202 protein-coding genes and 3 pseudogenes (2 of these 205 running past the window's edge) are annotated in these 229134 nt (G+C 64.3%); 88 read left to right on the forward strand and 117 right to left on the reverse strand.

Annotated features, from left to right (window positions below):
* Positions 1-1480 carry the 3' portion of a ubiquinone-dependent pyruvate dehydrogenase gene (gene poxB / locus LDZ26_RS20765; RefSeq protein ID WP_244850384.1) on the forward strand. Its footprint begins 242 nt before the window's first position, so the window shows 1480 of its 1722 coding nt (coding positions 243-1722); the start codon falls outside the window, past its left edge; it ends in the stop codon at positions 1478-1480.
* 59 nt (positions 1481-1539) lie between these two features.
* On the opposite strand, the gene LDZ26_RS20770 is transcribed toward poxB, so the two are convergent.
* Both LDZ26_RS20770 and LDZ26_RS20775 read right to left on the reverse strand, forming a co-directional pair.
* A complete protein-coding gene (locus LDZ26_RS20770; protein WP_244850386.1) occupies positions 1540-2868 on the reverse strand; it encodes a tyrosinase family protein in 1329 nt (442 codons plus the stop codon).
* 549 nt (positions 2869-3417) lie between these two features.
* Complete coding sequence (locus tag LDZ26_RS20775) at positions 3418-4215, reverse strand: PilZ domain-containing protein (protein ID WP_244850388.1); 798 nt, start codon at positions 4213-4215, stop codon at positions 3418-3420.
* Positions 4216-4560: 345 nt separating this feature from the next.
* On the opposite strand from LDZ26_RS20775, the gene LDZ26_RS20780 reads away from it, so the two are divergent.
* From LDZ26_RS20780 to LDZ26_RS20790, 3 genes are all read left to right on the forward strand, one after another.
* Entirely contained in the window at positions 4561-6309 is a 1749-nt protein-coding gene (locus LDZ26_RS20780) for a methyl-accepting chemotaxis protein (protein WP_244850390.1), read from the forward strand.
* A 153-nt stretch (positions 6310-6462) separates the two neighbouring features.
* The gene (locus LDZ26_RS20785; protein WP_244850392.1) at positions 6463-6690 is read left to right on the forward strand and encodes a hypothetical protein; all 228 of its coding nucleotides are present in this window, start codon (positions 6463-6465) and stop codon (positions 6688-6690) included.
* Positions 6691-6738: 48 nt separating this feature from the next.
* Positions 6739-7419, forward strand: a complete 681-nt coding sequence (locus LDZ26_RS20790) for a dihydrofolate reductase family protein (RefSeq protein WP_244850394.1) — start codon at positions 6739-6741, stop codon at positions 7417-7419.
* Between the two features lie 27 nt (positions 7420-7446).
* Here LDZ26_RS20790 and LDZ26_RS20795 read toward each other — a convergent pair whose 3' ends face one another.
* The 4 genes from LDZ26_RS20795 to LDZ26_RS20810 all read right to left on the reverse strand — a co-directional run bounded on the left by LDZ26_RS20795 (position 7447) and on the right by LDZ26_RS20810 (position 15494).
* Positions 7447-8400, reverse strand: coding sequence for a hypothetical protein (locus LDZ26_RS20795; RefSeq protein WP_244850396.1), 954 nt, complete (start codon positions 8398-8400; stop codon positions 7447-7449).
* A 66-nt stretch (positions 8401-8466) separates the two neighbouring features.
* Positions 8467-9375 (reverse strand): transglutaminase family protein, encoded by a 909-nt coding sequence (locus LDZ26_RS20800; RefSeq protein ID WP_244850398.1) that lies wholly within the window; start codon positions 9373-9375, stop codon positions 8467-8469.
* Positions 9375-11957 carry a circularly permuted type 2 ATP-grasp protein gene (locus LDZ26_RS20805; RefSeq protein WP_244850400.1) on the reverse strand — a complete coding sequence of 861 codons (2583 nt, stop codon included), beginning with the start codon at positions 11955-11957 and terminating at the stop codon, positions 9375-9377. Before LDZ26_RS20805 ends, LDZ26_RS20800 begins: the two co-directional genes overlap by 1 nt.
* A 39-nt stretch (positions 11958-11996) precedes the next feature.
* Positions 11997-15494 carry a DUF2126 domain-containing protein gene (locus LDZ26_RS20810; protein ID WP_244850402.1) on the reverse strand — a complete coding sequence of 1166 codons (3498 nt, stop codon included), beginning with the start codon at positions 15492-15494 and terminating at the stop codon, positions 11997-11999.
* Between the two features lie 125 nt (positions 15495-15619).
* Between LDZ26_RS20810 and LDZ26_RS20815 the strand changes: the two genes are divergently transcribed.
* Complete coding sequence (locus tag LDZ26_RS20815) at positions 15620-16681, forward strand: putative zinc-binding metallopeptidase (protein ID WP_244850404.1); 1062 nt, start codon at positions 15620-15622, stop codon at positions 16679-16681.
* 9 nt (positions 16682-16690) lie between these two features.
* Here the strand turns inward: LDZ26_RS20815 and LDZ26_RS20820 are convergent, their stop codons facing one another.
* From LDZ26_RS20820 to LDZ26_RS20830, 3 genes are all read right to left on the reverse strand, one after another.
* Positions 16691-17749, reverse strand: coding sequence for an alpha-E domain-containing protein (locus LDZ26_RS20820; RefSeq protein ID WP_244850406.1), 1059 nt, complete (start codon positions 17747-17749; stop codon positions 16691-16693).
* Positions 17750-17814: 65 nt separating this feature from the next.
* Positions 17815-19287 (reverse strand): circularly permuted type 2 ATP-grasp protein, encoded by a 1473-nt coding sequence (locus tag LDZ26_RS20825; RefSeq protein ID WP_244850408.1) that lies wholly within the window; start codon positions 19285-19287, stop codon positions 17815-17817.
* Positions 19288-19359: 72 nt separating this feature from the next.
* The gene (locus LDZ26_RS20830) at positions 19360-19668 is read right to left on the reverse strand and encodes a hypothetical protein (protein WP_244850409.1); all 309 of its coding nucleotides are present in this window, start codon (positions 19666-19668) and stop codon (positions 19360-19362) included.
* 48 nt (positions 19669-19716) lie between these two features.
* Between LDZ26_RS20830 and LDZ26_RS20835 the strand changes: the two genes are divergently transcribed.
* Genes LDZ26_RS20835 through LDZ26_RS20845 form a run of 3 tightly spaced genes read left to right on the forward strand, consistent with a single transcriptional unit; the run spans position 19717 to position 22623 of the window.
* A complete protein-coding gene (locus tag LDZ26_RS20835; RefSeq protein ID WP_244850411.1) occupies positions 19717-20421 on the forward strand; it encodes a YceH family protein in 705 nt (234 codons plus the stop codon).
* Positions 20418-21176: a tRNA (5-methylaminomethyl-2-thiouridine)(34)-methyltransferase MnmD gene (gene mnmD, locus LDZ26_RS20840; protein ID WP_370650738.1), complete on the forward strand. Its 759-nt coding sequence runs from the start codon at positions 20418-20420 to the stop codon at positions 21174-21176. Before LDZ26_RS20835 ends, mnmD begins: the two co-directional genes overlap by 4 nt.
* Positions 21157-22623 carry an amidase gene (locus LDZ26_RS20845; protein WP_244850413.1) on the forward strand — a complete coding sequence of 489 codons (1467 nt, stop codon included), beginning with the start codon at positions 21157-21159 and terminating at the stop codon, positions 22621-22623. The genes mnmD and LDZ26_RS20845 overlap by 20 nt, the downstream gene beginning before the upstream one ends.
* Positions 22624-22648: 25 nt before the next feature.
* Here the strand turns inward: LDZ26_RS20845 and LDZ26_RS20850 are convergent, their stop codons facing one another.
* Complete coding sequence (locus LDZ26_RS20850; protein ID WP_244850415.1) at positions 22649-22942, reverse strand: DUF3331 domain-containing protein; 294 nt, start codon at positions 22940-22942, stop codon at positions 22649-22651.
* 455 nt (positions 22943-23397) lie between these two features.
* Between LDZ26_RS20850 and LDZ26_RS20855 the strand changes: the two genes are divergently transcribed.
* Entirely contained in the window at positions 23398-23667 is a 270-nt protein-coding gene (locus LDZ26_RS20855) for a DUF1488 family protein (RefSeq protein ID WP_244850417.1), read from the forward strand.
* Positions 23668-23692: 25 nt separating this feature from the next.
* Here the strand turns inward: LDZ26_RS20855 and LDZ26_RS20860 are convergent, their stop codons facing one another.
* From LDZ26_RS20860 to LDZ26_RS20910, 11 genes are all read right to left on the reverse strand, one after another.
* Positions 23693-24985 carry a cytochrome c gene (locus LDZ26_RS20860; RefSeq protein WP_244850419.1) on the reverse strand — a complete coding sequence of 431 codons (1293 nt, stop codon included), beginning with the start codon at positions 24983-24985 and terminating at the stop codon, positions 23693-23695.
* 9 nt (positions 24986-24994) lie between these two features.
* Entirely contained in the window at positions 24995-27235 is a 2241-nt protein-coding gene (locus LDZ26_RS20865) for a xanthine dehydrogenase family protein molybdopterin-binding subunit (protein WP_244850421.1), read from the reverse strand.
* A gap of 1 nt (position 27236) precedes the next feature.
* Entirely contained in the window at positions 27237-27692 is a 456-nt protein-coding gene (locus tag LDZ26_RS20870; RefSeq protein ID WP_175945496.1) for a (2Fe-2S)-binding protein, read from the reverse strand.
* Positions 27693-28028: 336 nt separating this feature from the next.
* Positions 28029-28268, reverse strand: coding sequence for a hypothetical protein (locus tag LDZ26_RS20875; RefSeq protein ID WP_244850423.1), 240 nt, complete (start codon positions 28266-28268; stop codon positions 28029-28031).
* Positions 28269-28415: 147 nt separating this feature from the next.
* Entirely contained in the window at positions 28416-29507 is a 1092-nt protein-coding gene (locus tag LDZ26_RS20880) for an alcohol dehydrogenase catalytic domain-containing protein (protein WP_244850425.1), read from the reverse strand.
* Positions 29508-29542: 35 nt separating this feature from the next.
* Positions 29543-30577 (reverse strand): NAD(P)-dependent alcohol dehydrogenase, encoded by a 1035-nt coding sequence (locus tag LDZ26_RS20885; RefSeq protein ID WP_244850427.1) that lies wholly within the window; start codon positions 30575-30577, stop codon positions 29543-29545.
* A 75-nt stretch (positions 30578-30652) separates the two neighbouring features.
* Entirely contained in the window at positions 30653-31399 is a 747-nt protein-coding gene (locus LDZ26_RS20890) for an SDR family oxidoreductase (protein WP_244850435.1), read from the reverse strand.
* A gap of 7 nt (positions 31400-31406) precedes the next feature.
* A complete protein-coding gene (locus LDZ26_RS20895) occupies positions 31407-32387 on the reverse strand; it encodes a sugar-binding transcriptional regulator (protein WP_244850437.1) in 981 nt (326 codons plus the stop codon).
* A 35-nt stretch (positions 32388-32422) separates the two neighbouring features.
* Entirely contained in the window at positions 32423-33304 is an 882-nt protein-coding gene (locus tag LDZ26_RS20900; RefSeq protein WP_244850439.1) for a carbohydrate ABC transporter permease, read from the reverse strand.
* Positions 33301-34242 carry a carbohydrate ABC transporter permease gene (locus LDZ26_RS20905; RefSeq protein WP_244850445.1) on the reverse strand — a complete coding sequence of 314 codons (942 nt, stop codon included), beginning with the start codon at positions 34240-34242 and terminating at the stop codon, positions 33301-33303. Before LDZ26_RS20905 ends, LDZ26_RS20900 begins: the two co-directional genes overlap by 4 nt.
* A 29-nt stretch (positions 34243-34271) precedes the next feature.
* Positions 34272-35642 carry a sugar ABC transporter substrate-binding protein gene (locus LDZ26_RS20910; RefSeq protein ID WP_244850452.1) on the reverse strand — a complete coding sequence of 457 codons (1371 nt, stop codon included), beginning with the start codon at positions 35640-35642 and terminating at the stop codon, positions 34272-34274.
* 243 nt (positions 35643-35885) lie between these two features.
* Here LDZ26_RS20910 and LDZ26_RS20915 point away from each other — a divergent pair, with 243 nt between their 5' ends.
* Both LDZ26_RS20915 and LDZ26_RS20920 read left to right on the forward strand, forming a co-directional pair.
* Positions 35886-37007 carry an ABC transporter ATP-binding protein gene (locus tag LDZ26_RS20915; protein ID WP_244850454.1) on the forward strand — a complete coding sequence of 374 codons (1122 nt, stop codon included), beginning with the start codon at positions 35886-35888 and terminating at the stop codon, positions 37005-37007.
* A 320-nt stretch (positions 37008-37327) separates the two neighbouring features.
* Positions 37328-38194: an EAL domain-containing protein gene (locus tag LDZ26_RS20920; protein WP_244850456.1), complete on the forward strand. Its 867-nt coding sequence runs from the start codon at positions 37328-37330 to the stop codon at positions 38192-38194.
* 4 nt (positions 38195-38198) lie between these two features.
* Here the strand turns inward: LDZ26_RS20920 and LDZ26_RS20925 are convergent, their stop codons facing one another.
* The 5 genes from LDZ26_RS20925 to LDZ26_RS20945 all read right to left on the reverse strand — a co-directional run bounded on the left by LDZ26_RS20925 (position 38199) and on the right by LDZ26_RS20945 (position 43396).
* Positions 38199-38492 carry a DUF4148 domain-containing protein gene (locus tag LDZ26_RS20925; protein ID WP_244851117.1) on the reverse strand — a complete coding sequence of 98 codons (294 nt, stop codon included), beginning with the start codon at positions 38490-38492 and terminating at the stop codon, positions 38199-38201.
* Between the two features lie 89 nt (positions 38493-38581).
* On the reverse strand, positions 38582-39025 hold the full coding sequence (locus LDZ26_RS20930; protein WP_244850458.1) for a MarR family winged helix-turn-helix transcriptional regulator: 444 nt from the start codon (positions 39023-39025) through the stop codon (positions 38582-38584).
* A 94-nt stretch (positions 39026-39119) separates the two neighbouring features.
* On the reverse strand, positions 39120-41186 hold the full coding sequence (locus LDZ26_RS20935; protein ID WP_244850459.1) for a bifunctional diguanylate cyclase/phosphodiesterase: 2067 nt from the start codon (positions 41184-41186) through the stop codon (positions 39120-39122).
* A 117-nt stretch (positions 41187-41303) separates the two neighbouring features.
* Positions 41304-42575, reverse strand: coding sequence for a cardiolipin synthase (gene cls / locus LDZ26_RS20940; protein ID WP_244850461.1), 1272 nt, complete (start codon positions 42573-42575; stop codon positions 41304-41306).
* A gap of 68 nt (positions 42576-42643) precedes the next feature.
* A complete protein-coding gene (locus tag LDZ26_RS20945) occupies positions 42644-43396 on the reverse strand; it encodes a DUF4410 domain-containing protein (protein WP_244850463.1) in 753 nt (250 codons plus the stop codon).
* Positions 43397-43618: 222 nt separating this feature from the next.
* Between LDZ26_RS20945 and LDZ26_RS20950 the strand changes: the two genes are divergently transcribed.
* Complete coding sequence (locus LDZ26_RS20950; RefSeq protein WP_244850465.1) at positions 43619-44407, forward strand: SDR family NAD(P)-dependent oxidoreductase; 789 nt, start codon at positions 43619-43621, stop codon at positions 44405-44407.
* Here LDZ26_RS20950 and LDZ26_RS20955 read toward each other — a convergent pair.
* From LDZ26_RS20955 to LDZ26_RS20965, 3 genes are all read right to left on the reverse strand, one after another.
* Complete coding sequence (locus tag LDZ26_RS20955; RefSeq protein WP_244850467.1) at positions 44404-45846, reverse strand: UdgX family uracil-DNA binding protein; 1443 nt, start codon at positions 45844-45846, stop codon at positions 44404-44406. The two genes, LDZ26_RS20950 and LDZ26_RS20955, sit on opposite strands and share 4 nt — an antisense overlap.
* Positions 45847-45848: 2 nt before the next feature.
* Positions 45849-47060 carry a putative DNA modification/repair radical SAM protein gene (locus LDZ26_RS20960; protein ID WP_244850469.1) on the reverse strand — a complete coding sequence of 404 codons (1212 nt, stop codon included), beginning with the start codon at positions 47058-47060 and terminating at the stop codon, positions 45849-45851.
* Positions 47061-47155: 95 nt separating this feature from the next.
* Entirely contained in the window at positions 47156-47434 is a 279-nt protein-coding gene (locus LDZ26_RS20965; RefSeq protein WP_244851118.1) for a DUF3140 domain-containing protein, read from the reverse strand.
* A 244-nt stretch (positions 47435-47678) separates the two neighbouring features.
* Between LDZ26_RS20965 and LDZ26_RS20970 the strand changes: the two genes are divergently transcribed.
* The 3 genes from LDZ26_RS20970 to LDZ26_RS20980 all read left to right on the forward strand — a co-directional run bounded on the left by LDZ26_RS20970 (position 47679) and on the right by LDZ26_RS20980 (position 49022).
* Positions 47679-47900, forward strand: coding sequence for a hypothetical protein (locus LDZ26_RS20970; protein WP_244850471.1), 222 nt, complete (start codon positions 47679-47681; stop codon positions 47898-47900).
* Between the two features lie 144 nt (positions 47901-48044).
* Positions 48045-48368, forward strand: coding sequence for a hypothetical protein (locus LDZ26_RS20975; RefSeq protein ID WP_244850473.1), 324 nt, complete (start codon positions 48045-48047; stop codon positions 48366-48368).
* 357 nt (positions 48369-48725) lie between these two features.
* Positions 48726-49022 carry a hypothetical protein gene (locus LDZ26_RS20980; RefSeq protein WP_244850478.1) on the forward strand — a complete coding sequence of 99 codons (297 nt, stop codon included), beginning with the start codon at positions 48726-48728 and terminating at the stop codon, positions 49020-49022.
* 79 nt (positions 49023-49101) lie between these two features.
* Here the strand turns inward: LDZ26_RS20980 and LDZ26_RS20985 are convergent, their stop codons facing one another.
* Both LDZ26_RS20985 and LDZ26_RS20990 read right to left on the reverse strand, forming a co-directional pair.
* Positions 49102-50061, reverse strand: coding sequence for an aldose 1-epimerase (locus LDZ26_RS20985; protein WP_244850480.1), 960 nt, complete (start codon positions 50059-50061; stop codon positions 49102-49104).
* Entirely contained in the window at positions 50058-50858 is an 801-nt protein-coding gene (locus tag LDZ26_RS20990; RefSeq protein WP_244850482.1) for a phytanoyl-CoA dioxygenase family protein, read from the reverse strand. Before LDZ26_RS20990 ends, LDZ26_RS20985 begins: the two co-directional genes overlap by 4 nt.
* 190 nt (positions 50859-51048) lie before the next feature.
* Between LDZ26_RS20990 and LDZ26_RS20995 the strand changes: the two genes are divergently transcribed.
* From LDZ26_RS20995 to LDZ26_RS21015, 5 genes are all read left to right on the forward strand, one after another.
* Complete coding sequence (locus LDZ26_RS20995) at positions 51049-52152, forward strand: LacI family DNA-binding transcriptional regulator (protein ID WP_244850484.1); 1104 nt, start codon at positions 51049-51051, stop codon at positions 52150-52152.
* Positions 52153-52269: 117 nt separating this feature from the next.
* Positions 52270-53271, forward strand: coding sequence for an ABC transporter substrate-binding protein (locus LDZ26_RS21000; protein WP_244850486.1), 1002 nt, complete (start codon positions 52270-52272; stop codon positions 53269-53271).
* A 68-nt stretch (positions 53272-53339) separates the two neighbouring features.
* Positions 53340-54902, forward strand: coding sequence for a sugar ABC transporter ATP-binding protein (locus tag LDZ26_RS21005; protein WP_244850488.1), 1563 nt, complete (start codon positions 53340-53342; stop codon positions 54900-54902).
* The gene (locus LDZ26_RS21010) at positions 54899-55918 is read left to right on the forward strand and encodes an ABC transporter permease (RefSeq protein WP_244850490.1); all 1020 of its coding nucleotides are present in this window, start codon (positions 54899-54901) and stop codon (positions 55916-55918) included. Before LDZ26_RS21005 ends, LDZ26_RS21010 begins: the two co-directional genes overlap by 4 nt.
* A 1-nt stretch (position 55919) precedes the next feature.
* Positions 55920-56876, forward strand: a complete 957-nt coding sequence (locus LDZ26_RS21015; protein ID WP_244850492.1) for an ABC transporter permease — start codon at positions 55920-55922, stop codon at positions 56874-56876.
* Between the two features lie 15 nt (positions 56877-56891).
* Here LDZ26_RS21015 and LDZ26_RS21020 read toward each other — a convergent pair whose 3' ends face one another.
* Both LDZ26_RS21020 and LDZ26_RS21025 read right to left on the reverse strand, forming a co-directional pair.
* Positions 56892-57380, reverse strand: a complete 489-nt coding sequence (locus tag LDZ26_RS21020; protein WP_244850494.1) for a low affinity iron permease family protein — start codon at positions 57378-57380, stop codon at positions 56892-56894.
* 82 nt (positions 57381-57462) lie between these two features.
* Complete coding sequence (locus tag LDZ26_RS21025) at positions 57463-58377, reverse strand: lipopolysaccharide assembly protein LapB (protein WP_244850496.1); 915 nt, start codon at positions 58375-58377, stop codon at positions 57463-57465.
* A 572-nt stretch (positions 58378-58949) separates the two neighbouring features.
* On the opposite strand from LDZ26_RS21025, the gene LDZ26_RS21030 reads away from it, so the two are divergent.
* Positions 58950-63827: a response regulator gene (locus tag LDZ26_RS21030; protein ID WP_244850498.1), complete on the forward strand. Its 4878-nt coding sequence runs from the start codon at positions 58950-58952 to the stop codon at positions 63825-63827.
* 1 nt (position 63828) lies between these two features.
* Here the strand turns inward: LDZ26_RS21030 and LDZ26_RS21035 are convergent, their stop codons facing one another.
* A complete protein-coding gene (locus tag LDZ26_RS21035) occupies positions 63829-65625 on the reverse strand; it encodes a GGDEF domain-containing protein (protein WP_244850499.1) in 1797 nt (598 codons plus the stop codon).
* Positions 65626-65742: 117 nt separating this feature from the next.
* Positions 65743-66861: a 3-deoxy-7-phosphoheptulonate synthase gene (locus tag LDZ26_RS21040; protein WP_244850500.1), complete on the reverse strand. Its 1119-nt coding sequence runs from the start codon at positions 66859-66861 to the stop codon at positions 65743-65745.
* Between the two features lie 167 nt (positions 66862-67028).
* Between LDZ26_RS21040 and LDZ26_RS21045 the strand changes: the two genes are divergently transcribed.
* The 3 genes from LDZ26_RS21045 (at position 67029) to LDZ26_RS21055 (ending at position 69063) form a co-directional block, all read left to right on the forward strand.
* Positions 67029-67703: an HAD family hydrolase gene (locus LDZ26_RS21045; RefSeq protein ID WP_244850506.1), complete on the forward strand. Its 675-nt coding sequence runs from the start codon at positions 67029-67031 to the stop codon at positions 67701-67703.
* A gap of 69 nt (positions 67704-67772) precedes the next feature.
* A complete protein-coding gene (locus tag LDZ26_RS21050) occupies positions 67773-68147 on the forward strand; it encodes a hypothetical protein (RefSeq protein WP_244850508.1) in 375 nt (124 codons plus the stop codon).
* Between the two features lie 13 nt (positions 68148-68160).
* Complete coding sequence (locus tag LDZ26_RS21055) at positions 68161-69063, forward strand: DMT family transporter (protein ID WP_244850510.1); 903 nt, start codon at positions 68161-68163, stop codon at positions 69061-69063.
* 428 nt (positions 69064-69491) lie between these two features.
* On the opposite strand, the gene LDZ26_RS21060 is transcribed toward LDZ26_RS21055, so the two are convergent.
* From LDZ26_RS21060 to LDZ26_RS21070, 3 genes are all read right to left on the reverse strand, one after another.
* Positions 69492-70109 (reverse strand): hypothetical protein, encoded by a 618-nt coding sequence (locus LDZ26_RS21060; protein ID WP_244850512.1) that lies wholly within the window; start codon positions 70107-70109, stop codon positions 69492-69494.
* A 56-nt stretch (positions 70110-70165) separates the two neighbouring features.
* On the reverse strand, positions 70166-71302 hold the full coding sequence (locus tag LDZ26_RS21065) for a porin (protein WP_244850514.1): 1137 nt from the start codon (positions 71300-71302) through the stop codon (positions 70166-70168).
* Between the two features lie 178 nt (positions 71303-71480).
* Positions 71481-71624: a hypothetical protein gene (locus tag LDZ26_RS21070; protein WP_244851136.1), complete on the reverse strand. Its 144-nt coding sequence runs from the start codon at positions 71622-71624 to the stop codon at positions 71481-71483.
* Positions 71625-71761: 137 nt separating this feature from the next.
* Here LDZ26_RS21070 and LDZ26_RS21075 point away from each other — a divergent pair, with 137 nt between their 5' ends.
* The 7 genes from LDZ26_RS21075 (at position 71762) to LDZ26_RS21105 (ending at position 78012) form a co-directional block, all read left to right on the forward strand.
* A complete protein-coding gene (locus tag LDZ26_RS21075; protein ID WP_244850516.1) occupies positions 71762-72388 on the forward strand; it encodes a glutathione S-transferase family protein in 627 nt (208 codons plus the stop codon).
* A gap of 26 nt (positions 72389-72414) precedes the next feature.
* Positions 72415-73050, forward strand: coding sequence for a glutathione S-transferase family protein (locus LDZ26_RS21080; RefSeq protein WP_244850518.1), 636 nt, complete (start codon positions 72415-72417; stop codon positions 73048-73050).
* A gap of 31 nt (positions 73051-73081) precedes the next feature.
* Positions 73082-74725, forward strand: a complete 1644-nt coding sequence (locus LDZ26_RS21085; RefSeq protein WP_244850520.1) for an acyl-CoA synthetase — start codon at positions 73082-73084, stop codon at positions 74723-74725.
* 13 nt (positions 74726-74738) lie between these two features.
* Complete coding sequence (locus tag LDZ26_RS21090) at positions 74739-75524, forward strand: enoyl-CoA hydratase (protein ID WP_244850522.1); 786 nt, start codon at positions 74739-74741, stop codon at positions 75522-75524.
* A gap of 245 nt (positions 75525-75769) precedes the next feature.
* Positions 75770-77164, forward strand: coding sequence for an OFA family MFS transporter (locus LDZ26_RS21095; RefSeq protein WP_244850523.1), 1395 nt, complete (start codon positions 75770-75772; stop codon positions 77162-77164).
* Between the two features lie 27 nt (positions 77165-77191).
* Positions 77192-77320 (forward strand): oxalate:formate antiporter, encoded by a 129-nt coding sequence (locus LDZ26_RS21100; protein WP_244850524.1) that lies wholly within the window; start codon positions 77192-77194, stop codon positions 77318-77320.
* 386 nt (positions 77321-77706) lie between these two features.
* Positions 77707-78012 carry a high-potential iron-sulfur protein gene (locus tag LDZ26_RS21105; protein ID WP_244850526.1) on the forward strand — a complete coding sequence of 102 codons (306 nt, stop codon included), beginning with the start codon at positions 77707-77709 and terminating at the stop codon, positions 78010-78012.
* Between the two features lie 18 nt (positions 78013-78030).
* Here LDZ26_RS21105 and LDZ26_RS21110 read toward each other — a convergent pair whose 3' ends face one another.
* A complete protein-coding gene (locus LDZ26_RS21110) occupies positions 78031-78489 on the reverse strand; it encodes a DUF4019 domain-containing protein (protein WP_244850527.1) in 459 nt (152 codons plus the stop codon).
* Positions 78490-78646: 157 nt separating this feature from the next.
* Between LDZ26_RS21110 and LDZ26_RS21115 the strand changes: the two genes are divergently transcribed.
* The gene (locus LDZ26_RS21115) at positions 78647-79519 is read left to right on the forward strand and encodes an endonuclease/exonuclease/phosphatase family protein (RefSeq protein ID WP_244850535.1); all 873 of its coding nucleotides are present in this window, start codon (positions 78647-78649) and stop codon (positions 79517-79519) included.
* A 6-nt stretch (positions 79520-79525) separates the two neighbouring features.
* On the opposite strand, the gene LDZ26_RS21120 is transcribed toward LDZ26_RS21115, so the two are convergent.
* Positions 79526-80719 carry a M20 aminoacylase family protein gene (locus LDZ26_RS21120; RefSeq protein WP_244850536.1) on the reverse strand — a complete coding sequence of 398 codons (1194 nt, stop codon included), beginning with the start codon at positions 80717-80719 and terminating at the stop codon, positions 79526-79528.
* A 94-nt stretch (positions 80720-80813) separates the two neighbouring features.
* Complete coding sequence (locus LDZ26_RS21125) at positions 80814-81710, reverse strand: LysR substrate-binding domain-containing protein (protein WP_244850537.1); 897 nt, start codon at positions 81708-81710, stop codon at positions 80814-80816.
* A gap of 227 nt (positions 81711-81937) precedes the next feature.
* Between LDZ26_RS21125 and LDZ26_RS21130 the strand changes: the two genes are divergently transcribed.
* The gene (locus tag LDZ26_RS21130; RefSeq protein WP_244850539.1) at positions 81938-83254 is read left to right on the forward strand and encodes an MFS transporter; all 1317 of its coding nucleotides are present in this window, start codon (positions 81938-81940) and stop codon (positions 83252-83254) included.
* 232 nt (positions 83255-83486) lie between these two features.
* Here LDZ26_RS21130 and LDZ26_RS21135 read toward each other — a convergent pair whose 3' ends face one another.
* On the reverse strand, positions 83487-84173 hold the full coding sequence (locus LDZ26_RS21135) for a nitroreductase (RefSeq protein ID WP_244850540.1): 687 nt from the start codon (positions 84171-84173) through the stop codon (positions 83487-83489).
* A 360-nt stretch (positions 84174-84533) separates the two neighbouring features.
* Between LDZ26_RS21135 and LDZ26_RS21140 the strand changes: the two genes are divergently transcribed.
* The 4 genes from LDZ26_RS21140 (at position 84534) to LDZ26_RS21155 (ending at position 90785) form a co-directional block, all read left to right on the forward strand.
* Positions 84534-85136, forward strand: coding sequence for a (2Fe-2S)-binding protein (locus tag LDZ26_RS21140; protein ID WP_244850542.1), 603 nt, complete (start codon positions 84534-84536; stop codon positions 85134-85136).
* A gap of 10 nt (positions 85137-85146) precedes the next feature.
* Entirely contained in the window at positions 85147-86151 is a 1005-nt protein-coding gene (locus LDZ26_RS21145) for a xanthine dehydrogenase family protein subunit M (protein ID WP_305038322.1), read from the forward strand.
* Positions 86152-86181: 30 nt separating this feature from the next.
* Positions 86182-88419: a xanthine dehydrogenase family protein molybdopterin-binding subunit gene (locus LDZ26_RS21150; protein ID WP_244850544.1), complete on the forward strand. Its 2238-nt coding sequence runs from the start codon at positions 86182-86184 to the stop codon at positions 88417-88419.
* 191 nt (positions 88420-88610) lie between these two features.
* A complete protein-coding gene (locus LDZ26_RS21155) occupies positions 88611-90785 on the forward strand; it encodes a malate synthase G (protein ID WP_244850546.1) in 2175 nt (724 codons plus the stop codon).
* Positions 90786-90837: 52 nt separating this feature from the next.
* On the opposite strand, the gene LDZ26_RS21160 is transcribed toward LDZ26_RS21155, so the two are convergent.
* The 5 genes from LDZ26_RS21160 to LDZ26_RS21180 form a co-directional block, all read right to left on the reverse strand.
* Positions 90838-91101 carry a 4-oxalocrotonate tautomerase gene (locus LDZ26_RS21160; RefSeq protein ID WP_244850548.1) on the reverse strand — a complete coding sequence of 88 codons (264 nt, stop codon included), beginning with the start codon at positions 91099-91101 and terminating at the stop codon, positions 90838-90840.
* Positions 91047-91823: a class II aldolase/adducin family protein gene (locus LDZ26_RS21165; RefSeq protein WP_244850550.1), complete on the reverse strand. Its 777-nt coding sequence runs from the start codon at positions 91821-91823 to the stop codon at positions 91047-91049. Before LDZ26_RS21165 ends, LDZ26_RS21160 begins: the two co-directional genes overlap by 55 nt.
* A 520-nt stretch (positions 91824-92343) precedes the next feature.
* Positions 92344-93348, reverse strand: coding sequence for an urea transporter (locus tag LDZ26_RS21170; RefSeq protein ID WP_244850552.1), 1005 nt, complete (start codon positions 93346-93348; stop codon positions 92344-92346).
* Between the two features lie 141 nt (positions 93349-93489).
* Positions 93490-93693 (reverse strand): hypothetical protein, encoded by a 204-nt coding sequence (locus tag LDZ26_RS21175; RefSeq protein WP_244850554.1) that lies wholly within the window; start codon positions 93691-93693, stop codon positions 93490-93492.
* 105 nt (positions 93694-93798) lie between these two features.
* Complete coding sequence (locus LDZ26_RS21180; protein WP_244850556.1) at positions 93799-94938, reverse strand: iron-containing alcohol dehydrogenase; 1140 nt, start codon at positions 94936-94938, stop codon at positions 93799-93801.
* Positions 94939-95050: 112 nt separating this feature from the next.
* Here LDZ26_RS21180 and LDZ26_RS21185 point away from each other — a divergent pair, with 112 nt between their 5' ends.
* Positions 95051-95989 (forward strand): LysR family transcriptional regulator, encoded by a 939-nt coding sequence (locus tag LDZ26_RS21185; protein WP_244850558.1) that lies wholly within the window; start codon positions 95051-95053, stop codon positions 95987-95989.
* A gap of 267 nt (positions 95990-96256) precedes the next feature.
* On the forward strand, positions 96257-98731 hold the full coding sequence (locus tag LDZ26_RS21190; protein ID WP_244850560.1) for a PAS domain S-box protein: 2475 nt from the start codon (positions 96257-96259) through the stop codon (positions 98729-98731).
* A gap of 16 nt (positions 98732-98747) precedes the next feature.
* On the opposite strand, the gene LDZ26_RS21195 is transcribed toward LDZ26_RS21190, so the two are convergent.
* Complete coding sequence (locus LDZ26_RS21195) at positions 98748-99521, reverse strand: DeoR/GlpR family DNA-binding transcription regulator (protein ID WP_244850562.1); 774 nt, start codon at positions 99519-99521, stop codon at positions 98748-98750.
* Positions 99522-99810: 289 nt separating this feature from the next.
* Between LDZ26_RS21195 and LDZ26_RS21200 the strand changes: the two genes are divergently transcribed.
* From LDZ26_RS21200 to LDZ26_RS21215, 4 genes are all read left to right on the forward strand, one after another.
* Positions 99811-100818, forward strand: coding sequence for a 2-keto-3-deoxygluconate permease (locus LDZ26_RS21200; protein ID WP_244850563.1), 1008 nt, complete (start codon positions 99811-99813; stop codon positions 100816-100818).
* Positions 100815-102137 carry a four-carbon acid sugar kinase family protein gene (locus tag LDZ26_RS21205; protein WP_244850564.1) on the forward strand — a complete coding sequence of 441 codons (1323 nt, stop codon included), beginning with the start codon at positions 100815-100817 and terminating at the stop codon, positions 102135-102137. The genes LDZ26_RS21200 and LDZ26_RS21205 overlap by 4 nt, the downstream gene beginning before the upstream one ends.
* Before the next feature lie 34 nt (positions 102138-102171).
* On the forward strand, positions 102172-103173 hold the full coding sequence (pdxA, locus tag LDZ26_RS21210; protein WP_244850566.1) for a 4-hydroxythreonine-4-phosphate dehydrogenase PdxA: 1002 nt from the start codon (positions 102172-102174) through the stop codon (positions 103171-103173).
* Positions 103174-103771: 598 nt separating this feature from the next.
* Positions 103772-105151, forward strand: a complete 1380-nt coding sequence (locus tag LDZ26_RS21215; protein ID WP_244850568.1) for a CoA transferase — start codon at positions 103772-103774, stop codon at positions 105149-105151.
* A 594-nt stretch (positions 105152-105745) separates the two neighbouring features.
* Here the strand turns inward: LDZ26_RS21215 and LDZ26_RS21220 are convergent.
* From LDZ26_RS21220 to LDZ26_RS21240, 5 genes and pseudogenes are all read right to left on the reverse strand, one after another.
* A complete protein-coding gene (locus tag LDZ26_RS21220) occupies positions 105746-106126 on the reverse strand; it encodes a DUF1801 domain-containing protein (RefSeq protein ID WP_244850570.1) in 381 nt (126 codons plus the stop codon).
* Between the two features lie 43 nt (positions 106127-106169).
* A complete protein-coding gene (locus LDZ26_RS21225; RefSeq protein WP_244850571.1) occupies positions 106170-107900 on the reverse strand; it encodes a PQQ-binding-like beta-propeller repeat protein in 1731 nt (576 codons plus the stop codon).
* 349 nt (positions 107901-108249) lie between these two features.
* Positions 108250-110790: a glucose/quinate/shikimate family membrane-bound PQQ-dependent dehydrogenase gene (locus tag LDZ26_RS21230; protein ID WP_244850573.1), complete on the reverse strand. Its 2541-nt coding sequence runs from the start codon at positions 110788-110790 to the stop codon at positions 108250-108252.
* Between the two features lie 149 nt (positions 110791-110939).
* Positions 110940-111263 carry a hypothetical protein gene (locus LDZ26_RS21235; RefSeq protein ID WP_175945636.1) on the reverse strand — a complete coding sequence of 108 codons (324 nt, stop codon included), beginning with the start codon at positions 111261-111263 and terminating at the stop codon, positions 110940-110942.
* Between the two features lie 54 nt (positions 111264-111317).
* Positions 111318-111565: pseudogene (locus LDZ26_RS21240) on the reverse strand (hypothetical protein).
* Positions 111566-111703: 138 nt separating this feature from the next.
* Here LDZ26_RS21240 and LDZ26_RS21245 point away from each other — a divergent pair.
* Positions 111704-112072 (forward strand): hypothetical protein, encoded by a 369-nt coding sequence (locus LDZ26_RS21245; protein ID WP_244850575.1) that lies wholly within the window; start codon positions 111704-111706, stop codon positions 112070-112072.
* A gap of 22 nt (positions 112073-112094) precedes the next feature.
* Here the strand turns inward: LDZ26_RS21245 and LDZ26_RS21250 are convergent, their stop codons facing one another.
* Together LDZ26_RS21250 and LDZ26_RS21255 are read right to left on the reverse strand one after the other, a co-directional pair.
* Entirely contained in the window at positions 112095-113291 is a 1197-nt protein-coding gene (locus LDZ26_RS21250) for an amino acid aminotransferase (protein WP_244850577.1), read from the reverse strand.
* A 35-nt stretch (positions 113292-113326) separates the two neighbouring features.
* On the reverse strand, positions 113327-114721 hold the full coding sequence (locus LDZ26_RS21255; RefSeq protein WP_244850579.1) for an amino acid permease: 1395 nt from the start codon (positions 114719-114721) through the stop codon (positions 113327-113329).
* 292 nt (positions 114722-115013) lie between these two features.
* Here LDZ26_RS21255 and LDZ26_RS21260 point away from each other — a divergent pair, with 292 nt between their 5' ends.
* Positions 115014-115313: a hypothetical protein gene (locus tag LDZ26_RS21260; protein ID WP_244850581.1), complete on the forward strand. Its 300-nt coding sequence runs from the start codon at positions 115014-115016 to the stop codon at positions 115311-115313.
* 45 nt (positions 115314-115358) lie between these two features.
* The gene (locus tag LDZ26_RS21265) at positions 115359-115520 is read left to right on the forward strand and encodes a hypothetical protein (RefSeq protein ID WP_244850583.1); all 162 of its coding nucleotides are present in this window, start codon (positions 115359-115361) and stop codon (positions 115518-115520) included.
* A gap of 22 nt (positions 115521-115542) precedes the next feature.
* Here LDZ26_RS21265 and aroQ read toward each other — a convergent pair whose 3' ends face one another.
* Entirely contained in the window at positions 115543-115980 is a 438-nt protein-coding gene (gene aroQ / locus LDZ26_RS21270) for a type II 3-dehydroquinate dehydratase (protein ID WP_244850585.1), read from the reverse strand.
* A gap of 216 nt (positions 115981-116196) precedes the next feature.
* Between aroQ and LDZ26_RS21275 the strand changes: the two genes are divergently transcribed.
* Entirely contained in the window at positions 116197-117762 is a 1566-nt protein-coding gene (locus tag LDZ26_RS21275; protein ID WP_244850592.1) for a sensor domain-containing diguanylate cyclase, read from the forward strand.
* Between the two features lie 12 nt (positions 117763-117774).
* On the opposite strand, the gene LDZ26_RS21280 is transcribed toward LDZ26_RS21275, so the two are convergent.
* Together LDZ26_RS21280 and LDZ26_RS25695 are read right to left on the reverse strand one after the other, a co-directional pair.
* Positions 117775-119256, reverse strand: coding sequence for a response regulator (locus LDZ26_RS21280; RefSeq protein WP_370650758.1), 1482 nt, complete (start codon positions 119254-119256; stop codon positions 117775-117777).
* 208 nt (positions 119257-119464) lie between these two features.
* Positions 119465-119572, reverse strand: a pseudogene (locus LDZ26_RS25695) (histidine kinase dimerization/phospho-acceptor domain-containing protein); the annotation flags it as partial.
* Positions 119573-119731: 159 nt separating this feature from the next.
* On the opposite strand from LDZ26_RS25695, the gene LDZ26_RS21290 reads away from it, so the two are divergent.
* Positions 119732-120949: a hypothetical protein gene (locus LDZ26_RS21290; protein WP_244850596.1), complete on the forward strand. Its 1218-nt coding sequence runs from the start codon at positions 119732-119734 to the stop codon at positions 120947-120949.
* A 122-nt stretch (positions 120950-121071) separates the two neighbouring features.
* On the opposite strand, the gene LDZ26_RS21295 is transcribed toward LDZ26_RS21290, so the two are convergent.
* From LDZ26_RS21295 to pssA, 15 genes are all read right to left on the reverse strand, one after another.
* Positions 121072-121737 (reverse strand): response regulator transcription factor, encoded by a 666-nt coding sequence (locus LDZ26_RS21295; RefSeq protein ID WP_244850597.1) that lies wholly within the window; start codon positions 121735-121737, stop codon positions 121072-121074.
* A gap of 217 nt (positions 121738-121954) precedes the next feature.
* Entirely contained in the window at positions 121955-122383 is a 429-nt protein-coding gene (locus LDZ26_RS21300; protein WP_244850598.1) for a hypothetical protein, read from the reverse strand.
* Between the two features lie 435 nt (positions 122384-122818).
* Positions 122819-123136, reverse strand: a complete 318-nt coding sequence (locus tag LDZ26_RS21305; protein WP_244850599.1) for a hypothetical protein — start codon at positions 123134-123136, stop codon at positions 122819-122821.
* Entirely contained in the window at positions 123133-124902 is a 1770-nt protein-coding gene (locus LDZ26_RS21310) for a methyltransferase domain-containing protein (RefSeq protein WP_244850601.1), read from the reverse strand. The genes LDZ26_RS21305 and LDZ26_RS21310 overlap by 4 nt, the downstream gene beginning before the upstream one ends.
* 11 nt (positions 124903-124913) lie before the next feature.
* Entirely contained in the window at positions 124914-126791 is a 1878-nt protein-coding gene (locus LDZ26_RS21315; protein ID WP_244850603.1) for a peptide transporter, read from the reverse strand.
* Between the two features lie 66 nt (positions 126792-126857).
* Positions 126858-128579, reverse strand: a complete 1722-nt coding sequence (locus LDZ26_RS21320) for a ShlB/FhaC/HecB family hemolysin secretion/activation protein (RefSeq protein ID WP_244850609.1) — start codon at positions 128577-128579, stop codon at positions 126858-126860.
* A 259-nt stretch (positions 128580-128838) separates the two neighbouring features.
* Positions 128839-129111, reverse strand: a complete 273-nt coding sequence (locus tag LDZ26_RS21325) for a hypothetical protein (RefSeq protein ID WP_244850611.1) — start codon at positions 129109-129111, stop codon at positions 128839-128841.
* Positions 129017-130066, reverse strand: coding sequence for a filamentous hemagglutinin N-terminal domain-containing protein (locus LDZ26_RS25700; RefSeq protein WP_370650739.1), 1050 nt, complete (start codon positions 130064-130066; stop codon positions 129017-129019). The genes LDZ26_RS21325 and LDZ26_RS25700 overlap by 95 nt, the downstream gene beginning before the upstream one ends.
* A gap of 340 nt (positions 130067-130406) precedes the next feature.
* The gene (locus LDZ26_RS21335) at positions 130407-130964 is read right to left on the reverse strand and encodes a response regulator transcription factor (protein ID WP_244850618.1); all 558 of its coding nucleotides are present in this window, start codon (positions 130962-130964) and stop codon (positions 130407-130409) included.
* A gap of 125 nt (positions 130965-131089) precedes the next feature.
* Positions 131090-131767: a response regulator transcription factor gene (locus LDZ26_RS21340; protein WP_244850620.1), complete on the reverse strand. Its 678-nt coding sequence runs from the start codon at positions 131765-131767 to the stop codon at positions 131090-131092.
* A gap of 444 nt (positions 131768-132211) precedes the next feature.
* A complete protein-coding gene (locus tag LDZ26_RS21345; protein ID WP_244850621.1) occupies positions 132212-134551 on the reverse strand; it encodes a bifunctional diguanylate cyclase/phosphodiesterase in 2340 nt (779 codons plus the stop codon).
* Between the two features lies 1 nt (position 134552).
* Complete coding sequence (locus LDZ26_RS21350) at positions 134553-135164, reverse strand: methylamine utilization protein (RefSeq protein WP_244850623.1); 612 nt, start codon at positions 135162-135164, stop codon at positions 134553-134555.
* Entirely contained in the window at positions 135161-135601 is a 441-nt protein-coding gene (locus LDZ26_RS21355) for a group 1 truncated hemoglobin (RefSeq protein ID WP_244850632.1), read from the reverse strand. The genes LDZ26_RS21350 and LDZ26_RS21355 overlap by 4 nt, the downstream gene beginning before the upstream one ends.
* Entirely contained in the window at positions 135601-136515 is a 915-nt protein-coding gene (locus tag LDZ26_RS21360) for a DUF3034 family protein (protein ID WP_244850634.1), read from the reverse strand. The genes LDZ26_RS21355 and LDZ26_RS21360 overlap by 1 nt, the downstream gene beginning before the upstream one ends.
* 175 nt (positions 136516-136690) lie before the next feature.
* Positions 136691-137299, reverse strand: coding sequence for a CDP-diacylglycerol--serine O-phosphatidyltransferase (gene pssA / locus LDZ26_RS21365; RefSeq protein ID WP_244850636.1), 609 nt, complete (start codon positions 137297-137299; stop codon positions 136691-136693).
* Between the two features lie 171 nt (positions 137300-137470).
* Between pssA and LDZ26_RS21370 the strand changes: the two genes are divergently transcribed.
* Together LDZ26_RS21370 and LDZ26_RS21375 are read left to right on the forward strand one after the other, a co-directional pair.
* On the forward strand, positions 137471-137977 hold the full coding sequence (locus LDZ26_RS21370) for a MerR family transcriptional regulator (RefSeq protein ID WP_244850638.1): 507 nt from the start codon (positions 137471-137473) through the stop codon (positions 137975-137977).
* A complete protein-coding gene (locus LDZ26_RS21375) occupies positions 137974-139527 on the forward strand; it encodes an MFS transporter (RefSeq protein ID WP_244850640.1) in 1554 nt (517 codons plus the stop codon). The genes LDZ26_RS21370 and LDZ26_RS21375 overlap by 4 nt, the downstream gene beginning before the upstream one ends.
* Before the next feature lie 13 nt (positions 139528-139540).
* Here LDZ26_RS21375 and LDZ26_RS21380 read toward each other — a convergent pair whose 3' ends face one another.
* The 6 genes and pseudogenes from LDZ26_RS21380 to LDZ26_RS21405 all read right to left on the reverse strand — a co-directional run bounded on the left by LDZ26_RS21380 (position 139541) and on the right by LDZ26_RS21405 (position 144920).
* Positions 139541-139882, reverse strand: coding sequence for a GFA family protein (locus tag LDZ26_RS21380; RefSeq protein ID WP_244850641.1), 342 nt, complete (start codon positions 139880-139882; stop codon positions 139541-139543).
* Positions 139879-140293: pseudogene (locus LDZ26_RS21385) on the reverse strand (ester cyclase). Before LDZ26_RS21385 ends, LDZ26_RS21380 begins: the two are co-directional and overlap by 4 nt.
* 73 nt (positions 140294-140366) lie before the next feature.
* On the reverse strand, positions 140367-142433 hold the full coding sequence (locus LDZ26_RS21390; RefSeq protein WP_244850643.1) for a DNA-binding protein: 2067 nt from the start codon (positions 142431-142433) through the stop codon (positions 140367-140369).
* Positions 142434-142538: 105 nt separating this feature from the next.
* Positions 142539-143573, reverse strand: coding sequence for a YhcG family protein (locus LDZ26_RS21395; RefSeq protein WP_244850648.1), 1035 nt, complete (start codon positions 143571-143573; stop codon positions 142539-142541).
* Positions 143574-143700: 127 nt separating this feature from the next.
* Positions 143701-144126 (reverse strand): NUDIX domain-containing protein, encoded by a 426-nt coding sequence (locus tag LDZ26_RS21400; RefSeq protein WP_244850649.1) that lies wholly within the window; start codon positions 144124-144126, stop codon positions 143701-143703.
* A 176-nt stretch (positions 144127-144302) separates the two neighbouring features.
* Positions 144303-144920, reverse strand: coding sequence for a DJ-1/PfpI family protein (locus LDZ26_RS21405; RefSeq protein ID WP_244850650.1), 618 nt, complete (start codon positions 144918-144920; stop codon positions 144303-144305).
* A 610-nt stretch (positions 144921-145530) separates the two neighbouring features.
* Between LDZ26_RS21405 and LDZ26_RS21410 the strand changes: the two genes are divergently transcribed.
* The 7 genes from LDZ26_RS21410 to LDZ26_RS21440 all read left to right on the forward strand — a co-directional run bounded on the left by LDZ26_RS21410 (position 145531) and on the right by LDZ26_RS21440 (position 155203).
* Complete coding sequence (locus tag LDZ26_RS21410; protein WP_244850651.1) at positions 145531-147777, forward strand: polysaccharide biosynthesis tyrosine autokinase; 2247 nt, start codon at positions 145531-145533, stop codon at positions 147775-147777.
* A 91-nt stretch (positions 147778-147868) separates the two neighbouring features.
* Positions 147869-149146, forward strand: coding sequence for a Vi polysaccharide biosynthesis UDP-N-acetylglucosamine C-6 dehydrogenase TviB (gene tviB, locus LDZ26_RS21415; RefSeq protein WP_244850652.1), 1278 nt, complete (start codon positions 147869-147871; stop codon positions 149144-149146).
* 20 nt (positions 149147-149166) lie between these two features.
* Positions 149167-150270, forward strand: coding sequence for an SDR family oxidoreductase (locus LDZ26_RS21420; protein ID WP_244850653.1), 1104 nt, complete (start codon positions 149167-149169; stop codon positions 150268-150270).
* 85 nt (positions 150271-150355) lie between these two features.
* Positions 150356-151651: a murein biosynthesis integral membrane protein MurJ gene (gene murJ, locus LDZ26_RS21425; RefSeq protein ID WP_244850654.1), complete on the forward strand. Its 1296-nt coding sequence runs from the start codon at positions 150356-150358 to the stop codon at positions 151649-151651.
* Positions 151648-152838 (forward strand): glycosyltransferase family 4 protein, encoded by a 1191-nt coding sequence (locus LDZ26_RS21430; RefSeq protein WP_244850655.1) that lies wholly within the window; start codon positions 151648-151650, stop codon positions 152836-152838. The genes murJ and LDZ26_RS21430 overlap by 4 nt, the downstream gene beginning before the upstream one ends.
* Positions 152835-154010 (forward strand): glycosyltransferase family 4 protein, encoded by a 1176-nt coding sequence (locus LDZ26_RS21435; protein ID WP_244850656.1) that lies wholly within the window; start codon positions 152835-152837, stop codon positions 154008-154010. Before LDZ26_RS21430 ends, LDZ26_RS21435 begins: the two co-directional genes overlap by 4 nt.
* Positions 154007-155203 carry a glycosyltransferase gene (locus LDZ26_RS21440; protein WP_244850657.1) on the forward strand — a complete coding sequence of 399 codons (1197 nt, stop codon included), beginning with the start codon at positions 154007-154009 and terminating at the stop codon, positions 155201-155203. Before LDZ26_RS21435 ends, LDZ26_RS21440 begins: the two co-directional genes overlap by 4 nt.
* Positions 155204-155323: 120 nt before the next feature.
* Here LDZ26_RS21440 and LDZ26_RS21445 read toward each other — a convergent pair whose 3' ends face one another.
* The 3 genes from LDZ26_RS21445 to LDZ26_RS21455 all read right to left on the reverse strand — a co-directional run bounded on the left by LDZ26_RS21445 (position 155324) and on the right by LDZ26_RS21455 (position 158699).
* The gene (locus LDZ26_RS21445; RefSeq protein ID WP_244850658.1) at positions 155324-155620 is read right to left on the reverse strand and encodes a hypothetical protein; all 297 of its coding nucleotides are present in this window, start codon (positions 155618-155620) and stop codon (positions 155324-155326) included.
* A 132-nt stretch (positions 155621-155752) separates the two neighbouring features.
* Positions 155753-156856, reverse strand: a complete 1104-nt coding sequence (locus tag LDZ26_RS21450; RefSeq protein WP_244850659.1) for a hypothetical protein — start codon at positions 156854-156856, stop codon at positions 155753-155755.
* A gap of 592 nt (positions 156857-157448) precedes the next feature.
* Entirely contained in the window at positions 157449-158699 is a 1251-nt protein-coding gene (locus LDZ26_RS21455; RefSeq protein ID WP_244850660.1) for a GNAT family N-acetyltransferase, read from the reverse strand.
* Positions 158700-159024: 325 nt separating this feature from the next.
* Here LDZ26_RS21455 and LDZ26_RS21460 point away from each other — a divergent pair, with 325 nt between their 5' ends.
* Positions 159025-160140 carry a GNAT family N-acetyltransferase gene (locus LDZ26_RS21460; protein WP_244850661.1) on the forward strand — a complete coding sequence of 372 codons (1116 nt, stop codon included), beginning with the start codon at positions 159025-159027 and terminating at the stop codon, positions 160138-160140.
* A 63-nt stretch (positions 160141-160203) separates the two neighbouring features.
* Here the strand turns inward: LDZ26_RS21460 and LDZ26_RS21465 are convergent, their stop codons facing one another.
* Positions 160204-161271 carry an EpsG family protein gene (locus LDZ26_RS21465; RefSeq protein WP_244850662.1) on the reverse strand — a complete coding sequence of 356 codons (1068 nt, stop codon included), beginning with the start codon at positions 161269-161271 and terminating at the stop codon, positions 160204-160206.
* Positions 161272-161376: 105 nt separating this feature from the next.
* A complete protein-coding gene (locus LDZ26_RS21470; protein WP_244850663.1) occupies positions 161377-162378 on the reverse strand; it encodes a right-handed parallel beta-helix repeat-containing protein in 1002 nt (333 codons plus the stop codon).
* 141 nt (positions 162379-162519) lie between these two features.
* Here LDZ26_RS21470 and LDZ26_RS21475 point away from each other — a divergent pair, with 141 nt between their 5' ends.
* Positions 162520-163086 carry a serine O-acetyltransferase gene (locus LDZ26_RS21475; RefSeq protein ID WP_244850664.1) on the forward strand — a complete coding sequence of 189 codons (567 nt, stop codon included), beginning with the start codon at positions 162520-162522 and terminating at the stop codon, positions 163084-163086.
* A gap of 395 nt (positions 163087-163481) precedes the next feature.
* On the forward strand, positions 163482-164609 hold the full coding sequence (locus LDZ26_RS21480; protein ID WP_244850665.1) for a glycosyltransferase: 1128 nt from the start codon (positions 163482-163484) through the stop codon (positions 164607-164609).
* Between the two features lie 18 nt (positions 164610-164627).
* On the opposite strand, the gene LDZ26_RS21485 is transcribed toward LDZ26_RS21480, so the two are convergent.
* Positions 164628-165647: a polysaccharide deacetylase family protein gene (locus LDZ26_RS21485; protein WP_244850666.1), complete on the reverse strand. Its 1020-nt coding sequence runs from the start codon at positions 165645-165647 to the stop codon at positions 164628-164630.
* A 39-nt stretch (positions 165648-165686) separates the two neighbouring features.
* On the reverse strand, positions 165687-166868 hold the full coding sequence (locus LDZ26_RS21490) for a hypothetical protein (protein WP_244850667.1): 1182 nt from the start codon (positions 166866-166868) through the stop codon (positions 165687-165689).
* A gap of 223 nt (positions 166869-167091) precedes the next feature.
* Here LDZ26_RS21490 and bluB point away from each other — a divergent pair, with 223 nt between their 5' ends.
* Positions 167092-167739, forward strand: coding sequence for a 5,6-dimethylbenzimidazole synthase (bluB, locus tag LDZ26_RS21495; protein ID WP_244851121.1), 648 nt, complete (start codon positions 167092-167094; stop codon positions 167737-167739).
* A gap of 4 nt (positions 167740-167743) precedes the next feature.
* Here bluB and LDZ26_RS21500 read toward each other — a convergent pair whose 3' ends face one another.
* From LDZ26_RS21500 to LDZ26_RS21520, 5 genes are all read right to left on the reverse strand, one after another.
* Positions 167744-168958, reverse strand: coding sequence for a YeeE/YedE family protein (locus LDZ26_RS21500; protein WP_244850668.1), 1215 nt, complete (start codon positions 168956-168958; stop codon positions 167744-167746).
* Between the two features lie 121 nt (positions 168959-169079).
* Positions 169080-170192, reverse strand: coding sequence for a lipocalin-like domain-containing protein (locus tag LDZ26_RS21505; RefSeq protein WP_370650740.1), 1113 nt, complete (start codon positions 170190-170192; stop codon positions 169080-169082).
* Positions 170192-172753: an FtsX-like permease family protein gene (locus tag LDZ26_RS21510; protein ID WP_244850669.1), complete on the reverse strand. Its 2562-nt coding sequence runs from the start codon at positions 172751-172753 to the stop codon at positions 170192-170194. Before LDZ26_RS21510 ends, LDZ26_RS21505 begins: the two co-directional genes overlap by 1 nt.
* Positions 172750-173445 (reverse strand): ABC transporter ATP-binding protein, encoded by a 696-nt coding sequence (locus tag LDZ26_RS21515; RefSeq protein WP_244850670.1) that lies wholly within the window; start codon positions 173443-173445, stop codon positions 172750-172752. The genes LDZ26_RS21510 and LDZ26_RS21515 overlap by 4 nt, the downstream gene beginning before the upstream one ends.
* A 205-nt stretch (positions 173446-173650) precedes the next feature.
* Positions 173651-174298 carry a hypothetical protein gene (locus LDZ26_RS21520; protein WP_244850671.1) on the reverse strand — a complete coding sequence of 216 codons (648 nt, stop codon included), beginning with the start codon at positions 174296-174298 and terminating at the stop codon, positions 173651-173653.
* Positions 174299-174532: 234 nt separating this feature from the next.
* On the opposite strand from LDZ26_RS21520, the gene LDZ26_RS21525 reads away from it, so the two are divergent.
* The 3 genes from LDZ26_RS21525 to LDZ26_RS21535 all read left to right on the forward strand — a co-directional run bounded on the left by LDZ26_RS21525 (position 174533) and on the right by LDZ26_RS21535 (position 178703).
* Positions 174533-175639, forward strand: coding sequence for an NADH:flavin oxidoreductase/NADH oxidase (locus LDZ26_RS21525; protein ID WP_244850672.1), 1107 nt, complete (start codon positions 174533-174535; stop codon positions 175637-175639).
* Positions 175640-175708: 69 nt separating this feature from the next.
* Entirely contained in the window at positions 175709-176077 is a 369-nt protein-coding gene (locus LDZ26_RS21530; protein ID WP_244850673.1) for a hypothetical protein, read from the forward strand.
* A gap of 289 nt (positions 176078-176366) precedes the next feature.
* Positions 176367-178703, forward strand: a complete 2337-nt coding sequence (locus LDZ26_RS21535) for a filamentous hemagglutinin N-terminal domain-containing protein (RefSeq protein ID WP_244850674.1) — start codon at positions 176367-176369, stop codon at positions 178701-178703.
* A 42-nt stretch (positions 178704-178745) separates the two neighbouring features.
* On the opposite strand, the gene LDZ26_RS21540 is transcribed toward LDZ26_RS21535, so the two are convergent.
* Together LDZ26_RS21540 and LDZ26_RS21545 are read right to left on the reverse strand one after the other, a co-directional pair.
* Entirely contained in the window at positions 178746-180500 is a 1755-nt protein-coding gene (locus LDZ26_RS21540; protein ID WP_244851123.1) for a ShlB/FhaC/HecB family hemolysin secretion/activation protein, read from the reverse strand.
* A gap of 252 nt (positions 180501-180752) precedes the next feature.
* The gene (locus LDZ26_RS21545; RefSeq protein WP_244850675.1) at positions 180753-181922 is read right to left on the reverse strand and encodes a zinc-dependent alcohol dehydrogenase; all 1170 of its coding nucleotides are present in this window, start codon (positions 181920-181922) and stop codon (positions 180753-180755) included.
* Positions 181923-182336: 414 nt separating this feature from the next.
* On the opposite strand from LDZ26_RS21545, the gene LDZ26_RS21550 reads away from it, so the two are divergent.
* Positions 182337-183206: a manganese catalase family protein gene (locus tag LDZ26_RS21550; RefSeq protein WP_244850676.1), complete on the forward strand. Its 870-nt coding sequence runs from the start codon at positions 182337-182339 to the stop codon at positions 183204-183206.
* A gap of 98 nt (positions 183207-183304) precedes the next feature.
* On the opposite strand, the gene LDZ26_RS21555 is transcribed toward LDZ26_RS21550, so the two are convergent.
* Entirely contained in the window at positions 183305-184456 is a 1152-nt protein-coding gene (locus tag LDZ26_RS21555; protein WP_244850677.1) for a porin, read from the reverse strand.
* 408 nt (positions 184457-184864) lie between these two features.
* Positions 184865-186073, reverse strand: a complete 1209-nt coding sequence (locus tag LDZ26_RS21560; protein ID WP_244850678.1) for a zinc-dependent alcohol dehydrogenase — start codon at positions 186071-186073, stop codon at positions 184865-184867.
* A 120-nt stretch (positions 186074-186193) separates the two neighbouring features.
* On the opposite strand from LDZ26_RS21560, the gene LDZ26_RS21565 reads away from it, so the two are divergent.
* Positions 186194-186397 carry a CsbD family protein gene (locus tag LDZ26_RS21565; RefSeq protein WP_244850679.1) on the forward strand — a complete coding sequence of 68 codons (204 nt, stop codon included), beginning with the start codon at positions 186194-186196 and terminating at the stop codon, positions 186395-186397.
* A gap of 16 nt (positions 186398-186413) precedes the next feature.
* On the opposite strand, the gene LDZ26_RS21570 is transcribed toward LDZ26_RS21565, so the two are convergent.
* The gene (locus LDZ26_RS21570) at positions 186414-188222 is read right to left on the reverse strand and encodes an ATP-dependent DNA helicase RecQ (RefSeq protein ID WP_244850680.1); all 1809 of its coding nucleotides are present in this window, start codon (positions 188220-188222) and stop codon (positions 186414-186416) included.
* 350 nt (positions 188223-188572) lie between these two features.
* Here LDZ26_RS21570 and LDZ26_RS21575 point away from each other — a divergent pair, with 350 nt between their 5' ends.
* Complete coding sequence (locus LDZ26_RS21575; RefSeq protein WP_175945727.1) at positions 188573-188878, forward strand: hypothetical protein; 306 nt, start codon at positions 188573-188575, stop codon at positions 188876-188878.
* 91 nt (positions 188879-188969) lie between these two features.
* Here the strand turns inward: LDZ26_RS21575 and LDZ26_RS21580 are convergent, their stop codons facing one another.
* The 3 genes from LDZ26_RS21580 to LDZ26_RS21590 all read right to left on the reverse strand — a co-directional run bounded on the left by LDZ26_RS21580 (position 188970) and on the right by LDZ26_RS21590 (position 190310).
* Positions 188970-189359 (reverse strand): hypothetical protein, encoded by a 390-nt coding sequence (locus LDZ26_RS21580; RefSeq protein ID WP_244850681.1) that lies wholly within the window; start codon positions 189357-189359, stop codon positions 188970-188972.
* 126 nt (positions 189360-189485) lie between these two features.
* Positions 189486-189782: a DUF6723 family protein gene (locus LDZ26_RS21585; RefSeq protein ID WP_370650741.1), complete on the reverse strand. Its 297-nt coding sequence runs from the start codon at positions 189780-189782 to the stop codon at positions 189486-189488.
* 186 nt (positions 189783-189968) lie between these two features.
* A complete protein-coding gene (locus tag LDZ26_RS21590) occupies positions 189969-190310 on the reverse strand; it encodes a cupin domain-containing protein (RefSeq protein ID WP_244850682.1) in 342 nt (113 codons plus the stop codon).
* A gap of 333 nt (positions 190311-190643) precedes the next feature.
* Here LDZ26_RS21590 and LDZ26_RS21595 point away from each other — a divergent pair, with 333 nt between their 5' ends.
* A complete protein-coding gene (locus LDZ26_RS21595) occupies positions 190644-191087 on the forward strand; it encodes an SET domain-containing protein (protein ID WP_175945733.1) in 444 nt (147 codons plus the stop codon).
* Between the two features lie 98 nt (positions 191088-191185).
* Entirely contained in the window at positions 191186-192220 is a 1035-nt protein-coding gene (locus LDZ26_RS21600) for a GGDEF domain-containing protein (RefSeq protein ID WP_370650742.1), read from the forward strand.
* On the opposite strand, the gene LDZ26_RS21605 is transcribed toward LDZ26_RS21600, so the two are convergent.
* Complete coding sequence (locus LDZ26_RS21605; RefSeq protein ID WP_244850684.1) at positions 192217-193419, reverse strand: polysaccharide pyruvyl transferase family protein; 1203 nt, start codon at positions 193417-193419, stop codon at positions 192217-192219. The genes LDZ26_RS21600 and LDZ26_RS21605 overlap by 4 nt on opposite strands.
* A gap of 127 nt (positions 193420-193546) precedes the next feature.
* Between LDZ26_RS21605 and LDZ26_RS21610 the strand changes: the two genes are divergently transcribed.
* From LDZ26_RS21610 to LDZ26_RS21620, 3 genes are all read left to right on the forward strand, one after another.
* On the forward strand, positions 193547-194314 hold the full coding sequence (locus LDZ26_RS21610; protein ID WP_244850685.1) for a hypothetical protein: 768 nt from the start codon (positions 193547-193549) through the stop codon (positions 194312-194314).
* Between the two features lie 173 nt (positions 194315-194487).
* Positions 194488-195756 carry a sorbosone dehydrogenase family protein gene (locus tag LDZ26_RS21615; protein ID WP_244850686.1) on the forward strand — a complete coding sequence of 423 codons (1269 nt, stop codon included), beginning with the start codon at positions 194488-194490 and terminating at the stop codon, positions 195754-195756.
* A 53-nt stretch (positions 195757-195809) separates the two neighbouring features.
* The gene (locus LDZ26_RS21620) at positions 195810-196079 is read left to right on the forward strand and encodes a cytochrome c (RefSeq protein ID WP_244851124.1); all 270 of its coding nucleotides are present in this window, start codon (positions 195810-195812) and stop codon (positions 196077-196079) included.
* Positions 196080-196323: 244 nt separating this feature from the next.
* Here LDZ26_RS21620 and LDZ26_RS21625 read toward each other — a convergent pair whose 3' ends face one another.
* The 3 genes from LDZ26_RS21625 to LDZ26_RS21635 all read right to left on the reverse strand — a co-directional run bounded on the left by LDZ26_RS21625 (position 196324) and on the right by LDZ26_RS21635 (position 198122).
* A complete protein-coding gene (locus tag LDZ26_RS21625; RefSeq protein WP_244850687.1) occupies positions 196324-196509 on the reverse strand; it encodes a hypothetical protein in 186 nt (61 codons plus the stop codon).
* 133 nt (positions 196510-196642) lie between these two features.
* The gene (locus tag LDZ26_RS21630) at positions 196643-197308 is read right to left on the reverse strand and encodes a glutathione S-transferase family protein (RefSeq protein WP_244850688.1); all 666 of its coding nucleotides are present in this window, start codon (positions 197306-197308) and stop codon (positions 196643-196645) included.
* A gap of 16 nt (positions 197309-197324) precedes the next feature.
* Positions 197325-198122: an enoyl-CoA hydratase/isomerase family protein gene (locus LDZ26_RS21635; RefSeq protein ID WP_244850689.1), complete on the reverse strand. Its 798-nt coding sequence runs from the start codon at positions 198120-198122 to the stop codon at positions 197325-197327.
* Positions 198123-198394: 272 nt separating this feature from the next.
* On the opposite strand from LDZ26_RS21635, the gene modA reads away from it, so the two are divergent.
* From modA to modC, 3 genes are read left to right on the forward strand one after another with little or no spacing between them, the layout of a single operon-like run.
* The gene (modA, locus tag LDZ26_RS21640; protein WP_244851125.1) at positions 198395-199147 is read left to right on the forward strand and encodes a molybdate ABC transporter substrate-binding protein; all 753 of its coding nucleotides are present in this window, start codon (positions 198395-198397) and stop codon (positions 199145-199147) included.
* A gap of 7 nt (positions 199148-199154) precedes the next feature.
* On the forward strand, positions 199155-199835 hold the full coding sequence (modB, locus tag LDZ26_RS21645; RefSeq protein WP_244850690.1) for a molybdate ABC transporter permease subunit: 681 nt from the start codon (positions 199155-199157) through the stop codon (positions 199833-199835).
* Complete coding sequence (modC, locus tag LDZ26_RS21650) at positions 199828-200976, forward strand: molybdenum ABC transporter ATP-binding protein (RefSeq protein WP_244850691.1); 1149 nt, start codon at positions 199828-199830, stop codon at positions 200974-200976. Before modB ends, modC begins: the two co-directional genes overlap by 8 nt.
* On the opposite strand, the gene LDZ26_RS21655 is transcribed toward modC, so the two are convergent.
* Positions 200951-201553, reverse strand: a complete 603-nt coding sequence (locus LDZ26_RS21655) for an NUDIX domain-containing protein (RefSeq protein WP_244850692.1) — start codon at positions 201551-201553, stop codon at positions 200951-200953. The two genes, modC and LDZ26_RS21655, sit on opposite strands and share 26 nt — an antisense overlap.
* Positions 201554-201745: 192 nt before the next feature.
* On the opposite strand from LDZ26_RS21655, the gene LDZ26_RS21660 reads away from it, so the two are divergent.
* Both LDZ26_RS21660 and LDZ26_RS21665 read left to right on the forward strand, forming a co-directional pair.
* A complete protein-coding gene (locus LDZ26_RS21660; RefSeq protein WP_370650743.1) occupies positions 201746-202084 on the forward strand; it encodes a hypothetical protein in 339 nt (112 codons plus the stop codon).
* Between the two features lie 24 nt (positions 202085-202108).
* The gene (locus LDZ26_RS21665) at positions 202109-202624 is read left to right on the forward strand and encodes a glycine zipper family protein (RefSeq protein ID WP_244850693.1); all 516 of its coding nucleotides are present in this window, start codon (positions 202109-202111) and stop codon (positions 202622-202624) included.
* A 6-nt stretch (positions 202625-202630) separates the two neighbouring features.
* Here LDZ26_RS21665 and LDZ26_RS21670 read toward each other — a convergent pair whose 3' ends face one another.
* Together LDZ26_RS21670 and LDZ26_RS21675 are read right to left on the reverse strand one after the other, a co-directional pair.
* On the reverse strand, positions 202631-203473 hold the full coding sequence (locus tag LDZ26_RS21670) for a hypothetical protein (protein ID WP_244850694.1): 843 nt from the start codon (positions 203471-203473) through the stop codon (positions 202631-202633).
* A 40-nt stretch (positions 203474-203513) separates the two neighbouring features.
* Positions 203514-204266, reverse strand: a complete 753-nt coding sequence (locus LDZ26_RS21675; protein WP_244850695.1) for a lipoate--protein ligase family protein — start codon at positions 204264-204266, stop codon at positions 203514-203516.
* A 269-nt stretch (positions 204267-204535) separates the two neighbouring features.
* Between LDZ26_RS21675 and LDZ26_RS21680 the strand changes: the two genes are divergently transcribed.
* Positions 204536-204766, forward strand: coding sequence for a hypothetical protein (locus tag LDZ26_RS21680; RefSeq protein WP_244850696.1), 231 nt, complete (start codon positions 204536-204538; stop codon positions 204764-204766).
* Positions 204767-204771: 5 nt separating this feature from the next.
* Here the strand turns inward: LDZ26_RS21680 and LDZ26_RS21685 are convergent, their stop codons facing one another.
* Both LDZ26_RS21685 and LDZ26_RS21690 read right to left on the reverse strand, forming a co-directional pair.
* Complete coding sequence (locus LDZ26_RS21685; RefSeq protein ID WP_244850697.1) at positions 204772-205539, reverse strand: SDR family oxidoreductase; 768 nt, start codon at positions 205537-205539, stop codon at positions 204772-204774.
* A gap of 140 nt (positions 205540-205679) precedes the next feature.
* Positions 205680-206177: a hypothetical protein gene (locus LDZ26_RS21690; protein ID WP_244850698.1), complete on the reverse strand. Its 498-nt coding sequence runs from the start codon at positions 206175-206177 to the stop codon at positions 205680-205682.
* Between the two features lie 194 nt (positions 206178-206371).
* Here LDZ26_RS21690 and LDZ26_RS21695 point away from each other — a divergent pair, with 194 nt between their 5' ends.
* Both LDZ26_RS21695 and LDZ26_RS21700 read left to right on the forward strand, forming a co-directional pair.
* Positions 206372-207076, forward strand: a complete 705-nt coding sequence (locus LDZ26_RS21695; RefSeq protein WP_244850699.1) for a glutathione S-transferase N-terminal domain-containing protein — start codon at positions 206372-206374, stop codon at positions 207074-207076.
* A gap of 396 nt (positions 207077-207472) precedes the next feature.
* Entirely contained in the window at positions 207473-207835 is a 363-nt protein-coding gene (locus LDZ26_RS21700; RefSeq protein ID WP_244850700.1) for a hypothetical protein, read from the forward strand.
* A gap of 78 nt (positions 207836-207913) precedes the next feature.
* Here LDZ26_RS21700 and rpoD read toward each other — a convergent pair whose 3' ends face one another.
* The 5 genes from rpoD to LDZ26_RS21725 form a co-directional block, all read right to left on the reverse strand.
* Entirely contained in the window at positions 207914-209917 is a 2004-nt protein-coding gene (gene rpoD / locus LDZ26_RS21705; RefSeq protein ID WP_244850701.1) for an RNA polymerase sigma factor RpoD, read from the reverse strand.
* Positions 209918-210105: 188 nt separating this feature from the next.
* Positions 210106-211434 (reverse strand): replication protein O, encoded by a 1329-nt coding sequence (locus LDZ26_RS21710; RefSeq protein WP_244850702.1) that lies wholly within the window; start codon positions 211432-211434, stop codon positions 210106-210108.
* A 292-nt stretch (positions 211435-211726) separates the two neighbouring features.
* The gene (locus LDZ26_RS21715; protein ID WP_244850703.1) at positions 211727-212698 is read right to left on the reverse strand and encodes a ParB/RepB/Spo0J family partition protein; all 972 of its coding nucleotides are present in this window, start codon (positions 212696-212698) and stop codon (positions 211727-211729) included.
* On the reverse strand, positions 212699-213877 hold the full coding sequence (locus tag LDZ26_RS21720) for a ParA family protein (protein ID WP_244850704.1): 1179 nt from the start codon (positions 213875-213877) through the stop codon (positions 212699-212701). It abuts the gene before it with no gap.
* Positions 213878-214049: 172 nt separating this feature from the next.
* Positions 214050-215525: a phage integrase family protein gene (locus tag LDZ26_RS21725; protein WP_244850705.1), complete on the reverse strand. Its 1476-nt coding sequence runs from the start codon at positions 215523-215525 to the stop codon at positions 214050-214052.
* On the opposite strand from LDZ26_RS21725, the gene LDZ26_RS21730 reads away from it, so the two are divergent.
* The 8 genes from LDZ26_RS21730 to LDZ26_RS21765 all read left to right on the forward strand — a co-directional run bounded on the left by LDZ26_RS21730 (position 215505) and on the right by LDZ26_RS21765 (position 224555).
* Positions 215505-215900 (forward strand): hypothetical protein, encoded by a 396-nt coding sequence (locus LDZ26_RS21730; protein ID WP_244850706.1) that lies wholly within the window; start codon positions 215505-215507, stop codon positions 215898-215900. The two genes, LDZ26_RS21725 and LDZ26_RS21730, sit on opposite strands and share 21 nt — an antisense overlap.
* A 271-nt stretch (positions 215901-216171) precedes the next feature.
* Positions 216172-217509 carry an Nramp family divalent metal transporter gene (locus LDZ26_RS21735; RefSeq protein ID WP_244850707.1) on the forward strand — a complete coding sequence of 446 codons (1338 nt, stop codon included), beginning with the start codon at positions 216172-216174 and terminating at the stop codon, positions 217507-217509.
* A gap of 24 nt (positions 217510-217533) precedes the next feature.
* On the forward strand, positions 217534-218688 hold the full coding sequence (locus LDZ26_RS21740) for a dienelactone hydrolase family protein (RefSeq protein WP_244850708.1): 1155 nt from the start codon (positions 217534-217536) through the stop codon (positions 218686-218688).
* A gap of 33 nt (positions 218689-218721) precedes the next feature.
* Entirely contained in the window at positions 218722-221058 is a 2337-nt protein-coding gene (locus LDZ26_RS21745) for a cytochrome P450/oxidoreductase (RefSeq protein ID WP_244850709.1), read from the forward strand.
* A gap of 645 nt (positions 221059-221703) precedes the next feature.
* The gene (locus tag LDZ26_RS21750; protein ID WP_244850710.1) at positions 221704-222885 is read left to right on the forward strand and encodes an acetyl-CoA C-acetyltransferase; all 1182 of its coding nucleotides are present in this window, start codon (positions 221704-221706) and stop codon (positions 222883-222885) included.
* Positions 222886-223017: 132 nt separating this feature from the next.
* Entirely contained in the window at positions 223018-223761 is a 744-nt protein-coding gene (phbB, locus tag LDZ26_RS21755; RefSeq protein WP_244850711.1) for an acetoacetyl-CoA reductase, read from the forward strand.
* A gap of 123 nt (positions 223762-223884) precedes the next feature.
* Positions 223885-224103 (forward strand): hypothetical protein, encoded by a 219-nt coding sequence (locus LDZ26_RS21760; protein ID WP_244850712.1) that lies wholly within the window; start codon positions 223885-223887, stop codon positions 224101-224103.
* Between the two features lie 113 nt (positions 224104-224216).
* Positions 224217-224555, forward strand: coding sequence for a hypothetical protein (locus tag LDZ26_RS21765; protein ID WP_244850713.1), 339 nt, complete (start codon positions 224217-224219; stop codon positions 224553-224555).
* Between the two features lie 183 nt (positions 224556-224738).
* On the opposite strand, the gene LDZ26_RS21770 is transcribed toward LDZ26_RS21765, so the two are convergent.
* The 4 genes from LDZ26_RS21770 to LDZ26_RS21785 all read right to left on the reverse strand — a co-directional run.
* Complete coding sequence (locus LDZ26_RS21770) at positions 224739-225020, reverse strand: DUF4148 domain-containing protein (protein ID WP_244850714.1); 282 nt, start codon at positions 225018-225020, stop codon at positions 224739-224741.
* A gap of 155 nt (positions 225021-225175) precedes the next feature.
* Positions 225176-226969 (reverse strand): dihydrolipoyl dehydrogenase, encoded by a 1794-nt coding sequence (lpdA, locus tag LDZ26_RS21775; RefSeq protein ID WP_244850715.1) that lies wholly within the window; start codon positions 226967-226969, stop codon positions 225176-225178.
* A gap of 277 nt (positions 226970-227246) precedes the next feature.
* The gene (locus tag LDZ26_RS21780; protein WP_244851127.1) at positions 227247-228164 is read right to left on the reverse strand and encodes an ABC transporter substrate-binding protein; all 918 of its coding nucleotides are present in this window, start codon (positions 228162-228164) and stop codon (positions 227247-227249) included.
* A 117-nt stretch (positions 228165-228281) separates the two neighbouring features.
* A protein-coding gene (locus LDZ26_RS21785; protein ID WP_244850716.1) for a ribose ABC transporter permease crosses the window boundary here: on the reverse strand, positions 228282-229134 show its 3' portion. 185 nt of this gene lie beyond the right edge of the window; 853 of the gene's 1038 nt are visible here — the last part of the coding sequence; its start codon lies beyond the right edge, outside the window; the stop codon is at positions 228282-228284.

Here is a 229134-nt window from a genome sequence, read left to right on the forward strand (position 1 = left end):
TCTCATCAACGGGCTATACGACTGTCATCGCAATCGTCAGCCGGTGCTTGCGATCGCGGCGCATATTCCGTCGACGGAGATCGGGCTCGGGTACTTTCAGGAAACGCATCCGCAGACGTATTTCAGCGAATGCAGTCACTTCGTCGAACTCGTATCGAACGCTTCGCAGTTTCCGCGCGTGCTGGAGCGAGCCATGCGCACCGCGCTGGAAGAACGCGGGGTCGCGGTGATCGTGCTGCCGGGCGATGTCGCGCTGTCCGAAGGCCCCGATGCGCCCGCGCACTGGACACCGACGGCCCCGCATACCATCGTGCCCGCCGACGCCGAACTCGACAAACTCGCGCACATGCTGAACGGCTGCGATGCGGTGACCATCATGTGCGGCAGCGGCGTTGCAGGCGCGCATGACGAAGTGGTCGCACTCGCGGATACGCTCGGCGCGCCGATTGTTCACGCTTTACGCGGCAAACCGTTCATCGAATACGACAATCCTTTCGATGTCGGCATGACAGGACTCATCGGCTTCAGCTCCGGCTATCACGCGATGATGTCGTGCGACACGCTGCTGCTGCTCGGTTGCGACTTCCCCTATCGGCCGTTTTATCCGCCAAACGCGCAGATCGTTCAGGTCGACAACCGGGGTTCGCAACTGGGCCGGCGCGCGCCGCTCGCGCTCGGTCTCATCGGCACGGTGAAGGAAACGGTCACGGCGCTCATGCCCCGCCTGCAACGCAAGACGCAGCGGCGCTTCCTGGAAAACGCGCTGAAACACTATGCCGATGCGCGCAAGGAGCTGGACCATCTCGCCACGCCATCCGCGCCTGACCGCCCGATCCATCCGCAATATCTGACCAAACTCGTCGACGAGGCCGCAGCGGACGATGCCATCTTCACCGTCGATGTCGGCACGCCCACGCTATGGGCCGCGCGATATCTGTCGATGAACGGCAAGCGTCAGTTGCACGGATCGTTCAATCACGGCTCGATGGCGAACGCCATGCCGCAGGCGCTCGGCGCGCAGGCGGCGAATCCGCAACGGCAGGTGGTGTCGCTTTCCGGAGACGGCGGGCTTTCCATGCTGCTCGGCGATCTGCTCACGGCCGTGCAGCATGAGTTGCCGATCAAGGTCATCGTCTACAACAACAGCCTGCTCGGCTTCGTCTCGATGGAGTTGAAGGCTGCGGGGTATCTCGACACCAACGTCGATCTATCCAAGACGGACTTCTCGCAGATTGCGAAGGGCGCGGGCATCTGGTCCGTGCGCGTGGAGCAATCGGAGCAACTGGAAGGCGCGCTCAGGGATGCGTTCGCGCATCCGGGCCCGGCGCTCGTCGACGTCGTGACGGCCAAGCACGAGCTCGCGATTCCGCCGTCCATCGACTTCGCACAGATGAAAGGCTTCAGCCTCTACATGCTGCGCGCAGTGTTCAGCGGTCGCGGCGATGAACTGATCGAACTGGCGCGAACCAATCTGCGCTGAAGTGCGGAGGAATGGATCACGACGCGGCGAGCGGTTCGCCGCGTAGCGATCATCTCCGACTACGGCCCGTCCGCGCCGAGTTCGATGCGCGCCTCGTTGATCGAAACGGCGATTCCCTTCGGCGAGTTTGCCCCGCTCACGCGCACGAATGAAAGCACGACGTCGCTCACATTAGAAATGCCGAGACGCGCGAGCACGTCGGTAACGTCATAGTCGATCTCGTTCATGCCGTGATGCGCAGCGGTGCCAATCTGGAACGCGCCCAAGGTACCGATGAAGTGCTGCGACTTCACGGCGTCGACGTCGCCGCTTGCAGGAAGACTCAGATAGACGTTATAGAAGAAGCCGCCTTTTCTGGCCGCCGCGGGCATCGTGATGCCATCGAGCACGACCTTCACGTATTGGAACCCGCTCTTTGCCTGCGGCGTGGCCTGCAATGCATTCGACGATTCGCTGAGTCCGGCCGCAGGGGAAGACGTCAACACGTCTTTCAAAGCAGTGGCGTTGGCGGCCTGAAGCGGGATGCTCGCGCTGATCGAGGTCTCGCCCAATACGACGCCCTTCACGCCTCCCAGGGAGCGGCGCGTCGCTGACACCGTGCGCCCGGGGCTCGGCGCGAATGCGCCGGTCTGCGGCCGCGCCTGAATGGCGCCGATCTGTGCTTGCACGCGAATGATCCTCCCTTGTTGCGCCTGTTGCGGCAGCACAGCGGGCATGGTGTCGTTGGCGTAGTCATAACTCATCCCGGTGGTCGTGCGCGTTTTGGACTTCGAGACGGTCAAGCCCTTGGCATACGTGAAGTAGCCGTTCCAGTAGCTGCTGGTGGCCACCGGCACTCTGCTCGTCGAGCGCAGCGACCATGCGTTCCACAGGCGATCGATATTGCAGTGATGCAGGTAGAAGATCGGATCGATCGGCGCGGTGGCGATATCGGCCATGTAGTTACCGATGATGTCATGAACCGGATTGTGCGGCGCGTTCTCGAGCTTGGGCTCGAATGCGTTGCTGGTGCCGCGCTGGAAGTTATACACGCTCGAAGAGAAAGGACTCAAATCGAGCGCCTGATAGACATTGGTATTGATCCGCGGGACATAGAGTGGATTGCTGCTCGCGGTATCCGTGAATTCAGATGGGATCACCGGATACGTGTAGTAATCCCAGTAGGGCAAGGTCAACGTTGCATCGCCGGATACGGTTCGCAACTGTTGCTCGAGGTAATACAGGTAGCCGCGATGCCACGTCAGGAAATAGGCGGCGCTGTGCGGGCAGTAATTGTTGTGAACATCGACCCAGTACTGCCACGATGAGGGACTCCTTCTGTCGGTGGAGGCTTTCATCGTGCGCACCGCGTTGAGATACGACGCGTAGTGCGGCGTGGTTTTGAACACTTGCCATTCGAGCCTGATAAACGGAGCAGTGGCCGCTACGCCCCACCGTGGAAGCGATGCGAAAGCGAGTGCGGACGCCGTTCCTTTCAGAAACGCGCGTCGCTTAGTCGAATTGGAGACCATACACCCCCCAGGGAGCGCACAAAGAGGACCTGCAAGGCGGCCCTGAGCGGGTGCGTTGCAGCAGAACGGACGGCCGGTTTTCTACGCTGCCCCGGCGCTTAGAGTATGGACCACGGCCACGAACGTTCAATGCGTTATTTGCATTCCGAAATAAAGAATGTGCGGTAGGCCACATAGCCGGTTCCGCATGTGTGCATGCGTTCGACGATAGAGACGCCCGCGCATACGCTCGATCGTTCGAAAGCGAGCCAGCGTTTGCTTGTAGCATTTACGTGTTTTGGGCGAAGTGTCGTGCGGGCGACCAGTAGTTCAATCGGTCGATGCAAGCAACGCGGGTTCCATCGAAGCTTGCGTTCCTCATTCGTCAGTTATGCGAATGACACATTCTCGTCGATGCTTCATTGATTAGGGTCCTGTCGCCACAAATCATTCCGACGCGCTGCCCGTCGCCGTCTCGAACATGTGAATCCTGAGCAGCGCGGTCGTGTCGAGGGACCGGTTACTGAACTCCGCGCCGACGAGGACGCTGCCCGCCGCTTGACGCAGATTGCGCACGACGCAGTTGAACACCACCGCATGCACTTTGCCGTCCGCGCGCAGGCGCAGCGCGAGCTTGAAGTGTTCGCCGACATTGACGAGCGCGTCCGACAGGCGCAACGCCACGCCGCCGAGGCTGACGTTGACCACGGCGACGTCGAAGCCCGCCGCGACACAATCGTTCCTGATAAGACGGCCTGCCAGTTCGGTCGAGACTCGAACGTCTTTGCGCACGATATGCGTTTGCACAGCTTGCGGATACGCGAGATAAACGACTTTCACAGGCGAATCGCTTCGTCCGATCACCGTGCTCGAGAAACGGTATATCTTGCGCCCAAGAAGCCCTTTGCATTCGACGGACATGCCCGCGTCCAACAACTCATGCGCGCTGCCTGCCGTAACGACCAGCGCGCTGCCCGCCACGCAACCGACAAACTCGGCCTGCACCGGCGGGTGACCGCAGCCGACCAGCGTCAACTGCATGCTTTCCAGCGTTTTCGGCAATGTGCCGGTGACGGCTGCGGCGCGATCGACCTTCGGACGGTTAATGGACGCGTCGTGCTTCGCGGTCGATATCAGCAGCGCGCTCGATGCGACGCCTTCCGCATTCGGTCGCTCGGTCGGCGCGTCTTCATCGCGAAACCCGCCTGCGGCGAGAATCCGGTCGCGCTGTCCTTCGGACCGCACGCAATAGCCTCTCGTCAAAAGAAGTTTGCCGCTTGCCGAGTAGACCGCGAACGGAAGGGGCGTACCGACTTGAAGTTCCTGTGCGCTTAGTTTGACCAATACCATGTTCGTATCTCGATGGGGCAGATGCCATCCCTCTATGCGGGGCTGGTCCATGTCTCCCCGCATACGTTACCGGGCAGTCGGCGCCACTTAAGTACGTTAACGCGCATTCATCAGACGATACGGGTTCTGCATTGGCGCTAACCCATCCAGCCAGCCCGAAGGCAAACGTTCAACTTTCCGACAAACGAGCCGATATTGACCATGTCGGCAAAACGAAAGTTGAACGCAAGGGCGGGACAAATGAAGAGAATGAGTTTCAAGGCAACGCTGTGGAGCACCGTGGGGTTCGTGTGGCTGAGTTTGATCGTGCTCTCGCTCTTGAGCGCGGCCATGACGCGCACGTTGATGATGCACGACCGCCAGCAGGCGCTGGCCGAGCAGGTCCAGTCCGCCGTGAGCGTGGTGAATTCCTACGTGCAGCAGGCGCAAAGCGGCGCGATGCCCGCCGAAGAAGCCAAGCGCGCGGCCATTGCGCATCTGCGGCCGGTGCGCTATGGGCAGAGCGGCTATCTGCTCGTCGTCGACTCGACGATGCTGCAATTGCTCAATCCGATGCGCCCCGAAACCGAAAACAAGATCAACGATCTGGTCGACAAGACCGGCAAGCACTTCACGGCGGCGATCGTGAAGCACGGACTCGACGGTACGCACCTGACCGATTACCTCTATCCGAAGCCGGGCCAAACGGAGGCGCTGCCGAAGATCGCTTACGGCGAGTATGTTCGCGCGTGGGACTGGCACGTCTATACGGGCGCTTACGTCGACGACATCAATCGTGAATTCGGCCGGCGCCTTCTTGCGATGCTCGCGATCGTCGGCGTAGTCGGCCTTGCATTGACCGTGGCGATGGGCTGGATCATCCGCAATGTGCTGCGCAGGCTCGGCGGCGATCCGAGGGACGTCGCAGACGCGTGCAAACGCATCGCGGCGGGAGATCTCACGGAGACCGTGCGTGTCGCGGCAGGCGACGATGCGAGTCTGATGGCATCGGTGCGGGCCATGCAGGACCGGCTGCTGCAAACCATGGGGGCCGTGACTTCGTCTGCCAACGCCATCGCGGGCGCTACCAAGGAAATCGCCGCCGGCAATACGGATCTCTCGTCGCGCACTGAGGAACAGGCCGCATCGCTAGAGGAGACGGCGGCGAGCATGGAAGAACTGACCTCGACGGTGAAGCAGAACGCCGACAACGCGCGTCAAGCCAGCGATCTCGCCGAGAACGCGACCGCCGTCGCCAACGAAGGCACGGCGATCGTCGGGCAGGTCGTGGAGACGATGGCCGGCATCGAAGAAAGCTCGGGAAAGATCGCGGAGATCATCGGCATGATCGAGGGCATTGCGTTCCAGACGAATATTCTGGCGCTCAATGCCGCAGTGGAAGCCGCGCGCGCCGGCGAACAAGGCCGCGGCTTCGCGGTCGTGGCAGGCGAAGTGCGCAGCCTCGCGCAGCGTTCGTCCAGCGCGGCGAGGGAAATCAAGGCGCTCATCGAGACGTCGGGCAGCCGCGTCGGCGCAGGCACCGAGCTCGTCGCGAAAGCAGGCGAAACCATGCGCAGCGTGCAGTCCGCGATTCAGCGCGTGACCGACATCATGGGCGAGATCGCGTCCGCATCGCACGAGCAAAGCCGCGGCATCGAGCAGGTCAATCAGGCCATCTCGCAGATGGACGAAGTCACGCAGCAGAACGCCGCGCTCGTCGAAGAAGCGGCCGCAGCGGCCGGCTCGCTGCAAGACCAGGCCGAAGCGCTTCGCAAAGCCGTCAGCGTCTTTCGCACGAGCCCGAGCGCAGCCATGGTGGCCACGCATGCGGTGACGTCTGTGTCGAGAGAAAGCCGCCCCAGCCCGGCGACGGCTCCGACAGTGCAGCGCCCTGCCGCTGCTCCGGCATTGGAGCGGATAAAGCCGACGCCGATGGCGAAGCGCGTCGAACCTGCGGTGCACAAGCCCGTGGCGACCGCGACGAATGGCGGCGACTGGGAGACGTTCTAATCCCTTAGTTAGTAGCCCTACTTAGTTTGACCTACAGGCGCTCGTGATCCGGACCCGATACGGCGCATGCCCGCATTGTCGAGCGGCGCCGGCGGGTTGGCTTGCCGTTTGCTACGAGTCTAACGTGTCCAATTCAACGAATCGGAGGATACGATGACGACGCATGCCGGACGATCGCAGGAAGACCGCATTCAGGCGGAGAAAGGCGAGAAACTGCCCGCGCAGGAGCAGGCAGGAGGCAAGATGGCCGTTGAAGGCACCGAAGCGGGCAAGGACTCGAGCAGCGGCAAGCTCTCGGAGGCGGGAAAGGACGTCTGGCGTCAGGGCAGCACCATCGACCAGGAAGGCCCTTTGCCACCGGACGAGAAGCCCGGCGTTTGAGACGCCGACGCCAAGCGAGTTCAGCGCAAGATCGACAAGGGAGAACCGATGTACATCGTCTGCCACATGATGTCTTCAGTGGATGGCCGAAGCCTCACGGACGGCTGGCATCTCGACTTTGCCAGCCCTTGTTATGAGGAGACGGCCGCCAGCTTCGACGCGGATGCCTGGGTATGCGGCCGCGTCACCATGCAGGAAATCTCGCACGCGAAGGACCGAGAGTATCCACGCGGTCTCGCCAAGAGCCCGCTGCCGCGCACGGATCATTTCGCGAAGCGCGACGCGAGCCAGTACGCCGTGTCGATCGACCCCAAGGGCCGGGTCGGCTGGAAGACCGACACCGCGCTGGACTCGCATATCGTCGAAGTCCTGGCGGAGAGCGTGGAGGACGATTATCTCGCGCACCTTCAGTCGATCGGCGCGTCATATGTTTTCGGCGGCAAGGACGGCATCGATCTTCACCGCGTCGTGGAAACGCTTGGCCGCGAACTGAAGATCGACAAGCTCATCGTCGAGGGAGGCGGTCACGTGTCCGGGGCATTCGTCAACGCGCAACTGGCGGATGAAGTCAGCGTGTTGCTGATGCCGCTCGTCGATGGGCGTGACGCACATCCTTCGTCATTCGAAGTGGCCATGGATAAGTGGCAGAAGCCCTCTTATTTGAAGCTGGAGTCAGTTGAGAAGCTGGATAACGATGTCGTTTGGGTACGATATACGCGCAAGAAGTGAGAGTCGGGTTCGCTCGACGAATGGCTTCTAGGCGGCACGCTCTGACGCGCGCCGCTTTACTTCTTCCAGCGGCGCTTGCGCAAGCCAGTGGCAATAGCCGGCGATGCTGCGGATATCGATCTCCTCCAGTGCCATATGCGCGTACTCGCCTTTGCGATAGCGATGCTTCGACCAATACGTGTCCGTATGCCACGCATGGATGTGCAAGACGTCGCTACCTAGCTTGCGATCCGCGAAGGAGAAGTGGTCCAGCAATCCGAGCGTGCAGGCCTGCGGGTAAGTCAATCTCAGGGCGAGCTCGCCTGCATACATTGTGAGGACCTGCTTGCACCAGCCGGGCCACGCACCTTCGAAATCGCGGAATTCTTCATCGAGCAGCCGGTTGCAGGCTTCGGTTTGCGCGGCGAGATAGTTTCGCAGCCATTCCGATGGCCCGAGCAACGAAGCGCCGACGTTGTGAAGCCCAGTGTGCGGATAACCCCAGCGCGCCGATATTTCGGAAAGCCGTGCGCGCACCGAAGCATCGTAGGCGTATGCGCCGAATCCTGCACAAAGGCCAGAGGGACGGAAGTCTCTCAGCGCCGGAGTAACGAACGTATCGCAATCCGTCTTCAGAATGTAGTCGAAGCGGGCGCACGCCTCGCTTACCGCAGGCTCCGCGAGATTCGCGACGGAGTTGATATAGCCGTAACCGTGCCACGGCGGATTGCCTTCGGCATAAGGCACGCTCGGTATGGTCTCGATGCGAGCATCCTCGGGCAACCGGGTCGCAATTGCCGGGTGACACACCGCAACGATCCCGCCACTTTCGAGTACGCCCGAATAGATCAGGCTCTTATAAAGCCAGCCGAATTCCTCGAGCATCTGCTCGCTGTTGTCGATATAGACCAGTATTCCAAGTTGCATGACGTCCTCTTTCTCCGCTTGCTGCGCTGCGGCCGAAGCGAGAGAGTCAACGAAGCGAAACGGCGACAGCAGCACTCAATGCTATAGAAAAACGTTGAAGTGCTGCCGCCCTAGCGCATAAATGCACAACTCTGCCGGCTTTTATAGCGCGAGAACGTTCACGGCAACGTCGACATGATGCGATCCGCCGCCGAGGATCATGCCGCGCAACAAGGACACGTCGCTGTAATCGCGGCCGGTTGCAAGCGTCACGTGGTCCAGATCGGCGAGCACGTCGTTGGTCGGATCGAGGTCGATCCACCCGCTTTTCGGGCAATGCACCGACACCCACGCATGCGAGGCATCGGCGCCGATCAGTCGCGGTTGACCCGGCGGCGGGTCGTTGCGCAGATAGCCGCTCACGTAACGCGCCGGCAAGCCCAACGTGCGAAGGCAGCCGATCATTACTTGCGCGAAATCCTGACATACGCCCTGGCGCAGTTCGAAGGCGCGCGTGGCGGGCGTATCGAATGCGGTCGATGAGGGCTTATACGTAAAGTCGGCATGGATGCGGTGCATGAGGTCGATTGCGCCCGCGATCAGCGGCGTGCCTTGCGCGAAACTCGGCAACGCGTAATCACGCAACGCCTGAGTCAGCTGAATGTTGGGCGACCCATAACAGTATTCCGACTCACGGACAAACGGGGAACCGGCCGTATAGCGCAGCCGTCGTGCGACCTCTTCCCACGGCGGCGTCGCTCGCGGGTCGAGCTTCGTCCAGCGTGGACTCAGACGCACCGTGGTTTCGCTTGTCATCGAAAGACGCTCGTGCGGTGCGTCCAGCGAGAAATAGAGCAGGTCGTTGCCGAATGCGTCGACACGGCTATGCACATACGAAGGAGCCGGATCTATCCGCTCCGAATGCGCGATGACCTGCTGCCACGGCGTATGCAGCGGACGGATAGTCGCTAGGTGCTGGGCGATCTCGACGGGCGTCGAATAGCGATATGTCGTGCGATGCGTGACTGCGAGCGTCGTCGATCTTGGCGCCTTGTCGATCGTCGCATTCATTAGGACACCTGCGCAGCGATAGGATTCGCATGACTGAAGTAGTGCGCGCTGACTTCGTTCGATGCCGCGCTCACCGATGCAAGCAGCCGATCGCAAAGCAGCACGAGCGCGCCGAACCGTCCGTTTTCATCGGCTTTGCACAAGGCATCGAGGGGCGGCAAGGTATCGAGGCCGAGCGAAATACCGATGAAATGCGCGCGCCGTGCTGCGCCCGCGGTCTTCATCATCTCATCGAGCTTCGCGCGCAAGCGGATCAGCACGCCATAGAGTCCGCGCGGATTCGTCGGGTCCACGACGACCAGGTCGATCAACGCGGCCGCCTCTAGCCGGCCAGGATAAAGCGAGCGATAGGTAAGCGTGGTATCGAAAAGATGCAGCAGCAAGTCGAAGCCGGCCGGATGCGTCAACGTGCCTTGCGTCGCGAACACGCGCAGGAACGTCGCCATCGTCGACACGCGCTCGATCATCCTGCCAATGAAGATCATGCGCCACGCTTCATCGCGTGTCATCCGATCGCCTTGCGCGCCGCTGATCGCGAGCAGTTGAGTCGCAAGCTGTTCGAGCGCGCCGCTTAACATCACGCGGTCGTAATCCCTCGGCACGTCGGGCGTGATGAGGCCGAGGCGCGCGAGCGCATCGCGAAAGTCGTTACGCGCCGCGAGAATCGTGCGCCAGTGATCGGTGGAGAGCCGATCGCGAATCTCGCCGCATGCATGCGCCTGATTCGCGAGATTGCCGCCGATGCTCGTGGCCGATGCCGTCTCCGCCAGTCCCGCGACGAGCACGCGCTCGAATGCGTGTGGCGAGCTTCGCGCAAGCGTATCGATGGACGGGATGAGTCCGCATTGCGCGGCGAGTTCGACGAGCGTGGGAAACATCTCGTCGGCATCACTGGCTTCGAGCGTGCCGAGCAACAGGCGGCACAGACGCACGTTGTTTTCGGCGCGCTCGCCATAGCGTCCGGCCCAGAACAGATTCTCCGCCGCGCGGCTCGATACCACGCGATGCTTGCGCAAATCACCGGGCTGCATCGGCGATGGACGCAGCGACACCGCGGGACCAGGATGGGTAGCCAGCACCCATGTATCCACGCTGCTGCCGCCGAACTGCATCGACACCGTAGGGCGCTTGTCCGCTGCGAGGCGCGTGAAGCCGCCGGGCATCACGCTCCAGCTTCCGTCGGCCCGCGCGATGGCATAGGCACGCAAGACACACGAGCGAGAGCCGAGTGCGCCATCGTGAAAGCGCGGCGCACTCGAAAACGGCAGGTCTTCCTGTACGGTGAACATGTCGGGCGCGCGCTCGATGCGCTCCCGCCAGCCCGCAAGCGCCTGCGATCCCGCTTCGATGCCGGGCGCGCCATCCTCATGCATGCCGGGCCAAGTGGGAACCACGAGAGCGCGATCGAGCTTCTCGAAGGCTTCGCGTCGCGCGGCATCTTCGCCGCACCACCACGTCGGCACGGTAGGCAGATGCAATTCCTCGTCCAGCAGCGCACGCGCAATGCCCGGCAAAAACGCATGAAGTGCGGGCGATTCCGTGAAGCCCGCGCCGGGCACATTGGAGACCGCCACGTTGCCCGCGCGCATGACCTGCAACAGTCCGGGAACGCCGATGGTCGAATCCGCGCGCAACTCGACCGGATCGCAGAACGCATCGTCCAGACGCCGCAGCACGGCATGCACGCGCGAGAGGCCCGCCAGCGTTTTCAGGTACAGCTTGTCGTGGCGTACGGTCAGGTCCTTTCCTTCCACGAGCGTCACGCCCAGATAACGCGCGAGAAAGATGTGCTCGAAGTACGTTTCGCTAAAGGGCCCAGGACTCAACAGCGCGATGTGAGGCGCGTCGCTGCCGGCGCTTTCATCATTGCGCATGATCCCTCGGGCCGCCTGAGCAAGCGTCGCGACGAGTTGCGAATACGTCGATGCAAGCCCATTGATGCGCAGGGTGCGGAACGCATCGCTGAAAAGACTCGCCACGATCATGCGGTTTTCGAGCGTGTAACCCAGGCCCGACGGCGCCTCCGTGCGATGAGCAATGACGGTCCATTCGCCCGACGGCGCACGCGCGAGATCGATTGCAACGATCTGCAGATAGCCACCGTTCGCCGGCACGAAGCCCTTCACGGGGCGCAGATAACCCGGATGCCCGAACACGAGCGCAGCAGGCAACAGCCCTCGTTGCAGAAGCGTTTGAGCACCGTAGGCATCGGCGACGATCGACTCCATCAAGCGGGCGCGCTGCGCCACGCCGCGCTCGATGACCGCCCATTCGCGCTCGTCGATCAATAGCGGCAAGAGATCGAGCGACCACGCGCGCGGCTCGCCGTTATCGGCATAGACGTTGTAGGTGATGTCGTTATCGCGTATCTGTCGCGCGACGGCCGCCACGCCGTCGTCAAGACGCGCGATGCCCTGCTCGCCGAGCAATTCGAAGAACCGCCGCCACGGCTCTCGCAAGTGCCCCGAAGCGTCGCGCAACTCGTCCCAATGCCCTTCGCGCACAGGCAACGCGCGCAGGAGCGCCAAAGCGTCGGTATGCGCGGCCGTTGTATCGAAAGGCAATGTCGATTGGAACGCCAAGATGGCCTCACTTGTCATGCTTGCGCGCGTCAACGGCTTTCATGAGCGGCGCAGGTCGAGCGTGAACGGGAATTCGAGGCTAGGCTCGCGTGTTGCCACATGCATCGCGCCCGGCGTATGGCCGCTCGCGAAGAAACGCGCGCGCCGGCGACTCTCCGCTTCGTACGCGTTCACCGGGAACGTCTGATAGTTGCGGCCGCCCGGATGCGCGACGTGATACTGGCAGCCGCCGATCGCGCGACCGGTCCATGTATCCACGATATCGAAAGTCAGCGGCGCATGCACTCCGATAGTCGGATGCAGCGAGGTCGCATGCGACCACGCGCGAAACCGCACGCCCGCGACATACTCGCTGACGCGCCCTGTGGGTTGCAGCGGCACGGGTTCGCCGTTGACGGTTACGACATGTCGACTGCCGTTGAGCCCAAGCACGCGTACTTCGAGCCTTTCGACCGACGAATCGACATAGCGCACCGTGCCGCCGATCATGCCCTCCTCGCCCATGACGTGCCACGGTTCGAGCGCGTGGCGAATCGTCATCGCGATGCCGCTTGTTTCGTACGCACCGACGACCGGGAAACGGAATTCAAAATGCGGCGCAAACCAATTCCTGTCGAAGGCAAAGCCCGCGTCGCGCAGTTCGGCGATCACATCGTCGAAGTCCATCTGCACGAAAGTGCCGAGCATGAAGCGATCATGCAACTCCGTGCCCCAGCGCGTGAGCCGCGCCGTATAAGGCTTCTCCCAGAAGCGGGCGACGACCGCGCGCAGCAGCAGTTGCTGCACGAGACTCATGCGCGCGTGCGGCGGCATTTCGAATCCACGCAGTTCGAGCAGACCCAGGCGGCCGGTCGGACCGTCGGGTGAATACAATTTGTCGATGCAGAATTCCGCCCGATGCGTATTGCCGGTCACGTCGATCAGGATGTTGCGCAAAATGCGGTCGATAAGCCACGGCGGCACTTTGGCGCTGCCGCGTCCGCCGAGCAGATCGACTTGCCGCTGCAATTCGGCAAACGCGATCTCGAGCTCGTACACCTGATCGTTGCGTGCTTCGTCGATGCGCGGCGCCTGACTCGTCGGTCCGATGAATAGCCCTGAAAACAGCATCGATAGCGACGGATGGTTGTGCCAGTACGCGATCAGGCTTGCCAGCAGATCCGGGCGCCGCAAAAACGGGCTATCGGGCGGCGTCGCGCCGCCGAGCACGAAGTGGTTGCCGCCGCCTGTGCCGGTATGCCGGCCATCGAGCATGAACTTCTCCGGACTCAGATACGACTCGTGCGCGGCGCCATAGAGGTATTCGGTGTGCTCGACCAGTTCCGCCCAGTTCGACGCCGGATGAATGTTCACTTCGATCACGCCAGGGTCGGGCGTCACCTGAAGCACTTTCAGGCGCGCGTCGCGCGGCGGCGGATAGCCTTCGATGATGACGGGAATACCGAGATCGGCGGCGGTCGCTTCCACGGCCGCGAGCATGTCGAGATAGTCGTCGAGCGCAACGAGCGGCGGCATGAACACGTGCATCAGCTTGTTGCCTTGCCCTGACTTTTCGAGCGTTGCAGCTTCCACCTTCGGACCGGCAGCGCGCGCCGGGTCGCGGGCTTCGACGCAGACCGCGGTACGCGCGATCCAGCCGGCAGACTCGCCGCGCTCGGGCATGCGACTCTTCGCGTCGGCAGTGGCTGCGGCGGTGGCTCGCGTTGCTTCGGCGGTGGCGTCCCCGGTGGCGTCCCCGGTGGCGTCCCCCGTGGCGTCGCCCGGCATTTTGCGTGCGGCATGCTGCATGCCGAATGCAGCATCACGGTCGGCGTACTGCATGCGCAGTTCGGCGGAGCGACGCAGCGGCACCGAAGGCGCGAACGGATCGTGTTCGTGCTGCCACGGATAGTCCGCTTCGGCAACCCACGGCAGCGAATTCAGCGGCAAACGGTAGCCCATCGGCGAATCGCCCGGAACGAGGTACATCCGCTCATCGCGGAAGAACCACGGGCCGGTCGTCCAGCGGCCCGGCCGGCCCGCCGTGCTTTCCTCGCGCGCGATCGGCAACGCGTAGCCGGTGACCGAGGGCAGCCCCGCATCGAATACCCGGCGCAAGCGCACGCGCTCGAGTTCGTCGTCCAGGCGGGAGTCGAACGGGTCGACATTCACAGGCAGACGGCGTTCGCGCCACAGGTAGTACCACGTGTCCTCGTAGCCCGGCTGGATGTATTCGGTATTCAAAGACAGCTTGCCCGCGAGGTGACGAATGAAGCGGGCGGCGTCGTCCGCGGTGTAGTTCGCGGGCTGCCGTTCGTCGGCGAAGAGCGCGGGATCGTGCCAGCAAGGCTCGCCGTCCGCGCGCCAGAAGAGCGACAGCGCCCAGCGCGGCAACTGCTCGCCCGGATACCACTTGCCCTGCCCGATATGCAGGAAACCGCCCGCGCCGTAGTGCGCGCGCAGCTTGTCCATCAGCGATACCGCGTAAGCGCGCTTGGTCGGACCAAGCGCGTCCGTGTTCCACTCCGGTGCATCGCGATCGCGCACGCAGACGTAGGTCGGCTCGCCGCCCATCGTCAGACGCACGTCCGACGCGTCGAGTTGCGCATCGACCTGTTCGCCCATGCGCAGCACGGCCTGCCAATCGTCCTCGCTATAAGGCTTCGTCACGCGCGGCGTTTCACGCACGCGCTCGATCGACATCGAATGCCCGAACTCGACTTCGCATTCGTCCACGGCACCGGAGACAGGCGCCGCGCTATCCGGCTCGGGCGTACACGCGACCGGTATGTGGCCTTCGCCCGCGAGCAAGCCGGACGTCGGGTCGAAACCGATCCAGCCTGCGCCCGGCAAGAAGACCTCGCACCACGCATGAAGATCGGTGAAATCGACGTCGGTGCCACTCGGGCCTTCGAGCGATTTCACATCTGGCGCAAGCTGCAGCAGGTAGCCCGACACGAAACGCGCTGCGAGTCCCAGATGCCGCAACGTCTCGACAAGCAGCCAGCCCGAATCGCGGCAAGAGCCTGCCGCGCTCACCAGCGTTTCTTCCGGCGTTTGCACGCCCGGCTCCATACGAATGAGATAGCGGATCTCACGCGAGAGGCGCTGATTCAGTCCGACGAGAAAATCGACTGTGGGTTGCGCCGAACGGTCGATGCTTTCGACGAACGCGGCGAATCGCGGCGTCAGTTCGCGCTTGATCATGTAAGGCGCGAGGTCGTGCAGCAACTCGGACGCGTAGCTGAAGGGAAAGGATTCCGCAGACGGTTCGAGAAAAAAGTCGAACGGGTTGTAGACGGCCATCTCGGCCACCAGATCCACCGTTACCTTGAATTCGCGCGTTTTCTCGGGAAAAACGAGGCGCGCCTGGTAATTGGCGAATGCGTCCTGCTGCCAGTTGATGAAGTGATCCACCGGTTCGACGCGCATCGAGTACGACAGAATCGGCGTGCGGCAATGCGGAGCGGGCCGCAAGCGAACGACTTGCGGCGAGAGACCGACCAGCCGGTCATAGCGATAATGCGTAACATGGTTCAACGCGACACGTATGGACACACCGACTCCTTTTTTCGTTTGCAGCTAACGACTGGACCCTGAACCTTCGCAAGAGGCACGTTGTTTGCGCCATGGCGCTGACTTCCGGGCAACATCCGGTTCGATCCCTCCTTCCGGCTCACATAATGAAGACCTTTCACTGCAACCGCTGCAATCAACTTGTGTTCTTCGAAAATACGCATTGCGAAAACTGCGGCGCGAAGCTCGGCTATGTTCCCGAACTGAGTCAGATCAGTGCATTCGACGAGACGGAGGACAGCGCGTGGAAGAGCCTTCATCCGCTCGCCAAAGATCAGCTCTATCGCCCTTGCCACAATTACGCGGTCGAGAATGTGTGCAACTGGATGGTTCCTGCGGATTCCGAGGAGCCGCTCTGTTCGTCGTGCCAGTTGACGAGCACCATCCCCAATCTGGAAACGCCCGGCAACCGCCTCTACTGGTATCGGCTGGAGACAGCCAAACGCCGGCTGCTCTTTACGCTCGCCGAACTGGGTCTTACCGTGCAGTCGCGTGAGCAAGACCCTGAACATGGCCTCGAATTCCAGTTCCTCGAAGGAGACGAGGAAGGTCGCGGCGTCATGACAGGACACAACAACGGGATCATCACGCTCAACATCGCGGAAGCCGATGACGCGCATCGCGAGAAGGTGCGCTCCGCAATGCATGAGCCGTACCGCACGTTGCTCGGCCATTTCCGCCACGAAACAGGGCACTATTTCTTCGATCGCCTGATTGCGGACACGCCGCGCGTCGCGCCGTTCCGCACCGCGTTCGGCGATGAACAGCAGGACTATGGGGCCGCGCTCGATCGCCATTACAAGGAAGGTCCGCCGCCGAACTGGGCAGAGAATTACATTAGCGCGTATGCCACCATGCATCCGTGGGAAGACTGGGCCGAGACATGGGCGCATTACCTGCATATCGTCGATACGATGGACACGGCCGTATCGTGCGGTCTGGTTCTCGTGCCCGAAAGCCCGCACGAACCGACGCTGACGGACACCACGCCGATCGAGGAAAGCACGTTCGATGACCTGATGAAACGCTGGTTTCCGCTCACGTATGCGCTCAATAGCCTGAACCGCAGTCTCGGCATGCCGGATGGCTATCCGTTCACGCTCGCCCCGCCCGTCATCGACAAGCTGCGCTTCGTTCATCGTGTCGTCGCCGCGGCGGCCAAGCGTTGAACGCACGGTTCAGCTCGACGAACGTTGTGACTGCACCGGCGATTCCGCTTGCGACTGAGCTTGCGATCCGCCGTTCGTCTGTGTCTGACTTTGACTTTGGCTCTGACTTTCCGGAGGCACCTCGGCCGCGATAGGCAATAGAAACTCGCGGCTGATGCTGCTCGCGAGCTCATTCACGCGTGCGAGAAAACTCACGAGGTACGCGTGCAAGCCCCCTTGCAGGATCTCGCCGATATCGCCGTTTCTCAGTTCCGCACTGAGTTGCGCCGCAAGCCGCACGGCTTCGGCATCGCGTCCTTTCGTCACGTGAATAATGAGTTGCTCCACTTCCGCGAGACTCGCCGCAAGCGAACGCGGCCAGTCGCGATAGAGAATGAGCAGATCGGCAACGCGTTCCGGTGTAATGACATCGCGATAGACCTTGCGATACACCTCGAAGCCCGAAACGGAGCCGAGCACCGCGGTCCAATGGTGATAGTCGAACGGCTGCGCGGACGTGTCGGCGCGCTGCTCCATCATCTCGAACTTCACGTCGAGAATGCGCGCCGTGTTATCGGCACGCTCGACGAAGGTGCCGAGACGCATGAAGTAAAACGCGTCGTCCTTGACGAGCGTGCCGAGCTGAACGCCGCGCGACAAGTGCGAGCGAAACTTGACCCACTCGAAGAACGTGTACGGCTCCCGCTCCAGAATGCCGTCATGCAGCATGCGTTGACAGTCGAGCCATGTCGTATTGAGCGTCTCCCATAGCTCGCTGTTAGTGGAACTGCGCACGGCTCGCGCATTCTCGCGCGCCGCACGCAGACAACTGACGATGGACGACGGATTCGATATATCGCGCGCCATGAAGTCGATCACGTCGCGGCTTTTCATGCTGCGATGCGCGGCGGAATAGATGCCGCTCAACTCGGAGATCGAGAGCATCGCCCGCCAGCCGAGTTCCGCATATTCGTCGGATTGAGGCAAAAGCGACAGTTGATAATTCGCGTCGAGCATCCGCGCGGTATTTTCGGCACGCTCGGTATAGCGCGCCATCCAGAAGAGATGATCCGCGGTACGGCTCAGCATGGGTAGTCTCGCGTATGTATTGTGTAGGTCTCGATTGCGTGTTCTAGCGTTCCTCTAACGTTCCTCTAGCGTTCCAATACCCACGTGTCCTTGGTTCCGCCGCCTTGCGACGAATTGACGACGAGCGACCCTTCGCGCAATGCAACGCGCGTCAGTCCTCCCGGCACCATGCGCACATCGGTGCCCGATAGCACGAACGGACGCAAGTCGATGTGACGCGGCGCGATGCCCGCTTCCACGTAGGTCGGACAGGTGGACAATGCGAGTGTCGGCTGGGCAATGTATTTCTCGGGATTCGCTTCGAGCACCGCGCGAAACTCGGCGATCTGCGCGGCCGTGGACGACGGCCCGACCAGCATGCCGTAGCCGCCCGCGCCATGCGTTTCCTTGACGACCAGTTCCGGCAAATGATCCAGTACGTACTTCAGGTCATCGGGCTTGCGGCACATCCATGTCGGCACGTTATTCAGGATCGGCTCTTGACCGAGATAGAAGCGCACCATGTCCGGCACATAGGGATAAATGGACTTGTCGTCCGCGATACCTGTGCCAACCGCATTGCACAATGAAACGTGTCCCGCGCGATAAGCCGATATCAGCCCGGCAACGCCCAATGCCGAATCGGGGCGAAAGACGAGCGGGTCGAGAAAGTCGTCGTCGACGCGCCGGTATATGACGTCCACTCGCTGCGGACCTTGCGTGGTCCGCATATAGACATAGCCGCCGTCGACGAAGAGGTCTTGCCCTTCCACCAGTTCCACGCCCATCTGCTGCGCAAGGAATGCGTGCTCGAAATACGCGGAGTTGTACATGCCGGGCGTCATCACGACGATGGTCGGATTGTCCGCGCCGGCGGGCGCAGCCGCGCGCAACGTATCGAGCAGCAAGTCCGGATAATGCGCGATCGGCGCGACGCGGTTACGCGCGAAGAGATCGGGAAAGAGCCGCATCATCATCTTGCGGTTTTCCAGCATGTACGACACGCCGGAGGGCACGCGCAAGTTGTCCTCGAGAACATAGAACTCGCCCTGACCGGCACGCACGATATCGATGCCGGCGATATGCGCGTAGATATCGCGCGTCACATCGACGCCGCGCATTTGCGGCCGATACTGCGCATTGCCCACGATTTGCGCTTCCGGGATGATGCCCGCGCGAATGATGTCCTGATCGTGATAGATGTCGTGGATGAAGCGGTTGAGCGCGTTCACGCGCTGCCTCAGACCGCGTTCGAGCGCCTTCCACTCATCCGCCGGAAAAATGCGCGGAATGACGTCGAAAGGAATAGTGCGTTCGGGAATGATGCCCGGTACGTCGCTCTTGCCGTACACCGCGAACGTAATACCGACGCGGCGAAAATTCAGGTCCGCCTCCGCGCGCTTGAGATCGATCTGCCTTTCGCTTTGCGCGCTCAGCCACTCCATGAATTCACGGTAGTGCGTGCGGGGTTCGCCCGCGGCAGGAAATGCCGACGCCGGTACTCCCCGCGCTTCGAGCTGGCTTTGCTCGAACATCTCGTTGAAGAATGCTTGCGTCATGGCGGGTCTTTCCTATCAAGTGCGTGCCGGGAACGGATCCCCTTGTGGTTGGTATTCTGGTTGCACTCGCAATCACTTGAAGAGCCTGACGACGCGGCGCACCGAATGACCGTGCGGCGCATTCGGCTTGCGGGTTTCATAGGCGACCTCGAAGCGCGATGCTACTTGCATCCATTGCGCGGGCGGCCCAGTGCCGAGATTGGAACGAGCAACTTCGATGCCAAGTCGTAAGCGAACGTCTAATTCGTTGAACGCATGGAAGAAACGTCGGGCAATTAAATCACGGCTGCACCAAAAGAGTGCGGCCCCGCCGCCGCATGCACACACCTGCACACTGCCACAGCCAATGTCATGCCGCACGGCGGTGCGCTTCGTCGGCACGCGTCGCGCCGGTATCATGGGGATCCTGGCGAATCATTCTGACCGTTCATGAACACACCTCTTCAAGGCGCCCCTCGTTCCGGCTTGCGCGAACTCACACCGCTCGAAGCGCGCGTGCTCGGCGTGCTCGTCGAAAAGCAGCAGACGGTGCCCGACACCTACCCTCTGTCGCTGAATTCACTCACTGCGGGTTGCAATCAGAAGACCGCGCGTTCGCCCGTCATGAGCGTGACCGAAGACGAAGTGCTGACGACCATCGACGGCCTGAAGCGCCTTTCGCTCGTCATCGAGGGCAGCAGCAGCCGCGTGCCGCGTTTCGAGCACAACATCAATCGCGTGATGGGCATTCCGAGCCAGTCCGTCGCGCTGCTGGCGACGCTCTTTTTGCGCGGACCGCAAACAGCGGCCGAACTGCGTGCGAACAGCGCGCGCTTGCATAGCTTTGCCGATATATCGTCAGTCGAAAGCTTTCTCGAAGAACTCGCCGAAAGCGATCCGCCTCGCGTGGTCAAGCTCCCGCGTACGCCGGGCGAGCGCGAGAGCCGCTGGATGCACTTGCTATGCGGAGAAGTGAGCCTGAGCGACGCGCCTTCTCAAGAGGCGTCAGCGGGTGCATCGCATTCCTTGTCGGAGTTCGAGGCGCTGAAAGCGGACCACAAGCGGCTCGCTCAAGAGGTGACGCAATTGCGCGCGATGGTCGAGCACATGGCGAGTGAATTAGGCATTGCACTGGATAAGCCGCCGCAGACATGACGACGCCGATCATGCCGGCGTCGCTCGCCTTTCGCGCCGACGGCACACCTTATTGCCCGAGGCACGACGACATCTATCACAGTGCGTCGGGCGCGCTCGCGCAAGCACGTTATGTCTTTCTGCAAGGCAATGGCCTGCCTGAACGGTGGCGGGAACAAGCCTCTTTCAACGTCATCGAGACCGGCTTCGGCATGGGAGTCAATTTTCTGGCGACCTGGTCGATGTGGCGTACGCATCCCCATCGCCCGAAGATACTCGAATTCGTGTCGATCGAGAAGCATCCGTTTAGCGCAGACGATTTGAGGCGCGCGCACGCGGCGATTATCGACGATGCATCCATCGGCCCGCTCGCGGATGAATTGGCTTGCGCATGGCCGCCGCTCAGTCCGGGCGTGCATCGACTGATCTTTGCATCGGGCGCGCTCGCATTGACGCTGATCTTCTCCGATATCGCGGATGCGTGGCCTTTGGCGCTGGCACTCGGCTTCACGGCGGACGCCATCTATCTCGACGGCTTCGCGCCGAAAAAGAATCCGGACATGTGGACGCCCGACACCTTTGCCATGCTGGCACGCCTCGCGAAGCCCGATGCAACCTTTGCGACTTACACGAGCGCCGGACTCGTCAAGCGGGCGCTTCTCGAACATGGCTTCGTGTATCGCAAGACGCCTGGCTTCGCAGGCAAGCGCGCCATGCTCACCGGCAAGCGCGACGAGAGTTCGAAGGAAAGACGCGATGCCCACAACGCACTCTGATTCGCATGCGCAAACCGATATCGTGTCGCTCGATGCGTGCGCGCTATCCCGAGCCATTCAAGCCCGCGACGTCTCATGCGTGGAAGTCATGCAGGCGTATCTTGCGCAAGTGGACCGCCTGAATCCGCAAGTCAATGCGATCGTCGCCATGCAAGACGGCGATGCGCTTCTCGCTCTCGCGCAGGAGCGCGACGCGCAGTTATCGCGCGGTGTAAATCTCGGGCCCTTGCACGGATTTCCTCAAGCGCCGAAGGACATTCTGCCTGTCGCAGACATGGTGACCACCAAGGGGTCGCCCATTTTCGCGGGCGAAGTCAGTCAGGCGGATGCCATCGTGTTCGAGCGGATGCGGCGTGCCGGCGCCATCTTTATCGGGCGAACCAACTCGCCTGAGTTCGGACTCGGCGGTCATACCTATAACCCTGTGTACGGCACCACGCGCAATGCGTTCGATCCATCGCGCTCGGCGGGCGGGAGCAGCGGCGGCGCGGCCGTTGCAGTCGCGCTTCACATGCTGCCTTTCGCCGATGGCACCGACATGATGGGCTCGCTGCGTACGCCCGCCGCATTCAACAACGTGTTCGGATTCCGCAGTTCGCCCGGATGCGTGCCTTATGGTCCCGCCGACGATGTCTTCTTTCAGCAATTCAGCGTCGTAGGCCCTGTCGCGCGCTCAGTGGAAGACCTGGGCTTGCTGCTGTCCGTTCAGGCAGGCTTCGATGCACGCGCGCCGCTCTCCCGTCGAAGCGACACGCCTTCCGACTTCTCGTCCGCGCTCGAACGCGACATGCGCGGCACGCGGATCGGGTGGCTGGCCGACCTCGACGGTCATCTGCCGATGGAACCGGGCGTGCTCGAAACATGCATGTCCGCGTTGCGCCATTTCGAACAGGCAGGGTGCTCTGTAGAAGCGGCGCGCGTGGACTTCGATATCGAACGCTTATGGCAAGCGTGGCTCGACTTGCGCAGCTTCACGTTCGCCGGTACCAACGCGCCCCTTTACCGCGACGAGACCCGCCGCGCGATGCTCAAACCGGAAGCCGTGTGGGAAGTCGAGCGGGGCCTGCGGCTTTCGGGAGAACAGGTGTATGACGCCGTGCGCGAACGCTCGGCGTGGTATCGAGCGATCAACGCGCTCTTTTCACGCTTCGACTTCCTGGTGATGCCCGCCGCGCAGGTCTTTCCTTTCGATGCAGAGATGCACTGGCCGTCTTCCATCGGCGACCGGAAGATGGACACCTATCACCGCTGGATGGAAGCGGTCGTACCGGCAACGATGGCTTCATTGCCGGCGCTATGCGCGCCGGCGGGCTTCGGTCCCAACGGCCTGCCGATGGGCTTGCAGATCATCGGCGCGGCGCAGACGGACCTTGCCGTGCTTCGAATGGGGCTTGCGTATGACCGTGCCAGCGGCTATTCAAAAATGCATAGCCCTTTGCTCGGTTGAGTCGAGTGACAGCGTGAGCCCGACATCATTCCGTCGACTCGTGAACGGCGGGCGCGAGCGCGAGCGCAAGGATCATCGCGCCGCTATTCAACGGCACTGAACTGCCGACTCGGCGCGGCCTGTAGACGGGTTGTCCACGGCGAATGGCCTGACCGCTCAACGCGCAGACGCCGCCCTTGCGAGCCGTGCAGAGCGCCCACACCTGCTCTGAATAATTGAACGATGTCGGGTCGTGCCATGAAAGCGCGAGGGTGGATTCGCTCAGGCGCTCGAGCAATCGAATGTTCGCCGCAGGCACGTGACCGTTCGAAGTGTTCACGTTGCCGCGCACGCCGCTCGCCGTAGAGTGCGCTATCGGCGATGTCGCTTGCGCGGAATGAGTGCAGCGGCTCGAGCGGTTGTCGAGCATGGCGAGGGTACGGCTCCACGGATCCAATAGCGAGGGATGCTTCATGCTCCGCTCCGGCTTGTCGCAACGCGCGCCTGTCTCGCATTGCGTGTTGACGTTGTAGATGAACACTGCGAGCGCGATGGATCGCTTCCGCGCTCGCTCATACGAAGACGGTTCTAAGGGTAGTACAACTGAAAAAGAACCGTTTCACTTTCTTGCCCGGCTTTTGTCGATCCAGAAATGCCAATACAGGGCGAACGAACGTTCGAAAGGCGCGCTGCCCACGTATGGCGGCTGCCGTACGTTGCAGCGGAACGAGCATGCGCACGCTGACGGATTTCTGACAAAATAAAAGCAGCGAACCGCAAACCTCCTGTCGAATCATGACAAGCAAGCTCTGCATTAATGCGACCGTTTCGGCGGACCGTGCCACGGTCAGCTTCGTCGCGTTTTCCCGTGAGCGGGAAATTCACTGCAACATCACGCGCAGGGCGTTGGAACAATGTTTCTGGGCGCCCGTCGGCGCGAGCGACGAGCGCCTTCTCAAAGCGTTGAACGATGGCTACGAACGCATCAGCGCGCGCGTGCATCGGAAGTTTTTGGCGCATCCATCCAACTCCATTCATCTGGACGTAATGGATTTTTCTTCCTGATGCCGCGCGTCGGTAAAACAGGTGACTATCGCGCTGCCTGCGTTGCCTTGCGCATCTTCGCGACATCCTCGGGCTGCACAGCCGGCATGTTGTTGTTCCATGCGCCGCGGATAAACGTCACCACATCCGCTATCTGCTGATCATTCAGAACAGGCGCGTAGCGAGGCATCGGATACGGCGCAGGCACCCCCTGAATGACGAGGTTTTCGGTGCCGTTCAGCGTCACGTTGATCAGCGACGAAGCATCTTTCTCCAGCAAGTTGGGATTGCCTGCAAGCGGCGAGAGCATGGGCGCGAAACCCCGCCCGTCGATGCCATGGCAATGCATGCAGAAGGCCGCATAAACACGCGCGCCGGAGTCCGATGCCGGACGCGTCAGCGACACTTTCGTCGCCTTCGAATCGTATGAATAAGGCGCGTTGCCGTTGCCGCCCGCTGCCGGCAATGACTTCAGATAGTGCGCCATCGCGGTCACGTCGCCATCGGTGAGCATCTGCGTGCTGTTGTTCACGACGCTCGTCATGGAACCGAATGCAGTCGCGTGCGCGTTTGCGCCCGTCTTCAGGAACGCGACGAGGTCCTGCTCGGACCAGCGCCCGAGCCCGGTATTGTGCTCGCCGGTCAGATTGGAACCGAACCAGTTGTCGAGCACGCCGCCCGTCAGATAAGCCGTGCTGCTCTCGTCGAGCCCCTTCTCCTGAAACGCGATGCCGCGCGGCGTGTGACACGCGCCGCAGTGCCCGAGACCTTGCGTCAGATACGCGCCGCGGTTCCATGCCACGTCCTTGCCCGGCTTGTCCTTATAGACGCCTTTGTCGAGGAAGACCGCGTTCCAAAGCTTGAGCGGCCAGCGCATGTTGAGCGGCCACTTGATATCGGCTGCGCGGTTCGCCTGCTTGACCGGCGTGACGCCATGTATGAAGTAAGCGTAGAGCGCATGCATGTCCTCGTCGTTGATCTTCGCGTACGACGGGTAAGGCATGGCCGGATAAAGATTGTGGCCGTCCTTCGCGACGCCTTCGCGCAGCGCGCGCGCGAAGTCTTGCTCGCTATAGCGGCCAATGCCCGTATCCGGGTCCGGCGTGATGTTCGTCGTGTAGATGGCGCCGAGCGGTGTCGTCATGGGCAAGCCGCCTGCCATGGGCTTGCCGCGTGGCGCGGAGTGACAGGCGATGCAATCGCCGGCCTTGGCGAGGTAAGCACCGCGAGCGACGAGCGCGTCGCTCGACGCATCCGCGCGCGCCGTCAAAGGCGCTGCCGCGAGCGCGACAGTCGCCGCGAGAAACGCGGCCGTGAAGGGCCTGAGGGCAAATTTCATGGGGTCTCCTTAGGCGCTGCGCAACTGGTTGCCGACCGGTAGCTGCCTCAGGCGCTTGCCCGTTGCGGCATAGATCGCATTGGTGATGGCGGGCGCGAGCGCCGCCGTCCCAGGCTCGCCGATACCCCCCGGCGCTTCGGTGCTCTTGACGATATGCACTTCGATAGGCGGCGTTTCGTCGATGCGCAGCATCCGGTAATCGGTGAAGTTGCTCTGCTGCACGCGGCCGTTTTCAATGGTGATCTCGCTATAGAGCGCGGCCGTGATGCCGAAGATGATGCCGCCCTGCACTTGCGCTTCCACCGTATTGGGATTGACGACCATGCCGCAATCCACCGCGCATACGATGCGATTGACCTGCACTTCGCCGTCCTTGTTGACGGTGACGTCGGCGACCATCGAAAAGAAACTGCCGAACGCATGCATGACCGATACGCCGCGTCCCTGGCCCTGCGGCATGGATGTCTTGCCCCAGCCGGCCGCCTGCGTCGCGACATCGAGCACATTGCGGGCGCGCGGTGTCTTGTTCAGCAGGTCGCGCCGGTACTGCACGGGATCGATCTTCGCTTGCACGGCGAGTTCGTCGATAAAGCTCTCGACGACGAACGTACCGCGCGTCGGGCCGACGCCGCGCCAGAAAGCAGTCGGCACATGCCGCGGCTCCTGACGCACGTATTCGATCACCTGATTCGGGAAGTCATATGGAAGGTCGGCCGCGACTTCGATCGCGTCCGGGTCGATACCGTTCTTGTATGCGGGCGGCGCGAACCGCGCCATGATGGACGAGCCCACGATGCGATGCGTCCACGCAATGGGCTTGCCATTTGCATCGAGGCCGGCGGAGAGCTTGTCGTAGTAGTAAGGCCGGTACATGTCGTGCTGGATGTCTTCCTCGCGCGACCATGTGACTTTCACCGGCGTGCCGACTTGCTTGCCGATCTTGAGCGCCTGAGTCGCCATGTCGACTTCGAGCCGTCTGCCGAAACCACCGCCCAGCAGATGGTTATGCAATACGATCTTCTCGCGCGGCAATCCGGTGATGGCCACCGCCGTGTCGACGATGCGCGTCGGCACTTGCGTGCCGAGCCAGACATCGCAGCCATCGGGGCGTACATGCACGGTGCAGTTGACCGGCTCCATCGTGGCATGCGCGAGAAACGGCTGTTGATAGACGGCATCGACGCGTGTCTTGGCGTCATTGAATCCCTTCCCGACATCGCCGTCCTTTCGGGCGACGGCGCCTGACTTCTGCGATGCAACCGCCAGTTCGTCGATGATCTGCTTCGTCGATAGATTGCCGTCCGCGCCTTCGTCCCAATGAATGGACAATGCCGCGGCGCCTCGCTTCGCAGCCCACGTGTGATCGCCGACGACCGCAACGCCGTTGTCGAACTTGATCACTTGCCGCACACCGGGAATCTTTCGCGCGTTGCTATCGTCGACGGAAACGAGCTTGCCGCCGAATACCGGGCAATTGACGATGGCCGCATAGACCATGTCGGGCAAGCGCACGTCCAGCCCGAACATTGCCGTGCCATCCACCTTTTCCGGCGAATCCAGGCGCCTGACCTTCGTGCCGATGATCTTGAAGTCTTTCGGGTCTTTGAGCTTGATATCTTTGTCTTGCGGCACCGGCATGCTTGCCGCCGCTTGCACGAGTTCGCCATAGCTCGCCGTGCGATCTCCCGATGCATGCACGACCTTGCCGCCTTGTGCATGACATGTCGATGCATCGCATTGCCACTGCTGCGCGGCCGCCGCGACCAGCATCATGCGCGCTGCCGCGCCGGCCTTGCGCATGGGCTCCCACGCATAGCGCACGGACGTGGAGCCGCCTGTCAACTGACCGCCCAGCAGCGGATCCATGAAGAGCTTTTCGTCGGGCGGCGCATGGTCGATGGTGACGCTATCGATCGGCACTTCGAGTTCTTCGGCAATGAGCATAGGCAACGACGTATAGACGCCCTGCCCCATCTCCACCTTCGGAATGATGAGCACGACCTTGCCGGTCTTGTCGATCTGCACGAAAGCGTTGGGCGCAAAGACGCCCGCTTGAGCCGGCTCCACGCCATCGCCGCCGATGACCGACTTGCCTTTGCTCTGATCCTGACTGGCGGCGGGCAAGCTGAAGCCAATGAGAAAGCCGCCGCTCGCGGTCACACTGGCGGTCAGGCCGAGCTTCAGAAACGAACGGCGCGAAAATCCGGCGGAAGCCGCATGACGTCCCGCTTCGAGTAGTCCTCGCGACATGTCACGCTCCCTTCGCTGCTTGCTTGATGGCCGCGCGAATGCGGTTGTATGTGCCGCAGCGGCAGATGTTGCCGGTCATGGCGGCGTCGATATCGGCATCGGTCGGATTGGGGACAGCTGCAATCAACGCGGCAGCGGACATCACTTGCCCGGACTGGCAGTAGCCGCATTGAACGACATCGAGTTGATTCCATGCGTCCTGCACTTTCTTGCCGGCAGGCGTTGCGCCGACAGCTTCGATCGTCGTGATCTTCTTGTCGCCGATGGCCGCGACGGGCAGCACGCAGGAACGCACCGCGACGCCGTCGAGATGCACGGTGCAAGCGCCGCATTGGGCAATGCCGCAGCCGAATTTAGTGCCGGTCAAGCCGACCAGGTCGCGTAACACCCAAAGAAGCGGCATGTCTGGCGGCGCGTCGACAGTGTGTGACTGACCATTGATGGAAAGCGTAGTCATGAGCGGCTCCGGCTTATGCGTTGGTATTGGCGAATCGCGCGATCGCGGGGCTGCGTGCGACGGCAATCGGCGCCGGACGGTGCTGTGCGTTGAGGCCGGTATAGGGCGCTATGACGCAAGGACACGTGCGGCTGGCCGTATAGGGACGAGAGATTGTAGCGCTGGTTTAAGAAAAGAGCGTGAATGAAAAAAACCGGTCTGCTTTACGGATTTTCAGGGTGAACCAATATGCTGTTCGGATTGGATGGCGGCGGTGGAGAAAGACAGTTAGTTGCTTTACAACGAGAGACCGAACTGCCCCATCAGTGAGTTGTTCAACGTGCGTCTCATCCAGAATCAGACGATCTCGATGAGCCCCTTACGCGCGAGCTCTTCCGGAAAGATGGTGGTCTCCAGATACTCGCAAAGGTCCACGGAGACCGACCCGCGCATGCGTGGGTCGGCATCGACGAACACGAGCGTGTCGTCCTCTTGATGCGCTTCGTAGACGCCGGGCGCAATGTGAATCCTGATGCCGTCTTCGGCACACCCGGAGAGTGCGTCTGTCAGCACCCGAATATGGAAGAGCGCGTTCACTGCCATGTCCTGGGAGAGCGGTCCAGCGGTTGGTCGTTTGCTGATAAGAGCAAACCGCGCGCCAAAGCGAAGCGTCCTTGCGTTCTCCCCCAGAATCCGAATGTGAGCAGGTCTTCGGAGACCAACTCACTCGTCCTTAGACGGCGATCATTTGGGCCGCAAAAGCACCTTGATCGAATCGAGTGAATTGGCAACCGCGATGGCCGCGTCCCATTCTTCGAGCGTGAATCCGTGCGTGACGATGCCCTTCGACGTCACCAGTCCGCGCGCCAGAAGGTCGATCGCGATCGGATAACAATACGGCCCGAGATGCGCGCCGCGCACGTCGAGCTCCTTGCGATCGCCGATGATCGACCAGTCGACGGTCGTATCGCTTCCAAACACCGAGAACTCGACGAAAAGCCCCAGCTTTCGAATCAGTTCGAGACCTTGCGACACACCCGAAGGCGAACCGGTAGTCTCGATATACACGTCGCAACCGTATTGATCCGTGATCGAGCGGATCATCTCGAGCGCGTTGTCGTTCTTCGGGTTGATCGTGACATCCGCGCCGTATTCGCGAGCGAGCGCGAGGCGCTCATCGACGAGATCGATGACGACGAGCTTCTTCGGCGTCTTCAGATGCGCAACCTGCACCATCATCAGTCCGAGCGGGCCTGCGCCTGCGATCACGACGACATCGCTCAATTGAATATCGCCGCGGTTCACCGTATGAATCGCGCAAGCAAGCGGTTCGATGATGGCCGCGTCTTCGATTGAGATACCGTCCGGTATCTTGTGGACGATGGCCGTCGGTGGAAAGCGCATGTATTCGGCCATGCCGCCGTCGGCGACTTCGCGCTGAAAGCCGAAGATGTTATGCACTTCGCACATCCAGTACTGACCGGACTTGCAATAGCGGCACTTCGCGCAAGGCACGATCTGCTCGGCGATCAGTCTGTCGCCGACTTGCACGCCGAAATGCTCGGCCGCGCCCTCCCCGAGTTCTTCCACATAGCCGAAGAATTCATGGCCGGGTATAACCGGCGCTTTGACCCACGGATTCGGGCCGCCCCAGAACATCTTGGCGCCCGACCAGCACTTGCAGTCGCTCGCGCATATGCCGCACGCAGCAATGCGGATCACCAGCTCATTGCGTGCGGCACGCGGGCGCTTCACACGTTCGACGCGATAATCCTTCGGCGCGCGGCATACGATTGCCGTCATTTCGTCACTGCTGTCAGCCGATGCCGTGCTCATGATCGCGTCTCCCGTCATGTATCGTTAGCGCTTCGTCATTCCATCACGATCTGCACTTTCACATCCGTCGGCACGCCGCTCGCCGCTTCTTCGAAAGCCTTGATGCCTTCCGCGAACGGGAACGTGCGCGAAATGAACGGCTTGACGTCGAGCTTGCCCGATGCAATCAACTGAATGGCGCGCGGGAAGATATTGGCGTAACGGAATACGGACTCGATACGCGCTTCCTTGATCTGCACCGCGACAACATCTAAAGGAATGGCGCGCTGCGGCATGCCGACGAGCACGAGACAGCCACCCGGGCAGAGCAGATCGACAATGCCTTCGAACGCTTTCTCGTTGCCGCTTGCCTCGAACACGATATCCGCGCCCCAGCCGTCGGTCAGCCGCGCCACGACGTCCTGCACGCGCTCGTCGCGAATGTTCACCGCCGTCACGCCCTGCACGCCGCCGATCAGGTCGAGCTTCTCCTGCACGAGATCGCACACGATCGCGCGGCTGCAGCCACCGGCAAGCGCGGCCAGCGCGCACATCATGCCGATGGTGCCCGCGCCGAGCACCACGGCCACATCGCCGGGCTTGATCGCGGCCTTCTTCGCGGCCTGCAAGCCGATGGAAAGCGGCTCGACGATCGCGCCCTCGGCGAAGCTCACGTTGTCCGGCAGCTTGTAGGTGAACGCGGCGGGATGCACCACGTAAGGGGCGAGACAACCGTGCACCGGCGGCGTGGCCCAGAAGCGCACCTTCGGATCGAGGTTGTACATGCCTTCGCGCGATGCACGCGATTCCGTGTCGGGCACGCCCGGCTCCATGCATACGCGGTCGCCCGCCTTCAGATTCGTCACTTCCTCGCCGACTTCGACGACCGTGCCGGATGCCTCGTGCCCGAGAACCATCGGCTCATTGACGACGAACGGACCGATGCGGCCGTGCTGATAGTAATGAACATCGCTGCCGCAAATGCCGACCGTGTGAATGCGTATGCGCACATCGCGCGGCCCCACGACCTGCGGCAAGCTGAACGGGCGCAAGCTGATGCGGCGTGCTTCTTCTAGAACCAGTGCTTCCATTGTCGTTCCTTCGTGCTGTTCGTTTGAGTCGATTGAGTCGATTAAATCGATTGAATCTGTTCGATGCGTCGTGAACTATCCCGCCTGAAAGCCGCCGTCGATCGCGAGGCTCACGCCGCTCACCATGCTGGAATCGTCGCCGAGCAGATACGCGATGGTGCGCGCCACTTCCACCGGCTGCACGAAGCGATTGAGCGGAATGCGCGCGAGCATGGGGCCGGATTTCGCGGGATCGCTCCAGGCTTTCTCGGCCATCGGCGTCATGGTCACGACCGGGTTGACCGCATTCACGCGGATGCCGTGTGGTCCCAATTCGACAGCCATCACGCGCGTCATGGCATCGAGCGCGCCCTTCGATGCGCAATACGATGCGTGCAGCGGCAAGCCCACATTCGCCGAGAGACTCGACACGTTCACTATCGCGCCGCCCGCCTTGCGCGCGATCATGCTCCTTGCGCACTCCTGCGCCACGATCATCGCAGCGCGTACGTTGACGTGCATCGTGAGATCGAAGGCATCGACGGTGGTATCGAGAAAAGGCTGCAATTCGACGAGGCCCGCGCAGTTCACGAGCAGGTCCACCGGCTGCGCCGCGCGCGCCGCCTCGCGGGCTGCCTCGGCATTGGCCAGATCGACGGCGATGGTCTCGCAACCGGTCTCGCTTGCAAGGGCGGCGAGATCCGTCGCGCTGCGACTCAGCGCAATCACGCGCGCGCCGCGCTCGGTCAGCAGATGCACCGTCGCATGGCCGATGCCCTTTCCCGCGCCGGTCACGAGCACGGTCTTGCCGGCGAATTCGCGGTTTCTGTCGATCGGTGTCATGGACTCTTCAGGGTTCATCGCACAGACGTCGCGCGGTGTCTTCATCGGTGACGAGCACCGACGGATAGCGCCCGCGCAATGCCGCACGCGTGACGTGAAACTTCTTTGCGCCGCCGCTCACGAGAACCACGCGGCGAATCTTGCGCAAGTCGTCGAGCGTGATCGCCACGGTGCGGCGATTCAGCGGATGGTCGATCAACTCGCCGTCTTCATCCATGAAATGACCGAGCATGTCCCCCACCGCGCCCGCCTTTTCGAGCGTGCGCAACTGGTCGGGATTGTCGATGCCATACGTCACGACGAGCGATTCAGTGAGGTCCCCGCACGTCAGCAGCGCAAGGTCCGCCGAGCGCGCGAGTTCATACGTTTCGCGCACCGTGCCTTCCTGCAAGATCACGTCGCGCGCCTTCTGGCTGCTCACATAGATGGGCGCAGCAAAGAGATATCCGTCCGCGCGGCAGATGTTCGCGAAGTCCGAGACGATGTCGAACGTATTGATGCTCGGGCAATGCGACAAGCCCCCTTGCAGCGACACGGCCGACACGGCGCCATAACTGCGTTGCGGCATGGCGCGCAGCACCGCGCGGATGGTGCGGCCCCAGCCGAGTCCGATGGTCTGCCCCGCGACGATCTGCTTGGCGAAGTACGACGCCGCGCCGATGCCTAAAGCCGTGTTATTCGCCTCGGTATTCGCGCCTGTCGGCACGACGACCGCGCAATCCAGTCCGAACCGCCGTTCGAGCGCACTTTCCAGCGCCACGCACGGCGCGATCTTGCTGTTGATAGTGATCTGCACCAGTCCCGATTCGCGGCTCGCCGCGAGCAGCCGGTTCACGCGCACGCGATTACTGCCGATACGCTGCGCGATTTCCTGCTGCGTCAGATTGCCGACGTAGTAATGCCAGGCGACGCGCGCCTGCAGCTCTTCCTCGGAGTCGATGGACTCGTCTGTCTCTGCAATGGCGATGGACGGCGCTGTCTTGCTCATGTTCTCACTGTGGTCATGCTGTAAAAGGCGCGAGTCTACTTCACCGCGCCCATCGTGAGCCCTTGTACGAGCCGGCCCGACACGAGCAACGCGAACACCACCATCGGCAGCACGATCAGCGTGCCGGTCGCCATGATTTCGCCCCACGGCAATTCATAGCCGCTCATATAACTCGTCGCCGCGACCGGCGACGTGATCGCCTCGGTACGCGTGAGCACCAGCGCATAGAGCAGATCGTTCCACGAGAAGATGAACGCGAAGATCGCGGAGACCACGATGCCGGGCATCGCGAGCGGAAGATTGATGCGCCAGAACACGCGCCACGGCGACGCGCCGTCGAGCCGCGCGGCTTCGTCCAGTTCGACAGGAATGTTGCGGAACTGGTCGGTGCAGATCCACACGACGATCGGCAACGAGAACGTCAGATAGAGCAAGATGAGCACGACATGCGTATCGACGAGATCGAGCTTCGTCGCGATGAGAAAGAACGGCACGGCGAGCACAACGGGACTCACCATCCGGTTCGAGATGAACCAGAACCACAGGTCTTCCTTGCCGCGAAATTCATAGCGTGCGAGCGCATACGCGGCAGGCGTTCCCAGCAGAATGGCGAGCACCGTCGTGCAACTCGCGATGATGAATGAGTTCAGCAAGCTGCCCGCTACGTCGTGCTCGAAGAGCGCGGCGGAATAGTGATGCAAGGTCGGGCTGAACAGCCACTTCGGCGGATACGCGAGCGCGTCGGCCTGACTCTTCAGGCTCGTCGTCACCATCCAGTAGAACGGAAACACGGACGACAGAAACACGACCACGAGGCCGAGAAAGTGCCATACCGTCGCGCGCTTTCGTGCGGCGCGCGCGCGCCTCGCGCGCTGACTCGTGCCGTTGTTCGACGTTTGCAGAGCCGATGTACTCACGCGGCCTCCCGATAAACAAAGCGAATGTAGAGACGCGAAAGCACGATGGTCAGAATCAGCAGAATGATGGCCTGCGCCGACGCCATGCCCTGATCGAAGAGCCGAAAGCCCACGCGCTGGATATAGACGCTGATGAATTCAGTGGCCGTGCCGGGCCCGCCGCGCGTCATCGTGAAGACGGCGTCGAACATCTTGAGCATGTCGGCCGAGCGAAGAATGAGAATCGCGGTCAAGCCCGGCAGCAGATACGGCCGCTGCAAGTGCCACAGAATCATGGTCCATTTCGGCGTTTCCAGACGGGCGGCTTCTTCGGCTTCCTTCGGCACCATCGAAAGCCCTGCCAGCATGATGAGCGCGCAAAACGGCGTCCATTGCCACACATCCATGATCATCACGGATACGAAGGCGAGCGTCGGATCGGCCAGCCAGTCCTGCGGCGGTATGCCGAACAGGCTCGTCAGATAGTTCGCCACGCCGAACTGGCGATTGAAGATGAGGCGCCCGATCAGACCGACGACCGCATACGTGGTCGCCATCGGAATGACGAGACTCACACGCGCCGCCGCGCGCATGAAGCGCAGGTCCGTGCGATGCAGCATCAGCGCCGCGAAAAGACCGAGCGCCACTTCGATCGGCAACGTCAGGCAAAGGAATAACGCGGTGCGTCCGAGCGCGCCCCAGAACGAAGGGTCCGAGAGCGTCGCGATGTAATTGTCGAAGCCGACGAACGGCGTGCCCGATGCGAGATCCGCGAGCTTGTACTGGTGAAACGAGTTGTAGAGCGCAAGCAATAGCGGATAGATGCCGATGACCGCCAGCGCGAAAATAGCAGGAATCAGGAACCAGAATGCAGGCGAGCGCGGCAGTAGCGCGAAGCGCCGCGCGCCGTTGCGCGGACCTCGTGCGTGCGTCGCGGGAGTTGCAGTGCTGTTCGCCATCCGTCGTCTCCGGTTCCTGATCGTCGTGCTTACTTCAAGAGCGGCTTCTTGCCGTCGTAATAGCCCGCTTTCTTCAGGATGTCCTCGGTCTTCTGGCCGATGGTCTGCGCGCCCTCCTTGACCGTCACCTGTCCGAGCATGATCTTGCTGCCCCATTCGCCGATCACTTCCGACACTGCGGGCCATTCCGGGAAGCGCGGACGGTAATCAGGCACGCCGCCTTGCCACGACTCCACCATCGGCTTCACGAACGGATACTTGTCCTGCACGGCCTTGTCCTGATAGACCGCCATGCGCGCCGGCACGCCGCCCGCGTCGAGATAGGGCTTCGCCATTGCCTCGGACGTGATCCATTGGATGAAGAGCCACGAAGCCGCCTGCTTCTTCGCGTTCGACTTGGCGTTGACCGCAAGCGAGAAGCCGCCGAGCGCCGGCTTGAGACCCGCCGGACCTTTAGGCTCCGTCGTGATGGCGAGGCAGTTGCCGAGCTTCGACTTGCTCGGATCGGTCAGCGTCGGATAGAACGCGGACCATTCGGTGATCATCGCCACCTGCCCTTGCGCGAGCGCGTTCACCGCTTCGGCGTGGTCGAAGTCCACGATCCCCGGCGGCATGTACTTCATCAGCTTCTGCCGATATTCCAGGCCCGCCTGCGATTGCGGCGACATCAGATTCGACTTGAACTTCGCATCGAGCAGCGAGCCGCCGTTGGGCCACAGCACGCGCATGAAGCTATCCGCTGATTGCGTTTCGCCACGGCGCGACTGCAATGCAAAGGCGAACTTGTCGCCCTTCGTGAGCTTAGGCGCATACGTGTTCAGCAACTCGTCCCACGTCTTCGGCGGCTCGTCGAAGCCTGCGTCCTTCAACATGCACTTGTTGTAGAACATGAGACCCGAATAGTTATCGAACGGCAGGCCGTAGGTCACCTTGTCCCATGTGCCGAACGAATCGAGCAGGATCGGGAAGAAGCCCTTCAGATTCAGGCTCGGGTCGGCGAGCTTCGCATCGTCCGTGAACTTCTTGATCGGCACGAGCCACTTGTTGCTCGCGAATTCGCCGATCCACACGACGTCCACCAGCACCACGTCCTGATCTCCGCCGCCGACGAAGTTCAGCACTTCCTTCTCGCGCGTGTTCTCGTAGGGAATGACTTCCCAGCGGACCTTGATGCCGGTTTCCTTTTCGAACTGCGGTATCAGGGTTTGTGCGGCCTTGTATCCCGGACGATCGAGGAATATGGCTTTGATCGTGGTGCCCGAGTACGGCTGCGCCGCTTCTTTCAGTGTCCAGGCATGAGCGTTCGATGCGGCGAACGCGGCGCTTGCGGCAAGCAGCGCAATAGCCGCGACGTGTTTGAGCGGGCCAACGTGCTTGGCCGGGATGAAGCGATTGTTCATGCCTGTCTCCTGTTTTTCTTGAGCGGATGGCTTGCGGATTCTTCGTCTCTTTTCTTGCGTCCCACCGTGACGAGTGAAGTCGAAAGCGCGGTGCGCGGCGCCGTTTCACTTGTAATTTGCGTTTTACAATTGTATATTTGGGCCCGAACAGCTTGTCAAGAACTAAATCGACGGAAGCAATCCGATGCTGGCTGCGCGCGATCGAGCAGTTCAGCCTTGCACTCGTTCCGGTAGGAGACACGCATGAGCGCAGTCCATTTGCAGCTGATTCGCAAGTCCTTTGCGGGCGCCGATGTGCTCAAGGGCATCGACATCGAAGTAGCCGACCGTGAGTTCATGGTCTTCGTGGGTCCGTCGGGCTGCGGCAAGTCCACGTTGCTGCGCACCATCGCGGGACTTGAGCGAAGCGACTCGGGACAGGTCATGATCGGTGGCGAAGACGTGACCGACCTCGAACCTTCGCAACGAGGCGTGGCGATGGTGTTTCAGTCGTATGCGCTCTATCCGCACATGACGGTCTACGAGAACATCGCGTTCGGGCTGCGCATGCTGAAGCTCCCCGAAGCGCAAATCAAGGAGCGCGTGCAGCGCGCAGCGCAGATCCTGCAAATCGGGCAATTGCTGGAGCGTCGTCCGCGGGCGCTGTCGGGCGGTCAGCGTCAGCGTGTCGCCATTGGGCGCTCCATCGTTCGCGAGCCTAAAGTCTTTCTCTTCGACGAACCCCTTTCGAATCTCGACGCCGCGCTGCGCGTTCAGATGCGGCTCGAACTCATCAAGCTCCACAAGCAGTTGAACGCAACGATGATCTACGTCACGCACGATCAGACCGAAGCCATGACCATGGCCGATCGTATCGTCGTGCTCAATCATGGCCGCGTGGAGCAGATCGGTTCGCCGCTGGAGTTGTATCGCACCCCGCACAATCGCTTCGTCGCGGGATTCATCGGTTCGCCTAAGATGAACTTCATCGACGTGCGCGTGCTGCGCGTGGATCAGGCTGGCGTGACCATCGAGCTGCCGGGTGGCGATCCGTTGACGCTGCCTTTCGATGCGTCGTCGGTCAAGGTGGGGGAAACACTCACGCTCGGCATACGGCCCGAGCATTTCATCGAGGAGCGCGGCGGCGATATCGACAGCGGTCTCGTCGGCGATGTGATGGTGATCGAGCACCTTGGCGGCGAGACGCTGCTTCACGTTAGATTACCGAACGATCTCGTGATCCAGGTCAAAGGTTCGGGCGAATCCACGGCGGTCGACGGCCAGCGGCTGAACGTCGGCTTCAGCATTCGGCACGTGCATCTCTTCGGCGAAGACGGCCAGGCGCTCGCGCGGGTCCGATCCGTCGCGCAAGCCGCGACCATCTGATTGCGCGAGCCGTTGTGTGAATCATTGCGCTAGTGCGGATTACAAACGATTGTTGAAACGTCAGTAGAAACTGCAAACCGCGCGCGGTCGACGGCGCGGCGCAAGGATAGTTATTACCATCGCGTCTCACAGTGTCTCAGTTTTTTATACTGAGACATGCGATCTGTATCGCTCTTGAAACGTTATCGTGTCCCGATCATGCACTGTCTTGAGGCATGCCTCGGGGTTTCCCCTCGCTGATGCCTAATCGCCCGACAAATGGCGCATTCGGGCATGACTCGTGCATTTAAGCGCCTGGTCCACTGGCAAGGCGGTATAGCATGAAGACAACTCCACTCCGCTCGCACGCATCGAATGTCGCGCTGAAGTCCGGTCACGCGTTGAAGGCGCGGGTGTTGCAAGGGCTGGAAGCCGGCGAATTCTGCATGGCTTATCAGGGAATCTACCGCGTCGACAGCGGCGAACTCGCGCAGATGGAAGCCCTGATCCGCTGGCGTCATCCGGAGTTCGGCTTGCTGCTGCCCGGCGCTTTTCACGAAGCGCTCGATGACGAAGAAGTCATGATCGAGCTCACCGACTTCGTGATGAACGCCGTCTCCCTCGACATCTCGATGTGGCAGGCCAACGGCGGCGCGACCTATCCCGTTGCGATCAATGTCCCGCCTTCGGTTGCCGCGCGGATAGGCTTCGCCGATCGGCTCGAAGCCGTATGCCGCGATCACGGCATCGCGCCTTCGTCGATCGAAGTGGAGCTGTCCGAGAGCCAGGACCTCGCCCGCTTTCCGTCGATCGCGAAGGTCGTGCAACGTTTGCGCGCGCGCGGCATCAACGTCGCAATGGACGACTTCGGCACCGGCTTCGCCTGCCTTGCCGCGCTCGGCCCGATCAGCTTCGGGACGGTGAAGATTGCAAAGGAACTGCTGGCCGAAGCGCCGCATAGTGCCGATGCGCGCACTGTTTTTTCGTCGGTGCTCTCGCTCATGACGCGGCTCAAGCTGTCGGTGGTCATCGAAGGGGTGGAAACGGCCGCGCAGGCGCAATGGCTCGCGCAGTGGCCGCATGTTCTTGCGCAGGGCTTTTATCTCGCCCGGCCGGTGTTCGGCATCGGCAGCGTGCCCGGCGCTCGTGTGACACGGCCAGTCGAGGCGGCGCAGCATCGCGCGATGCCGTTTGCGGACGCTGCCTGAGTCCTCAGGGCGCCGATGCAGGCGCCGGCTGCCCGGCCTTCTCGGCATTCACGCGCCGCTGCGCATTCTGCAAATTCTGCGGATAGTCGGTCTGCTCGCCAGCCGGGTTGTAGCCGTTCTTCTCGAGGTCTTTCAGTTCGGCATTCTTCTTGGCGCGCGCCGCCTTTCGCTCCGCCTTCTTGATCTGCTTCGGCGTGGAAGCGCCCGCATCCTGCGCGTGCGCGGGCGTGCAAGGCATGGTGACGAGCGCGGCGGCGGCCAGCGCGATAACGGCGAGCGGTGCGGTGCGAACGTTCAGCATGAGATTCTCCGGTGTGGATGACCGTCGCGTTGGACGGTCCGTTTCTTTGCATGGCGCGTCACGGCCCTGCAAGAAGCGCTCCCAAGTCACCGGTCGACGATCCGGCTCAGGTTGCTCCGCACACGTTGTAACAGCGCGATCAGTTGATCCTTCTCCTGGCGGCCCAGACCAGCAAGCGCTTCCGCAGCGATCTCGTCGCCGACGCGCCGCGCCTTGTCGAGCGCCTTCTGCGCCTTCGGCGTCATGCGCACCTGACGCTCGCGGCGGTCGTCGGGGTTGAGCCGCCGCACGATCCAGCCGCCCTCCTCCATGCGGTCGAGCAGGCGGCCCGCGGAGATCGGCGCGACTTCCAGAAGCGACGCGAGCCGCGCCTGATTCACTTCCCCGTAATGCGACAGGTAGGCGAGCACGCGGCATTGCGCGCGCGTGAGATTAAGCGACGACTTCGCGAGTTCGTCGAAGCGGTTTCCGCACAGACGGTCTACGTCCGCAATCAGAAAGCCGAAGCGTTTGTTGAGTTGAGGTTCCATCGCGCGATTATAGGGACGAGCGCGGCGGCTGTGCGCGCACTGGCGCACATTGAATTGATACGATATCCTAACGATCTTCAAACGGTGACCCGTCTCACACATTCACTCGCCCGCTTTCGAGCAGCGCGGCGAATGCGTCGGATGAAAGCGGCCGCGCCAGCAGAAAGCCCTGCATTTCGTCGCACCGCATGTCTTGCAGGCGGCCGAGCTGCGTGCCGGTCTCCACGCCTTCCGCGACGACATCCATATCGAGCGAATGTGCGAGCGCAATGATCGCCGACACGATAGCGCGCCCTTCCTGCCCGTTCTCGTCCAGTCCGTTGGTGAAGAAGCGGTCGATCTTCAGCTGCTTGGCGCGGAACCGCTGCAAATAGGCGAGGCTCGAATAGCCGGTGCCAAAGTCGTCGATGGCGATCTCGCAGCCGTTGTCCTGGAACGCGCGAATCATTTCGGTCGTGCGCGGCGCGTCCTGCATCGCGACGGACTCGGTGATCTCGAACATCAGTTGATCGCTTCGCACGCCCTCTTCGCGCACGATCTGCAAGACGCGCGTGACGAGGTCCGCTTCGTTCAGCTGCCGCGGCGAAAGGTTGATGGCGACCTTCACCGCCGCGCGCCCCGACTCGCGCCACCGCACGATATGCCGGCAGGTCTCGCGCACGACCCAGTAGCCGATATCGACTATCTGCCCGGAACGCTCGGCAATCGGAATGAATTCCATCGGCGTCAAAAGACCGATCTCCGGATGATTCAGCCGAATGAGCGCCTCCGCGCCTGCAAGCTCGCCGTCGCCGCGAAACTTCGGCTGGAACAGCAGGTAGAAGTAGCCTTCGGTCAACGCCTCATGCAACGCCTGCTGAATCTGCAGCGTGCGCACCGCCGCCTCGTTCATGCTCGCCTCGAAGAAGCGATATGTGCTGCGTCCGCCGCGCTTGGCCTCATACATTGCGACATCCGCATGCTTGAGCAGCGTTTCGACGCTGTCGCCGTCTTCAGGGAAAAGCGCAATGCCGATGCTCGGCATCACCTGCAGCGAATGATCCGCGACGACGAGACCCTTTCTCATGGCATCGAGAATGCGTTCCGCGAGCTTCTCGGCATCCGTGGGCGGGCCGATCCCTTCGAGCAGGACGACGAACTCGTCGCCGCCGAGCCGCCCGACCGCATCGCCGCCACGCACGCATTGCAGGAGGCGCTTGGCGAAGGCTTGCAGCACTTCATCGCCGATCGAATGGCCGAGTGAATCGTTGATGGTCTTGAAGCCGTCGAGATCCATGAAGAGGATCGCAAAGCGGCTGCCGTTGTTCGTCGCGTTTCTGACCGCGCGGCCGATGCGCTCGGTCACCGTGCGGCGATTCGGCAGCTCCGTGAGCGTGTCGAACGTCGCCATGTGGACGATCTGCCCGTGCAGGCGCGAAACCGAACCCGCGAGCAGTTCATTCTGTGCATCGAAACGCGACAGCACGAGCGTGATGATCAGGATGGCGAACGTGAACAGCATGACCGTCGTGGCGAGCCAGTGCACATCGACGTCGTTGGCCGCGCCGCAGATCGCGCCCGGCAAGAAATTCGCGGCGGCGTTGCCCGTATAGTGCATGCCGGTGATCGCGACGCCCATGACGAGCGCAGCCACAACGCGCTTTTGCGTGATGTTCGACTGATTCGCGTTCGACAGCACGCGTGCGATCCATAACGCCGCGCCCGACGCGACCACGGCGATCACGATGGACGCCGCGAAAAGCAGCGGGTCGTACTGTATCGCCGGATGCATGCGCATCGCGGCATCGCCCGTGTAGTGCATCGCGGCAATGCCCGCTCCCATGAGCATGCTGCTCGCACCGAGGCGCTGAAACGTCAGCCGCACGCGGTTGATGACCGAGAGCGCGAAGAACGAGACCAGCATCGCGATCACGAGCGACGCCGCCGTGATGCGAAAGTCGTAGCCGAGCTTGATGGGCAGCGAAAAGGCCAGCACGCCGACGAAGTGCATCGACCAGATGCCGATGCCCATCGAGGCCGCGCCGCCCGCGAGCCAGACATGGCGCATGCGCGAATGCGACAGCATCGCGATGCGGCCGGAGATGTCGAGGGCCGTGTACGAGGCGAGCGTGGCGACGACGAGCGATGCCGCGACGAGCCAGAAGTTATAGGTGCCGTGCATGAAGTGCCGGGATGGAAGGGGCGGGTTTGCGTAAGCGACTTATCGGCGCACAGGGGACATTCTTTAGGCCGCTCGAAAGCTCGGCGCAAGCACTGAATCTGTCCATGAGCCGGCGCATTACAGTTCCGGATCCAACAATGCCACGACGCGTTCCAGCATCCGTTCCGCGAGCCCGCGCCGCTGCCAGTCTTCGAGCGTGATGCGTTTGGAACGCTCGATATCGGCATCGAAAATCGCGGTTTGCTGGCGCGCGAAATCGCGGTCGTAGATGTTAAGGTTCGCTTCGTCGTTGAGCTTGAACGACCGGCTGTCGAAATTGGTCGAGCCGACCGAGACCAGGAATTCGTCGACCACGATCAGCTTGCAATGAAACATCGTCGGTTGGTATTCGTACATTTCGACGCCCGCCGCGAGCAGATCGCCCCAGCAGGCGCGCGACGCCTCGCGCACCGTATGCGTGTCGATGCGCTTGCCCGGCGTGATGATGCGCACGCGCACCCCGCGCCGCGCCGCCTCGACGATCGCGTTGATGGTCAGCTTGTCCGGCACGAAGTACGCGCTCGACAGGTGAATGGAATGCGTCGCGGCGGTGATCGCCATCAGATACATGAGCTGCATGTCGTCGCTGCCGCCCGAAGGCGAACTGCTGAACATGTGCGCGAGACCATCGCCCGCGCGCGCTATCTCGGGAAAATAGTCCGCGCCGTGCAGCACGTTGCCGGTGGCCTTGACCCAGTTGTCCATGAAGACCGCCTGCATCTGGCCCACCGCCGGACCTTGCAGGCGGAAGTGCGTATCGCGCCAGTGTTTTTCGTCCTGCGCGTGACCGGTCCATTCGTCCGCGATGCCGACGCCGCCCGTGAACCCCACGCGGCCGTCGATCACGAGGAGCTTGCGGTGCGTGCGGTCGTTCATGCGGCCGAGTCCCGTCCAGTGCGGCTTGTGATACTGAATGACTTCGGCGCCCGCATCGCGCAGCGTCTGCATGTAGCGCTTGTCCATCTTGGACGAACCGACCCAGTCGAGCAGCACATGCACCGAGACGCCTGCGCGCGCCTTTTCGGCCAGCGCGTTGGCGAACTGCTCGCCTATCGCGCCCGACCAGTAGATGAAGGTCTCGAAGGTGATCGTCTTCTTCGCCGAGCGGATGCCTTCGAGCATCGAGGGAAAGATTTCGTCGCCGTTCACGAGCACCTCGAAGCGGTTGCCGTCTACCACGGGCGGTCCGAGCAGCAGGCCCATCGAGCGGAGGAACTGCGGATCGTCGCTCGCGTAAAGACGCTCGATCTTGTGCTCGATCTTCTTTTCACCGCTCGTCAGGTTGGCGATTACCAATACCACGAACACAGTCGCGACGACGGTCAACGCAATCAGGGCAATCGTCGGCATGCAGGGCCTCGCGAAGCGAACATCCGTCCGGAACCGGTAGTGTATGTGGTTCCGGAACGCGCGGGCCATCAGGTTTGCGAGGATTGCCCAATCTGCTTGGCAATGGCGTCGGAGAGGCGCTGTTCGTCCGATGAAACGCCGGCGCGCTTCGTTTCGGAAACCGCATGCAGTCCGCCGGATACGGCGAGCGAACTCACCGCATGACCCGCCACCGCGCCGACGCCCGCCGTTTCCGCGACGCCCGGCGCGTGGCCGCTGTCGGCGCTGGCATCGAACTGTTCGATCAATTGCGGCGCGCCGTGCGCCGGCTTGAACACGAGCTGCACGGTCGCCGTGACCTTGCTTTGTCCCGCGCCGAGCCCGATCAACATGCGGCGGCGGCGATTGCCCGCGTCGATCTTGTCGATGCTGCCGACGACTTCGAGCGCGTTCTGGTCATCGGGCGGCGCGACATCGGCGCGGACCGCGCGCAGACCCATCGACTGGAGTTTGGCGACGATTTCGTCGGCCACTTCTTCGCGCGCCGCGATGGCGTCCTGCGCCTGCTGCTGGGCTTGCGTGTCGCCGGACATGGCCGTCTTCAGCTTCGACGCGAGACCGTGATTGTCGAGCTTGACGTCGCCCGCGTCGCTTTGGAAGGGATACACGTAGATCGTGGTGCCTGCGGGCACCGCGGCGACGCGCGCCGTCTGACCGCTGGCGCCGGCCGCGTTCGCCGCGCCCGCAAACAGCGCGACGCCGGTCACGAGCCCCGCGACGAGCGCGCGGCGGGCGTGGCGGACGAGGGAATCGAGCGAGGAGAAGTTCGTTGCGTCGGACATGTCGGCACCTGGGTTCGTTGGTTGCGTGGCGGTCTGCGGCGTGGCTGTCGATCACCGTGGCGCAACTATGGACGATGCCCGCCGCCCACGCCATCCAACATTTATGTCGCCGGGTGTCAGGCGTGCCGAGCCGCTTTCGAGCATGAAGACGCGAGTCTCGCTACCATGCGTCGAACGCGCGCTCGAGCGCCGCCATTCAACCCACGCTTCGGAGGAGCAACCATGGACCTGCAAATCGCCAACAAGCTCGCACTCGTGTCCGGGTCGACGAAGGGAATCGGCCATGCCATTGCCGTGGCGCTCGCGCGTGAAGGCGCGCGCGTGATCGTGAACGGACGCTCGCAATCGTCCGTCGATGCCGCGCTCGACAAGCTCCGCCAGCTCGTTCCCGGCGCGCAGGCCGAAGGCTTCGCAGGCGATGTCTCCGACGCCGCGCAGGTCGACGCGCTCGTGCAGCGCTTCCCCGAGGTCGACATCCTCGTGAACAATATGGGCATCTTCGAGCCGAAGCCGTTCGAAGACATCTCTGACGACGACTGGCAGCGCTTTTTCAACGCGAACGTGATGTCGGGCGTGCGGCTGTCGCGCGCTTATCTGCCGAAGATGAAGCAGAAGAACTGGGGCCGCGTGGTGTTCATCAGCAGCGAGAGCGGCATCCAGATTCCCGTGGAGATGATCCACTACGGTCTGACCAAAACCGCGCAACTGGCGCTGTCGCGCGGGCTCGCCGAGACGTGCGCGGGCACCGGCGTCACCGTCAACTCCGTCTTGCCCGGACCGACGAGTTCCGAAGGCGTGACCGAGTTCGTCGAGAAGCTCTCCGGCGGCAAGAGCATGGAGGATGTGCAGAAGTCGTTCTTCGAAGAAGCGCGTCCGAGTTCGCTGCTCAAGCGCTTCATCGCGCCGGAGGAAATCGCGAACATGGTCGTGTACGTGTGCTCGGCGTTGTCTTCGGCGACGAACGGCGCGGCGTTGCGCGCGGACGGCGGCGTGGTGCGCGCCGCGTTCTAGCCCGGCTGCGTCTGCGCGGCGAGCGACCGCGCCTTGGCGAGCGCATCGACGATATCGGCGATGGTCTTGTCGCGCGCGGTATCGTCGAGCTGCCTGAGCGCATACGACGGGTGATAGGTGGCGACGATCAGCTTGTCGCCATACGGCGTGACGCGGCCGACATGCGCCCGCAACGTCGCGCGCTTGCCGAGCAGCGCGGTCAACGCCGTCGCGCCCAGCGTGACGATGACGCGCGCGCCGGTTTGCTCCAGCTCGCGTTCGAGCCAGTACGAGCACGCTTCGACTTCCTGCTGCGCGGGCGTCTTGTGCAGCCGCCGCTTGCCGCGCGGCTCCCATTTGAAATGCTTCACGGCGTTGGTCAGATAAACCTGCTCGCGCGGCACCTGCGCCTGGCGCATGGCGTCGTCGAGCAATTGGCCAGCGGGGCCGACGAAGGGCTCGCCTTTCAGGTCTTCCTGATCGCCCGGCTGCTCGCCGAGCAGCATGATGCGCGCATCGGCCGGGCCCGCGCCGTGAACGGCTTGCGTCGCGTGACGCCAGAGATCGCAGCGGCGGCAGGCGTCGAGCGACGTGGGCGCGTCGCGTTCCGGCTGCGCGTCTTCTGCCTCCACCTGCACGATCTTGCCGCCGAGCGCGCCGACCGCCCGCGCCTGCGCGACGCGACGCGCGCCGCCGCGCGCATCGCTGACGAGCTGCGGAATGAGCGCGCCTTCCGGCAATCCCTTCCAGAAGCGCACCGGCATTTGCTGTTCGAGCACGGATTCGTTCAGGCGCGCAGGGTTGAAGATGCTGCGGTAGTAGGTCATCCACAGGTCTTCGGCGGCGTCGGGCGTGTCGGATGCATGGTCGGAGGCGAGCGCACGGCGTCGCTCGATTTGCAGACGCTCGCCGTTCCACATGGCCGCGCCGTCCGGCGTCGTGATGAGCCACGTCGACTTGCCCATGCGCGCCGCGAAATGCTCCGCGCCCCAGGCGAGCACGTCATGATCCGGCTCGTACCACGCGACGAATTCCGGCGGTCCGAGCGACGCCTCGCGCTGCCGGAACCGCACGTACGCGATCATGTCGTGCTGCGCGCGGCGCACCGCCTTCGCCATCTTGTAGAGCCGCGCGCCGTCTTCATCGGCCGCGGACGCCACCGAGCGGTCACCATGCGTCCAGCGCCACAGCACGCGATACAGGAAGCCAAAGCGCCGCTCGTCGCGGAAATGCGCGGCGTCCTTGAGCAACGCGGCGAGTTCGCGTGACACGCGCACTTGCGCTGCTTCATTCGGCGACGTGGCCGGCGCGGCCGTTTCGGTGGATGCCGCGAACAACGCGGGAGTGTCGCTTTGCTGCGTGCGCCATTCGATCGACTCGGGCTTCAGGTCTTGCGCGAGCGCGTCGAGCGCCGCGCTGCGCCACGCGTCGAAGTCGTCGTCGATGGTGATGACGTGCATCGCTAGATAAGCGAAAGCTGCACCGGCTGCGTGGAAAGCGCCTTTCGCAAATGCTCCGACGATGCTTCGGCGAGCGGCGGCCGATAGTCCTCGGTCACGACGAAGGGCTTCACCTTGTCCATCGCGCAGCGCAGCCGCGCGAGATCCGCGTAACGCACGCGCCGCGCGCGGCGCAGTTCCGCGATGCGCTTCGCGTTGCGCATGCCGATGCCCGGCACCCGCGCGATCATGCGCACCGGCGCGGTGTTCAGATCGACCGGGAACCGTTCGCGATGCGCGAGAGCCCATGCGAGCTTCGGATCGACATCGAGCGGCAGATTCCCTGCATCGCCGAGCAATTCGGCGGCATGAAAGCCGTAGCCGCGCATCAAAAAATCGGCCTGATACAGCCGATGCTCGCGCAAAAGCGGCGGCGCCTTGGACGGCACGCCGGACGGACTGTCCGGAATCGGGCTGAACGCCGAATAGTAGACGCGCTTCAACTGATACGAGCCGTACAGCGTTTCGGCGGTGCCGAGAATGGTGCGGTCGTCGGTCTCGTCCGCGCCGACGATCATCTGCGTGCTTTGCCCCGCCGGCGCGAAGCGCGGCGCGCGCGGCTCGGCTTCCGACTCCTCGCGCGCGACCCGAATGTTGCCCATCGCCAGCTTGATGGTGCGGCCGCTCTTTTCCGGCGCTAGACGCTCGAGGCTGATCTCCGTCGGAAGCTCGATGTTCACGCTCAGGCGGTCCGCATAGCGCCCCGCTTGTGCGATCAGGCCGGGGTCGGCATCGGGGATCGTCTTCAAATGGATGTAGCCGCGGAACTGATGCTTCTCGCGCAGCGTCTTCGCCACGAGCACCAGTTGCTCCATGGTGTAGCTCGAAGAACGAATGACGCCGGAACTCAGGAACAACCCGTCGATGTAGTTGCGGCGATAGAAGTCCAGCGTCAGCGTGACGACTTCTTCCGGCGTGAACCGCGCGCGCGGCACGTTGCTGGAGCGCCGGTTGATGCAGTACTGGCAGTCGTACAGGCAGAAGTTCGTGAGCAGAATCTTCAGCAGCGACACGCAGCGGCCGTCCGGCGTGAAGCTGTGGCAAATGCCCGAGCCCGTGCTCGCGCCCAAACCTTCGACGCCGCGCGACTCGCGCTTGGGCGCGCCGCCGCTCGCGCACGATGCGTCGTACTTCGCGGCATCCGCAAGTATTTCAAGCTTTTCGGACAGTTCCATCTTGGCTATGATACTGTATATTTATACAGTATGCTAATCGTGTCGCGGGAAGTTTTCAAACCGCGCGGTAGCGCAGACATGGCGCCGCCGCGCTGCTATTTCAATGGATCATGGCCCCAGTTCATCAGCGAGTAGCGCCACTTCGTATGTTCGACATCGCCTTGCGGGCGCTGCGCAAGGTGGCGTTTCACATAGCCAATGACCTTGCGCATATGGCCGTAGTCGTCGGCATGCAATTCGCTCTTCTTCGCGCCGAGCAATTCGATAATGCGCCGCCCGGACTGATGCCCGACCGATTCCGCGTTTCCGTCTTTCTGGCCCACGGCCTGAGATTCATCCGTCGCCAGCCACTTTTCCAGCTGGTGCGCCGTCATGTTCACGAGCGTTTTGAACTCGTCGAACGTCGCCTTGTCTTCGCCGTCCGCGGATTCTCCATGCTGCTCTTGCGTCTTGTCGTGCGTCTTTTCGTGCGTGGTCATGAGCGCGCTCGGTTGGTTGAATCACTCGCAACGCTGGCACTGAGCAACCAACGCTCCAGCGGCGTTTATCGCACGCGCATCTGGCCCGGCTTCGGGATGTCGGCTGCTACGCCACCCACTCTCTCGTGGAGAACTTCCTATGCGTTTTGACTACAAGAACTTTCATATCGACTGCACCGCTCGCCATGATGAAGATGGCATCTACTACGCGCGCGCTCGAATCACCAGCGCGCCCAACGAACACACGCCGAACGTGGAAGTCCACGAATCCGGGGATCTCGACTCGTTCCCAAACGAATGGGACGCACTGCATTGCGCGCGGGCGTGGGCCATTGAATGGTGCGACGAGGCGTTGGCGTAACCGAATGGGCCTGTCTTCCCATTAGCCGTGTCCGGGAGCGTGAACGCTTACATCTGCGGCACAAGGATTGCGCGATGTAAGGCGCGACGCCGCGCAGGCAAACCCAGCGGCGCGCGTCACATCACTAAATTCAAGGGAGGCACCATGAAAATCGCCAAGAAGAGCTTGCTCGTATCCGCAATGATTCTGAGTCTGTCGGGCGCCGTGTTCGCGCAGGGCGCAGGCGGCGGAGCCGGTGGTGGCGCGGGCGGCGGCGGAACGGGGGGCGGCACGGCCGGCGGCAATGGCGCGGGACAGGGCGGCACCGGCATGGGCACGCCGAACGCGAATGGCACGACGGGCGCGACCTCGGGTGCGACCGGCTCCTCCACCATGGGCTCGGGCAGCGGTTCGAGCAGCAAGACGAACAAGATGCACAAGAAGAGTGGTTCGGGTTCGTCCGGTAGCGGCACGTCGAGCTCGGAATAACGCGTTCGCTTTTTGCAAGACCGCCCGGTCCGCGTCGTTCGTTGCGCGGGACGGGCGTCATCCCTCCCGAGCTTTATCACTCCCTCCATACGCGTCCCTTCCACATAGGGATTTCGCGTCTTCTTCCCAGACCCTAATGTGTGCCTGCGCGGTTTCTTATCGCGCCCGCCGCATACGAGCGACTTCCCGGCATCTCATCACAAGGGCTCGGTCGTGCCGTCTGCGTCGTTGCTTGGTCGCTTTCGGCCGGCGAACGCGCTGGCTTCGCATGGCCGCTGCGCGCCATTCATCCACCGCTGCAAGGAGTCCGGAACGTGTTGCCGGCTGCTTGTGCAATCGCTTCTGAGGAGCTGGAACATGAAGACGAACGTCAACCCGAAATTCATCGCGATGATGGCGGCCTGTGCGCTGGCCGCGGGCATCGGCAACGCCCGCGCGCAAAGCATGCCCGAACCGACGCAACAACTTGTCCAGACGATGCGTCCGATGGATACGTCGCGCACTGCCCTGCAAACCGACGCCTCGACGGCCGACTCGGCATCCGGCGAACAAGCCTACGGCGGCGCGAAAGCCGGAACGAGCATGTCGGCTGGCGGGCGGACCACCGACGCATGCAGCAGCCAGCCGCGATGCGACGTGTTCTTTGGTCATTGAGCACAACGGCGGCGCGACGAGCGACATGCACGACAGAAGCACATGCGCTCGTCGCGCCAGCCGCCAGCCGGGAACAGCCCTACTCGACCTCCGGCGTCAGCCAGAACCGCGCGCTGACCGACTCTCCCGGCGCAAGCACGCCGCCGCCCTTCAGCGACGCGTCGACATCCAGATTCACCCAATCCGCGACATTGCTGACCGGCTCCACGCACAGCAGCGACCCGAACGACGAAGGCGCATAAATCACCGTGAAGTCGAACGGCGCTTCCGCTCGCAGCGTGACCGACCGATGCTCGCGCGGCCACGCGACCGACGTCTCGCGAGACCAACCGGTGAAGTTATTGTCGAGATCGAAGGCATCGGCGGACATGCCTTGCGGCGATGCCAACGCGTCGATGCTCGGATGCGGGCCGGCGTGCGTCGGCAACGGTTCGGGCGTCGTATGCCACATCGACCCGACCCGCGTGCGCACGACGGTGTGCCCGGTGCGCGGAAAGTACGGATGATGTCCGAGGCCGAAGGGCATCGGCCGGTCGGACAGATTGCGCAGCGACATGGTTACGGTAAGCGACTGCGCATCCAGCGCGATATCCTGCGCCGCTTCGAAGGCGAACGGCCAATGATGCGCCGGCTCCTGCGAAGGCACGTGCGACAACGTGAGACGGGCGCTCGCCTCCGAGACCGCATCGACGCGCCACGGCCGCCGCCATCCGTTGCCGTGCAGCGCGTGCGGGAACGCGTTGCCGTCGCCGGATAGATCGACGAGCGCGCCATCGAACGTGAAGCGCGCATCGCGAATACGGTTGCAATACGGCACGAGCGGAAAGCTCGCCATGCCGAGCGGATTGCGCGCGGCGAGCGCATCGACCGTGGCGGGACGCAGCCAGTGCAGCGCGCCGCCTTCGTTGGGCTCACGGGCATCGAAGAATGCCGCAATCGCGCCGCCGACATGCGGGGCGAGCAGCACGCGCCGCGCGCCGTGGCGCAGTTCCACGAGCGCTTCGTCCGCGCGCCCCGACGTGGTTCGATCGGCGTTCAATATGCGAACTGCCGGTAGTTTTCGTCGAAGATGCGCTGGGTGCGCTCGACGACCGGGTTGTAGCGCAGCAGTCGCTTGGCGCGCGGCGGCAGGTCGGCGAGCACGGCACGCGGCACGTCGATATGCACTTCGGGCCGGAAATACCATGAGCGGCTATAGCCGATCACGACCATCGGACGCGGTTCGTCGATGTAATTGGGCGTGCCGCGATGCAGCCCGCGCACATCGCGGATCAGCACGTCGCCGACGCGCATCGGCACGCGCTCCGGCGGGAAGCGTCCATCGGCGAGACCGGCGAGCGCTTCTTCGCGCGAGATGCGGTGCGTGCCGCGCGTCGTTTCGAGCGAGCCGTTGCGCTCATCCACATCGACGAGCGGAAAGTTCACGGCAAGCTGGAACGACGGCGTTTCGGGCGCGTCGTCGAAAAGCGGCGGCGTGTCGCGATGCCAGTCCTGAAAGTCAGAACCGCGAACCGGCGTATCGGTCGCAAGCTGGCACATGACAGGATCACGTCCCGCCACGCGTTCGACGATGCCGATGATGTCCTCGTCGCAGATGATCGACGGGTCCGCGAACTCGCCTTCGAACGGCAAGGTCACGTAGTAGCGGCCCGGCCCGCGGTTGCCGCTCGCCGATGCCTCGCGCGCCGCATCGACATGCGGCTGCAACAGCGGCGCGAACGCCTCGCGCCACGCTTCGAGCTTTGCGCGCTCGAAGTGATCGCGCAACAGCACGAAGCCGTCTCGCTCGAACGCTTGTGCAAGCGCGTCTCTCGTTGTCTCGTCGTATCGGCCCATGCGCCCTCCTTTCGGTCGTGAATCGGACGGAAAGAGAATGGCACGGCAGTAATAGCGCCGTCAATATTATTAGTAATACTCGGTGAAAACCCTGTGCCGTCCCATGTTCTGGCTAGGTGGTTTCCGTGTTGTCCATCACTAATATTAGTGTTAAGGTCTGTCGCCAAGCCTCATACGCCGCACCTGTCCGATGAAGAAAACCACGCAGCGCCGCCCGACGATGACCGACATTGCGAAGCTCACCGGAGTTTCGCAGTCAACGGTTTCGCTCGTGCTCAACAACGCGAGCGGCGCGAAGTTCTCGGACGTCACGCGCGACAAGGTGCTGCGCGCGGCGCAGGAGCTCGGCTATCGCATGACGCCGCGCGAGCCCGCCGCGCTGGACGCCTTCGACACGCCCGGCGTGGAGAGCGAACGCAACCTGATCGTGTATCTCGCCGATGAGATTTCGACGAGCCCGCATCCGGTGGTCTGCATCGACGGCGCACGCGACGCCGCGTTCGCGCATGGCCGTCTGCTCGCCGTCTATTCGACGCACGGCAACGCGGAGATCGAGGCGCGCGTGCTCGCCGCGACGCTCGATCATCCCAATCTGCTCGGCGTGATCTACGCGACCGTCTACACGCGGCTCGTCGCGCTGCCGGCGGCGCTCGCGAAAGTGCCGACCGTCCTGCTCAACTGCTACGCGAGCGAGGCGAACCTGTCGTCGGTCGTGCCGGCCGAGGTCGCGGGCGGGCACACGGCGACGGACTATCTGCTCGCGGCGGGGCATCGGCGCATTGGCTATATCAACGGCGAGCCGTATCAGGACGCGGCGCGCGACCGGCTGAAGGGCTATCGCACGGCGCTCGCCACGGCGGACTTGCCATTCGCGCCGGAACTCGTGCGCGAAGGCGACTGGAGTTCGGGCGCCGGCTTCGAGCAGACGCTCTCGCTCATGCGCGAACCGAATCCTCCAACGGCCATTTTCTGCGCGAACGATTTGATGGCGCTCGGAGCCATCGAGGCGCTCAAGCAACTCGGCCTGCGGGTGCCCGACGATGTCTCCGTGGTCGGCTACGACGATCAGGAGATCGCGCGCCACACGCATCCACCGTTATCGACCGTGGTGTTGCCGAACTACGACCTCGGCCGCTGGGCGGTCGAAACGCTTCTGCAAGAGGAACACAACCGCGCCGTCGGCGCGCCGTTGCGGCGCCGCACCGTCAAGCTCGACGGCCCGTTGATCGAGCGCGGATCGGTGAAGGTCATCGCCGAAGCGCATCAGTTCGCTACTAATAATATTAGTGATTAGCCGGACATAGCTGCACGAAAGGCAGCCGCATCTCTCGCATCAGACAGATCGGGCACAACAAGCATCAACAAGCATCGGCATTACCAACAAGACGAAACATCCATATCGGAGGAAGACATGCTGTCGCTGAACAAGAATCTCCGCTCGGGCCTGCGCCCGCTCGCCGCCGCGCTCACCGCTCTGACGCTCGCAGCCGGGGCCGCGCACGCCGCCGACGACGCGTTGCCGAAGATCCCGAACAAGAAGCCGCTGCGCGTGGGCTTCGCGCAAACGGAGAGCAACAACCCGTGGCGGCTCGCCGAGACGAAGAGTTTCAAGGACGTCGCATCGAAGTGCGGCTGGCAGGTCGTCATCACCGACGCGAACAGCTCGGCGGCCAAGCAGGTGTCGGACATCCAGAGCATGATCGCGCAGCACGTTGATCTGCTGGTGTTCCCGCCGCGCGAAGAAAAGCCGCTCGCTCCGGTCGTGTTGCAGGCGAAGAAGGCCGGCATTCCGGTGATTCTCGTGGACCGAAACATCGATCAGTCGATGGCGAAAGCCGGGCGCGACTACATCACGTTCATCGGTTCCGACTTCATCGATCAGGGCCACCGCGCCGCCGACTGGCTCGTGAAGACCACGAACGGCAAGGCGACGATCATCGAGCTCGAAGGCTCGACGGGCGCGTCCGCTGCGAACGACCGCAAGAAGGGCTTCGACGAAGTCATCGCGAAGAATCCGGGCATGAAGATCGTCGCGTCGCAAAGCGGCGACTTCGCGCGCGACAAGGGCCGCCAGGTCATGGAAACGCTGTTGCAGGCGCACCCTGACGTGACCGCCGTCTACGCGCACAACGACGAAATGGCGCTCGGCGCGATCGCCGCCATCAAGGCGGCGGGCAAGCAGCCGGGCAAGGACATCGTGCTCGTCACGATCGACGGCACGAAGGGCGGCCTCGAAGCGATCAAGGCGGGCGAACTGGGCGCGAGCGTGCAGTCGAGCCCCTTCTTCGGACCGCTCGCGTGCGATGTCGCGCAGAAATACGCGAAGGGCGAGACCATTCCGCCGTGGGTCAAGGTATCCGATCGCTTCTACGACAAGAGCAACGTCGACGCCAGCATGCAGTACGGCTATTGAGCGAAGCAGTCTCGCTGGTTCGCGGGCGCCTTCGGGCGCTCGCACTTCTAAAGGACGACAAGCGCGGCATGGCCACTGCTCCCCTACTCGACATGCAGGACATCGACATTGCCTTCGGCGGCGTCGCGGCGCTCAAGCACGCGCGCCTCACCGTCGCGGCCGGCGAAGTGCACGCACTCATCGGCCAGAACGGCGCGGGCAAGTCGACACTCATCAAGATTCTCACCGGCGCGTATCGCAAGAGCGGCGGAACCATCCGCTTCGACGGACGCGACGTGGATTTCCGCACGCCGAAGGAAGCGCGCGAAGCAGGCATCAGCACGATCTATCAGGAGATCAACCTCGTGCCGTTTCGCTCGGTGGCCGAGAACATTTTTCTCGGACGCGAGCCGCGCCGCTTCGGCCTCATCGACTGGAAAACGGTGCAGCGGCGCGCGACCGAATTGCTCGAATCGTTCGGACTCCACATCGACGTGCGTAAGCCCGTGCGCGACTTTTCGACCGCCATTCAGCAGATGGTCGCGCTCGCGCGGGCCGTTTCGTCGGATGCGAAGATGGTCATCATGGACGAATCGACGTCATCGCTCGACGAGCGCGAAGTAGAACTGCTTTTCGGCGTGGTGCGCCGCTTGCGCGACGACGGGCGCGCGGTCATCTTCGTGTCGCATCGGCTGGACGAGTTGTATGCGCTCTGCGACCGCGTCACCGTCATGCGCGACGGCCAGACGGTCGCGGAAAGCACCATGCAGGAGATGGACAAGCTCAAGCTCGTGACGACGATGCTCGGCCGCACGCTCGCCGCCGTCGTGCACGAAGACAGCGCGGTGAAAGAAGAGAATCTGGCGAAGCGCGGCGCGGTCGCGTTGAGCGCGCAGTCGCTCGCGGCGGGCGCGAAAGTCACGAACGTATCGCTCGACGTGCATGCGGGCGAAGCCGTAGGTCTCGCCGGCTTGCTCGGCTCGGGCCGCACGGAGACGATGCGCCTTCTGTTCGGCGCGGACCGTCCTTCGCGCGGTTCGCTCACGGTGGCGGGCGAAAGCGCCGCGTTCAAGTCGCCGAAAGATGCGATCACGCGCGGCATCGCCTATCTCACCGAAGACCGCAAGGCCGAAGGCATCGTGCCGGAGCTTTCCGTGCGCGACAACCTCACGCTCGTGTGCCTGCCCGCGCTCACGAAGCGCGGCGTCGTGGATGTCGCGAAGCAGCGTGAAATCGTGGACGGCTTCATCGCGTCGCTCGGCATCAAGCTGCGCTCGCCCGATCAACCGATACGCGAACTCTCGGGCGGCAATCAGCAAAAGGTCTTGCTCGCGCGCTGGCTCGCGACGAATCCGCGTCTTCTGCTGCTCGACGAGCCGACGCGCGGCATCGACGTGGGCGCGAAGGCGGACGTCGCGAAGATCGTGCGCGAGTTGCGCGATGCGGGCATGGCCGTGCTGTTGTCGGCGTCGGAACTGGAAGAGCTGACCGCCGTGGCCGACCGCGCGGTCGTCATCCGCGACGGCGAAACCGTGGCGCAACTCGATGGCGCGCAGATGAACGAGGCATCGATCATGGATGCGATCGCCTACGGCTCGAGTGAAACATCGACGCTCGCGCAAGCGACGGCCGCGCAAGGAAACGAGTCATGATCGACAAGACGCAACCGGCAGCACGACCCTTAGCGCAACCCGCCGCGCCGCTCGCAGCCGACGCGCAGGCCGCGCCCGTCAAGAAGCGCCGCGGCATCGCGATTCAGCGCGAGATCATCGTGCTCGTCGCGATGATCCTGTTCAACCTGTTCTTCACCGAGCACTTCTGGTCGCTGCAGACGTTCAACGTGAACCTCACGCAGGTAGTGACGATCGTGATCGTCGGCATCGGCATGACGCTCGTGGTGGCGACAGGCGGCATCGATCTGTCCGTCGGCGCTTCGATGGCGATTGCCGGCGCGCTCGCGCCGATGCTCTTCATGAACATCGAAGGGCCGCTCGGCATTCTGCTCGCCTTCACGCTGCCCGTGCTGGCCGCCGCGTTGTGCGGCGTGTTCAACGGACTGCTGGTGACGCGGCTTCGCGTGCAGCCGATCGTCGCGACGCTCGTGCTCTTCATCGCGGGACGCGGCATCGCGCAGGTCGTGACCGACGGCAGCCTGCAGGCGTTCAACAATCCCGCGTTTCAGTGGATCGCACTCGGCAAGGTCGCGGGCGTGCCGTTCCAGATTCTGCTCATGCTCGCGCTCGTCGGCGTTTTCACGTGGATCGTGCGCAAGACGCTCTTCGGCAAGTATCTGCTCGTCACGGGCGGCAACGAGGACGCCGCGTATCTTTCCGGCATTCCGACGGCGCGCGTGAAGCTGATCGCGTACGCCGCATGCGCCGCGCTCGCCGGTCTCGCCGGGCTCATTTCAATCTCGGTGAATTCGTCGTCGGATGCGAACGTCGTGGGCCTCGGCGTCGAGCTCGATGCCATCGCGGCCGTGGCGGTCGGCGGCACGGCGCTCACAGGCGGCAAGGCGTACATCACGGGCACGCTGATCGGCGCGCTCATCATCCAGCTATTGCGTTACACGCTGCTCGCGCACGGCATTCCGGACGCCGCCGCGCTCGTGCTGAAGGCCGCGATCATCATCGGCGCCGTGTACGTGCAGCGCCGCCGAGGCTCATGACATGAAGAAGAACCTTCCTATCCTGATCGCGCTCGTCGCGTTGCTCGTGCTGGGCGTCGTGCGCTACGAGCACTTCGCCTCCGCCTACAACGTGACATCGTTCTGGCGATACAACTCGATGTTCGCGCTGATCTCCATCGGCATGGCGTTCGTCATCATCACGGGCGGCATCGATCTGTCCGTGGGCGCGGTGGCCGCGCTCGCCAGCGTGGTCGCGGCGCTGGCGAGTCCGCACGGCGGCGTGGCGGGCGTGCTCGCCGGAGCGTTCGCGGGGCTGGCGGTGGGTGTGCTGAATGGCATCGTCATCACGCACATGCGCATTCTCCCCTTCATCGTCACGCTGGCCACGAGCCTCGGCGCGCATGGCCTCGCGCTCTTGCTCGGCCATAACGATGCGGTCGCTATCTCGTCGGATACGAACTTCGCCGCCTTCGGGCAGGGCGACCTGTTCGGCCTGCCGATTCCCGGCATCGTGTCGCTGGTCGCGGCGGTGCTCGGCTGGGTCGCGCTGCGCAGCTCGCGCTTCGGCCGTCATGCGCTCGCGATCGGCGGCAGCGAGGAGGCGTCGCGATTGATGGGCCTGAACGTCGATCGCACGCTCGTCGCGGTGTATGCGTTGAGCGGCTTGCTCGCCGGCATCGCGGGTGCGATTCTCGCGGCGCAGTTCGGCGCGGGCCAGCCGAACGAGGGCGTCGGCTGGGAACTCTTCGCCATCTCGGCGGTGGTGCTCGGCGGCACGCGGCTGACGGGCGGCGATGGCTCCATCGCGATGACCATTGCAGGCGTCGCGCTGCTCGGGCTCGTGTTCAATCTGTTGAACTTCGAGAACGGGCTCGGGTATATCAGCTTGTCGGCTTACTGGCAGTCGGTGATCCGGGGGCTTTTCTTGTTGCTCGTGATCGTTCTGCAAGCGCGCGTGCTGAACCGGCGCGTCGTACCGGCGAAAGTCACGCATTGAGCGCCGCGTCGACCCTCAATGCTTCTTTTCCGCGCTCCTGCGCGACGCCCCGGCCGCCGCCTCGCCGCCTTCCGATGCCAGGCGCAAATAGGCGGCCGCGAGCCTGCGCAGTTCTTCTTCGCTCGCGTCCTCGATCCCGATCAGGTGATTGCTCGCCGCGCGATGCGTCGCGAGCAGTTCATTGAGCTTGAGATGTAGCGCGACGCTGTCCTTGTTCTGGCTCTGCTGGATCAGAAAGACCATCAGGAACGTGACGATGGTCGTGCCTGTGTTGATGACGAGTTGCCAGCCGTCGGAGTAGTGAAAGATCGGGCCGGTGATGACCCACGCGACGATGCTCGCCACCGCCAGCCCGAAGGCGAACGGCGAGCCCGCCCAGCGCGTGACGAGGCTCGCGAAGTTGTCGAACGCGCGCATCAACGGATGCGATTTGGCGTAGGCGGGGCTGGATGTGTCGGGAATGGTTTCGATCTGGTCCGTCGAGGTCCGCTGTTTGCTGTTCATACTCTCCTCCCTTTGAATCGGAAGGACGCCAAGCAAGACCCGTTCCTTTCAGAAGCATTCCGACGCAGTCAGCCATCGCGGATCAAGCGGACGGCTTGCGCGGGGCAATCAACGTGTCGGCGCTCATCTGCACGCCGGGACGTGGCTGCGCTCGCGGAAAAGTGAGCGTGGCGTTCAATGCGCTCTGCACACCTGCGTCGTCCGGCCTGAGCGATAGCGCCTGACGTAGCGCGCCCTCCGCTTCCTGAGCCCGGCCGAACGCGAGCAGCACGAGGCCGAGACCGCGGCTCGCTTCGAAGAACACCGGACGCAAGGCCAGCGCCTGGCGGAACAGAGCTTCCGCGCCCGGCAAGTCGAAGCGGCGGTGCGCGACGTTGCCAAGGCCGCAATGCGCTTCCGCCGACTGCGGATTGATCGCGAGCGCCCGGTTGAACGCGGCCTCGGCCTCGGTGAGCCGGCCCGCCGCGAGTAAGACATCGCCCATGGACAGATGACCGTCGATGCTCTGCGGAGCGAGATCGATGGCCCGGCGGCACGCCGTTTCGGCCTCCGGCAAGTTGCCCTGCATGAACAACGTATGGCCGAGCGAGACATACGCCTGCGCGAAGTCCGGCTGCGCGGCGATTGCCTCCGAAAATGCCTTCGCGGCGTCGTCCAGGCGCCCGTTGGTCTGGAGCATGCCGCCGAGCACGAACTTCGCCGCCGGAAAATCGGGGCGAAGGGCCAGCGCCTTGTCCAACAGCGCCCGGGCGTCGTCTATCCGGTTTTCATCGAGCGCGATCAAGGCAAGGTTCACGAAAACCTCGGGCGAATCGGGTTGCAGCGCCAATGCCTGCCTGAAGACCTGCTCCGCTTCCGAAAGTCGGCCCGACATGCGTAGCACGATGCCCAGATTGTTATTCAAGGCGGCCGAATCCGGATGGAGCGCGAGTTGCTGCCGAAGCATCGCTTCTTGTTCGGCGAGGCTGGGTTTATTCGAATCGATGGGTTCGTTCATGGTCGTGAGGTGCAACGAAGTTAAATGCCGCCGATGACTTTATGGATAATCGTGAATAAGCGTCGGCGGATTTGAAACGCCAATCGGCACTGTGTTGATATTCAGCTCGCGCAAGACGTAGTTATTGAATGGGTGCACAAGGCGTCGGCACACGCCCGTCCGGCTGGGCCCGTGCCGTGATTACTGCGATTACCGCGATTACGGCGTGAAGCGATGCGAGCGAAGCCGCGAACCCGCGTTGCGCTTTTGAAATTCGCGGAGAAAGGGACGATAACGGATTCAACTGAGTATAGTGCAAAAAAATATGTGATTTTGAATTAACGGATCGTGAAAGGCGCGGCCGAAAGGGTCATCGAATGACTTCAGCGCGGGTCACATTCGTGGTGCATGCCGTCCCGGTCACGAAGTTTGCTAAAGCCCTCCGAACGCGCATGCCGGAACGGTCCGCAGCCGTTTCCGTGCGAGAATCCTGAAGCCTATCCGGTCGTGCGTTTCAGTCAGCGTCATCCCAAGACACGCCTTTCAACCCCAAGCCGCTTGGTGGAGACACCCAGCGAGGAGATTCAGCGTCGATGACTCCCGAGAATGTGCCCCCGGACACGACCGTCAGCAGCCTCGACCCCAGCTTCCTGCTCGGCGGCGGAGAAATGGGCGTGCTCATCCGGGGCTTCGACTGGACGCAGACCTCGCTCGGCGCGCCGGAGGACTGGCCGCAGAGCCTGAAGACGGCCATTCGCATCATGTTGACCTCGCGCCAGCCCATCTGGATCGGCTGGGGCCACGAGCTTCTCTTCTTCTATAACGACGCCTACCGGTCGATCATCGGCGGCAAGCATCCGCACGCGCTCGGGCAGCCGACTTCGGTCGTGTGGCGCGAGATCTGGGACGACATCGGGCCGCTGCTGGATACGGCGCTCGCCGGCGTCGAAGGCACCTTCGTCGAACAGAAGCTGCTCATCATGGAGCGCAACGGTTTCCCGGAGGAAACCTACTACACGTTCTCCTACAGCCCGATTCCGGACGACCGCGGCGGCGCGGGCGGCATCATCTGCGCGAACAGCGACGACACGCAGCGCGTGCTCGGCGAACGGCAACTGACGGTGCTGCGCGAACTGGCGACCTCCGCTGCCGATGCGCGCACCTGGCGCGAGGCCTGCGAACGCTCGATGAACGCGCTGAGAAGCGCGCCGCGCGATCTGCCCTTCGCGCTGCTCTACGCGGCCGGCCCCGGCAACGAGACCGCGACATTGGTCGGCGCATGCGGCATCGCGCCGGGGCATCCGGCGGCGCCCGCGATGCTGAACGCCGACCGGCTCGAGCCGTGGCCGTTTCAGGACGCGCTGCGCGAGAACCGCGCGCTGCTCGTGACGAACCTGCATCAGCACGTCAGCGCGTCCTTGCCCACGGGCGCGTGGAAGGCCGCGCCGGCCACCGCCGTCATGGTCCCGATCGCCCCGACCGGCGAGACCGGCCATGCGACCGTGCTGATCGCGGCGCTCAATCCGTATCGCCTGTTCGACGACGGCTATCGCACTTTCATCAATCTCGTCGCCGGACAGATCGGCGCGGCGATCGGCTATGCGCACGCCTACGACGAAGAGCGCCGCCGCGCCGAGGCGCTCGCGGAAATCGACCGCGCGAAGACGACGTTCTTCTCCAACATCAGCCACGAATTCCGGACGCCGCTCACGCTGATGCTGGGCCCGCTCGAAGAGATGCTCGCGGACCAAGGGCGCGTGCCGCCCGAGGACCTGCGGCTTGTCGAGATCATGCATCGCAACGGCATGCGGCTGCTCACGCTCGTCAACGCGCTGCTCGACTTTTCGCGCATCGAGGCGGGCCGCATCGAGATTCATCGCCAGCGCACGGACATCGCCGCGTTCACCGCCGAACTTGCGTCGCTGTTCCGCTCGGCCATCGAGACGGCCGGCCTGACGCTTCGCACGAACATTCCCGATACGCCGGTGCTCGCCGACATCGACCGCGACATGTGGGAAAAGGTCGTGATGAACCTGCTGTCGAACGCGTTCAAGTTCACCTTCGAGGGCAGCATCGAGGTGGCGCTCGCCGTGCGCGACGGCGTGATCGAAGCGAGCGTGCGCGACACCGGCATCGGCATTGCCGAGCAGGAGCAGGCGCGCGTCTTCGAGCGGTTTCATCGCGTGGCGGGCGCGGCGGGCCGCTCCGTGGAAGGCAGCGGAATCGGGCTTGCGATGGTTCAGGAACTCGTCAAGCTGCACGGCGGCAGCATTGGCGTGACGAGCCGCTTGGGCGAGGGGACGTGCTTCACCGTGACGCTGCCGGCCGCGCACGAAGACGCCGCATCGCGCGCCGACGCCCCGCGCGCCGAGGCCAGCAGCCGCGCGCGGTCCTTCGTCGATGCCGCGTTGCGCTGGACGCCGGATGCGGACGCCGCCGACGCCGCCGATGCAGCCGCGCTCGACGTCGCGGACCTCGACTCGCCGCTCGCACACGCCGCCGAAGCGACCGCGCCATCGGATGCGCTGACGGGCCGCGTGCTCGTGGTGGACGACAACGCCGATCTGCGCGACTACATGCGCCGCCTGCTTGCCGCCGCGGGCCACGACGTGAGCGTCGCCGCCGATGGCCGAGCCGGGCTCGACGCGGCCTTCGCGCTGCATCCGGACGTCATCGTCTCGGACGTGATGATGCCGCGCCTCGACGGCTTCGGCCTCTTGCGCGCGCTGCGCGACGACGAGACGCTGCGCGAGACGCCAGTCGTGCTGCTATCGGCGCGCGCAGGCGAAGAAGCGCGCGTCGGCGGCCTCGAAGCGGGCGCGGACGACTATCTGACCAAGCCGTTCTCGGCGCGCGAGCTGCTCGCGCGCGTGGCGAGCAATCTGCGCCTCTCGCGCCTGCGCCGCGAGACCGAGCAGCGCCTGCGCGAAGAGTCGCGCGTGCTCGAGGTGCTCAACCGCGTCGGCACGACGGTCGCCGCCGAGCTCGATCTCTCGCGCGTCGTGCAGGTCGTGACCGATGCCGCCACGGAGTTGAGCGGCGCCTCATTCGGTTCGTTCTTCTACAACGTGCTCGACGACGAAGGCGGCAGCTACACGCTGTACGCGCTTTCCGGCGCGTCGCAGGAGAGCTTCGCGAACTATCCGATGCCGCGCAACACCGCCGTCTTCGGGCCGACGTTCGGGGGCCACGGCATCGTGCGCTCCGACGACATCACCCAAGATCCGCGCTACGGGCACAACTCGCCGCATTTCGGCATGCCGAAGGGCCATCTTCCGGTGCGCAGCTATCTCGCCGCGCCGGTCGTCTCGCGCACGGGAGAAGTGCTCGGCGGCCTCTTCTTCGGTCATCCGCAACCGGGCGTGTTCACCGATCGCGCCGAGCGCATCGTCAAGGGCATCGCGGCGCAGGCGGCCATCGCCATCGACAATGCGCGGCTCTTCCAGGCGGCGCAGAACGAAATCGCCGAGCGCGCCAAGGCACAGGCCGCGCTGCGCGATCTGAACGAGACGCTGGAGCGCCGCGTGACCGAAGTCGTCGCGGACCGCGACCGCCTGTGGGAACTGAGCGAAGACCTCTTCGTGATCGCGAGCTTCGACGGCGCGCTGTTGCGCGTGAGTCCGTCGTGGTCGTCGGTGCTCGGCATCGACACGGAGCGCCTGCATGCGCGCACGATGCTCGACATCGTGCATACGGACGACCGCGCCGCCGTCGCGCTGGAAGTCGACAAGCTGCGGGCGAGCGGCACGCCGGTGCGCTACGAGTGCCGCCTCGGGCGCATCGACGGCGGCTGGCGCTGGATCGCGTGGACGCTCTCGCTCGATCCGCGCACGCGGCGCATTCACGGCGTCGGCCGCGACGTGACCACGGACCGCGAAACGGCCGACGCGCTGCGGCACACCGAAGAAGCCTTGCGCATGGCGCAGAAGATGGAAGCCATCGGCAAGCTGACGGGCGGCGTCGCGCACGACTTCAATAACCTGCTGCAAGTGATCGGCGGCAATCTGCAACTGCTCGCGAAAGACGTCGCCGGACAGGACAAGCCGGAGCAGCGCGTGAAAAGCGCGCTCGCCGGCGTGGCGCGCGGCGCGAATCTCGCCTCGCAATTGCTCGCGTTCGGGCGGCGCCAGCCGCTCGCGCCGAAGGTCGTCAATCTCGGCCGCTTCGTGCGCGGTCTGGACGACATGTTCCGCCGCGCGCTCGGCGACGGCATCGAAGTGGAAACCATCGTGTCGGGCGGCCTGTGGAACACGCTCGTCGATCCGTTCCAGGTGGAGAACGCACTGCTCAATCTCGCGATCAACGCGCGCGACGCCATGAACGGGCACGGCAAGCTGACCATCGAGGCCGGCAACGCATCGCTCGACGAGACCTATGCGATGCGCAACGCCGACGTCGCGCCCGGCCAGTACGTGATGGTCGCCGTCACCGATACGGGCTCGGGCATGTCGCCGGAAGTGCAGGAACGCGCGTTCGAGCCGTTCTTCACGACCAAGCGCGAAGGTCACGGCACCGGCCTCGGCCTGTCGATGGTGTACGGCTTCGTCAAGCAGTCGGGCGGGCACGTGAAGGTGTACAGCGAGGAAGGCCACGGTACGACGGTGCGCCTCTACTTGCCGCGCGCGCGGCAGGAAGAAGACCTCGAAACGAACGTGGACGCCGGACCGCCTAAAGGCGGCAGCGAAACCATTCTGGTGGTCGAAGACGACGAGGAAGTGCGCGCGACCGTCGTCGATCTTCTCGCGGACCTCGGCTATCGCGTGCTGCGGGCGAAGGACGCGCAGAGCGCGCTCGCCATCGTCGAAAGCGGCGTGCCGATCGACCTGCTCTTCACGGACGTCGTGATGCCCGGTCCGTTGCGCAGCACCGAGCTTGCGCGCAAGGCGCGCGAGCGCGTGCCGGGCATCGCGGTGCTGTTCACGTCGGGTTACACGGACAACGCGATCGTTCACGCGGGGCGGCTCGACGAAGGCATCGACCTGTTGAGCAAGCCGTATACGCACGAGGCGCTGGCCCGCAAGATCCGCCATGTGCTCGGGCAACGCGCGCGCGAAACTGCGTCCACGAATGGCGCCGATGCCACCGATGCCGCAGCGCCCGACTCCACCGACACCCTGCGCGTGCTCTTCGTCGAAGACAACGAGATGGTGCGCACGAGCAGCGCCGAGTTGCTGCGCGAAATGGGCCTCGATCTCACGGAAGCGTCGAGCATCGAAGAAGCCCGCGCGCTCTTTGGCGAACAACGCTTCGACGTGCTGCTCACCGACGTGAATCTTGCGGGCGAATCCGGTATCGAGCTGGCGAAAGAGACATCGCGTCAGGCGCCGCGTCTGGGAGTCGTGTTCGTCACCGGCTACGACCTCGAACTGAGCGACGAGGAACAGCAGGCGCTCCCGCATGCAATCCGGCTGCGCAAACCGTACGATCCGCACGCGTTGATGGAGGCGTTGCGCGCGGCGTCGGCGCGCTGATTCATTCGGCTTCGCGCATGTCCATCACCACGAAGCCGCTCGCCTCTTCCTTCGCCGCGCGCTTGGCGACTGCCGCCGTCGCGCTGACGTGCGCGCTGCCGCGCGCCGCGCCGGGCGCCACGCGCACCGCGCCCGCCGAAAACCGCACGAAGCCGAAAAACGCGGGCCGCGCAAACCGGTCTTCGCCGTGAATACCGCCGGCGAGCCGTTCTTCGGGCGAGTAGAAGCGCATCACGAGTTCGTCGAACGCATGCATGGCGCGCGCGACGCGCTCGCGCCAGTCGTCGCTCTGGAAGAGCAGCAAGAAGTCGTCGCCGCCGATGTGACCCAGAAAATCGCGCGTCGGCTCGCAGACCGAGGCCAGCGCGTTCGCGGCGGCCTTCAGCACTTCATCGCCTTGCCAATAGCCGTAGCGGTCGTTGAACGGCTTGAAGTGATCGAGATCGAAGTAGCACGCGACGAACGCCGAGCCGTTCGCAATCAGTCTGTCGATATGTGAATTGAGCGGCACGTTGCCCGGCAGAAACGTGAGCGGGTTCGCGTAGCGCGCCGCTTCCACGCGCACTTCGGTCACGGCGCGCACCATGCTCGCGCCCGTCACGAGTCCGGCATAGCGCCCGTTCTCCGTGACGATGAACCCGTCCGACAGATCATGCGGATCGTCGTTCGTAAAAAGCCGGGCGATCTCTTCGAGCGTGGAGCCGCGTTCGACGATCAGCGGCGCGAGATGCGCGAACTGCATGCAAGGCCGCTTGCCGAACACTTCGCGGTGATACGGCAGCGCGTATTGATCCATGAACGAGCGCCGATTGATGAGCGCGACCGGGCGGCCATCGTCCACGATCGCCACCGCATGCAGCGACGGCCGCTCGTTGAAGAGGCGCGCGACGTCGTCGTTGCGCGACTTGACGCTGAGCGTCGGCGCTTCGACGAGCATGCGTTCTAGCAGCACCGCGTTCATGTCGGCGGTCGCGCCCATGCGCGTGCGGGCCGGATAGACCGAGATCTGCGCGGAACGCAACGCACGCGCGACGGCATCCGGCACGCGCGCGCTCGGCGTCGCGGCGGGTTTGCCGAGCAGGAAACCCTGCGCGCATGCAATGCCGAGATCGCGCACGATCTCCAGGTCCGCCTCGCTTTCGATGCCTTCCGCGATCAGATGCGCGCCGCTCGCGTTCGCGAACGCGACCATCGCCTTCACGGCTTCGAACTTGAGCGAGTCACGCGCAATGTCCGAGACGAAGAAGCGGTCGATCTTCACGTAGTGCGGCGCGAGCCGCACCCACAGATTCATCGAGGCATTGGCGCTGCCGTAGTCGTCGAGCGCGAACTGCGGACCCGACGCCCGCAGCGCGCGCACGGTCGCGCCGAAGCGTTCGGCGTCCGCAATCACGCTTTGTTCGGTCAGTTCGATGACGAGCCGCTTCGCATCCAGACCGCTGTCGCTTGCGAGATAGCCCGGCGTCTCGCGTTCGCCGAGCGCGGCCTCGATGGCCGCTGCGCTGAAGTTGATGAAGAGCAGGCCGCTGCGCGCAAGCTGGGCGAACGCCGCGATGCAGACGCGCGCCGCCGCGTGCTCCAGCATGACGCCACGCCGCTCGCGCGTGGCCTGCTCGAACAGCACGGCGGGCGATTCCTGCGCGCTGCCGGCCGGCCCGCGAATAAGACCTTCATAGCCGATGACCTCGCCGTCGGCGAAGCGCACGATCGGCTGGAACACGGCCGTCAGCGCATTGGACGCGATGAGTTCTTCGATGCTGGGACGCGATGTTTCATTGGCGCAGAGGCTGGCGGACATGGGCCTTTCTATAAGCGGGCTATCGTCCGAGCTAACGGTGCGCGTGTCACGAACTTGAATGAAGCTTTCGTGAAGCGATGCACCGCGCGGGTGCGCCCATGTCCCTTACCGCGTTGTCTAGCGCGCGCGGCGGGCGCGCACGGCGGTGGCGAGCAATTCGAGCACGGGCTCGGTCTGCGTCCAGCCGAGGCAGGCATCCGTGATCGAAACGCCGTGCCTGAGCGGCACGCCCGGCTTCAGGTCCTGCCGCCCTTCTTCGAGATGACTTTCGATCATCACGCCCGTGATGCGCTTCTCGCCCGCCGACAGTTGACGCGCGATGTCCTGCGCGACATCCACCTGACGCAGATGCGACTTGTTGGAGTTCGCATGCGAGCAGTCGATCATCACCTGTTCGCGCTGGCCGAGCGCGGCAAGCGCGGCGCAACTCGCGGCCACGCTCTCGGCATCGTAATTCGGGCCTTTCTTGCCGCCGCGCAGAATCACGTGGCAGTCGTCGTTGCCGCGCGTCTCGAAGATGGCCGCCATGCCCATCTTCGTCATGCCCATGAACGCATGGCTCGCCCGCGCCGCGACGATGGCATCCGCCGCGACCTGCACGCCGCCGTCGGTGCCGTTCTTGAAGCCGATCGGACACGACAGCCCCGACGCAAGCTGCCGATGGCTCTGGCTTTCCGTCGTGCGCGCGCCGATCGCCCCCCACGCGATCAGATCCGCGATGTATTGCGGACTCAGCAGGTCGAGGAACTCGGTCGCCGTGGGCAAGCCGAGGCCGCTCACTTCGAGCAGAAGCTCGCGCGCCCGGCGCAGCCCTTCGTTGATGCGAAAGCTGCCGTCCAGACGCGGATCGTTGATATAGCCTTTCCAGCCGACCGTCGTGCGCGGCTTCTCGAAGTACACGCGCATGACGATGCAGAGGTCGTCGGAAAGGCGCTCGGCCACGGTCTTGAGACGCCGCGCGTAGTCCATCGCCTGGCCGTGGTCGTGAATGGAGCACGGGCCGACCACGACCACGAGGCGGTCATCGCGGCCGTGCAGAATGTCGGCAATCGCGGCGCGGCTCGCCTCGACGAGCGTCTGCACGGCGGGCGTGACCGGCAGTTCGTCGAGCAGGAGCGCGGGCGAAATCAGCGGACGCACCGCGCCGATGCGCGTGTCGTCGATGCGGGTGGTGTCTTGCGTGGAGTCGGCCACGCCGGCTTCCTGGTCGCGGGCGGGATTGTCGATGCGGCTCAAAGTAGGCTCCGTCATGCGTTATCTAAGCGTGATATGCAGTTGCAATGCGGCGTTTGCGCGCGGTTGCGGTCTTTCCTTGCGAAGTTCGATTATCGCATTGATGACGATGCACGCGAACGCGAGCCGCGATCGGTGCGTATGATGGTGCTTCATCCAGGGAGAACACCATGCGAATCGAAACGTCGTTTCTCTTCGACCTCGACGGCACGCTCGTCGACAGCGTGTATCAGCACGTGCTGGCTTGGAAGGAAGCGCTGGATGCGGAAGGCATCGACTTGTCGGTGTGGCGCATCCATCGCAAGATCGGCATGAGCGGCGGACTTTTCACCAATCAGTTGCTGCGCGAGACGCACGGCGAAATCAGCGCGGAGAGGGTGGACCATCTGCGGCGGCTGCATGCCGAGGCGTACCAGCGGCTGCGCGCGCAGGTCTGCCCGCTGCCGGGCGCGCGCGAACTGCTCGCCGCGCTGACCGAAGCCGGCACGCGCTGGGCCATCGCGACGAGCGGCCGCATGGAGACCGCCGCGGTCAATCTGGAAGCGCTGGGCGTGGATGCGTCGAAGCAGGTCGTCGTCACGCGCGACGACGTGAAGTACGCGAAGCCCGATCCCGATCTGTTCATCGCCGCAGCCGAACGGCTGAACGTGCCGATCGAGCATACGGTGGTCGTCGGCGACAGCATCTGGGACATGCTCGCTGCGCGCCGCTGCCGCTCGCTCGGCGTCGGTCTCTTGTCGGGCGGTTATGGCAGCGACGAGCTCGAACGCGCGGGCGCGCTGCGCGTCTACGAAGACCCGGCGGATCTGCTCGCGCATCTGGACGAGGTGGCCGCGCGGCCGTAGCAACAGCGGCGTCATCGGAAACGCGGGAAAGCCGTGCGAGAATCTTGCGGCTACAGGACGATCTCGCCCATGCCTTCTTCGATTCGCAATTCGCTCGTCTGGATTTTCGAGCCCTTCGAGCGCGACGCCGCGTTCATCCGCAAACGCATGTTCGGATGCGACGCCGCGTATCTCGACGGCATGCTGTGTCTCGTCGCGGCGGACCGCGAGAAGCCGTGGAACGGCTTGCTCGTGTGCACGTCGCAGGAGCGGCACGCCGCGCTCGTCGATGCCATCGCGGCGTTAGAGCCGCATCCGGTGCTCGGGAAATGGCTTTACGTGGCGCAGGAACATCCGGACTTCGAGACGGTCGCGCAGCAATTGACGGCACTCGTTCTCGCGCGCGATCCGCGCATCGGCGTCGAGCCGAAACCGCGCAGGTCGCGGAGCACGCGCAAGCCCTAAGACGTCGAACGACATGACCACTTCCATCGCCGCGCGCAGCGGCGACCTACCGCTTGCGAGCATCGGCTGCATTCTTGCGTCGATGTTCTGCTTCGCCATCGTCGATGCGCTCGCAAAGAGCGTCGCGCTGCAGTATCCCGCCAACGAAGTGACGTTCTTCCGCATGCTGTTCGGCCTCATGCCCGCGTTCGCGATGTGCTGCACCGGCACGCGGTCTCTCGGCGAACGCATCCGGACGCTCGACCTCAAAGGACAGACCGTGCGCGCGCTGACGCTGCTCGGCGCGTCGGCATTCTTCTTCGCGGGGCTGCCATACATGCCGCTCGGCGAAGCCGTCGCGATTGCCTATTCGGAGACGCTGATCGTGGTCGTGCTCGCGCCTTTCCTGCTGCGCGAAAAGATGACGGCGCGCGGCGCGTGCGCCGCCTGTGCGGGCTTCGTCGGCGTGCTGCTCGTGGTGCGTCCCGGCGGCGGCGAGTCGCACTGGCTCGGGCCGCTGTTGCTGCTGGGCTGCGCGTTCTTCGGCGCGCTGTCGCTCATTCAGATCAAGCGGATTCGCGCCACGGACGATTCACGCACCACGGTCTTTTTCTTCTCGGCTGTCGGCACGGCCGTGACCGGCTGCACGCTCGCGTTCGAGTGGAAGACGCCGACGCTGCACGCGCTCGGCGTCATGGCGCTCATCGGCGTGTTCGCCACCGCCGGGCAATTGCTGTGTACGGTCGCGTATCGCCGCGCGGATGCGGGCGCGCTGGCGCCGTTCAACTACACGAGCATCGTGTGGGCCGCGTTGTTCGGCTATGCGGTGTGGGGAGAAGTCATCGCGCCGCTGTCGCTCACGGGCATCGTGTTGATCGTGGGAAGCGCGATCGTCGTCGCGTGGCAGCGCAAGCTGCCCGACGGCCCCAACGCATGAAACACGCGTGACCGCCTGACGTTGGGGCAAATTCGCAACAACGTCACATCGACGTGGCACGCTGTCTTTTTGCGCAGGTACACTGCCGAGCGCAGTTCTGTAGTTCTCCATGTGACCTATGACGTGCGATGCCGGCAAACGACCGTTCGCCGCTCCGCCGTCCACCACTTTTATTCTGCGAGCTTCCGATGAAAACTGCCGTTAAAAAAACTCTCGTTCTGTTCGTGCTCGCCGCGTTCGCTGCGCCTACGCTGTCGTTCGCTGCGGCCGAATACCCGGCCAACCCGAAGCGCCCCGCTTACAGCAAGACGCATAAGCATCACAAACATCACAAGAAATCGGCTGAGTAAGCCGGAGTCGGTCAAGCACTGATCGACGCGGCCGCTGATCACGCGCTGATCACTTATCGTCAGCGGCCGCTTTCGTTTCTAGCCCGCATCGCCCGAACTGATCACCGACTGCATGCTCGTCAGGAGCTTGCGCAAATAGCGAAGCAGTCCGATCACATCGCCGAACGCGATGAAGCCTTCTTGCGCGCCTTCGCCCATCAGAGGCTTGCCGTCCAGTGTCTTGTCGATGATAAGACCGCCGTACGCCGCATGCGGCATGTACTCGTTCCCGGCGATATGAAAGCGGTTCCCGTTCACCGCCGCATCGCGCAGACGCATGAGGAACTGAACCTCGGGCGTACGCGAATTCGACAGCCGATGCACATCGAAGAAATCCGCCACCGCGAGAATCGCGTTCGTGCAGGGCACGTGCAGCGCGAACGCCATGCGCGCTCGCGCGTCGTCGAAGGTTGGCCACGCGGGAAGGTCGTCGGACGGCTCATGCTTCATCGGCATGCCGTCTTCGCTGTGCGTGTGCGCTTCCGGCCTTGCATGGCGCTGCGCGAGCAGCCGCGCGACCGCGCTCAAGTCCGGCGCGCGCTCGCCGTGGTCGATCCAGTCGGCGAGCAGGCCGGCGTGCGTGTAGAGCGTCATCAATTGCGCGTCGATGAACGCGACACCGAGCCTGCAAGGGTCATCATGTGCCGTATCGGGCATGGTCGTCTCCGGTTTTTGATGCCGGAGACGCAAATTCCGCACCCGCGCGCGGCGCGTCAGAACAGGTTGCGCAGCCCGACCGATACGCCCGTCTGGTTCGACCGGCCCGGCAGTTCGACCACGCCCGCGCCCGTGACCTTGTTGAAGTCGACGGTGCCATACACTTCCGTGCGCTTCGAAAGCGCGTACTCCGCGAGCGCGACGCCCGTATAGCGATTGCCGCTGCCCGTCGCGCCGCCGCCGATCGCCGCGTTCTTCATGTGGTCGTAGTAGAACGCGCCGGTGAGCAAGAGCGCGGGCGTCACTTGCCACGTCACGCCGCCGAACGGGCCGTCGTCGCGGCGCCCGGACCCCTTGAGAATATCGACGCCCGCGACGAGATTGCGCTGCGCGAGCACGCTGTCGACGAAGCCCGTGTCATCGGTCGAATGCAGATAGCCGACGTACACCTTCGCCGGTCCAATGGCGTAGACCACGTTCGCGTTCCAGATCTTCTGCTTGTTGCTGGCGTTGTCGCTGTTCTGCTGATAGCCGCCGTCGATGGAAAGCGGCCCGACCGTGTACGACGCCGTGAAGCCGTACATGTTGCCCGCGCCCATATGGCCCGGCACCTGACCGGAGAAGCCGCCTGCGCCCGTCGCCGTGGAGTTGGTGCCGAACGAATACATTGCGCCGAGCGTGAGGCCGCCGAACGTGCCGGTGTACTTCACCGCGTTATCCGCATAGAGGCCCGCGCCCAACGCCACCGGCAGCCATGCGTTCTCGAAGTAGTTGCCGACGGTGAGCGGGTCGTAGACATCGCCGAGCATGTCGAAGAGCGGCGTCTTCTGGCGGCCGAGCGTCAGCGCGCCGTACTGGTTCGCGAGGCCCACGTAGGCCGCGCGGTTGAATTCGCGCTGGCTGTCCGAGTACTGGCCGTTTTGCAGTTCCACGCCGCTTTCCAGCCGGAACACCGCCTTCAGGCCGCCGCCCAGTTCTTCGGTGCCTTTCAGGCCGAAGCGGCTATTCGTGACCGCGCCGTTGGTCATGAACACCTTGCCGTCGTTGTTGGCGTTGGCGTTCGTGAGATAGCGCACGCCGACGTCGGCGACGCCGTACAGCGTGACCGAGCTTTGCGCGAAAGCGGACTGGCAGGCCAATGCAATGGCCGATGCGGCGAACGCGCTTGCCGCGCGCGAGGTGATCGTCTTCATGGGTGTCTTCTGCGTCTATTTCTGTCGATGTGATGCGCTCGTTTTCGGCGCACAGCCAGCGCGCCTCGAAAAAAGCACGCGGACTTTTATCACACCAGATATCGCAGCGCACGCATCCATGCAAACGGGAGCGATTTGTGTGGTGTTTTGCGCAACGCTTTTCGCGCGAGACTCAGCCTCACACCGCTTGCGTCGTGCCCGATGGCGCGGCGTCGAGAAAGCCTTCGCCCATCTCTTGCTCGAAGCGCGCGGTGCTGCCCTCCCACACGATGCGCGCACGTTCGGGCACATACACGCGGTCCGCGTGCGGCAGCAGTAGCATTCGCTCCATACGCGCTGAATCAGTAGTTATGATAGACACGCCTCGCGCATCTCATGCTGCAAAGCGGCAAAGCACAGCGCGCCATCGTTAGACGCTATGCTTGTCGATAACGAATACTTCGACGGAGGCAATGTCCGATGCTGACCATCTGGGGCCGAGCGAATTCGGTCAACGTGCAGAAGGTGCTGTGGTGCTGCGACGAATTGAGTCTCGACTATGAGCGCATCGACGCCGGCATGCAGTTCGGCCGCAATCACGAGCCCGGCTATCTGGCGATGAACCCGACGGGCCGCATACCCACGCTCGTCGATGGCGACTTCGTGCTGTGGGAATCGAATTCGATCATCCGCTATCTGGTCATGCAATATGGCCGCGACGATGCGCTCTATCCCGCCGATCCCAAGGTCAGGGCGAGCGTGGACCGCTGGCTCGACTGGACGCTGTCCACGCTGCAGCCCGCGGAACGCCCTGTTTTTTGGGGCTATGTTCGAACGCCCGAAGCGAAGCGCCACGTCAAGCAGCTCGAAGCCGATGCATTGGAAGTGGAAAAGCTCTGGCGCATGCTCGATGCGCATCTGAAGGGCCGCGACTATCTCGAAGGCGGCACGTTCACGCTGGCCGATCTCGTCATCGCGGCGTATGCGCGGCGCTGGTACGGCATCGCGGAACTCGCGCGGCCGTCGCTGCCCGATCTCGAACGCTGGTACGCGAAGCAGTCGGCACGCGCGGGCTTTCAGCGGTATGTCGCGCACGAATTGACCTGACTTCACCCTATCGAGAGCGACCCGCCATGACTATCGAACTGCATACGTGGAACACGCCGAACGGACGCAAGATCAGCGTCGCGCTCGAAGAGATGCAACTGCCCTATACGGTCAGGACCGTGAACATCACGAAGGGCGAACAGCACGCGCCGGACTTTCTGCGCATCAGCCCGAACAATCGCATTCCCGCCATCGTCGATCCCGAAGGCCCTGACGGTCAGCCGATCAGCGTATTCGAATCCGGCGCCATCCTGCTCTATCTCGGCGAGAAGACCGGCAAGTTCCTGCCCGCGAGCCTGCGCGAGCGCGTGCCCGTGCTCGAATGGCTGATGTGGCAGATGGGCGGCTTCGGTCCGATGCCGGGACAGGTGCATCACTTTCGCATGGTCGAAGCGGAAAGCGACCGGCGCTATGGCCTCAAACGCTATTCCGACGAAACGCGCCGCTTGTACGGCGTGCTCGACAGGCGGCTCGGCGAAGTGGAGTACGTCGCGGGCGCGCTGTCCGTCGCCGACTTCGCGATACTCGGCTGGGCGTGGCGGCACGAGCGCCATCAAGTTTCGCTCGACGCTTATCCGAACGTGAAGCGTTGGTACGAAGCGCTGTTCGCGCGTGACGGCGTGCAGCGCGGCTTTGCAGTGAAGCTCGACGATCTGGCTTGATAACCGCCGCATCCGCACGAGGACCACGACCATGAACGCCGGCAAATACGACGAAGGCCTTCCCAAGACCGCCGCCAACTTCGCGGCGCTGACGCCGCTTACGTTCATCGAACGCGCGGCATCCGTCTATCCGACGCGGCTCGCGGTCGTGCATGGCGATGTGCGTCGCACATGGGCCGAGACCTACGCGCGCACGCGACGTCTCGCTTGCGCGTTGGCTTCGCGCGGCATCGGCTTGGGCGATACGGTGGCGGCCATGCTGCCGAACACGCCCGAGATGGTCGAAGCGCACTTCGGCGTGCCGATGACGGGCGCGGTGCTCAACACGCTCAACACGCGCCTGGATGCCGCCACGCTCGCCTTCATGCTGACGCACGGCGAAGCGAAGGCGATCATCGTGGATCGCGAGTTCTCTGCGGTCGTGAAGAAGGCCCTATCAGACGTGCCGCAACCGCTGATCGTGATCGATGTCGATGACCCGCAGTACGCCGGTGCGGGCGAACGCATCGGTGAAATCGACTATGAGACGCTGCTCGCGAGTGGCGACGCGGCGTATGAATGGCTGCCGCCGTCGGACGAGTGGAATGCCATCTGCCTGAACTACACGTCGGGAACGACGGGCAATCCGAAGGGCGTCGTCTATCATCATCGCGGCGCTTACACGAATGCGGTGAGCAATATCCTCGAATGGGACATGCCGAAGCATGCGGTGTATCTGTGGACCTTGCCGATGTTCCATTGCAACGGATGGTGCTTTCCGTGGACGGTGGCAGCACGCGCGGGCGTCAACGTGTGTCTGCGCAAGATCGACGCGAAGGCGATCTTCGATCTGATTCGCCGCCAGCGCGTCACGCATTATTGCGGCGCGCCTATTGTGCAGAACCTGCTCGTCAATGCGCCGGACGACATGAAGGCCGGCATCACGCACAAGGTTCACGCGATGGTCGCGGGCGCCGCGCCGCCCGCCGCGATGATCGAAGGCATGGAGCGGCTCGGCTTCGAACTGACGCATGTATATGGCCTCACCGAAGTCTACGGACCCGCGACCGTCTGCGCGCAACAGGCCGAATGGAGCACGCTCGATATCGGCGAACGCGCGAGACTCAATGCGCGTCAAGGCGTGCGATACCACTTGCAGGATGCGGTCAGCGTGCGCGATCCGCTGACGATGGAGCCGGTTCTCGCTGACGGCGAAAGCATCGGCGAGATCATGTTCCGCGGCAACATCACGATGAAAGGCTATCTGAAGAACGCGAGCGCGACGGAAGAAGCGTTTCGCGGCGGCTGGTTTCATACCGGCGATCTGGCCGTCGCGTATCCGGACGGCTACGTGCGCATCAAGGATCGCAGCAAGGACATCATCATCTCGGGCGGCGAGAACATATCGAGCATCGAAGTGGAGGACGCGCTTTATCGGCATCCGGCCGTGATGGCCGTCGCGGTCGTCGCCAAGCCGGATGCGCGCTGGGGCGAGACGCCCTGCGCCTTCGTCGAACTGAAGGCCGGCGCTGAGGCGAGCGCAGAAGAACTGATTGCGCACTGCAAGACGCTGCTCGCGGGGTTCAAAGTGCCGCGTGCAATCGAGTTCTGCGAGTTGCCGAAGACATCGACCGGCAAGATCCAGAAGTTCGAACTGCGCAAGCGCGCGGGCTCGGTCGCGGCAATCGACGTTTGATGGAGACCACGCCATGAGCCATACGGAAACACTCGTCTGCGTCGAACGCGACGCATATGGCGTGGAAGGCGCGGTCTCGGTCACGATGAACCGCCCGAGTGCGTTCAATGCGCTCTCCGAGTCCATGCTCGATGCATTGGACGACGAACTAAATCGCATCGCTGAATCCGATGCGCGCGTGGTCGTGATCGCGGGCGCGGGACGCGCCTTTTGCGCGGGCCACGATCTCAAGGAAATGCGCGCGACGCCGTCGCTTGCCTACTATCGCGCGCTTTTCGCACGGTGTTCGCGGATGATGATGACGATCCAACGCATGCCGCAGCCGGTCATCGCGCGCGTGCATGGCATCGCGACGGCGGCGGGCTGTCAGCTCGTCGCGATGTGCGACCTCGCCGTTGCATCCGACGAAGCGCGCTTCGCGGTATCCGGCGTGAATCTGGGCCTTTTCTGCGCGACGCCGAGCGTGCCGCTCTCGCGCAACGTCTCGCGCAAGGCCGCGTTCGAGATGCTCGTCACCGGCGACTTCATCGATGCGCACACAGCATGCGAACGTGGCCTCGTGAACCGCGTCGCATCGTCGAACGAACTGGATGACGCCGTGCGCGTGCTTGCCGCGAGCATCGCACGCAAGCCGCGCGAAGCCGTCGCGGCGGGCAAGCGGCTTTTCTACCGGCAGCTCGAAACGGGCATCGAAGCGGCATACGCGCTCGCTGCCGAGACGATGGCCTGCAACATGATGGACGAGTCCGCGCTCGAAGGCACGCAGGCGTTCATCGAGAAGCGCCCGCCGCGCTGGTGACGCATCACGCGTCTGCTGATGCGGGGCTGGGGCAAACGCTTATGGCGACCCGGTTCATATTGCAAAGCCCATCGCTCTTGTCTAACGTCATGCGCAGCCGTGACCGAATGTCGCGCCTATATGTCGTTCCATCGCATGTTTGCCGGAATGCATAGCGGTGCGTCGTGCCGCGCACAGCCCACGACAAAGTAAAGACGAGCGCGCCACGCCAGAAGGATGGCGAACGGCGCGCCACGGAGACCACGATGAACAGCACCATCAAGCAAGGGGCCGCGCACGGCCCGCATGGCTTCTTTTCCAAGGAAGCGACCATCGCCCGGCCCGGCTTCTCGCGCTGGATGGTGCCGCCCGCAGCGCTCGCCGTGCATCTCTGCATCGGGCAGGCGTATGCGTTCTCCGTCTTCAATGCGCCGTTGACGCGCGCGATCGGCATCACGCAGTCCGCGCCGGACGACTGGTCGCTCACGACGCTCGGCTGGATCTTCTCGCTCGCCATCGTGTTTCTCGGGTTGTCGGCGGCCTTTGCGGGCAAGTGGCTGGAGAAAGTCGGCCCGCGCCGCACCATGTTCACCGCGGCCTGCTGCTTCGGCGGCGGCTTTCTCGTGTCCGCGCTCGGCGTGTACGTGCATCAGATCGTGCTGCTCTATCTCGGCTATGGCGTGATCGGCGGCATCGGCCTGGGGCTCGGGTATGTGTCGCCGGTATCGACGCTCATTCGCTGGTTTCCGGACCGGCGCGGCATGGCCACCGGCATGGCGATCATGGGCTTCGGCGGCGGCGCGATGATCGCCGCGCCCGGCTCCGTCGCCCTCATGAACTACTTCAAGAGCGCGACCAGCGTGGGCGTGGCCGAGACCTTCGTGGTGCTGGGCGTGCTCTACTTCATCTCGATGACCATCGGCGCGCTCGCGATCCGCATCCCGCCGGCGGACTGGAAGCCGGCCGGCTGGACGCCGCCTGCCACCGCGAACAAGATGATCACGAAGAACCACGTGCACATCGATCAGGCGCTCAAGACGCCGCAGTTCTATCTGCTGTGGCTCGTGCTCTTTCTGAACGTGACGGCGGGCATCGGCGTGCTCGGTCAAGCGTCGGTGATGATTCAGGAGAGCTTCAAGTCGTCGATCACGGCGGGCGCGGCGGCGGGCTTCGTCGGCCTGCTGTCGCTCTTCAACATGGGCGGACGCTTCGTGTGGGCGTCGGCGTCGGACTGGATCGGCCGCAAGAACACTTACTTCGTGTTCTTCGCGCTGGGCGCGGTGCTCTACTTTCTCGTGCCGCAGTTCGCGCAGGCCGGCAACATCGCGCTATTCGTGCTCGCGTACGGCGTGATTCTCTCGATGTACGGCGGCGGCTTCGCCACGATTCCGGCTTACCTCGCGGACATGTTCGGCACGGCGTTCGTCGGCGGCATTCACGGGCGTCTTCTGACGGCGTGGGCAGCGGCGGGCATCGCGGGTCCGGTGCTCGTGAACTACATCCGCGCCTACGAAGTGGCGCACGGCGTCGCGAAGTCGGATGCTTACACCATGACCTTGCACATCATGGCGGCGCTGCTCGTGATCGGTTTCGTATGCAACCTTCTCATCAAGCGCGTGGATGAGAAACATCACATGGACACGGCGGCCACGGCCAGCTGAATGAACGAGACCCACAAGGAGACCCGCATGAACCACCAATACGAACGCGGCTCGTCGAACAAGGGCCTGTTGCTGCTGTTCTGGCTCTACGTGCTGATTCCGCTCGCGTGGAGCATCACCAACACGCTCGCGCAGGCCGTCAAGCTCTTCAAGTAACGCGGCCGTCAAGCCGGACGCCGCGTTCCGGCGCCCGGCTTCGCGGCGCGCTTAACGGCCGCGCTGGCTTTGCCGGCTCAGGCTGCGTCGCGCGAGCGCGCTCAGAAGGAGCGTGCCCGCCACGAAATTGAACAGATACACGCCTGCCATCATCCAGTCTGCTTCAGTCATTGTCGTTCTCCTTCGAAGTTGGGTCGCAGCGGCGCTGCGTGGAGTGTTGTACGTTTGCCGTTCTGGCAGGATTAACGGCAGGCGCGCGCGAAGGTTGAGCGGCGTTCTCGCGACCGAAGAAAAACGATCGCCCGTTCGTGAACCGCGCGTGCGGCGCGGCGCGAGTCGGCGTATCGTGCGGGATGCCTGGACGCCCTTCATCACTTCCGCTTCCTATGACCACCTCTCGCCGACACTTCCTGATTCTGACGACGGGCGCCGGCGCATCGCTCTGGCTCACGCGAGCCAGCGCCGACGCGCCGCATTTGAGCGAAACCGATCCCGCAGCCATTGCCGTCGGCTACAAGGAAGATGCCGCGAAGGTCGACAAGGCGAAGTACCCGAACTACGCAGCGGATCAGGCGTGCGCGAACTGCTCGCTGTTTCAGGGCAAGTCCACCGATGCGTGGGGCGGCTGCACGCTGTTCGGCGCAAAGCTCGTGGCCGGGCGCGGGTGGTGTGCTTCTTATACGAATATGTGAGGGGCGGCTGGCGAACTGTCACCGCACCGAATACCCCACAAACCGCCACACCCTGTCCGGATCCAGCATAAACGTCACCACTTCACGCGCCGACTGCCGCGCCTGGCTGAACTGCGTATCGAACGAAACGCTCATGAACCAGCCCGCGGGCATGTTGCCGGTGCCGTCGAAATGCAGGTGCTTGACGCCCATCGGCATGCGCATGCCCGGCGTGCCGAGCGCGGCGCGGTCGCGCGTGACCTTGCTCACGAAGTCCTCGCGCGTGATGACTTTCTTCGCGACGGCCGAGCCCGCATCCCACACTTCGCCCGTCTTGTTCTGATCGATCATCTTCACGATGACATCGGCCATTTGCGCGATGTCCTGATCCTGCTTGTCGAGTCCCGCCTGTTGTTCGCGCGTCAGCGAAGGCGTCGGCTGCGCGTGGGATAGCACCGCCAACGACATCAGCGCCAACGCGGCCAGCCGCTTGTTCATGCGTGTTTTCATAGTGTGAGGATTGCGTATTGGTTTTCAGCAATTGTAGGTCGCGCTTTTATGAGACAGTCTGAAATTCAGCGTTTCGTCAGGCGTACTGGATGCTGCGGTCACGCGCATCCTTGGAGCCGGATACAACGTTCGAAGGAGACGCGACATGCGACTGGTCGACTGGAACATGCAATGGGGACGCGGGGTGGATGGCCGCGTCGATGTGGCGAGGATCGTCACGGAAGCGAAGGCGCTGTGCGAGTTCGACGTGCTCTGCCTGCAGGAAGTCACGCGCGGCTTTCACGAGGGCGAGCAGGCGGGCGGGCTAGCGGGAGGCCCTGACGCGGATCAATTCGCGGAACTGGCGAGCCTCATGCCGGGCGCGACGGTCATCGAAGCAATAGGCTCGGATTTGCCGTCCGTAGGCTCAGGCACGGCGCGCAGGCAGTTCGGCAACGCCATCGTCAGCCGCTTGCCGGTGCGGCAAGTGCTGCGTCATTCGCTGCCGTGGCCCGCCGATCCGGCGAAGCCGTCGATGCTGCGCGTCGCGCTCGAAGCGGTCATCGAAACGGATGTCGGGCCGCTGCGCGTCATCAGCACGCATCTGGAGTTCTATTCGGAGACGCAGCGTCTCGCGCAGGTCGCGCGGCTGCGTGAGTTGCATCGCGAAGCGTGCGAGCATGCGCGCCGCCCGGCGAAGGCCGAGACGCTCGCGAGCCCGTTCGCCGATACGGCGCGGCCCATGTCGGCGATCGTCTGCGGCGATTTCAACAGCGCCTACGAAGGCGCGGCGTATCGCGCGATGCTGGAGCCGATGACCGATGCGCCCTCTTTCGTCGATGCCTGGTCTCACGCGCATCCGAACGAGCCGCGCGCCGCGACGGTCGGTCTCTACGATCACGAACAATGGGCGGACGGTCCGTTCGCGTGCGACTTCATCTTCGTGACCGAAGACCTCGCGCCGCGCATCGCGGCTTGCGAGGCGGATCAGCAGAGCCGGTCATCGGACCATCAGCCCATGTGGCTGGAACTGCGTTAGTGTGCGTCAGCCGCGCGCGAGGTACTTCTCGACGAGCTTGACCCAGTACGTCGATCCGAGCGTCAGGACTTCGTCGTTGAAGTCGTAGCTGCTGTTGTGCAGCATGCACGGGCCGATGCCATGCCCATGCTCGCGATGCGCGCCGAGGCCATTGCCGATGTATCCATAGCATCCGGGACGTTCCAGCAGCATGTACGAGAAGTCTTCCGCGCCCATCGTCGGATCGACGTTCGTGTTCACGTGATCCGCGCCCGCGACTTCCTGCATCACGCCGAGCGCGAACTGCGTCTCGGCTTCCGTGTTCACGGTCGGCGGATAGTTGCGCACGAAGTTCACTTCGGCCTTGCATCGGTACGCCGCCGCCGTCGCCGTCACGATCTCCTTCATGCGCGTCTCGATCAGGTCGAGCACTTCGACGGAGAACGTGCGCACCGTGCCCGCGAGGGTCGCGGTCGTCGGAATGGCATTCACCGCATGGCCCGCTTCCATCTTCGTGATGGAGAGCACGGCGGCGTCGATAGGCCGCTTGTTACGCGTCACGATGCTCTGCAAGCCCGTGCCGATCTGCAACGCGGTGAAGACGGGATCGATGCCATCGTGCGGAATCGCGGCATGCGCGCCCACGCCTTCGATGCGGATCTCGAACTCGTTGCTCGATGCCTGCGTCGCGCCCACGCGTGCGCCGAAGTTGCCCGCGGCCATGCCGGGCCAGTTGTGCAGCGCAAACACGGCATCGACGGGGAACTGCTTGAAGAGGCCATCGTCGATCATCGCTTTCGCGCCGCCGCCGCCTTCTTCCGCAGGCTGGAAGATGAAGACCACGGTGCCGTCGAAGTCGCGATGCTTCGCCAGATAGCGCGCCGCGCCGAGCAGCATCGCGGTGTGGCCGTCGTGGCCGCAGGCGTGCATCTTGTTCTCGTGCTTCGACGCATGCGCGAACGTGTTGAGTTCGGGAATCGGCAACGCGTCCATGTCCGCGCGCAGGCCGATCGCGCGCGGGCTCGTGCCCTTCCTCAGCACGCCGACCACGCCTGTCTTGCCGAGTCCGCGCGTCACTTCGATATCCCAGCTTTCGAGCTTGCTCGCGACGAGATCGGCGGTGCGGGCTTCTTCATAGCAAAGCTCGGGATGCGCGTGAATGTCGCGGCGAATGGCCTTGAGTTCGTCCTGCGCCTCGGCGATCTCGGGAATGATCGGCATGCTGTCCTCTTGCGTCGAATGATGAATACGGCATTGTCGACGGCCGTAATTCACAGCGAAAGCTGATATTTCTTGTCCGTGACTTAAGCAAACCTCATGGGTTGCGTGCGGTCTCGGCGGCTTGCGAGCGTGCGCGAATGCTGTCCTGCACCACGCGCATGACGGCGTGCCGGTCGTGGATCTTGCGCTCCAGCATGCCGACGACGCGGCGCGGCGTATTCTTCGCGAGCGGCAGCACGGCGAGCGCGGGATCGCTTGCCCACGAACCGTATTCGAGCAGCGGCACGACAGATACGCCCGCGCCTTGCCGCACGAGTTCGACGATCACTTCCAGCGAATTCAGTTCGAGGAACTCGTTCACCGCGAGCCGGTTGTGACGCAGCGCGCGATCGATCAGCGCGCCGGTGCGTTGCGCGCGGTCGAAGCGCAGAAACGGCGCGCTCGCGAGCAACTCCGCTGCGCTCGCGCCCTCGCTCGCCGACGATCCGATGGCGACCAGCGGCTCCGAATAGAGCGGCGTCCAGCTGAGGCTCGCGGGCGTCTTGCCCGCCATTTCGACGATCACCGCCGCGTCGATTTCGCCGGCTTCCACTTGCGGCGCGAGCGCGAGCGCCTTGCCGGTGAAAAGCCGCACATCGAGCCGCGGGTACTGGCCTTTCAACTCCGTGACGACCGATGCCAGCGCGCCCATCGCCGAATCCACCGCGCCTATCGACACCGAGCCGGCGATTTCATCGTCGAGGCCGGTGAGACGCATGCTGTCGTACAGCGCGACGATCCGCTCCGCCTGCGGCAACACCTGCTTGCCGATGCTCGTCAGCCGGTTCGTGCGCCCGACGCGGTCGAACAGCGGCCGCTTCAGATCGTCTTCGAGCGACTGCATCTGCATGCTGACGGCTGCCTGCGTCAGCGCGACTTTCTCGGCGGCGGCGGCGAACGAGCCGTAGCGCGCCACGGCGATGAACGTGCGCAAAAAGCGGATGTTGCTCATGGCGATCTCGTGGCGATCTTGTTTCGGTCGCGTTCGTATTAGGGATTCACCTGACGTTGTAATCAGGTTTCCTTGAGTGTCAGTTCAGAAATTCTATATTTTCTTATTTCAGCGAGGCGTACTCTTCTGTGGTCGTTTCAGCAGGTTGAAGCGGATGTCGTCGCAAGAAGCCGGAGCCACCGCGCTTATACCCCACACACTCGACCCCAAGCCACGGAGTCCACTCGATGAGCACCGTACTACCTGCTTCCCACGCCGCCGGCGAGAACGCCGCGGTCAATCTTTCCGGGCGACGCGCCATCGTCGTATCGACCATCGGCAACGCGCTGGAATGGTTCGATTTCATGGTGTACGGCTTTTTCGCGGTCATCATCTCGAAGCTGTATTTCCCGGCGACGAGCCCGACCATCTCGCTGCTCGCCACCTGGGCGACCTTCGGCGTGGGCTTTCTCACGCGGCCGCTCGGCGGCGTCGTGCTCGGCGCGGTCGCTGATCGCGTCGGGCGCAAGTCGGCGCTCACGCTCACCATTTCGCTGATGGCCGTGGGTATCGCGATCATCGCGTTCGCGCCGACGTATGCGGCCATCGGCGTGGCCGCGCCGCTCCTGATGCTGCTCGGCCGCCTGATCCAGGGCTTCTCCGCTGGCGGCGAAGTGGGCTGCGCGACGGCGTTTCTCGTGGAATACGCGCCCGCGAACAAGCGCGGTTACTTCGGCAGTTTCCAGATGGTCGCGCAGGCCGCCGCGAGCCTCGCGGGTTCGTTCTTCGGCGCAGTGCTCACGCGCACGCTGAGCCCCGAGCATCTGAACAGTTGGGGCTGGCGCGTGCCGTTCGTGATCGGCCTGTTGATCGTGCCGGTGGGTCTCTATTTGCGCTCGAAACTGGATGAATCGCCGGTCTTCGTCGAGAAGGCGCAGAAGAACGAACTCAGCGCGAGCCCTATCCGCGATACCGCGACGAAGCATTGGCTGCCCGTTTTGGCCGGTTTGGGACTGACGGTGTTCGGCACCATCGGCACGTATATCTTTTTGTTATACCTGCCGACGCACGCGACGCGCGTGCTGCACATGGCGCTCACCGACGGCCTCATTAGCTCGACCATCGGCGCGCTCGTGTATCTCGTCTGCTGCCCGATTTTCGGCAGACTGTCGGATCGTCTCGGGCGCAAGAAGGTGATGGCCACCGCGCTCGCGCTGTCGCTCGTGACCGCCTACCCGATCTTCTCGTTCCTGACCGCGCATCCGAGCCTGCCGACGCTCGTCTGCTGCCAGGCGTTGCTCATGGTCTATCTCAGCGCATATCAGGGCTGCTATCCCGCGTTCATCTCCGAACTGCTGCCGTCCAGCGTCCGCTCGACGGGCATCTCGGTGAGCTACAACGTCGCGGTGATGATCTTCGGCGGCTTTGCGCCGGCTATCGTCCAATGGCTCACGATGACCACGGGCGATCCGCTCGCGATCTGCTATTACGTGATCTTCGGCAGTGCGGTCGCGCTGGTGACGATCCTTCCGCTGCGCGACCGCTACAGCGACGCGCTGCGCTAACGTGCATTGCCGTGCTGCATTGCATTGCTTAAGCCTCGATTAAGAAACGGGTCGTAGTCTGCATTCGACCGACCCACCCCTCCTTCCGGCCGCGCGAGCGGCCGTTTTTTTTGGGCTCATTGCAATGCGATTGCTCCTGCGTCTTCTCGCCGTAATCATCGTGCTCGTCCTCTTCGTGACGCTAGGCGCATTCGTGCTTTCGCTCTTCGCTCGCGGCCTCATTCCTCACTGACTAATCGATAAACCGCAGCACGTTATGCAGCGGCTCCCGCGCGCTTATCAACTGGTTCTCCGGCTGCGACCAGTCCGCATAACCGAGGCTCATGCCGCAGACCACCGTCTCGTTCTGCGGCAGTTTCAGGTGCGCCGCAATGATGCGGTGATAGCGGTTGAAAGCCGCCTGCGGACACGTATCGAGGCCGAAGGCGCGCGCCATCAACATCACGTTCTGCAGGAACATGCCGTAGTCGAGCCATGAACCGCGCTCCATCGTGCGATCCGTCGTGAAGATGACGCCCACGGGCGCGCCGAAGAACTCGAAGTTGCGCGCCATCTGCGCATGCATGCCTTGCTTGTTTTCGCGCGTCAAACCGAGCAGCGTATAAAGACCGATGCCGAGCGCGCGGCGTCGCTCCAGATAAGGCGAGGACCACGTGCGCGGGTAATATGGAAACTCTTCTTCGTGCTCGCGGTCGGCATCCGGATCGTTGAACACGTCGAGTATCGCCTGCGACAGCGCCGCTTTCACGTCGCCCGTCAGCACGTAGACCTTCCACGGCTGGATGTTGCTGCCCGAAGGCGCGCGGCAGGCGTGCGTGAAGATCGCTTCGAGCGTCGAACGATCGACAGGATCGGGCAAGAACGCGCGGATCGAACGGCGCGTGGCAATGGCATCGGTGACGGAAAGGCTTTCGTTCATCGGGCGGAAATAGGCAGTGAAGCGACACCGCGAACGCTACCACGCATTCCGCCGTAAGCCGTGTTTCACGCACCGCCGCGCGATTCGTGAAAGATCCGCTGCGTCTGCCTATACTGGCTGAGTGTCATCTCGTATCACATCGAAAGCCGGAACGGTCCTGACGCCTTCATGCGCAGACCCGTTTCGCGCCGCATCTCCGCACTGGCGGGCGCTCGCCGCACCCCGCATGTGTCGCCGCTTCTTCGTCTTTCTCAGTCTGGACGCTTGCTGCCGCCTTACTGCCGCAAGTCGCGCCACTGCCCGCAACCATTTGCATGGGACCGGACGCGCCGCCGCGCCGGTCGAAAAGGAGAATGCTCGATGCAACACCCCGTCCCTCAATCGAATGCCACGCGCATCGTGCCGCGCACGCCGCCTCGCGTTAATGAAACAGAGTCCGCGACGCACGCCGCGCCAGCCGAAGTGCTCACGCCGCCATCGACCAAGACGAGCGATGCGAACGCCAGCGTCACGCTGACCGTGAACGGCCGCAGCATCACGCTGTCGCTCGATCCGCGCACGACGCTGCTCGACGCCTTGCGCGAGCATCTGCATCTGACCGGCACGAAAAAAGGCTGCGATCACGGGCAATGCGGCGCATGCACGGTGCATGTCAACGGCCGCCGCGTGAACTCGTGTCTGTGCCTCGCCGCCGCTCACGACGGCGATGCGGTCACCACCATCGAAGGCATCGGCGAAGTACAGGCGCTGCATCCGCTACAGGCGGCCTTCGTCGAATGCGACGGCTATCAGTGCGGCTACTGCACCGCCGGCCAGTTGATGTCGGCGGTCGCGCTGCTCGACGAACCCATCGGGCCGAACGACGAAGACGTGCGCGAGGCCATGAGCGGCAATCTGTGCCGTTGCGGCGCCTATCAGAACATTGTCGCCGCGATCCAATCCGTGCGCGGCAACAAGGGCTGAGGGGCGCGCCATGGAAATGTTCCAGCTTTCCCGCGCGCGCGACCTGCCCGACGCCATCCACGCGGGCGCATCGGCGCATACCGCGCAGCAAGGCGCGGAAGTGCGCTTCCTCGCGGGCGGCACGACGCTCATCGACCTGATGAAGCTGAACGTCGAGCAGCCCGCGCGCATCGTCGATATCAGCCGTCTGCCGCTCGACAAGATCGAAGCGACGGACGACGGCGGCGTGCGCATCGGCGCGACCTCGCGCAATTCCGATCTCGCGCATCATCCGCTGATACGCGAGCGCTACGCGGCGCTTTCGCAGGCGGTGCTGTCGGGCGCATCCGTTCAGCTACGCAACATGGCGACGACCGGCGGCAACCTGTTGCAGCGCACGCGCTGCGTCTATTTCCGCGATACCGCGTCGCCGTGCAACAAGCGCGAGCCGGGCACGGGCTGCTCCGCGATCGGCGGCTTCAACCGCACGCAGGCGATTCTCGGCACGAGCGAAGCGTGCATCGCGAGCAATCCGTCGGACATGAACGTGGCGCTCGCCGCGCTGGAAGCGACGGTTCATGTCGAAGGCGCGCGAGGCCAACGCGCGATCGCATTCGACGACTTCCATCTGCTGCCCGCCTCGACGCCCGATCGCGAGACCGTGCTCGAACCCGGCGATCTCATCACGCACGTGACGCTGCCGCCGCCGGTCGCGGGCACGCGTTCGCTTTATCTGAAGCTGCGTGACCGCGCTTCGTATGAATTCGCGCTGGCGTCGGCGGCCATTGTCATCGGCGTGAGCGATGGACGCATCGCGCATGTTCGCGTGGGCCTGGGCGGCGTCGCGACGAAGCCCTGGCGCGCGCGCGAAGCAGAGAACGAACTGCTGAACGCCGCGCCCGACGAAGCGGCCTTCCGCCGCGCCGCCGACGCGGCGCTCGCCGACGCGAAGCCGCAAAGCGGCAACGCCTTCAAGGTGGAGCTGGCGAAGCGCTGCATCGTGCATGCGCTGAAGCTCGCCACGCAAGCGTCCTGAACCCGCTGAATCCGATCGAGGAACCGACACATGTCCACTGCGCCAGACATTCAGCCGTCACCGAACGGCGTCATCGGACGGCCGCAGTCGCGCATCGACGGACCGCTCAAGGTCTGCGGCCGCGCGACTTATACATCCGATGTCGATCTGCCCGGCATGCTGTACGCCGTGCCGGTCTGCAGCACCATCGCGAGCGGCAGGATCACGTCGCTCGAATTCGCCGCCGCCGAAGCGATGCCGGGCGTGAAGCTCGTCCTGCATCGCGGCAACATCGGGCGTCTGTATCGCATACCCGGCAATTCGTTCGAAAACGGTTATGTCGATGAACAGCGCCCGCCGTTCGAAGACGACGTCATTCGTTATTACGGGCAATACGTCGCGTGCGTGATCGCCGTGACGTTCGAAGCCGCGAGCGCGGCGGCCGCTGCGGTCAAGGTCGGCTACGAGGTCGCGCCGCACGATGTCAGCGCGACGCTGACACCCGACAAGCCGCTCAAGGTCGCGAGCGAACGCGGCGATCCGGACGGCGCGTTCGCCAGCGCGCCGGTGAAGATCGACGAAACCTATGTCACGCCCGTCGAGACGCACAATCCGATCGAGCTGCATTCGACCATCGCGCAGTGGGACGGCGAGAACTACACGTTCTACGAGACGAGTCAGGCGGTGTCCAATCATCGCGGAACGCTCGTGCAGATGCTCGGCGTGCCGAAAGAGAAGGTGCGCGTGATCTCGCGCTATCTCGGCTCGGGCTTCGGCGGCAAGTTATGGATGTGGCCGCATTCACTGCTCGCCGCCGCCGCGACGCGTCTGACCGCCCGGCCGGTGAAGCTCGTCGTGAGCCGCAAGATGATGTTCCAGAACGTGGGGCATCGTCCGGTGACGCAGCAGCGCGTGCGGCTCGCGGCGACGCAGGATGGCAAGCTCGTGTCCTTGCAGCACGACTTCCTGAATCACAGCGCGCTCGCCGACGACTACACCGAAGACTGCGGCGAAGCCACGCCACACATGTACAGCACGGCGAATCTGCGCGTGACGGGCGGCACGGTCAAGCGCCACGTCGGCTCGCCCACGTCGATGCGCGGCCCGGGCGCCGTGCCCGGCCTCTACGCGCTCGAATCCGCGATGGACGAGCTCGCCATCGCGCTCAAGATGGACCCGGTCGAATTGCGCCTGCGCAACGAACCTTCTGTCGATGAAAGCAGCGGCTTGCCGTTCTCGTCGCGGCATCTGGTCGAATGTCTTAAGACGGGCGCAGAACGTTTCGGCTGGTCGCAGCGCACGCCGGAAGTCGGCTCGATGAAGCGCGACGGACTCACGCTCGGCTGGGGCGTCGGCGCGTGCAGCTGGCCGGGGCTGCGCTTCTCGGCGGAAGCGAGCGTCGATCTGCGCGCGGACGGCACGGCGCGCGTCGTGTGCGGCACGCAGGACATCGGCACGGGCACGTACACGATCCTCGCGCAGCTCGTCGCGGAGCAGACCGGCATCGCGCTCGACAAGATCGAAGTCGGCCTCGGCGATACCGCGTTGCCGCTCGGCCCGATCTCCGGCGGATCGGCGGCGACGGCATCGGTGATTCCAGCCGTGATGGACGCCACGCGCGCCGCCATCCAGATGGTGCTCTCGCGCGCAGCGGCGGCGGAGGGCTTGCCGTTCGCGGGCGCGAAAGCGGACGAACTCGCGTTCAGCCACGCGCGCGTGCATCGCAAGAACGAAGCGCCGGAGAACGGCGTGCCGTTTCCGCGCATTCTGGAGGCGGCGCGCATGCACGCGGCGTCGGGCAGCGCGAGCGCGAAAGGCGGCTTCGACGATCCGCTCAAGAAGAAGTGGTCCATTCACTCGTACGGCGCGCATTTTGCGGAAGTGACGTGGGAGCCGGAGACGGCGCGGCTGCGCGTGAGCCGCGTGGTCACCGTGATAGACGGCGGCAAGATTCTCAACCCGCGTGCCGCGCGCAATCAGGTCGAAGGCGCGGTGGTGATGGGCGTCGGCATGGCGCTTTTCGAGCACACGATCTACGACGAGCGCAGCGGCGCGCCGGTCAACAACAATCTGGCCGATTACGTGGTCGCGACGCATGCGGACACGCCGCGGCTGGATGTGACCTTCCTCGACCATCCCGATACCGTGTTCAACGAGCTCGGCGCGCGGGGTATCGCGGAGATCGGGCTTGCGGGCATCGCGGCGGCCATCACCGGAGCGGTCTATCACGCGACCGGCGTGCGCGTCAGAAAGCTGCCGGTGATGATCGAGGATCTGCTCGGCGCGTAGTCATCGCCCGGCCCGGTCGCGCATTGCCCGCGATGGGCCGGGCCGATCCCACATTTCTCTTCGACATGGCCTGCCACTGCCCGCGCAGGCACATGGCTTGCACGCGGTCAAGATTCGATCCCGCCCTCGATCCGCGCTACCATAAGCCACCCCGCCCCTATTCTATTAAGCAGCAATCAGCCGGAGTGCCCATGAACGACATGATTCAACAGCACGGCCTGAAGGTCGCATCGAGTCTCGCCAAGTTCGTCGAAGAAGAAGCGATTCCCGGCACGGGCGTCGATGCCGCAGGCTTCTGGCAAGGGTTCGATGCGCTCGTGCACGACCTCGCGCCGAAGAACCGCGCGTTGCTCGCTGAACGCGACCGCATGCAGAGCGAGCTCGACAACTGGCACCGCAGCCATCCCGGCCCGGTGCGCGATCTGCGCGCGTATCGCAAGTTCCTGGAGGACATCGGCTATATCGTTCCCGCGCCCGCGCATGTGCGCGCGACCACGGCGAACGTGGACCGCGAGATCGCCGAGCAGGCCGGCCCGCAGCTCGTCGTGCCGCTGTCGAATCTGCGCTATGCGCTCAACGCCGCGAACGCGCGCTGGGGCAGCCTGTACGACGCGCTCTATGGCACCGACGCCATCGACGAAAGCGACGGCGCCGAGCGCACCGCCGAGTTCAATCCGAAGCGCGGCGCGAAAGTGATCGCCTACGCGCGCGCGTTCCTCGACGACAACGCGCCGCTCGCGCACGGCTCGCACGCCGACGCCACGAAGTACAGCGTCGAGCGCGGCCAGCTCGTCGTGACCTTGCGTGACGGCAAGAGCAGCCTCGCGAATCCGGAACAGTTCGCGGGCTTTCAGGGCGATGCGAGCGCGCCGCACGCCGTCCTGCTCAAGCATAACGACTTGCATATCGAGATTCAGATCGACGCGAACGACTCCATCGGCAAGACGGATGCGGCGCACGTCAAGGACCTGCTGATCGAAGCGGCCGTGAGCACGATCATCGACTGCGAAGATTCGGTCGCAGCCGTGGATGCCGCCGACAAGACGCAGCTTTACCGCAACTGGCTCGGCTTGATGCAGGGCCAACTGTCGGAGCAGGTCACGAAGAACGGCAAGACCTTCACGCGCAGCCTGAACCCGGACCGCGAATACACCGCGCCGAACGGCTCCACGCTCAAGCTGCATGGCCGCTCGCTGCTGTTCATTCGCAACGTCGGGCATCTGATGACGAACCCCGCCGTGCTCGATCGCGACGGCAACGAAGTGCCCGAAGGCATTCTCGATGCGGTGATGACGACGCTCGGCGCCATGCACGATCTGAAGAACAAGATCAACTCGCGCACCGGCTCCATCTACATCGTGAAGCCGAAGATGCACGGGCCTGCCGAAGTGGCGTTCTCGGACGAGCTTTTCACGCGCGTGGAAGACCTGCTTGGGCTGCCGCGTCACACCATCAAGATGGGCATCATGGACGAGGAGCGGCGCACCAGCGTCAACCTCAAGGCGTGCATCGCGGCGGCGAGCGCGCGCGTCGCGTTCATCAACACGGGCTTTCTGGACCGCACCGGCGACGAGATGCATTCGTCGATGGAAGCCGGCCCGATGATGCGCAAGGGCGACATGAAGTCGTCGGCATGGATTAGCGCCTATGAACGCAACAACGTGCTCGTCGGCCTGAACGCCGGCTTGCGCGGGCGCGCGCAGATCGGCAAGGGCATGTGGGCGATGCCGGACCTGATGCACGCGATGCTCGAACAGAAGATCGCGCATCCGAAAGCCGGCGCGAATACCGCGTGGGTGCCGTCGCCGACCGCCGCGACGCTGCACGCGCTGCATTACCATCAGGTCGATGTGCAGCAGGTTCAGCAGGAAATGGAAAGCATCGACTATGAAAGCGTGAAGAACGGGCTTCTCGATGGACTCCTGACGATTCCGGTCGTCGAGAATCCGTCGTGGTCGGAAGACGATATCCGCAACGAGATCGAGAACAACGCGCAGGGCATTCTCGGCTACGTGGTGCGCTGGATCGATCAGGGCGTCGGCTGCTCCAAGGTGCCTGACATTCATGATGTCGGCCTGATGGAAGATCGTGCGACGCTGCGCATTTCGAGCCAGCACATCGCGAACTGGCTGCGGCATGGCATCGTCACGGAGGAGCAGGTGCGTCAGACGCTGGAGCGCATGGCCGCCGTGGTCGACAAACAGAACGACGCCGATCCGTACTATCGTCCGATGGCGCCCGCGTTCGATAGTTCCTACGCGTTCAAGGCCGCGTGCGCGCTCGTGTTCGAAGGCCGCACGCAGCCGAACGGCTACACGGAACCGCTCTTGCACAAGTTCCGGCTGGCCGCGAAAGAGACGGCGTAAGCGTCTGGATGAACGCAGCAGCGCCTTGCTGCTGCGTTCTTTTCCTGTCCGACTACTGGTCCGACCAGAGCTTGCCGGCCGTCGCCCAGTTCTCGCGCTTCACGTCTGTCAGGATGATATCCACCGAGCCCGGCTCGCAGCCGAGCGTCTCGCACGTCGTTCGCGTGATCGCCTCGACGAACTTGCGCTTCTCTTCCACCGTGCGGCCTTCGAAAAGCTGGATGTTGAAAGTCGGCATTGCTTCGTTCTCCTCTTGAATGTTCAGTGGCGGTAAGACGGATCGATGCGGTCTAGCTTGCGCAAGAGCGCGGGCCATTCGAGCGCGCCTTCCATGGCGTCGTCGTCATGCAGCTGCGCCGCCGTGCGCGCCACGATCTCCGGCGTCGGCACGATCATCTTGCCCACACCGGCCAGCGCGCGCAATTGAATGTCGCACGCTTTCACGAGCGTATCCATGAGCACATAGGCTTCCGCGACGGTGCGCCCGAGCGTGAGCGGGCCGTGATTGCGCAACAGCATCGCGCGATGTCTTCCTAAGCTCGCGACGAGCCGCTCGCCTTCGGCCGGCGAGAACGCGAGGCCCTCGTAGTCGTGATACGCGAGATGGCCGTGAAAGCGCATCGCGTGCTGGGACGCCGGCAGCAGGCCGTGCGGTTGCGCCGATACGGCGATGGCTTCGCGCACATGCAGATGCATTACGCACGCGGCGTCGGCGCGCGCGGCATGCACGGCGGCGTGCAGCGCGAAGCCGGTGGCGTTGACGCTGTGCGCGCTTTCGCCGATCACGTTGCCTTCGATGTCGATCTTGACGAGATTGGACGCGGTGACTTCATCGAAGCCGAGCCCGAACGGGTTGATCAGAAAGCGGCCCGGCCCGCCCGGCACGCTCGCGGAAATATGCGTATAGACGACGTCATCCCAGCCGTTCAGCGCGACGAGCCGATACGCGGCGGCGAGTTCGACGCGCGTGGCGGCTTCGGCGGCGGAACGCGGCGCGGTTTCGTCGATGCGGCGCTCGGGGGTGTGAGTGAATGACATAGGGTCTCCTATGGGCCGGGGTTGGGGTGTCGGCCAGAGTTGGCGCTTTAGCGCCTACTCTGGCCCCATGCAGAGCTGTCGGCCAGAGTTGGCGCTTTAGCGCCTACTCTGGCCCCATGCAGCGCTGTCGGCCAGAGTTGGCGCTTTAGCGCCTTACTCTGGCCCCATGCAGAGCTGTCGGCCAGAGTTGGCGCTTTAGCGCCTTACTCTGGCCCCATGCAGAGCTGTCGGCCAGAGTTGGCGCTTTAGCGCCTACTCTGGCCCCATGCAGCGCTGTCGGCCAGAGTTGGCGCTTTAGCGCCTTACTCTGGCCCCATGCCTTCCTCTTGCCCCGTGCAAAGTGATTCGCCACTGTTGGCGCTTCGCGCCGCACCGTGGCCTTGCGCAAAACCTGTCGGCGAGGATTGGCGCGTTAGCGCTTTGCCCTGGCAGGTTGCAAAACTGTCGGTCCGCGCTGGCGCTTCGCGCCGCACGGCGGCTCCACGCAAAGCTGTCGGCAAGAAATTGGCGCTTTAGCGCCTTATCCGGGCCAATGCCTGACTCGATACCGCGACGGTACTCCAGTTCGATGCGAAGCCACCAGCCGCGTCGGCGCGCCACCGTAATCAAGACTCGACGGCTGACTCCGGCCTCGAATGAAGCACGTCCTTCCGCGACGCCCTTCCAGCTTGCGCGCGACCGCAATCACCGCCCACGACGCCAGCACGAACGGCGCGGTCAGCGCAGCGATGCCGGCGCTATCCGCGATGCTTTCGATCACCACCGCGATCCCAATGCCGATGAACGCATACCGCGCGCCGAGCGGCGCGGCAGCCAGCGCCGCCAGCGCCGCGTTGAAGCCGCACGCGCCCGACAGCAACACGGCGTCGTCCGCGCCGCCCAGGCCGTGCAGCGCCGCGCCCAACAGGCTGCCCGCAAGCGCCCAGCCCGCGCGCGCGGGCCGCGCGGCCAGAAGTCCCGCGGCGATCAACCCGCCCGCGAGCGCCCCGGATGCGAACACGACGGGCGCGAGTCCCGCGAAAGCGGCTCCGATCAGTGCGTCGAGGCCCTTGGCGACAGGCCCCAGCGCGCCGACTTCGCCCCGGTCGGCCAGAAGCGGCATCCAGCACCAGCTGACGATGATCGCCGGGCTCGACAAGATCGGCAAGTTCCAGCGCGACAGCCCGCGCGCGAGCCCGCCCGCGAGCATCGTCGCAAAGACGGCGGCGAGAATCGCGACGGCCGCCGCCTGCGACGCGTCCCGAATGAAGGTGAACGCCGCCAACGCCGCCAGCGCGCCGTTGAAACCGTAGAGGTCGTCGCGCAGGGCGGGCGAATCGGCAGGTTCGGTGATGAGCGTCACGACCTTCCCCGCGAGCGCACCGATCAGCAAGCCGCAGGCAAGGCGCGGGCTTGCGCAGAGCACGCCCGCGAACACGAACGCGCCCGTCGCGGCGTTCTGCTGAAGCACGATCTGCCCGATGCTGCGGGCGAAGCTGAAGAGGGTTTCGCCGAGAACGGCGTCGCGACGAAGAACGGTGGACATGCGCGGCGGCTGCGTTGGACCGAAAGCCGCCAGCATAGGACAAGCGGCGCGCGCCGTGCGACGGCGGGCCGAATAGCGGGTATGCGGGAAGGGAGAGCTTGAGCCCGCCGCTTTCGCAAGCGGCGGGAGATGCGATTTCGCTTAGTTGAAAGCCATCGGCATCAGGGTCGAGCCGTCGACCGTGGCGGTCGCGTAATTCAGCTCCGAACTCTTCTGGACGAACTCAGCGACGTTTTCGCGGAAGTTCGAGTGCTCTTCCCAGGTGATGTAGCTGGCATCGACAACTGCGGACAGCGTGAGCAACGTAAAAGCGATCTTTTCGAGAATGACGTAACGGTGGCGCATGGTGTTTCTTCCTGAATTTGCAGCCTATTGTAACAGAGCCTAGGGTTTTCCCCTAGTGCGTTGTTGCAATGCCGCAAATCCGCCATGCGCCGCCTCGGAAGCCCGTTACATCGACGCTTCAAGCATCGCCGCGTAGTCGTCGCTCGTCGCCTCGCGCGGGTTCGTCTTGTGGCTGTGATCCTTCATCGCGCCGGCGATGATGCGCGGGAACAGGTCGCGCGTGACGCCTAGCTCGGCGAGGCCGCGCGGCAGGCCGAGCGTCGCGGTCATCGCGCGGATGGCGTCGCCGACTTCGTCGCCGGATGCAAGGCCCATCGCCTGCGCGATGCGGTCGAGCTTGCCTTCCTCCTGCATCGACGGCGCGCTGCGGTTGAACGCGATCACCGCCGGCAAGAAGATGGCGTTCAGCGTGCCGTGGTGCAGCTTCGGATTGATGCCGCCGAGCGAATGGCTCAGGCTATGCACGCAGCCGAGGCCCTTCTGGAACGCGAGCGCGCCCTGCATCGACGCGCTCATCATGTTCCAGCGCGCGGCGCGGTCGGAGCCGTCGCGCGTCGCCCGCTCGATGTATCGCCACGCGCGCCACAGGCCGTCGAGCGCGATGCCGTCGGCGGGCGCGTTGAACGCCGGCGCCATGAACGTTTCGAGGCAATGCGCGATGGCGTCCATGCCCGTCGCGGCGGTGAGCATCGGCGGCAGGCCGAGCGTCAGTTCGGGATCGCAGATGGCGACTTTCGGCACCACATGCGGCGAGATCACGCCGACCTTGCGGCCGTCATCCAGAATCAGAATCGCGCCGCGACCCACTTCGCTGCCGGTTCCCGCCGTCGTCGGAATGGCGATGACCGGCGCGGTCGCCGCCGTGATGCGCGCGAGTCCGCCCTCGATCACGGCGAAGCTCTGCAGCGGTCCTTCATGCGTCGCGCAAACCGCGACGCCCTTCGCCAGATCGATCGACGAGCCGCCACCCGCCGCAATCACGCCATCGCAGCCGTTCGCGCGATACAACTCGACAGCCGCGCGCACGGCGGCTTCGTTAGGGTTCGGCGGCGTCGCGTCGAAGACCGGTGCCTCGAACGTGGGACCGAGCGCATCCACGATCTTGTCGAGCAGGCCCGCTGCGCGAATACCCGCATCCGTCACGATGAGCGGACGCCGAATACCGATGCGTTCGCACTCTCCGGCAAGGAGACGCACGGCGCCGAAGTCGAACTGAATCTGCGTGATGTAATTGATGAGCGGCATGGCGAGATGAGGAAAAGTTATAGGCGCATCGGCGAGTATACAAAGCGCTGCGCGTCCGCGATACTGACGGCATGTGATAGGGGTATAACTTTTCCTCAAGTCAAACCGCAACATGACGCCATCGCTCAATTCGATTCTTTCGCGGCTGCACTTGAGGCAACTGCGTCTTCTCATCGCGCTCGAAGAACGCGGTTCACTGCAAGGCGCGGCCAGTCAGCTCGCTCTCACGCAACCGGGCGTGAGCAAGTCGCTGCATGAAATCGAAACCACGTTCGGCACGCCGCTTTTCGTGCGCACGCATCGGGGGCTCGAGCCGAATGCCGTCGGCCATTGCGTGATCCGCTATGCACGGCTCATTCAGACCGACCTGGCGCATCTGCGCGAAGAGATCGTCGGCATCATGCGCGGCTTCGGCGGGCGCGTGTCGGTGGGCGTCATCATGGGCGCGGTGCCGCTCGTCACCGACGCCATCACGGCGCTCGGCGCTCGTCAGCCGGAAATGTCGGTGGAGATCGTCGAGGACACGAGCGCGACGCTGCTCGGTCTCATCGACGCCGGACGGCTCGACGTCGCGGTCTGTCGCACGAGCGTGAGCCAGACGCCGTATCTCTACGACAGCATCGTGGTGCAGCAGGAGACGCTCGCCGTCGTCGCCAATACCGCGCATCCGCTCGCGAAGCGGCGGCGCGTGGCGCTCAAGGATCTGGCGAGGCATCGCTGGGTCGTGTATCGCGCGAACATGCCGATGCGTCTTCTGCTCGAACGCGAGTTCCACGACGCAGGACTGCGCTTTCCGGCGCATCTGCTCGAAACGACTTCCGCGTTCGCGACGCTCGCGCTGTTGCAAAAGAATCCGTCGCTGGTGGCGCTCGTATCGGTCGATGTCGCGCGCTTCTGCACCGCGCATGGCGTCGTGTGCACGCTGCCGCTCGCGTTTTCGTCGAAGAGCGAACCATACGAAATGGTCACCCGCCGCGATGCGCCGTTATCCCCCGGCGTGCGGTTATTGATGGAAGAGATCACGCAAGCGGGACGCGCTGTGGGTGCATGATCGCTGTGTCGGACAACGGACGAGATTACCGACGCGCCGCGCGTTTTGATGTACAAACTTACGTTGTTGTGACGCGCCAGCAACGTCTACCGCGCCCCTTTTTTCGCGAAGCGAAAAACTGGCCTTTTAGGCAAACGTTTGCGATTCATTTGTGTTTCAATTGAGACCCTTCTGCCACCAATACGCTGACTCCCGCGCGCCACACTCGGCGCTTCATGCATGGGATAAAGAGCTATGCGCTTCCAGTACGAGGCTTCCGCAACCGACATGAGGCACAAGTTCGATCGCCAACGTCAGGCGCATTTCCAGCGGTGGTTCGCAACGTTCGCCAGTCTCGCGCATTCGCGCCTGCCGCTGCCCGCTTATCTGCAAAAAGTCACGGACACCTTGCGCGAAGTCGCAGCCGTCGCCTCGGCTGTCGTCGAATGGATCGAAGCCGACGAACTCGTGTATTGCGCGGCGAGCGGGGCGGCCGCGCAGCACGTCGGCGTCCGGCTGCCGAGCGCCGGCAGTCTGTCCGGCCTGTGCATCACGCGGCAGCAGGCGCTCATCAGCCGCAATACCGCAAACGACCATCGCGTGGATCGCGCGGCGTGTCAGGCGGTCGGCGCTGTTTCCATGGTGGTTGCGCCCGTCATCTATGACGGCCGCTCCGTGGCGGTGCTCAAGCTCATCTCCGGCCAGCCGGACCAGTTCAACCAGTCGGACATCGCCATCCTGAACGCGTTCTGCGCGTGCATCGCGGAAACCATCGCACGCGAGGAAGCGGCGCAAGAGAATCGCCAGCTCGTCGCGGCCAATGCGAGCGTGAGCGCAACCCTGAGCATGGAATCGTCGCTGCGCGCGGAGTACGAGAAAAAGCTCGCCGATGCCCTGCGCCGCCGCCGCACCGTGATCGACAACGCGAACGTCGCCTTCGTTTCGATGGACGAAGCGGGCATGATCGTCGACTGGAACGAGGCCGCCGCGTCGCTATTCGGATGGCGCGCGCAAGACGCGCTGAACCGGGAAATGGCGCAACTCATCGTGCCGGAGCGTTTCCGCGACGCGCATCGCGCCGGCCTCACGCGCTATCTCGCCACCGGCGAAGCGCGAGTGATCAACAGGCGTGTCGAGCTTCCGGCGCTGCGGCGCGACGGCACCGAATTCGCCGCCGAACTGACGGTGAGCGAAGTCTGGTTCGACGGCCAGCGCCAGTTCGCGTGCTTCATCCATGACATCACGGACCGGCTGCGCGCGACGGAGGCGAACCAGCGCCTGCGCCTTTTGATCGATTCGGTCAGCGACTACGCGATCTGCATGCTGGACCGGCACGGCATCGTGCAATCGTGGAACGACGGCGCTCGCGCCCTCTACGGCTACACGGCGGAAGAGGCCGTCGGGCGGCATTTCGCGATGTTTTATCCGCCCGACGAACTGGGCCACGACCGCCCCGACGAAGCACTGCGCCGCGCGAACGAACACGGCCGCGTGGAACACGAAGACTGGCGCGTGCGCAAGGACGGCTCGGCGTTCTGGGCGCACGCCATTCTCAGCGCGCTGCCGTCCACCACTGGCCGCGAGCAGAACTTCGTCGCGATCACGCGCGACATGACCGCGCGCCGCCGCCTCGAAGAACTCGAAGCGTCGAGCCGGCGCATGAACGAATTCCTCGCGCTGCTCGGTCACGAGTTGCGCAATCCGCTCGCGCCGATACGCAACGCCGTGAGCATCCTGAAGCTGAAGGCGTCCGACGATCCCGACGTCAACCGCAGCCGGCTGATCGTCGACCGGCAGCTCGCGCATCTGACGAAGCTCGTCGACGATCTGCTCGAAGCGGGCCGCGTCAGTTCGGGCAAGATTCGTCTCTCGACGGAGATCGTGGATATCGCGGATGTCGTGCATCTGAGCGTCGAAGCGAGCCAGCCGTTGTTCGATGCGCGCGGCCAGCGCCTCGCGGTCGAAGAGATCGGCCAGCGCATGTATGTGAACGGCGATCCCACGCGGCTCGTGCAGGCGCTCAACAATCTGCTCAACAACGCATCGAAGTTCAGCCCGCCCGGGTCGACGGTCACGCTCGAAGTCGGCCCGCGCGGCAATGCGGCGATGCTGCGCGTGAGCGACCAGGGACGCGGCATTTCCGCCGATGCGCTCGCCACGGTCTTCGATCTCTTCGTGCAGGAGCATCCGCCGGGCGCGCATCTCGACGAAGGCGGGCTCGGCATCGGCCTGACCCTCGTGCGGGCTATCGCGGAACTGCACGGCGGCCATGTCGAGGCGAAGAGCGGCGGCACGGGAACCGGCAGCGCGTTCACGCTGTGGCTGCCGCTCGCGCAGGCGCCCGCGGACATCGGCGCGACGCCGGCGGAGCCCGCGCCTACGGCGGATCGGCAACTGGAAGTGCTCGTGGTGGACGACAATCGCGATTCCGCCGACAGCATGACGCTGCTCGTCGACATGCTCGGCCACACCGCGCGCTCGGCCTACGACGGCGAAGAGGCGTTGCAGCAGTTCGGCGCGCGCCGGCCGCAGGTCGTGCTGCTGGACCTGTCGATGCCGGGGCTGACGGGCTTCGACGTGATTCGCGGCATCCGCGAGCAGGCGAGCAGCGACGGCGGCAAACATGTGATCGTCGCCGCCATGACCGGGCTCGGATCGGACGAAGACATCGCCCGCACGCGCGCCGCCGGCTTCGATGCGCATCTCGTGAAGCCCGTGGACCTCGACGAAGTGGAAGCGGTGCTCGCGCTCGCCGCCAAATGAAACCGGAAGCGCGCCGCTAGCGGGCGTCGCTCTCCGCGCGCTCGACCGTCACGTTGCCGCGCTCCGTGAAGCGGCTCGCGGCGGCCGGGTCCGCGAGCGAATCGGTGATGAGCGTCCAGTCGCGTTCGAGCGGCGTCCAGTGCTGCTGGCTCGCGCGCCCGAGCTTGTCGGATGTGACGAGCACGAACACGCTCGCCGCCTGCGCGACGATGCACTCCTTCAGAAACGCCTGCTCCGCCGTGGCTTCGCACAGTCCACGGCCCGCCACGACGCCGTCCGCGCCCAGAAAAGCCAGGTCGTAAGTCACGCGCGACAGCGCAAGCTGCGCAATGGGCCCGAGCGTGCTCATGCTCGACGGCCGCACGTCGCCGCCGATCAGCGTCACGGGCACGTCCGCCGACGCGAGCGCGCTGACCGCCAGCAAATTGTTCGTCACGACCTGAATGCCCTTGCGCCCCGCGAGGCAGCGCGCGAGCGCGGCGGTCGTCGTGCCGCCGTCCAGAAAGAGCGTGTCGCCGTCCTGCACGTGCCGCGCCGCCGCCCGGGCGATGGCTTCCTTCTGTTCCCGAAAACTCGCCCGCCGCGTATCGAGCGATTCCTCCGGCTCGTGCACGCCGACCGACGCCGCGCCGCCGTACGTGCGCACGATGCGGCGTTCCTCGGCGAGCGCGCGCAAATCGCGCCGCACCGTCGCCTCCGACATGCCGAAGTGCTCGCACAGCGCGGCCACATCGTTCATGCCGGACAGTACGGCCTGCAACATGGCTTCGCGGCGTTTCTCGACTTTCATGCGGTTCCTGTTCGTTTGAGCGTGGTTACGCGTGCCGCTTTGCCGCGGTCCGCAAGTTTAGCGAATCGGACGGTGCTTTCGGGCTCGGGCAATGCTGACCGGGTTCTCGCAAGCGCACGCCGGCGTTTTGATCGGTTCGATCATTAATCGTCACAACGTTTGCGCGGTTCGATCAGCGTAAACGCCTAGACGCAGCGAATTGCGCGTGATTCGATCAAAGGATACACTTGGAAATGATCGATCCAATCATTTCCTGATCGAACCAGACAAGATCCTCCCGGAGACACCCATGGCCCAGATTCCCATCAAACGCGCGGTGGAGCGCGTACCCGGCGGCATGATGATCGTTCCGCTTCTGATCGGCTCGCTCATCGCGACGTTCCTGCCGGGCATGCCGAAGTTTTTCGGCTCGTTCACGAACGCGCTGTTCACCGGCGCGCTGCCGATTCTCGCGGTCTTCTATGTCTGCATGGGCGCGGGCATCGACGTAAAAGCGACGCCCTACCTGCTCAAGAAAGGCGGCGCGCTCTTCGCCACGAAAGTCGGCATGGCGATTCTCACCGGCATCGTGCTCGGGCATTTTCTCGGCGAGCAGCCGATCAGCTCCGGCATGTTCGCGGGCCTCTCGACGCTCGCCGTCGTCGCCGCGATGAACGACACGAACGGCGGCCTTTACATGGCGCTGATGGGGCAGTACGGACGCTCGGAAGACGTCGGCGCGTACACCATCATGTCGCTCGAATCGGGTCCGTTCCTGACGATGGTCACGCTCGGCGTCGCGGGCCTTTCAGCGTTTCCGTGGCCGACGCTCGTCGGCAGCATTCTGCCGCTCGCCATCGGCATGTTGCTCGGCAATCTGGACCGCGACATGCGCGACTTTCTCGGCCGCGCGGTTCCGGTGATGATTCCGTTCTTCGCGCTGGCGCTCGGCGCGAGCCTCGACTTGCACAAGGTCTGGCAGGCTGGCCTGCTCGGCATCGGCCTTGGGCTCGCGGTGGTCATCGTGACGGGCATTCCGCTCTACTTCGCGGACCGTCTGACGGGCGGCACGGGCGTGGCGGGCGCGGCGGCAGCGAACACCGCAGGCAATGCGGCGGCGGTTCCGGCGCTGATCGCGGCGGCCAATCCGGTCTACGAATCGGCGGCGAAGTCGGCGACGCTGCTCGTCGCGGCATGCGTGGTCGTGACGGCCATCGTCACGCCGATCGTCACCGCCGCGATTGCGAAGCGCGTGAACGCACGCAGCGATGCGCGCATGGCGGTCGGCGCGCGCGACAAGCGGGGAGCCACGCAATGAGCGCGCAGCCTGTCCAGGCGGCGAGCATGCTGATTCTCGCCGATGACCTCTCGGGCGCCGCCGACTGCGCCATCGCGTTCGCGGCGTCGGGCCGCAAGACGGTCGTGACGCTGGACATCTCGTCGCCCGGCGACGACGCGACCGTGATCGCCGCCGACACCGACACGCGCCGCTTCGCGCCCGCCGACGCCGGCGCGCGCGTCGCGGATGCGTGGCAGGCGCTGCGCGCGCCCGGCCGGCGTCTCTACAAGAAGATCGATTCGACGCTGCGCGGCAACTGGACCGCCGAAGTGGCGGCGCTCGCGCGTCTCGCCGGGCCGGCGATCGTCGCGCCCGCGTTTCCGGCCACGGGCCGCGCCGTGCGCGACGGCATCGTGTTTGTGCATGGCGTGCCGCTCGAAGAAACCGAAACGTGGCAGCTCGAACACGCCGGACGCGACGCGCGCCTCGGGCTGATGCTCGAAGCGGCGGGCCTCACGACCGCGCACGTCGCGCTCGACACGCTGCGCGGCGAGCCGCAGTCACTCGCCGCGATCATCGCGACGGCGGCGGCGAACGGCACCGGCGCATTGATCGTCGATGCCGAAACCAGCGACGATCTCGCCGCGCTCGCGCGCATCACGGCATCGCTCGATACGCCGTTTTTCTGGGTCGGCTCGGGCGGGCTTGCACGCGAACTCGCGGCGCTGCCCGATCTGTTCGAAGCGGCAGCATCAACGGCGGCGCGGCACCCGTCGGCAGACGTGGCGCGCGGCCCGGTGCTCGCGCTCGTCGGCAGCCTGTCGGCGGTGTCGGAGCGGCAATGCGCGATGCTGCGCACCGAAGCGGGTCTCGTCGAACTCATCCTGCCGCCGGCGGTGCTGCGCGACGGCGAGCGTCATGCGGACTGGCGCGCGTGGGGCGAGCGCATCGGCGAAACCTTGCGCGGCGGGCAGGATCTGATCGTGCGAATTGGACGCGACGATGCCTTCGACCCCGCCGAAGGCGCGCGCCTTTCCACTGCGCTCGCCGCGCTCGTCGCGCCGCACTTCGACGCCCTCGGCGGGCTGATCGCGACCGGCGGCGAAACCGCCCGCGCGATGCTCGCGGCGGCCAACGTCGGCAGCCTCGAACTCGTGCGCGAAATCGAAGCCGGCGTCGCGCTCGGACGGGCCGCGACGGGCGTATCGGACACGGCGGGCGGCGCGGCGGGCGGCGCGGCCATCGTCACGAAGGCAGGCGCGTTCGGCAGCGAGCACGCGCTCTACGGCGCGTACCGGCATCTGCGCGGACTTTCGAACGAACACGCCGAAGCGGCCGCACCCGTCGCCGCCCGCTAAGAACCACGCGAACCCTCAACATCTATCAATCACCATGACCAACTATCTTCCCGTAATCGGCATCACGATGGGCGACGCGAGCGGCGTGGGCCCGGAAATCGTCGTCAAGAGCCTCGCGCACGACACCGTTTATCAGCAGTGCCGTCCGCTCGTGATCGGCGATGCGCGCCGCCTCGAGCGCGCCATCGAAATCACCGGCGTGAAGGCCACCGTGCGCCGCGTCGAGGACGCGTCCGAGGCGCGCTATGAACCGGGCGCGATCGACTGCATCGACCTCGGTCTGATTCCGGACGACCTGCCGTTCGGCCAGCTCTCGCCGGTCGCGGGCGACGCCGCTTACCGCTATATCGCCCGCGCGGTCGAACTGGCACAGGCCAATCAGATCGACGCCATCTGCACCGCGCCGCTCAACAAGGAAGCGTTGCACGCGGGCGGCCACAAGTTTCCGGGACACACGGAAATGCTCGCGCATCTGACGGGCGTCGACGAAGTGTCGATGATGCTGGTCGCGCCGAAGCTGCGCGTGATTCACGTGACGACGCACATCGGCATCATCGACGCGATCCGCAAGATCGAGCCGGGGCTCGTGCAGCGCACCATCGAGCGCGGCGACGCGACGCTGAAGAAGGCGGGCATCGAAAGGCCGCGCATCGGCGTGTGCGGGATCAATCCGCATGCGGGCGAGAACGGTCTCTTCGGCTACGGCGAGGAAGAGGAGAAGATCATCCCGGCGGTGAAGGCGTTGCAGGAACGCGGTCTCGACGTGACCGGCCCGCTGCCCGCCGACACGCTGTTCTATCGCGCGGGACGCGGCGACTTCGATCTGGTGGTGGCGATGTATCACGATCAGGGACACGGCCCCGTGAAGGTGCTCGGGCTGGAAGCGGGCGTGAACGTGACCGTCGGGCTGGATGTGATCCGCACGTCGGTGGATCACGGCACGGCGTTCGATATCGCGGGCAAGGGCATCGCCGATGAAGGCAGCATGCTCGAAGCGCTGCGCCAGGGCGCGGAACTGGCGACGCGGCGCGGGTGATTTTTGGTTGAGCGCGGGGGCTTGCCGCTCGGTATCGCGGGCAGGGGCATCGTCGAGGAAGGCGGCATGCCGGATTCGCTGCGGCGGGGAGCGGAATCGGCGACGCGGCACGCACGAGGCCGAACGGGCTGCGGCGCGCGCAGAAATCATTGACGCGGCGTGGCCGAGAGTGAAGCCGCTACGCCGAGGCACGGAATCGGCGCACGGCGCGGCTCAATCCCAAGCCGGTGCGGCGAGACGCGCAACCGGCGACGCCGAGCGCCTGCGGCTGAAGGTGCTACGCCCGCGCAGGATCAGCGGCAGGACGCGGTACAAGCTCTAGCTGCTGCGGCCAGGGCTCGCAACCGACGACTCGGCACGTGCGGGGGGCTGAAGGCGATTCGCCCGGGCGCAGAGTCAGCGGCACGGCGCGGCTCAGACCGAAGCAACTGGGCCAGACGCAGAATCGGCGGCCACGCGTGTCCGGGGCTGAAGGCGCAGCATCGGCACGGCCCGGCTGCCGCGCCCCAGCGGCCCGGCACCCGCGCATAGAACTGTAGCGGGAAGCCGACGCGAATCAGCGCGACAATGGCGCATCGTTCGTCGCCGCGCTCCCGCCATGACCGCTTCCTTCGAAACCCTCGCTTCCCTCTGGCGCATCGCCGGTCTGCCCGGCGATGCGCTTTCGTTCGTCGACCTGACCGGGCACGATCCGGTCTTTCCTTCGACCTTCGCCGTCGGCACGGCCGCGCAGTCCACCATCGCCGCAGCGGCGCTCGCCGCCTGCGAGCTCGCGCATCTTCGGGGCGCGCCCCGGCAAAGCGTGGCGGTCGATATGACGCACGCGGCGGTCGAATGCACCGGCTACTTCACGCTCGACGGCAAGGAGCCGGAAACGTGGGGGCCGTTCTCCGGGCTCTACCGCTGCGCCGACGGCTACGTGCGCATCCATGCGAACTTCGCGCACCATCAGGACGGCGCGTTGCGCGTGCTCGGTCTCGATCCGGGCACGGCGACGCGCGCCGACGCCGAGCGCGCGCTCGTCCACTGGCGCGCGGGCGACTTCGAAGATGCCTGCGCGCAACGCGGTCTCGTCGTCACGAAGCTGCGCCGCTTCTACGAATGGGACGCGACGCCGCAGGGCCGCGCGCTCGCCGAGCAGCCGCTGATGGCCTTCACGCGCATCGGCGATGCGCCGCCGCTCACGCTGCCGCCACTTGCCGCCGACGCGCGTCCGCTCTCCGGCGTGCGCGTCCTCGATTTGACGCGCATTCTGGCCGGCCCGGTCGGCGGTCGCGCGCTCGCCGCGTTCGGCGCTAACGTGCTGCTCGTGAATTCGCCGCGTCTGCCGAACATTTCCGCCATCGCCGATACGAGCCGGGGCAAACGCTCCGCCCATATCGACTTGCGCTCGGAAGACGGGCGCGCGGCGCTGTGGCGTCTGATCGGCGAGGCGCATGTGTTCTCGCAAGGCTACCGGCCCGGCGGGCTGGCGTCGCTCGGCTTCGGGCCGGACGAGCTGGCGGCGCGGCGGCCGGGCATCGTGCAGGTGTCGCTGTCGGCTTACGGGACGAAGGGTCCGTGGGCCGGGCGGCGCGGCTTCGACTCGCTCGTTCAGACCGCGATGGGTTTCAACGCGGCCGAAGGCGAGGCAGAAGGCGCAGGCAAGCCTCGCGCGCTGCCGATGCAGATGCTCGACATGGCGACTGGCTTTCTGATGGCGTTCGGCGCGGCGGCAGCGCTGTGGAAACAGCAGCGGGAAGGCGGAAGCTGGCATGTGGAGGTATCGCTCGCGCAGACGGGACAGTGGCTGCGCGCGCTCGGCCGGATCGAGGGCGGTCTGGGCGCGAAGAAGCCGGATATCGCGGCGTTTCTGGAACGCGTGCCATCGGGATTCGGCGAACTTGAAGCGGTGCGGCCGAGCGCGCAACTCGCGCGCACGCCTGCGGGTTATGAAAGGGCGTCGGTGCCGCCGGGGGCGTCGGAGGCGCGTTGGTGAGGGTGCGATCGGTCGATAGAAGCGCATCTGCCGATGCGGCCGGAGCCTACGGGCGAAACGCGCCTCACGACGCTTGACTAAGGGTGGCCGGGAAGCGGCGCGGCGAAGCGCGCACTGTTGCAAACGCCGGCCGGCTACGAAAGCGCTTCGGTGCCGCCAAGGTGCATCGGAGCCGCGCACGGTGAAAGCGCATAGGTCGAGCGGCCGGAGCTGCCGGCTCGCTTCCTACGAGCAGAGCGCGCCTCTCGACGGCGAACCGTAGGCGGCACGGCAAGCACGCAATGCACGTGTACGCCGGCCAGTAGCGCAAGCGGCCAGCGCAATCGGAAACACCCAGAGCCCGTCTTGTGACGGCAGTATGCGCTCAACCGGCCGATGCAGCGGCGACCCATCACCGGCCAACCGAGCCGGGCCGCTTGGCCGGGTATGAGCCGTGTGAAGCGTCGTCACCGCCATGCGGCGCGCGTCAGCGGTTGCGAATCGGGACAGTGACAAGCGCCCCGACGCACTCCCCGCATTCAGGTTTGATTCGGTCCACGAATCAATCACGTGCTTGAGTCGCATCCCTCGCGGGAGAAGCGACCCAACCCGCGCTCACTTCCCCGACTTCTTCGCTTTCCCCTGATTGAACTCGATCGCCGCGCGCACGAGCCGCGTAAGCCGCGCCGCATCGACCGCATCGCCTTCGAAGAAATCGATGGCCCGCCGCGCATTCCCTTCCAGCCCCGCGTTGAACAGCCCGTCGGGATCGGCAATCGACGCGCCGTGAGCAAACGTCACCTTCACCTTGCCCTTGTGCGCGTTGGCGACCGCGATCATGCCGTCGCGATACCACACCGGGCTTCCCATGTACTTCCACTCCTCGACGATCTCCGGATCGGCATCGAGGATGCTTTCGCGCACGCGGGCGAAGGTCTGCCCGCGCCAGTCCGTCAGGTCGGCGATCAACTGGTCGATGCGTTGCGATGCGTTCATTCGATCTTTCTCACTCTCGACGAAGCGATGACAAAACCGAAACCTATCGTGAAAGCAGCCCGAACACACCCACGCCGCTTCGCGTGCCCACGTACACCTTGCCGTTCGCAATCGTCGGCGTGATGAACTTGTTGCCCTGGCCGAACTGATCGCGCGCGCCGGCCTGTCGGCTGTTGTACAGCTCGCGCGCGAGGTTGGACGCGTCGTAGGCGTGCAGCGCCGCGATCATACCGTTCTCCGCCGCCCACACGATGCCGTTCGCCGCGCCGTTCGCCGCGCCGTTCGCGGACACGCTCGGCGTCGCGCCCGGCGCGCCGAAGCTCGTGGGCGTCCGGCTGGCGGGCGTGGACGAGAGCCGCGCGTCGGTGATCGCGAATGCCTTGATGCTGTCGCCTATCGCGCCGAAATACACCGTCCGGTTGAAGTACGCGGGCATGCCGAACACCGGCCCGCGAATCTGCCCGACGACCTCCTGATAGATATGGTCCGCGTTCGAATCGAACTTGCCCATCGAATCGCGGTTGACCACGTAGATCACCGAGTTCTTGCCCGCGCCGAGCGCGAGATGGCGGATCGCGCCGCTCGCGTCAGGAAGATCGGGTAAGACGAGCGCGCCGCCAGAACCGAGATCTTCGTCCGCGCTCGACTGCTGCACCGTGTTCGACGGCTGGAAGTAATCGGTGACGGCGAGCGTCGGCGTCGTGCCCAGCTTCAGGAAGCCGTTGCCGAAATCGCCGTGAATCGGCATGCCCTGCCCGTCGAGCGTCGCGTCGAAGGTGCCGTTCGCATCGAGAAAATAGATCGACGCGCCATCCGAAGCGAGGCCCGCGCCGCTCATCCAGATCGCGCCCATCTGTCCGTTGGGCGTGACGTTCAGCACGCTCGCCTGTTGCAGCGTGCTCGCGTTGTAGCCGATCACCCAGCCGGTGTACGGCATGATGTCGCAATGCGACGTCCACGCCGTATAGACGACGCCACCCAGCAGCAGCAGCGACGCGCGCTCCGCGTATTGCCCCGGATCGAACACGACGCGCCCGTTCTGGCTGTCCACGCCGGTGCCGGGATACGACGCGGTAATCTCCATCGGCCCGCCGAAAAGCTCCGCGCCCGTGGCGATGTCGAGCGCATGAATGCGCTGGTGATAGCGCCCCGCGCCGTCTTTCGACATGCCGACGACATACATCGCGCCGCGCGCGCGGTCGATGACCGGCGTCGCGGTGATGCCGATGGTCGGCGTGATCTGACCGCAGCCGTGGTCGTCGCTCGGCGTCTCGGCGCTTCCCAGCGTGCTCGCTTTCCAGAGCGTGGCGCCGGTATCCGCGTCGAACGCAAAGACGCTGGCGTTCTCGGTCGCGACGTACAGCACGTTGTGCGTGCCGCCCGCGATAGCCACGGCGGCGAGGAAAAGCGGCTGCGCATCGACGGGGCCGTCCGTCGCGAAGACGGCGAGCTTGCCGAACGTGGCCGCGTTGACGTTCGCGGGCGTGAGCACGGATTCGTAGAGCTGCTGGCCGGTGCGCGCGATGTCGTTGTGATAGGTCGCGACGCCCATCGGGTGCGTGACCGGCTGCGTCGGTGTGCCGCCGCTCGTTCCCGCCGATGCTGCCGATGCTGCCGCCGGACTGGACGCGGGCGCTGCCGCCCCGCCGCCCGCCGCGACGGAACTCGTCGTCGATGAAGAACCGCCCCCGCTGCATCCCACGACGATCGCCGCCGCGATCATCGCCGCGCCAAACAGGGAGAGCACGGCGCGACCTGAGAAATGCCGACTCATGTGCATTCTCCTTCTGGGGATGAGCGAAGCACGCGTTTCAGTCGATTATCGCGCGAAGTTCGCACAGGGAGTCGTTCAGCGTAGAAGGCCGTTGGCGCACGACCGTTTGCTGCGTCGCACCAAACCTGATAACATACGGGTTACTACCTAGGTAGTTAACCTAGAAGCCACTGAATCAAGGAGTTGCCATGGGAATCCTCGCCCCGCTTTTTTCGTTCATCGCCGACGCCCTTCGTGACGCATTGAAGGCTCGCGCCAAGGTCAGCGCGCTGATGGCCGAAGCCTATCGCCGCGCGGTGTAAATCCGCTCAGGGCGGCGGTTCAACCCACCGCCGCCCTCGCGCTCGCTTCACGGCAGCGTGTACGCGATCACGTAATCCCCCGCCTTGGTTCCGAGCGAACCATGCCCGCCCGCCGTCACCACGACGTACTGCTTGCCGCTCGCGTCGGCGTAACTCATCGGCGTCGCCTGGCCGCCTGCCGGCAGACGCGCTTCCCATAGCTTGTTGCCGTTGCGCACGTCGTAGGCGCGCACGTATTGATCGAGCGTGCCCGTCAGGAACGTGACGCCGCCCGCCGTCACGATCGTGCCGCCGAGGCTCGGCACGCCGAGCGGCATCGGAATCGGCAGCGGCGCCTTGTCGCGAATCGTGCCGTTCTTGTGCTGCCACGCAATCTTGCCCGTGCGCAGATCGACCCCCGCGATATACCCCCACGGCGGGGCCTGACACGGAATGCCGAGCGGCGACAGAAACGCATTCAGCTCGAACGCGAACGGCGTGCCGCGCGCCTGCTTGATGCCGCTCGTCTCGCTGCCCTTTTTCTCGCCCGCCTGCTCGTTGAGCTTTTCGCGCGGAATGAGCTTCGAGGTGAACGCCATGTAATCCGGATTAGCGATCAGAATCTGCCGCACCGGATCCACCGACACGCCGCCCCAGTCGAAGACGCCGAAGTTGCCCGGAAACACCAGCGTGCCCTGCTCGGACGGCGGCGTGAACGGCCCCTCGTAGCGCAGACTCTTGAACTTGATGCGGCACCAAAGCTGATCGAACGGCGTCGTGCCCCACATGTCGGCCTCGCGCACGCGCGGCGGATTGAAGTTGAGCGCGGAGACGGCCTGCGTCGGCGACGTGCGGTCGCCTCGCGCCGCGCCTTGCGGCACCGGCACCTCGTTGATCGGGATGATCGGCTGGCCGGTTTCTCGGTTCAGCACGTAAATGCTGCCCTGCTTCGTCGACGCGATCAGCGCCGGCTGCATGCCCTGCGCGGTTTGCAGATCCACGAGCGTCGGCTGGCCGCCCACGTCCATGTCCCAGAGATCGTGGTGCGTGAACTGATAGTTCCAGCGCAGCTTGCCGGTCGCGACATCGAGCGCGACGACGCCCGCGCCGAAGCGCTCGGCCTGCTGCGTGCGCTGGCCGCCCCACTGGTCGGGCGTCTGATTGCCCATCGGCAGATAGATCATGCCGCGCTTTTCATCGACGCTGAAGATCGACCACATGTTCGGCGAGTTGCGCACGTAGGTTCCGCCGGGCGCGATCGGCTCGGTGGCGTCCGGGTTGCCCGAATCCCAGTTCCAGACGAGATGGCCGTCGTTGACGTCATACGCGCGGATCACGCCGGACGGCTCGTTGTTCGATTCGTTGTCCGTCACGTGACCGCCGACGATCACGAGATTGCGCGCGACGGCCGGCGGCGACGTCGAGTAATAGCCGCCCGGCGTGAACGGCCCGATGTTCATGCGCAAGTCGATGGTCCCGTTCTTCCCGAAGCTCGCGCAGGGCTTGCCCGTATCGGCGTCGAGCGCGATCAGGCGCGCATCGGCGGTCGGGAGAAAGAGGCGGCGCGGGCATTCGTTCGAAGGCGCGGCGGGTTGAGGCGCCGGTTGGGGGGCGGTCTGATCGCCGGTCTGCGCGGGCGTGGAGGCGGCGGCATCGCTGGACGCGGCGGGCGCGGACGCCTGCGCATCGGACGACGCTTCCGAAGCGGCGGACGCAGCGGACGCGGCCGCGGGCAAAGCCGCCGCCGCATGCATCGCCGGATCGTAGTACGCGACGCCCCGGCAGGTCATGTGCTCCCAATGCTTGAACCCGACCGCGCTCTGAATCTGCGGATCGAAGTGCCAGCGTTCCTTGCCGGTCGCGGCATCGAGCGCAAAGACCTTGCTGTGCGGCGTACACAAAAAGAGCGTGTCGCCCACTTTGAGCGGCGTGTTCTCGTCGGTGGTTTCGGTCGGATCGTCGGGGCCGGGCATGTCGCCGGTGCGAAACGTCCACGCCGTCTTCAACTGATGCACGTTCTGCGGCGTGATCTGCGCGAGCGGCACATAGCGTTGGCCGAGCGGCGAGCCGCCATAGTCGATCCAGTCGCCCGGCTGCCGTCCGGTCGCGGCGTTCAGGTCCGGCTGGTTCGGATCGGCGGCCACGCTCACGTCGATGCTGCCCGCGCGATCGTGCGGATCGGTGAAGTACGTGCCGATGCCGAGCAGCACCGCCAGCACGATCGCAGCCGCGAGCGGCACGCGCGCGGCGCGCGCAGTCGAAGGCGGACCGAACAGCGCGCCGCGATGCACATAAGGAATGAGCAGCCACACCGCGAGCAAGACCCAGATCCACAAGCGCGGCAGAAGCTGCCAGAAGTCGAAACGCGCTTCGAACACCGCCCAGATCGTCGATCCGAACAACACGAGCGCGAAGAGCAGCAGCGCGGAACGGCGTCGGATGAGCAAGAGGAGACCCGTCAGCACGATGGCGACGCCGGTGATCGCGTAGTACCACGATCCATCGAGCGTCACGAGATACGCGCCGCCTGCGGCGAGCACGAGTCCGATCACGATGAACGCGATGGCCGTGCCGAACGTGAGCGGATGAAGTCTTGAGGTACTCGGCATGCTGCAACCCTCCCGGAAGAATGGCGGAACGCGGCCGTCGTCAGCCGTGGTTCGGACGTTGCCAGACCGGTCCGGGGCAGCAAGTCACGTGCCGTTCGCGGGCAGCAGAGCGAATGAGAAATGAAGCAGTGCTTCGATGCGAAGCCGTGTCAGCGCGGACGCGGCCACCGTCCGCCGTGAACGGTCGCGCAATGCGTGCCGGAGACGAGCGCAGCCTTCAGATCGCTGCGCTCCGAGAAGCGCGGGGCGTCGAACCAGAGCAGAAACTCGTCGCGCCACACGCCCCAGGCGTTTTCGTCGAAGTCGAAGTCTTCGTCGATGCATCCGTTATCGCGCAGATACGCGCCGACGACCTGCTTGCCGTTCCAGTATGCAACGGCCACATCGGTCAGATCGGCGGTCATGCCGCGCGGCAGATCGCGGAGCAGCATGGCGAGGTGCGCCCTGAACGATGTGAAGTCGGTCGGTCTCATCGTGTGCTCCGCTTCAAAAAGATGCGTTGAAAACACTTACGCGGCGCGCGCGTTTCAGCCGAACGCGCCCTTATTGAGGTCCTTCTCGAACGCCGCCACCCATGCCGTGCCGTGCCCGATGCGATATTCGCGCTCCTTGAGCGTCGAGCGCCGCACAATGTTCACGTGCCCCCGAAGCGGATAAAGTCGTCCACGACGTCCGATTCGCCCGCCTCCTGCACGAGGAAATCGCTCGGGTCGAGCCGGTGGCGCGCGAGAATCGCGAGGAAATCCGCCTTTTCGTCGGGTGCGATCACTGACATGGCGCCCTCCGACATCGAACGCTGCTCATTCAAGGTAGCACACGCGCGGACGAACGGCGAAGCGAATCGCCGCAGCACGCGATAACGCACATAACTTGCTGCGGAGCATGGCCGATTCACTTTCCGGAGGCATCGCCGATGAACGTTTCGCCGTATCGCCACGCGTTTCTATGCGCGGCACTTTTCGCAGGCTCGCAGGTTCGCGCTGACGAGCCCGCTTGCGGCGTGCTGCAAGGCGCGTCGGGCAACGCGCTGACCTTGCAGGAAGGCGCGCGCGCCGATCTCGTGCAGGGCGAGAAGGCCGTGCACGGCGCGCTGCATATCTATCGGGATGACGCGGTGTATCGCGTGTACTGGCAGCCGGATGGAAGCGCGGAGCAGTACGTGCTCGCGAATGCCGGGGAAAACAGCGTGCGGCTGGTCTCGACGCCGCCGCGCGGCGCGAAAGTGGACGCGGGACCGGGCACGCTGCCGCCGCAGCAAGTGCTGTCGTGTCCCGCCTCGTGAAACGAATGCGCCGAGCGACGCCTTACTTCGCCAGCACCTTGCCGATGGCGTCGGCGACGGTCTGCACGTTGCTCTCGTTCAGCCCCGCGACGCACATGCGCCCCGAGCGCAGGATATACACGCCGAATTCCTCGCGCAGACGGTCGACTTGCGGCGCTTCGAGACCCGTGTATGTGAACATGCCGCGCTGCTTGACGTAACGCGACAACGCCTCGCCATGCACGTGCTCGCGCAGGCCGTCGTGAATGGCGCGTCGCATGCGCGCGATGCGTTCGCACATCGCCGCGAGTTCTTCTTTCCACGACTGCGCGAGTTCGGGCGTCGTCAGCACCTTCGTCACGATCTTCGCGCCGTGCGTCGGCGGATTGCTGTAGTTCGCGCGCACCGCGCTCGTCAGTTGGCCGAGCACGCGGTCGGCTTCGGCGGCATCGTCGCAGATCACATGCAGGCCGCCGCAACGCTCGCCATAGAGCGAGAAGTTCTTCGAAAACGAATTCGCGACGAATGCCGGCACGCCACGGCGCGCAAGCTCGCGCACGGCGAACGCGTCGTCTTCCAGCCCCGAGCCGAAGCCCTGATACGCCATGTCGACGAACGGCAGCAGGTCGCGCTTGTGCAGCACGTCGATGATCCTGACCCACTGCGCTTCGTCGAGATCCACGCCCGTCGGATTGTGGCAGCACGCATGCAGCAGCACGACGCTCTTTGCCGGCAACGCGTCGATGGCTTCGAGCATCGCGTCGAAGCGCAGGCCGCCGGTGGCCTCGTCGTAGTACGGATACGTGTTCACTTCGAAGCCCGCGCGCTCGAAGATGAAGCGATGGTTCTCCCACGTCGGATCGCTCACCCATACCTTCGACGCCGGAAAGTATCGCTTGATGAGGTCCGCGCCGACCTTCAGCGCGCCCGAGCCGCCGAGCGTCTGCACGCTCGCGATGCGTCCTTCGGCGCGCGCCGCGCTGCCCGTGCCGAACACGAGCGCTTGCACGGCATCGCGATAATGCGCGAAACCGGCCATCGGCAGATACGGCTTCGGGCCGAGCTCTTGCAGAATCGAGAGTTCGGCTTCGCGCACCGCCTGCATGACGGGCAAACGGCCGGCGTCGTCGAAATAGATGCCGATGCTCAGATTGACCTTGTTCGTGCGCGGGTCCTTCTGGAAGTCTTCGTTCAGCGAGAGGATCGGGTCGCCGGGGTAGGCATCGATATGTTCGAACATGGTCTGGGTATGAGGACTGGATTCAGGACGAAAATTCAGGACGAAGGATGAGCGGGACGGCGCGCGTCGCCCTTGGTCTTGAGATAGTAGCCGATTCCGAGAACCGCCAGCCAGATAGGAATGAGATAGACGGATAGCCGCAGGTCCGGCGTCTCGTACATCACCCACACGATGCCCGCGACGAATGCTAGGCACAGGTAGTTCGTGAACGGATAACCGAGACTCGCAAACGTCGTGGCCGCGCCCTGCTCGCGCTTGTGGCGGCGGAACTTCAAATGAATGATGCTGATCATCGCCCAGTTGATGATGAGCGCCGATACCGCGAGCCCCATCAGCAGTTCGAACGCGCGGCCGGGAATGAAGTAATTGATCAGCACGCACGCCGCCGTGACGACCGCTGAAACGAAGAGCGCCGCGAGCGGAATGCCGCGCGCGCTCACGCCCCGCAACGCACGCGGCGCGTTGCCCTGCTGCGCGAGGCCGTACAGCATGCGGCTATTGGCATAGACGCCGCTGTTGTACACGGAAAGCGCGGCCGTCAGCACGATCACATTCAGCACGTTCGCGACCACCGTGCTGTTCATCTCGCGGAAAATCAGCACGAACGGGCTGCCGCCGGTTGCGACCTTGTCCCACGGATACAGCGAAAGCAGCACGCCGAGCGCGCCGATATAGAAAATGAGGATGCGGTAGATGACCTGATTCGTCGCGCGGGGAATGCTGCGCGACGGGTCCTCGGCTTCAGCCGCCGTGATGCCGACCAGTTCCAGCCCGCCGAACGAGAACATGATGACGGCCATCGACATCACGAGTCCGCTCGCGCCGTACGGGAAGAAGCCGCCGAGCCGCCAGAGGTTCGTCACACTGGCCTGCGGCCCCGCGTGGCCCGACGCGAGCAGATAGCCGCCGAACAGAATCATGCCGACGATCGCCGCGACTTTCACGATAGCGAACCAGAATTCGAGCTCGCCGTACGACTTCACGCTCGTCAGATTGATCGCGTTGACGAGCGCAAAGCACGCGAGCGCCGATACCCACGGCGGCAGCGTCGGCCACCAGTACTGCATATAGATGCCGACAGCCGAAAGCTCGGCCATGCTCACGAGGATATACACCGCCCAGTAGTTCCAGCCGGACACGAAGCCGGCCGCGTGGCCCCAGTATTTGTCCGCGAAGTGGCTGAACGAGCCGGCCACGGGCTCGTCGACGACCATTTCCCCCAACTGCCGCATGATGAAAAACGCCATCATCGCGGCGATCGCGTAGCCGAGCAGCACGGACGGCCCGGCGAGCTTGATGGTCTGCGCGACGCCCAAGAAAAGCCCCGTGCCGATGGCGCCGCCGAGCGCGATGAGTTGAATGTGGCGGCTCTTGAGTCCGCGCCTGAGTGTTTCGTGCTGCGCTGCTGCCGGGTTGTTGCCTGAAGCCATTGTCGATCTCTGCCTGAACTGCCAAGGACGCGCGCCGCTGTGCCTGCCTTGCCGGAAAACGCGAAAAGTGTTGTTTTTTCGTGCGACGGGCGTCGGTGCAGGGCGAACACTCGCCGGACCGTGCTCGGCGGCGCGCGGAAAAACACGCGATTTTACCGCCCCGGCGCCCCGCAAAGCCTTGTCGGATAGACTTCGCACCCTGATGGGGCGCGAAGGCGCGCCGTCAACAGATCAAACTGACCCGGGAATCAGGTCTTTTTCGGAGGATTGATTCCGGCGCTCCCCGCGCAGAATGGATTCATCCACTAACGGGGAAGCCAACATGTTCCAGACGATGCAAACAAACGGCACGCCGCAGCAGACGGCGATTCTGGGCGCAATCGAATCGCACGCGGGCATGGCGGCTTGCGAAGCCGAACTGCTCGCCGAACTCCGGACGGCATCGGACAACGTGCTGCGCCTCGCCGCGCAGGTGCGCACGCAGGCCAACGCGGATGCCGCCGCCGACGCCGCCGAAGCGCTGGCCGGGCAGCACGCAATCGCGCAAAGGCTGATCGGCCGCCTGCTCGCGATGCCCGTCGCCGAAGTCTGAGCACCACGCCTCACAAGAACACGTATCGAATCGAGGAATACGACAATGAACTACCTGACCATCATCGCCATCGTCTGGACCGTTTGCGCGCTGTTCGCCGTGCTGTTCATCCGCGGCGCGACGCTGCGCGAGCGCAAGCCCGTGCCCGTGCAAAGCCGCACGCGCCGCGCCGCCGGCGCGAGCGTGAAGGACGCGAGCCGCGCCTAACGACCTGACGCGCCACACGGCATCACCTGATCGCCGATACCGCCGCGCGCAGGCCCAGCAGATAGCTTTCCACGCCGAAGCCGCAGATTTGCCCCTTCACGACTTCGGAGAATACGGACACGTGCCGGAACGCTTCCCGCGCGTGAACGTTCGACATGTGGACCTCGATGACGGGCGCGGTCAGGATGGCGAGCGCATCGCGGATGGCGTAGCTGTAATGCGTCCACGCGCCCGCGTTGATGACGACTGCATCGACGTTCTCGCTGAACGCCTGATGGATGCGCGAGCACATCTCGCCTTCGATGTTGGTCTGGTAGCACTCGACTTCGACGCCCAGTTCCTTGCCGAGCGCGGCCAGTTGCTCGTCGATCTGCGCGAGCGTCGCGGTGCCGTACTGCTTCGGATCGCGCTTGCCGAACATGTTGAGGTTGACGCCGTGCAGCGTCAGGATCTTTGCCATGGTGTGTCCTCGATGGATGAGCAGCGGCTTGAAGGGCTGCGGATTCGGATGCGCAGATTCTGAAGGCCGGCTCGCGCGATGACAATAGCGCCGCTGACCGCTCGCCCGTTTCAGTTTCCGAGCGACCTGCCGTAAACCCGCATATGACGGTGCACGCCGGATAGTCCGCGCTTCACCGATGCCTTCCAAGTATTTCTCGGTCCGCCGGTACCTCGCATGTCAGGCTCCTCGTCCTTGCTCGATTCCCTTCTGGCGACGCCGGCAACGGACGACGGGCGCATCACGCCCTGCATTCGCTCATCGCTGCTCTTCACCCTGCTCGAAGACATTCGCCCGCTGCTGCTCGCGGGCGGCTGCACCGCGTTCGTCGCGCTGGTCGCGCTCGTGCGCGTGCATGCGCCGTGGACCGTGGCGTGGTTCGTCGCGGACGCGCTGTTTCTCGCCGCGCGCGTGGCGGTCGTGCGCCGCTACCGCGCCGCGCGTCGCAGCCAGTCGCCGCCGCCCGAGCCGTGGGCGCGGCGCTATGCGCCGTTCGGGCTCGTCGCCTGCGGCTTGACCGGCCTCGGCACCATGGCCTGCGTCATCTCCGGCGACGCCATGCTCGCCTCGCTCGCGATCATGGTGACGGCGGGCATGCTCGGCGGCATCGGATCGCGCAACGCGGGCGTGCCGCATCTCGCGATCTCGCAAATCTGCGCGGGCATCGTGCCGATCGGCGCGGGCGCGCTCCTCGGCCCCGCCGGCTACTGGATGCTCGTGCCGCCGCTCGTCGTCTACATCGCTGCCATGAGCGTCGTCGTGCGCCGCCACTATCGCAATCTGGTTGCGCTGATGACGGCCGAAGAAGAGCATGCGGAACTGGCCGCGCGCTTCGACGCCGCGCTCGCGCACATGCCGCACGGCCTCTGCACGATCGACGCGGCGGGCGCGGTCGTCATCGCGAATCGCAAGGTGGCGGAACTCTTCGGCGCGACCGCCGACATGCAGCGCATCGGCGTGACGCTGCCGGAGTTCATCGGCTATCTGGCGCTCGCCGAGCATGGCGAATCCCTGCGCGCGAAGCTGACCGCGTGCTGCGCCGGGTGGCTTAAGGACGGCCACGCCCCGCTCGATATCGCGCTGCCCGACGGCCGCCGACTCGAACTGAGCCGCGATCCGGTGCCGGACGGCAGCGCCGTGATCATCGTCGAGGACGTGACCGCGCGCCGCCGCGCTGAAGCGAAGATTTTGCACTGGGCGCATCACGACTCGCTGACCGGCCTGCCGAACCGGCGTTATCTCAGCGACCACGCCGAGCGCCTGATCGCGGGCAGCGCGCACCGCGAGAAAGTGATGGTGATGTACGTCGATCTGGACGGCTTCAAGCATGTCAACGATTCGCACGGCCACGATGCGGGCGACGAACTGCTGCGGCGCGTGGCGGACCGTCTGCGCAACGCGATGCGGCGCGGCGAACTCGCGGCGCGTCTGGGCGGCGACGAGTTCGCCGTGGTCGCCACGTACTTTGCGGATGCCGCGAGCATCGCGTTCGCGCGGCGCATCGTGCGCGATCTCGCGCTGCCCTACGAACTCGACGCGGGCATGGTCGTGACGCTGGGCGTGAGCATCGGCATTGCGCTTGCCAAGCCGGGCGAATCGTTCGAGCGCGCGCTCAAGCGGGCCGACATCGCGCTCTACGAAGCGAAGACCGAAGGCCGCGGCGGATACCGCTTCTCGGAAGACGACGCCCTCGCGGCGCGCGAGGAACTCGACGCGTTCGGCACGCCCATGCATCGGATGTAATCGCCCGGCTCGCTATCTCGGATGCGGGTCCAGCACCGCATGCAGCATGTCGCGCAGTTCGATCAGGTCGCGGCGAATGAGCGCGGTGAAGGTATCGACGTCTTCGACCCAGCTTTCGGATTCACGCAGCAACGCGCGCAGTTCCTGGCACTGGTCGTACAGCATGGACGGTCCGAGCACCGTGAGCCCGCCCGCGAGCTTATGCGCCCAGCGGCGCAGCCTGCGCGCGTCCTTCTCCTTGCAGATGTCGTCGAGCGCGACGATGTCTTCGTCGATCTGTCCGGCGAGGTCCGGCATGTACGCGGCGGGGATCGGCGGAAAGCGCGGCGGGAGGTCGTCGTCCTCCGGCGCTTCGTTCGCGCTCTGCGCAGCGGATTCGGGCGCGGCGCCTGCCGCATCGACGCCTGCGGTTTGCAGCACGCCCGCCAGCACCGCGAGCGGGACCGGCTTGGTCAGATAATCGGTAAAGCCGCGCGCGCGCCCGCGCTCGACATCCTGCGCGCTCGCGCTCGCGCTGATCGCGTAGATGCGCATGGCGGGATCGAGCGCGCGCGCCGCGACGAGCAGTTCGGCGCCGGACATCTTCGGCATGTCCATGTCGGTCAGCACGATATCCACGCGATGCTTGCGCAACAGATCGAGCGCTTCCTCGCCGTCTTTGGCCTCCAGCACGGATGCCCCGAGCGTCAGCAACTGATCGCGCAAGAGCCCGCGATTGAGCCGGTTGTCTTCCGCGATCACGACAGTCGGCCCGGCCTTGCGCGCGGCCGGCAGCGCGAGCGCGTCGTCGGCATGCGGCGACGCGCGTTGCCGGCCCTTGATGGTCGCGATCGCGTCCCTGAATCCCTTGAGGCTGAAGATGCTCACTTCGAGCACGCCGTCGCCCCAATGCACGGGCACGAGCGGGCCGTCCTGCGTCATGCGGATCACGCGCGTGCCGTCCTTCCACGCCGCCTTGATATCTTCCTCGGTGAACTCGTCCGTGGCGATCAGATACTCGCAGCCTTCCGCGAGCGCCGGGTCCGCGTGATTCATGTAGGTGACGGAACTGCGCTCCGGGTCGTAGAGGTTCTCGAACCATTCGCGATACTCGCTCGCGCGGCACAGAACGGCCGGCTTGCCGTCGAGCAGGGCGGCCTCGTCGCTCGTTGCCGATGCGTCGGCGAGAAGCGGCAGCGACACCTGAATGCGCGTGCCGACGCCTTCGGTGCTGTCGAGCGAGATGCGGCCTTTCATGAGTTCGCAAAGCCGCACGCAGATGGACAAGCCGAGGCCTGTTCCGCGCGCCTGCGTGAGACGGTGCGCGTCGCCCTGCATGAACGGCTGAAAGAGCTGCTCGCGCTGCGACGCCGGAATGCCGATGCCCGAATCCGCGACGCTGAGTTCGAGCGCGTCGTCGCGCCCATCGGGCGCGCACCACGATCTTGCCGGAGTACGTGAATTTGAGCGCGTTGCCGAGCAGGTTGTTGAGAATCTGCGAGACGCGAATCGGATCGAACAGCAGCTTCGCCGGACACGACCGGTCGATCACGACAAAGAGCCGCAAGCCCTGCCGATTGGCGAGCGGCGCGTGCGCGGCCATCACGCGCACGACGAGCGCGCGTATGGAGCCCCATTCTTCCGAGAGCCGCATTTCGCCGATATCCATCTTCGAGAAGTCGAGGACATCGTTGACCACTTGCAAAAGCGCGCTCGCCGATGCCTGCATCGCGTGAACGCGCGCTTCCTGTTCGGCGGCGAGCGGCCCGAGCGCGACCAACTCGAGGTTGCCGACGAGCGATGAGAGCGGCGTGCGGATCTCGTGGCTCATCGACGCGAAGAAGCTGAGCTTGGCTTTGGCGGCGGCGTCGCTGCTTTCTTTCGCTTCGCGCAGCAGCCGCTCCACTTCGCGGTGCTCGGTAATGTCGGCGATCGCGCAGAACAGCACATCGGTCTTATTTAGGACTGCCGACGCGTACGACACCTTCAGATGCAGCGTGCCGTTGTCTGGTTTGTCGAGCGTGTAGTCGAGTTGAAGTATCGCCGCATCGCGCCCTTCCTCCGCCGGCGCGATGCCGTGCGCATGGACCGCATCGCGCAGTCCGGCGGGCAGGCGCATGGAGGCGTCGGTCAGATCGAAGAGCGTGCGTGCGACCTGATTGGCCGCGATGACAGTCAGATCGTCTTTCAGCGCGATGCACAGTCCCACGGGCGTCGCATGCACGAGCAGATGGTTCAGTATCTCGCCTTCGACCGCGCGGCACGCCTGTTCGTACGAACGCCTCAGAAAGCGGAAATTCCAGTAGCGATACATCGCGAGCAGCATGGCGATGAGCGCCCCGGTGACGGTCAGCAGAATCGACACCTGGACGCGCTGCGCCACAAGTTCGGTCACGAGCGGAAGCGCGACGACGATATGCCCGATGCCGAGCGCCAGCACGTCGAGCCGTGCGCCCCAGCCGTAGCCGGCCACCCAATGGAACACGCCCGGTTGCGCTCCTTCGAGCCGCGCGTTGATGTATCGCAGTTCGGGCGTGTCGTCGCCCGCGAGCACGTGATGTTCGGCATCCATGATCGCTATCTGCGAGTCGAGCGACGGCGGCGTGGCGGCGCGCAGCGCCGTGTGCAACGTGATGCGTGTGAACACGAGACCGTAAGGCGCGCCGTCCCGTGCGACCACCATGAACATGATGACAGTCGGCGTCGTGAATCCGACCGACGGCGGCGCGAGGAACCACATGACACGCCGGGCGCGCGCCGCGTCGAGGGGCGCGACGCCGCGCGTGCTCATGAAGATCTTCGTCAGCTCGGTCAGCGCCGCGAGTCTCTGGCGCGGCGCCACCTTGTTATCCGTGCCCGCGAAGAACCCGAAGCCATACGAAGCCGTACCTTCGAAGTTCGCGTATTGCAGAATAGGCGGCGTACTCTCCTCGGGGATCGTCTGATGCGCGACCTCGCACGCCGCGGCGAGCGCCTTGTCATTCGCGCCCGGTGGATAGGCCTCGCATGGCGGCTTGCCGGGACGTTCCGGCACGCTCATATTGGTCGGCGAGGCGCCTACTTCGAGCAGCAGGCTTCCCGGCGTCAGCATGTTGTACCGGCTGAATACGCTCACATTGACGCCCCGCATTGCCGTCTGCGCGTACTCGCCCTCGGTCTTCAAGGTCGAGGTCAGCAGGAAGAAAGCGGTGGCCATCGCGCCGCATAACGCGGCGAAGATCAGAAGACCCACGGCGATCGCGAAGATGCGCCGCTCGCGCTTCAGGTTGCTTTCCAGCATCCGCAGCATTTGCAGAGGGGAATTCTGCGATGCGGCGAAAAAACGCTCCATCAGGCCAACCCTGTCTTCGCCGCATATTTCACGAGGTCGACATGGTTCTCCACATGCAGCTTGCGCATGGCGGAGCGTTTCTGGGTCGCGACCGTCGGCACGGAGCGGTTGAGCGTGCGCGCGATTTCCGTGACCGAAAGCCCCTGCGCGAAGAGGCGCACGACTTCGAGCTCGCGCGGCGAAAGCGGCTGTTCGCGGGCGAGGTCCTTCGTCGTGGAACCTTCGCGCGCGAGACGGTGCTGGATTTTCGGCGAGAGAATGGTTTCCTTCGTGGCGAGCGCCCGCACGCTGATTTGCGCCAGTTCACTCGCAGGCTCTTCCTTGCTCACGATGGCGGCGACGCCCAGCTTGCAGAGTTCGTGGAACATGCCGCCGCTCGTCATCATGGTCAGCACGACGAGCGGGATATCCGGATACGAGCGGCGCAGCTTGCTCACGAGGCGCAGGCCGTCGAGCTCGACTTCCTCGTCGCCCTGCATCACGAGATCGGTAATGACGAGATCGGCGGGCTCCTTCTCGAGCACGCGGACCAGCTCCGCGCCCGAGTTCACCGTGGCCGTGATCGTGAAGCCGGGAAGCTTGGAGAACTGATCGCAAACGGCCAGAAGAACGATGGGGTGATCATCGGCCAGCACCACGCGAATAGGACCCGGAGGCCCATTCATGAGCACACCGTTAGCGGCGTTTGGGAGGTTTGCTTCGAAAACCGAAACCGGCGCGCTGCTTGGCGCCATTGAAGCAACAGACGAACGGACCTTTTCATCGCGACGTTTCCCCCGCGGGCAGAGGCGCCCTGACCTGATTCTAGAATACGGGGAAATGCATGGAAAGACCAGGGACGGCGCTTGAGCGCGCACAAGCGCGGCCTGGTCCGAACGGACGCTATTCATTCCTGTCTTCACAGTTGGCTCCAGGGGTGAGGCAGCCGAGCCGCACGCGCCGGCCGCCGCTGCGGCACAGGCTGCAACGCGGCTTGCGGCCGTCGCATCGTTCGGCGTTCGCACGGGCCAGGTCATCCGGCCGGCGCGCGGGGGAAGCCAGGCGGCGCAGCGGCATCGACATGACCTGCGAGGCCCCGCGCGTCTTGTACTTGCGGCTCTCGGCTAACAGCATGCCGGTAATCACGATCATCGCCGCAATGAACACGACTGCGAGCGATAAAATTATTCCGGACTCCGACATACCTACGCACAGCATGGCGAGTATGACGAACGACATCGCGAAGAACGCGGGCACGAGGAACGTCGATGCGATTCCCACTGCTTCACAACACTTGCGAAAGGCCTGGCAGATCGAATCTGAAACGAACATAAGAGCACTTGTCCAAGAATGCCGCTGGCGACTGGTGAGGCGACCGCCTCGCCCATGCGAAGCGTCTGCGTTTAACCGACGCCATCGCCGCACTGCATGCGCGGCTTGCGTCCCACCCCCGTTGCATCAATCCATGACTTTAGTCAAACGTTGTCGCGCGTTATATCGAAAGATGTCGATAACGTCCGCCCTGACGATGCACGCACTGTTCGCTCGCCGGGCCGCTTTTCAGCAAAGAAAAACCGCCCGGATAAGGCGGCGAACGGGGTCGAAAAAGAACCGGTGGTCCGGGCGCGATGGCTCCGTTTCTGGCAGAACGCGCAAGAATCGCAGCGCGGGCAACCTTTCCCGGACATCGCAGGTCGCTTACATTTTCACGCGTGCGAGGCACGACCCGATATAGACGGATTTCGATTCATGGGATCGGCGCGGCGCTTAGCGAGACAACGCGGCAAGCCACAGGCGCGTCATCACACCGAGCGCGAGTCCCATCAGACGGCCGATAAAGAGCGCGTCGATGGCGGACTGCGGCGGGATCAGCGAGCCGCTCCGGTGACTGCGCTCGCCGCGCAACGCGGGCCGCGCGAACACGATGCACGTCGCCGCCGCTATGCCGGCGAGCGTGCGCTGCGGCGGGGCGCACGCGCCGCAGCCGCCGCGCAGGAGCGCCTCGGTGCAGAGCAGCACACCGCATGCAAGCACGAAGTTGCCTGCGAAGCTCAGGAACACAGCGCGCAGCGAGGGGCGTCTCATTGCGAGCCTGCAGCCGATGCCTTCGCCGCCAATTGATACCGCAAGTGCCCGCCGACGCGCGCGACCACTTCCGCCCAGTCGCCACCGAAGCGGCGGCGGAACAGGCGCATGGTCGGATACCACGGGCTGTCTTCGCGCGTGTAATGCCAGCGCCAATCGCCATAGGACGGCAGCAACAGCCACACCGGTTTGCCCATCGCGCCCGCGACGTGCGCAACGGACGTATCCACGGTCAGCACGAGATCCAGAGCCGCGATTGCGCTGGCTGTTTCGGCCATCGTGTTCAGACGCGCGCCGACGTCGTGGAAATTGGCGCGCTCCGTGGCGTACCGCGCCACTTCGTCCGCGCCGGCGCCTTTTTGCAGGCTGAAGAACTCGATGCCTTCCATCGCGAAGAGATCGTTCAGCACCGCGAGCGACGGCAGCGAACGGTGGCCGTCGTTTTCGTGCGTCGGATTGCCCCTGAAGACAACGCCGACCTTCAGCTTGCCGGGCGCGACATCGGGCAGCTTCGACGGCACGGACGCTGGCGCGCGCAAGTAAGGCACCGTCGCAGGCAGCGCGTCCAGCTGGAGCGGCAGGTGAGCCGGGATTGCATGCGGGAACACCCAGTAATCGATGCCCGACATGTTCGCCGCGTGCTGCACGTTCACGACGTCATCGGAGCCGAGCGAGGCCTCGTACAGTTCGACGAGCGGCGCCTGACACACGACGACCACACGCTCCGCGCCGCACTGCTCGCGGAAAATCTTCGCGAAGCGCAGGAAGAAGATCTCGTCGCCGAGACCGAACTCGCTCCAGATGGCGATGGTCTTTCCCGACAGAGATTCGCCCTTCCACTCGGGCACGTCGCGCGGGGGCTGCATGGTCGTGCGGCGCTGCCATCCGAGCGGCGCCATGAGCTTCTCGCGCAGCGCGAAGCCCTCGGTTAGCTTGCCGCGCGCGATCAGATGCAACGCCTCGTAAAGACGCGGCAGATGCTCGCCGGGCAGCCGCTCGACGCATTGCTTCCACATGGCGTCGGCGAACTTGCCCGCGTCCCAGCGCAGCAAATGCATCATCGCGCGATGGTAGACGTCGAAGCGGTACGGATACTGACGCACCGCCGCCTGCGCCGCGGCAATGGCGTCCGCTGCGTTGCGCGCGTTTTCCATCGCCTGCTTCATCTCGTGCGCCGTCTGCACCGCGCGCTTGCGCAGCACGATCTCGATCACGCACTCGGCGTAGCTGTCGGCGGTCTGGTCGGCGTCGGGCCGCGCGGCGTCGAAGTTGTCGCGCACCAGCGCAATGCGCTCGCACTCCGCCACGGGCGCCATGGCCTGCACCATTTCCAGCACGCTCACCGAGCGCGGCAGCGTCTTCTCCGCCTTGCAGATGGTGAAGCTCGCCTTATGCGCGCCGTTGAAGCGGCTCGGCCAAACGCCTTTGCCGTAGAGATCTTCGTCCGGCACGGTCACGACGACATGGCCGCCCGGCTTCACGAGGTCGAGCCATCGCGCGAGCGCCTTGTGCGGATTGTTCTGGCGGGCGAGCACGTGGCTCGCGTGAACGAAATCGAAGGCGGCGTCGGCTGCGCCGTCCATCGACGAAAGATCGCCCTTGTCCGCTGGCCACGGCGTGACCTTGCCCATGCGCGGAAAAACGTGAGCGTGCGATGCGAGAGGATCATCCGTCACGCCGATATCGAGGCCGTCGCCCACGAAATAGTGCTGCGCGAAAGCCGTTTCATGCGAACGGCGCAGGCTTGCTTTGCTGGTTTCCTTCATGATTGCCTCACTCACTTAGCGACGACAGCCGCAGTCGCCGCACCCTTCACTTCAGCGGCGCACAAGTCCTTCAAGAGCGCTTGAATGCGCTCGCCCAAAATTTGCGGCCGCCCCTTGAAAATGAGCTTTTCGATGGCCTTCTTGCCCGCAAGCGTGCGCGCAAGATCGCGCCGTTCGCTTTCGTTTGCGATGAGGCGCAGCGCCGCCGCCTTGTACTCGTCGGTGGTCTTGGCGATCATCCAGTCGGGGAAACCCAGGCGGCGGAACATGCCTTCGTCGATGTGCTCGTGCACTTCGCGCCCGGTCTTGCAGACACCGACGAGACCCGCCCACACGGTATCCACGATGCCGTTCGTATTGCCGAACGGGAACGGATTCAGGAACATGTCGCAGCCGGCGATCACCTTCATGTAGTTCGCATAGTCCTGATGCTTGTGGACCACGGCTTTGTCGCCCATCAGGCGGCGCACGAGGTTGCGCACCTGCGGGAACACGAGGCCCGTCGCCTGTCCGACGAGGAAGTGGAACTCGACGGGCACCGGCGCTTCGCTGGCGATCTGCGCACACATGTGCAGGAAGCCCGGGTTGAGCTTCACGGTCGTGCCCGCGACCGCGATCTTGACGGGATCGGCCTTGAGGCGCTTGCGTTTGGGCAAATCGAGTTCGAGCATGGCCGCGGGCGGACGATACGGCATGCCGTCCGACGGCAGCTTGAGCAGCTTCTCGCTGAAGCAGGCCTCGTCGCCGACATAGTCTTCTTCCACGACCACGTAGTCCATCGCATGGCCGTGCGTGGTGGCGGGATGACCGAGCGCCATCATCTGCAGCGGCGCGACGCGCAAGCACGCAAGCGCCATGGTGATCGGGAACATGCCGACGCTCGGCATGTACATGGCCTGCGCGCAACGCGCTTCGCTCACCTCGCGCACCTGGCGCACGTGGTCCCACACGGTCGCGCCTTCGAGCGTGATGAACTCGTCGAAAACCTCGCGGCCCGCTTCGTCCACGCGGCCTTCGTAACCCATGCCGATCAGATGGAACTTGTCGCGCATGGCGACCATGGTCTGCGAATGCGTGCGATAGATCGAGTGATTCTTCGAGAACCATTCGAGCACCACGAGCAGCACGGGCTTCTCGCCTTTCTTTGCCGGTTGCGCGCCACGCTTCACATCGTGCAGGCCGAGGCTCGCGAGCTTGCGGCGAATCAGCGTATTGATCGGCTTCTTGATGTCGTGCTTGCCCGGCAGGTCCGCATAGCTGCAATGCATGTACGCGTCGTGCAGCACGCCGACCGGCAGCGCGTCGATGCTCTCGATCTGGTCGAGCTTGTCCGGCAGCCAGCGCAGCAGCATTTCGCGCTTCTGATGCGCGGCAGGCGTGCCGAGAAAGCGCGACGACATGATGGTCGTCGCGAGGCTCGCGGTTGCGACCTTGTCGTGATTCCAGAGTACGTCCCAGTCGAGGCGCACTTCGGACTCGGGCGTATAGAACAATTGAAACTTTCGCATGTCGCCGGCGCGCAGCTGCACGGAGTGACGCGCTTCTTCATCGAGACCGAGCGAGCGGAGAATATGGTCTGCGTTGCGAAACGGGCTCCCGGCGAAGAGCCCCGCGATCCAGCGTTGGAACAGCTGCGCCTGACGGATGCCGTTTTCCGACAGGCGAAAGTCCGGGTCGCTCATCAGCGCCGTGATGGCGGACGTGATGCGCGTGAGCAAATGGTCGTCCATGATGTTCGACGCTTCGCCGGACTGCGCCCAGCTATCGACATCCATCAGGAGTCCGTAGTTCACGTCGATTCTTGCGAGCAGCTTCAGCAGTTCGCGGACGGCGGCTTCCTTGTCGCGACGATAGCAAAGGTACTCGAATTTGTTGATGCTGAATTGCATGATTCTGTTTCCGGTTAGTGACGGCGGAACGAGGCGGCATAACGAAGCCGCAGGCGAGCCACGAGATCAGTGGCTCCAGGTGACGGAGAGCCAGTACTGCGTGGGCTTCTTGCCGGGCTCCACCCAAGAGCTTTCGGAGAAGCGATACGGTCTCGATACGGATGCGGACACCGTCGCGCCGATCGGCGTGAGCCAGTCCACGCTCACGCCGTAGCCCGCGAGCACGCGGTTATTCGTGACGCCGGTCACGCCCGGATACGTGTTTTCCCAGTGGTCCCACGGCGAATGGTTCACGCGTCCGTAAGCGAAATCGTTGAAGAGGCCGACTTGAAGCTGATGGCCCGTCGCCACCGGAAAGCGTTGATAGAGGCCCACGCTCGCCACCACGCCTTCATCGGCCGAGCCTTCGTCGGCGCGATAGGCGCGCACGGCATCCGGACCGCCGAGCGAGAGCTTCTCGCTCGCGTCGAGATTGCGGCTTGCGAGTTGAGCGGACACGCGGCCCGAGACGAACAGGTTGCCGCTTTTCGACAGCGCATACGTGCCGAACGCGTTGCTGCTGAGCTTCGCGTAGTTGCCGGAACGCTGCGTGACGGGATCGGACGGGTCGTCGTTGCGTTGATGCCCGAGCGTGAGCGCAATCTGCCCGGCGGCGAGATTCGTGCGCAGCGCCCGGGCGCGCTCGCCGTTGTCCGCCGTCAGTGAGAGCTGGATCGAATCGAGCTTGCTGTGCGTGATCGCGTGGTAGTCCGTGAGGTCCGTCGATGTCTGACTGTGCAAGAGCGATGCTCCGCCCCACACGTTGGCGTCGAGTCCGCGCGCGAACGGGTACTGCACGCCTGCCTGAGCGGTCGTCGCCACGCCCTTCACAGGCGTTCCCGCGTTGATGAAGTACTGCTGACGCGACACGCCGCCGGTCATGCGCAGACCGTCGTCGAAGATCGGCGCGCTGCCGGTGAGCGAGCCCGTCCACATCTTCTTGTCCGTGCTGGTGACGGTGAACGCATACGCGTCGCCGGCATGGAACAGATTGTTCGCCGATGCGGTCACGCCCATGCGATACGTTCCGGTCGACTCGACGCCCTTGTTGTCGAGAATCAGATCGGCGCGCACGGGCTTGCCTTGCTGCGCGATGTTGAACGTGACGTCGACTTCTCCGGTGGCTGCGCCCGGCGAGAAACGCGGCGCGCCGTCGAGCGCGACGCCGGGCAGGTCCTGCAACAATTGCGTGGCGCGTTCGAGCCGCGACGTGCGCAAGACGCACACGCCGTTCACCCCTTCGCTGCCGCACAGCGCATGCGTGATGAGCCGCTGCAACCGCGCATCCGCCACGCGCGACTTGTTGTTCACGACGATCTTGCGAATACGTCCGGGAAACACCGTGAATTGCGACTGGCCGCCCTTCTGCGCCGCGCGCCAGTCGGCATCCGTCATCAGCACCTGACCGAGCGGAAAGCCGCCTTGACGCAGCGCCGTCGTGAGCACGTCCGACCAGCGATTCACTTCCTTCAGCGACTGCGGCACATCGCCGAGCTTCTTCATGTCCGCGTCGAGCATTTGCTTGACGACGAGCGCATCCGGGCCTTCCGCCGGGATCACTTGCACGCTCGCGCGGCTCGCGCTGGCGACTGCATCGCTTGCTGCGGGCATCGACTTCTGCACGACCGCTTCCGCATCCGTGACTTCGGACGCCATTACGCGTTCTGTGCCCGCCACGCCGACCAGCACTACCGATCCGACACACACCATGCGGCGCACGGCTGCCGCGATCTCGTTCATCTTCAACATTGCTCGTATCCTTGCAGTGAACCAGTAAACGTCGCGCCTGGTTCATCGACCTTTGTCCGCGTAGCGTTCTCAGATCAAAGGTTAAGGATTCGAATGCTCTATCCGAATAGAACAAGTTCTAAAGTGCCTTCAGGCAAGCAAGAAACGCAGCGTTTCAACGCGCGCGTCGTATCCGGCGCGCGAGCACGTAGCGCACATGCGAAGAGCCCGGCGCATGGCCGGGCTCTTCGAACATGAAGCCTGCGAACGTGTCGGACGCTTACGCCATTGCTTCGACAGCTTCCGCTTTCTTCGACTTGCTCTTGCTACTCTTCGCAGCCGGCAGTTGCTCTTGCCAGAGCGCCTGCATGCGTTCGCCGAGAATCTCCGGGCGGCCCTTGAAAATCAGCTTCTCGATGGCCTGCGGTCCTGCCAGCTTCGCGGCGAGTTCGGTGCGCTCATCGGCGTTTTCGATCAGACGCAGCGCCGCGGCCCGGTACTCGTCGTTGGTTTTCGCGACCATCCATTCGGGGAAGCCGAGACGGCGGAACATGCCCTCGTCGATATGCTCGTGGACTTCGCGGCCGGTCTTGCATACACCGACGAGCCCCGCCCACACCGTACCCGAGATGTTGGTCGTGCCGTTGTCGGTCGTGTTGATCGTCGCGTTCGGCTCGATCCAGGTGCCCGTACCGTTCGTCGAGTTGTCCGCCTTGCGCCGTGTTGATCGAGCCGGTATCGCGGACCTGATCGCCCACCAGCGTCACATAACCTTGCGCCTGAATCGCGCCGTCGTTCTCGACGCTCGCGTTCGTGCCCGTCGAGCTCAATTGGAGCGGGCCGCCCGCCATGAACTGATTCGCGTCGATGGATTTGGTCGTCGCGAGCAGCGAGCCGACGTTGACGATCGCGCCTTTGCCGAACAGCACGCCGTTGGCGGTCTGGATCAACACCTGACCGTTGGCGAGCAGCGAGCCTTGAATATTCGATGCGCCGCCGCTCGTTACGCGGTTAAGCGCCTGCGACTGCGCGTTCGGCTGATTGAACTGCACCGTGTTGCCGGCGCCGACGTTGAACGAGTTCCAGTCGATCACGGCGCGCTGCGTGCCCTGATTGATGGTCATCGTGTTGGCATTCTGCGAGATGCTCGCCTGGCCTGCCGTGACCTGGCCGCCCGTCGGCAACGCTTGCGCGAAACTCACGCCGGGCTGCGTCGCCAAGATGGCAGCGGCAAACGCAGTCATCGCCGAGACGACGCCGAATGCACCTTCATTCGATGCCGCTTGCGACGCCGTGCCTTCGCCCGGGGCCTTGCCTTGACTGACGACATCTTCCGCTACCGCCACCAACATGCCGAGTCGTTTGCTAAAGACGCGACGAAACCGATTCTTGTTCATAAGAGAGACAGAGATTAATGAGAGAGATGAAGCGTTCCGCGTTGACGGGTCAACGGCGGTCCAATGCGCATCAGTGGATGACCACCGGATGAATGCGCGCCTTGGAGGCATGGATTCGACGTCACCTGCGACGTGTGTTGGCTAGCCTCGACCTGCACTGATTCAGCTCATCACTTTGATGCCAATCAGTTCACGCACTTCGAAGGCCGAGACTCCACTGCCGAATCCTCAATGCGAATGGTAGGAATCGGCGGCCTCGCGCCATATAGAAGAACTTCGAATCTCGGCCGGGGAACAACCGGCCAGCAAGGGGCGCGGCCCGCGTCGCGCGGGCCAGAACGGCGCGGCGGACCGAAGAAGCACGCAGCGGCCGCAAAAAGAGGAAAGTTCCTAACGGCCTTGCGACAGTGGGTGCCACCGGCTCACGTTCCATGGCCGGCAGCCGCGCGCGCTACAAGCAGTCGGCGACGCGCGCCGCGCCGGAGCGGTCCAGCGACAGACCGCGGTCCACCGCAAAGCGATGCAACTCCGCTTCGCGCGTGAAGCCGAGCTGCTCGCACGCTTTCGCGCGTCGCGCGCTGATGGTGCTCTTGCCGAGCCTGAACAGCCGGGCCGTCTCCACGACGCCCATGCCGCACAACATCAAACCGGTGACTTCCAATTGCCACTTCGTTAGCGATGCGAAGCGCCGCAGGTCCGGCTCGGCGTTGAACTGCGCGAGCGCGCATACCGCCACGGGCGAGCGATAGTGGCGGCCCATCGCAAGTTCGCGCACCGCATTCACCACCGCGGACATTTCTTCGCGTTTGCTCACGATGCCCGCGGCATCACGCTGAGCGAGGGTGCCAATGAGAAAGGGATCGTCGAATTCGCTGTACACGAGAACGGGCAAGCGCGGATATCGGGCCGAAACGGAGGATAGATAGCGCCAGCCGTCGAGCGCGCCGCCCGTGGGCATGGAATAGTCGGTGACGACGACATCGCACCGACTGCGTTCGAGAATCCCCATCAGGTCCGACGGACTACTAACCGATTCAATGACGTCGATACCTGCGTCTTAGAGTGCTCTACGCAATCCGCACAAGACAAGTGGGTGATCGTCGACAATCGCGACGCTGATGCGCTTGTTTTGCATCACGCGGGGCGAAGCTCGCTGTCCGCGTTCGAGCGATCCAGCCACAAGCCATGCCCGACCGCGAAGCGGTACATCTCCGACTCGCCCGAAAAGCCGAGCCGTCTGCATGCTTCCGTGCGCTGCGCGCTGATGGTGTTGACGCGCCGGTGAAGCAGACGCGCCGTCTCGCAGACCGTCAGACCGCACAGCATGAGACCCGTCACTTCCATCTGACGACGCGTGAGCGCCATGAAGCGCTTGTAATGCGGCAGCGCGGAAAAGCGCTCCAGCGACGCGCTGGCAATGGGCGACAGATAGCGTTCGCCTCGCGCGAGACTGCGCGCCGCGGCCAGCACTTCGTGCATCTCGTCACGCTTGCTCACGATGCCGGCGACACCCCGCTGCACCAGACTGCCGACGAGGAATGGGTCGTCGAATTCCGTATAGACGAGCACGCGCGTGTCCGGAAACTGGCTCGACACGGAGGCGAGAAAACGCCAACCGTCGAGCGCCTGATCGCCCGGCATCGAATAGTCGGTGACGACGACATCGCAGGGCGCGTCGCGCAATAGCTTCAACAGTTGCGTCGGACTCGTGACCGCGCCGGATACATCGAAGTCCGCGCCCTCCAGCGTCTTCTGAAGTCCGTACAGCACGAGCGGATGATCGTCGACGACGGCGATTTTTGTCTTTCCCATCCCAAATCTCCCGACAGGCCGGGTGAGGCCTCTCCATCAACTGGCTCGCGCAGGTTTCAACCGTTAGCCCGATTGCTCGGCGAGCATCGCAGCCACGCGAAGCGCGCGCTGCGAGGTCGTCACGGCGATACGGTGAAAGCGTCTTTGTACCGACGTTATCTGTACATCCATGTTGTCGTGACTTGCATCGAACGATAAAGGCGCGCGAATCCTGCTCATATAGAACGATGTCGAAAACCCTGTCCCCTTAATCGCGGCGACAAGGGGCGCGTTCTCGCGTGCTTGCAGGCGTCATGGCGCGTGATGCGCCCGGCATTGCACAAAGCGCGCGTGCGAATGCAATGACAGATGCGAAGCCCGCTGTCCATAGAGCGAGTTCTAAACAATCGAGAGTGTCACGCCCGATGCTTGTTCATCGTTATGCGGGCATGTCACGGATGCGCTTCAAGCAGGCAGCGACGGTTCGCTTTCGATGCCGCTTTGCACGCGCCAGCCTTCGAGCCAGTCGACGAGCTTCGCGGGCGGCAGCGGCCGGCTCAGGTGAAAGCCTTGCGCAAGATCGCAGCCGAGCGCGCGCAGGCGCTGCATCGTCGCTTCGTTTTCGACGCCTTCGGCCACGACCTTCAGCCCCATGTTATGCCCGAGGTCGATGGTCGATCGCACGATGGTCTCGTCGTCCTTCTGATGCGTCATGTTCATGACGAACGACTTGTCGATCTTCAGTTCGTCCACCGGCATGCGCTTCAGATACGTGAGCGACGAATACCCCGTGCCGAAGTCGTCGATTGACAGACACACGCCGAGCGCATGCAGCCGGTCGAGCGTCTCGATGGCGTGGTTCGGGTCGTCCATGATCGCGCTTTCGGTAATCTCGATGCGAATCCATTGCGCCGCGACGCCATGCCGGTCGAGCAGGCTCTGGAACGTCTCCGGCAGCGTCGACTGGATCAGTTCGCGCGCGGACACGTTCACGGACACGGCCAGCTCGATACCTTGCGCCCGCCATGCCGCGCACTGCGCGATCGCCTTGTCCGCGACCCAGCGGGACACGGTCTTGATATAGCCGGTCTGCTCGGCGAACGGAATGAACTGGTCCGGCGCGATGAAACCGCGCGTCGGGTGGTCCCAACGCACGAGCGCCTCGACATATTTCACGCGATGCGTCGCCAGATCGATCTTCGGCTGATAGTAGAGCGTAAGCTGATCGTGCTCGACAGCCTGCCGCAGTTCGCTCATCAGCGATAGGCGTTCGGCGCTGTTCTCGTCGTGCCGCTCGTCGTAGAGCGCATGGCCGAGGTTCGCGCGCTTGGCCACGTACATCGCGATATCGGCGCGGCGCAAGAGCACGTTCATGTCGCTGCCGTTGTCCGGGAACGCGACAATGCCGATGCTCGCGCCCACATCGACAAGCTGCCCTTCGATCATGATCGGCTCTTCGAGCGCCCGCAGCATGCGCGCGGCAATTACGCGCGCCGCCGGCAGATCGTCGGCGGGCAAGAGCACGGCGAACTCGTCGCCGCCCAGACGCGCGACGGTATCCTCCGGACGCTGCAACGTGGCGCGCAGGCGCTTGGCGACTTCGCAGAGCAGCATGTCGCCGATCGGATGCCCGAGCGTGTCGTTCACCAGCTTGAAGCGGTCGAGGTCCATCATCATCACGGACAACGCGCGGCCTTCCGCGCGCGCCGCCTCGATCGCCTCTTGCAGCCGGTCGTTGAAGAGCGCGCGATTCGGCAGCCCGGTGAGACGGTCCATGTAGGCGAGTTCGGTGATGCGCCGCTCGCGCTCGACAATGCCTTCCTGCATCTGATTGAACGCGCTCGCCAGTTCGCCGATTTCGTCCTGATGGCGCACCTCGATCGGCGCGCTGTAATCGCCGTGGCCGACGCGCCGCGAGAACTGCGCGAGCGCCGCGAGCGGACGCGTGACCGAGCGCGCGGTCAGCATACTGCCCGCAATCGAGACGATCACGCCCAGTATCGTGATGAGCACGAGCGCGGACTGAAGCCGATGAAACGGCGCGAGTGCCTCACTGAGCGAACGCTCCAGCAACACCGCGACGGTCTGGCCTTCAGAATGCAGATGAAGCACGCGCGTCGCGTAGCCATCCTCGGCGAGTTGCGCCTGATTCTTGAGGCCCGCCCGCGCCGCTTCGGGCAGCGAGCTTGCAAGCACGCCCCAGGTGCCGCGCATGTCGACGGTGAGGAAGGACACATCGAGCGATGTCAGCGAACTCATCTCGCGGGCAAGGGCGTCGTCGATAGCGAAGCCCATCACGACCCACGCGATGACGATCGGCGCCTTCACCGGCACCGCGACGAGCTGATACGCCTTGCCGCCGATCATGCCGAAGGACGACGCATCGCCCTTTTGCGCCACCGTCTTGATGAGATGCGGAAACGGGAACGCCGCGCCCTCATGCGCCGCGCCGCCGCTGTCGGCAACGAGCGTGCCGTCGAGATCGACGAGCATCACGATATCGGCGTGAATGCGGTCGCCGTGATTCTGCAGCGCGGAAGCGACCGTCTTGCTGTCATGCGTGGCGACCGCCTCGCGAAAACCGAAGTCGGACGCCGCGACGCTCGCCGCCTGCGTCAACTGCTGGCTGTTGCCGCGCAGCACTTGCCCGAAGACGCGCTCGGCCACCGACAACTGCTCCTCGGCGTTCCGGTGCGCGTTCTTCAGAATCACCGAATTGATGACGACGTACGCTGCCGCCTGCGCGACGAGCATGAGCAACACGAACACCAGCGCGATGCGCGCCCGCAGACTGTGCAGGCGCATGCTATTCGGCGGCCTTCAGTTGCAGCGAGAACTTCGCCGTCGCGTCGGACGCCGCGCTCAACTTCTGCGTGGGCTGCGCGTTCGGATCGCTTAGGCGGAAATGCCACGCGGTCAGCTTGTACGCATCGGCGGGCAGATTGTCGATGGTGGCTGCGCCTTTCGCGTCGGTCTTCGCGAAATACGGCGTATCGACGATCAGCAGATACGCGACCATCGCATCGTGAATATTGCAGCCCATCACGACGAGGCCGGGTTTGTCGAACACGACCGGCGCGCCCGGAATGCCGTGGTACAGGTTCAATTCGAAGCGCTTGGCAGGCGAGAACGAATAGACGTCGTGCTCGATGTTGTCCTTGTTCGGAAACGTGACCGATGCGCCCGTCTGCACCACGGACACGAGCGGCACGAAGCGGCGCTTCACCTGATCGATCACGGCGCTGGCCGGCTTCGTCGCGGGCAGCTTGCCGCTCGCAGGCACCGCGTACACGATGGCGTCCGGCACGGGCGCGCCCGCCTGATCGACGACTTGCACGCGAACGCTCGCCGCGTGCGCGCAGGCCGCGAAGAGCGCCATCGCCGGCAGCAGGGAAGAGATAACGAGGCGGAGTGTCATTCGCGGTCCTGTACGTCGCGGTACATGGGCGCCAGTTTCGCGAGCAGCTTGTTCTGCGCGCGAAACGGCACGCCGTTCTTGTCCATCGCGGCCTGCAAGTCTTCGACAAGCGCGTCGAACGCGGCGCGGTCGATGTTCTGGCCTTCGTGCGTGCGCCGCATCGGACGGCCGGTGTATTCGCACGGGCCGCCCAGCAGCACGCAGAACTGCTCGACGAGCTTGGTCTTGATGCGCTTGATGGGCGCGTTCTCGAAGTAAGGCGCGGTGCGCGGATCGGCGAGCACGTTGTCGTACAGATCGTCGACGATTCGTGTGAGTCCGGCCTGCTCCCCGAACTGGCGATACAGCGTGTCGTCGGCGGCGTGAGCGGTGTTACTCAGAGCGGCGAACGCGCAGACGGCGAGCGCGGCATGGCGAAGGGTCATCATCGTTTTCATCAGAACCCCGCCTGCAAGGACACGTACGGCCCGCGCTGATTCCTGATCGTCGCGATATCGCCGAGCGCGACATACGCCGCCGTGAGGGAGATGTGCTTGTTCGGCGCCCACGCGATGAACGCGTCGTACGCGTCCTGCTCCCGCGCGAACGAGAGATTGTTCGGCTTCATGCGATATTCGCCGCCAATGGCCACGTTCTTCGTCAGCAGATACGCCACCGACGATTCGAATTCCGCGTGATACGCATTCGACTTGTCGCCGCCGAAGCCCAGCAAGCCGAACTGATTGGCCTTGGTGAAGCGCAGCGTGCCGTTGAGCAGCAGGCTTTGCGCGAGCAGCAGCTTGGTCGCCGAGAGATAGAAGTCCGTTCCTGAATTGCTCGCCGCGCCGATCGCCTTCAGCACGCCGCCCTCTTCGTTGTGCTTGAACTGCACGCCGGCCGCGATCTGCGGCAGCCACGTGTCCTGATCGAGCACGGCGTCGCCGACGAGGCGCACTTTTACGCCGAAGATGTTCTGATTGAACGTGTAGTTCTCGCCCAGGCCGAGCTTCGCGCCGGCTTCGCGCGTGTCGAACCGCTGGCGCGCGAGCGACAGTTCCACGCGGTTCGCTACGCCGACCGTCAGCCCCCACGTGCCGAGCGCGTAGTCCTGCGTGTGCAGATACGTGCCGTGAACGTTCGCGCCGAGCTGGCGCGCGGTGCCGTAGCCGCCGATGACGGCCCACGGCGCGAGGCCGCCGCCGGCCGCGCCTTCGACTTGCGATACGCCGCCTGTCAGCAGCAGCTTGCCGCCCGTGAGCGGCACGGCGGGGACGTCGGGCGAGTCTTCGGCGCGCGCTAAGGTCGAAAAGGTTCCGAGGCCGGCGCACGCGATGGCGCAGGCGAGGCCCGCAGTCTTGCGGATGAATGGCATTGCGTGGATGAGATCGTGAGACGGGTTCGTCAGAATCCCGTCTGCCGCGCGGGGAATGCCGCGTGCAAAAGCGCGGCGAGCCTCGGCGTCTGGGCGGCGCTCACCCGTGCGGGGGCGCCTTTCATCCACGTGTAAACGGCAGTGCTGGGCGAAACTTGATGGACGCGCCGCGAGGCTAGGGCTTCGGAATCCGGATACGGCTGATCATGAGCGAGCCGGAGAGCGCGTAGACGAGCACGAGCGGATGCAGCGTGAAGCCCGCAATGCGCCATTCGCCGAACCACATGTGCGGCCCGAGCGCGCCGAACCACGCGGCCACCGCGAGCATCAGCACGATGGCGAACGATGTCGGGATAGGCGTGCCCTCGAAATGCGTGACCTTGCCGGTGCCGGCCGACATTTCCTCCGTGGTCACGTTGTAGCGCGCGAGCCGCGACACGCCGCAGGCGACGAAGTACGCCAGCACCACGCGGTCGTACAGGCCGCGCATGCCGAACCCATAGCCGATGATGGCGGGCGCGACGCCGAACGAGATCACGTCCGCGAGCGAATCCAGTTCCTTGCCGAGCAGCGACGCCTTCTGACGCCAGCGCGCGATGCGGCCGTCGAGCACGTCGAACACGAGCGCCGCGAACACCAGCGCGCACGCAAGATAGATATGGAAGACCTCCGCGTCGTCGATATAGCTCATCGTCGAGAAGAGCGCGCCCGTGCCGCAGATCGCGTTGCCCAGCGTGAACCAGTCGGCCAGGTGGAAATCCCGGATCATCGAAAAACGTTTCATGCCTTTTTGTCTTTGCTGTGTGTCGGTCATTTGCGTCGCGTGCTGAGAGCCTCGGAGTCGGGTCAAGTCTATCATCGCGCCCTCTTTCGGACGGGCCGGAGCAAACTTGAACGTGAACGTACAGGTTTGCGCTATACTCGCGGCAAGTCACCATTACGGGCGCTCGCCGCCATGTCTTCCAGCAAACCCGCGCTGCTCACCATTCGCGACGCCGCCGAGCGTCTGAACGTCACGCCTCGCACGCTCAAGTACTACGAGGAACGCGGCCTCGTCGCGCCGAGCCGCAGCGTTGGGCGCTACCGGCTCTACAGCGAGCAGGACCTCGAACGGTTCGCGCGCATCTTGCGGCTGCGCGCGCTTGGCTTTTCGCTGCAAGGCATCGTCGAATTGCTGAAGCGGCCGGTCGAGCCCATCGGCGACGGACGCAAAGGCTATTCCAGCGAATCGCTGCGCGAGATTGAAGCGGCGCTCGCGCAGCAGGTGGACGCGCTCGACGCGCGCATCGCCGGGGTCCGGCGCGAGCTGAAAGAGGCGCAGGCCGTGCGCGCCGAACTGAGCGACGACCTCGACTACATCCGGCGGCGCATCGCTGGGGAAAAGCAGGAAACGCTCTTTCAGGAACGGCTGGCCGCGCGGCAGCGGCGCAAAGCCCAGGGCAGCGAGGACGCAGACGAATGACCGCCGTGCCGCTCGCGCGAAGCTCGTTCGCGTCGCGCCTCCTCGACGACGCCTTCCCGTGGGCCGTCGCGCTCGCCACCGGCCTCGACTACTTCGACAACGCGGTCTTCTCCTTCTTCACGAGCTATATCGCAGGCGGCATCAACGCATCGGCGGACGAGCTCGTGTGGGCATCGAGCGCGTATGCCGTCGCCTCGGTGCTCGGCATTCTCCAGCAGCAATGGTGGATCGAGCGGCTCGGCTACCGGCGCTACGTCGGCGGATGCCTGCTGCTGTTCGCGGCGGGCGCGGTGGCGGCGGCCGCGTCGGAATCGTCGCTGGAACTGGCGTTCGCGCGTGGATTTCAGGGCTACTTCATCGGCCCGATGATGAGCGCGTGCCGCATCCTCATCCAGACGCAGATCGCGCCGCGACGGCGAGCGACTGCCGTGCGTTATTTCCTGCTCATGATTCTGCTCGGCAGCGGGCTCGCGCCGCTGATCGGCGGCTATTTCGTCGCGTGGCTCGGCTGGCGCGCGCTCTTCGCATGCGGCGCGGCGGGCGGCGTCGCGATGGGCGTGTTCGCGCTGCTCGCGGTTCCGCATACCGGCCACGTGGAGCGCGAGCAGCGCGGCGAGGCGCACTTCTGGCCGTACATCATCTTCGCGTTCGCGCAGGGCGCGTTGCAGATCGTGATGCAGCAAGTGCGCTTCGAGCTCTTCAGCACGTCGCCCGAACTCATCGTGCTGACGGTCGCCGGCGTGCTGTCGCTCGGCTGGTTCGCGTGGCATCAGTGGCATCATCCGCAGCCGCTGCTTCGGCTGCATGCGCTGCGGGAAAAGTCTTTTCGCGCGGGCATCACGCTGTACATCGCGTTCTATTACGTCAGCAACGCGATGAGTTATCTCGTCTCGCGCTTTCTCGAAGGCGGCCTGCGCTATCCGGTGGAAAACGCGGGGCGGCTCGTCGGGCTTTCGTCGCTGGTCTCGGTCGTGATGGCGTTCGTCTACTTCCGGCTCTCGGCACGCATCAAGCACAAGAAATGGATGATCGTGCCGGGCTTTCTGCTGGCCGCGTTCGTCGGCTTGTGGATGTCGAGCATGCCGCCCGATGTCAGCATGCAGTGGCTCGTCGCGCCGCTCGTGCTGCGCGGCCTGTTGCTGCTGTTCATCGCGCTGCCGGTGGCGAACGTGACGTTTCGCCTCTTCGCGATCGAGGAGTTCAACCACGGTTACCGCTTCAAGAATATCGTCAAGCAACTGACGTATTCGTTCTCGACCGCGACCATGATTATTCTGGAGCAGCATCGCATGGCCGTGCACGAGTCGCGGCTCGCGGAATCGGTGAGCGCGTTCAATCCGCAGTTCCAGAACACATACGATAAATTGACCGGCGGATTCGAGGCGCTCGGCTACGGCGCGGCGCAGGCGAAGAGCCTGGCGCTCGCGGAAGTGGGACGCATCGTCACGCAACAGGCGAGCTTTCTGAGTTCGCTCGATGGCTTCTACTTTCTGATCGGCGTTGCGCTCTGCGCGAGCGTGGTCGCGGTGTGGCAAAAACAGATCGACTGATCCGCCGCATCGCCTATTCGGTCGCCTCGCCTGCTCGGAACACGCGCGCGCCGGCGACGGCATCCGGCGGCATCATCCGCGTATTGATGCCCATGACGGGGCGATTCACGTCCACGGCGCGCCAGTGCGTGAGGCACCCGCACTGTGCGCAGCGATGAAACTCCAGCCGGCGCGGGCCCCACATGTAGATGTCGGTCGGGCCGCAATCGGGCGCGAAGCGAACAGCCGGCAACGCGTAGTACGCCCATCGCGCGCCGTAGCGGCGGCAGAGCGAACATTCGCATGCATTGATTTCGGCGGGCGGTGCGTCGAGCGTGAAGCGAATGGCGCCGCAATGACAGGAAGCGTCGATCATGGCATTGGCGCAGCGGTTCGGAGTTGCGCTTCGATCGCAGCTTTGTCGATCACGGACCACACCTGCGCGATCTTGCCCTTGCGGAACTCGTAGAACACGTTCTCCGCGAAGGACACGCGTCTGCCCGTCGATGCGCAGGCCCATGAAGTCCTGCTTCGGCGTGCAGTCGAACCACAAGCGGCTCGCGACGAAAGGCGGATCGGCGGCGAGCAGGCGGATATCGAAGCGAAGATCCGGGATCTGCGCGAAGTCGCGTTCGAGCATCGCCCGATAGCCGGCGAGCCCGATGCACTGGCCGTTGTGGATCACGTCATCGTGGACGAACGCGCCGAGCATCGGCCAGTTCTGCTCGTTCAGACACGCGATGTAGTCGCGGTATATCTCTGCCAGCCCGATGCGTTCTGTTTGCATGGCAAGCCTCATCGCGGTGATGAAACGCGCGCACCGCTTCGATTGGCTGAAGCGGTGCGCGGACACGTCGCGTTTAGCCTTCGATCTTCGACATGACGGCCGTCGTGGGATCGTAGCGATAGCCCTTCTGCGCAAGCTGCTGCGCGATCTTTTCGCCGATCACCTTCTGCTGCGCCTCGCGGAACACGAGTTCGTGATCCGGCTTCAGACGCTCCAGTTCCGTCGAGAGCCGCCGCAACAGCGCGACCTCGCCGGTGCTGCGTGCGTCGATGAAAAGGATCTTCTCGTTCGCCACGTCGAGCCGCTGCTTCAGGTCGCGCGCATACGTGACCCATTGCTCCGCGTTGCTGCGAAGCTCGTCGTAGGCCTTCGAATGCGTCTGCGCCTGCGCCGAGATGCGGCGCTGCAATGCCGCGATTTCCTCTTCCTTGGCCGCGCCCGCCGTCTGCAACGCGATCTTGTGGTCGCGCAGTTCGTCGCGCATGGCGGCCTCGCTCTTCTCGCGCTCGGCAAGCTGCTGCGTGAGCGTTGCGGCCTGCTGCTGCGCTTCGTCGGCGCGGGCGACCGCGGCGGCGGCTTCCTGCGTCACGCGCGCCAGTTCGCTTTGCGCGACGTGCTTCTCCTGCGTGATCTCGTCGATGCGGGCGCGTGCTTCGTCCAGTTCGCGCGTGGCCTGCTGCAATGCTTCCTGCGCCGTGGATGCCTGCGCGCTGTGCGCCGCGCTCGTCTCGCGCTCCCTCGACAAGTCCGACTCCAGCGCCGCGATGCGCGCGTGGCTGTCGCTGATCTGGGCGCGCGCTTCGTCCAGTTCGCGCGTGGCCTGCTGCAACGCCTCCTGCGCCGTGGATGCCTGCGCGCTGTGCGCCGCGCTCGTCTCGCGCTCTCTCGACAGGTCCGACTCCAGCGCCGCGATGCGCGCATGGCTGTCGTTGATCTGGGCGCGTGCTTCGTCGAGTTCGCGCGTGGCGTGCTGCAATGCTTCCTGCGCCGTCGATGCCGCTGCGCCGTGCTGCGCGCTCGCCTGGCGCTCTGCGATCAGTTCGGACTCCAGCGCCGCGATGCGGCTCTGGCTCTCGTCGATCCTGGCGCGAGCTTCGTCCAGTTCGCGCGTGGCGTGCTGCAACGCTTCGTGCGCGGCCGATGCCGCCGCGTTTGCCTCGCGCTGTGCCGCGAGTTCCGACTCCAGCGCCGACATGCGCGTCTCGCTCTCGTCGATCTTCGCGCGGGCTTCGTCGAGCTCACGCGTCGCGCGCTGCAATGCTTCGTCGCGGGCGGAGGCTTCTGCTTCTCGCGCCGCGCCGGCTTCGCGTTCGCTGGCAAGCGCGTGACGCGCCGCGTCCAGTTCCGCCTCGAGCGTCGCGATGCGCGCGGCGCTTTCGTTAGCCTGCGCGGTCGCGGTCTCGGCGCGCGCCGACGCCGTGCTCGCTTCCTGCGACAGACGCTCCACTTCCTGCGCGCTCGCCGCGTGATGCTGCCGCGCTTCGTCGCGCTCTTGGGCGATACGCGCGAACTCCTCGTTCTTGCTCGCGAGATCGGCGCTCGCGGCTTCGCGCGCCTTGCGCTCCTCGTCGAGCGACAGTCGCGCCGCGCTCAGTTCGGCGTCCTGCGCGGAGACGCGCTGCGCGAGCTCGCCGACGCGCGCTTCGGCGGCCTCGGCGCGCTCGTTCGCGGCGTTCTGTTGATTCTGCAGACGCGCGACCGCTTCTTCCGATGCGCGCAGCGCGTGCATCAACTCTTCCAGTTGCCGGCGACTGTTCGCCGCATCGCCCTCGGTCTGCTGGTAGACGGCGAGCGCCTCGTCGCGCTCCGCGAGCGCCGTCTGAAGCCGTTGCCCGAGCAGGTCGGCGCGATGCGCGCCCGCGCTGTGCGCCTCGTCCCACGACGCCTTTCTCAGCCGATGCGCCGCGCTCATCAGCGCGTCGGCCAGCTCCTGCGGCATCTCGGCCGAAGGCTGCGCCGCCGGCGGCGCGGGCTGCCGGGCGTCGCGCCAGCGTTCGAGCGCGGCGGCAATGGATACGATCGAACCGCGACGCAGTTCCGACCAGACCGTCACGGGCGATACCGGACGACCGGCGTCGGTCAGGCGTTGAACGGTCGAGAAAATCTCTTCATCGGTGATGTTGTCTGCTTCTGTGAACATAGGCGCCTCGAATTACAGGCATCGGGCAACGACTTGCCAGACGAAAGATAGGATTATCCAACAACTTGGCGCTCGCGCCCCGCTTTCGTCGGATGAAGCATCGCTTCAATCCGGTTCCTGCGTGAGAAGGCGCGACCGCGCGGCCTGAATCGACTGATGCAGCTTCGCTTCGAGCGTTTCGCGCGGCGGCAGCACCGTCAGATATTCCGCGACGTGGATGCCGCTTTTGTTCAGTTCCAGCAGCTCGATCTGCTCCTGCTTTTTGCCCGCGCACAGAATGATGCCGAGCGGCGGCAGCTCGTCCGGCTCCTGTTCGTGCTTCGCGAGCCAGCGCAAATAGAGTTCCATCTGGCTCTTGTATTCCGCCTTGAACGCGCCGAGCTTCAGTTCGATCGCGACGAGGCGCTTGAGTTTGCGGTTGTAGAACAGCAGGTCGATGTAGAAATCGTCTTCGTCGATCTGTAGACGCTTCTGACGCGCGACGAACGTGAAGCCCGCGCCGAGTTCCAGAAGGAACTGCTCCATCTCGCGGAGAATCGCGTCTTCGAGGTCTTTTTCGAGGTAATGGTCGTTCAGCCCGAGGAAATCGAGCACGTACGGGTCTTTGAGTAGCGCCGCCGGTTCCATGCGCCCTTCGTCGCGCATCACGGCAATGTCATGCGCAATGGCGGATTCGGGCTGGCGCGAAATGGCGCTGCGCTCGAACAGCATCGAATTGATGCGTTCCTGCATTTGCCGCGACGACCACCGCTCGACCCGCGCAAGCTCGATGTAGAAATCGCGCTTGAGCGGATCGTCGATATAAATCAGCGTCTTGAGATGCGTCCAGCTCAATTGTCTCCGCACTGCGGAGACACTTTGCTCGTCCGGGAAAATCTCCGCGAGCCGCATGCAGTGCCGCAGTTGCTTCTCGCTCCAGCCGCGTCCGTAGCGGGCGCCGAGCTCGCGCGCGAGCGTCGCGACCACCTGCCGGCCATATTCGGCGCGCGTTCCGCGCAGCACTTCGGTGCGCACCCGATTGCCGATCTGCCAGTAGAGCAGCGTGAGTTCGGCGTTGACGACGGCCGCCGCGCGCTCGCGGGCGGCATCGATCAGCCGGCGGACTTCGTCGAAAAGCGAAGAAGGAATCAGGTCGCTCATAGGGTGAGGGTCGGAATCGGCGGTCTGGCGCGGCGCCGCGCTGGCCGATTGTCTCTGCGGCGCGGAGACAATCCGGCTGCGCGCAGTGCCGATCGTAGCGCAAGCCGCGCCACGCGGCTCGCGCCCCTCAAAAGCCCGCCGACGCTCCCGGCGCCGAGCCGATGTCGCGCCACGACGAGCGCGTCGTGCCGCCGCCGGCCGCGCGGTTCAGAATGGCGCGCGTGCCCGGCGTGACCGGCATGGCTGCCAACTGCGAAAGCTCGACCCAGCGCACTTCGTCGATGCCCGCGCGATAGTTCGCATGCGGACGCGCATCGGCCGGAATCGCCACGCGATAAACGTGATGCACGTGGTGCGCCGACACGTGCTGCCACAGAAACGCCGCTGCGCTTGCCTCCGCGCCGGTCTCCTCGTAAAGCTCCCTGATGGCCGCGCTCATCGCCAGCTCGCCGTGACCGACTTCGCCGCCCGGCAGAAACCACGGACCGCCCCGTTCCTTCACCAGCAGCACTGCATGTTGGCGAACCAGCAACACCGTCGCCCGAACCTTCATGTCCCCATCTCCCGATGAATGCCGCGTCGCCCCGTTCGCGCGGCTGCCTCGCCAGCGTTGCGGCCGCTGACGGTCATTTCGTTGTAACGCATAACCGCCGCGCGGCGCAATCGGTTACACCGCTTTTTTCGGCACCTGTTTAACCAAATCGAGCGGCTATCGACCGGAAAAAGCGCTCATGCGACAACGCTCGCCGCATCCAGATACGGCGTCACGTTGGCCATCGCCCGATCCACGTAGGCGTCCTTTTCGCCCACCGGGGCGACATAGTGAAGCGCGTCCTGCGCCGCATCGACGCCCGCGAGCCGCGCAATGACCCACGCCGCCAGATACTGGGACGCGAGACAGCCGCCCGCCGTCGCGACGTTTCCCCGCGCGAAGAACGGCTGTTCGAGGATCGCGACGCCGGCTTCCTGCACCCACGGCTTCGTCGTGAGATCGGTGCAGGCGGGGACGCCTTGCAGCAAGCCGAGCTTCGCGAGCACGAGCGTGCCCGAGCACTGCGCGCCGACGAGCTGGCGCGCGGGATCGAGCGCGAGCCGCGACATCAGGCTCGCGTCGGCGACGACTTCGCGCGTCAGCATGCCGCTGCCCACGATAACCGCATCGGCAGCCGCCGCGTCTTCCAACGATGCCTGCGCCTTCAGCACGACGCCGTTCATCGAGCGCACTTCGGCCGACGGGCTTGCAATCGACACCTTCCAGTCCGGCCTCTTGATCCGATTCAGAATGCCGAGCGCGACGAGCGAGTCAAGTTCGTTGAAGCCTTCGAAGGTGAGAATGGCGATGTGCATGGCGGCTGAGGGAATCGGCGTTAGGGATCGGCGTTAGGGACCGGCGTTAGGGACCGGCGTTAGGGGCCGGCGTTAGGGATTTCGCATACTAAAGCCACGAGCGAACGCGGGCAACCGGGACATCCCAGCGCCGGTGCGTCTTATTAGTACTTCGAGCCTTCGCGCGAACGCCCATTCTTCCGACGAAGCTTTCGCATCATCGTTCTTTTAAGCATTCAAAACAAACGCCACTCGTCGGGAAATAGCCGACTCGATTAATACGCGAGTCATAAACACGCGCGATTCACGTTCGATTCATTAGATGGATATGCACGTCGGTATAAACACCGACGCAAACTCTCTTGCTTTAGCAACCCGAATTAACTAGACGCGAGCGTTCTCAAATAATCCTCAGGCGATTTGATTCGCTATCCGATATACCCGCAGGCCGGAGTGTGGGGTTCCGCGCATACCCGTGAAATGCAGACTGATACGGTTGCGTCACGCGCAATTTGTCTCACGCGCACACAGAACAATCATTTGCTTTCCTTAGAAACTCACTCGGAGCCTGCCGCTTCAGAAGTCCGCCGTCTCTGTTTGAACCGACCATAAGCGCCCGGAACTGCTGAATATGATTGCCAGAGCTAAAACGTCCGACGAAGCCGCGACAGATGCCGACGACGAGATTCCTTTTGCCTCTTTAATCGACACGGTGATCAATCACCGCGTGCTGATTTCCGTTGTCGTGCTTTTTGCGTTGCTGCTCGGCGCGGCTTACGCGTATCTGAGCCCGCCGATCTATCAATCCGCGATTCTGATCAAGGTCGAAGACAACAAGGACGTATCGAATTCGCGCCCCGGCGATCCACTGAGCAACATGCTGCCGACGCTCGACGATCGCTCTTCGGCCGAAGGCGAAATGCAGGTGCTCGGCTCGAAGCTCGTGGTCTCGCGGGCGGTCGACGCGCTCAAGCTCTATATCAGCGCCGAGCCGCGCCGCTTGCCGGTTTTCGGCAGCCGCTTCTCGCATCACAACGGCGAGTTGTCGGAGCCGGGCCTCTTCGGTTTCGGCGATTACGCATGGGGCGACGAATCCATCACCGTTCCCGACTTCGACGTGCCGCGCCAGCTCGAAGGCAGCAAGTTCAGGCTGACGGCGCGCAAGGACGGACAGTACGAACTGAGCAATCCCGCGCTCGGCACGCCGGTCATCGGCACCGTCGGCGAAGTGTTGCTCGTGCAGACGCCGAAGGGACCCGTGCGCCTGCTCGTCACGGCGATGCGCGGCAATCCGGGCGTCGGCTTCGAGGTCGTGCACTACTCGCGTCAGCTGACCATCGACGCGATCCAGAATCAGATGAAGATCAGCGAGCAGGGCAATAAATCGAGCGTGCTGAAGGCGACGCTCGAAAGCGCCGACGCCGTGCAGGTGGCCGCGACCATCAACGAGATCGGCCGGCAGTACGTACGGCTCAACGGCGACCGCAAGGCCGTCATCGCGGAGAACTCGCTCACGTATCTGCAACGTCAGTTGCCCGTGCTCAAGCGCCAGATGGAAGACGCGGAGAACGCGTACAACACCTATCGCGACAAGAATTCGCTGCTCGACACCGATGAAGCGAACCGTCTGCTGCTCAAGCAGACCGCCGACACGAGCGCGCAGCTCCTCACCTTGCGCCATTCGCGCGACGAGCTGTCCACGACGTTCTCGAGCGCGCACCCGCGAATCGTCGCCATCGACAGGCAGATCGCCGCGACCGAGCAGTTTCTCTCGAAGCTGAACGACCGCACGCGTTCCATGCCGATGGAAGAGCAAGGCGCGCTGCGCCTCCTGCGGAACGTCCGGGTAAGCACGGACCTGTACACGGCGCTGCGCAACAACATCGAAGAAATGATGCTCATCAAGGCGGGCAAGGCCGCGTCGGTTCAGTTGATCGACACGGCGGACGTGCCCGAACTGCCGGTCAAGCCGATCAAGTGGCTCGCGTTCGCCGTCGCGCTCGCGCTCGGCCTCTTCGCGGCCGTGGGCCTCGCGATGCTGCTCGACCGCATCTTCCGCGGCGTGACGGATACGCAGGAGATCGAGGTCGAAACGGGCCTGAGCGTGTTCGCGACGATTCCGCAGAGCGCGCGTCAGTCGGCGCTCACGAGCGTCGTGAACGGCACGTCGCCGCGTCAGGCGGTGCTCGCCGCTCAGTTCCCGAAGGACCCGACCGTCGAAGCGCTGCGCATTCTGCGCTCCGCGCTCCAGTTTTCGCTGGTGGGCGCGCGCAACAACGTCGTCATGGTCGCCGGGCCGCTGCCGGGCGTCGGCAAGTCGTTTCTGTCCGCGAATCTCGCCACGGTGCTCGCGTCGGGCGGCACGCGCGTGCTGCTGATCGACGCCGACTTGCGCAAAGGCTATCTGCATCGGCAGTTCGGCATTCAGCCGGGGCCGGGGCTCGCGAACATTCTGCTCGGCACGCATACCTTCGAAGGCTCGGTTCAGCGCAACGTGTTGCCGAATCTCGATGTGCTGCAAGGCGGACCATATCCGGCGAGCCCGGCCGAGTTGCTGTTGAGCGCGAAGTACCGCGAGGTGATCGCAGAAGCGTCGCGAAGCTACGACATCGTGCTGGTGGACGCCGCAGCCGTGCTCGCCGTATCGGACGCAGGTGCGGTCGCTCCCGCCGCCGGCACCATCTTCCTCGTCTCGCTGTATGGGCGCACGCGCGTCGGCGAAATCAAAGAGGCCATGAAGCGGCTCAACCAGACGGGCGCGCGCGTGACCGGCGTGCTGCTCAACGGCGTCTCGCTGCATACGGCGAACAAGGCGCTCGCGGGCCGCTATGGCAGCAGCGCCTATGTCGCGCACAACTACGAGTCCGCACCCGAATAAGCTGGCCCGGTCCCGCGCTGCGGGGCCGCAGCAGACGAACCGCCAGGCACCATCCGACCCCACGCGTTGCTTAGAGACTGGAGAAACCGTCATGCCTTCGCTTACTGACCAGAAGATCGCCGTGATCGGGCTCGGCTATGTGGGCCTGCCCCTCGCCGTCGAGTTCAGCAAGCATCATGAAGTGGTGGGCTTCGACGTGAACCGCCATCGCATCGACTCGCTGCGCGAAGGCCACGACGCGACCCTCGAAGTGCCCGACGACGAACTGCGCGCCGCGCAATCGCTCGTCTTCGCCGACGATCCCGCAGCGCTCAAGGACTGCACCGTTTTCATCGCCACCGTGCCGACGCCCATTGACCGGCACAAGCGCCCCGATCTCGGCATGCTGCTGCGCGCGAGCGAAACCATCGGCTCGGCGCTGAAACCCGGCGATGTCGTGATCTACGAATCGACCGTGTATCCGGGCGTCACGGAAGAAGAATGCGTGCCCGTGCTCGAACGCGTGTCGGGCCTGCGCTTCAACGTGGACTTCTTCGCCGGTTACAGTCCTGAGCGCATCAACCCGGGCGACAAGCTGCATCGCCTGCCCGACATCAAGAAGGTGACCTCGGGTTCTACGCCGGAAGTCGCGGACGCGGTGGATGAGTTGTATCGGCAGATCATCACCGCCGGCACGCACAAGGCGAGCAGCATTCGCGTGGCCGAAGCGGCGAAGGCCATCGAGAACACGCAGCGCGACGTGAACATCGCGCTCGTGAACGAGCTGTCGATCATATTCAACAAGATGGGCATTGACACCGAAGACGTGCTGCTGGCGGCCGGCACCAAGTGGAACTTCCTCAACTTCAGGCCCGGGCTCGTCGGCGGACACTGCATCGGCGTCGATCCGTATTATCTGACGCACATGGCGCAGTCCATCGGCTACAACCCCGAAATCATTCTCGCGGGGCGGCGCCTGAACGACAGCATGGGCACTTACGCGGTCTCGCAACTCGTGAAGGCGATGACCCGCGCGCGCATCTATATTCCGGGCGCGCGTGTGCTGGTGATGGGCCTCGCGTTCAAGGAGAACTGCCCGGACATGCGCAACTCGCGCGTGGTCGATATCGTCACGGAGTTGCAGCAATACGGCACGAACGTCGATGTCTACGACCCGTGGATCTCGCGTGAAGATGCGTTCCATGAATACGGCATTCAGCCTATCGAAGAACCCGCGAAAGGCGCGTACGACGCGATCATCGTGGCGGTATCGCATCGTCAGTTCGCGGAGATGGGTGCTGACGCGCTGCATGCGCTCGGCAAGGATCAGCACGTGGTGTACGACCTGAAATACGTGCTTCCGGCCGACGCCAGCGACCTGCGTCTGTGACGCCTTCACAGAGAACGACCATGCCCGACCCCGACCTTGACCTCGACCGATACGAATCCGTATGCCAGGCGTTGCGCGAGAAGCCGCAGACGTGGCTTGTCACCGGTGTGGCCGGCTTCATCGGCTCGAACCTGCTGGAAGCCTTGCTCGCGCTCGATCAACGCGTGGTCGGCCTCGACAACTTTGCGACCGGGCACCGGCGCAATCTGGACGAAGTGCGCAGGGTCGTCGACGAGCGGCAGTGGCAGCGGTTTCGCTTCATCGAAGGCGATATCCGCAACATCGCGGATTGCAAGGCGGCGCTCGAAGGCGTGGACCACGTGCTGCACGAAGCGGCGCTCGGTTCCGTGCCGCGTTCCGTGCGCGATCCCATCGCGACGCACGACGTCAACCTGAGCGGCTTTCTCAACATGCTGTGCGCGGCGCGCGAAGCGGGCGTCGAGAGCTTCACGTATGCCGCGTCGAGTTCGACGTATGGCGACCATCCGGGCTTGCCGAAGGTGGAGGACCGCATCGGCCAGCCACTCTCGCCCTATGCGGTGACCAAGTATGCGAACGAACTGTATGCGTCGGTGTTCGCGCGAACCTACGACTTCCACGCGACAGGGCTGCGCTACTTCAACGTGTTCGGCAAGCGTCAGGACCCGGACGGCGCGTATGCGGCCGTGATTCCGAAGTGGACCGCCGCGCTCATCGAAGACGAAGTCATCACCATCAACGGCGACGGCGAGACGAGCCGCGACTTCTGTTATGTCGATAACGTCGTGCAAGTGAATATCCTCGCTGCGATGGCCGCGCGCGAGGCGAAGGGGCAGGTGTACAACGTCGCGGTCGGGGACCGCACGACGCTCAAGCAGCTATACCAAGAACTCAAGCGGGCGCTCGCCCGACATGGCATCACGAGCCGCCGGGACCCGGAGTACGGCCCATTCCGCGCGGGCGACGTGCGCCATTCGCAAGCCGACGTTTCGAAGGCCGAGCGTCTGCTCGGTTACGGACGCAAGGTCGCTTTCGCGGATGGCATCGAGAAAGCCATGCCGTGGTATGTCCGCTTCCTTTCAGAACAAGCTGACCGCGAGCCAATCAGCGCACAGGCGCTATCGGCCGCAGGCGGCGGACCATGAGGCCTTTGCGTTGATCTCACAATTTGCGGCACTGAGAGAACGGCTTTTACAGCTTCACCCGGATCACCTGCGCGCCGCGCGCGGGATGGCGCGTGTCGCCGTCTTCGTCCTGCTCGGGCGATGCGCGGGCGCGGCCAAGGAAATGGTTATCGCGTATCGCTATGGCATCAGTCACGTCGTGGATGCGTATCAGATCACGTTGACGCTCGTTTCGTGGCTGCCGGCTGCATGCGCGGCCGTGTTCGCGATCGTGCTGGTTCCGGCATTCGTGGACCTGCGCCGCCAGTCGGCGAACGAGGAGGCACAGTTTCTCGGCGAGCTAGTGGCCTGGGGAATCGTCGTCGGCTTGCTCTTCACCGCGATTCTTTATCTGGTGTGGCCGTACGCTCTGCAATTCATGGCGGGCAGCCTCTCCGCGCAGACGAGGGAGATGGCGCATCAGATGATGCTGGTGATGGCGCCCATCGGGGTACTCATCATGATCGAGACTGCGTACGGCACGCGCCTGCAGTCGAAGGAGCGCCATATCGGCACGCTGCTCGACGGCTTGCCGGCCGTGATGACGCTGCTGCTCGTGCTGTTCATGACGGAAAAGAGCGCGATGGTGCCGCTCATGTGGGGCACGCTGCTCGGCTATGCGGTATTCGTGCTGGTGGTCTGGCCGCTCGGCGGCAAGGTGGAAGGCCGTTACGCGCGGCTCTCGCTCACGTTCCGTTCGAGCCGCTGGCAACCCATCTATCGCGCGGTGCGCGTCTTCATGCTGGGCCAGCTCGTCGTGTGCTGCTCGCCCGCGCTGGATCAATACTTCGTCGCGCATCTGGGCGATGGCGCGGTCGCGACACTCGGCTATGCGAACCGCGTCTTCGGCCTGCTCGTCAGCATGGGCGCGCTCGCGATCGCGCAGGGCACGCTACCCGTGCTGTCCGACATTCTCGGCAAGGACGACGTGACGCGCGCGCGGCAGACCGCGTTCCAGTGGTCCGTGCTGATGCTGGGCGCTGGCGCGCTGTGCGCCGTGATTGCGTATCCGCTCGCGCCGTGGATGGTGCAGGTGCTCTTTCAGCGCGGCGCGTTCACCGCGAGCAATACGCTGCTCGTCGCCGAGCTGATGCGTTATTCGCTCGTGCAGCTTCCTTTCTACTTCGCGGCGCTGGTGATGATGAACCTGCTGTCCGTCGAAGGGCGCTACAAGGACATGGCGGTGGTCACGGCGCTCGCCTTCGTCGTGAAGGTGCTGGCCAATGTCGTGCTCACGCGCTGGATCGGCATGCCGGGGGTGCTGCTCGCAACCGGCATGATGCACGCTTCGGTGTTCTGCCTGTCGATGATCATCGCGAGGCGCGTGCCGCCCGCGCGTCCCACGGGAGATCTGGTCGCATGAACATCACGCTGCTCGTGAGTTCGATGGGAAGCGGCGGCGCCGAACGTGTCGCGGCCACGCTCGTCAATGCGTGGAGCGCGCGGGGCGACACCGTCACGCTGGTCGCGACGTATCGCCGGAGCACGCCCTGCTTCTATGCGCTCTCGGACACGGTGCGCTTCGTGCGGCTGGCCGACCGCGTGAAGCAACCGCGCGGCGGCGCGCTCGGTTATCTCGAGCGCCAGCGCGCGCTGCGCGCGGTCATCGCCGAAAGCCGGCCGGATGTCGTCGTGTGCTTTCTTTATAACGTGAACCTCGCGGGCATTCTCGCGTCGCTCAGGCAACGCGTGCCGCTCATCGTGTGCGAGCACAACGATCCGTCCGTCGACGGGCGCTCGCGGTTCTGGCGGCTCGCCACGCGTCTTGCCTATCCGCGCGCGGACGCGGTCACGGTCCTGACCGAGAACGTGGTTGAGCCTTTCCGGGCGATGGTGCCCGGCGTGCGCCATATGGCGGTCATGCCGAACCCGCTGCCGCCCGAACTGTTCCGCGAGTCGGGGCCGCGCACGCTTGCCGCTGAAAACGGGCGCATGCGGCTCGCTTCGTTCGGACGTCTTCATCCGCAGAAGAATTACGGACTCCTGATCGACGCGTTCGCGTCGATTGCGTCGCGCTTCCCGATGTGGGATCTGACCATATGGGGCGAAGGCGCCGAGCGTGCATCGCTACAGGCGAAGATCGACGGCCACGGACTCGGCGAACGCATTTCGCTGCCCGGCGTCACGAGCGATCCGTGGGCGGAGATGCGGCGCGCGCAGGCGTTCGCCATGTCGTCGCGCTTCGAAGGATTCGGGCTCGCGCTCGCCGAAAGCATGGCGCTCGGCGTGCCCGCCGTGGCAGTCGATTGCAAGAGCGGCCCGCGCGACATCACGCGCAACGGCGAAGACGCGCTGCTCGTGCCGCCGAACGACCGCGACGCGCTCGCCGACGCACTGGCTCGCCTGCTCGGCGACGAAAGATTGCGCGCCGAACTGGGACGCAAAGGCGCGCAGTCGATGCGCGAGCGTTACTCGGTGGACGCGATTCTCAGGCTTTGGGACGCGCTATTTCAGCGCGTCGGTGTGCGGGCAGCCGGTATCCACGCGCCGCAGAGCGCGAACGTCCGCAATCGTCGGGGCACAACCACGCTGCATGGGACGAGGCCATGAACAAAGTCATCCTGTTTGCGAATACCGACTGGTATCTGTACAACTTCCGCCTGTCGCTGGCCTACCGGTTACGCGACATGGGTCACGAAGTCGTGCTGATCTCGCCGCCGGGCGAATACGGGCCGAAGCTGTGCGAACTCGGCTTTCGCTGGCGCGCCGTGCCGATGATTCGCCGCAGTCTCAACCCGTTGCGCGAACTGGCGCTGGTGTTATGGCTCGCCCGCCTCTTTCGCGAAGAGGACGCGGCGCTGGTCCACGGTTTCACGATCAAGAGCGCGGTCTATGGATCGCTCGGCGCAAAGCTGGCGGGCGTGCCTGCGCGGGTGAATTCGGTGGCGGGCCTCGGCTACGTGTTCACGAGCCGCGATTTGAAGGCGCGGCTGCTGCGCCCGCTCGTTCGACGCGTGCTGCGCGTCGCGCTCGACGGCGACGACTGCGCGCTCATTTTGCAAAATCCCGACGATGTGACGATGTTCAAGACCGCGCGCCTCGTCGATGAAAAAGCGATTCATCTCATCAAAGGCTCGGGGGTGAACTGTTCGCGCTTCAAGGCGCCGCCCGAAGACGCGCCGCTCTCGTCCGAACCGCTGCGCGTGCTGCTCGCCGCGCGCATGTTGTGGGACAAGGGCATCGCGGAGTTCGTCGAAGCGGCGCGCGCGCTCAAGCGCGAGCAGCGCACCATCCGCTTCGTGCTTGCGGGCATGCCGGACGCGGGCAATCCGGCGTCGATCGAGCGGTCGACCATCGAAGGCTGGGTGGCCGAAGGTCTCGTGGAATGGCGCGGCCACGTGAGCGACATGCCCGCGCTACTCGCGCAAACCGACGTGATGGTGCTGCCGAGCTATCGCGAAGGTCTGCCGAAATCGCTGATCGAAGCGGCGGCGTGCGCGCTGCCGCTCATCACGACGGACGCGCCCGGCTGCCGCGAAGTCGTCAGTCGTAACGGCGAGGACGGTCTCGTGGTGCCGGTGCGCGATGCGACGGCGCTCGCCAACGCCATTCGCCTGCTCGACGACGATCGCGCGCTCGCACGCCGGCTGGGTCTTGCCGCTCGCGAAAAAGCCTTGCGCGAATTCGACGAAGCCATCGTGCTCGACAAGACCATCGGCGTGTACCGTACGCTCGCGCCCGCGCCGGAACGCGCGCCTTCGTCGCTTCACATCGCGCCGTGAAGATCGTTCACGTCATCACGGCGCTGCCGGCCGACGGCGCGGAGATGCTGCTCTACCGGCTGATACGCGCATCGCGCGGAACCGGCGTTCGGCATACGGTGATCTCGCTTTCGTCCGAAGACACGCTGGCGGCGCGCATTCGCGAAGCGGGCGCCGACGTGCGCATCCTCGGCATGCGCCGCGGCGTGCCCGGTCCGCGCAAGTTCGCGACGCTGATCCGCTGGCTCGACGAGCTGGATCCGGATGTCGTGCAGACGTGGCTTTATCACGGCGATCTGATGGGTGGGCTCGCCGTGCATGCCGCAAGCGCCTGGCGACGCATGCGCGGTTTGCGCGCGCCCCGACCCGCGCTCGTCTGGGGCATCCACCACACCGACTTGCGTTCGACCGGCAGCAACCGCATGACGCGCTGGGTCACGCGAGCGTGCGCGTTGCTGTCGGCGCGCGTGCCGGATTCGATCATCTGTTGCGGCGAGGCGGCCAGGCGTTCGCACGCGCACGGCGGCTACTACGCGAACAAGATGATGGTGATCCCGAACGGCTTCGAAGCCGATGTCTTCAGACCGATGCCGCAGGCGCGCGAGACCTTGCGCCGCGCGCTCGGCTTCGACGTGGATGCGCCGGTGATCGGTATCGTCGGGCGATATCACCCGGTGAAGGACTACCCGAATTTCATCGCCGCGATGCGCCGCGTGCTTCAGGCGCTGCCGCATTGCCGCTTCGTGATGGCCGGGCGCGGTCTCGACGAGAGCAACGGCGAGCTTGTCGCTTGGTTGCGCGAGGCCGGCGTCGAGCACGCGTGCCGGCTGCTCGGCGCGTTGCGGGACCCGCAGACGACACTCGCGGCGCTCGACGTCTTTTGCCTCTCGTCGCGCAGCGAAGGTTTGCCGACGGTGGTCGGAGAAGCGATGGCCTGCGGCGTTCCCTGCGTGGCGACCGATGTGGGCGATACGAAATGGCTCATCGGCGAAACGGGCTTCGTGGTTCCGCCGCAAGATGCCGACGCGCTTGCGGACGCGCTCGTCGCGATGCTGACGCTGAGCGATGAGACACGCGCGGCGCTGGGAAAGGCGGCTCGCGAGCGGATAGAGCGTGAGTTTTCAATCGACACAACCTGGCGCCGCTACGAGGAAACGTACCGCGGAATTCGTACGATGCCCCGCGGCCCGCGAGCGGAGAGGCTGAATGCCTGAAACGACCTCTAACGCTTATGGAAAGCTCAGGCTGTTGCCCGCGACACGACAGACTGACGATTGAAGTTTAGGGCGGCGTTGAACGCGACGACCGGCCGACCTTGAAAAAACTGCACGCTTTTAGTCGGAGCGGCCCGAGCGCGACGATTGAGCGGCTTCGTTCGGCTTCAGCGGCCCGGACTTATGGAACCGCGAACGCATGCCGCCGAACAATCCGGACGACGCATCCGCGTTATCCGATTTCCGGCGACTGCGCCGCCGCGACGGCAGCAGCACCTCGGCCAGCGCCAGCAAGGCCAGAGCGACGACAGCGAAAAACGCGATCGTGCCGACAGTAGTGGCGAAATCCATGCACTCTCCAGATGATTCGGTGCCCGGGTAAACCGCAATCGGGCCACCCTTTAGAGCACCATCCATGCCTTAAGTTTTCGGCAAATTTCACTGGAAGTTTAGTGCTTCGGCGCTGAGTGGAAATCAGAGACAGCCGACAAACAGAAGAGCCGCGGCAAAAACACGGCTCTTCTGCCCACCGCAACGAACCGCTGCCGCTTAGCGCGTGTAGGTCATGTTCGTCACTTCGACCGACGGACCGGCGTTATCCCAGTCCGTCTTGCTGAAGCCGAGCGCCGAATGCATGTACACCGGGTTGTCGCTGCTGATGTGGCCCGTGACCGAGCGGCCGTTCAGTTGCAAGCCGCCAACGGCGTACGCCACGTGGTTCGAAGCGTTGTCGCGGTGGTTCGTGATGTCGATCGACACGACCTTCGCCACCGGTCCGGGGAACGCGCCCAGGTACACGAGAATGCCGTAGTGGCAGCTGTTCGTCGTCGGGCTGATGATCTTGATGTTCTGCAGCACCGCGTTGTTGTTGTTCGGCTCGATGTCGAGGCCGGCCGAAGGCATCGTGCCGCCGATGGTCGACCACGTCGGCGAGTCGAACGTGATGTTGCTGCCGCTCGTGATCGTCGCGCCCTGACGGCGGCAACCCGTGGCCACGTGCTTGGTGATCATGACCGCGTTGCTCGCCTTCGTGACCGTGCGATACGAGTTGCCGATGTAGATGCCGTCGCCCCAGCAGTTGATGGTCGTCGGCGAGCTAATCGTCACGTTGGTTCCGCCGGCAATCGAAATGCCCATGCCCTGGCCGCCCTCGCTCGGATCGTTCGCGGCCGAATTCAGCTCCTTGCTGCCGTCGAGCGTGGCGTTTTCGATCTGAACATTATCGACGTCGAACACGCGCAGCATCTGGTAGCTCGCCGTGTTGTGCGCGAGCAGCTTGATCGACGCGCCGCTTGCGAAGCGCAGGTGCGAATTCGAGCGCAGATCGAGGCCGGCCGCATCGATGCGCACCTTGCCCGAGATCAGCAGAACCTTGCCCACCGAGCCGTCGATGGCCTTTTGCAGCGCGACGCGGTCGTTGGTCACGCCGTCGGCCTTCACGCCGAAGGAACTCGCGTCGACGACGGAGCCCGAGGTGGAGGTGCTCGCGGTTGCTTGCGTCGACGATGCGACGCTCGTAGTCGATGCCGCCGACGTGTCGGAAGCGGTCGACCTGCGGTGCCAGCGTTTGTCGGTGGCGGCGAGGTCGTCGGCGCTTCCGCCGCCGCACGCGGCCAATGCCGCCGTGCCGGCGCCCATGACAAGCGCGGTCACGAACTTGCGTCGCGTGAAAATACGGTTTTCGGTTTGGGAGGCGGAGTGTTCGAGGAAGGAATTAAAGGTTTTTTTTGAAAAAGACATTGTGCTTGACGTTATTGATAGGCGACTAGGAAAAGAACGTTCGTCGAAGACCGATAAATCGGGCGACATTTGCCGGGCGGTTCAGCCGGGGCTCTTGATTGCCCAAAGCAAGCCACTGTCGATATAACGGTCAAACTTACTTCATAACGCTCGCGGAACATGGTATCTAATACCGATACCGGGCACGTATGATACATAACCTTGTATGACCATTAATACTGTTTCGTAACGAGCTGTAACGAAGTAGCGGGGACAGGTCAAAATGTCGAGGACGAGCGCACGCCTCAATCGCACGCCTGGCGGGGGATTCGGCAAAACACGGGGAATTACTTCTGATGATTGATATTAATTTCGCACGAGCGGCGAAATTAATCCGCCGTCGCAAAAGGACGACGGTTTTCACGTCTGAAGAAAAGTGAAATTCTTGCTGCGGAAATTCTTCTGAATTAATGCGCCGGCTGCGTCTTTGATTGCTCGATATTCCAGCCGGCGGTTTTCAATCAGATTATTTAGCGGATTTGCTTGTGCGGGTTTCTACCGGTTCGCTGCGGGTTTTTCCGGATGTGACATCCGTATTCGGCCGACGCATTCCGGCGCGAATCGCGGCGAGTTTTGCCATGCCGTCCTGCATCGCGAATGCAACGCGTCCCCAAGGAGACTGGGCGATCTGAATACTCACGGCGACCGAGAGATTGCCTTTGCTCCAGTAGGGCTTGAATGCTTCGGACCCGACGCCGAGGTCGAAGTCCAGCCGGTGTTCGAGCGCCCAGCGCACCCACGCTTCGGTGGTAATGGCGCCGGGCGCGAGCTTGCTGTGCTGGCGGTCGAAGCCGCCCATCGCGCCGAGAATGCTGTCGGTGCCCATCCCGATCATGTTGGCCGCGATGGGCGCGCCGTCGAGCATGAGCACCATCATCCGCGCGCTCGGCTCCGAGTCGGGCCCGGCCGGGTAATTGAGGATGCTCACCAGATAATTGCGGAACAGCGGGGAATAGAGCCATGCGCCCTTCTTGTCGACGCGCTCGGCCCAGTTGCGCTTGCAGGCAAGCATCCAGTCGACCATGCGGGCGTTTTCATCGGCGTCGCCGGGGCCGAGAATGCGGATCTCGACCTTGCCTTGCCGCTCCAGACGCCTGAGCAACGCGCCGGGCTTCTTCCCGGATAACGTGCCGAGCGGCGCCGCGAAGCTCTCCCAGTCCTTTTCACGAGAGAGTCGCGCAATCGCATAGGGATGCTCGTTCGCGACCATCATGCCCTCGTGGGCGCGCGCCATCCGATAAAGATCGCCGTCCTTGTCGAGATACGGAAGCAGGATGATGTCCGACGGGCACTGCGCCTGCGCCGCGCGCCAGACTGCTTCGGTCAGTGCGGGCGACGCATGGTCCGGATCGGCGAGCAGGGTCGTATAGTCGGCGGATTCCGGGCTCAACGGACGCAGTATGGTCCAGAGCCGATTGCGCGAGCGAACGAGCGGCCATACGGCGATGAGACGACCTTCGCTACGAACCGAGATGAGCCGCAGCGCGCGCCCGAGCGGTTTTGCCACGCACTCCCAACTGAGCCACGCAACAGGGAACGATTCGTGATGACGCCCGTTGGCGCGCCTCCAGAGCGTCTGCCACTCGGGTTCGAGTGCCTTGAATACTTCGGGTGATTTGATGATCTCGATTTGCGGTGCTGGTGCAATCATGAATGTGCCTAAGACCCTTGCTTGGTTTAGGATCGCCCGTGGAACAGGGATCGACGGGGTGGACAAAAGTACGCGAGCCTGGACCCTCGACTGTCCTGCGCCTGAAATCTTGCATCGCCGAGCAAGGGGCGCAACGTGCGATGCCGTACAGTGGTTCACGCGAATGCTCAATACCCTGCGGTAAAACACTGTAATTCGTCGCCAGACGAATTCACTTGACATCGCCCAAAACTATGCATTGCCTCTTTAATCCGATCTCGGCGCACGCTTTCCATCCTGTCACGCGAGGCATCGGAAAGTTGTCGACGAACGCGCACAGCGCCTGATCCTGATACTGCCGAAAGGCCCGAAATTAGCCCCATGGCTATCATGAACCGAGTTGCGAGGGACAATGGATAACGAATGCTTTTCCGTCAGTGCTCTACCCGATACGACGAATACCGAACAAGTCAAAGCCAAACCGAAGTCGAAACCCAACAAACCCAAGGCTAAAGCGAAAGAGATCGTCACGAGCGCGAATGAAAACGCACGGCCGCAAGGTGCGTTCGAACGGTCGATCTTTCATCAGCCGTGGTGGCTCGATATCACGAGCGACGGCAAGTGGGGCATCGCCGAAGTCAAACAGGGCGATGAAGTCATCGGCGAAATGCCGTACACGCTCGAACGCAAAGGCATTTGGCGCATCTCCGCCCTGCCGCCGATGACCCGCACGCTCGGCCCCATCATCAAGCCGCAGAAATCGGGCACGCCCGATCGCGAATGGTGCTATCGCCTGGACATTACGAGGCAACTCATTGCGAAGCTCCCGCCGGTCGCGCATTTCCATCAATTGATGGACACGCGCATGTCGGAAGCCGAAGCCTTTGCCTTCATGATTCACGGCTACGACGTGTCGATCGGCTATACGATGGAAATGCCCGCCGAACGCACGGAAGAAGAGGCATGGTCCGGCCTGCGCCGCAATACCCGCAACTGGGTGCGGCGCGCGAGCGAGCAGCTCACCATTCGCGAGATCGACAGCCCGGACGCCTTCACGCGCTTCTACGACGAGAATCTCGCCGTGCGCAAGCGCAACAACGTCTACGGCTCGCAGATCATGCGGCGACTGCTTGCCGAAGTGCTTCAGCGCAAGTCGGGCACGTTGCTGGGCGCGTTCGATCAGAGCGGCAAGCTCGTGGCCGAGACCGCTCTCGTGTGGGACGACCGCGCGCTCTATTACCTGCTTTCCTCGCGTCTTCCGGAAGCGCACGGCGGCGCCATCAGCCTGCTGATCTGGGAAGCGGCGCGCGTGGCCCGCGAGCGCAAGCTCCTGTTCGATCTGGACGGCATTTCCACCGCCAGCATCCTCGACTTCCTGTCGGGCTTCGGCGGCCGTCTCGTCACGCGCTATGAAATCGAGAAAGTGCGCGCGGACTTCGGCGCACTGCGGACCGTCCTGCGCGGCGAAAAGACCGCGACCAAGACAGGCGCCAAACGTCTGCGCAAGATGCCGGCGGAAAAGACCTGATCTGAAGCCTTCGAGCGTTCGTCCTCGACTCGCCTATCGCGTCGATGACGAATCGCTCGCTGTCTAGCTTCCGATGAAATACGCGTAGACGCCCTCGAAAGAACTCTTGATGATCTCGGCGGACAGCACCAGCAATACGCCCACGATCCACCAGATCGAGAATGCGTTGCGAAAGCGAATCTGCGCCACGATGAAGGGCAAAAGCAACTGCACGCAATACCACACGCGCCCTTTACCGAAGGGGAACAGCGCGAACGCGAGCACCAGATAAAACACCAGCACGATATGCATGGTGGCGAGCTCCGTCCAGACCGTGGGCTGCGTCTTCGGCCTGTTCTTCCATTCCGAGTACAGCATGACGATGGATGCTGTCATATAGACGACGAGCAACACCACGAGCTTCATCGTGAAGTCGTTTTGATAGTTCGCATATTCGTCGATGCGCCGGCCGCCGAAGTTGCGGAACAGAAAGCCCGCTGACGATACGAGCACGAGTGCCGTGACGCCCGCGCAAACGAACGAAAGCCGCCGGCGGTCGCCGCAAGCGCGAATCGCCACGAGCAGCAGCGCAGGGACGGCGAATGTCGTATGGACGAAGCTCGCGAGCGCCCATCCCGTCAGAGGCCGCTGATAACGCAGCGAGAGCAGCATGGCGATGGAAAAGCCCATGCCCTGACGAATCTGGAATGTGCCGACCGTGGCGAGCGCCATCGGCACCACGGCCCACAGGCAGAGTCCGATGAGCGGCCTGCGCGTTTCCAGCAGCGCAATGAAGATCAGCGTGTTGAGCAGCACCACGGTGACGCGCACGCCCGTGTCGGGCGACAAGCCCAGCGCATTCAGCCCGACCACCCATGCCCGCCAGCCGAATTCCTCCGTGACCGTGCTGATGACGAAAGCAAGCGTCGACGTCCGTTGATGATAGGAACTGACGAACCAGTCCCACGTCGTGCGGCGAAAGTATTCGAGGTAGTTGTCCTGGTCGAGCAGCGTGGACACTTCGCGCGGACTCGTCGCCATCAGATACAGGATGACCAGTGCAATGGCGATATAAGCCCAGCCGCTCGGCGTCGCGAAGAAGTTCGGCGCGCGATGCCCCGTGCGAGACGCCTGCGCGTCGTTCAATCGCATTGCCCGTGCTTTCATCTAAGGATTCTCAAGGAATATCGGCCTAACGCGAGCGTGCGGCGGCGCACGCATCGAGTCTGTACGTTGTCACACAACGCGCGGATGGCACTACCTCACGAGCCGCAGGTCCGTTACGACGACAGCGGGACCGCGCTTGTCGTAGTCCACGTTCTCGACCGACGCAAGCCGGGAATTCACCCATGTGGGCGCGCGACTTTCCACGCGGCCCTTCACGATCCAGCCTTTCGTATCGAGTCCTGAAACACTGAACGCGTTATCGGCCGATTTCTCGTCGCGATGCCCGGTGATTCGAATATCGACATTCTTCGCGCGCGGTCCAGGCAATTGCGCGAGAAAAACGAGAATGCCGATCTTGCAGCGGCGCGTGACGGGATCGACGACGCGGATGTTTTCGAGCACGTCGCGATTCGAATTCGGTTCGATATCGAGTCCCGCAGAAGGAGCCGTGCCGCCGATGTCTTCCCATACGCCGCGCTCGATGGTGATATTGCGGCCACTGATGATCGAGACGCCTTGTCGCCGGCAGCCCACCGCGCGGTGATCGACGAGACGAATGCCATCCGGCGCGGTGGCGCTCGGCCGGTAACTGTTCGCGATGTACACGCCGTCGCCCCAGCAGCCGATGGTCGTCGCGGAGCGAATCGTCACATTGGCGCTGCCCGCTACCGAGATGCCCATGCCGTAGCCCTCTTCGTGGCGCTTGGCGGGCGCGGCATTCAGTTCCTTGCTGCCGTCGAGCATGGCGCCTTCCAGCACCACGTCGTTCACGTCCCAGATGCGGACGATCTGATAGAACGGCGTATCGTGCCGCAGCAGCTTGATGGATGCGCCGGGCCGAAAGCGCACGCGCGATCCGCTTCTGAGTTCGATGCCGGCCGCGTCGATGCGGCAGCGGCCGCCGATCACGAGCGTCTTGCCGACGGAAGCGTCGATGGCCTTTTGAAGCGCGACGCGATCGTTCGTCGTGCCGTCGCCTTTCACGCCAAAGGTGGCGGCATCGACCGTATCGTCGGCCCACGCGGGCCGCGCCGCGATGCCGTTGAAGAGAACGCCCGAAGCAATCAGCCGTATCGCGAGTCTTCTGTGCATACCATTCAGGCGCAAGCGCGCTGCAGATTGAATAAGTCGAACGAAATGTGAGTTCTCACACTTATTCGCCCGCTCGACGCCGTTAGGCTACGCGGCAACGGCCGCCATCTCCGCTCTTCAACTCACACGACGAATCAAGCAATGAAGCCCATCGACCTTATCAGAAGCGATCTCTTCCGTTACGCCGGATCGCTCAGTGCCGGCGTGTTCATTCGCAAGTTCGTTTCTTCCGAAGGATTCAATTACTCCGTGTGGTTTCGTCTCGCATCGGGGTATTCCCGCGGATTGTCCGGTGTACTCCTTAGAATCATATTGCGCCGCAAGCAACGTCAATTCGGCATCATCATTCCGGCCGGAACGCGTATCGGACCGGGACTCTACATTGGCCATTTCGGCACCATCGTCGTGAATGAAACAGCGGTGATCGGCGCCAATTGCAATCTGTCGCAAGGCGTCACCATCGGATCGAATCACGGACAAGCCGCGACCATTGGGGACAACGTATATATCGGGCCGAACGTGTGCATCGTCGAAAACGTATTGATTGGCAATTCGGTGACCATCGGCGCGGGCAGTGTCGTGACGTCGAATGTGCCTTCCAACGTCACCGTCGCGGGCGTGCCTGCCCGGGTGGTCAGCGACGACCTCGCACGCAGGCGGGAAGGCCGTTATATCGTGCGCCGCTGGGTCGCCAAAGACATCGCATGATCGTTCGGGTGTCATGACGGCGACATGAGATATGTCGGCAAGGTCGCTAAAGCACAAACGAAGGCTTTTGCGGCCCGCCAATTTTGGATCAATACGCGGTCTACCCAACATTTCGTCAACGAAAAACATAGTTACCGAAACGGCTGTCCGCGCGATGATATTCGGACTCCAAACGTCCGCGTATGCGCGGGATTTCCCGGATTAATCATAATAAAGGCTTTCTATAAACGGGACTTCGGAGCCCTTATTTATCGGTGTTCCTTTTTCAGCCGAAGCGGGTCTGTTGCATCTGCTTAAACGCATGGCCGTGCCGTATCGATCCGAGGCCGTCTTACGCAGGTGCAACATGTTCTGAACCGAATCGTCCGCACTGTTGACAAAATGAGTAAACGACAATGCTGAACCTTGCCCTCGGCTGCTTCACTTCGTTTTGTCTGACTCTTCTGATCGTGAAATACACGAGCCATGCGGGATCGAAATGGCTCGACAACGACCTCACAGGAGTGCAGAAAAACCATGCCTTTCCGGTTCCGCGTGTCGGCGGCATCGCAATCATCGGAGGAACGGGTATCACGTTTGTGATGGGCGGGCTATTCGGCGCGAATCCGCGCGGCGAGTCTCTCTTGCTGCTCGGATGCGCGGCGATTCCCTTCATGGCGGGCTGCGTGGAGGATCTGACCAAGCGCGTGAGCCCGCGCGCAAGGCTGCTCGCGGCGATGGCCGGCGCGATCGGCGGCGTGTATGCGTTGAATGCCGTGATCGGGCGCGTGGATCTGCCGATCGTCGATCGCGGTCTCGCGCTGATGCCGCTCGCCATCGCGCTCACCGTGCTCACGGTGTCGGGGCTCACGAATGCGATCAACCTGATCGACGGCATGAACGGACTCGCTTCGGTGTCGTCCATTCTCATCTTCGGCTCGATAGGCTTTGTCGCGCACCAAGTGGGCGACTGGCTCATCATGAGCGTTGCACTGACGATGATCGGCACCATCCTCGGCTTCGCCGTCTGGAACTATCCGGGCGCCGCGATCTTTCTCGGCGATGGCGGCGCCTATTTCATCGGCTTCGTGATGGCGGAACTGCTCGTACTCCTGATCGCCCGCCACCCGGCGGTTTCAGCGTGGTACGCCGCCGTGGTCGCGATCTATCCGCTTTTCGAAACCGTCTTCTCGATCTATCGGCGCAAGCTGGTGCGTGGCCGGCCGGTCAGCCAGCCGGACGGCGTGCATCTGCATACGCTCGTGTACCGGCGCATCGCGCTCAGGGGCGCCGATTATCGCGATGCGCGCCAGCGCGGACGCCGCAACGCACGCACGTCGCCCTATCTGTGGGTGCTGTGCTCGGTGGGCGTGGTGCCGGCGTCGCTGTTCTGGAACGAGCCGGTCGTGCTGTTCGCCACCGACCTCGTGTTCGTGAGCGTTTATGTGTGGTTCTACGCGTGCATCGTGCACTTCAGGACACCGCGCTTTCTGGTCGGCCATTCGTCGATCACGCCGGCCACGTCGCAGGAGACGCGGCGCTGACGGAAGCGAAGCGGCGGCTCAGGTCGCCGCTTCGGACGTGCTGTGCTCCGGCTCGTCCGTCCGATGATGGGCGGCGAGCGCGCACAGCTCTTCCATGTTCATCGACACGAATCCGTACTTGTCACGCAGATGCGCGTAGTGGTCCGCGATGCGCTCCAGGAACGCGATGTTCTGCGCCGTGTCGCGCCCGAAGTTGTGCGGATGCCACCACAGATGATAGAGCCGCTTGTTGATGGCCGCGTAGGTCATCGCGTCGGTGATTCGCTTCAGGCGAAGACCGTCGAGCCACGCCGTTTTGCGCTTGTACGGCCTCAGGAAACTGCTCGCCGGAAAGTTGAACGGCATCGCGCGATGGCAGTCGTCGAGCGCATACGTGTTGTGGCCTGAGAGGTCGATGTATGCATCGAGCAGGCGCGTCGCTCGCATGAGCCGGCTCTGTCCCGCCTTGTCGGACGCCGCATAGGCGTGCCCCTCTTGCGTGCCGCGATAGCACAGCACCCCGAAGCGGGTAAGCGAAGCGAGGTACGCGTCGTTGCACTGGTTGCGCGGAAACACGATGCTTCGCACGTACACGCCCGCGCGTCGCGCCACTTCGACGGCACGCGCAAGATCGGCTTCGAATTCGCGCACGCCCTGCCCTTCTTCCAGGCAATAGTAATGCGAGTAAGTATGCGTGCCGATGGCCTGTCCCGGCTGGCGCGCAATGCGTTCGATCAGTTCCGGCGCGAAGTGATAGAGCGGATCTAGTTCGCGGGCGGCTTCGATGTACTCATAGGGCGATATGCCGGGGCGCGTATAGCGGGGCCGCGCATCCGGCAGACTGGCCTTGAGTTCCGCGACATCGCGATGAAACAGGAAGCCTACCGTCGCCCAGGTCGCGTGAATGCCGCTCGCGCCGAACACGCGCAGCATCTCCGGAATGGCGCGCCGCACGCCGCGCAAATTCTCTCCGTAGCTTTCGATGGTGCGCGTTTCGCGCACGCCCCATAGCAGCTCGAAGTCGAGAGAAACGGTGAAGACGCCGTGATCGAATGGCATGAATCGGTCTCCCGACAGAAAACGGACGGCTACGGCGGATCAACGGGCGGAGCGCGCCAGAGCGTTTCGGTCGCGCAATGGCGTCGCGGCGGGCGTCTCGGGCACATCGCTGCGCGCGTCGGCGGCCGCGCCCGCGCGCTCGTACGCCAACACGAGGGCAATGTTCACGCACAGGATCATCAGAAGGCCCACGATCAGCATGCTCAGATTGCGCAATTCATCGTGGAATCCGAACGTGATGAAAAGCGGCACGTTCACGGCGAGCGCAATCCATACATGACGCCGCAATACGAGCGGCAGCTTGCTCCAGCCCGAGCGCAGCAGAACAACGGCAATCACGATGTTGATGACGTTGAAACCCTTCGACATCACGACGCCATAGTTGTATTCGAAGCGCAGGTAGCTCAACGGGTGAATCAGAAAGTCGAGATTATGAAATAGGTGAAACTGCGCGACGTCGCCGCTATTTCCCGCAAATTTCAACTTGATTGCGAGATTGACCGCCGCCGCGATGGCGAGCAACACCGCCTGCACTATCACGGCGCGGCGTAAAGAAAATCGCGCATGCAGGAACGGAAATAACGTGAGCGAGAAGAAGAGAAACGATTCCTTGTTCAACGTCGCGATGGCAGTGAGTGGAATCAGCCATAACGCCCGGCCGGTTGCCGCAAGCCATACCGCGAGCATCATGAAAAGCAGTTCGGGGAAGTCGTAGAAATAGGCGCCGTCGGTCAATATGAGCGGGAATATCGCGGCCAGCGCCATCGGGGCGAGCGTGCTCGCGGTTCGATCCGCCTGCAAAGTCATGCAGACCGCGCGCATCGCGAACATCGCGAGAAAGAGCGCGGTGAACGACATGCCGAAGATCAGGTAATAGCGCAGCGCGTATTGCGGATTACGCGCATCGACGGCGCTCGGGTAGAACCACGTGATCGGATGATGCGTCCGGTTGTCGTCCATCAGAAGCGCGTCGACTTTGGTCTTCAGCTTCTCGGACATCGCGCGTTCGACGCCGTTCGCCAGCATCGGCAACAACTGTCGATAGACGAAGGGACGATCGATCGTGCCGTCGAGCATGGCGGGCAACGCAAATTCCGGCGTCTGATCGCGGAATTGCCACTTCGTGAAATAACCGTTGTACGATGCCGCCGCGACCACGTAATACATCACGACGAGCAGCATCCAGCGTACACCGCGGCGCAAGACGGGTTCGTTGAACATGGCGATCTCCAGACGATGTGTCGACCCAGCCCCGCAGCTCGGCGGAAGACTGATATCGGTCAGGCGACTGTTCCGGACAGCCTCGCGCATGTTCGCTGATTTTCCTCGCCGCGAAGGTGGGCTACCGCACCGTTATGCAAATGCAAGGCGTACTGAGCGAAGGTCGGCTGTCCGGCATCCCGCGATGCGGATAGAGTGGCGCTACCGCAATTTCTTCGAGATCATGGATAACCAGACCTTCAGCGAATCCGAACGCAACGCCGTGTATCGCGCCATTGAGGAGCGCCGCGACATGCGCCATTTCGTGAGCGATCCCGTCGCGCCGGCCGTGATGCAGCGGCTCATCGACGCCGCGTTGCATGCGCCGAGCGTCGGCTTCATGCAGCCCTGGCGCATCGTCCGGATCACATGCAAGGACGTTCGCGCGCAGCTCCATGCGGCGGTCGAGCGCGAGCGTCTGCTCACCGCCGATGCGCTCGGCGAGCGGCGCGATGCGTTCATGAAGCTGAAGGTGGAAGGCATGCGCGAGTGCGCGGAGGTGCTCGTCATGGCGCTGATGGACGGCCGCGAGCGCCATGTGTTCGGCCGCCGGACGCTGCCCGAGATGGACCTGGCGTCCGTGGCCTGCGCCATTCAGAACATGTGGCTGGCGGCGCGCGCCGAAGGCATCGGCATGGGATGGGTGTCGCTTTTCGACCCGCAGGAAATCGCGAACGTGCTGGCGATGCCTGCGGGCGCGCGGCCCGTGGCGATTCTCTGCGTCGGACACGTCGAGCGGTTCTATGACGCGCCGATGCTGGAAACCGAGGGCTGGGCCACGCGCCGGCCGCACGAAGAATGCGTCTTCGAGAACCGGTGGCCGGCGCGCTGAGTTCTTAACAGGCGGTCGGCCTGACGCGTTCGACTTCCAGCCCGAAGAGCGGGCGCAGACGCGTGCCCAGCACGTTGCCGAAGAACGCCGCCACGAGCCACAGCCAGCCGTGCAGACTGCCCGATACGATGCCGCTGAAGTACGCGCCGATATTGCATCCGTAGGCGAGACGCGCGCCGTAGCCGAGCAGCAGACCGCCGACGATGGCTGCGATCAGCGAGCGCATCGGCACGCGCCAGACCGGCGCGTAGCGGCCCGCGAGCGCGGCGGCGAGCATCGCGCCGAGCACGATGCCGATATCCATCACGGACGTGACATCGTGCGAGACCGGCGCGGCGAGCGTCGCGGCGTTCGGCTTGCTCATCCAGTAGGGCCAGCTCGCGACGTCGAAGCCGATGGCGGACGCCGCCTTCGCGCCCCACAACGCGAACGCGGACGTGACGCCCCACGGCCGGCCCGACAGCGCGAGCGTCGCGAAGTTGAGCACCGCAAGCGCCAGCGCGCCGGCCAGAAGCGGCCACGGACCATGCAGCCACGGCGACGTGTGCGCGGGCTGCACGTGCGCGGCGACGAGCTTGCCGTGCCGGCGCTTCTCGATGACGACCGTCAACGCGGCGATCAGCGCGAACACGATCCAGTTGACGGCGAGCGCGGGCGCGAGGCCCAGCGACTTCACGAGCGAGATGGGCTGCAACGAAGGCAGCGCGGTCCAGAACGGCATATGCGCGGTCGCGATCACCGATCCGACGATGAACGCGGCAAGCGTCACGATCATGCGCGTGCTGCCGCCGCCGACCGTATAGAGCGTGCCGGATGCGCAGCCGCCGCCCAGTTGCATGCCGATGCCGAACATGAACGCGCCGACGATCACCGACGTTCCCGCAGGCGACACCAGCCCGGTCACGGGCATGCCGAATAGCGACCCGGCGGACAGCGCGGGAAAGAACAACGCGACGCCCACGGCCAGCATGAGCATTTGCGCGCGCAGACCGGCGCCACGGCCATCGGCAATGAAAACGCGCCACGCGGAAGTGAAGCCGAACGCGGCGTGATAGAGCGCGACGCCGAGCAGCGCGCCGACCACATACAACGCGGCCTGGCGCGCGCCCGCAGCCTGCGCGAGATAGAGCACACCGGCGAGTAGAAGAAGGCCGGCGACGGTCAACGGCTTGGGGTTGATCTCGGTGCGGCGGCGAAGAGGGCTGGCTAGGTCGGACATGATGAGTCGGGGCGGTGAATTTGCGTAAACCCCTATATTGTCGGCCCATTTCGGGGTTCTTGCTGGCGGCCGCTTAGTCGCCGCCCAGTCACCGCTCCTTCACCGCTTCGTCGCCGCTTCTTCACCGCTTCCCTGCTTCGGCCTCCTTGCCGTAGCCCGTGAGTTCGAGATAGCCGCGTCCGCCCTTGCCTTCTGCCTGGCCCTGGCCCTTCACCGTCACGGCGCCTTCCCAGTACACCGCGCCGGTCGATTCGCGCGAGTCGAGTTCCTGATCGTCGATGAGCGGCGCGAGACGCCAGCGCATCGCGCCGACGCGCACGGTCATCGCGACCGGATAGCGCGTGTTCGTGCGCGGCGAGCGCCACTGCCGTTCCGGCGTGAACTCGACATCGCCGGGACCGAACTGCGTCGCGCGGCCATCGCGGTCGCGCAGCGCGGCGTGCGCCCAGACCGCGCGGCCATCGCGGCTGCGGACCTTGAACGCCATCAGCGCGGAACCGTCGTCGAGATTCGCGCCGAGCCAGTCCCAGCCGGCGGCGTCGGCGGGCAGCAAGGTGCTCGACCACTCGTGATCCAGCCACGCGCTGCCGGTGACATCGACCGTATCGCCTCGGCCTTTCGCCGAGGGCCGCGTGACGCTTCCCGTCACCTGCAACTGCGGTTCGCTGTAGTAATAGCTCGCTTCTTCCGGCGACGGCCCCTTGCGCGAATAACCGCCCTCGCCCTGAATCATCGGCGGCTGCGTCGGCGTGAACGTGAGATGCAGCGCGAAGCCGGCGGCATCCGCGCTCACGGTGTAGCGGCCATCCGCTTCGCGGACCATGCGCCATGCGTCGAGCTTGACGTCGGTGTTGCCGTTCGCCGCATACGCGAGCCCGAAGCCCTGCCGCGCGATGTCCTGATCGTGCACGAGCCGCCCGAACGCCGGATCCGAGAGCGCGGCGTGCGCGACGATGACCTGCGACGGATCGAACGCGCCGCCGCCGCCCTTTCCCGTATTCGAGCGAAAGAACGTGATCTGGAAGCCGAGCGGCTTCTTGTCCGGCGTTTGCAGCCAGCCGGTCGCATACCACCACTCCGTGCGATACGCGGGATGCGCGCCGCTGTCCTGCGGCCAGCCGATCGCCCGGCCCGGCACCACCGCCGCGAACGGCGCATCGGCGGCGAGCGCGCTCGTCGAAGAGAACGCGGCCAGCGCCACGAGCATCGCGATGAAGAAGCTGAAGCCGCGCATCACCAGTCCTCCCGGACGGCGCGCACCGCATCGACCGATACGGCGCGCCGCCCTGCCAGCACTGCCGTCGTGCAGGAAGACACGAGCATCACCACGCCGATGACGACGAGCATCGTCCACGGCACATGCAGCGACATGGTCCAGTGGAACGATTGCGGATTGACCACGAAAACGAGGATCAGACTGATGGCGAAGCCGAGCACGCAGCCCATGGCAATGCCGAGCAGCGTCAGCAGGCCGCCTTCGGATGCGAGCAGCGCGAGGATCTGCTTTCGCGTCACGCCGACATGGCGCAGCATGCCGAATTCGCGCGAGCGCGCGAGCGTCTGAACCGAGAACGTCGCCGCGACGCCGAACAAGCCGATGACGATCGCCACCGCTTCCAGGAGATACGTCACCGCGAAGCTGCGGTCGAAGATGGTCAGCGTGCGCGAGCGGATGTCGCCGGGCTGCGAGAACTCCAGCGCGTCGCCGAACGGCAGGCTTTGCAGCGCCGCGATGACCTGCCCTGCCCGCACGCCCGGACGCAGCGTGATGGCCACTTCGGTTGCGCCCATGTCGCCCGTCAGCCGCCGATAGTCCGCGAGCCGGAATTGCAGCGCGCCCGTCTGCCGCACGTAGTCGCGCCAGATGCCCGCCACGACGAAATGTTCGTCCGCGCCGCCGAGCGGCAGCGTGACGCGCTGGCCGGTGCGATAGCCGTACAGATCGGCCATCGCCTCGGACGCCCACACCGGGGTTTCGTCGGCGCGCCAGGCTTCGGGCGGCAGCGTCGCGCCGGTCATTTGCAGCATCGCGCCGGGGTCCGCGCCGTTGATCTCGCGGGCGATCACGGCGACCGGCGGTTTCGAGGCATCGAGCGTCACCTGCGACGAGCGCGAGAACGCTGCCCGCGCGACGCCGCCGGTGGCCGCGATCTGCGCCTGCTGCTGCGGCGTGAGGCCGCCCGTATCGCCGGTGGATGCGAGCCGCGCATAGACATCGGCGGAAAGCAGATGCTCCAGCCAGTCCACGACCGATATCCGGAAGCTCGCCACCATGATCGCCATCGCGACGATCAGCGTGAAGCTCGACAGCACGCCGCCCATGGCGATCGACGCCTGGCCCGGCGCGTTCGCGAGCCGCGCGAGCGCGAGCGTGCCCACCGCGCTGCGGCTATGGTTGCGGCGCAGCCACGCGTAAGCCGCGCTCGACGCGCCGAAGACCATCGCCGTGAGCCGCGGCATCAGCGCGATGCCGCCCACCAGCAGAAGCGCGACGGCGAGATAGCCCGCGATAGGCGCATCGTCGATGGGCGGCGCCTGCGTGAGCGCCGCGCCCGCGACGAGGCACAGCAGCGCGGGCCACGGCGTCGAAAGCGGCGAGAGCGCGGCTTCCTCGCTGCCCGCTTTCAATGCCGGCGCGGGGCGCGCACGGACCGCTTCCAGCGCCGGAACGAACGTGCCCGCGAGCGCGACGCTCAAGCCGAGCGCGAGAAAGATCGCGGTCGAGACCGGCTCGAAATGCACGCGCGGCTGCACGCCCGGGAAGTAGCCGCCGCCGAGATCGCTGCCGAAAAAGCGCAGCGCGAGTCCGGCCACCGCAAAGCCGAGCGCGATGCCCAACAGCGCGCCCGCCACGCCGAGCAGCGCGCCTTCGGTCATGATCTGCCGCACGAGCTGGCCGCGCGTCATGCCGAGCACGCGCAGCATCGCGAATTGCGCGCGGCGTCGCACGACGCCCGCCGCCTGCGTCGAGAAGACGAGGAACGCTCCGGTGAAGAGCGCAACGAGCGCGAGCACGTTCATGTTGATGCGGTAAGCGCGCGACAGCCTGTCCGTGCGGCTTTCGGTGTCGCGCGTCTCCGCGACGACGAAGCGCGGGCCGAGTTCGTCCTGCAACGCGCGGCGAAACGCTTCCCGGTCGACGCCGCGCGCGAGTTGAATATCCACGCGCGAAAGCCGTCCCTGCACGCCGAAACGCGACTGCACGGCGGCGATATCCATCACGCCGATACGCTGGCCTGGCAAAGCCCGCACGATGCCGCCCGCCACCCGCAAGCGCACCGGCGAGGTGGCGTTCTGCAATTCGACATCCGCGCCGACGCGCGTGTTCAGCCATTGCTGCGCGGCGGTCGAGAGAAAGATGGCGTCGTCCGACAAGACGTCGAGCGGCGTCTGCGGCGACGGCACGCCGGTCAGATCGGGCGCGATGCGCCTCGCGCGAAACACGTCGATGCCGAGCACCTTGAGCGGCGTGGTCTGCTTCGGCACCGCGACGTCGAGTTCGAGCACGGGGCTCGCCACGACGACGCCCCGGCGCATGGCGAGCATCGGATAAAGGCGCTCGTCGATGAACTGCTGCGCGCCGCGCACCTGCAAGTCCGCCTGCCCCGACAGGCTGCGCGCGGCGGCGGAGAACTCGTTGAAGGCCGCGCTGTTGATGAGTTGCACCGCGTAACCCAGCCCGACGCCGAGCGCGATCGTCAGCACGGCGACGAGCGCCCGCCCGCGATGACTGCGCCATTGCGCGCCCAGCAGCCAGCGCGCGAGCATGCGATGACCGGCGGCGCGCGCCATCATCGCGCGCGCGACTCGTTGAACGCCGCCAGCGACGCGGCTTCGTGCAGCGTGCCGTCGGCGAGGATCAGCACGCGGTCCGCGAACGCGGCGGCGGCTTCCGAATGCGTGACCATGATCGCGGCCGCACCGGTCGCTTTGGTTTCGGCGTGGAAGAGGCCGAGGATTTCGTGGGCGGTTTGCGGATCGAGATTGCCGGTCGGTTCGTCGGCGAGTATCAGCCGCGGGCGATGCACGAGCGCCCGCGCGATGGCGACGCGCTGAAGTTCTCCGCCGGAAAGCTGGCGCGGCAGATCGTTCTGACGATTGAAAAGTCCGACGGCGGCGAGCATGCCGTGGGCGGGTGTCGTGGGCAGGCCGTTCAGAAGCAGCGGCACCGCGACGTTCTGCACCAGCGTCAGATGCGGCAGCACGTGGAACGCCTGAAACACGAAGCCGAGCTTCTCGCGCCGCGTCTTGGTGGCGGCTTCGTCGCTCATCGCGGAGATGGGCACGCCGTCGATCAGAATCTCGCCGCTGTCAGGGGCGTCGAGGCCCGCGATCAGATTGAGCAGCGTGGATTTCCCCACGCCCGAGTCGCCCATGATCGCGATGAATTCGCTTGCGCCGAGCGTGAAGTCCAGCCCTGCAAGAATGGTTCTGCCGGGACCATAGGTTTTGTGAAGGCGGCGGCATTCCAGTGCGGGGCGTGTCATAGGCAAGCGCGCTCAGTATCCTCGGGTGACGAGTATTATGCCTAAGGTGTTTCATCCGATGTGAAAGCCCGTTCGCGTTTCGCATTCGCCTGATGTTTGGCGGCGCTTGGGATGTTGCACGGCAGGTTCGTTAGGATGACATCCTTCAAAGGCCGACGCATTCATTCGGAATGCGAACGATCTGAGCGGAGCGCCGACCGCGCCCTTAGCGCCCCGACCTCACCGCAGCGGCTTCGGCCGGCTTCTCCCAGCCGAACGCCTGCACGTCCGCCACCGCGCCGCCGACCGCCACGACGCCGCGTATCTCGCCCGGCATTGGCAGCACGACTCCGTGCCACGATGCATCCGCGCCGCTTTCGCTGCGTTCGGCGCGCGTCTTCGCGATACGCGCCGCATCCGCGAGCGCATCCGCCGTAAGGCCCACTCCGACGCTTGCCGCGCCCACCGCGATCACGATCCAGATGCCCGAATACGCGACATCGACGTGAACGCTGCGTTCGCCGCGCGGGTCGGTGGCGATGATGCGCTCGTCAGGGCCGTCCTCGACCTGGACTTCTTGCGGACGGCAGTCGAACATCTGCGAGACGACGAGCCGCAGTGTCGCGCGCGCCACGCCGAAACGCCGCCCGATGGCCGAATGCGGATGCAGCCGCGCGCGCCTGCGCTCCGCGACACTCAGCCAGCTTCCGACATTCGACGCCGACGCAAAGCGGAATTCGCTCGTGACGAGCCAGAGGCATAACTCGCCGCTCGCGGGCGGCCGGTCGACGGCACGCGATTTGGCGAGGTCGTGATAACGCCAGACGGCGTCATCGGCGAGTTTCAGCGGGAAAGAAGTGCAGACGCCTTGCATCACGCATGCAGGCTCGGTCGAAGGGCAAAGGAATGCGGCATGGCGGCCACCTCGCAGGTTGTTTTGTGGGGCGCCCGCGGGCGGGCCAACCGGCATTTTCGGGAACGGTTCCTTAACAAATGCTTAGGAGCCGGCCTTCATTCAGCATGCAATGCACTCGGGCCATCGTGGCGCCCGCATGCCGGAATATCGATTGCTGCCCTTTTCGACCCCCTGCTCTTCCGGAGAATCCTTATGGCACAAGCTGCTTTGTTCACTCCCACGCGCGTGCGCAACCTCGAACTGGCGAACCGTATCGTCATTGCACCGATGTGCCAGTACTCGGCCGAAGACGGCTGCATGAACGATTGGCATCTGATTCATCTCGGCCAGCTCGCGTTGTCGGGCGCGGCGCTGCTCACCATCGAGGCGACCGCCGTGCTGCCCGAAGGCCGCATCACGTGGGCGGATGTCGGCTTATGGAATGACGAGACCGAAGCCGCCATCGAACGCACGCTCAAGGGCATCCGCCGCTGGTCCGACATGCCGATCGCGATTCAGTTGAGCCACGCGGGCCGCAAGGCATCGACGGAAGTGCCGTGGGAAGGCGGCGCGCAGCTCGCGCCCGATCACGCGCATGGCTGGCAGACCGAAGCGCCCTCGTCCGTGCCGTACGAAGAGAGCGAAACGCCGCCGGTCGCGCTCGACCGCGCGGGGCTCGAACGCATCCGCGACGCCTTCGCCGCCTCGGCGCAACGCGCCGCGCGACTCGGCATCGACCTCATTCAGATTCACGCGGCGCACGGTTATCTGCTGCATCAGTTTCTGTCGCCGCTTTCGAACCGGCGCGACGACGAATACGGCGGCTCGCTCGAAAACCGCATGCGCTTCCCGCTCGAAGTCTTCGACGCCGTGCGCGGCGCCTTCCCCGAGGACCGGCCGGTGACGGTGCGCGTGTCCGGCACCGACTGGGTGGAAGGAGGCTGGGATATCGAAGAGACCATCGCCTTCGCACAGGCGCTGGAGGCGCGCGGCTGCGACTCGATCCACGTCTCGAGCGGCGGCCTGCACCCGGCGCAGAAGATTCCCGTCGGTCCCAGCTATCAGGTGCCGCTTGCGCGCGCGGTCAAGGGCGCGGTGAAGATGCCGGTCGTCGCGGTGGGCCTGATCACCGGCATCGAGCAGGCGGAGAGCATTATCGGAACGGGCGACGCGGACATGATCGCGCTCGCCCGCACCGCGCTCTACGACCCGCGCTGGCCGTGGCACGCGGCGGCGCAACTGGGCGCGCACGTGCGCGCGCCGAAGCAGTATTTGCGCTCGCAGCCGCATCAATATAGGGACTTGTTCGAAGAGGACTGAGGCTCCGCGCCAACGTCGCGGCGTGCTATCTTCAAGCCGTCGCGCGTCGCCGTGTCATGTGGTGCCATCATGAGTCAAGTCCGCTATCCGCTCGGACCCGACGACCGGGTGCATCTTCTCTGCTGGCTCACATGCGGCTTTCTCGGCGCGTTCTATCTCGAAGGCGCGTGGCCCGAACCGTCGTTTCAGGTGCGCGCCGCGCATCGCTGGCTGGACAACCACAACCGCGCCGCCGACTGGATCGAGACCGCGAAGCTCTCCGTCACCGCGCAGGCGCTCGCGTCGCGCTTCTGTCCGCTGCTCGATACGGAAGCAGGCCGCAGCGCCATCGAAAAGATCATCGAAGGCGACGACCTCGACTACGAGAGCGAGCTCGTTCAGCGCATTTTCCACGCGTGCGTCGTTCAGCTGACGGACCGGCGGCGGCCCTCGCGCTGAAGTCGCGCAACCACGCGCGCGGCGTTGTTTTCGTCCGACAGAACGCCTTTCCGCCCCACGCTTATTTCGCTTGACAAGCCAGTTGCCAGCGCCTTGCAGCAAGCCTTCGACCGTGCGTATTTTTTCTACGGCACCAATGTGCGGTAGCACACACTTCGGCGTTCGGGCGCGTTGCTAAATTCGTGCCGCCTGCTCGCACATCGATGTTCGCCCTCTCGCTAGTCGATGACGGCGCGGCTACACCGTCAGCGGCCAAACGAAAAACAAATCGACACAGTCCGGAGGGTGTATGCAGTGCAGCATCGGTTCTTTCAGTCGCGCCTCGCGGCTTCGGCCGCTCGCGGCCATCGTGCCGCTTATCGTCGGTCTTCACGCCGCGCACGCCGCGCCGCCGCTGCCGAGCGGCGGCCAGTTCGCCGCGGGCAGCGGTTCGATCACCGGCGGCGGCCGGTCGCTCGTGATCGACCAGACTTCGACGCGCGGCGTGATCGACTGGAAGAGCTTTTCCATCGGCAGCGGCCGCCAGGTCACGTTCAACAACGGCAACGGCGCGACGCTCAATCGCGTGACGGGCGGCGATCCGTCCACCATTCTCGGCCAGCTCACGGCGAGCGGCAGCGTGTATCTCATCAACCCGCAAGGCGTGGTGATCGGGCCGGGCGGCGTGGTCGCGACGGGCGGGCGCTTCGTCGCGTCGTCGCTGAACGCGAGCGACGCGGCCTTCATGAAAGGCGGCGACCTCACGTTTTCCGGCGACGGCCGCGGCGTTGTGATGAATCTCGGCAAGATCGGATCGAGCGGCGGCGATGTCTTCCTCGTCTCGCGCACGGCTGCGGTGAACGCCGGCTCGATCGACGCGCCTAAAGGCAGCGCGGAACTGGCGACAGGCGCACAAGTGCTGCTGCACGATTCGTCGAGCGGGCAGCAGATTTTCGTGCAGACGGGCAGCCAAGGCACGGTCGCGAACGCGGGCGTGATCCGAGCCGCGCAGGCGAGCCTTCAGGCCGCCGACGGCAACGTCTACGCGCTCGCGGGTAATAACGCGGCGATCCGCGCGACCGGCACCGCGAAGCGCGACGGCCACGTGTGGCTCGTCGCCGATCAGGGCGCGGTGCACGCGGCGGGCACGCTCGCCGCGACGAATGGCAACGGCAGCGGCGGCACGGTCGAAACCCGCGCGGCCACGCTCGATGTCGCGAACGCAAACGTTGTCGCGGGGGAGTGGTCGCTCTCGTCGCCGACGCTCGCGATCGACAGCGCCACCGCGAACGCGTTGTCGCGCAGCCTCGCCAACGGCACGTCCGTGAATGCGCAGTCCGGCGGCGATCTGACCGTGAACGGCAACGTGCGATGGAACGGCAACGCGTCGCTGACGCTCGGCGCGGCGCATGACGTCACGGTGGCGCAGGCATCGACTATCGCGAACACGGGCGGCGGCAATCTCACGCTGCGCGCCGATGCGAACGGCGTCGACAACGGCGGCAGCGTGACCAATCGCGGCACGATCGACTGGTCGGGCAGCACGGGCATCGTGAGCGCGCTCTACGACATGAACGGCAGCTACGCGCCCGGCACGCTGCTCACGCACGCCGGCTGGACGGCCGCGCCGTATAGCGGCGTCGTCACGCAGATCACCGCGTACAAGCTCGTCAACACGCTCGCCGATCTCGGCGGCGTCTCGCAGAACCTCGCGGGCAACTATGCGCTCGGCAAGGACATCGACGCGAGCGCGACCGCGTATCCCAACTTCTTCACGCCGATCGGCGCGACGCCCGACACGCCGTTCACCGGCCAGTTCGACGGCTTCGGCCACAGCATCGACCGGCTCGCGTCGAGCGATTCTTCGTCGTCGGGCTATGTCGGCATGTTCGGGGTGATCGGCGCGAGCGGCGTCGTGCGCGACATCGAGCTGACGAACGCCAGCGTGGGCGGCGGCGCGCCCGGAACCTACGGCCTGCTCGCCGCGCAGAACAACGGCCTGATCACGTATGCGTCGACCTCGGGCGACTTGTCGTTCGGCGGCTTCGGCGGCGGAGGAAACGGCGGGCTCGTCGGCGCGAACAACGGCCGCATCGAGCGTTCGTCGAGCAGCGCGACGGTCGGCTTCCAGGGCCCGTCCGGCGGCCTCGTGGGCGTGAACACCGGGACCATCGCGCAGTCGTATGCGACGGGCAATGTGACCGGCGGCTCGCATGCATCGGTGGGCGGGCTTGTCGCCTTCAATAACGGCACGATCACGCAGTCCTACGCGACCGGCAGCACCGGCGGCCAGACCGGCGACGGCGGACTCGTCTACGACAACGGCAGCGCGGGCGTCATCAACGAGTCCTTCGCGGTCGGTCAGGTCGGCGGCGACGGGCCTCCGTTTGCCGGCTACGGCGGCATCGCGGCGTTGAACGAGGGCGTGATCGGCAGCAACGTCTACTGGAACCGCGACACGACGACGCGCACCAACGCCGTGGCCGTCGACAACGGCACCGCGCCGGGCGACGCAAACGGCCTCTCGAACGCGCAAATGCGCGTGCCGGGCAACTTCGCGTCGTGGAACTTCGGCGCGGGCGGCGCGTGGACGATGCCGGCGAACGCGACGCATCCGGTTCTGAGCTGGGAGCAGGCGCGGCCCTGACGCGTCTCGCAGGGAGTTGAAGGGCGCGCAGCCGCCCGCCCTTCAACTCCCGATCACGACGAACACTTCGCCGAGCGGCACCTTCGATCCATTCGGCACGACCGCTTTCAGCGGGAACCCGAACGTTCCCCGAACGCTGACGAAGCGCCCCATCTGGAAGCGAATGCCCGCGCCGACGCTCGCAAGCGATGCGTTGTTGACCTCGCCCGCTTCGGGAATGCGGTTCCACACGTGTCCGGCATCGAAGAATATGAACGGCTGCATCGCCGCGACGCCTAAGGTGAGCGCGGGCGCGCGCATTTCCGTCTGCACGTTCCAGCCGCGATCGCCTTGCGCCGCATACGGCTCGTAGCCGCGCACGGTCGCATCGCCGCCCAGCCCGAGTTCTTCGCTCGGCAAAAGCGTGTTGCCGGTCCACTGGAAAAGCGCCCGCGCGGACACCGAAAACCCCGACGCGCCCAAGAGCGACTCATGCTGCCCCGACAGTTGGAAGTACTGATAACGCGGCGTCGCGCCGAGCCGCGCGGCATCGAAGGCCGCTTCGTTGTTGCTGCTGTCGAGACGGCCGGGACTCGCAAAAAGCGACGCGTTCAGATGCGTGCTGCGCGCCGGGTCGCTGTTCGTGAGATCGTAGGCCAGCACGAACTGGTGGATATGCGTGTTCGCGTTGAATACCTGAAAGCCGCCGAATTCTAGGTCGTTGTTCGAGCGCTTGAAGTCATAGCCGAACTGAACTTGCTGCTGCCATGCGCCTGCGTTGTCGAGCGGCGGAAGCACGCGGTCGTAGCGAAAGCTCACCTGCGAACTGGTGCCGGTCTGTCCGTAACTGTCCGGCAGACGCGGCGTGCTTTGCGCGAAGACGCCGAATAGTTCGATGCGATCGAGCCATGGCAGCGGCGCGAAAAAGTTGAACGCGTGGGCGACGAAGCGCGGACGGTCGGGGCGTCCTTCGATATCGGGGTTGCCCGAAAAGAGGTCGTTGCTCGCCGTCGCCTGATAGCCGATGCGCGCATCGATGCCGAACAGGTTGCCGTAGTCGAAGCCCGCGAGAAACCGGTCGCGTCCCAGATCGCGCACGCCGTCGTTGTTGTAGCCGCCGTACACGCGCAACGGCAGGCGGTCGTCGGTTTGCAGCACGACGTCGGTGGTGTTCTGCGCTTCGCCCGGCGCATAGATCACATCGACTCGGCGATACGGATTCGCGTTGAGCAGCGCGAGCCCCGCTGCGACATCGGCCTCGTGGATCGGCTCGCCGCTCGCAAGCGGCATCTCGCGCGTGAGCAGCGCATCGGAGAAATAGCGGTTGCCCTTCGCCATCACGCGCCCCGCTCGAAACTCGGCGACCGCGATGGTCACCACGCCGTTGCTCACGTCCTGCTCGGGCACGTAGACATCGACGAGCGGCTGGCCCGCGTCGCGATATCGCTGCACGACCGCGCGGCGAATCTGCGCGAGACGCGCGAAGGTGAGCGGCTTGCCGAGATCGGCAGCGAAGGTGTCGAGAAACGCTGCGTCGACGAGCGGAAGGTCCGTGGACGTGATCGCGCCCTGCGCGGCGGACTGCGAGGCGGATTGGCGATGGCCCGATGCGGCCTCGCCTGCGCGCGCGAACGCAATGCCGCGCAAGTCTTCGATCGCGACGGCCTGCGACTCGTCGGCCGCTGGCTGCGGCGGCTGCGGCGCGTGCGGGCGCTCGGCGGCGGGCGGCGCAATCGGCGCGACATCGCGATAAGCCTGCGCGGCGGCATCGCCCATCTGCGCGCAGAAAGCCGCCACCGCGACGGCCAGCGCGCGCATCGGCGGAAAAAGACGCGTCATGCGCCGCGAAGGCACATGGCCCAACTCTCGACGCGGCGGGCAGGCAAGCCGCGCCGCGCCGTGTCAGTGTCCGTGTCAGCGTGTGTCACGCCGCCTCCGATGCTGTCCGTTGCTGGGCCGCCGACTATATATCGGCGGCGGTCCGGCCCGCCAGCGTGCGTCCGGCGCGAATGTGCGAAAGCGCACGGTAAGCAGGCCACTCGGCTTACGCGCGCGCAACGCATCACGCGTTCACGGCTTCAGCACGACCTTGATGCAGCCGTCTTCCTTGTCGCGGAACGTTTTGTACATGGCCGGTCCGTCCGCGAGCGAGACCGTGTGCGTGATGACGAACGACGGGTCGATCTGTCCGTCCTGAATGCGCCGGAGCAGGTCGTCCGTCCAGCGGTTCACGTGCGTCTGACCCATGCGCCACGTCAGTCCCTTGTTCATCGCGGCGCCGAACGGAATCTTGTCGATGAGCCCGCCGTACACGCCCGGCACCGACAGCGTGCCCGCCGGACGGCACACGTAGATCATCTCGCGCAGCACGTGCGGACGGTCCGTCTCCAGCATCACGGCCTGCTTCGCGCGGTCGTACATGGCATCGACGGAACGCGTGGCGTGCGATTCCATGCCCACCGCGTCGATGCACTTTTCCGGACCCTTGCCCTGCGTGAGATCGGCCAGACGTTCCAGCACGCTTTCTTCCTTGAAGTTGATGACGGTCGCGCCGCCCGCGCGCGCCATCGCGAGGCGCTCGGGCACGCAGTCGATCGCGATCACCTGCTTTGCGCCCAGGAGCACCGCGCTGCGAATCGCCATCTGTCCGACCGGGCCCGCGCCCCAGATCGCGACCGTGTCCGTCGGTTCGATATCGCATTGCACGGCGGCCTGCCAGCCGGTCGGGAAGATATCGCCGAGAAAGAGCACTTGCTCGTCGGTCAGGCCATCCGGAATCTTGACGTGCGTCTTGTCGGCGAACGGCACCCGCACGTATTCGGCCTGTCCGCCGGGATAGCCGCCCGTCAGGTGCGTGTAGCCGAAGAGGCCCGCTGTGGTGTGGCCGAAGACCTTGTCCGCGACATCCTTGTTGCGGTTGCTGCGTTCGCACACCGAGAAATTGCCGCGCTTGCACTGGTCGCACTCGCCGCAAACGATCGTGAACGGCACGACGATGCGATCGCCCTTCTTGAGCGCGCTGTTCCCCGCGCCGACTTCGACCACCTCACCCATGAACTCGTGGCCCATGATGTCGCCGGATTCCATGCCAGGCATGAAGCCGTCGAAGAGATGCAGGTCCGAACCGCAGATTGCACACGTCGATACCTTGATGATGGCATCGCGCGGGTGCTCGATGACGGGGTCCGGGACTGTCTCGTATCGGATGTCTTTCTTGCCTTGCCAAATCAGCGCCTTCATTGTTTACCTCCAGCGGGAGTGAAAGGTCGGGTCGCGTGTCGAATCGCTGAACAACGGAAAGCCGCGACCGCAGAGCAGGTGCAGCAACGCGTGTTCCGCGCTGGCGGCGCCCGGTCCACGACGTACGCAAAGGCAGCCCGCGCAGCAGCACGTAAGCAATGCAATAACGCGACTGGCTCAATCGACGTGCCGCGTAAGCCGCGACATGCCCCACGGTTGGGAAAACGCCCGCGCGAACCGCGCCGCGAGTCGCCCCTATCGACGCGATTGGAAAAATCCAACGACCCGGCGCGCCGTGGGAATACCCACTGCTAATCAATCGATGCGCCCATCCGGATCTAACCTTGGACGCTCGATGGCGCTTCCCCGCATCGCTTGTTTGGAACTCTCGCACTTTCATCGAAGGAGCCTGCCATGTTCATACACAACAAACGTCTGCAATACACGGTGCGCGTTGCCGCGCCCAATCCCGGCTTAGCCAATCTGCTCCTCGAGCAGTTCGGCGGCCCGCAAGGCGAGCTTGCCGCCGCCATGCGCTACTTCACGCAAGCAGTGACCGAAGACGATCCGGGCCGCAAGGACATGCTGTTCGATATCGCGACCGAAGAAATGAGCCACCTGGAAGTGATCGGCAGCATCGTCGCGATGCTGAACAAGGGTGCGAAGGGCGCGCTGGCCGAAGCGGTGGAGCAGGAAGCCGAGTTGTATCGCTCGATGACGGGCAACGGCAACGATTCGCACACGACCGCGATTCTGTACGGCGCGGGCACGCCGCTGACGAACTCGGCCGGCGTGCCGTGGACGGCGGCGTATATCGACACCATCGGCGAGCCGACGGCCGATCTGCGCTCGAACATCGCGGCCGAAGCGCGCGCGAAGATCGTCTATGAACGCCTGATCAACGTGACGGACGATCCCGGCATCAAGGACGCGCTAGGCTTCCTGATGACGCGTGAAATCGCGCATCAGAAGTCGTTCGAGAAGGCGCTGCATTCCATTCAGCCGAACTTCCCGCAAGGCAAGCTGCCGGGCGTGCCGGAGTTCACGAGCGTGTACTTCAATATGTCGAAGGGCGACGACGCACGCGGGCCGTGGAACGAAGGCGGCGACTGGAAGTTCGTCGAGGACCCGCAGCCCGCAGTCGATGGCGGCGACGGCACGGCGAGCGTGACCGTGAGCGAGCTGGAGAAGGACGCGCTCACCACGATGGCGACGCGCACCGCGTCCGACCCCGCCGCCGACCCCGTGACGGGCGCGGACCTGGGCTCGGGCAAGGCAGTCTGACGCGCACATTGCGCGACAGCGCCGCAAGAACAAACGGCCGCGATCGTTACGATCGCGGCCGTTTGCTTTGGTGAGGCGTTGGGGAAACTCAGTGCAGCTTAGAACCGGTGACGCAGACCCACCGCAGCGGCGACCTGATTCTGCGAGGTCGACGGCGACAGCGTGTTGATGATCGCGACGTTCGCGCCTGCGTTGCCGAGCTGGCCGGACGCATGCTGATACACGCCTTCGACATAGACATCCGTGCGGCGCGACAGCGAGTAGTCGGCTTGCAGCGAGACGGTATGCCACTTCGGATCGCCCGTGCCGTTCGAGCCCGTGAGCTTGCCGTCGGTGTACGTGTAGGCGGCGTCGAGGTTCAAAGCCGGCGTCAGCGCATAGCGGCCGTTTAGCTCGAAGTTGTTCAGATGCAGGTTCGTGCCGGTCGGGAGCGTGAACGACGCGCCGCCCTGCGACGCCGCGATCAGGCCGTCATAGTGCGTGTTCGTCCACACGAAGCCCACCGTCGCCGGACCGTAGGCGTAGTTCACGCCTGCGCCGAACGTGCGTTGCAGGTCCGCGGTCAGGTTGCCCTTGTTGCTCTGCCCCGCCGATACCGCGCCGCCCGAGTTGAAGTTGCGCGAGTTGTTCGTTTGCAGGTAAGCCGCCGCGAAGTTCAGCGGGCCGGCCGTGTACGACGCGCCGGCGCTCCATGCGCGGTTATTCGAGAACTGGCCGGCGTCGTTGCTGAAGCCATACAGACCGCCGAACTTGAAGCCCGCGTAATTCGCGCTGCGATACTTGACCGAATTCTTGATCGAGAACGAGTTGTCGAGATTGTCGTTATCGAACGGATGCGCGCTCAGGTTGTTGCCATAGCCCGCGCCCGCTTCGGAAAGCGGCCCGAGAAAATCGACCATCGAATCGTATTGACGGCCAAGCGTGACAGTACCGAACTGATCGCTTTGCAAACCGACATACGCCTGGCGATTGAACATGCCGTCCTGATTGAAGCCGCCGTTATTCAGGTTGAAGCCGCTCTCCAACTTGAAGAGCGCGTGCAACCCGCCGCCCAGATCTTCGCTGCCGCGCAAGCCGAAATACGTATCGGAGACGGAACCGCTGCCTTGTTGCCAATTGCTGTGGCCGCCAGCGTTATTGGCGTACACGAGGCCGGCGTCCAGCATGCCGTATAGCGTGACGCTGCTTTGTGCCTGTGCCGAAGCCGCAAAGGCGCCGAGCACGCCCACAATGAGGAGATTTCTTTTCATGGTTGCTGTGTGTCCTGATTTGGAGCAAAGGCTTCCCGGGGCGATGCGCCTTGTCCCCGGAAGGCTCGACACACTTTAAGCAAAGCGCTCTCATACGTCGCGTTATTCGGCGCGTTTCGCCGGGTAAGAATCTATTGCTAAAAATAGAATGAGCCTGCTCGAGCGCGTGTTAATGCTTTACGGTCAATCGCTTAGTGTCATCGAAGCTTAACGGTCGCTCATTTCGATGTTGCACACGGACCACGTTATTCATGCGCCATCTGGAGAGGTGCTTTGCAGATGAGCGCGTTGATCGAGGCGTTTGCGCTCGTTAATCTTTCGAAGGTCTAAAGTCTTTGACACGAGTTGCAGTCTGAGGACACGGGGCGGTTTCGCGAGAGGAAACCGCCCCACTTTCCACATCGCCCGTCAGGCAGCGGGATCGAGTTTCACCTTGATCCATCCCGGCTGACGCAGATCGAATGCCTTATAGGCGTCGATGACGTTCATCATCGGCTCGCGCGTCGTCAATACGCGAAGCGGATCGAACGAACCGTTGCTCACGCGCTCGATCAAGGCCGGCGTAATCGAGCGATGGTTGCAGTTGCCCATCTTGACGGTGAGATTCTTGTTCATCGCGATGCCGAGCGGGAAGAAGCGGTCGTTCGGCGGATATACGCCGATCACGCCGAGCGTGCCCGCCTTCGCGAGCGCGGCAACGGCCCAGTCGATCGCTTGCGTCGGCGCATTGCCGGGCGTCCAGTTGTCGCCGTCCTGATTGCGCTCGGGCGTGACCGTGCGGCTTTCCTGTTCCGCCTGTTTGATCTTGTCTTCCGACGCCGCCGGCCCGCCTTCGGGATGCACCGCATCCACGCCGACCGCGTCGATTGCACGATCCACGCCGATGCCGTTCGTCAGCTCCAGAATCGCCTGCACCGGGTCTTCCTGATCGAAGTTCACCGTTTCCGCGCCCTGCGCGCGCGCCATGTCGAGACGATCCTGCAAGCGGTCGACAGCGATCACGCGGCCCGCGCCGAGCATCCATGCGCTCGCTATCGCAAACTGGCCCACCGGTCCCGCGCCGAACACGGCGACGGTATCGCCCGGACGCACTCCCGCCAGTTGCGCGCCGAAAAAGCCGGTCGGGAAGATATCGGAGATGAGAATGGCGCGCTCGTCATCGACGTTCTCAGGCAGCTTGATGAGGCTCGCGTTCGCGAGCGGCGTGCGCGCCAATTCGGCTTGCAGGCCGTTGATGGGACCGGTAGCCTTCGGTCCGCCGTAGAACGCCGTGCCCGCGGACGGACCGTTCGGGTTCGCGAGGTCGCATTGCGCGGTGTAGCCCTGCCGGCAGTACCCGCAGCATCCGCACGAAATGGTCGACGGAATCAGCACCCGATCACCGCGCTTCAGGTTGCGCACGCCCTTGCCGATCTCTTCGATGATGCCCACGCCTTCATGACCGAGGATCGTCCCCGGCACCATGCCGGAAAACGTGCCGCGCACCATGTGCAGGTCCGTGCCGCAGATGGCGCTCGCGGTGAGCCGGACCACCGCGTCGTGATCGTGCTGAATCGTCGGGTCAGCAACGTTGTCGAGCGATATGTCGCCTATGCCGTGAAACACGACTGCTTTCATCGTCTGACTCCCGGGAAGGTTGATCGAACGATGATTCAGCAACGCCCGCGCCCGTAAGCGCGGGCATAACCGTTGCGACGAACCATGTGTTGAAACCGCTAATCCCGAAAGGAGAGTCACATGAACAAGGACACGACCGAAGGCATCAAGGAACAGGTGAAGGGCTGGGTGGATACGGCCATCGGCACCGTGACCGGCGACGAGGATCGCAAGTTGAAGGGCGACGTCGAGATCACCAACGGCGCGAACCGTAAGGACTACGGCGATCAGAAGGACAACATCGAGAAGGGCGTCGAAGATCCGGGCGAGCCGACCAACACGTAAGCCCGCTCTTTCCCCGTCACGCCGCGCGCTTCACATAGCGCGCGATGAAGGTGCGCGTCTCGTCGTCCGGGAAGCGCACCGCCACCCGATCCGCGCTCACCATCTCCACGACGCCGTCGCCATAGCGGCGCACGCGCACGCGGTCGCCCTGACTGAACGTCGGTGCGCTTCGCTTCGGCTTCGCTTCTTTCTCGTGCTCTTCCGACAGCGCCTGTTCGCGCACTTCGCGCGGGCTCTCCTGCACTTCCGGCGGATGCAGGCAGTTGTCGCAGGAACCGCACGCGCCGCCGCCGAGTTCGTCGTCGGGCGCCTGGTAGTTCACTTCCTGCTTGGCCGCGGACGGCTGCGCAGAAACGTCGTCGACGTCGTCGGCGAAGTAGTCGAGCAGCATGCGCCAGCGGCAGCGCGCGCTCTGCGCATAGGTGATCATCCGTTCGAGCACCGCGCGATCGCGTCCGGCTCGCGCGGCGTAGCCTTGGGCGGCATCGTCCAGTTGCGCGATGGCCGCGCCGTCGTCGATCAGCTTCATGCCGCCGCGCCGCGTGCGACGCGTCACGCCCATGTCGTTGAGCAGCGTGGCCGCAACGCGCAGCTTGTTGACGCCGACGTGCGGTAACGCTTCGCGCAGTCGTTCCAGCGGCTTTTCGAGCGTCTGGCTCGCGTTCTCGCGCGCGAGGTCGCGCACCGTCTCGGCCACGCGGCGTATCGTCTCCGCACTCGGATAACGCCCGCCGAGAAAGAACTGCTGAACCTGCTTGTCCTTCAGTTCGAAAAGCAGGATGCACTGGGCCGGCTCGCCGTCTCGGCCCGCGCGCCCGGCTTCCTGATAGTACGCGTCGAGGCTGCCCGGCACCTGCGCATGCAGCACGAAGCGAATGTCGGGCTTGTCGATGCCCATGCCGAACGCATTGGTCGCGACCATCACCCGCGCTTCGTCGGCCATGAACGCGTCCTGCGCTTCGGACCGCGCGTTCGCCGCCATCTTGCCGTGGTAGCGCTGCGCCACGACGCCCGCCTCGCCGAGCGCGGCATGCAGCGCGTCGCATTCGGCCACCGTCGCGCAATAGATGATGCCGCTGCCTTCCAGCGTGCTCGCGAGTTCGATGGCGCGCCGGCGCTTGTCTTCGGGATTCGTCAGTTGCTCGACCGAGAAATGCAGGTTGTCGCGATACACGCCCGTATGGATGACGTTGGCGTGCCGCATCTGCAACTCGCGCACGATGTCCTCGATGACCGCTGGCGTCGCCGTCGCGGTCAGCGCGAGCACGGGCGGGCGGCCGAGCGTCTTCACCGCGTGGATCAGCTCGACATAGGCCGGGCGGAAGTCGTGGCCCCACTGCGAGATGCAATGCGCCTCGTCGATGACGACGAGCGGCACCGAAGGCATGTCCTTCGCAGTGAGCGTCGCGGTGAACTCCGCGTTCACGAGCCGCTCCGGCGTGACGAAGAGAATGCGGACCTCGCCTTCGGTGACCGCTTGCATGGCTTCGCGTTCTTCTGTCGTGGACAAGGTGCTGTTGAGGACCAACGCTGCTACACCGGCTTCGGTCAGCTTTGCGGCCTGATCGCGCATGAGCGAGATGAGCGGCGACACGACGACCGTCATGCCGTCCAGCTGCAAGGCGGGCAATTGATAGCACAGGGACTTGCCCGCGCCGGTAGGCATGACGGCGAGGGTGTCGTTGCCGTCGAGAACGCTGCGGATCACTTCGTCCTGGCCCGGCCGCAGATGAGGAAAGCCGAAGACTTTGCGAAGGGCGGTTTCGAGTTCACGGTCGAGCGGTTTGCGCGCGCGGGTGGCGATGCTGCGGGTGGTGTCGTTCATGTCGATGGGTTCGAGTGGCGCGCTGCGCGTTCGCATCCGGTGGGTTCGGTAAGGAGGGATAGCACGCGGCGAAGGGAGCAAGCGCCAGACCCACGGCAAACGTTTGAAGAAACCACCATGCCGTGTGTAAATCTTTTCGCATCGGTCCGTGCGCTATCCGACGCACCGGTGCATTTGGCGTCGGATGCATCGGCCATATTCGTCCAGACGAATTAGGGTGAACGCTAATACTGGCGGGCCTCGGCGCACGTCCGTTTCATTTCGAAACACATTTATCGGTGAGAAAAGCCGCCGAAGGTACGCACCTTGCTCATGTAGTTGCTTTCCGAATTCACGCTGGACGCTTCCCTATGACACGAACCCTTGCCGCCGCCCCCGCCTTCCGACAGCGTCGCCCGGCCCAGCTCGCAGAGCGAGAACTCAAACACCTCGAACTGATCCTGGCGAGTTTCGTGGAAGGCAGCGCCGCGCCGGGACGTCTGCCGACGAAGTATTGGGACATGCGCGTCGCGCAACTCGACAGCGACTACGAACTCGTCCCCTCGCAAAGCCAGCGCGTCGCCACGCTGCAACGCAAGCTGGCTTTGCTCGATTCGGCGCTCGGCTCCGCCGCTGCCGATGCTCAAGAGAAGCAGAACCGCCGCGTGGCCGCCTGAGCCTTCAGCCGTCTCACGGCCGTAGTTTCCCGCCTATCGACGCACGCTATGCCAGCGGGCGTCAGCCAAGACTGAGTGAACCGAGCGGCGCTTATTTAGCCCGCCGGATCAGCGCGCGCGCCACATTGGCCGCGAGATCCGCGCGGAGCTCGGCCCACTTGCCGAGCAGCGACGCATCGTTGGTGAGGAAGTAGGGCGCTTCCGCGAAATCCGTGTTCTTGCCGTCCGGGCTCGCGACTTCGAAGACGCGCATGTCCAGGTCATCGCACGTGCCCATGCTCACGAGCTCGCCGAACGAATGCACGCCCGCGATGGCGACATTCTGAATACCGACGCCGTGCACGACCGCAATCACCGTCTTTCCCATGCGCCAGGCGGCTTCGCGGCTGTCGGCCATGACGAACGCGATACCCTCGGCAGGCGCTGTCAGCGTCACGCGAAAGAGCCGTGATTTGCATACGTCACTGAGTTGAGTGGTCATCGTGGCCGCCGGCGGAAAAAGGAACTCGATAAGCGCGAAGAGCGACATGGTAGCAAGTCGCGCTCCCGCTTAACCATCGCTTCGAGGGCAATGGCTTGGCGGGTTCCACCGACATACGGCAGTCGATCACAGCTCGGGCCGCGCGAGATCGGCCTGTACGACCTCATCGCCGCGCCGCTGCGCCGCTTCGATCGCATCCGACTTCGACGCGTAGGGCCCAAGCGTGTCCGCGCCTTCGAACGGAAACAGCAATCGGCCGTCTGTTTTACGCACGACCTTCAAGGTGCCGTAATAGCCGCTTGCCGCACTGCCGCGGTAAGACGCGTAAATCTGGAAATCACTCTCACTCGCGCCAGGCGTCGGCGCGACGATGCGGGTGGGGAAATAAACTAGCTTGGGGCGTCTGCCACTCGAATACGTCACGAAAATCACCGGTTGAACGCGCGTGAACCTGTTCGTTCTATTCGGGCGAGTCGGCGCGAGCGCGGCTCGTCGCATCACGATCCACGCTGAGCCTGCCGTCGGAAACGAACAGAGGAAAGAAAAGGCCGCTGCATTCACAGTGAGCAATTGCCAAGCCGGATCGGCTGTCTACGACGCGCGATTCGGCTATGCACGCGGATCGTCGCAGAACACGGTCGTCGCGTGCTGCCGTTCCACGGTCAGGTTCACCGAGCGCGCGCCCATCGGACGCGTGCGATGGCGCACGCCCGCCGGGACCGTCAGCAGTTGTCCGGCGTGCAGGTCTATCGAGCCGTCTTCGAGTTCGATCACGAGCGTGCCTTCCGTGACGATGAACGTCTCGTCCGAATCCGGATGCAGATGCCATTCGTATGGCGAGGTCATCACGCTTATGTGGACTTCATGACCGTTGACCGTGGCGACGATGCGATTGAGATAACCGTCGTTCGGCGTGCGAGCGAGCGTGGTCAGATCGATGAGCGAGATCATTGCGGCTCCTTCGTGCAGTGAGATCGTTCACCGAGCCTAGTCGAGCGTGAGCGCGCGGCGCAAACGAATCGTTTTCGCTTTCTTGCGAAGCGGGCTCACACAGCCGGTTGCACTCGCCGAAGCCCTCGGCGCTCGTCGTGCTCAAGACGCGCGAATCCAGCCGCAAACATAGTTGGGCAGCAGAGGAAACGGAACGAATCGTCACACGCGCCGCCCCATCGCCCGGCATTACAGTTACGATAGCTCGCGAGCACTGCGCGTCCATCGCTGCGTGCGCGAACATGACGCCGGTCCACAGCCGACCTTCACTTAAACACTGCGACTCGCCACACCATGCGTCGAATCACTGTCCGTACATCGCCCGTTCATGGCCGGGGCGTCTTCGCCCTCGCGGATCTGCCCGCGGGCGCGCTGCTCTTCGAATACAAGGGCAAGCGTCTTTCGTGGAAGGAGGCGCAGCGCATGTACGAGCGCTCCAACGCCGAGGACGGTCATACGTTTCTTTTCGGACTCGACGACGGCCGCGTGATCGACGGTGCCCGCGGCGGGAATTCCGCTCGCTGGCTCAATCACAGTTGCGCGCCGAATTGCGAGGCCGAGCAGGACGGCGAGCGCGTCTTCATCCGCTCGCTTCGCCCGATCGGCAAGGGGCAGGAGTTGTTCATCGACTATCGGCTCACGGTCGAAGGACGGCGCACGGCCGCGCTCAAGCGCCTCTACGCGTGCCGCTGCCTCGCGGCCAATTGCCGGGGCACCATGCTCTCCGACGAACGCTGACCAAGCGCAGCATGCCGCGCTTGCTCAGGATTGCCGCGCCGCCGCCGTAAACACAGGCTCACGTTCCCCGCGCGCCGCGCGTCAACCGAATGAGCCTCATGCAGCCCGACAGTCCGCTCAAAGCCGCGTTTCTGCGTCACGAAGCATCGCTCGCGCCGTCCGGCCGCGCGTTCGGCGAAGAAGACAGCGCCGTTTATCGCACGCTGCTCGAATCGACAAAGGCGATCCCGTGGAAGATCGACTGGGCCACGATGCAGTTCAGCTACATCGGGCCGCAGATCGAACGGCTGCTGGGCTGGCCGCCGTCATCGTGGAAAACGGTCCATGACTGGGCCGAACGCATGCATCCCGACGATCGCGATGCGGTCGTGAATTTCTGCGTGTCCCAATCGAAAGCGGGCGCCGATCACGAAGCAGATTACCGCGCCCTCACGCGCGACGGCGGCTACGTCTGGCTGCGCGACGTCGTGCATGTCGTGCGTGACGCGCACGGCAATGTCGAGGCGCTCATCGGCTTCATGTTCGATATCAGCGAACGCAAGCGCACGGAGGAGCAACTGCTGCAATTGCAGGCGGAACTGGAGCGCCTGTCGTTCAGCGACAGTCTCACCGGCGTCGGCAATCGCCGCATGTTCGACAGCGTGATCGCACGCGAATGGAAGGCGGCCCAGGCGACGGCGCAACCGCTCTCGCTCGTGTTGACCGACATCGACTTCTTCAAGTCTTACAACGACTACTACGGCCATGTGCAAGGCGACGAGTGCCTGAAGCGCATCGCGCGGGTGCTCGGCGAGGCGGCCGGGCCCGCGCACTTTCTCGGACGCTTCGGCGGCGAGGAGTTCGTCCTCGTGCTCGCCGATAGGGACGCCGAAGCCGCGCTGGCCGTGGCGGAGCGGTGCCGCGCGCGCATCGCCGAAGAAGCCATCGCGCATCTGCGCTCGCCGCATAATCAGTGCGTGACGGCGAGCTTCGGCGTCGGCACGGTGCTGCCGCGCGACGGCATGGATATCACGGCCTTCATCAATCTCACCGACGCGCAGTTGTATCAGGCGAAAGAGAACGGACGCAACCGGATTGCCGCCGTGGATCGGGCCGCGATGCGCGGCGAGGGCTTCAGGCAGCACTCGCGTTAGTCGAAGGCGCGGCGCGCGGCATCGGCCCGATACAAGCGCGCCAGTTCGAAGGCACGCTGTCTGAGCGCCTCGCGGTCGGCGCTCAACGCATCGCGCATGGCGGCTTCGAGTTCGTCGATCGACACGGCGCCCGGCGCGTTCGCGTCGTCCCACGTCTGCGCATAGGCGGCCTGCTTGCCGGTTCGCGCCGCTTCGTCCGGATGAAGCATGTTGAGGCGAGGCAGTCCATACGCCATCGCGACGATTCGTCCGTGCAGGCTGCTGCCCGCGTACCCTGCGCTCGTCGCGATCAATGCGCAGATGTCCCAAATGTCCAGCGACCGGAAGACGAGCGCGCGATGCTGCATGCGGGCCGCAAGCCGCTCGTATGCGTCGATGTCGTCGTGCCACGGCGCCGCGCCCGCGCGAAACAGCACGATGCCAAGGCCGGTCGATGCGGCGAGCGCATCGAGTTCGCGCGCCAGCCGGTCGAGCGTGGCGTCGTCGCCGAAGTCGGCGCTGAACTGCACCGCGAGATGGCCGCGCGGACACGCCCGTCGCACATCGGCCACGGGGCCATGACGGGCGCGCGAGGCGATGCGTGAATCGAAGAGCTCCGCGATCATCGTCACCGGGTCCGGCACGAGCCTCGCTTCGATGCCCGCGGCACGCAGCGTCGCTCGCGTGTGCGCGTCGCGCACGCTGAGATCGTCGGCGCTGCGCAGTTTGCTCAGGACCTCGTTGCGCAGCGCAGCCCCGCGCGCGTCGAGCGACACGCCGCCGACCGCGTTGAAGCCAATCGACGCCTGCAGCCAGCTCTCGCGGCCGACGACATAAGGCGCGAGCGCATCCGAATGCAGCACCGAGCGCGCATACGCCGAGCGGTCTTCGGGCCGCGAGCCGTATCGCGCGATGGTCGCCTGCGCATCGTCGGGTTCGTCGAGCATCACGGCGGCTTCCCACGCGTCGCAGGTCAAGAGTTCGCCGCCCGCATGCACGAGCGTGACCGGCGTATCGCGCAAGCGTGCGGCGAGCGTGCCGAGCGCCGCGACCGCGTGGCCGCCGTATCGGCGCAGGTCGCGCGCGGCCAGTCCCGCGAAAACCGGTTTGGCGTCAGGCAGGCGTTCGGCAAAGAGGCGTTGCTCGACATGCGCGAACAACATGTCGCCGAAGTTGTGGCGGTCGAATGCGCCGAAGATCACGACGGTGGCATTGAGCAATGAGCTTCCTCTGTGTGTCCGAATCTTCGTTCGCTTCTTTGTTCGCTTGACGCGCCGCACTGCTGCGCCTATACAGGACGTTCCCGCTTCGAGCACGCGAGGCGGCCGACCGCGACCGGAGCCTTCGATGACGAGCACGACACGCGCCGCGCTGTTCCCTGCCTCGCTTGCCCTACCCTTCGTCGTATTCTTCGCCGCCTGTTCGACCAGCCCGCCGCCCGCCCCGCCGACGCAGGCCATTACGACGACGCTGCCATCCGGTGGCGTCTACAAGGGCACCTTCGGCCACGCGGACGCCACCTTGCTCATGCTCTTCGACGGCACCGCCTACCTCTTCTATGCGAGCGGCGGCGTGGGCCTAGGAGGCGTCGTCATTGCGACAAACGGCTCGCAGACGAGCGACGGACGATTCGCAAGCGCGACCGCATTGAATTACCGCATCGGCGCAGCGCCGCCGTCGCCGGTGTCGTTCACGGCGGACTTCGCGCATGCGCCGGCCGTCGAAGGAGCGATCACGCGCGGTAACGGCGGCGAGCGCCAAAATCTCTCCGCGACGGCCGCGCCGCTGCTCGACACCGCGCCCACGCTCGCCAATGCGGGCGGCCTCTACAGCGGACGCGGCATGGCGCTGGGCGGCTCGACGACGACGCGCATCACCGTCGCCGCCGATGGCTACGCCGCCGGCACGACGAGCGCCGGCTGCATCTTCAAGGGGACGCTGCGCCCGCGCCCCGGCGTCAATGCCTACGCGGTGTCGGCCACCTTCGGTCCCGCGCCCTGCCCGCTGCCCGACGCGACGGTGGACGGCAGCGCCATCGTCGACGGCGCGCGCCTCCTGATCGCGCTGCCGAGCCCGGACCGATCGAACGTCTTCGTCTTCGATGGCCGGAAGTAGCAGCGGCATCGACTTTATTCACGCGCCGCTTACATACGGCGTTTCGTGTCCTAACATTGCTTTACCGGGCCAGCGGCGCCGCACGTCCCGGCGCATCAACGCTGAAGGCCCGGCGAAGAAAGTCGTGTCGTTGAACAACATCTTCCGATGCCGTAAATAATGGAGACACCCGGATGAACGCAACGCTCAAGCTCTTGCCATTGGCCGTCGGCGCGATTTTCGCCTGCATGCCGCCCGCCGACGCAGCGCAGGACAACGTCGGCACGCTGTCCAACTTCCGTCAGACGGGCAATACACAGCCGCCCGAGACGGTCCCGCAAACCGGTCAGACGGCGGACGCGCTTCGCGAAAACCTGAAGCAGATCAAGCTGCCGCCGGGCTTCAAGATCGACCTGTATGCGGTCGTGCCGGAAGCGCGGCACATGGCGATCGAGCCATCCACGGGTGTCGTGTTCGTCGGCACGCGCAAGAATCGCGTGTGGCAGGTGACGGACCGGACGAAGCAGCGCGTCGCGAGCGACGTCGTGCAGTTCGCCTCGTCCGTGTCGTTCAAGGTGCCCAACGGCGTGTGCTTCTCGCCGGACGGCATTCTGTACGTGGTCGAGCAGAACCGCGTGCTCGGTTTTCCGGCCGCGCAGTTCTTCGGCGAAGGCGGACCGGACGTGGCGGCAGCGGTCGTGGTGCCGCAAGGCAAGCTGATTCCGACGCAGTTCGAGAGCTTCAATCATGGCGCGCGTGCGTGCCGCATCGGACCGGACAAGAAGCTGTATATCGCGCTCGGGCAGCCGTGGAACGTGCCGCCGAAGGACAAACTCGCGGAACTCGACCGCAACGGGATCGCGGGCATCATCCGCATGGATCAGGACGGCAAGAACCGCGAAGTGTATGCGCATGGCGTGCGCAATTCCGTGGGCCTCGACTTCAATCCAAAGGACAAGACCTTGTGGTTCACCGACAACCAGGTTGACGGCATGGGCGACGACACGCCGCCCGGCGAGTTGGACCACGCGACGAAGGCCGGCGAGAACTTCGGCTTTCCGTGGTACGGCGGCGGCAAGGTGCGCACGGTGGAGTACAAGGATCAGAACCCGCCGGCCGGCGTCGTGTTTCCGCAAGTGGAGTTCGCCCCGCACGCCGCCGACCTCGGCATGTCGTTCTACACCGGCAAGATGTTCCCGCAGAAGTATCAGGGCGGCATCTTTGATGCGGAGCACGGCTCCTGGAATCGCACGAAGCCGATTGGCGCGCGCATCATGTACACGCCGATCAAGGACGACGGCACCGCTGGCGAGACGGAAGTCTTCGCGGAAGGCTGGCTCACGCAGAGCGGCGAATACATGGGCCGTCCGGTCGACGTTCAGATGCTTCAGGACGGATCGCTGCTCGTCTCGGACGACTACGCCGGCGCGATTTACCGCATCTCGTACTCGGGGGCCAAATGAGGCGCGTGAAGCAGACGGCGGCGCTCGCGGCGTTGGTGACGTTGCTTGTGGCAATGTCGGACGCGTCGCTCGCGGCGGGCGATCTCAAGGCGGGACGCGCGAAGGCGGCGCAGTGTCAGGCGTGCCACGGGCTCGACGGCATGTCGAAGCTGCCGGAAGCACCCAATCTCGCGGGTCAGACGGAGGAATATCTCGTGAAGGCGCTCAACGATTTCCGCTCGGGCGCGCGGCAGAACGAGATGATGTCGGTGGTGGCGAAAGGCTTGTCGGATACGGACGTCGCGAATCTCGCGAGCTATTACCACAGCCTCGGCAAGCAGTAAGGGCGTTCGATTTTTTCGAAACGAACGCTTGACTTGGCGGACTAAGGGTTTATACTAGCTCCTGTCTCCTCCATGTCTCAACCGATGTGGATTCAAGCCCGCTCTCTCGAGCGGGTTTTTTTTTTGGCCTTTGCGGCAAGACTATCCACAGAAATCGGGGAAAAGCCTGTGGACAACGCGCTGACGAATGGCCTAAGCCGTTGACCCGGAAGCACTTACCACCACCGCTTCACAACGCACCCGCTTACTTCCCATCGCCGGCGCACGACAAAACCATCGCCTGAGCGCGGCTCGCGTCGGCGGCGAATATCGCCTGCGGCGCGGTCGCGATGCTCAACTCTTCGGCAGCCGACCCCGGCAGCGCGTAAAGAATCGTGCCGGTCGCGACGAGCGCCACGATCATCGATAAGAACCACGAAAAGACGTACATCGCCGGCACCTCGCCATAGAACGCTTCGTCGGGACAGGCGCGTCGAACGTCAGCGCCTGACGCGCAGAGTAAAGCGTCGCGGCGGGTCGCACAGCCCCACGGAGGGAGGGACGTGAAGGAGGGAAGCGCCCGGTCAGCGCGTGTCCGGCGCGGGCACCGGCGAGACGCCTTGCGCGCGGGCGGCGGCGTCCTGTGCGCGCATCGCGCGAATGAAACCGTCGCGTTCGCGCAGCCGGGCCCAGTAACGCGCGACCGGTTCGGCGAAGCGCGCGCTCAAGTCCAGATGCTCCGCCAGCATCAGCGCATAGCCGACCGAAATGTCCGCCGCCGTGAAGCGGCCCGCGCAAAGAAAGTCCTGCCGTTCCAGAAGCGGTGAGAGCGCGCGCAACCGCGCGTGGAACCATCGCGCGTAGTCTTCCGCGACTTGCGGCTGCCGGCGCTCGGGTGGCTCGAAATGCGTGTAGCGCAGCACGAGCGTCTGCGGGAACGTGAGCGTCGCCTCGCCGAAGTGCAGGAAGTTCAGATAACGGCCGAAGTCGGCCTCGTGCACGGCGACATCGAGCACGCCGGGCGAATAGCGCGCCGCGAGATATTGGCAGATCGCGGCGGATTCGGTCATGAAGAGTGCATCGTCGGAGAATGCGGGCACCGTGCCGAGCGGATTCACGTCCATGAAGGCGCGCGCCATCATTCGCGGCGGAAACGGCAGCATCTTCAATTCATACGACAGGCCGATTTCCTCGAGCGCCCACAGCGGCCGGAACGAGCGCGCGCTGACGCAGTGATGGAGCGTGATCATCGCCGCGCTTCTTCGCTCAGGCGAGCCACGACGGCTTGCGCTTCTCGAGGAAACTGCGCACGCCCTCGCGACCTTCGTCCGATGCGCGTATCCGCGCGATGCGATCCGCCGTGTCCGACATGAGCGTCTCGTCGATGACGCTGCCCGCCAGATCCGCGACGAGCCGCTTGCATTCGCGCACCGCGTTCGGGCTGTTCGCGGCGATGCTCGCGGCGATTCCGTCGACGGCGGCGTCGAGCGCATCTGCTGCGACGACCTGATGCACGAAACCGATGCGCAGCGCCTCGGCTGCGTCGAAACGCTCGGCCGTCACGAAATAGCGGTGGGCCGCACGCGCGCCCATCGCGCGGATCACGTACGGCGCGATGGTCGCGGGCATCAGGCCGAGCTTGGCTTCCGACAGGCAGAAGTGCGCCGTGTCCACGGTCACCGCGATATCGCACGCGGCGACGAGGCCCACGCCGCCCGCGTAGGCGTCGCCCTGCACTCGCGCGATGACCGGCTTCGCGCTCGAATAGATGGTGTTGAGCATGGTGGCGAGACCGAGCGCGTCGGCGCGGTTCTCCGCGTCCGTGAAGCCCGCCATGCGTTTCATGTAGTTCAGGTCCGCGCCCGCGCAGAAGGCCGGGCCGTTTGCAGCGAGGATGATTGCGCGCACGTTGGCGTCGTCGTTGAGCGCGCGGAACGCGGCCGTCAGCTCGACGATAGCCGCGTCGTCGAACGCATTGCGCACGTCCGGCCGATCGAGCGTTACGCGGGCAATCGGGCCATCGACGGCGAGTCTCAGGCGTTGCAGGTTCATTGCATCGCTCATGTCTTGTCTCCTCGTTTGCCGCAGCATGTGAGTAGCGCTCATTTCTCACGGGCGCGAACTCGCGCCATACGGCACAGTTTCGTCGATAACGGTAATCGCGGTCAATCGCTTCCTGTGAGGCAGGCTCACACAAAGCCAGCGCCCGCTCGAGCCTCATCATGTCACGAACGCGCGTCATATATTCGGCTATATTACGCAGGCTCGTCCGGCCAAAGACGCCCCGACACACCAACACGACGAAGAACAGGAGCCGTTACGTGAAGACCCGTTTCATGCGCGCGATGCTTGGCACGTTGCTTCCGCTGGCAGTCGGCATGGCCGCGTCCGCTGCGTTCGCCGGCGAAGTGCAGGTGGCGGTCGCCGCCAATTTCACGGCACCCGTGCAGGCCATTGCCGCCGACTTCGAGAAGGACACGGGCAACAAGGTCGTCGCCTCGTATGGCGCGACCGGCCAGTTCTACGCGCAGATCAAGAACGGCGCGCCGTTCGAAGTGTTCCTCGCCGCCGACGACACCACGCCCGCCAAACTCGAAAGCGAAGGGCTGACCGTGCCGGGCAGCCGCTTCACCTACGCGACCGGCGCGCTCGCGCTGTGGTCGGCGAAAGACGGCTACGTGGACGACAAAGGCGAAGTACTGAAGAAGAACCAGTTCGCGCACCTCGCGATAGCGAATCCGAAGGCCGCGCCCTACGGGCTCGCCGCGACGCAGGCGCTCGACAAGCTCGGGCTGACGCAGGCCGTCGCGTCGAAGATCGTGGAAGGACAAAACATCTCGCAGGCGCAGCAGTTCGTCGCCACCGGCAACGCGGAACTCGGTTTCGTCGCGCTGTCGCAGATCTACAAGAACGGCAAGATAAGCAGCGGTTCGGCGTGGATCGTGCCCGCCTCGCTGCACGAGCCTATCAAGCAGGATGCGGTGATCTTGAGCAAGGGCCGGGACAATCCGGTCGCGAAGCAGTTCGAAGACTATCTGAAGGGTCCGAAGGCTGCGGCGGTCATCAAAGCGTTCGGTTATCAACTCTGAGCGGATCATGCCGATCGATACCGCCGACCTTCAGGCCATCGCGCTGACGCTGGAACTCGCGTCGCTCGCGACGGTGCTGCTGCTCATCATCGGCACGCCGATCGCGTGGTGGCTCGCGCGCACTGCATCGCGCATGAAGGGCCCGGTCGGCGCGGTCGTCGCGCTGCCGCTCGTACTGCCGCCGACGGTCATCGGCTTCTATCTGCTCGTGCTGATGGGGCCGAACGGCATGGTCGGCAAGCTCACGCAGGCGGCGGGCATCGGTCTGTTGCCGTTCACGTTCGCCGGGCTCGTCGTGGGTTCGGTGATCTATTCGCTGCCGTTCGTCGTGCAGCCGCTGCAAAACGCGTTCGAAGCCATCGGCCGCCGTCCGCTCGAAGCCGCCGCGACGCTGCGCGCGGGTCCGTGGGACACGTTTTTCACGGTGGCGCTGCCGCTCGCGCGGCCGGGCATCGTCACGGCGACGATTCTCGGCTTCGCGCACACCGTCGGCGAATTCGGCGTCGTGCTGATGATCGGCGGCAACATTCCGGGGCGCACGCGCGTGGTCTCCGTGCAGATTTTCGATCACGTCGAAGCCCTGGAATACGCGCAGGCGCACTGGCTGGCGGGCGGCATGGTGCTGTTTTCGTTCGCCGTGCTTCTTCTGCTCTATTCGACTCGACGGACGGCGGCGGCGCATGTCTGAACTAACGTCACCTTCGCTCATGCTCGACGACGCACGCAGCGGCGCGGCGCACGCGGCCATCGAAGCGCGCTTCGTCGTCGAACATAGCGGCTTTTCGCTCGATGTCGATTTGCATCTGCCGGGGCGCGGCGTCACCGCGATCTTCGGCCAGTCCGGTTCGGGCAAGACCACGCTGTTGCGCTGCATCGCCGGCCTCGCGCGCCCGACACGGGGGCGGCTCGTCGTGAATGGCGACGTATGGCTCGACACCGAGCGCCGCGTTTTCCTGCCGACGCATCGGCGCGCGCTCGGCTACGTCTTCCAGGAAGCGAGCCTTTTTCCTCACCTGAGCGTCGAAGAGAATCTGCGATTCGGGCTCAAGCGCGTGCCGCGCGCGACGCGCCGCGTCGATCTCGCGCACGTCGGGGAACTGCTCGGGATCGCGCATTTGCTCGAACGGATGCCGGCGGGTTTGTCGGGCGGCGAGCGGCAACGCGTGGGCATCGCGCGGGCGCTGCTGACGAGTCCGCGTCTGCTGCTGCTCGACGAGCCGCTCGCCTCGCTGGACCACCAGCGCAAGCTCGAAATCCTGCCGTATCTCGAACGCCTGCACGACGAGCTAGATATTCCGATGCTTTACGTGAGCCACGCGCCCGACGAAGTCGCGCGGCTTGCGGATCATCTCGTGCTGCTCGACGCGGGTCGCGCGCTGGCGAGCGGTCCGATTAGCGAGACGCTCGCCCGGCTCGACTTGCCGATCGCCCTCGCCGACGATGCCTCCGTCGTGCTGGAAGGCACGGTCGCTGGCTACGACGCGCGGTATCGGCTGCTGACGCTCGCGCTGCCGGGAGGACGCGCGACGCTGCGCGTGCTGCACGACCCCGTCGCGCAAGGCAAGCCGATGCGCGTCGCGGTGAAGGCGCGCGACGTGAGCCTCATGACCGGCGAGCATGATCATACGCAGAGCAGCGTGCTGAACGTGCTGCCCGCGACGGTGAAGGCCATTGCCGAGGACGCCAATCCGTCGCAGGCAGTCGTGCGGCTCGACGTGGACGGCTCGCCGCTGCTCGCCCGCGTGACGCGCTACTCGCTGGATCGCTTGCGGATCGCGCCGGGCATGCCGGTGTGGGCGCAGGTCAAGGCCGTGTCGCTGCTTGCCTGAGCGCAAGATACTGCAACAGCATGATCGTCTTGCCGTCCATGATCTCGCCGCGTTCGATCATCGCCATCGCTTCGTCGAGCGGCGGTTCGATCACCTCGATCTCCTCGCCCTCGTCGATCACGCCGCCGCCGTCGCCGACGCGCATCGCGCCGTCGTACTCGCCGACATAGAAGTAAAGCTTCTCCGTCACCGATCCGGGGCTCATGAACGCCTCGAAGATCTTCTCGATGTGGCCCACGCGGTAGCCCGTCTCCTCCTCCACTTCGGCGCGGATGCGGGCATCGGGCGTCGCGTCGTCCAGCAATCCGCCGGGCGCTTCGATCAGCATGCCGTCATGGCCGTTGACGAACGCCGGCATGCGGAACTGGCGCGTCAGGAGCACCGTGCCGGTACGCGGGTTGTGTAGCAAGATGGTCGCGCCGTTGCCGCGGTCGTACGTCTCGCGGCTTTGCCGCTGCCACGTGCCGTCGCGGCGCCGGAAATCGAAGATGACTTTTCTGAGCACGTACCAGTCGTCGGACAGCGTGACTGTCTCGACAACGCGAACGCGTTCTTTCGTGCCGCCTGCATCGGTCATGGTCGCCTCGGTTTCGGGTGTTCTTGACACGCATTATTACCGGGTAACACGCCGAAAGAATGCGTCGCCGTGCCGTAATTGAAATTCTTCCGCGACTGGAATAGCGTAGAAGAATGCACGCGTCGCGGCCATGTGGAAGCCAGAAGTTTCCTGCCGCGAGGCAACTGAGCAAGAATTTTTTTGGAGAAAGTCGTGAATCGCCTGAAGGCTCTTATCGCGATGTCGGTGCTCGCTACCGCCGGTGTGGCGACAACCGCGAGCGCGCATGGCGGCCGTGTCGGAATCTGGTTCGGCGCGCCGCTGTATTACCCGGTGGCGCCCGTGCCGTACTACTACTATCCGCCCGCGCCGGTGGTCGCGGTGCCCGCCGCGCCGACCACGTATGTCGAACAAGGACAGGCCGCAGCCGCGCAGCCGGGCGGTTCCTGGTACTACTGCGACGGTTCGCGCACGTACTACCCGTATGTGAAGGAGTGCCCGGGCGGCTGGCGCGAAGTGCCGGCGCAACCGCCCCCGCCGTCGAATCAATGATGAATTGCTAACGGAGTCACGTCCATGAACTACCGAAGGCTCGTATTTCTTCTCGCGCTCACCGGCCTGTCCGCATGCACCGTCATGCCGAGCGGGCCGAGCGTCATGGCGCTTCCCGGCTCCACCAAGACGTTCGATCAGTTCCGCGCCGACGATGCCTCGTGCCGTCAGTTCGCGCTCCAGCAGGTCGGCGGCGTCAGCGCCGATCAGGCCGCGAACAACAGCGCGGTTGGAAGCGCGGTCGTGGGCACCGCGATCGGCGCGGCGGCGGGCGCGGCGTTCGGCGGCGGCTCGGGCGCGGCTATCGGCGCGGGCGCGGGCCTGCTCACGGGCAGCGCGTTCGGCGTAGGCGCGGCGCAGTCGTCCGGCTACGGCGTGCAGCGCAGCTACGACTACGCGTATCTCCAGTGCATGTACGCGGCGGGCGACAAAGTGCCCGTCAGCGGCGCTGTGCGAACCGTCCCGCCCAATGGCGCTTACACAACTCCGCCGCCGCCACCGCCGCCGGGCATCCAGCCGCCTCCGCCGCCTTCGACCTGAGTCGAATCAACGGCGGCGGCGCCAGCTATCGTCGGCGGAGCGTACGTGCGGATTGAGCGGAGCGACCATCCCCGGCGCGACCAGCAGCCCCGTTACCCAGCCGATGTAGAACCGCAGGTCGCTCCAGAACTCCGCGTTCGTGTAGATGCGAAAGCTCTGCACGTGCGCGAGCCACAGCGCGACTTGCAGCGCGCCGGTCAACACGAGCCACGTCGCCGCGACGACGGCCGTCGCGCGGGCGCAGCGGCGAAACGTGGACGGGTCCCATTGGTCGCGCACGACCACGGAACCCGCGATCAGAATCAGCACTGAAGGAATCAGCGTCGTCGCGATAACGCGCCCTCCCCACTCGAAGGCCACACCGCACAGATAGCCGATCACGACCGCGAGCAATGCCGCCGGCCATGCCGTCCAGCGCGGCCCGCGCGCCGCGAGCCACGCGAGGGTGATGAAGAAGGGCATCGCCGCCCATTGAACCGCCTGCGCGACCGCTTTCGCGAGATTCTCGCCGGCCTGCTCGTTCGAATGGCTCGCGGCGACATAGACGGTGATCGCCTCGTGCACGCACACGGCCACCACGGCGAAGCTCAACGCTTCGCACGCGGCGAAGGCGGGCGACTTGTCGGGGCTTCGATGCGTCGCGTCCTCGCCGAGTGCGCGCACGCGCTCCAGCACCGGATCGACGAAGAACGCGAGGATTGCGCCGATCAGAAGCGCCGCGGCGGCGTCGGTCAGCGAAAAGTGTCCGACAAGCGAAACGAGTCCTTGCCACAGAAACTCGGGCGCGGCCGCGCAGACGGCGACCCACAGCGCAAAAAAGAAGCCGTTCGATGCACGTCTGAGCGGCATGGCCACCTCGATGCGGTTGAAACGGACAGCGACCAGACGCTCAACCTGTCTCGGGCAGCGAAGCCAGCGCAAGACGCGCGGCGAGCGCATCGCAGACGCGCGCGTGCAGGTCGGCGGGAATCTCGAAGCATTCGTACGCGAGCGCCTGCGCGACGGTGACGACTTTCATCTCTTGATAGCGGAGTCCGCTGCCGATGAGCGCTTCGAACGCGTTGGCGCGCTCGTTGATCTCGACCGGGTCGGCATTCACCAGCAACACGGCGTGGGCGAGCACGGCGTAGAGCGGCGTGTCGCGCTCATCGGCTGGCTGCGGCGCGCGCCGCCAGTACTGCGCGGTGCCCGCAATCTTGCGCGCATCGTTGCCGGGTCCCCACGCCAGATTGAAGCGTCCATCGCAAAAGGAGCCGTCCACCGCCTGATGATGCGTGAGGACGCCGAGTGTTCGCAGCGCGTCGGCCAGAATGCCGCACAAGTGCAGATAGACCGTCTCGGCGAGCGCGCCCATCGGCGCGCGCACGGGATACGCGAGGCTCAGGTTCACGATGCCCGGTCCTTGCGGCACCAGGCCGCCGCCCGACAGACGCTGCCACACCGGACAGCCGCGCCGCGCGAAGCTTGCGCGGGCATCGGCGAGCGCCGGGTAGCGTTGATAGCTGCGCGGCACCGAGAGCGAGACGGGTGCGGTCCAAATGTGCGCGACGGCATCGCCCGACGCGGCGCGCGCAAGAAGTGCTTCCTCGGCGTCGAGCGGATCGCCGGCAAGCATGGCGGGATCGAGCAAAACGAAGGACATGGGATCAGGTGAGGGCCGCGCCGGTATCGACGCCACCGGGAGATGGTAGCGAAGATCGGCGACGGCGGCCAAATGCGTGCAGCGGTTTCGCGTTACACCGGTTCGGACGAGCCGCCCGGCACGATCGTCACAAGCCGCGAGCATTCGAACCGCGGGTAAACCGCCCCGCGCGCTTCATCGTTCAGGCCATATGATGCTCGAATCAGTCACGCGAGACATGCGCCGGCTTGCCGAAGCCGGCGATAAGAACATCGAGAAGGAGACGACCGATGACGAAGATCGCCTACGAAGATTTCGAGCGGCAGGTAGTGCAGCATCACCTGATCAAAGGCAACGTGTACGAAAACGGCGCGGCGCTCGTCGAACGCGCGAACCGGTGGATCGCGGAGAATCGCATCGACGTGTTGAACGTGGAAAGTCTCTCCACCTTCGGCGCCGGTGACGATACCAACGTAAGCCATTGGTACTCGGGCATTCGCGTTTGGTATCGCACCGAATAGCGCGTTCAGCCGCGGCCGACGAAAGGCATCTTGGTCGCCATCACGGTGTGGAACAGCACGTTCGCTTCGAGCGGCAGGTTCGCCATGTACAGCACGGACTGGCCGACAATTTTCACGTCCATCATCGGCTCCACGGCGATCTCGCCGTTCGCCTGCGGCACGCCGCGCGACATGCGCTCGGACAGTTCGGTGAGCGCGTTGCCGATATCGATCTGGCCGACCGCGATGTCGTACTTGCGGCCATCGAGCGATGCGGATTTCGTCAGGCCCGCGACCGCATGCTTCGTCGCCGTGTAGGCGGCCGAATTCGGACGCGGCGCGCTCGCGGAAATGGAACCGTTATTGATGATGCGCCCGCCTCCCGGCGACTGCGCGCGCATCGTACGAAACGCGTGCTGCAGGCAATAGAACATGCCGTTCAGATTGACGTTGACGACGCCCTGCCACTGCTCCGGCGTCCAGTCTTCGAACGGGCCGGGCGGGTTGCTCACGCCAGCATTGTTGAACAGCAGATCGACGCGTCCGAAGCGCTCCACCGCCGCCTGAAAGAGCCGTTCGACCGACTGGGGATCGGCCACGTCGGTCGGCACGGCCAGCCCGCGTTCGCCCGCGCCGGATTCGGCGATGACGGATTCCAGCGGCGCGGCGCGGCGGCCCGCCAGCACCACCGACCAGCCATCGGCGAGCAGCGCGAGCGCCGCTGCGCGTCCGATGCCGCTGCCCGCTCCGGTGACGACCGCGATCTTCGAATTCGTGTTGGCTGCTTCAGGCATGTCTCCGTTCTCCTGTCGACCGGATCGGGCGCGCGAGCGTCGTCCTCCGGTTCCTTGTGTGGAAGTGTTGGGTGGCGCGCGACAGTGCGCGCGTCGTCGATCAGGGGAACATTATCGGCGATATGCCTTGCAACGCCGTTTCAATGACTGCTAGTCGTGTCGGTTGCGACCGTGCCGGCCGTGTTTCGCATCGGGCTGCCGTTGCAGAAGATGGCGGTCATGAGCATCGGCACGACTTCGTGCACCACGGCCGTGCTGCCTGCATCGCGCACGCGCGCCTCGACCGACTCCTTCGATCCGACCACGACGACGCCATACGCCGAATCGTTGATCGGCTCGCCCTTGCCCTGCTTGAAGAGCGCGTCGCCGTGTTCGTAGCCCAGCACCGCGTAGACGCGAAAGCCGTACGCGGTGAGGTCGCTGCCGTGCGTCGGCCGGAACGCGTTGACCGAATTGGCTTCGACGCGCATCGGGCTCGCGTCGATGTACTGCTCGTCGCGCAGCGGCGCGATGAATCGATGGGCGCTCGACTTGCAGTCGAGCTGTTGTTCGAGCGGGTAAGCCTGCGACACGCTGGGCAGCAATCCCCCAGCCACAGCGGCGAGCGCGGTAAGCGTTGCGAGAGGAACGGTTTTCATGGCGGCGGCAAGGCAGCGGTTGAGGAGTCTGGTCGTTGAAATCCCGGCTCTGGGCGCCGGTCTTTTGTCGGGAAGCGTGGCGGATGCCGCAATTTCCGAGCCAGCTTTCGGGAGCTGCGGCACGGTGAGCGTCGCGGCGGCATGGCGTGAGCGAACTCGCTATATTGAGCGATTCCCATCGAACAGGACCCGCCATGCCCGCGCTCTCCGACTTTCCGATCACCCGCAGATGGCCCGCGCAGCATCCCGACCGTATCCAGCTTTACTCGCTGCCGACGCCGAACGGCGTCAAAGTGTCGATCATGCTGGAAGAAACCGCCCTGCCCTACGAGCCGCATCTGGTGCGCTTCGATACGAACGATCAGATGTCTGCGGAATTCCTGTCGCTGAATCCGAACAACAAGATTCCCGCGATCATCGACCCGAACGGACCCGGCGGTGAGCCGCTCGCGTTGTTCGAGTCGGGCGCGATTCTGATCTATCTCGCCGACAAGTCCGGCCAGTTGCTGCCCGAAGACCGGGCGCGCCGTTATGAAGCGATTCAATGGCTCATGTTCCAGATGGGCGGCGTCGGTCCGATGTTCGGCCAGCTCGGTTTCTTCCACAAATTCGCGGGCAAGGACTACGAGGACAAGCGGCCGCGCGATCGCTACGTGGCGGAGAGCAAGCGTCTGCTCGGCGTGCTCGACGCGCGGCTCGCCGGCCGCGAGTGGATCATGGGCGACGACTACAGCGTCGCGGATATCGCGGTGTTTCCGTGGGTGCGTAATCTGGTCGGCTTCTACGAGGCGCGCGATCTCGTTCAGTTCGACGCGTACGCGCATGTGCACCGCGCGCTCGATGCCTTCCTCGCGCGGCCAGCAGTGCAACGCGGGCTCGACATTCCGAAGCGCGGTTGAGTCCTAGTAGCGACGATGCGCTGCGATCGTCGCGCGACGCATGATTGCGCGACGTCTGCGGAAACGCGTGGAGCGTCAAGAACTTAGCCGCTCGATGCTCAGGATATCCACATGGTTGACCACTGAAATTGTGGACAACGACATTGCGTCGTCGTGGGAACCGATCGAAAACACGAGAGCGAACGCGCTTTTTTGAACCGGCCCACAATAGGCGTTTCACGCGCGCATTTCGCACGACGGGCGAAACACGTTTCGCATCAACGCGTTGGCTCGGCGATGCTCAGGATATCCACACGCTTGTGCACGGAAACTGTGGACAACGCGGTGCTGCACGAAAGCTATCGATGAGCCCGGCGCGCCATATCTCGATGCGATGCTCTGTTGGATTGCGACGCCATGAACACTCTTCGCTTCTTCTGTCTTCGCAGGCGCTGCCCGCGAACGCTCGCAGTCGTTGCGCTCGTCGGTTTCGCGTGCGCCGGCGCGCACGCGCAGGCGGTCGGTCAATGCCCCGGCTATGTCGAGACGGATGGCGGCAGCGCATTCGACGTCGCCGCCATCGTGAAAGACAGCGGCTCACCGCAATCGGCGCTGGAACGCGTGCGCCGCGCGGTATCGAAAATAGATGCGGGCGGCGGATGTTCGATCTTCGCGAACGTTCACGCTTGCGAAGAGACGGTGACGCTCGCGCGTAAGGCGATCGTCGCGCTCCAGGCGTGCGCGGCGGCATCGGCACCGAAGGGCACCACGCGCGGCTGAGCGGCGCAGGCGAAAAAAAACGCGTGCCGTCCATTGGACGGCACGCGTTATGGACCTACTCGACTTGCTGGTTCTAGCTTAGCGATCCAGGAACGGACGCAGCTTGTCCGCGCGGCTCGGGTGCATGAGCTTGCGCATCGCCTTGCTTTCGATCTGGCGAATACGCTCGCGCGTCACATCGAACTGCTTGCCGAGTTCTTCGAGCGTGTAGTCCGACGCCGTGTCGATACCGAAGCGCATGCGCAGAACCTTCGCTTCGCGCGGCGACAGCGCGTTGAGCGCGTCGTCGATCGCGGCGCGCATGTTCGCGTGCACGGCGGCATCCGCCGGCGACGCGGCGCCCTGGTCTTCGATCATGTCGCCGAGCGTTGCATCGGCGTCCTCACCGACCGGCGTTTCCAGCGACACCGGCTGCTTCGCGATCTTGAGAATGCCGCGGATCTTCTCCTCGGGCATTTCCATGCGCTCGGCGAGCACCGACGGATGCGCTTCCTGACCGGTCTGCTGCAGAATCTCGCGCGAGATGCGGTTCAGCTTGTTGATCGTTTCGATCATGTGAACCGGCACGCGGATCGTGCGCGCCTGATCGGCGAGCGAGCGCGTCACGGCCTGACGAACCCACCACGTCGCATACGTCGAGAACTTCCAGCCACGGCGATATTCGAACTTGTCCACCGCCTTCATCAGACCGATGTTGCCTTCCTGGATCAGATCCAGGAACTGCATGCCGCGATTGACGTACTTCTTCGCGATCGAAATCACGAGACGCAGGTTCGCCTCGATCATCTCGCGCTTCGCCTGACGCATCTTCAGCTCGGCAGCCGTCATCTGACGGTTGATCTGCTTGAGTTGCTTGAGCGGCATCGCGACTGCGGCTTCGATGTCGATGAGCTTTTGCTGCTCTGCCTGAATGGCCGGCAAACTGCGTTCGAGCGATGCACCGTATTGCTTGGCGCTTGCGGCCGTGCGAGCCGTCCATTCGAGGTCGGTCTCATGGCCCGGGAACGACTCGACGAACTTCTCGCGCGGCATGCCGCAGCGATCCACGGCAATCTGCAGGATGCGACGTTCGATCTCGCGAACTTGCGCGACTTGCTGCTGAACGTTCGCGCACAGACGGTCGATGGTCTTAGCCGTGAAACGGATCGACCCCAGTTCGCGCTGAATTTCGGCGCGCGCACGTTCGACCGCCTTCGTTGCTGCGGCGCCCGAACCTTTCAGATGACTGGCTTGTTCGGCCAACTCGCGCACGCGAGCGAAAATTTCGAGACAGTCCGCTTTCAGTTGCTTCAAACGCGCTTCGTTCGATGCACCGGCGTCGCCACCTTCGATGTCGCCGTCGTCGTCTTCGTCGCTATCCGATTCTTCGGCGTCCGTATCGATGTCGGTCGATTCCGTCACTTCGGATGCCGAAATTTCTTCTTCCGCTGCGTCGTCTTCCTTGAGACCGTCGACGAGTTCGTCGATCTTGAGCTCGCCGGATTCGACTTGCGCGGCGTCCGCCAGAATGCTCGCCACCGTCGACGGGCACGCGGCAATTGCCTGGATCATCTCGTGCAAGCCGTCTTCGATGCGCTTCGCGATAGCGATTTCGCCAGCGCGCGTGAGCAGTTCGGTGGCGCCCATCTCGCGCATGTACATGCGAACAGGGTCAGTCGTGCGGCCGAATTCCGAATCGACGGTCGAAAGGGCGTTTTCGGCTTCCTCTTCCGATTGTTCATCGGTCACCACCGTCGGCGCGTTGTCGCTCAACAGAAGCGTTTCGGCGTCCGGCGCTTGCTCGTAGACGGCCACGCCCATGTCGTTGAACGTGCTGACGATGGTTTCCATCGCCGCCGTCTGCGCGAAGTTGTCGGGCAAGTGGTCGTTGATCTCGGCATGCGTGAGATAGCCGCGCTCCTTGCCCAGTTGAATCAACGCGCGCATTTGACGCTGGCGCTCTTCGTCCTGCTCCGCCGTCATCACGACATCGGGCTGCACGTTGCCGGTCTGGCCCTTTGCTTTGCCTGCGCGTCGGCCCGGCGATTTGCGCGCCGGCGCGACGATATCCAGCTCCGAATCTTCCCGATCAAAACTTGCCATACTTTCTCCTCGACAGGTTTGCTCGGCGATGACAGGTCCCCGGAAGCGAGCGTACGACCCGCATGGATATCGAATGAGTTTCGATCACGGACGGCTTGCTGAGAATCGCATCGAGCAAAGCGCGCAAACCGGCTAGTCGCGCAGCTTGCGTATTTCAATCGCCTCTAGAGGCGGAACCTTGGAGTATATCAGGATTTGTTGCGACGCAGCAGGTTTTTCAAAAGGTCTGTGCGTTGCGGCGAAACGTCAGACAGTGCGGGGCGCTTAGATGAGGGACCGCTCCCGCGCATGCGTCCGAACTTCTCGCTTGAAGACGATCTGAGGGCGATGCCGCCCGTTTTCAACTTGAGGAAGCGCTTGAGTTCGTTCATATGTGCCGTGCTCGGCAACGGTGGCTGCGCGAGTGCGGCGTCGCCCCGATCGGCCGCACTGCGACGCGATACAGCGGCCGCGACGTGCGCAGCGGTATCTGTAACGGGCACGATGCGGCCGGCATCTAGTGCGGCGACGAAGTCGCTGGCCCAGGCTCCTATGCGTACGCGAGGACGCGCTTCATCGCAGTGATGCGCGGTAAGTTCGGTTGCGTCGGCAGACACGAAATAACGCGTGAGCCCGTCGCTGCTTGCAAACGCTTTGCCTGCGATCGCCTTGGCGGCCTGGTGAACGTGCAGGTCGTTCAACTCGCGCGTTTCTTGTTCGGCGGATTCAGCGCGATGCATACGAACTCGATACGCGTAGTCGACGGGCTTTCGCAGCAGAGCGCGAAGATAGCTGACGGGGTGCTTGGCTCGCTTGAGATGGTCCCAGGTCGTTTCTACGACGTCGGAAAGACGCTTTCGGTGTTGGCGAGCTTCGCCCATGAGTTTAAAGATGAAGAATTCACGGAATCCCAGGAGGCGCAGGCGCGTGAGGTCGGCGGGGAGGCGTCCCGGTTGTCTCTTTTGATTAGTAGGGGATAGATCCTTATATATAGCACCGTCTGCCACCGTGACAGACGGTCCGGCCAATGAAACGTCGCTGGGGCTGCGTGCAGGCGACGGTCGCGTCTCGGGCGAGGAACTGGACGTGTCTTGTGGCTTCTCTGTCAGCCCGAGCAGGTCGGCGGCTTTGGCTGTTAAATGAAGATATGCGCGACCAAAAAGACCAGCGCTCCCGTACCTTGCTTGCGGGGGGCGGGTGATGAATCCGGCAGCTTCTAGATCGTCGAGGCTGCGATAGAAGGTCCGCATGGATTGCAGTGCTCGCCCTGTCAAAAGCTCGCGTCGGGCGAATATGGCTGCAAACGGGCGCGCAGCATCGACTGTCCGCGCCAGAGCGGCGAGGACCGCCCGCGCGCGAGCCGGTAGCGCGGATAAGTGATTCGCGCGATGTGCCGCACGAAAGATAACCCAGGGGAGGTTCGACCGATCACAAGCGTATTCGTCCAGCGCCTGTTGGTCTTCTGGTCCGCGGAGGATTTCATGGTGTTGCGGACGAGAACTACCCTCGCCAGCAACGGAAAGTTGCGCGATATGCATGTCAAGTGCGTCCATTTCGAGAAATGGAGGGCAAACGCTTGACTGCCGATCGCGATCCGCTAAACTTCGAGATGTGCACTCGTGACCCGATTGGCGTCGGGAAGCGAACCGGGCGAACAGCAGTTAAGCCCGAATTCAAAAGCCTTCGGTTGGCGCCGAAGGCTTTTGTCTTTTATAGGGTATTGGTTACATGGCTACCTCGGCCAACTGATGTGCTGGTATGGTCCGGAAGGATGTTAATGTTTGGCTGGCTAAACGCTAAGTCCTTGATTCTAAACGAGTACCTAGTAGGTTATTCGTCGTCGGCTGCTTCGCTTAGCGACTTGCTGATGAAATCCGCAATTCGCTGACCCCAATCGTCCGCCGCATTCGCGTCTTTTTCGAAGAACCGGACTCCTACCACTCCGTTTCGGCTGGTAACTTCACAAACTTTCCGCCGCCCGGCGCGAACAACTGTTGAGTTCGGCGGGGTTGCTTTCGGTTTCTCCGCGACCAGTGCAACTGCTTTGTCCTGCGTAAAGTTCTCGTCGTCGACAAGGCGCCGAACTGCTTCGACAACCTTCTCGAACTTTCCCGCTTCTGCCAGCGCGGCGAGCTTCTGAGCAGCATTGCTCCCGAGTCGTTCCGGCTTCGTCGCCAGAACTTCTTTCGCTGCGTCCGGTAACGCATCGAACGAGAAAATCCGGCTCACGTGACTCTTGCTCAATCCGGCGCTGTCGGCGATCTCCGTCCGCGAGAGTCCGCTCAACTCCTGAAGCCGCTTGAAGTTCCAGTACTTTTCGAAATCCGTGAGGGACGGAGACAGAAGGTTCGAGAAAAAAGCGGCAAACTCAATCTCGCCTTCGTCGATGGATGCCACGTTCGCGCGAATACTGCTGCGCCCGAGTTCCCTGTAAGCCGCGACCCGATTGTGCCCGGCGACGATTTCGTAACGCCCGTCTGCGATCGAACGGACGAGTATCGGAGTGGCCAACGCGTGCTGCGCGAGGTTACTCTTTAGCTCCTGGAATTGTTCGGCTGTGAGCTTACGGCGGCGCCCCGGCACTTCCACGAGCGCGTCGAGCGGCACTTCAAGCGCCGCCCGCTCTTCCAGTTGCGATTCCAGTTCCTTGATGCGTGCCTGTGCCGTGTTGATGCGATGCTGCGCATCCATCAATCTGCCGGGCGATGTACGTGGCTCGGTGTTCGCGGGCCGCTGCGCCGTCTCCGACGGCTTGCTCCCGACGTTCGCCGTCTTCGCGAGGAGCCTGTCGCCAATCCCCATTTATTCCTCCTTCTGGTTCCATGCGCGCACGAACTGCGCGTCGAGGTGTTCTGCAAGCCGGTCGAGCGGCTCCTTGAACCGGTTGTAAGCGGCCGTGCTTCCGTCAGGCTTCGACAAGTCGTAGACCGTCGAGAGTTGCGCGGACGCGCCTTTCGGTACCGTGGACTCCGGAATCTCGAACGGCAACACGCGATCGCCGTAAGCTTTCTGCAACCAGCCCCGAACAACGCGGGAAACGTCGTCGGACTTGGCCTTCGTCAGAATCACATTCACGAAATCGAACCGCTTCTGTTCGAGTACGCCCGGTAGCTTCTTGGCAATGTCCGCGAATAGATGCCAGAACTGCGTCGAACTCGCGAAGTCGAGCGCTTCGGGCGGGCAAGGGAGGAGAATGGCGTCGGACGCCAGCAGCGCGTTGATGGTCAGATAACTGAGCGCGGGCGGCGTATCGATGACGATCGCGTCGTACTCGTCTGTCAACGGCAGCAAGCCCTTGCGGACGATTTCCCAGAACTCGAACGTGCTGTCGTTGAGCACCTTCGCCGGTATCTCGAATTCGGCGTCGAAAAGCGACGAGGAGGCCGGGATGAGATCCAGGTTATGCCAGTAGGTCTCTTGGACGGCATAACGCAGCGTCTCCTGGTCGCCATAGATGAGCGGCAAGAGCGTCTGGTCGTCGGAGATCTCGGCGTCGGGCGCCCACCCGCACAGCTGCGTCGTGGTGCCTTGGGGATCACAGTCGATCACCAACACGCGTCGGCCGAGCAGCGTTAGCGCCTGCGCAGCCGAAACGGCAGTCGTGGTTTTCGCGACGCCGCCCTTGAAGTTCGCCACCGTCACAATGCGTCCGCGCTTGCCCTCGGGGCGCCTGACGCGTTCCTTCGTCGCGCGAACCCACGTGAGGGTTTCTTCCAACGTGAACTCTTTGCTCCGTCCCGCGCCCTTCGACGTTCCCGCCGGCAGCTCACCCTTGGTCGTCAGATACTGAAACCGTTGCTTGTCGATCCCGCACAGTGACGCGACCTGCGCGCTCGTGAACGTCGGCGCGCTCTTCCGAGGGTATGGCTCGAGCATCGCGTCGCGGATCTGATTGAGGATGTCAGTGGCTTGGGCGGCCACCCCCAGCAGCGTTTCGATGGAAACGGATTGATCGACTTCGGGAAGCCGGGCGCTTAACATGGAGTTCGCAGTCACTGGCGGGCCTGGGTAAGCAAATAATTCTTCGGTTTGTGGAAAACATACTGCAAACCGAAGAATAAACGCCCAACCGGTAAACCTCAAGTAAACTCTGAAGTCGTTTCCAGGTCCTCGCAGGCATTTTTACAACGTCCCGAAGCACCCGTAGACAGCCTTAAGCGGATTCTGACGACGATCCGAGCGCCAAAGTCTCTCTGAGAAGCCGCTCGACGCCAAGTAAACGCCGCGAACCGTCGCCCTGCAAGTAGAGCGATGTGGTCGTGAGGCTCGCATGCCCGAGGCCCTTGCCGAACTGGACAATGTCCGCGCCCTGCGCCAGCGCATGCGCGGAATGCGTGTGCCGAAGCCAGTGCGTACTCGCGAGCGCGAGCCGACGCCCTGACCCGGGAGCTTCCTTTTCCGCCGCAGCGGCGGCGCTCGCGAAGATCGCCTTAAACAGCTTGCCGATGCCGTCGGGCGTGATCGACCCGCCGCTGCGCGCCTGGGAGAGCAGCGGGGTGCCTTCCGGGCAATCCAGCGCGCCGGGAAGTCCGCGCATGGCGAGGTTTTCTTGCAGCGCCTCGATCACGATCGGCGGCAGAAGTACCGAGCGGCTCCTCCTTCCCCGCGATGCCGGGCCAACGCTCAACCGCCAAACCTGCGCATCGACGCCCGCAAGACGCCCGACTGACAGCATGTCGGTCGTCGCGCTCGCCAATTCGCCGCGGCGCAATCCTGTGGCATACGCGAGCAGCAGCGCGAGGCGGTCGCGGTGTTCCGTGAAGGTATACTGAGGCCGGTTCACGGCGTCGAAAACGTACTTCCACTGCTCGAAGTCGAGCGAGCGCGTCTCTGCATCGAAAACGGGCGGCGTCGCCGCACGGTACAACCCGCTAAATGGATTCGTCGCCAGGTAACCGACTTCGACCAGCCATTGGCACATGGCGTTGAGTATCGCGCGCGCCGTCTCACGGCTTCGATCGGACAACGGCCCGGCAAACGGCCGCCAGCCGGCGAGGCAACGTTCGACGCGCTCTCTCCCCACCCAACGCGCGGCGGGCGGGTTGACGAGAAAGGTATGAACATAATCGCCGCAATCCAGTGAAGTCAGTGACGACAGCGGCTTGTTCTTCTCGACCAATGCCCACAGCAGCAGCCGCTCCGCCTCGCGTCGGTATGCCCGGCGTGTATGCTCGCTTGCCGAACGCGCGTCGAGCCAGGCGGTAATCGCCTCGATATCCGTGCGGAGGGGGCAACTCGCGCCAGTAGCCCGGTTCGTCCCATTGGAGCCGTCGAGCGGAGCGGGGACGCGAACTGCTTCGAGCGGCGCGACGGCGACCGCATCACCATCGGCAGCGGGGCGCGCGGGCGCATCCGCTGTCCACTGCCGACGAGGCACCAGCGCCACTTGCGAGAGCCTGTGCCCGAGCGCATCCGCGTGCAGCTGCAGCCAGTCGACGATCCGCTGCGCGCCTTTGGGACCGAGTCGCGGCACCGCCGTGTACCACCGATGTCGCCGGCCTTCGACCAGCGCGATCAGATCCGAGATCGTCTCGATTCCGGCCGCCGCGAGCCGCGCCGCGACTGCCGGCTCGAACCATCCATCGACCGGATGCTCTGGCTTCGGATCGTGGACGAGCGTCGCTTCCATTCGCGCGAGCGCGTCCGCCTGACGCCGACGCAGGCGCATGTTTCGCGCGGTCCGCCGGTCCACCGCGGGCGACGCGTCCGCGGGATACGCCTCGCGGTACAACGCGAGCAACTCGGCTTCACCGAATACACCATCCGGGTCGACGCGCTCGCGGAATGCCTCGAGCGAAGGCGCGCTCGCGGCGAGTTCGGCGGGCGTCGACGGAATGCTCCCCGGACGCAACCGAAGAAGATGCGCGGCCTCGATATCTTGCGCGCGGCGCGCGAGCACGGACAGCGTGTCGCGCAGGGCAGCGATGAGCCGGCGAGTGCTGCGCACGTCGCTGCCCGAGTCGCCATACGATGCGTGAAGCTGCGCTTCGGACACGCCGTCTAAATAGCCGCGATACAGGGCGAAATGCTGGCGCGTGAGTCGTTGCGACGCCGGGCCGTCGTGCAGCGCGACTTGAGAACGAGAAATTTTGTCTTTAATATCAGCCATTTGCGGCGAGGTTATCAACTCCGTGTGAAATTGACAACCCAAATCGCTACATCTGATAAGTAGGATTATCAGCAGCCGACGTCGACGACCCGCCCGGAGCTTGTATCTTTAATCTGCCCGGCGCATATTCGTTCACTGACAAGCGCCTTGCTGGAGGCACGTGCCGATGCGCGACCCTCGCCCCGCGTACAAAGATGCTCGACAGGACGATTTGCGCCCGAGTTTGCCGGAGGTCTACGCGTCGGTGCGAGTGCCCACCGGCGGCAGCTGGTTTCGGCGGCTCCTCGCGTTCGCCGGCCCCGGCTACATGATCTCCGTCGGCTACATGGACCCCGGCAATTGGGCGACGGATATCGCCGGCGGATCGCGCTTCGGCTACACCTTGCTCGCGGTCATCCTGTTGTCGAACTTGATGGCGATTCTGCTGCAGGCACTGGCCGTCCGGCTCGGTGTCGCGACGGGGCGCGATCTCGCGCAGGCCTGTCGCGATCATTACTCCCGGCCCGTCAATCTGGCGCTGTGGTTCGCGTGCGAAATGGCGATCATCGCGTGCGATCTCGCCGAGGTCATCGGCACCGCCATCGCGCTGAAGCTGTTGTTCGACATTCCGCTCGTGCTCGGCGCGCTGATCACGGCACTCGACGCCTTTCTTCTACTGCTCCTCGTCAACCGAGGATTCCGATTCCTCGAAGCATTCGTCATCGCGCTGCTGGTCGTCATCGCGGTCTGCTTTGCGCTGCAGATCGCCGCGGCGGCGCCGCCGCTCGCGCAGGTGCTGCGCGGCTTCGTTCCGTCGCCGCAAATCGTGGCGAACCGCGAGATGCTGTACCTCGCGATCGGCATTCTCGGCGCGACGGTCATGCCGCACAACCTGTATCTGCATTCGTCGGTCGTGCAGACGCGCGCCTATGGCGCTTCGGTGGATGCGCGCCGCGACGCGATCCGCTGGGCGACGATCGACAGCACCCTCGCGCTGACGCTCGCGCTGTTCATCAACGCCGCGATCCTCGTTGTCGCAGCGGCCGTCTTCCATGGCAGCGGTCACGATCAGGTGGCGGAAATCGCCGATGCGTTCCATCTCCTGTCGCCGCTGCTCGGTCTCGGTATCGCGTCGACCCTGTTCGCGGTCGCGCTGCTCGCCTCCGGTCTGAATTCGACGGTGACGGCTACGCTCGCCGGTCAGATCGTGATGGAAGGCTTCCTCCGGCTGCGCCTGCCGAACTGGGCGCGCCGCCTCCTGACGCGATCGATCGCCATCACGCCCGTGATCGCCGTCACCGCGATCTATGGCGAAAGAGCTACCGGCCAACTCCTCGTCTTGAGCCAGGTAGTCCTCTCGATGCAACTGCCGTTCGCCGTCGTGCCGCTCGTGCGCTTCGTCTCGGACCGCCAGAAGATGGGCGTCTTCGTGATCGGCCGATGGCTGGCGGCGCTCGCGTGGCTGGTCGCGGGCGTGATTGTCGTGTTGAATGTGAAGCTGCTTGCCGATACGCTGCTTTCCTGACCGACAATTCCGGAGACGCCTGACATGGCTGGGACTTTTACCGACATCGCCATCCACGAAGGCGGCCCGATGCGCGCGTACGTGACACGCCCGGCGCAAGGCTCGGGACCGGGACTGCTGCTCTTGCACGACGCCGCGGGCCTGGACAACTTCACGCAATCGACCGCCGAGCGTTTCGCCGAAGAGGGCTATGTCGTGCTGGCGCCGGAGTTGGCGGGGCGCGAGCATCGGGGCGGTGGCGTGTCGATGGAAAACCTGGCGGCGGTCATCGAGGCCCTGCGCGCGCTGCCGGAACATGCGGGCAAAGTCGGCGCGGTCGGCTTCGGCGCGGGCGGGCGGCTTGCCGTGCAGGCGGCGGCGAACGCGGACATCGACTGCGCGGTGGCCTACTATCCCGACGACCTCGCCGCCTGCCTCGACGACCTGCGCACCATCCGCTGCCCGATGGTCTTCCATTTCGCGGAAACGCAAGCGAGCGACGCCTTCGCCAGCAAGCCCCAGATACAGCGCTATATATATAGCGGCTGCGCGCCCGGTTTCGCCGCGCCCGCCACGTCCACCGACTCGCCGTACGACAAACCCGCCGCGCTGATGGCCTACTCGCGCACGCTCGGCTTGCTGCGCGAGGTGCTCGGTCCGGTCTACGACCTCGACCGCCTGTGGGAACAGCACTGCTATTTCGAATTCGCGACACGCGATGTCGACGCCGTCATGCCGACCATGGTCGCCGAGCCGTACGTCAACCATGTTCCGACGATGACGGGCGGCGTCGGATACGACGAGCTGAAACGCTTCTACCGATACCACTTCGTCCACTCGAACCCGGACGACACGAAGCTGATTCCGGTCTCGCGCACGATCGGCGCGGACCGGATCGTCGACGAATTCGTGTTCTGCGCGACGCATGATCGCGAAATCGACTGGCTGCTGCCGGGCCTCGCTCCCACGGGCCGCTATTTCGAAGTGCCGATGCTCGCGGTGGTCCGTTTTCGCGGCGACAAGCTCTATAACGAACACATCTATTGGGATCAGGCGTCGGTGCTGGTGCAGATCGGCGTGCTCGATCCAACCGGCTTGCCTGTCGCCGGTCGCGAAACGGCGCGCAAGATGATCGACGAGACGCGGCCCAGCAATACGCTGATGCGCAACTGGGCATCGAGCGAAGGAAAGCCGGTCTGACACCTATATAAATAAGACAAGGAGACGAACCTGATGACCGACGCAAACACCGCGACTTCCGAGACGACACCCGCGACGCAATGCCCCTTCCACTCGACCGCGCCGAACGGCTGCCCGGTGAGCGCGCGCGCCGCGGACTTCGATCCGTTCAGCGACGGCTATCAGCAAGACCCGCCCGAGTACGTGCGCTGGGCGCGCGAACAGGAGCCGGTGTTCTACAGCCCGAAGCTCGGCTACTGGGTCGTCACGCGCTACGACGACATCAAGGCGATCTTTCGCGACAACCTCACGTTCAGCCCGTCGATCGCGCTGGAGAAGATCACGCCGACCGGGCCGGAAGCGAACGCGGTGCTCGCGTCGTACGGCTTCGCGCTCAACCGCACGCTCGTCAACGAGGACGAACCTGCGCACATGCCACGCCGTCGCGCGCTGATGGATCCGTTCACGCCCGAGGCGCTCGCGCATCACGAGCCGATGGTCCGCGCGCTCACGCGCGAGTATCTCGATCGCTTCATCGACGATGGCCGCGCCGATCTCGTCGATCAGATGTTGTGGGAAGTGCCGCTGACCGTCGCGCTGCATTTTCTCGGCGTGCCCGAGGAGGACATGGACACGCTGCGCGAATATTCGATCGCGCATACGGTGAATACGTGGGGCCGGCCGAAGCCGGAGGAGCAGGTCGCGGTCGCGCATGCGGTCGGCAAGTTCTGGCAGTACGCGGGCAAGGTGCTCGACAAGATGCGCGAGGACCCGTCCGGCCCCGGCTGGATGCAGTACGGCATCCGCAAGCAGCAGACACTGCCCGACGTTGTTACGGACTCCTATCTGCATTCGATGATGATGGCGGGCATCGTCGCGGCGCACGAGACCACGGCCAACGCGGCGGCCAACGCGATCAAGCTGTTGCTGCAACACGGCCAGGCGTGGCGCGACATCTGCGAAGACCCGAGCCTGATTCCGAACGCGGTCGAAGAGTGCCTGCGGCACAACGGATCGGTCGCGGCGTGGCGGCGGCTCGCGACGCGCGACGTGAAGATCGGCGGAATCGACATTCCGGCGGGCGCGAAGCTGTTGATCGTGACGTCATCCGCCAACCATGACTCGCATCAGTTCGCGGACGCCGACCTCTTCGACATCCGCCGCGAAAATGCCAGCGATCAGCTGACGTTCGGCTACGGCGCGCATCAGTGCATGGGCAAGAATCTCGCGCGTATGGAGATGCAGATTTTCCTCGACGAACTCACGCGCCGCCTGCCGCACATGCGGCTCGCCGAGCAGCGCTTCACGTACGTGCCGAACACGTCGTTTCGCGGGCCCGAGCATCTCCACGTCGAATGGGACCCCGCGCTGAATCCCGAGCGCACGAATCCGTCGGTGCGCGAGCCGCGCGCGACGGTGCGCATCGGCGAGCCGTCGTCGCATGCTGTGAGCCGCGCGGTGATCGTCGAATCGGTGTCGATGTGCGCGGATCGCATCGCGCGTGTTCGCCTCGTCGCGGCCGATGGCCGCGCGCTGCCGCGCTGGGCGCCGGGCTCGCATATCGACGTCATCTGCGGCGACAGCGGCATCTCACGGCAGTATTCGCTCTGCGGCGATCCGGCCGATTCGGCCGCCTACGAGATCGCCGTGTTGCGCGAGACCGCGAGCCGCGGCGGCTCGGCATGGGTACACGACACCGTGAAGCCTGGCGCGCACTGGCGCATTCGCGGACCCCGCAATCACTTCCGGCTCGATCCCGCTGCGCGCAGGGTCGTGCTGATTGCCGGAGGCATCGGCAGCACGCCGATCAGCGCGATGGCGCGCCACGCGCGCGAGCAGGGCATCGAATACCAGATTCACTATAGCGGTCGCAGCCGCGCGTCGATGGCGTTCATCGACGACCTGAGCGCGCTGCATGGCGAACGGCTGCGCCTGTACGTATCGGAGGAGGGCGCGCGCAACGACTTTTCGGCGCTGCGCATCGAGGAGGACACGCAAGTCTATGCGTGCGGCCCGGCACGCATGATGGAAGCGCTGTCGGCCGCAAGCGCCCGGTGGCCCGAAGGCGCGCTGAAGATGGAGCATTTCGAATCCACGCTGGGCGCGCTGGACCCGTCCACGGAGCACGCATTCGAAGTCGAACTGCGGGATTCCGGTCTGACGTTGACCGTTCCGCCCGATCAGACGCTTCTGACCACACTCAGGCGCGCGAACATCGATATTCAAAGCGATTGCGAAGAAGGACTATGCGGATCGTGCGAGATTCGCGTGCTGGACGGTGAAGTCGATCATCGCGATGTTGTATTGACCAAAGAAGAGCGATTAACGAATACCAGAATGATGGCGTGTTGTTCACGAGCCAAAGGTATCAGACTGGTCTTGGCGATTTAACCTGCAGGGACAACTTGCCGCAATACATTCGCGTGTCATGAACGTGTTAGACCTTGCTGAGTCGACGCGGACAAAATCGGCTAATACTAAGTAGATAATGAATAGCTGGCATTGAATTGGTTCGGTGCTTCGGGGAAACGGCAGGCGCTTCGCGCGCCGCCGCCGACGGCTTCCCGCAGCCGACGGCGAAAACTTTCAAAAAGCATTCGTCAGACTATCCACGCAATTTCCCTTGCTAAACAGCAGCTGTATTGCACGTCCGTTCGACGTTTTCCCAATGTCGGCGTATCTTTCATGCGGCAGTTCTTACTGAGACTAGGGTTATTACCTAGGAATATGCAAACTTTTGTCGATTGTTTCCGTTTAGAATGACTTCTGATTGGTGCGGCGCACAAGCGTACCCACTGACTTACTTCCCCGGACCAGATGCCACTCACGCGTGCAACACCGCATGCGGTGAATCTGCGCTTGCGCATTATTCGCGCTTGAATGCAACCGGGAGAAGGCCGTTGTCGACCTGAGAGTCTAATTAAAAGCCCATGTAAATGGGCAGCGTCGTTTGCATCGAAAGCGCGTGATTGAGTGCGCGAACGAAGCGCATGAAAACCGTGATTCACGAGTTCTGCTGTTCAACGAGGATTGAAGATGAATGACGTAGTGATCGTATCGGCCGCGCGCACCGCGGTCGGCAAATTCGGCGGCTCGCTTGCGAAGATCGCAGCGCCGGAACTCGGCGCGACCGTGATTCGCGCGGTGCTCGAACGCGCGGGTCTGAAGCCCGAGCAAATCAGCGAAGTCATTCTAGGTCAGGTGCTGACCGCGGGCTCGGGCCAGAACCCGGCGCGTCAGTCGGTCATCAAGGCCGGCTTGCCCGAGATGGTCCCCGGCATGACGATCAACAAGGTCTGCGGCTCGGGGCTGAAGGCAGTGATGCTCGCGGCCAACGCGATCATCGCGGGCGATTCGGAGATCATCGTCGCGGGCGGCCAGGAGAACATGAGCGCGGCGCCGCACGTGCTGCCGGGCTCGCGCGACGGCTTCCGCATGGGCGACGCGAAGCTGATCGACTCGATGATCGTCGATGGTCTCTGGGACGTTTATAACAACTACCACATGGGCACCACCGCCGAGAACGTCGCGAAGGAATACGGCATCACGCGCGAAGCGCAGGACGCGTTCGCAGCCTTGTCGCAGAACAAGGCGGAAGCCGCGCAGAAGGCCGGCCGCTTCAACGACGAAATCGTGCCGGTGTCGATCCCGCAGCGCAAAGGCGAGCCGATCCAGTTCGCCACGGACGAGTTCGTGCGCCACGGGGTCACCGCCGAAGCGCTCGCGGGCCTGAAGCCCGCGTTCTCGAAGGAAGGCACGGTGACGGCGGCGAACGCATCGGGCATCAACGACGGCGCGGCGGCTGTCGTCGTGATGTCGGCAAAGAAGGCCGAAGCGCTCGGCCTCACGCCGCTCGCGCGCATCAAGGCATACGCGAGCGCGGGCGTCGATCCGAAGGTGATGGGCATGGGCCCCGTGCCGGCATCGAAGCGCTGTCTGGAACGCGCGGGCTGGAGCATCGACGATCTCGACCTGATGGAGATCAACGAAGCGTTCGCCGCGCAGGCGCTCGCGGTGCACAAGCAGATGGGCTGGGATCAGGAAAAGATCAACGTGAACGGCGGGGCGATTGCGATCGGGCATCCGATCGGCGCATCGGGCTGCCGCATTCTGGTCACGCTGCTGCACGAGATGCAGAAGCGCGATGCGAAGAAGGGCCTCGCCTCGCTGTGCATCGGCGGCGGCATGGGCGTCGCGCTGGCGGTCGAGCGGCTGTAACGTACATCGCCCCAGAGCTGGCATCGGCGGGCATCGACGGGCAACACATCCCGGCTTCGCGCATCACACCTACACTACAAGCGCGCCGCCGGGAGGCATTCGAGCACCATAGAACCTGAGAGGACTATTAGCATGACTAAGCGTATTGCAGTGGTAACGGGCGGCATGGGCGGCCTCGGTGAAGCTATCAGCATCAAGCTGAACGACGCGGGCTATGCCGTCGTCGTCACGCATTCGCCGGGCAACACGATCGTCTCCGACTGGCTCGCCAGCATGGACCGGCAGGGGCGCAACTTCCGCGCGTACCCCGTCGACGTCGCCGACTACGAAGCAAGCCAGCACTGCATCGCGAAGATTCAGCGCGAAGTCGGACCGATCAGCATTCTCGTGAACAACGCGGGCATCACGCAGGACACCACGTTCAAGAAGATGACGAAGGTGAACTGGGACGCCGTCCTGCGCACGAACCTGGATTCCGTGTTCAACATGACGAAGCCCGTCTGCGAGGATATGGTCACGCGCGGCTGGGGCCGCATCATCAATATCTCGTCGGTGAATGGCTCGAAAGGGCAGATCGGGCAGACCAACTACGCGGCGGCGAAAGCGGGCATGCACGGTTTCACCAAGTCGCTCGCGCTGGAAGTGGCGAAGAAGGGCGTGACCGTCAACACCATCTCGCCGGGCTATCTCGCGACCAAAATGGTGACGGCCGTTCCGCAGGACATTCTGGAGTCCAAAATTCTTCCGCAGATTCCGGCGGGCCGTCTCGGCAAGCCCGAAGAGGTCGCGGCGCTCGTGGCGTTTCTCTGTTCGGACGATGCGGGCTTCGTGACTGGCGCGAACATCGCGATCAACGGCGGCCAGCACATGCATTGATCGCCTTCGCGCGACAACGCACTGCAGTCATCCTCTACGGCAACGCGAAGCAGGCGCTTCGCGTGCGCCTCGCTTCTTCAAACCGAACGCCGGGCGTCCACGACGCGCGGCCGCATCTCGCCAATGGAAGACTTACGCCAGGGCCCACGTCCCTACAACGTGAATCATCTCGACGCGGCTATCGCGCATCTCGAACAGGTGCTGAATCTGGACGGCGCGAATTCGCTTTTCTCGAAGACCTATTGGCGCTCGCGCGTGGACCAGGCGCTGTCGACGCCGGGTCTCGCGCCGTGCCAGCACGCGCGGCTGCAACGGCTGCTGGATCGCATCGGCGAGTCTTGAGCGATTGAGAAGGGCGGCTAGTGCGCCGCCTCATCGTCGAATTGTCTGATCCGTGAAGGATTCGGCGTACGGCGTTACCATGCGTGCCTCATCGAGATCACGACACGACGCGTATGCCTCATTCATCTCACCATTCATTCGCTAAGCGTGCCGCTGCCGCGCTCAGCGCAGGCTTGCTGCTCGCGCTCGCCGCGTGCGGCACGACTACGGCAGTCACCGCCGGCCCGCAGCCCAACGTCTTCACCGTCACGGGCAAGGCCACCGGCACGCGCATGTCCTGGGTCACGGCGCGTAACCGAGCGATGGACGCCGCCGACGACTATTGCAAGCAGCGTTCACAGCGCCCGCTCGTCAGATCGGAATCGACGAGCGGCGTGCGATCGCTGGAAGAACAGACTTCCACGGTAACGTTCACCTGCGTCGCGCAGCCGACGCAAGCGGCGAGCGACTAAACGCGCACGGGCTTCGCCGGGACAGGCACCACGCTATTCGAGTCGAGCCGGCGCTGTATCGCACGACCGGCTTGTCGATCAATGAGGTAATACGTAGAACTAATTAAGGCACGTCGTCCGAGACAGCCGCAGAGTCAAAAAACAGCGCGCCGCGTCCAACGCGGCGCACGTTCAGCTACGGCATCACTGACCGATGCCGGCCTTCTTCTGGGCCTTCTGAATGTCTTGCGGATACGACGCGTCGTCGCGCTGCGCCGGGTTATAGCCCGCGCTTTCGAGCTTCTTCAGCTCGGCGTTCTTCTTCGCGCGCGCTTCCTTGCGCGCGGCCTTGCGCTGGGCTTTGGTCGACGGCGCGGCGTCGGTCGTGCTGCTGTTGTCCTGCGCATACGACACGGCCGCGACGGACACGCCGAAGGCAGCGACGATCATCGAGACGGCGAGCTTTCTGGCAAGCATTACGTTCATATCCTCTCCAGGTTTAGATTTGCATTGAACATCGACGATGCGCGGCCCGCCGTGATCGACACGGCCGCCGCGCGACGATTGTATGGCGGTTCGCGCCATCGTTCAGCGAACGTGCAATGCAAAGGCGGAAACGCGAAGGCAGCTTCGCCGCCCACTCAGATATTGAGCGCGCGCTTGTTCACCGCGAGCGCCGCCTCGCGCATCACTTCCGAGAGCGAAGGATGCGGATGCGAAATGATGCCGATATCCTCCGACGCCGCCTTGAACTCCATCGCCACGACCGCTTCGGCGATCAGATCCGACGCGTTCGCCGAGACGATGTGCACGCCGAGAATCTCGTCGGTCTTCGCATCCGCGATCATCTTGATGAAGCCGTCCGTCTCGCCGATGCCGAGCGCGCGCCCGTTCGCCATCATCGGGAACTGGCCGGTGCGGTACTCGCGGCCTTCCGCCTTGAGCGCCTGTTCCGTCTGCCCGACCCACGCGATTTCCGGGTGCGTGTAGATCACCCACGGGATGCAGTTGTAATCGATATGCGGCTTCTGTCCGTCGATGATCTCGGCCACCAGCACGCCTTCGTCCTCGGCCTTGTGCGCGAGCATCGGGCCGCGCACGACATCGCCAATCGCGTAGACGTTGGGGACCGTCGTCGCGCAATGGCCATCGACGGGAATGAAGCCGCGCTGGTCCGTCGCGAGGCCGATGGAATCGAGCCCGAGATTGTCGGTGTTCGGCACGCGCCCGATGGATACGATCAGGCGGTCCGCGTCGAGCGTCTGCGCGGCGCCGTCCTTGTCGGTGTACGAGACGGACACGCCCGCATCCGACGCCTTCACGTTCTCGATCTTCACGCCGAGGTGAATGGTGAGCCCTTGCTTCTTGAAGAGCTTGGCGGCTTCTTTCTGGATCGCGGTGTCGGTGGAGGCGAGAAATTCGGGCAGCGCTTCGAGAATCGTCACTTCCGCGCCGAGCCTGCGCCACACCGAACCGAGTTCCAGGCCGATCACGCCCGCGCCGATCACGGCGAGCTTCTTCGGCGCGGAGTCGAAGGCGAGCGCGCCTTCGTTGTCGGACACGATGCGGTTGTCCACGGGCACGTTCGGCAGATGCCGCGCTTTCGAACCCGTCGCGATGATCACGTGCTTCGCGGTATGCGTCCCGTCCTGACCGCCGCCGCTCACTTCAATGCGAAACGCGCCGCCCGCCTTGCCCGCGAGCTTGCCGTGGCCCTTGAGCCACGTGATCTTGTTCTTGCGAAACAGGAACTCCACGCCGCCCGTGATCTTCTCGACGATGGCTTCCTTGCGCCCGATCATCTTCTTGATGTCGACGTTCAGGTTGTCCATCGAAATGCCGTGATCGCCGAAATGCAGCTTCGCGTTCTCGAACGCTTCGGACGACGCGAGCAGCGCCTTCGAAGGAATGCAGCCGACGTTAAGGCACGTGCCGCCGAGCTTCGGCTTGCCGGCCGGGTTGATCCATTCCTCGACGCACGCGACCGACATGCCGAGCTGCGCGGCGCGGATCGCGGCGATGTATCCACCGGGGCCCGCGCCGATCACGATCACGTCGAAGTCGGCTTTTTCTTGCGCAGACTCTGCCGGGCTCGCCTGTTGCGCCGGAGCAGCGGCGGGCTTTTCAGATGCTGCGGCAGGCGCGGGGGCGGGTGCGGGCGCGGGCGCGGCCGCAGACGGCGCGGCGGCTTTCGCCTCGGTGTCGATGGCGGCGAGCAGTTCGTCGGCGTGGACGATATCGCCTTGCTGCTTGAGCACTTCCGCCAGCACGCCGGATGCGGGCGCGGGCACTTCGAGCACGACCTTGTCGGTTTCCAGCTCGACGAGAATCTCGTCTTGCGTCACGGGGTCGCCCGCTTTCTTTTTCCACGGCAGCATCGTCGCTTCGGTGACGGATTCGGAAAGCTGCGGAACCTTGACTTCAACCCTGGCCATTCAGTTTCTCCTGTCTGCGCTGCTTGATCGATTGAGGACGCGCGTCACCGTTCACCGAAGCACGGCCGCGTCGAAGCCACAGGATACGCCGTGTACGCGGCGTGCGTGCGTGTCCGTGAGGAGCCTCGCTGCGCAAGCTGCGGTCGACGGCATCGGCAGGTTGAAAGGCAGAGTGAGTTTGAACAGGAGGCGGCGCGCCGTTCGAATGGCGGAGAGACGATGTTCGACGCGCCGCTCGCCGAATGAAGCGAGCGGCGATTAAGAGCTTAGTGCAGCTTTAATGCGGCGCCGACCAGCCCTTGTAATTGGCGACGTTTTCGCGCGTGACGAGCGTCGACGGCATCAGGATCATCGTGCTGCTCGGCTTCTTGCCGTTCATCAGGTCATAGCCGACGCTCACCGCCTGCTGCGCCATCGACCACGGGTCCTGGCTCGCGGACGCCTGAATCAGCGTATCGGTCTTGAGCGCGTTTTCGATATCCGGTGCGCCGTCCACCGACGTAATCACCAGATTCGAGCGATGCAGCTGCTTCGCCGCGAGATCGCTGCCGATAGCTTGCGGATCGTTGATCGCGAACAGGCCGTCGAGCTTCGGGAAGCGCGTGAGATAGCCCTGCATCGCGTTCATGCCGCCTTCGCGCGAGCCTTTCGCATCCTGATCGTCGGACAGCACCTTGATGCCGGGGTTCTTCGCGAGCACGGACTTGCACCCGTTCACGCGGTCGATCACCGCCGACACTTGCGGCCCGTTCTCGATCACGACATTGCCTTTGCCGTTGAGCTTCTTCGCGAGGAAGTCGCACGCGAGCTGGCCGGCCTGCACGTTGTTGGTCTGCACGGTCGCGTCCGCGCCCGCCGCCGCGACGTCCACCGCGACCACGACGATACCCGCCGCCTTCGCCTTCTTCACCGCCGGCTCGATGGCCTTCGGATCGACGGCGTTCAACAGGATCATGTCGACGTGCGCCGAGATGAAGTTGTCGATCTGCGTGAACTGCTTGTTCATGTCGTAGTCGGACGAGACGGCCGTGACCTTCGCGTTCGGATTGATGGCCTTCGCCTTGGCTTCCGCGCCCTTCGAAATGGTCACGAAGTACGGGTTGCCGAGCGAGCCGACCGTGATGCCGATGGCCTTCAGTTGCTTGTCCGCCGCGTGCGCGGCGAGCGTCATCGTGCATCCGAGCGCGAGGGCCATGCTCGCGAACAGCTTGTTATGCTTGCGCATAGGGTTGTCTCCGGTTGTTTCGTTGATGTTGATGTCGATGGTTGCGACTCTAAGCGATGTAAGGCGTCGTGAACCGACAAGATCTCGTTACGTACGCGCCGATCCGCGCTGGCGATAACGGTCGAGCGCCACCGCGCCGATAATGACGAGGCCCTTGATGATGTACTGCCAGATGTCCGAGACGCCGAGCAGCACGAGGCCGTTCGACAGCACCGCGATGATGAGCGCGCCCACCAGCGTGCCGACGATCGAGCCGACGCCGCCCACGAAGCTCGTGCCGCCCAGAATGACCGCGGCGATGGCGTCGAGTTCATACGACTGGCCGAGTTGCAGGCCGTTCGCCGCATAGAGCCGCGCGGCGGACATGACCGCGCCCAGTCCGGCGAGCAGGCCCGACATCGCGTAGACGAACATCTGGATGCCCCAGACCTTGATGCCCGAAAGCCGCGCCGCTTCCGGATTGCCGCCGACCGAATAGATGCGCAGGCCGAGCACCGTGCGCCGCAGGATGAACCACGAGACGATCACGACCGCGAGCGCGATCACGACGAGCCACGGCACGCCGAGAATCGAATCGTTGCCGATGAACGCGAACGGCAGTTGCGGATTGAAGATGGTCGTGTCGTGACCGATCAGCCGCGCGATGCCGCGCACGGCGGTCAACGAGCCGAGCGTCACGATGAAGGGCGGCAGTTTCAAGAGCGCGATCAGCGCGCCGTTGATGACGCCGAAGCCGAGCCCGACGCCGAGCGCCGCGGGCACGCCGAGCCAGCCCATGCCTTGCAGGTTCGACGCGAGCAGCGCCGTGACCGCCGCCGCCGACAGCACCGAGCCGACCGACAGGTCGATGCCGCCCGTCAGAATCACGAAGGTCATGCCCGCCGCGAGCACGATGTTGATCGACGCCTGCTGCGTGACGATCGAGATGTTCTGCAAGCTG

The sequence above is a fragment of the Caballeronia sp. SL2Y3 genome (assembly GCF_022879575.1).
Taxonomy (GTDB): Bacteria; Pseudomonadota; Gammaproteobacteria; order Burkholderiales; family Burkholderiaceae; genus Caballeronia.

Excerpts from the sequence above, each read along its gene's own strand:
- LDZ26_RS20780 (WP_244850390.1), top strand. The coding sequence starts at position 4,561 with ATGAAGAGAATGAGTTTCAAGGCAACGCTGTGGAGCACCGTGGGGTTC.
- LDZ26_RS20785 (WP_244850392.1), top strand. The coding sequence starts at position 6,463 with ATGACGACGCATGCCGGACGATCGCAGGAAGACCGCATTCAGGCGGAG.
- LDZ26_RS20790 (WP_244850394.1), top strand. The coding sequence starts at position 6,739 with ATGTACATCGTCTGCCACATGATGTCTTCAGTGGATGGCCGAAGCCTC.
- LDZ26_RS20800 (WP_244850398.1), bottom strand. The coding sequence starts at position 9,375 with ATGAATGCGACGATCGACAAGGCGCCAAGATCGACGACGCTCGCAGTC.
- LDZ26_RS20815 (WP_244850404.1), top strand. The coding sequence starts at position 15,620 with ATGAAGACCTTTCACTGCAACCGCTGCAATCAACTTGTGTTCTTCGAA.
- LDZ26_RS20820 (WP_244850406.1), bottom strand. The coding sequence starts at position 17,749 with ATGCTGAGCCGTACCGCGGATCATCTCTTCTGGATGGCGCGCTATACC.
- LDZ26_RS20825 (WP_244850408.1), bottom strand. The coding sequence starts at position 19,287 with ATGACGCAAGCATTCTTCAACGAGATGTTCGAGCAAAGCCAGCTCGAA.
- LDZ26_RS20835 (WP_244850411.1), top strand. The coding sequence starts at position 19,717 with ATGAACACACCTCTTCAAGGCGCCCCTCGTTCCGGCTTGCGCGAACTC.
- mnmD (WP_370650738.1), top strand. The coding sequence starts at position 20,418 with ATGACGACGCCGATCATGCCGGCGTCGCTCGCCTTTCGCGCCGACGGC.
- LDZ26_RS20845 (WP_244850413.1), top strand. The coding sequence starts at position 21,157 with ATGCCCACAACGCACTCTGATTCGCATGCGCAAACCGATATCGTGTCG.
- LDZ26_RS20855 (WP_244850417.1), top strand. The coding sequence starts at position 23,398 with ATGACAAGCAAGCTCTGCATTAATGCGACCGTTTCGGCGGACCGTGCC.
- LDZ26_RS20860 (WP_244850419.1), bottom strand. The coding sequence starts at position 24,985 with ATGAAATTTGCCCTCAGGCCCTTCACGGCCGCGTTTCTCGCGGCGACT.
- LDZ26_RS20865 (WP_244850421.1), bottom strand. The coding sequence starts at position 27,235 with ATGTCGCGAGGACTACTCGAAGCGGGACGTCATGCGGCTTCCGCCGGA.
- LDZ26_RS20870 (WP_175945496.1), bottom strand. The coding sequence starts at position 27,692 with ATGACTACGCTTTCCATCAATGGTCAGTCACACACTGTCGACGCGCCG.
- LDZ26_RS20880 (WP_244850425.1), bottom strand. The coding sequence starts at position 29,507 with ATGAGCACGGCATCGGCTGACAGCAGTGACGAAATGACGGCAATCGTA.
- LDZ26_RS20885 (WP_244850427.1), bottom strand. The coding sequence starts at position 30,577 with ATGGAAGCACTGGTTCTAGAAGAAGCACGCCGCATCAGCTTGCGCCCG.
- LDZ26_RS20890 (WP_244850435.1), bottom strand. The coding sequence starts at position 31,399 with ATGACACCGATCGACAGAAACCGCGAATTCGCCGGCAAGACCGTGCTC.
- LDZ26_RS20895 (WP_244850437.1), bottom strand. The coding sequence starts at position 32,387 with ATGAGCAAGACAGCGCCGTCCATCGCCATTGCAGAGACAGACGAGTCC.
- LDZ26_RS20905 (WP_244850445.1), bottom strand. The coding sequence starts at position 34,242 with ATGGCGAACAGCACTGCAACTCCCGCGACGCACGCACGAGGTCCGCGC.
- LDZ26_RS20910 (WP_244850452.1), bottom strand. The coding sequence starts at position 35,642 with ATGAACAATCGCTTCATCCCGGCCAAGCACGTTGGCCCGCTCAAACAC.
- LDZ26_RS20915 (WP_244850454.1), top strand. The coding sequence starts at position 35,886 with ATGAGCGCAGTCCATTTGCAGCTGATTCGCAAGTCCTTTGCGGGCGCC.
- LDZ26_RS20920 (WP_244850456.1), top strand. The coding sequence starts at position 37,328 with ATGAAGACAACTCCACTCCGCTCGCACGCATCGAATGTCGCGCTGAAG.
- LDZ26_RS20930 (WP_244850458.1), bottom strand. The coding sequence starts at position 39,025 with ATGGAACCTCAACTCAACAAACGCTTCGGCTTTCTGATTGCGGACGTA.
- LDZ26_RS20935 (WP_244850459.1), bottom strand. The coding sequence starts at position 41,186 with ATGCACGGCACCTATAACTTCTGGCTCGTCGCGGCATCGCTCGTCGTC.
- cls (WP_244850461.1), bottom strand. The coding sequence starts at position 42,575 with ATGCCGACGATTGCCCTGATTGCGTTGACCGTCGTCGCGACTGTGTTC.
- LDZ26_RS20945 (WP_244850463.1), bottom strand. The coding sequence starts at position 43,396 with ATGTCCGACGCAACGAACTTCTCCTCGCTCGATTCCCTCGTCCGCCAC.
- LDZ26_RS20950 (WP_244850465.1), top strand. The coding sequence starts at position 43,619 with ATGGACCTGCAAATCGCCAACAAGCTCGCACTCGTGTCCGGGTCGACG.
- LDZ26_RS20955 (WP_244850467.1), bottom strand. The coding sequence starts at position 45,846 with ATGCACGTCATCACCATCGACGACGACTTCGACGCGTGGCGCAGCGCG.
- LDZ26_RS20960 (WP_244850469.1), bottom strand. The coding sequence starts at position 47,060 with ATGGAACTGTCCGAAAAGCTTGAAATACTTGCGGATGCCGCGAAGTAC.
- LDZ26_RS20965 (WP_244851118.1), bottom strand. The coding sequence starts at position 47,434 with ATGACGGCGCACCAGCTGGAAAAGTGGCTGGCGACGGATGAATCTCAG.
- LDZ26_RS20970 (WP_244850471.1), top strand. The coding sequence starts at position 47,679 with ATGCGTTTTGACTACAAGAACTTTCATATCGACTGCACCGCTCGCCAT.
- LDZ26_RS20975 (WP_244850473.1), top strand. The coding sequence starts at position 48,045 with ATGAAAATCGCCAAGAAGAGCTTGCTCGTATCCGCAATGATTCTGAGT.
- LDZ26_RS20980 (WP_244850478.1), top strand. The coding sequence starts at position 48,726 with ATGAAGACGAACGTCAACCCGAAATTCATCGCGATGATGGCGGCCTGT.
- LDZ26_RS20990 (WP_244850482.1), bottom strand. The coding sequence starts at position 50,858 with ATGGGCCGATACGACGAGACAACGAGAGACGCGCTTGCACAAGCGTTC.
- LDZ26_RS20995 (WP_244850484.1), top strand. The coding sequence starts at position 51,049 with ATGAAGAAAACCACGCAGCGCCGCCCGACGATGACCGACATTGCGAAG.
- LDZ26_RS21000 (WP_244850486.1), top strand. The coding sequence starts at position 52,270 with ATGCTGTCGCTGAACAAGAATCTCCGCTCGGGCCTGCGCCCGCTCGCC.
- LDZ26_RS21005 (WP_244850488.1), top strand. The coding sequence starts at position 53,340 with ATGGCCACTGCTCCCCTACTCGACATGCAGGACATCGACATTGCCTTC.
- LDZ26_RS21010 (WP_244850490.1), top strand. The coding sequence starts at position 54,899 with ATGATCGACAAGACGCAACCGGCAGCACGACCCTTAGCGCAACCCGCC.
- LDZ26_RS21015 (WP_244850492.1), top strand. The coding sequence starts at position 55,920 with ATGAAGAAGAACCTTCCTATCCTGATCGCGCTCGTCGCGTTGCTCGTG.
- LDZ26_RS21020 (WP_244850494.1), bottom strand. The coding sequence starts at position 57,380 with ATGAACAGCAAACAGCGGACCTCGACGGACCAGATCGAAACCATTCCC.
- LDZ26_RS21025 (WP_244850496.1), bottom strand. The coding sequence starts at position 58,377 with ATGAACGAACCCATCGATTCGAATAAACCCAGCCTCGCCGAACAAGAA.
- LDZ26_RS21030 (WP_244850498.1), top strand. The coding sequence starts at position 58,950 with ATGACTCCCGAGAATGTGCCCCCGGACACGACCGTCAGCAGCCTCGAC.
- LDZ26_RS21035 (WP_244850499.1), bottom strand. The coding sequence starts at position 65,625 with ATGTCCGCCAGCCTCTGCGCCAATGAAACATCGCGTCCCAGCATCGAA.
- LDZ26_RS21045 (WP_244850506.1), top strand. The coding sequence starts at position 67,029 with ATGCGAATCGAAACGTCGTTTCTCTTCGACCTCGACGGCACGCTCGTC.
- LDZ26_RS21050 (WP_244850508.1), top strand. The coding sequence starts at position 67,773 with ATGCCTTCTTCGATTCGCAATTCGCTCGTCTGGATTTTCGAGCCCTTC.
- LDZ26_RS21055 (WP_244850510.1), top strand. The coding sequence starts at position 68,161 with ATGACCACTTCCATCGCCGCGCGCAGCGGCGACCTACCGCTTGCGAGC.
- LDZ26_RS21060 (WP_244850512.1), bottom strand. The coding sequence starts at position 70,109 with ATGCCCGATACGGCACATGATGACCCTTGCAGGCTCGGTGTCGCGTTC.
- LDZ26_RS21065 (WP_244850514.1), bottom strand. The coding sequence starts at position 71,302 with ATGAAGACGATCACCTCGCGCGCGGCAAGCGCGTTCGCCGCATCGGCC.
- LDZ26_RS21070 (WP_244851136.1), bottom strand. The coding sequence starts at position 71,624 with ATGCTACTGCTGCCGCACGCGGACCGCGTGTATGTGCCCGAACGTGCG.
- LDZ26_RS21075 (WP_244850516.1), top strand. The coding sequence starts at position 71,762 with ATGCTGACCATCTGGGGCCGAGCGAATTCGGTCAACGTGCAGAAGGTG.
- LDZ26_RS21080 (WP_244850518.1), top strand. The coding sequence starts at position 72,415 with ATGACTATCGAACTGCATACGTGGAACACGCCGAACGGACGCAAGATC.
- LDZ26_RS21085 (WP_244850520.1), top strand. The coding sequence starts at position 73,082 with ATGAACGCCGGCAAATACGACGAAGGCCTTCCCAAGACCGCCGCCAAC.
- LDZ26_RS21090 (WP_244850522.1), top strand. The coding sequence starts at position 74,739 with ATGAGCCATACGGAAACACTCGTCTGCGTCGAACGCGACGCATATGGC.
- LDZ26_RS21095 (WP_244850523.1), top strand. The coding sequence starts at position 75,770 with ATGAACAGCACCATCAAGCAAGGGGCCGCGCACGGCCCGCATGGCTTC.
- LDZ26_RS21100 (WP_244850524.1), top strand. The coding sequence starts at position 77,192 with ATGAACCACCAATACGAACGCGGCTCGTCGAACAAGGGCCTGTTGCTG.
- LDZ26_RS21105 (WP_244850526.1), top strand. The coding sequence starts at position 77,707 with ATGACCACCTCTCGCCGACACTTCCTGATTCTGACGACGGGCGCCGGC.
- LDZ26_RS21110 (WP_244850527.1), bottom strand. The coding sequence starts at position 78,489 with ATGAACAAGCGGCTGGCCGCGTTGGCGCTGATGTCGTTGGCGGTGCTA.
- LDZ26_RS21115 (WP_244850535.1), top strand. The coding sequence starts at position 78,647 with ATGCGACTGGTCGACTGGAACATGCAATGGGGACGCGGGGTGGATGGC.
- LDZ26_RS21120 (WP_244850536.1), bottom strand. The coding sequence starts at position 80,719 with ATGCCGATCATTCCCGAGATCGCCGAGGCGCAGGACGAACTCAAGGCC.
- LDZ26_RS21125 (WP_244850537.1), bottom strand. The coding sequence starts at position 81,710 with ATGAGCAACATCCGCTTTTTGCGCACGTTCATCGCCGTGGCGCGCTAC.
- LDZ26_RS21130 (WP_244850539.1), top strand. The coding sequence starts at position 81,938 with ATGAGCACCGTACTACCTGCTTCCCACGCCGCCGGCGAGAACGCCGCG.
- LDZ26_RS21135 (WP_244850540.1), bottom strand. The coding sequence starts at position 84,173 with ATGAACGAAAGCCTTTCCGTCACCGATGCCATTGCCACGCGCCGTTCG.
- LDZ26_RS21140 (WP_244850542.1), top strand. The coding sequence starts at position 84,534 with ATGCAACACCCCGTCCCTCAATCGAATGCCACGCGCATCGTGCCGCGC.
- LDZ26_RS21145 (WP_305038322.1), top strand. The coding sequence starts at position 85,147 with ATGGAAATGTTCCAGCTTTCCCGCGCGCGCGACCTGCCCGACGCCATC.
- LDZ26_RS21150 (WP_244850544.1), top strand. The coding sequence starts at position 86,182 with ATGTCCACTGCGCCAGACATTCAGCCGTCACCGAACGGCGTCATCGGA.
- LDZ26_RS21155 (WP_244850546.1), top strand. The coding sequence starts at position 88,611 with ATGAACGACATGATTCAACAGCACGGCCTGAAGGTCGCATCGAGTCTC.
- LDZ26_RS21160 (WP_244850548.1), bottom strand. The coding sequence starts at position 91,101 with ATGGCCCGCGCTCTTGCGCAAGCTAGACCGCATCGATCCGTCTTACCG.
- LDZ26_RS21165 (WP_244850550.1), bottom strand. The coding sequence starts at position 91,823 with ATGTCATTCACTCACACCCCCGAGCGCCGCATCGACGAAACCGCGCCG.
- LDZ26_RS21170 (WP_244850552.1), bottom strand. The coding sequence starts at position 93,348 with ATGTCCACCGTTCTTCGTCGCGACGCCGTTCTCGGCGAAACCCTCTTC.
- LDZ26_RS21175 (WP_244850554.1), bottom strand. The coding sequence starts at position 93,693 with ATGCGCCACCGTTACGTCATTCTCGAAAAGATCGCTTTTACGTTGCTC.
- LDZ26_RS21180 (WP_244850556.1), bottom strand. The coding sequence starts at position 94,938 with ATGCCGCTCATCAATTACATCACGCAGATTCAGTTCGACTTCGGCGCC.
- LDZ26_RS21185 (WP_244850558.1), top strand. The coding sequence starts at position 95,051 with ATGACGCCATCGCTCAATTCGATTCTTTCGCGGCTGCACTTGAGGCAA.
- LDZ26_RS21190 (WP_244850560.1), top strand. The coding sequence starts at position 96,257 with ATGAGGCACAAGTTCGATCGCCAACGTCAGGCGCATTTCCAGCGGTGG.
- LDZ26_RS21195 (WP_244850562.1), bottom strand. The coding sequence starts at position 99,521 with ATGAAAGTCGAGAAACGCCGCGAAGCCATGTTGCAGGCCGTACTGTCC.
- LDZ26_RS21200 (WP_244850563.1), top strand. The coding sequence starts at position 99,811 with ATGGCCCAGATTCCCATCAAACGCGCGGTGGAGCGCGTACCCGGCGGC.
- LDZ26_RS21205 (WP_244850564.1), top strand. The coding sequence starts at position 100,815 with ATGAGCGCGCAGCCTGTCCAGGCGGCGAGCATGCTGATTCTCGCCGAT.
- pdxA (WP_244850566.1), top strand. The coding sequence starts at position 102,172 with ATGACCAACTATCTTCCCGTAATCGGCATCACGATGGGCGACGCGAGC.
- LDZ26_RS21215 (WP_244850568.1), top strand. The coding sequence starts at position 103,772 with ATGACCGCTTCCTTCGAAACCCTCGCTTCCCTCTGGCGCATCGCCGGT.
- LDZ26_RS21220 (WP_244850570.1), bottom strand. The coding sequence starts at position 106,126 with ATGAACGCATCGCAACGCATCGACCAGTTGATCGCCGACCTGACGGAC.
- LDZ26_RS21225 (WP_244850571.1), bottom strand. The coding sequence starts at position 107,900 with ATGAGTCGGCATTTCTCAGGTCGCGCCGTGCTCTCCCTGTTTGGCGCG.
- LDZ26_RS21230 (WP_244850573.1), bottom strand. The coding sequence starts at position 110,790 with ATGCCGAGTACCTCAAGACTTCATCCGCTCACGTTCGGCACGGCCATC.
- LDZ26_RS21235 (WP_175945636.1), bottom strand. The coding sequence starts at position 111,263 with ATGAGACCGACCGACTTCACATCGTTCAGGGCGCACCTCGCCATGCTG.
- LDZ26_RS21245 (WP_244850575.1), top strand. The coding sequence starts at position 111,704 with ATGAACGTTTCGCCGTATCGCCACGCGTTTCTATGCGCGGCACTTTTC.
- LDZ26_RS21250 (WP_244850577.1), bottom strand. The coding sequence starts at position 113,291 with ATGTTCGAACATATCGATGCCTACCCCGGCGACCCGATCCTCTCGCTG.
- LDZ26_RS21255 (WP_244850579.1), bottom strand. The coding sequence starts at position 114,721 with ATGGCTTCAGGCAACAACCCGGCAGCAGCGCAGCACGAAACACTCAGG.
- LDZ26_RS21260 (WP_244850581.1), top strand. The coding sequence starts at position 115,014 with ATGGATTCATCCACTAACGGGGAAGCCAACATGTTCCAGACGATGCAA.
- LDZ26_RS21265 (WP_244850583.1), top strand. The coding sequence starts at position 115,359 with ATGAACTACCTGACCATCATCGCCATCGTCTGGACCGTTTGCGCGCTG.
- aroQ (WP_244850585.1), bottom strand. The coding sequence starts at position 115,980 with ATGGCAAAGATCCTGACGCTGCACGGCGTCAACCTCAACATGTTCGGC.
- LDZ26_RS21275 (WP_244850592.1), top strand. The coding sequence starts at position 116,197 with ATGTCAGGCTCCTCGTCCTTGCTCGATTCCCTTCTGGCGACGCCGGCA.
- LDZ26_RS21290 (WP_244850596.1), top strand. The coding sequence starts at position 119,732 with ATGCAGCGTGCCGTTGTCTGGTTTGTCGAGCGTGTAGTCGAGTTGAAG.
- LDZ26_RS21295 (WP_244850597.1), bottom strand. The coding sequence starts at position 121,737 with ATGAATGGGCCTCCGGGTCCTATTCGCGTGGTGCTGGCCGATGATCAC.
- LDZ26_RS21300 (WP_244850598.1), bottom strand. The coding sequence starts at position 122,383 with ATGTTCGTTTCAGATTCGATCTGCCAGGCCTTTCGCAAGTGTTGTGAA.
- LDZ26_RS21305 (WP_244850599.1), bottom strand. The coding sequence starts at position 123,136 with ATGAGACGCCCCTCGCTGCGCGCTGTGTTCCTGAGCTTCGCAGGCAAC.
- LDZ26_RS21310 (WP_244850601.1), bottom strand. The coding sequence starts at position 124,902 with ATGAAGGAAACCAGCAAAGCAAGCCTGCGCCGTTCGCATGAAACGGCT.
- LDZ26_RS21315 (WP_244850603.1), bottom strand. The coding sequence starts at position 126,791 with ATGCAATTCAGCATCAACAAATTCGAGTACCTTTGCTATCGTCGCGAC.
- LDZ26_RS21320 (WP_244850609.1), bottom strand. The coding sequence starts at position 128,579 with ATGTTGAAGATGAACGAGATCGCGGCAGCCGTGCGCCGCATGGTGTGT.
- LDZ26_RS21325 (WP_244850611.1), bottom strand. The coding sequence starts at position 129,111 with ATGTTCCGCCGTCTCGGCTTCCCCGAATGGATGGTCGCGAAAACCAAC.
- LDZ26_RS25700 (WP_370650739.1), bottom strand. The coding sequence starts at position 130,066 with ATGCCTCCAAGGCGCGCATTCATCCGGTGGTCATCCACTGATGCGCAT.
- LDZ26_RS21335 (WP_244850618.1), bottom strand. The coding sequence starts at position 130,964 with ATGGGGATTCTCGAACGCAGTCGGTGCGATGTCGTCGTCACCGACTAT.
- LDZ26_RS21340 (WP_244850620.1), bottom strand. The coding sequence starts at position 131,767 with ATGGGAAAGACAAAAATCGCCGTCGTCGACGATCATCCGCTCGTGCTG.
- LDZ26_RS21345 (WP_244850621.1), bottom strand. The coding sequence starts at position 134,551 with ATGCGCCTGCACAGTCTGCGGGCGCGCATCGCGCTGGTGTTCGTGTTG.
- LDZ26_RS21350 (WP_244850623.1), bottom strand. The coding sequence starts at position 135,164 with ATGACACTCCGCCTCGTTATCTCTTCCCTGCTGCCGGCGATGGCGCTC.
- LDZ26_RS21355 (WP_244850632.1), bottom strand. The coding sequence starts at position 135,601 with ATGAAAACGATGATGACCCTTCGCCATGCCGCGCTCGCCGTCTGCGCG.
- LDZ26_RS21360 (WP_244850634.1), bottom strand. The coding sequence starts at position 136,515 with ATGCCATTCATCCGCAAGACTGCGGGCCTCGCCTGCGCCATCGCGTGC.
- pssA (WP_244850636.1), bottom strand. The coding sequence starts at position 137,299 with ATGAAACGTTTTTCGATGATCCGGGATTTCCACCTGGCCGACTGGTTC.
- LDZ26_RS21370 (WP_244850638.1), top strand. The coding sequence starts at position 137,471 with ATGTCTTCCAGCAAACCCGCGCTGCTCACCATTCGCGACGCCGCCGAG.
- LDZ26_RS21375 (WP_244850640.1), top strand. The coding sequence starts at position 137,974 with ATGACCGCCGTGCCGCTCGCGCGAAGCTCGTTCGCGTCGCGCCTCCTC.
- LDZ26_RS21380 (WP_244850641.1), bottom strand. The coding sequence starts at position 139,882 with ATGATCGACGCTTCCTGTCATTGCGGCGCCATTCGCTTCACGCTCGAC.
- LDZ26_RS21390 (WP_244850643.1), bottom strand. The coding sequence starts at position 142,433 with ATGTTCACAGAAGCAGACAACATCACCGATGAAGAGATTTTCTCGACC.
- LDZ26_RS21395 (WP_244850648.1), bottom strand. The coding sequence starts at position 143,573 with ATGAGCGACCTGATTCCTTCTTCGCTTTTCGACGAAGTCCGCCGGCTG.
- LDZ26_RS21400 (WP_244850649.1), bottom strand. The coding sequence starts at position 144,126 with ATGAAGGTTCGGGCGACGGTGTTGCTGGTTCGCCAACATGCAGTGCTG.
- LDZ26_RS21405 (WP_244850650.1), bottom strand. The coding sequence starts at position 144,920 with ATGCACATCGCCATTCTCACCTTCGAAGGCTTCAACGAACTTGACTCG.
- LDZ26_RS21410 (WP_244850651.1), top strand. The coding sequence starts at position 145,531 with ATGATTGCCAGAGCTAAAACGTCCGACGAAGCCGCGACAGATGCCGAC.
- tviB (WP_244850652.1), top strand. The coding sequence starts at position 147,869 with ATGCCTTCGCTTACTGACCAGAAGATCGCCGTGATCGGGCTCGGCTAT.
- LDZ26_RS21420 (WP_244850653.1), top strand. The coding sequence starts at position 149,167 with ATGCCCGACCCCGACCTTGACCTCGACCGATACGAATCCGTATGCCAG.
- murJ (WP_244850654.1), top strand. The coding sequence starts at position 150,356 with ATGGCGCGTGTCGCCGTCTTCGTCCTGCTCGGGCGATGCGCGGGCGCG.
- LDZ26_RS21430 (WP_244850655.1), top strand. The coding sequence starts at position 151,648 with ATGAACATCACGCTGCTCGTGAGTTCGATGGGAAGCGGCGGCGCCGAA.
- LDZ26_RS21435 (WP_244850656.1), top strand. The coding sequence starts at position 152,835 with ATGAACAAAGTCATCCTGTTTGCGAATACCGACTGGTATCTGTACAAC.
- LDZ26_RS21445 (WP_244850658.1), bottom strand. The coding sequence starts at position 155,620 with ATGGATGGTGCTCTAAAGGGTGGCCCGATTGCGGTTTACCCGGGCACC.
- LDZ26_RS21460 (WP_244850661.1), top strand. The coding sequence starts at position 159,025 with ATGGATAACGAATGCTTTTCCGTCAGTGCTCTACCCGATACGACGAAT.
- LDZ26_RS21465 (WP_244850662.1), bottom strand. The coding sequence starts at position 161,271 with ATGCGATTGAACGACGCGCAGGCGTCTCGCACGGGGCATCGCGCGCCG.
- LDZ26_RS21470 (WP_244850663.1), bottom strand. The coding sequence starts at position 162,378 with ATGCACAGAAGACTCGCGATACGGCTGATTGCTTCGGGCGTTCTCTTC.
- LDZ26_RS21475 (WP_244850664.1), top strand. The coding sequence starts at position 162,520 with ATGAAGCCCATCGACCTTATCAGAAGCGATCTCTTCCGTTACGCCGGA.
- LDZ26_RS21480 (WP_244850665.1), top strand. The coding sequence starts at position 163,482 with ATGCTGAACCTTGCCCTCGGCTGCTTCACTTCGTTTTGTCTGACTCTT.
- LDZ26_RS21485 (WP_244850666.1), bottom strand. The coding sequence starts at position 165,647 with ATGCCATTCGATCACGGCGTCTTCACCGTTTCTCTCGACTTCGAGCTG.
- LDZ26_RS21490 (WP_244850667.1), bottom strand. The coding sequence starts at position 166,868 with ATGTTCAACGAACCCGTCTTGCGCCGCGGTGTACGCTGGATGCTGCTC.
- bluB (WP_244851121.1), top strand. The coding sequence starts at position 167,092 with ATGGATAACCAGACCTTCAGCGAATCCGAACGCAACGCCGTGTATCGC.
- LDZ26_RS21500 (WP_244850668.1), bottom strand. The coding sequence starts at position 168,958 with ATGTCCGACCTAGCCAGCCCTCTTCGCCGCCGCACCGAGATCAACCCC.
- LDZ26_RS21505 (WP_370650740.1), bottom strand. The coding sequence starts at position 170,192 with ATGCGCGGCTTCAGCTTCTTCATCGCGATGCTCGTGGCGCTGGCCGCG.
- LDZ26_RS21510 (WP_244850669.1), bottom strand. The coding sequence starts at position 172,753 with ATGATGGCGCGCGCCGCCGGTCATCGCATGCTCGCGCGCTGGCTGCTG.
- LDZ26_RS21515 (WP_244850670.1), bottom strand. The coding sequence starts at position 173,445 with ATGACACGCCCCGCACTGGAATGCCGCCGCCTTCACAAAACCTATGGT.
- LDZ26_RS21520 (WP_244850671.1), bottom strand. The coding sequence starts at position 174,298 with ATGCAAGGCGTCTGCACTTCTTTCCCGCTGAAACTCGCCGATGACGCC.
- LDZ26_RS21525 (WP_244850672.1), top strand. The coding sequence starts at position 174,533 with ATGGCACAAGCTGCTTTGTTCACTCCCACGCGCGTGCGCAACCTCGAA.
- LDZ26_RS21530 (WP_244850673.1), top strand. The coding sequence starts at position 175,709 with ATGAGTCAAGTCCGCTATCCGCTCGGACCCGACGACCGGGTGCATCTT.
- LDZ26_RS21535 (WP_244850674.1), top strand. The coding sequence starts at position 176,367 with ATGCAGTGCAGCATCGGTTCTTTCAGTCGCGCCTCGCGGCTTCGGCCG.
- LDZ26_RS21540 (WP_244851123.1), bottom strand. The coding sequence starts at position 180,500 with ATGCGCGCGCTGGCCGTCGCGGTGGCGGCTTTCTGCGCGCAGATGGGC.
- LDZ26_RS21545 (WP_244850675.1), bottom strand. The coding sequence starts at position 181,922 with ATGAAGGCGCTGATTTGGCAAGGCAAGAAAGACATCCGATACGAGACA.
- LDZ26_RS21550 (WP_244850676.1), top strand. The coding sequence starts at position 182,337 with ATGTTCATACACAACAAACGTCTGCAATACACGGTGCGCGTTGCCGCG.
- LDZ26_RS21555 (WP_244850677.1), bottom strand. The coding sequence starts at position 184,456 with ATGAAAAGAAATCTCCTCATTGTGGGCGTGCTCGGCGCCTTTGCGGCT.
- LDZ26_RS21560 (WP_244850678.1), bottom strand. The coding sequence starts at position 186,073 with ATGAAAGCAGTCGTGTTTCACGGCATAGGCGACATATCGCTCGACAAC.
- LDZ26_RS21565 (WP_244850679.1), top strand. The coding sequence starts at position 186,194 with ATGAACAAGGACACGACCGAAGGCATCAAGGAACAGGTGAAGGGCTGG.
- LDZ26_RS21570 (WP_244850680.1), bottom strand. The coding sequence starts at position 188,222 with ATGAACGACACCACCCGCAGCATCGCCACCCGCGCGCGCAAACCGCTC.
- LDZ26_RS21575 (WP_175945727.1), top strand. The coding sequence starts at position 188,573 with ATGACACGAACCCTTGCCGCCGCCCCCGCCTTCCGACAGCGTCGCCCG.
- LDZ26_RS21580 (WP_244850681.1), bottom strand. The coding sequence starts at position 189,359 with ATGACCACTCAACTCAGTGACGTATGCAAATCACGGCTCTTTCGCGTG.
- LDZ26_RS21590 (WP_244850682.1), bottom strand. The coding sequence starts at position 190,310 with ATGATCTCGCTCATCGATCTGACCACGCTCGCTCGCACGCCGAACGAC.
- LDZ26_RS21595 (WP_175945733.1), top strand. The coding sequence starts at position 190,644 with ATGCGTCGAATCACTGTCCGTACATCGCCCGTTCATGGCCGGGGCGTC.
- LDZ26_RS21600 (WP_370650742.1), top strand. The coding sequence starts at position 191,186 with ATGCAGCCCGACAGTCCGCTCAAAGCCGCGTTTCTGCGTCACGAAGCA.
- LDZ26_RS21610 (WP_244850685.1), top strand. The coding sequence starts at position 193,547 with ATGACGAGCACGACACGCGCCGCGCTGTTCCCTGCCTCGCTTGCCCTA.
- LDZ26_RS21615 (WP_244850686.1), top strand. The coding sequence starts at position 194,488 with ATGAACGCAACGCTCAAGCTCTTGCCATTGGCCGTCGGCGCGATTTTC.
- LDZ26_RS21620 (WP_244851124.1), top strand. The coding sequence starts at position 195,810 with ATGTCGGACGCGTCGCTCGCGGCGGGCGATCTCAAGGCGGGACGCGCG.
- LDZ26_RS21625 (WP_244850687.1), bottom strand. The coding sequence starts at position 196,509 with ATGTACGTCTTTTCGTGGTTCTTATCGATGATCGTGGCGCTCGTCGCG.
- LDZ26_RS21630 (WP_244850688.1), bottom strand. The coding sequence starts at position 197,308 with ATGATCACGCTCCATCACTGCGTCAGCGCGCGCTCGTTCCGGCCGCTG.
- LDZ26_RS21635 (WP_244850689.1), bottom strand. The coding sequence starts at position 198,122 with ATGAGCGATGCAATGAACCTGCAACGCCTGAGACTCGCCGTCGATGGC.
- modA (WP_244851125.1), top strand. The coding sequence starts at position 198,395 with ATGCGCGCGATGCTTGGCACGTTGCTTCCGCTGGCAGTCGGCATGGCC.
- modB (WP_244850690.1), top strand. The coding sequence starts at position 199,155 with ATGCCGATCGATACCGCCGACCTTCAGGCCATCGCGCTGACGCTGGAA.
- modC (WP_244850691.1), top strand. The coding sequence starts at position 199,828 with ATGTCTGAACTAACGTCACCTTCGCTCATGCTCGACGACGCACGCAGC.
- LDZ26_RS21655 (WP_244850692.1), bottom strand. The coding sequence starts at position 201,553 with ATGACCGATGCAGGCGGCACGAAAGAACGCGTTCGCGTTGTCGAGACA.
- LDZ26_RS21665 (WP_244850693.1), top strand. The coding sequence starts at position 202,109 with ATGAACTACCGAAGGCTCGTATTTCTTCTCGCGCTCACCGGCCTGTCC.
- LDZ26_RS21670 (WP_244850694.1), bottom strand. The coding sequence starts at position 203,473 with ATGCCGCTCAGACGTGCATCGAACGGCTTCTTTTTTGCGCTGTGGGTC.
- LDZ26_RS21675 (WP_244850695.1), bottom strand. The coding sequence starts at position 204,266 with ATGTCCTTCGTTTTGCTCGATCCCGCCATGCTTGCCGGCGATCCGCTC.
- LDZ26_RS21680 (WP_244850696.1), top strand. The coding sequence starts at position 204,536 with ATGACGAAGATCGCCTACGAAGATTTCGAGCGGCAGGTAGTGCAGCAT.
- LDZ26_RS21685 (WP_244850697.1), bottom strand. The coding sequence starts at position 205,539 with ATGCCTGAAGCAGCCAACACGAATTCGAAGATCGCGGTCGTCACCGGA.
- LDZ26_RS21690 (WP_244850698.1), bottom strand. The coding sequence starts at position 206,177 with ATGAAAACCGTTCCTCTCGCAACGCTTACCGCGCTCGCCGCTGTGGCT.
- LDZ26_RS21695 (WP_244850699.1), top strand. The coding sequence starts at position 206,372 with ATGCCCGCGCTCTCCGACTTTCCGATCACCCGCAGATGGCCCGCGCAG.
- LDZ26_RS21700 (WP_244850700.1), top strand. The coding sequence starts at position 207,473 with ATGAACACTCTTCGCTTCTTCTGTCTTCGCAGGCGCTGCCCGCGAACG.
- rpoD (WP_244850701.1), bottom strand. The coding sequence starts at position 209,917 with ATGGCAAGTTTTGATCGGGAAGATTCGGAGCTGGATATCGTCGCGCCG.
- LDZ26_RS21710 (WP_244850702.1), bottom strand. The coding sequence starts at position 211,434 with ATGCATATCGCGCAACTTTCCGTTGCTGGCGAGGGTAGTTCTCGTCCG.
- LDZ26_RS21715 (WP_244850703.1), bottom strand. The coding sequence starts at position 212,698 with ATGGGGATTGGCGACAGGCTCCTCGCGAAGACGGCGAACGTCGGGAGC.
- LDZ26_RS21720 (WP_244850704.1), bottom strand. The coding sequence starts at position 213,877 with ATGTTAAGCGCCCGGCTTCCCGAAGTCGATCAATCCGTTTCCATCGAA.
- LDZ26_RS21725 (WP_244850705.1), bottom strand. The coding sequence starts at position 215,525 with ATGGAAGCGACGCTCGTCCACGATCCGAAGCCAGAGCATCCGGTCGAT.
- LDZ26_RS21735 (WP_244850707.1), top strand. The coding sequence starts at position 216,172 with ATGCGCGACCCTCGCCCCGCGTACAAAGATGCTCGACAGGACGATTTG.
- LDZ26_RS21740 (WP_244850708.1), top strand. The coding sequence starts at position 217,534 with ATGGCTGGGACTTTTACCGACATCGCCATCCACGAAGGCGGCCCGATG.
- LDZ26_RS21745 (WP_244850709.1), top strand. The coding sequence starts at position 218,722 with ATGACCGACGCAAACACCGCGACTTCCGAGACGACACCCGCGACGCAA.
- LDZ26_RS21750 (WP_244850710.1), top strand. The coding sequence starts at position 221,704 with ATGAATGACGTAGTGATCGTATCGGCCGCGCGCACCGCGGTCGGCAAA.
- phbB (WP_244850711.1), top strand. The coding sequence starts at position 223,018 with ATGACTAAGCGTATTGCAGTGGTAACGGGCGGCATGGGCGGCCTCGGT.
- LDZ26_RS21760 (WP_244850712.1), top strand. The coding sequence starts at position 223,885 with ATGGAAGACTTACGCCAGGGCCCACGTCCCTACAACGTGAATCATCTC.
- LDZ26_RS21765 (WP_244850713.1), top strand. The coding sequence starts at position 224,217 with ATGCCTCATTCATCTCACCATTCATTCGCTAAGCGTGCCGCTGCCGCG.
- LDZ26_RS21770 (WP_244850714.1), bottom strand. The coding sequence starts at position 225,020 with ATGAACGTAATGCTTGCCAGAAAGCTCGCCGTCTCGATGATCGTCGCT.
- lpdA (WP_244850715.1), bottom strand. The coding sequence starts at position 226,969 with ATGGCCAGGGTTGAAGTCAAGGTTCCGCAGCTTTCCGAATCCGTCACC.
- LDZ26_RS21780 (WP_244851127.1), bottom strand. The coding sequence starts at position 228,164 with ATGGCCCTCGCGCTCGGATGCACGATGACGCTCGCCGCGCACGCGGCG.